This window comes from Serratia sp. BNK-12, assembly GCF_047456085.1.
GTDB classification, from domain to species: domain Bacteria; phylum Pseudomonadota; class Gammaproteobacteria; order Enterobacterales; family Enterobacteriaceae; genus Serratia; species Serratia liquefaciens.
The window spans coordinates 3954260-4182019 of record NZ_CP179896.1 but is presented as its reverse complement, the minus strand read 5'-3'; the positions used below and the strand labels follow the sequence as shown (position 1 = coordinate 4182019).

Below are 227760 nucleotides of genomic sequence, written 5' to 3'. Positions count from 1 at the left end.
CAAAGGCCTACAGTTCTGCTCCCCTTGGAAATTAATGAGGAAAGACATGCGGAAATTGTCCGTGCAGGTTTGGAGCTTGCCGCAGGAGGGCACATCATTATCGATCGACCTGAGAATATCTTGCGGCTCACGGGGTTGATTATCGACTCCTACCATTATTGTATTGATGATGAGAACTTCAGGCAGAAGAAAAAAACGCAGGGATGAGTTTTTTTCATAACGTACTTGCAAGGCGTTAACAATAAAAATTTTCCCTAATGCCTTTACACAATCCTTAAGCTTTCATCACGTTAGCGGAGGGATGTAAGCAAAGATCATTGGGATGCAAAGGTCGTGAAAAGCGGCTTTCTCATCGGCCGGGGGCGGGGTAGGTTAGGCCCAATCCCGGCAAATGAGATCGACAACATGAAAAATGCAATCAAAGTACTGACGCTTCCTGTGCTGGCTGCCGTGACGCTGTTCAGCGTTAGCGCGCTTTCCGCTCCGGCTCCGGCAGAAAAAAACGTCCCCCCTGCAGAACAGCAGTTCCGCTTACCTCCTTTCCCTGGTGGGCATATGCCTAAACCGGGCTTCTGCCACGGCGGTGAGCTGTTCTGTGCGACTTCCGCCAGCGATAATCCCACTGAAACCATCAATAAGCTGACTTCGGTGATCCCCGCCGGTAACGCCAAGCATTACGAAGTACGAATCTCGGTAGTGGCATTGCCGGATACGCCACCTGCGTCCCCAGCGCCGTAAGCGGCCCCGCTGGTTCTGAAGGGGAATGCGCGTTAGTCTGGGGTAAACCTCAGGAGGCAGGATGAATCCGTCAACGCTCCCCCTTATCTCCAGCCCGGTGACCGGGTGCTGTTATTCGATGGCGAATGTAATTTGTGTCACGGGCTGGTGAGATTTTTGATTCGTGCCGATCGACAGGGCAAGATCCTGTTGGCCACGGTGCAATCCGAAGAAGGTCAGGCAATTCTGAATTGGCTGGCCTTGCCCACCGATCGTTTTGACTCCATCGTCTATCTTGAACCGGGCCGACATTGGTTGCGTTCGGCGGCGTTTTTTCAGGCGTTGCGTCAGCTTGGCTGGCCATTTCGCCTGTTGGCGCTGGCGCGCTTTTTGCCGCAGCGGCTGGCGGATAGGTTTTACAATGCAGTGGCGAGCAATCGCTATAGGTTATTTGGCCGCAATGCTGGCACGTCGTTGCCTGGAGAGGTTTTGCCGGGGCGTTATCTGCGCCATCGTCGTGAGCAATCTCGCTGAGCTTTACGCTTCTTTACCCTTTAATCGATTGAATTATCATCATTCCGCCCCAATATAGTGGAACGTTCAGCTAAAAAGGAGCGCGTATGGGGATCAGTGAAGAAGAGTACATCCGCCGTTTGAGTCAGGAGAAGAATGCGGTGGGAAATACGGCAAAATGGGTGGCGATTGTCTCCGCTATTTATTTCGCCCTTATGGTGTTTTACGGCCACCCGATCGGCGTGCTGACCATGTCCGGGCTAATTTTTATTGTCTCAACCACCACCTGGTTGAAGAAGCGCCAAAAGGTTAAGTCCTACCGTCGGGCGCTGGCGAAGATCAATGATGAACCGCCGGTTCAGCAGCCCTGATACTCACTGCGCGTAATGCTGTAAACCAGGCTTGGCGTATCGCCGGGCACGTCATCCAGAGTATCGACCAAACGTAACCCCGCTTTTTCCAGCACGCGGCATGAGGCCAGATTTTTTTCGCGCACGATAGCCGAAATTTCTGTCAACCGCAGATGCTTGAAACCATACTCCAGCGAGGCCTGCGCCAACTCAGTGGCCAAGCCGCTGCCCCAAACCTGCGTATCAAAACGATAGCCCAAGTTCACCGTCCGCTGAGCCCCAAGCGGCCGCCAGGACAACCCGCCAAAGCCAATGACCCATTCCGGCTGCTCACGCAGTGCAATTGCCCAGGAACCATAGCCGTGTTGCGCCCAATTTTCGATCCGCCCCGTCAGCGCCAATCGTGCCTGTTCTTCGCTGGCGATGGGGCCTGCGGGATTAAAACGCTGGGTGTCGGGATCGCCAAAAATGGCGTAAAAACGCGGCAAATCGTCGGCCACCGGCGGACGCATCAACAGGCGAGGGCTTGCATAGGGGGCGATAGGGTTCATCTTCGGCATAGCTTGCGTAACCTGCTGTGATTGGACAGGTTTAACTGTAGACCAGCGGTGCGGAAGAAGAAACAGAAACCCCCCTCTCCAGGTGGAAAGGGGGGAAGGATCAGATAAACGAATCGTCGTCGCTGTAGTCGTCGTCGGCGAAATCGGTGTTATCGTCGTTTTGATAATCCGCGTTCTGGAAGCCGTTATCTTGGTTGAGGAAGCGGCTATCACCGCCGTTGTTAAAGGTATCGAGATTGTTGGACGCGTCGAAATTATTCATCGCGCTGTCATCCACCGGTGTTGCCGGCGTTTCATCGATAATATTAACAATTTCCTGTGGTTGTGAATGGCGGAACATACCGGTCAACATGTCGGCCAGCACCACACCGCCCGCCACGCCGGCGGCAGTCTGCAATGCCCCGCCGAGGAACCCGCCGGCACGTGAAGGTGCTGCTTGCTGCGGTTGGCTGTAGGCTGGTTGCTGCTGTTGAGCATAGCCCGCCTGCGGCTGGTTGTTCCATGCCGCGTTATTCTGCTGTTGCGCCTGATACTGCTCGCGCGGGCTTGGCGCGTTGCGATTACCGCCACCAAACAGCCCGGCCAGAAAGCCGCCGCTGCTTTGTTGGTTGGCGTTATTTTGCTGTTGCTGGGCAATCTGGCTCTCCAGATCTTTCACCCGCTGGTCGAGCTGCTTCAGCGCCGCTTCCTGAATGATCATCGCCTGAGCCATGTAATAAGGCGCGGAAGGCTGTTCACGGATGTGTTGGTTGATTTGCTGCTCTGCCTGGAGATCCCTCTGGCCCGTCTTGGTCTCGGCTTCTTTCAAGCGGCCAAACAGACCATCGATAAGACGTTGTTCTTCGGATTGCATAGGATTACCTCTAGGAGATGAATAACGATACTGGATGATAGATATCATCGGTAACTGTCACCCTAGCGCGTTTAGATGAACCAATAAATAAATGGCAGGTAAACCTGTTTATGAATTTGTTACCCGTTACGTCAGAGGGATCAGCATCACCAGTTTCAGACCGCTATTTTCCGATGGATTAAACGTCAGTTGACGATAGCGCAACTCCCCGTGTTGCACATGAGAGAAGGTACGCTCGCCCCCCTCGCGTGCCAGTACGTCATGCTGTTTCCACCAGTGATGGAAGGCTTCGCTGTTGTGCGTCATGTTGCGCACGAAAGCGCGCATCTCTTCGGTATTTTGATGGTGGCTGGTTTCGGCACGAAACTCGGCGACCACGCGGCGTGCCCGTTCCTCCCAGTCGCTGACCAGCGTTTTGGCTAACGGGTGGAAAAACATAAAGTGCAGCAGATTGGGCGTAGCGGCTTGGCCCAGCCAACCACAGAACAGGCTTTCCGCCGCCGGGTTCCAGGCGACGATATTCCAGGTGATATCCAGCAGGTAGCAAGGCACCGTCACCTGGTTAACGCTTTGCAGCACCGCGCTGTTGTCGGCTTCGTGAGGCTGTTCCTGTTCGGGGTCTGCGACTCGCGCCAGGGTAAACAGGTAGTGGCGCTCGGCATGCCCTAACCGCAGTGCTTTGGCGATACGCGCCAGCGTATGCGGCGAGATGGATACCTCGCGGCCTTGCTCGATCCAGGTATACCAGGTGGCGCTGATACCGCTGATTTGCGCCAGCTCTTCACGGCGCAGTCCACTGGTGCGGCGGCGTGGTGCGGTGGGTAAACCCAGCATTTCCGGCGTGATGCGTTCACGGTGCGCACGCAGGAAAGCGCCGAGGGCTTTGGGGCCGGATAAGGCTTCAGATTGCATAGGCTGGTACCTGCTTATACTAGGATAACTGCTCATATTGTACCCGTATATTAAGCTGATTATAGTAATAAAAAAGCCATCCGGCACCGGCGCAAGCCAGACAAAAAAGGAAGCACATATGAGCAACAGCAACAGCCATAAAAATGCGGTCGATCGTCAATTTGGTGAGCAGGCCAGCGCCTATCTGACCAGCGCAGTTCATGCACAGGGGAAGGATCTGCAGCGACTGGCGCAGTTGCTGGAGCCTTATCCCGATGCCAGGCTGCTGGATCTGGGGTGTGGGGCCGGGCATGCCAGCTTTACCGCCGCAGCGAAAGTGGCTCAGGTTGTGGCCTACGATTTGTCGGCGCAAATGCTGGCGGTAGTGAGCCAGGCCGCGGTAGAGAAAGGTTTCAATAATATTCAGGTGCAGCAGGGCGTCGCGGAATCACTGCCGTTTGAGGACGCCAGCTTCGATCTGGTGATTAGCCGTTATTCGGCCCACCATTGGCATGATGTCGGCCAGGCGCTGCGCGAAGTGCGCCGGGTGTTGAAACCGGGCGGCAGAGCGATCTTTATGGATGTGGTCTCACCGGGGCATCCGCTGCTGGATATCTATCTGCAAACCGTTGAGGTGCTGCGCGACACTTCGCATGTCCGCAATTATGCGCCGGGCGAATGGTTGGGGTTACTGACTGAATCAGGGATGCTGGTACGGGAAGTGACGTCGGACAGGTTATATCTGGAATTCAGCAGTTGGGTCGCGCGTATGCGTACGCCGGAGCATTTCATTACCGCGATCCGAGCGTTGCAACAGGGGGTTTCTGAAGAGGTGCTGCAGCATTTTGCCATTCAGCCGGACGGCTCATTCACCAGCGATATTATGATGTTTGAGGCGGTCAGAGGATAAATAATTTCAGGGCAGCCTATATACCCTCTATCTTTACGATTACCGCGTGATTAGCGATAACCGGAAGTCCATTGGATATAGCGGCTGCCCTGACAGAACATTACCGGGTATAAATTACTTCTTGTCTTCCAACAGGCAGCGATAAATCAGGCCGCCGATAGCACCACCGACTAATGGCACCAGCCAGAATACCCAAAGCTGTTGCAATGCCCAGGTTCCCTGGAATATTGCTACACCGGTACTGCGTGCCGGGTTAACAGAAGTATTGGTTACCGGAATACTGATCAGGTGGATCAGCGTTAATGTCAAACCGATGGCCAGCGGAGCAAATCCTGCCGGTGCACGTTTATCTGTCACGCCATGAATAACGATCAGGAAGAATGCGGTCAATACCAATTCAATAACAATCGCGGATTGCAGAGAATAACCGCCCGGTGAATGTTCACCGTAACCGTTGGAAGCAAAGCCGCCGCCGGTAGGATCAAAACCTGCTTTGCCGCTGGCGATCAAATACAACACCGCCGCTGCAGCAATCCCGCCAATCACTTGAGCAATCACGTAGGGAATAACGTCTTTCGCGGCGAAGCGACCACCGGCAAATAAACCTACGGTAACGGCCGGGTTAAAGTGCCCGCCAGAAATATGGCCAACGGCATAAGCCATAGTGACTACAGTCAGACCAAAAGCGAGTGCGACACCAAGAAAACCAATACCCAGTTGTGGGAATGCAGCTGCTAATACTGCGCTACCACAACCACCGAACACCAACCAAAATGTGCCAAAAAATTCGGCAAAAAGTCGCTTTGACATAGATTCCATCCCACGGAAAATACTAACGGGCGTTAGCACTAAAAACTATAGAACACCTTTTTAAATTAATGCAGGTTTCTATAAGTAATTTCTTAATGCACCTTGAGTAACAGCGGGTATTAAATCCCCGGGAATTAATTTTGTCTATGCGACTTCATCCCTATTCTTAGGTTTTTCGTGCGTTTGCTGTTTTTTTTATCGCTGTTATAAGAATTTACCCTAAGCTTAGCTGCTATAGGTATTTTTAGCGGAAAATAGCTATGGTTAAATTTGATTTTCTATCTGTTTTTTCCATTCGAATTGTCTGCGTTAATTGCTAATTCCTATTTGCCATATTTAATTATTGCTGCAATTCATAGCATTAGGTCCGTTTGTCATCAGGCTGTCATGTAAGACTAATACCTTAGCAAGCTGCCAACTCTACCCCCATAACACTGAGCCAACATCATGAAAATAAAATCAGTTTCGCTGTTAATCAGCGCGTTGTTCCCCCTGTTTTCTTATGCTGCCACCGACGTTGAAGTGGCGCGTTATATTGTCAGTTTTCCGGGTGGCGAACATGTGAGTTATCAGGGAGCATTCGCCAAGAATTTCCCGCAAGGATTACCGGTGGGTATCGGATCGGGCCTGGTATTCAATGGGCGTGAGGGTAAGGACTTGCTGTTAACGACGTTGACCGATCGCGGCCCGAATGCCGACGCGCCTGCGGTAGGCGATCAGGAAGCGAAAATCTTCGCTAATCCGCAGTTTGTGCCGTTGCTGATGGACATTCGCGTTGGCGAAGGCAAGGCGGTCGCCAGCAACTTGCGTCCGCTGCATGACCAGCAAGACCCTATCAGCGGATTACCGCTACCGGCGGGGTTGATTGGTTCAACCAATGAAGTGGCGCTGAGCGACACGCTGAAAACGTTGGAAAGCGATCGACGTGGGCTGGATACCGAAGGCATCACGCCGGACGGTAAAGGCGGCTATTGGCTGTGTGATGAATATGGTCCGTTCCTGATCCATATCGACAATCAGGGCAAGATCCTCGCCAAATACGGCCCGACCCCGGAGCAGGGGGAGCAAGCAGTGGCCAGCGGGTTACCGAATATCATCAAGTGGCGCCAGCCGAACCGGGGCTTCGAAGGGATCACCCGTTTGCCGGACGGACGCATTCTGGCTGCGGTGCAGAGTACGCTCGACGTGGACGGCAAGAGTAAAAACAAGGCGCAGTTTACGCGCTTGGTCAGTTTTGATCCGGCCAGCGGCAAAACGGCCATGTACGGCTATCCGATCGATATCGATAGCTATAAAAAAGCCAAAGACGCCAAGGTGGGTGACATCGTGGCGGTGGACAACCAACATATCTTGCTGGTTGAGCAGGGCAGCGATAAAGACAAGCAGATGATCAATAAGATCTATCTGGTCGATCTCAGCCAGGCGAGCGATCTGACGGCTTTCGACGGTAAAGGAAAGGCGCTGGAGTTTGACGATGCCAAAGATCTCGCCAAGCGCGGCGTGAAGCTGGCGCAGAAACGTGAAGTGGTGGATCTGCGTAAATTGGGTTGGCAACAGGAGAAGGTAGAGGGCCTGTCGCTAATTGACGAACGCACCCTGGCGGTGATTAACGATAACGATTTTGGCCTGCAGGCCAAGCTGGTGGAGGCACAACCCAAAGCCAAGAAAATCGGCGATTATCAGCTGGATAAACAGGGCAGCCTGAGCCTGGACGGCAAAGTGGTATCCACCCGTATCGAGCTGCAACCGCTGGAGAAACCGGAATCGCTTAGCGAGCTGTGGGTGCTGACGCTACCGCAACCGCTGAAGTAAATAAGGCAACAGGGGGCGACGTCTCAATAGCGCACTGCCCCCTGTTTTCTGGTTTATCAGTGAACGCCGCCGGCCTGCGGCGTTCTGCCGCGTGAAATACTCTCCCACACCGCGACGGCCACCATAATCAGCGTGGTCAGGCCATTCACCATCAGTAAATCGGTGAGGTAGGCTATCGGCGCCAATACCGCCAAAGCGATCAATCCCACCAGGTGCGAAAGCGGGAACCGACGATACACCAACCGCTTGTAAAGTGCGTTGGCGAGCAGGTAAATCGCCGGGCCCAGCAGCAGCACTGCTGCCGTCACATTGTCGATATGGCCGTCAGGGTGGGCGATCACCAGTTCATTGGCAACGGCACAGACGATGATCGCGCCAACCAGCACCACGTGTACGTAATGGAAGTTAGCGCCCAACTGGCCGGGGTTTTCCGCCTGGCTGATAGCATGGCTGCCGGCTTTGCTACTGGTATCAAAATAGACCCACCACATCGCCAGGCTGCCGAGAAACGCCACCAGTGAGGCAATCAGCACCGGTGCGCTCCAGGACTCCATTTCGCTAAGGGTCGAACCGGTAATCAGAATGGTTTCCCCCAACGCTACGATCACGAATAGTTGGCAGCGTTCCGCCAGATGATGGCCTTCGATAGTCCATTCGCTGCTGCTGTCGGAGCGACCCAGCACCGGTAAGCGGAAGCCGAACATCGGCGAAACGTATTCGCACAATACTGCCAGCGCCCACAGCAACAGTCGGTTATGACCTTCCGCCAGGCCGCCAAGGATCCAGAACACCGCTGAAATACACATCCAGCCAAGAATACGGCGGAAGTTTTGTTTCAGTGGATGGCCGGCGGGCAGCAGGTTCAGCACCACGCACGATCGGCCCACCTGGATCGCCACGTAAAACAGCGCAAAAGTCAGCCCCCGTTCGCCAAAGGCCTGTGGCAGAGCAGAAGAAGCGAACAGGCCCAGCAACATAATGCCAAACAGCAGAATACGGATAGGACGGGTATCCGGGTTAAACCAGTTGGTGACCCAGGCAGTGTATTGCCAGGCCAGCCAAACGGCGAACCACAGCAGCAGCGTTTCCACCGCGCCGGTCAGCGTCAGATGGTGCAGCAGGTAGTGGGAAAGCTGGGTAACGGCAAAAACGTAAATCAGATCGAACAGCAGTTCCGAAAACGAAACCGAAGCACCATGACCATCACGAACACGCAGTAAGGTTTGCGACATAGGGAGTCCTTCCATAATGATAACCTTCAGAAATAGCGTAGTTCAGTCGCGGTTACGGGGAGAAGAATCTTAAAAGGGGCGGTTTTTATATTCCTTGGCCAAACGGACTTTAAATTGTCATCTGTCAGGGGTAGAGTGACGGTATAGACCCGCTTTGTCCTGCCAGAGACATACCTGCACGTACTTCCTCCTTATTTTCATCACAATGATTGATGTTCTTTACATTGGATTACGTCTGCTTTCATTGCCTGGTAGATAATTAACTCCACTGATACGAGAAAATAAACAAAAACATCTGGAGTTCATTATGAAACTATTACCTGGCATCGCAGCAGTTCTTTTGGCAGCCGCTTCATTCTCTTCCTTTGCAGCGCCGCTGTCATCGGTAAAACAGATCAATACAGAGCAGGCCAGCGGTATGCAAAGCCTTGGCGTAGTGTCGGTTTCCGGCGTTAGCGGTTCTCCGGGCGATGCGGTTCACGCACTGAAAGAAAAAGCTCAGGCGGACGGCGCCAGCAGCATTCGTATTATCGGGCTGGACACCCCGGGGGATTCCAGCAACTGGCGCGGTAATGCAGAAATATATCGTTAATCGTCTGCAGTAAATAAAATTCGGCTACTGTAACAGGTGGCCGATAAAATAAACGGGTGTGGATAATAATCTGACCGGTAATGCAATTACTTGATTACCCGATGATGATGTCCACACCCTTTTTTATCTGCGCTCGGTTGCATTTTATTACAACTGTGTCGGCGGTTTTAGGAAACATGTTAATGAATACTTAAGGAATTGGGGTCAGATTGGTGACTACTCAACCTAAGGAGGCCCCAATGTTAAACGCGACACGGCTGCAACTGAAAAACCACTTTTCCTACCTCCAGCAGTTTATGGCTTCGCCGCGCACCATTGGTACGCTGGCACCTTCTTCCCCCTGGCTATGTCAGGCGATGTTGAATCAGGTTGAATGGACCGGGGCGCTGTCGATCGCCGAACTGGGCGCGGCGGACGGCGTGCTGACCAAGCGGATATTAGGCCGGATGCGTGCAGATGCTTCGCTCGAGGCCTTTGAAATCCAATCTCATTTTGTGCATCAGCTGCGGAAAATTGACGATCGTCGTCTGCAGGTGATGGATCGCTCGGCTGAAGAGATGGCCGGCGATTATGACGTGGTGTTCTCTTGCCTGCCGTTGCTGTCGATCCCGCTAAAAATCAGCATGCGTATTTTGCAGCAGGCACAGCAGCGTTTGCTCGCGCGCAACGGAACCTTGGTGCTGTTTCAGTACAGCCACCTGTCGGAAAAGCTGCTGTCCCGCTATTTTCACTGGAAGCGGCTGCGGGTGGTGCGCAACTTCCCGCCAGCGTTGGTTTACATCTGCACGCCGCGTTAGCCCAGTTTTTTTTCCATCACCACCACTTCGCCATCATATTGCCGTCGGCGTTCGATGGTCTGCCAGCCCCAACCCGCATACAGCGCCTCGGATTTATCGGTGATCAGGTGCAATACGGGGTGATTGCGTTGGCGTGCCAACAACACGATGGCCGCCTCCAGCCGTTGCGCAATGCCCTGGCGACGGTGATCCGGGTGGACGAATACGCCGGCCAGCCAGGGAGAAAGGTCCATCCGATGATGATCGTCGCTCGGCCACAGGCTGGCCATGCCCAGCGGGCGTTCGTCCTCGATCGCCAGCAGGGTGGTGTAATCTTCGCTCGGCTGCGCGCACTGGGCAAAGCGTTGGCGCGTGCGTTCCAGTGAACCGCCGCGTTGCGAACCCCATTGACCAAACGCCCATGCGGCGCAAACGTCGCTGAACTGTGGGCACTCCGCCAATGGAATAATACGTTGGGTCATCTCGGTACCTCCTGAATTATCTGCAATCTGGCTTGCCACAGATCGCATTATCGACCGATTTTTTAACTTTATAAAACGGCATTTACAGCGATTTTTCACGTATCAGCGCCGAAATAGCGTGATTCAGCGGATTTAACCGATCCGCCAAGCGTTGTGATTGAAAGTGTTAATGAGAGTGATTATCATGCGCGCATATTTTACCGATCCGGCTTACCCATGCGCAATTCCCTCATGTTACTGCTGTTTTCCTTGCTGCTTGGCGTTTTTAACGTTCAGGCGAAAATGGTCACCGACATCACTGGTCGCCAGGTTGAGGTGCCGGATAATCCGCAGCGCATCGTGGTAGGCGAAAGCCGCATGCTGTATACCCTGGCGTTGCTGGAGCCGGGTAACCCTGCGCAACGTATTGTCGGCTGGCCGGAAGACATGGCGCGTTTCGATGCGCAAAGCTGGCAGCTGTATACGCAGAAATTTCCTCAGATCAAAGCCATACCCTCTATCAGCAAGGGCAACTTCCGCCAGGTTAACATTGAAAATCTGATCCAGTTGAAACCGGATCTGGTGATCCTTGCCCGCTATGCGAAGGAGGAGGGCGACAGCGATTTGTTGCTAACGGCGCTGAGTAAGGCGGGTATTGCCGTTATCTACGTCGATTTACGGGTCGACCTGCTGCATAACACCGTACCCAGCGTTCGACTGCTGGGTGAGGTGCTCAACCGTCAGCAGCGTGCGGAGCAGTTTATCGACTTCTACCAGCAGCATATGGCGGTGATCCAGCAGCGTCTGGCCAGCTATCGGGGGCCAAAGCCCAAGGTCATGCTGCATTTGCACCTCGGGCGGCGTGAAACCTGCTGCACCACCGCGGCTCATGGCAATCTCGGCGATCTGCTGGCCTTTGCCGGCGGCGACAATATCGCCAGCGCCAGTATCAAAGGGGTTTATGGGGAACTGAACCCGGAAACCATTCTGACCGCCAATCCTGATATTTACATTGCCACCGGCATGGCAGGTCCACAGGGTAAGCGCTTTTCCGATTTGCGTCTGGGGCCGCTGGTTACCCAGCAGGAAGCGGATGAAAGCTTCCGTCAGATCATGCAAAAACAGCCGATGCTCGCCAATCTGAAAGCGATAAAAAATCATCAGGCCTGGAGTATCTGGCACAACTTCTATCTCAGCCCGTACCACGTCGTGGCGGTCGAAATGTTCGCCAAAGCGTTTTACCCGGATCTGTTTGCTGACATCAACCCGCAACAGACCTTTAAGCAACTCTATCAACAATTTTTGCCGTTACCTTTTTCAGGGACCTATTGGAGTCAGTTACAAAATGAATAATACCCAGCGCGGCTGGTGGTGCGCACTGCCTCTGGCGGCCTGTGCGTCTGCACCGGCGATCGGCGCCGACAAAACCGCCGAAAAAGAACCAGGGGAAACCCTGGTGGTGGTCGGCCAGGCCTCTGCGAAGGGCGTGCAAAGTTATCAGCCGCTGACCAGTGTGACCGGCACCCGAACCGAGACCAGCCTGCTGAACGTGCCGCAGGCAATCGACGTGGTGCCGCAGCAGGTGATTACCGATCAGGCGGTCAGCAGCCTGGATGAAGCGCTGTATAACGTCAGTGGCATTACCCAGGCGAACACCTTGGGCGGTACCCAGGACGCGGTGATGAAGCGCGGTTTTGGTGATAACCGCGACGGCTCCATTTTGCGTGACGGCGTGCGTTCGGTGCAGGCGCGTAATTTTACCCCGACCACTGAGCGGGTTGAGGTGCTGAAAGGCCCGGCTTCGATGCTTTACGGCATGGGGGAACCGGGCGGGATGATCAACATGATCACCAAAAAGCCGCAGCTGCAGCAGCACACCCATGTGGAAGGCTGGGGCAGCAGCTTCAAGGGCGGCGGCGGTCAGTTGGACGTCACCGGTCCGCTTGGTACCTCCGGGTTCGCCTACCGGATGATTGTCGATCACGATGAAACCGATTACTGGCGTAACTTTGGCCGTAACCGCCAAACGGTGATTGCGCCGTCGCTGATGTGGTATGGCGAGAGCACCACGGTACGCGTTGCCTACGAACATATGGAATATCTGGTGCCGTTCGACCGCGGCACCATCATTGATTCGCGCACCGGCAAACCGGTAAATACGCCGCGCGACCGCCGCTTCGACGAAAGTTATAACGCCACGCGGGGCGATCAGGACAGCGTCACCCTACAGGTTGATCAGGTGCTGAATGAAAGCTGGAAAAGCTCTCTGACCTACGCCTATAGCCGTAACAGTTACAGTGACAATCAGGCGCGCGCGCTGGCTTTGGATCCTGAAACTGGCGTGCTGTCGCGCCAGGCCGACTCCACCGCCCATGCTGTCAGCCATGCCAACGCGGTACAGCTGACGCTCAACGGTGACGTTGACTGGGGCAGCATCAACCACCAGATGCTGTTTGGCTTTGATTTTGAAGATAACCGTACCTACCGCGGCGATATGATCCGTGGCAAGAAGAACAGCGATTTCAATATCTATGATCCGGTGTATGGCCTGATGCCAACCTCGAACGCCGTCAGTGCCAAAGACAGCGATCAGCGTGAAAACCTCACCAGCTACGGCTGGTTTATGCAGGATTCCGTTCAATTGACCGATAAATGGTTGGTGATGGGCGGGCTGCGTTATGACGCTTTTGACGTTTTTGCCGGTAAAGGGCGTCCGTTTGTCACCAACACCGACAGCTCCGACGGCAAATTAGTGCCGCGCGCCGGGGTGGTCTACAAACTGACGCCCTATGTGTCGCTATACAGCAGTTACACCGAGTCCTTCAAGCCAAACTCGTCCATTGCCAGCCAGATTGGCTCATTGCCGCCGGAACAGGGTAAGGCCTGGGAAGTCGGCAGCAAGGTCGAATTGCCCAACGGCGTTACCGGGACCCTGGCGTTGTTCGACATCACCAAGCGTAACGTGATGGTCAGCGAACTGGTGGATGGTGAAACCGTCACCCGAACCGCCGGACGCGTACGCTCGCAGGGCGTGGAGTTGGATGTTGCCGGCAACATCACTGATTCGTTAAGCATGATCGGCTCTTACGCATACACCGACGCGCGTGTGGTTGATGACCCGGACAACAAGGGTAAGGAGATGACCAACGTGGCGCGCCATACCGCCTCGCTGTTCCTGACGCAGGATCTGGGCTCCCCGGGGCTGTATAGCGGCGACAACGTACGCATTGGCGCAGGGGCGCGTTATGTTGGCCGTCGTCCAGGCGACGCCGCCAACAGTTTCAGTCTTGATAATTACACCGTTGCCGATGCCTTCGCCGCTTACACCATGCCGGTGCAGGGTTATCGGGTGAAGTGGCAATTGAACGTGAAGAATCTGTTCGATAAAACCTATTACCCTTCCAGCGGCGGCAATTTGCGCGTGGCGGTAGGGGAACCGCGAGAAGTGGTGCTGCGCGCCAGTGTCGACTTCTGATTTTTCGTACAGGAATACGTCCCGGCGAGCAGGTATCTGCCGTCGGGGAAATCTGGTTAAATAGCCGGCCCCGTTGTTAAGGAGAACCCGATGAGCCTGCAAATCCGTTTGGCGCAGCCGCAGGATATCGCTCAACTGATAGCCGTTGAGCGCTCGGCGGCGCAGCTGTTTCATCAACAACCGGCCTGGCGTTTTATCGCTGAAGGTCCGGTGATGAGCGCAGAGCAGCATGCTGATTTTATTCAGCGACAGCATGAATGGCTGGCGGAAGGTGCGGCGGGGGAGGTCGCCGGCTTTATCGCCGTCGTGCCGCAACAGCAGGATTGGCATATCGCCGAACTGTCTGTGGCTGCCAACTGGCAACGTCAGGGCATCGGGCGCCACCTGCTCGTTGAGGTTGCGGCGCAGGCCGCGTTGTCGGGCGCGCAGCGCCTGACGCTAACTACTTTTATTGACGTGCCCTGGAATGCGCCTTATTACCGGCGTCTGGGGTTCAGTCCGATAGCCGCCGAACGGCTCAGCTCGTCGTTGAGGGCAAGGTTGGCGGAAGAGGTGGCGCAGGGTTTTGCCGCAGGCAGCCGCTGTGCCATGGAATTTACACTATCGTAAATATTGAAATACAGGCTGATGGCGGTATGATGCAGCAACTACGCCATCGCACGATCTGCACGCTGGATTCTGGCGTGCTAACGCATTCAAGTCACCGTATAAGGGACAACCCGTAATGACACAAACCATTTTCATGGTGGGCGCGCGCGGCGCCGGTAAAACCACGGTGGGCAGTGCACTGGCGTTGGCGCTGGGCTATCAATTCACCGATACCGATCTGTTTATGCAACAGACCACGCAAATGAGCGTGGCGGAAATGGTCGCAAATGAAGGCTGGCTGGGATTTCGCCGCCGTGAAAGCATTGCTCTGCAAACCGTCACCCAACCGTCAACTGTAGTTGCCACCGGCGGCGGCGCGATCCTGGCGGAAGAGAACCGTCAATTTATGCGTCAGCACGGCACCGTCATTTATCTGCGCTCACCGGCCGAGGTGTTGGCGCAGCGGCTGGAAGAGTACCCGCAAGACGCGCAACGCCCCACGTTGACCGGTCGTCCGATCGCTGAGGAGATGCTGGAAGTGCTGGCCGCACGCGAGGCCTTGTATCAGGAGACCGCACACTACGTGATGGACGGCACCGGTAACCCACAGCAGGTGGTTGAAAAGATCCTCGCCGTACTGCAATTGGAAACGGTAAAGTAATCCCCTCTGACATTTTCGGGCACCGCGCTGCGTGCCCGATCTCTTCGTATCTTCCCTTGGTTTTTGCCTTCGCCGCAGATTGCGCTTGCTTTTATAAATGATGAGTGACATATATAAAATAATGATGACCATCATCTATTTTGATAAATGCAACGTAATCGTGAGGTTTTACCATGAAATACACCACCTTTGGCCGCAATACCGGCCTGCGCGTTTCTGAACTGGCATTAGGAACCGGCAACTTTGGCACCGGCTGGGGCTACGGTTCGGAAAAAGAACAGGCCAAACAGGTTTTCGATCGTTATGTCGACGCCGGCGGCAACTTTATCGACACGGCTGATACTTACCAATTCGGCCAGTCAGAACAGATGGTAGGGGATTTTATCGCCGCCGAACGCGACCGTTTCGTGGTCGCCACTAAATACACCTTGGGTGCAGCGCCGGACGCGGGTATTGCCTATACCGGCAACAGCCGCAAAAACATGATTGCCTCGGTAGAGAACAGCCTGAAGCGGCTGAAAACCGATCGTATCGATCTGCTGTGGGCGCATTTTTCCGACAACCTGACGCCGCTTGAAGAGATCGTTCGCAGTTTTGACGATCTGATCCGCGCCGGCAAGATCCAATATGCCGGGTTGTCCAACTTCCCAGCCTGGCGCATTGCCCGTGCAGATACGCTGGCAGAATTGCGTGGCTGGGCGCGCATTGCAGGTATACAGGTGGAATACAGCCTGGTAGAGCGGACCGCAGAACGTGAATTGCTGCCGATGGCCGAAGCGCTGGGGATGGCCGCCACCCTGTGGTCGCCGCTGGGCGGTGGTTTGTTGACCGGGAAGTATCGCCATAGCGATGCTGGTCGATTGAGTGAGTTGGGGCGCCTGGTGCATCGCGAAAAAGACACCGCGTTGCTGGATGAAGTGCTGGCGATTGCGCAAGAACACCAGGCCCTGCCGACCCACGTTGCTATCGCCTGGCTGCGCAACAGGGCCGCGCATTCCAGCACCAGTCTGATCCCTATTCTGGGTTCGCGCACGCTGGACCAGTTAGAGGATACGCTGGCGGCGCTTGATTTGACGTTGGACGAGCAGCAGATGGCGCGTCTGGATCGGGTCAGCGCGATTGAACCGGGCACGCCTCATCGGCAGATTGCCGACACGCTGGCGCGTGCGCAGGGCGGTGACAGTTCCCGCTTTGCCGCGCCGCGTACCCCGCGCGCCTGACTCTTTGGATGAAAGGCATCATCTATTGAGCGCTGTCGGTGGATAGCCTAAGATGATGCCTGATTGATAAGGAGAAAACGCCATGGCACGGGTTTCAAAGCAGCAGATGGAGCGCAATCGCGAGGCGATTGAGCAGGTGTCTTCACAGCTTTTTCGCGAACGCGGCCTGAATGGCGTCAGCGTTAACGATCTGATGGCGGCCGTGGGGCTGACGCACGGTGGCTTCTATGGCCATTTTGCTTCCAAGGACGAACTGGCGGCGGTGGCCAGCCGCAGGGCGGTAGAGGAATCCGCTCAGCGCTGGGAAACCGCCAGCCGTCAGCCCGACCAGCACAATTTACAGACTCTGGTTGACGCTTATCTGAACGTCAGGCACCGCGACTGCCCGGGCGAAGGTTGCATGGTTGCCGCTCTGGCCGGTGACGTGGCGCGCGAAGAGGCGGATAAACCCGTGCATCAGGCTTACCTGAGCGGTGTGAAAGCCATGTTGGCGCGGCTGGAGTCGCTTTCGCCAGATGAACAACAACCCCAACGACAACAGCAGGCGCTGGTGCAGATGGCGATGCTGGTGGGGGCACTGACGTTGGCAAGGGCAACGCAGGGCGATGCGCTGTCAGAACAGTTTCTTAACGCGACGCGTCAGGCGCTGTTACCGACTGAGGCTGACTAAAATACAGCCCCGGCGTGGTGCCAAAACGCTGACGGAAGGCGGCAATATAGGCGCTGACATTGTCATAACCGTATTCACCGGCGATGCGACCGACCGATTCACCACGCGATAACGGCTCCAGCGAGCGAATCACCCGTGCTTGCTGGCGCCAACGGGCGAAGGTCACACCGGTTTCGCTAATAAAACGGCGACTGAGGGTGCGTACGCTCACCCCGGCCCAGGCGGCCCAGTCACTTTGGGTACGCGCGCTGGCGGGTTCATTCAGCAGGGCGCGGGCGATTTTCAACAGCCTGGCGTCCTGCGGTAGCGGTAACTGCAGCGGTACGCTCTCTTCCACAGAAATCTCATCCAACAAGACCCGCAATAGGCGTTGTTGCGCCGGATCCAGCTCTTGTCCCGCAAAAGGAGCAATACGTTCCATTAACGCCTGAATCAATGCGGAGGCAGGGCTCAGATGCGGCTGCGCCGGCAGCGTCGCACAGTAGGACTCCGGCAGATACAGACTCCAGCCGATGACGTTGCCGCATGCCAGTGCCTGGTGCGCACAGTTGGGTGGCAGCCAGCCGATACTGCCGGCGGTCATTGCCCATTGGCGCTCCCGGGTTTCCAACGCCATCATGCCGTGGGTCAACAGGTAGATCTGTCCGCTGGCATGCTGGTGCCAGGGCGTCAGGTGTTTTTTCTCATGCCAAAGTCGCTGGCTCTGCAGGATCATAATGATTGGCCGATTTGCAGTATTAAAAGTCCAAATGCGGTTATTATGCCATGCTCTGTTCGTTTTATGATCTCCGCGTCATTCAATTCTGGAGATCGACCATGACCCCGAAAACCTCCACAGCCCTGGTGCTCGATGCCTTGCAAAAGGTTGTCGCCGCCCCGCAACATCAGCCGACGCTGATCGCTGAGCTTTTCAGTGCGGATTACCGTCAACAGGTGGACGGCAAGACGCTGGACTACATGCAGTTTGTGCAACATATGGCGTTGCTCAAGCAGTTGACTCGCAGCATGACGCTGGAGATGGTCGCCATTGCCGGGCAGGACGATTCGGTGTTGACGCATCATAGGGTGCGGGTGGAAAAGCGCGATGGCAGCCTTAGTCTGGTTAAGGTGCTGGCGCATTTCACCGTACGTGACGGCAAAATCTGCGCCTGCGATGAACTGACGCAACTGATGGAGGGCGATCACGCCGATCGCGATCTGGGGTCACGCATGTCGGTATAAATCGCGCTGCTATACTTAATCCTGTGGAATCACACGGGAGATCAACATGCGCGAAAATAACCGACCAGGCTATCCGAGAACCGCCCGAGTGGTCGCCGTTGACCGGGGCGATCCCAGCTTGCATATGCACCGTTTCGAGGTGCGCACCGACGATATAGAACCCAACACGCTGCTCAGCGAGCATGCAACCGAGCAGGAAGCGTTGGATGCCAAGCACCGCTATGAGGACCCTGCGTTGGAAGACTAATCGTTATCCCTCAGAAACCGGCGTAAAGCCGGTTTCTTGTTTTTCCCGCTATAGCCTCTGTTTTCCAGTCTTTTATTGATCATCATTTGTGTGATTTTTATCGCGCTCATTGGGTGTTTCACTTCTGGGAAAAGAGATGTCCAATTCCGAGTTACAGGCGTTGTTTCAACGCCATATGCTGATGTTGTTGCAGCAGGCGTAGTCGTCTCAACCGCCTTAAACGTTATCCCGAAGACGCGTTTCGTTTTGCCTACGCTGCCGGGCGACACTTTCTATAACGGTGTGGTGGAATTAACTGTGCCGATCGATTTCAGTCTGCATAACGCTCGCTTCTGATTCTGGGGTGGCAAAGCGTATTTTGTTTGCTCAGGTGAATGGCGTTTTCAGCAGCTTGTGCTGATATTTCCCCCAGCTTAAGTAGATGTGCAAATTAATTTCCCTCATGACTTTGGCGATCTGTCCGCTATTTTATTTTCAAAAGCATCATTCTCTTTAATTTTCCGCAGCGTAAAAAATAAACTGCTTGACGATAAGTTGTGCGAGTTTTAGTTTCTAATTATCGAACAGGAACTAAGTTCCATATAGTGGAACAAGGCGTGCCATGACAACCCTGGAAAATGCCGCAGCGGTATTAAAGTTATTTTCACAACAACGAATGATGCACGGGCAACCCGGTATTTCATTCAGCGATGTGGTGAACCAACTGGCGCTGCCGAAAAGTACCGTATCGCGCCTGCTGCAGACCATGGAAACACAGGGCATGCTGGAGCGCGATCCCGACAGCAAGCTGTATAAAATCGGTCGTTTGCTGTTATCGGTTTCCAGCCACTATCTGTCGACGCCGCTGGTGGACAGCGTGGCGGCCAGCATGGTGCAGCTCAGTCAACTGACTTGCTGCACGGGTTATGTTTCGGTGCTCGAGGGGCAGGAGATCATGGTGATGCGTATGTTCCCGGGCCGTCACTTCCTCCAGGTAGTGACGCCGGCGGGCAGCCGTTCACCGGCGGCGGAAACGTCGGTGGGCAGGGCAATTTTAGCGCGTGCTAGCGATGAACAGGCTATTGCGCGCTATGCCGCGGGTTACCACGTGGCTTCGCCCAACGCCCCGCAATCGCCGGATGCGTTGTTGAGCAAGCTGGCGCAAATTCGGCGGCAGGGTTGGTCCCTGGCGCGTAACGAAACCTTGCAGGGGATCAGTTCGCTGGCGACGGCGGTGACCAATAAACACCGCAATGAGACGGTGGGGCTCTGTTTATCCTTTGCCACCCAAGCGGACGAACAACCGTTTTCTCCTGCCGTATTAGAAGCGTTGATGACGGTATCTCGGCAATTAGCGGAAAAGTTCGGTGATGATTATTGGCAACAGATCAAATAACGCATCGAAATAGTTCTGCTAGCACGGAGTAATTAATGAAAGCCAACACCAGGGAATTCGTTAGTTATTTCACTTAAGGTTACGGGTCAAAAAATTATTAATTCAAATCGTAGTTCCAAATACCGGAACTACGACGGCAGCTTGACGCCGAAAAATGACCTTTGCCATGCGCCAGCGAATATTCAGGGAAATTGACTCTATGAAATCCAATACCACCATAAATCCGTTGAAAGATATCGGTACGCTGCTGGTGATGGTGATTCTGTCCATCGTTGGGGCGATCATCGGTGTGCAGCTAATCACTACGTTGGGCGTGACCCCCAATACGTCGATCATCGGGGCGCTATTCGCGATGCTATTGGCGCGCATTCCGCTGCAAATGTTCCAGCGTTATCGATCGGTACATACGCAAAACCTGGCGCAAACGGTGATTTCCTCCGCCACCTTTGGCGCTGCCAATTCATTGCTGATGCCCATTGCCGTGCCTTATGTGATGGGGCAGCCGCAGCTGATCCTGCCGATGTTTTGCGGTGTGGCCGTGGCAATGTTGCTTGACGCCTACCTGCTGTATCGCATGTTTGACACCAAAATCTTTCCTGCCGCCAACGCCTGGCCGCCAGGCGTTGCGGCGGCGGAAGCCATCAAGGCCGGCGATCGGGGGGCAAACAGGCCTGGTTGCTGGTGGTGGGCGTGGCGGTGGGGATCGCCGGGTCGATGCTTAAAATCCCGATGGCGGCCTTCGGCACCGCATTTATCGGCAATATTTGGGCTTTGGGGATGTTTGGCGTCGGCCTGCTGCTGCGCGCCTACGCAGAACCTATGGCGGGTTTCGACATCAATGCGCATTTTATTCCTCATGGGGTAATGGTTGGCGCCGGATTGGTGGCGTTGATCCAGGTGGTGCAGGTGATCCGTAGCAAAAGCGTCGACGCCGCCGGTTACAGCCAGGCAGATAGCGAAGTCAGCAAGGCGCTGGGGCTGGGAGCCGTTGGCTATATCGTTATCGCTGCGTTGCTGGCGTTGGCCGGCGGGCTGTATAGCGAGATGTCGCTGACCATGCTGGTGTTGTTTGTGATTTACGCTGCATTTGCTGCCTTTGTGCATGAGTTGATCGTCGGTATCGCCGCCATGCACTCTGGCTGGTTCCCGGCCTTTGCGGTGGCGCTAATCACCCTGATCATCGGCATTTTGATTGGTTTTCCGCCGGTGGCACTGTGCGTGCTGACCGGGTTTACCGCCGCCACTGGCCCGGCGTTTGCCGACATGGGGTTTGATCTGAAAGCCGGCTTTATTCTGCGCGGCTACGGCAAAGATTTGCAGCAGGAGCTGTTGGGGCGTCGCATTCAACTGTTTGCCGCCTTGATCGCCTTTGTTATTGCCATCCCGGTGGTGTACTTCGCTTACAGCAGCTACTTCCTGCAGGACCTGATCCCACCGGTAGCGCGGGTGTACGCCAAAACCATCGAGGCGGGCGCGCAGCCGGGCATTGCCTTCAGCTTGCTGATCTGGGCCATTCCCGGGGCCATCGTGCAGCTGATTGGCGGGCCCAAACGCCAGCTCGGCGTGCTGTTAGCTACGGGCCTGCTGATCAACAACGCGTTGGCGGGGTGGGCGGTGCTCCTTGGCATTGCGCTGCGCATCCTGATTATCCGTCGCTGGGGCGACAAGGGCCGCACGCCGATGGAAATCATGGCGGCCGGTTTTATTGCCGGTGACGCGTTGTACAACTTTTTCAATTCGATTTTTTCCAGCAAAGGGAAATAACCCCCCGGTTAAATTGTGAGGTCAGCCGATTATGAGTTTGCAACAAACGCTGCAGGTTTTTGAATTAATAGATAATGCCTATGTGAGCGGTCAGGATGTCGTCGATCTGTTTGCGTCTTATCCCGGCATCCGGGGCAGTACGTTGCGTGCCAGCGGACCGAAAGGCGCCACCGATTTCGTGCGCATCGATATCCCCGGCAGCGCCGGTAAAAACCAGGGTGGGGATGCGCCAACCCTGGGCATTGTCGGCCGGTTGGGCGGCATCGGTGCGCGGCCTACGCGTATCGGCTTGGTGTCCGACGGCGACGGGGCAATTGCCGCGATTGCCAGCGCGTTGAAGCTGGCAGAAATGCAGCGCAAAGGGGACGTGTTGCCGGGGGATGTCATTATCACTACCCATATTTGCCCTGACGCGCCAACCCGCCCGCACGATCCGGTCGATTTTATGGATTCGCCAATCGACGACGTGACGATGAACGACAATGAAGTGGTGGCGGAAGCCGATGCAATCTTGTCTATCGACACCACCAAAGGCAACCGCATCATCAATCACAAAGGTTACGCGCTGTCGCCGACGGTGAAAGAAGGCTACATCCTGCGGGTGGCGGAAGACTTGCTGCGGATTATGGAGATGACCAGCGGTCGTCCGGCGGTGACGTTCCCGATCACCACGCAGGACATAACGCCGTACGGCAATGGGGTGCATCACCTGAACAGCATCCTGCAACCTTCCACCGCGACTTCTGCGCCGGTGGTTGGCGTAGCGATCTGTACCGAGTCGGTGGTGCCGGGCTGCGGTACCGGTGCCAGCCATGAAGTGGATATTGCGCTGACCGTGAAGTTCGCGGTGGAAGTGGCGAAAGAGTTCGGACGCGGTACCTGCCAGTTTTACCAGGCCGATGAATACGCGCAGCTTCTGGCGTTGTACGGCAGCCTCAGCCACCTGCAAAAAAGGAAATAACCGGATGAATGCCTCATTTGCCACGCTGACTATCGGCCAGGCGCCGCGTAACGACATCATGCCGCTGCTGTCGGCCTTTCTGCCTGCGGATCAGGTGAGGCATGTCGGGCTGTTGGATGGACTGAGCTTCGGCCAGATTGACCAAGGCTACGCTCCTATGGCCGGTGAGAAGGTGCTGGTTTCACGCTTGTTGGACGGTACGCAGGTGAGGCTGGGCGCCTCGCGGGTCGAAAAAGGATTGCAGCAGAAAATCCGTGAGCTGGAAGCCGAGGGCTGTGAAGTGATCCTGCTGCTATGCACCGGAGAATTTGGCCGACTGCAGGCCGAACGCGCGCTGTTGCTGGAGCCGGATCGCATTATTCCGCCGCTGATTTCCGCCATTGTCAGCCAGCATCGGGTCGGCATTGTGGTGCCGGTAGCGGAGCAAATCAGCCAGCAAGCAGGCAAATGGCAACGGCTGGCGACGCCGCCCTGTTTCGCCGTGGCCAGTCCCTATCTGGCGGACGACGCGGTGCTGGAACGGGCGGCAAGTGAGTTGCAGCGACAAGGGGCGCAGGTGGTGGTGCTGGATTGCATCGGCTATCACCGCCAGCATCGCGATTTCCTGCAGGCGCGGCTTGAAATACCGGTGCTGCTGTCCAACGTGCTGGTCGCCAAGTTGGCGGCTGAGCTAATTAACTGATTTAATATAGAATAAATCCTTAGTCTGGCGAATGACAGCGGCTGTCTGGCGCGTTTTTATCAGCGGATCCAGAGTGGCAGGCTGAAGAGCCATTGCCCGGCAGAATTTTACTCTGCGTCGCGATCGCATTTCGCGTGAAAAACCAGTGACAGATCAACCACAATCCCCCAATATGGATTTCCCATAAAGTTGATTACGCGGGTGCCAGTCTATGCTGAAAGTGAACGAGTATTTTGCCGGAAAAGTGAAGTCTATCGGTTTCGATAGTAGCAGCATCGGCCTTACCAGCGTCGGTGTGATGGAAGAGGGTGAGTACACCTTCACCACCGCCCAGCCGGAAGAAATGACCGTGATTACCGGGGCGTTGAAAGTCCTGCTGCCGGGCTCGCCGGACTGGCAGGTGTTTATGCCGGGTGAGAAGTTCTTCGTACCGGGCCACAGTGAGTTCAACCTGCAGGTTGCCGATGCAACCGCTTATCTGTGCCGTTATTTGAGCAAGTAATCCATACCCTTCTTACTTGAAGCTGCTGCGTTGTTGGCTGTATGCGCCCACCCCAGTCACTTACTTGAGTAAGCTCCTGGGGATTCCCGCACTTGCCGCCTAGCTGCAACTCCAATTAATTTGGGTATGCTATCTGTGTTGCGAAGCCACTCATGTGGAACAAAGGCGCAGCGATTTGCGCCTTTGTGTACTTAACGCTGCGCTTCGCCACCCAGAGCTTCGATGGTGTTTTTGATTAACGCCGCCAATTCGCTGGTCATCAGGATGAAATCGGCATCAAAACGCTGGGCGAAGTCGTCACGATCGATATCGTCATTCTGCTCACGCAGCGTATCGGCGAACTTCAGACGCTTCAACGAGCCGTCATCCGCCAGCACCAGCTGAATGCGCTCTTGCCAGTCCACTGCCAGCTTGGTTACCAGTTTGCCGGCTTCAATATGTACCGCAATTTCATCGCTGATCAGGTTCTGCTTCTTGCAGCGGATCACGCCGCCGTCTTCCAGAATCGCCTTCAGTTCCGCCTCGTCCTGAATAATAAAGCCGGCCGGCAGTTCACCTGAACGCACCCATTCGGTCAGCGTCAGCTCGATCGGGCTTTCCATAGTCAATGGCACTACCGGCAGAGAGCCCAGGCTTTTGCGCAGCAGCGCCAGGGTATCTTCCGCGCGCTTGGCGCTGGCGGCGTCAACCATGATCAGATCGTTAACGGTGTCGATCCACATAAAGGTTTGGTTAAAACGGCTAAAGGCGCGCGGCAGCAGGCTGTGCAGCACTTCGTCTTTCAGCGCGTCTTTTTCGGTTTTCTTCAGTTTACGGTGCTGCTCGCCTTCGAGGCGTTCAATTTTGGCCTGCAGCTCTTGCTTGATGACCGGCGACGGCAGGATTTTTTCTTCCTTACGTGCGCAGATGACGATCTGGCCGTTAACCGCATGCGTCAATGCGTCGCTGTGGGAGCCCATCGGGGAGACCCAGCCGGTTTTCGCCATGTCCTGGCTGCCGCACGGGGTGAAAGCAAAAGCGCTGAGCTGTTTTTCCATTTCATCCGCGTTTAGCGCAACTTCGCGGCTCAAACGGTAAACCATCAAATTCTTAAACCACAGCATAATGTTATCCCTGGCTGGGCGTGCACCTGGCACGCTTATTCATCAAAAGCAGGGCGGCATAATAACGAATCAGAGGCGAAAAATCGCCTCATTCCCTCCGAATTGCGTCGCCGTCCGCGTTTGAACGTCGTGCTCGTTGCAGCGCCAACGCCAGTTGCCGCTGGCTGAAAGGCTTACGCAGCAGTTCAACGTTTGGCAGATTTTCTTCGTGCTGACGGCGGATGTCCTGGCCGCTGATCAGCAGGGCGGTAAGCTGTGGGTTAATCTCTCGCGCCAGCCCAATCACCTGCACGCCGTCCAGTTCGCCCGGCAGCATCAGGTCGCTGATCAGTATGTCTATATCCGGCGTCTGGCGCAGCAGCGCCAAAGCTTCCTGACTGTCCGCGCTGTCCAGCGTCAGGTAGCCGAGCTGGTGCAAGTGTTCGCACAGCGTATGGCGAACGTCATTTTCATCTTCCAGTACCAGCACCAGATTATCCGTGTTCTTGCATTCTTCGAGCTGCGGAGCGGGAACTTCCTCTATCGCCGCCGTAGGCGCTCGCGGGAGCTGCAGGCGCACCAACGTGCCTTTGCCCGGCGCGGTTTCAATCTGTACCCGTCCACCGGACTGGCGGACAAAGCCGTAAACCATCGACAGCCCCAGGCCACTGCCGCTGCCTACCGCCTTGGTGGTGAAGAAGGGTTCGAACACCTGAGCTTTCACCTCTTCCGACATGCCGCAGCCGGTATCAATCACTTCCAGCGCCACCATGTCCTGCTTTTTGCCGCCGCTGCGCACCACCCGTTGGTTGTAGATGCGAATATTCACCACGCCGCTGCGGCCTTCCATCGCATCCCGCGCGTTGACCACCAGGTTGATGAGCGCGTTCTCCAACTGATTGGCATCGATCCAGGCAGGCCAGCCAGGACGCTGTGCCTCGATGCTCAGTGAGAGCGTGCTGGGCAGTGAATGGCGCAACAGCTCCTGCAAATTTTCCACCAGCGATTGCAGCGTGATGGCCTGCGGGTGCAGCGCCTGTTTTCGGGAAAAGGCCAGCAGCCGCTGGGTAAGCTGTGCGCCGCGTTCGGCGGCCTTCAGTGCCCGAATAATGCGCTGTTCGGTCTGTGCGTCCTGCGTTTGTTGAGTGGTCAGTTCCAGGCTGCCGATAATCACCGCCAGCAGGTTGTTGAAATCATGCGCCAGGCCGCCGGTGAGCTGGCCGACCGCCTTCATTTTCTGGCTGTGCAGCAGCGCTTCTTCCAGCGCTTTGCGCTCGGTGCGTTCCAGCACCACGTTGACTACGCCACGGTTCGGTACCGGACTGAAGCGTAGCTCTACGGTACGACCATCGCTCAGGCGCAGTTCCTGCGGCTGTGGCAGTTCGCTAGACAGGTTGGCCAGCACCGCTTCCCAACGTTGACCCGCCGGTGGCGTAACCTGTTGCAGTAGCTCGCGGTAGTGCAAACCGCGGTGCAGCTGGTGTTCGTTGAGCCCCAGCAGCAAGGGGTATTGCGGGTTCCACACCACCAGTTGACCGTCGTTATCAAACAGCGCAAAACCGTCGCGCATCGCCAGAAAGGTGGTTTCCAACTGGGTGCTTTTTTCTTTCAGCAGGCGGGAGGTCTGCTCCAGCGAGGCGGTGTTACGGGCAAAGACGTTAAATGCCCGAGCCAGCTCGCCCAGTTCGTCGCGGCGTTGCAGCGCCGGTACGCTGACGTCACGTTCGCCGCGCGCCAGTCTCGTCATGGCTCCGGCGATCGCCGTCAGGTTGGAACCGAGATTGCGGTAGATATACAGTCCGGCGAAGCCGGTAATCACCAGTGCCAGCAACGCGAACAGGCCGATAAACCAGCTTATGGAACTGAGCTCATGATGGGTCTGGTGGGTGCGCAGCTCCGACTCGTTGGCCACCTTTTGCACGTAAAGGTTGATATCGTCGTTGAGCATCGCCACTAACGCTTTGATATGGTAGGTGTAATAGGCCAGGGCCAGGTCGCTTTGCTCCAGCTCCAGCGTTTCGGGCAGCAGGCGCTGTTCGCTGAGCCGAAACTGCCGCATTTTCTCGTCTACCAAGACATCCGGGCTATGTTGCGGCCAGTAGGCCATAACGTTGTCGAGCTGCTGGGCTGCGGCCTTGGGAGTAGGGGTCTGTATGGCGATCGCCAGCAACCGGTCGATCTGGCTAAGCAGCGGCTGCGAGGGCTGGTTGAGGTTATTGCGCTGATTGAGGGTGGCGATATGCCGTAGCGTGCTCTGCGACTGATACAGCCCGCTGAGCAGGATATTGCGCTGCAGATGCCGTTGGTGTCCCAGATCCAGCATGCGCGTTACGCTGCTTTCCAGCGCGTTGCTGCGGCTGATGATGCGCTTGACCAGCGCCGGTTCGCTGTGGGCCAACGGGGCGTCTGCCAGCCGGCTGAGCGAGGTTTGCAGCACCAGTTGCGTTTGCTTAAGCCGGGCGGATTCGCTCTGGTATTCCAGCGCACCCACCACTTGCGAGAGCCGAATAGCCGCGGTCGCCACGTTGGAGGTATCCCGGCTCAGCGCCATGCTGCCGTTCATTTCTGCCAGGGTTTGCGCCTGCATCTGTTCCTGCAGCTTGCCCGCATGGTAGAAACCGAAGATCGCCACGCCGCTGACCATCAGCGTCACCGCCACCACCAGCAGATTGAACATCAACAGGCGCCCACGCGCGCCGGCAAGGAAAGGCAGTCTGCGCATCGAATCCCCCGTAACTGACTGTTCACAGTATAAATCCCCGTCCCATTAACAATATGACAAAGATTAACGGGCGCTGACATTTTGCATTTATTTATGCGTGGTTAACTGCATGCCATCCGAACCGCAACCTGAGGTATGACGATGAGCGCGACCCCGATTCTGGAAATGCACAACATCGCCAAGAGTTTTGGTCAGTTCTATGCGCTGAAAGGCGTCAACCTGACGGTGTATCGCGGTGAGATCCACGCGCTAATGGGTGAAAACGGCGCGGGTAAAAGTACCTTAATGAAAATATTGGCCGGCGCTTATATCGCCAGCAGCGGGGAAATTTTTATCGATGGGCAGCCGTTCGCCATCAAGGGGCCAAAAGATGCCCTGGCGGCAGGCATCACGCTGATTTACCAGGAAATGAACTTGGCTCCGAATCTGACGGTGGCGGAAAACATTTTTCTGGGCAGCGAGATCCAGCGTGGCGGCCTGGTGAAGCGCGGGCAGATGTTGCTGGAAGCGCAGAAGGTGATCGATCGTTTGGGGGCGCAGTTCAGCGCCGGCGATCGCGTGATGAAATTAACCATCGCCGAGCAGCAACAGGTGGAAATCGCGCGTGCGCTTCACCGTAACAGCCGCATTCTGGTGATGGACGAACCTACAGCGGCGCTTTCTTCACGCGAAACGCATCGACTGTTCGAGCTGATCAAACGGCTACGCGATGAAGGCATGGCAATCATTTATATCAGCCACCGCATGGCGGAGGTGTACGAGCTGTCGGATCGCGTCAGCGTGCTGCGCGACGGTCAGTATGTTGGCAGCCTGATGCGCGACAAGCTGTCCGCCAGCGAGTTGGTGCGCATGATGGTGGGCCGCCCGCTGAGCGACTTGTTCAATAAGGAACAGGGCATCCCGGTGGGGGAACCTCGCCTGACGCTGCACGGCCTGACTGACGGCAAAAAGGTGAAGCCGGTCAGCCTTCAGGTCCGCGCCGGTGAAATTGTCGGCCTTGCCGGGCTGGTGGGCGCCGGTCGTTCCGAACTGGCGCAGCTGATTTTCGGCGTGCGCAAGTCCAGTGGCGGTACGGTGGAAGTCGACGGCAAGCCGGCCAGTATCCACTCGCCGCGCGATGCCATTGCTCTGGGCATCGGCTTTCTCACCGAAAACCGCAAGGAGCAGGGGTTGTTTCTCGATCTGGCCGCGCATGAAAACATCGTGATGGCGACGCTGGAACGTGACGGTCGCTATGGCCTGCTCAATCGCCGCAAGGCGCAGCGTATTTCCAGTGACGCTATCGGCCTGCTGAATATCCGCGTGCCACATGCTCAGGTGCGGGCCGGCGGCCTGTCCGGCGGTAATCAGCAAAAGCTGCTGATTTCACGCTGGGTAACCATTGGCCCACGGATCCTGATCCTCGATGAACCGACACGCGGTGTGGACGTGGGGGCCAAGAGCGAGATCTATCGCATCATGAGCCAGATGGCACAGCAGGGCGTGGCGATCCTGATGATTTCCAGTGAATTGCCTGAGGTGGTCGGCATGAGCGACCGGGTTTACGTGATGCACGAAGGCAGCATTGTCGGGGAACTGGGCGGCGGTGAGATCAGCCAGGAAAACATCATGACGCTGGCCACCGGCGTTGACACCACCCAACCGCAGGCGACTACCGCATGAATAATTCCATCCCTACGCTCAAGGAGCCGACCATGACTTCGAATCCATTGCCGCCAGGCGCAAAAAATCCGACGCTGAAACGGGCACTGTTGGGCGATATGATGCAAACCGTCGGTATCTTGCCGATATTGATCCTGATCGTCGCGGTTTTCGGCTTTGTTGCCCCGAATTTCTTTACCGATGCCAATCTGCTGAATATCGCCCGGCAGGCGTCGATCAACATCGTGTTGGCGGCGGGCATGACCTTTATCATCCTGACCGGCGGCATCGATCTTTCGGTCGGTTCGATGCTGGGCACCACCGCGGTGGTAGCGATGGCGGTGTCACTGATGCCTGGCATGGCTGGAATGTCGATCCCGCTGGCGCTGTTGGCCGGTTTGGGCATGGGGCTGTTTAATGGTTTTCTGGTGGCCTACGCTGGCCTGCCGCCGTTTATCGTCACCCTCGGTACCTACACCGCACTGCGCGGTGCCGCTTACCTGCTGGCGGACGGCACCACCATCATCAATTCCAATATCAGTTTTGAATGGATCGGCAACGCCTACCTGGGGCCTATCCCCTGGTTGGTGATTATTGCCTTTGCGGTGATTGCCGTGTGCTGGTTCATTCTGCGCCGTACCACGCTGGGGGTTCATATCTACGCGGTAGGCGGCAACATGCAGGCGGCGCGCCTGACCGGGATCAAGGTCGGTGCCGTGCTGCTGTTCGTCTATGGCATGAGCGGCCTGCTGTCCGGGTTGGGTGGGGTGATGAGCGCCTCCCGGCTTTACAGCGCCAACGGCAACCTCGGTATGGGCTATGAGCTGGATGCGATCGCCGCAGTCATTCTTGGCGGCACCAGCTTCGTCGGCGGCATCGGTACCATTACCGGCACGCTGATAGGGGCGTTGATTATCGCCACCCTGAACAACGGCATGACGTTAATGGGCGTTTCTTATTTTTGGCAGTTGGTGATCAAAGGGGCGGTGATCATCATCGCGGTGTTAATCGACAAGTACCGCACTCGCAATTATCAACACTGATCTACCCGTCCTCTTTCAAGCCGCAGCGTTGTGACTTGCACTCGCTGCCACTGGAAATCCATAGGGCAAGGTTGAGTGAGAAAGAAAGGTTGGTTGGCGCCCACCGGGGCAGGTTTTTCGTATCTCAGAAAATAATGAGGAAAACACTATGCGTTTCAAACCATTGATTACCGCTTTGCTGGTTACCGCCGCGCTCGGCAGTGCTTCGTTGGTGCAGGCGAAAGAGTTGAAATCGATAGGGGTGACGGTGGGCGATCTGGCCAACCCGTTCTTTGTGCAGATCACCAAGGGTGCGGAACTGAAAGCGCGCGAACTGGCCGGTGACAAGGTTAACGTGACGCTGGTGTCGAGCGGTTACGATCTCGGTCAACAGGTGGCGCAGATCGATAACTTTATCGCCGCCAAGGTCGATATGATCATCCTGAACGCCGCAGATTCCAAGGGTATCGGCCCGGCGGTGAAACGCGCCAAGGACGCCGGCATCGTGGTGGTGGCGGTTGACGTAGCGGCCGAAGGTGCCGATGCCACCATCACCTCGGACAACACCCAGGCCGGCGCCATGGCCTGTAAATACATCAGCGATCGCCTGAAAGAGAAAGGCAACGTGGTGATCATCAACGGCCCACCGGTGTCCGCGGTACAGAACCGGGTAGAAGGCTGCATGACCGAACTGAAGAAACACCCGGAGATCAAGCTGCTGTCCTATAACCAGAACGCCAAGGGCAGCCGCGAAGGCGGACTGGAGATCATGACCGCGCTGTTGGCGGCCAATCCGAAGATCGACGGCGTATTCGCGATTAACGATCCTACGGCGATCGGTGCCGATCTGGCCGCCAAGCAGGCGCAGCGCAGCGAGTTCTTCATCGTTGGCGTAGACGGATCGCCGGATGGCGAAGAGGCGCTCAAGCGCGGCAACTCGCTGTTTGTGGCAACCCCTGCACAGGATCCGCAGGTGATGGCGGCCAAGGCGGTCGAGATCGGTTACGAAATTCTGCAGGGTAAACCCGCACCAACCGGGCCGGTGCTGATCCCGGTCACCATGATCGATAAAAACAATATCGGCAGCTACAAAGGCTGGACGGTGAAATAACCTGCTATCGGCGGGGTCTGCTACGCCAGGCCCCTCATTTCATCCCCACTTTCGGAGGCGATATGAACCGTTCCGCCGTGAACCAGATTCTGCAACAAACCCAGCATTTTTTTGCCCGCTTCGACGTCCATCTGCCACCCTTTGCGCACTTTAGCCCAACCGTTTGGCGTCAGCTCGATCGTCAGCCGTGGCAGGAGGTATTCGACCTGAAGCTGGGTTGGGACGTCACGGCGTTCGGCGGCGAGGATTTTGCTCACAAGGGGCTGACGCTGTTCACGTTGCGAAACGGTTCGCCCGGCGGTCAACCTTATGCCAAATGCTATGCGGAGAAAATCATGCATTGCCGCGAAGCACAGGTGACGCCGATGCATTTCCACTGGCGCAAGCGGGAAGACATCATCAATCGCGGTGGTGGCAACCTGATCGTCGAGCTGCATAACGCCGATCCGCAGGAAGGGCTGGCCGACAGCCCGGTGAGCGTGACCCTGGACGGTTGCCGACAGACTCACGCCGCCGGTTCACGCCTGCGGCTGGCGCCGGGGGAAAGCATCTGCCTGACGCCGGGCATCTATCACAGCTTTTGGGGCGAGGAAGGTTTCGGCGACGTGTTGGTGGGTGAGGTTTCGACGGTGAATGACGACGACAACGATAACCGTTTCCTGACGCCGCTCAGCCGCTTTAGCCAAATCGAAGAGGATCAGCCGCCCCAGTGGTTGCTGTGTAACGAATACTTGCGCTTTATTGATTAAGGAGATGCACCATGGCATTGATTTCACTGGCACAGGGGTTAGCGCACGCGCGTCAACACGGCTATGCGCTGGGTGCGTTCAACGTGCTCGACAGCCATTTCCTGCGCGCGTTGTTTGCCGCGGCGCAGGCCGCGCGATCGCCCTTTATCATCAATATTGCCGAAGTCCACTTTAAGTACGTGTCGCTGGAGTCTTTGGTCGCGGCGATCAAAAGTGAGGCGGCGCAGCACGACATTCCGGTGGTGTTGAACCTCGATCACGGTCTGCATTTTGAGGCGGTGGTGCAGGCATTGCGTCTCGGATTCAGCTCGGTAATGTTTGACGGTTCCGGCCTGAGTTATGAAGAAAATGTGCGTCAAACGCAGGAAGTGGTGCGCATGTGTCATGCGGTGGGCGTCTCGGTGGAGGCCGAACTGGGTGCCGTCGGCGGTGACGAAGGCGGTGCTCTGTATGGCGAGGCCGACAGCAATAAATTTACCGACCCACGGCGGGCGCGCGAGTTTGTCGAATTGACCGACATCGATGCACTGGCGGTGGCGATCGGCAACGCGCACGGCAAATACAAGGGCGAACCTAAGCTCGATTTCGAACGTCTGGCGGCTATCCAGCAGCAGGCTGGCATTCCTTTGGTGCTGCACGGCGGTTCCGGCATCAGCGATGCAGACTTCAAGCGGGCCATCGGCCTGGGCATTCACAAAATCAACTTCTATACCGGCATGTCGCAAGCGGCGCTGGGGGCGATTGAACAGCGGATGACGCAGCGTCACGCGATTTATGATGAGTTTGCCGAAGTGCTGTTGGCGGTGGAGCGCTCGATCAGCGAAGTGGTGCAGCAGCAGATGCATATTTTCGGCAGCGCCGGGCGGTTGTGATGAGCCGGCGTGGCATTGTTTCTGCCGGTAACATGCTGGTGGATCATGTCCATCAAATTGCGCATTGGCCTCAGCCGGGCTGGCTGGTGGAGATTGAACATAGCCAGCGTGCCACCGGCGGTGCGCCGCTTAATGTATTGCTGACGCTGGCGCGTATGGAAACCGGGTTGCCGCTGGCGGCGCTGGGGCTGATCGGCTGCGATGCCGATGGTGACTATATTTTGCAAATGCTGGCGCAGTACCAAGTCGACAGCGGCCGGGTGCGTCGCAGCGAAACGGCGATGACCTCGATGTCGCAGGTGATGACCGAGCCGGGTGGACAGCGGACCTTTTTCCATGCGCCGGGCGCGAATCGGTTGTTGGACCTCGGCGATTTTGACGCGCTGCACAGCAATCATAAAATTTTCCACCTGGGCTATCTGCTGCTGCTCGACAGCCTGGATTGTCCGGACGAGGAATTCGGCACCCGTAGCGCACGCCTGCTGGCGCAAATGCAGCAGCGCGGTTACCAGACTTCGTTGGATCTGGTGTCGCGCCAGGGCGATCCACGCTATCGGCCTTTGGTGTTGCCGGCGCTGCGCTGGCTGGACTATCTGGTGATCAACGAGCTGGAAGCCGGTGAATTTACCGGACTGGCGCTGCGTACGGCTAATGGCTCGTTACAGCAGTCACTGATGGCGCAGGCCGCAGAACAATTATTGCAGGCCGGTGTGCGGCGGCGGGTGGTGATCCATTGCCCGGAAGGGGCCTACGGGCTGGAGAGCGGTGGCGAAGCGCGTTGGCAACCCTCGTGGCAGGTGAGGGAAACTGAAATCGTCGGCAGCGTCGGTGCCGGTGATGCGTTCTGCGCCGGCGTGCTGTATGCCAGCCATGAAGACTGGCCTTTGGTGGAGACACTGCAGCTGGCGCATGCCTGTGCGCGTTTCAATCTGCTGTGCGCCAATGCTGTCGACGGTGCTCGGCCGCTGCCGGAGCTGCAGGATTTTATCAGGCGGCAGCCACCGGCTGGCTGACGTCGGCGGCAAAGACGTAACCCAGCCCGCGAATGGTGCGGATCAGTTCGGGCTGATGCGGATTGATTTCGATCTTGCGGCGCAGCCGCATGATCAGCACGTCGATAGTGCGATCGAAGACCTCCAGCGTTTCGCCGTGGGTCAGCTCCAGCAGGCGATCGCGGGTCAGTACTTTACGCGCATGTTGTACCAGCGCCAGCAACAAGCCGTATTCGCCCTGAGTCAGATCGACAGCCTGGCGCTGAGGGTTGTGCAGCGTGCAGCGGTTGGTGTCCAGACACCAGCCGTTGAACTGCCAGCCTTCCGCTCTGGTCTGGCCGACAGCGGCAGGTTCCAACGCCAGCGCACCGGTACGGCGCAAAACCGCCTTGGCGCGAGCGACCACCACGCGTGGATTAAAGGGTTTGGCGATGTAATCGTCGGCGCCCATTTCCAGGCCGACCACCACGTCGGACTCGGCGCCGAGACCGGTCAGCATCACCACCGGCAGATCCGGACGCAGGCGGTGGATCTGCTGTAACACCAGCAGGCCGTTGGTGTCCGGCAGGATCAGATCCAGCAGCACCAGCGCAATATCCGGCTGCTGGCTGAGTAGCGTCAGCGCCTCGCTGCCCCGGTGGCAGGCATGTACGGTAAACACGTGCTCATTGAGCACGTCACAAAGCAGATCACAGATAGCGGGATCGTCGTCGACGATCAATATGGCAGGTTTCATCGCTGCTCTCCGAATTTTATGATGCGTAAAAATGTTATCAATAGGTTAACTGATAAAATCCAGTGTACCCGATGGCTAATTAATAAGCGGCAGCCGGTGCGGTTCTGATGCGGAAATTGCCATCGCCGTCACACTCGGCGTTAATGGGGTGATCCCGAAAGCCGGTTACATTAGGCTGTAGCAACGTTGTTGTGCATTGAGGAGAAAAATCGTGCGCATTGGTATCGACCTGGGTGGCACCAAAATTGAAGTGATTGCGTTGGCCAACGACGGACGGGAACTGTTCCGCCATCGTATTGCCACGCCGCGCCATGACTATCAGCAAACGCTGGAGGCCATCACCGGTCTGGTGAAACTGGCGGAAGAAAATACTGGGCAGCAGGGATCGGTCGGGGTGGGCATTCCCGGTACGCTGTCGCCTTATACCGGCTTGGTTAAAAACGCCAACTCGGTGTGGCTCAACGGCCAACCTCTGGACAAAGACCTGTCGGCGATGCTGGCGCGTGAAGTCCGTATCGCCAACGACGCCAACTGCCTGGCGGTTTCGGAAGCTACCGACGGCGCGGCCGCCGGCAAACAAACGGTGTTTGCGGTGATTATTGGCACCGGCTGCGGCGCAGGGGTGGCAATCAACGGCCAGGCGCATTCGGGCGGTAACGGCATCTCTGGCGAATGGGGGCATAACCCGTTGCCGTGGCTGGACGATGACGAACTGCGTTTTCGTGCAGAGGTTCCCTGCTACTGCGGCAAGCAGGGCTGTATCGAGACCTTTATCTCCGGCACCGGCTTTGCCACCGATTATTCGCGCCTGAGCGGTAATCCGCTAAAGGGGCATGAGATCATGGCGCTGGTGGCGCAGGGAGATACCCTGGCGGAGCAAGCCATTAGCCGCTATGAGCTGCGGTTGGCCAAATCGCTGGCGCACGTGATCAATATTTTTGATCCGGACGTGGTGGTGTTGGGTGGCGGTATGAGCAATGTGGACCGTCTTTATCAGCGTGTGCCGCAGTTGGTGAAATCCTGGGTTTTCGGTGGCGAGTGTGAAACCCCGATCCGTAAAGCCGTTCACGGTGACTCCAGCGGCGTACGCGGTGCAGCCTGGCTGTGGCCGCAAGTGTAACCGTTGCAAAAAAGCGCGGGCCTGCTCGCGCTTTAATCCATTCACCGTATAAAAACCAGACGCGCTCTGTGCTTTAGCTAACTTAGCTGATGAATGAGGCGTCTGCTGCTGGATACCCATGCGCTGATGTGGTGTTTGTCAGCGCGGCCAGCATTTGGGAGATTTCGATCGCATGCTGCTCGCCCAGGCGCAGGCCGAAGGGCTGACGCTGGTTTCCGCCGTACGGCATTCGGGTGTTTGACGCCCGTCGCTAAACCTATCTTGCCTCGCTTTCGCTGCGCACCCGTTCGATATGAATGGTCAGAAACATCATCTCTTCCCGCGTGAGTTGATGCTGATAGTTTTTTTCGATGTGCTGATTGATCTTGCCTGCGCAGGCAAAGGAGTCAGGGTACTTTTCTTTCACCACCAAATAGAGTGAGTCGTCATCGCTGTCGACGTAGTTTTTACCCAGCAGACGCTGGGCGAAGAACTTCAGGTGAGTGATAAAGCGGTGATAGCTCAGGGCTTCTTCGTTGTAGTCAAAACGGAAATGGTATTTGACGATATTCAGGATTTCCTGCATGACGCGAGTGATATGCAGGGTGTTGTGCATTTCATCGTTCAACTGGGCGTTGACCAGGTGCAGGGCGATAAACCCGGCTTCGTCCTCCGGCAGCGTGGTGCCGAGCCGTTCGGCGATCAGCGTCAGTGCCTCCAGCCCGACGGCAAATTCGGCCGGGTAGAGCTTCTTGATTTCCCACAGCAGCACGTTTTTGATGTCCAGCCCCTGGGCATGGCGCTGCAGCGCAAAGTGGATGTGATCGGTCAGCGTGATATAAACGATGTTATGCAGCTTGCCCGGCAAGCGCTGGCGGGCGAGGGTGATGATTTTGTCGGCCGTGGTCACGCAGGCCAGGGGGATCTCCGACAGCAGCGTTTTAAAGCGCTCGGCCATTTCGCTGCCGTTAAGGGTGAAGACCTTCTCGATCAGGTTTTCGTCCAGCAGATCGCCAGCCTTCTTTTTAAAGCCGATACCTTTTCCCATAACCACCGTCTCTTCCTGACGGTCGTCCAGCGTAATCACCACGTTATTATTAAGTATTTTTGCGATCTTCATGGTTTTTCCCGGATGTTTCAGCATGCTGAAAACGAAAAAACCTGACGTCCAGGAGCGATCCCGTGCGTCAGGTTTTGCCTGTATATTTACAGTAACAATCCTGTTATCGATAGCATCATAAACCTTGTCAGCGGCGGCTCAATGTTTTTGGCCGGGGAGTGACGCCACGGTCACATTTCCGAGCTCAGGGTCACGTTATTCCAGCCGGAATTGCGGCTCCAGCCGGCTGATACCCAGGCCGTTCACCTTTTTCACCTTAATCTGCACTGGAATACGATCTTTCATGGCTTCAACGTGGCTGATCACGCCGATGGTTTTGCCGGAGGCGTTCAGGCTGTCCAGTGCGTCCAGTGCGGTGTCCAGAGTTTCTGCATCCAGCGTACCGAAGCCCTCGTCAAGGAACAACGAATCGATACTGGTCTTGTGGCTGACTAGATCGGACAGCGCCAGCGCCAGCGCAAGGCTCACCAGGAAGCTTTCACCGCCGGACAGGGTTCGAGTGTCGCGCAGTGCGTCCGCCTGCCAGGTGTCCACCACCTGCAATTCCAGTGCATCACTGGTTTTGCGCTGCAGCAGATAGCGGCCGTGCAACCGGCCCAACTGGTTATTGGCCAGGTACACCAGATGATCGAGCGTCAGTCCTTGGGCAAACTTACGGAATTTATCCCCCTCTTTGGAGCCGATGAGCTGATTGAGGTAGCTCCAGTCGTCGTACTGTTGCTGACTTTGGCTGATTTGCTCAAACAGCGACTGCTGATTGAGACGGCGCGCGGCATCACTTTCCAACTGGTTGCGCACTTCACCCTGTCGGAGCTGCAGAGTTTTGAGCTGCTGCGCCAGCGCGGCCAGATCCTGGCCCAGAGTTTGGGGATCTGCCTGGCTTTCATCCAGCCCTTCCGGACGCTGTTGGCGTTGCTGTTCCAGATTGGCTACGGCCTGGGTCAGCAGGGCGCTGGCTTCAACCTGCCGTTGCTGCAGCTGCTCTTTGCGCCGTTGCAATTGTTGGCGCTGATCGTCATTCAACAGGGCAGCGTTGAAGGCCGCTTCGTCGTCGAATTCGCTGGTGGACAACGCTTGCAGCCAATTTTGCTCCGCCTGTTGCAGCCGTTCGGCCAGGTGCAACAGCTGTTGCTGCAACCCGGTGAGTTGCCCGCCAAGACGATCGCGTTGTTCCTGCGCCTTCTGCCAGTGCTCTGCGGCCAGTTGTATAGCCTGTTCGCAGGCCGTCTGCCGGGCACGCAGCTGTTCTCGCACCTGCACGATTTGCTGTTCGCCAAACAGCGCCAGCCGCTGCGTACGTTGTTCGCCCAGAGCTTGCTCTGCTTCTTGACGCTGTTGCTGCAGGCGTTGCTGCTGCGATTGGGCCTCGGCGTGGCTTTTTTCCAGCAGTTTGAAACGCTCGTCCAGCAGTGCCTTTTCTTGCTGCGCCTGTTGCTGCTGTGTCTGCAGTGCGGCCAACCGGTCTTTAGCCTGCTGTACCGCCTGGGCTGCCTGCTCGTGTTGCAGCAGACTGGCCTGAGCCTGACGCTCCTCATTGTCGCAGTCGCTTAACCACTGGCTAAGGCGAGCGGTGTCCTGCAGATCAAAATCAAACGCCAGAGGCGTGCTGAGGCTTTGCCATTGCTGACGATGAGCGGCCAGCTGTTGTTCATCTTGGCCGATAAGATGTTGCTGGCGCTGCAGTTGCTCTTTCAGGCTTTCGCAGCGGGTGCGCAGCTCGGTGCCCTGGGTGTACAAAGCCTCGGTTTTGACGCGCATATCGGCCAGACGCAGTGCTGTCTCAGAGGGTTTTACCGCCTGATACTGTTCGATGGCCGGATGCTCGGAAGATCCGCACAGTGGACAAGGTTCGCCGGTTTGCAGGCGAGCGCGTTCCGCCTCCAGGCTGACGATGCGTTGCTCCAGCTCAAGGGCTTTCTCTACGTCCGTCTGATGTGCTTTTTGCTGTTTGTACTGCTGGCGTGTTTCTTCAAGCTGCTTTTCAAGCTCGCTGAGCTGGGTCTGACGGGCCGTGAACTCCTTGCGTTGTTGTTCCAGACGTTCGCTGACCTGGCCAAACAGCGAGGAGAGGGTAAATAATTTTTGGCGCACCGGACGCAGCTCGGCCAGTTCGGTCTGACGTTGGCGCAGCGCAGTTAGGGGGGCTTGGGCTTCCAGCGCATTTTGCTGCTGTTGCTGCGCTGCCAGTGCGGCAGTGAGGCCGTTAAGCTGCTCCTGCTGCTGTCCGGCCTGGGCGGTGAGCCGGGCTCGTAAAACCTCAAGTTGTTCCAGCTCCGCTTGTTGCTGAGCGTACTGTTGCGTGGCGGCATCGCTGGCCTGTTGCAGTTCTGTCTGCGTTTTTTGCAACTGGGTTATCTGGTGGTCGAGCGGGACGATCTGCTCGTCGATCAGACGTTGTTGGATCTGCTGGTGTTCGACATGCGCCTGCAGTTGAGCACGTGCTTGTTCCACTGCCTGCTGCAACGGGGTCATCTGGGCAAGCTGTTGCTCCTGTTGCTGCGTCAACTGGGCAATCTGCTGTTGTAGCGCCTGTTGATCGCTGCGGCAGCGGTTGCGTTCGTTGAGCAGTGGGCGCAGTTTCTCTGCCGGCTCGCTGCGCGCCAACTGCTGAAGCTGGGGTTCTGCCTCAGCCTGCTCCTGTTGTACGGCGCTCAACTGACGCTGGTATTCCTGCTGTTTCTGCTGCGTCTGTTGCCATTGCTGTAGCCAGTTTAACGCCCGTTGCTGACGCTGGGTCTGTTCGCTGAGGGCATTTTCCTGCGAACTGAGCTCCACGAGCTGGCTTTCCAGCTGTTGGCGCTGTTCTTCGTTCAGCAACTCAATGCCGCTGGCGCGCTGATGCAACGCGTCCAGATCGGTTTTGGCCTGCTTGTGCTGCTCGAAAACGCGCTCGGAAAGCTGGCCGTAAATCTCGGTGCCGGTCAACTCTTCCAGTAGTTCGGCCCGATCATTGGCATCGGCATTCAGGAAGGCAGCGAACTGCCCCTGAGACAACATCATCGATTTGGTAAAACGACCGAAATCCAGTCCGGTGATCGCGGCGGTAAGATCCAGCTTGTCGCGGACTTTATCGGCCAGGATTTTGCCGTCATCGCGCAGCGCCAGCTCCACCTTCGGCGCCTGCAGGTTGCCGTCCGGGGAGTTTTTGGCACGGCGCTGGCTCCAGAACGCGCGGTAACCGACGCCTTTAACCTCAAACTCGACCTCCGCCAGCGACTCGGCGGTGTGGCGGGTCATCAGCTCATTTTGGCTTGGCGTGACATTCAGGCGCGGCGTCTGGTGGTACAGTGCCAGACAGATGGCGTCCAGCAGGGTGGTTTTACCCGCGCCGGTGGGGCCGGTGATGGCAAATAATCCGTTGCTGGCGAAGGGCTCGGCGGTGAAGTCTATCTTCCATTCCCCCTGCAGCGAATTGAGGTTTTTTAATCTCAGGCTGAGGATTTTCATTGGCTTGGCTCCTGATCCTGGTGCCGTACGGCTTCGACCACCTGTTGGAACATCTGACTCATTCGCTGTTTGCGCGCTTCGGCCATCTCGGGTTCCTGCGCCAGCCGCCGCTCAAAGACCTCGGTGACGCTCAGTTCGTTGAGCGTTTCTTTGTCTTGCTGTTCAATGGCCTGGCGACGCTGCTCCTTACTGCGGCGCAGCAGCACGACCTCTACTGGTAGTTGATCGGCCAGCAGCTGAATGCGACGCTGAATGTCGCTAAGGTAATCCTGGGTCGCCACTTCGATATCCAGCCATACCGGTAATTCACCCTGATAATCGGCGAACAGCCGTAATTTCTGCTCGATCTGCGCCAAATCTCCCTTAATGAGCTGCATCGGTTGGAAGCTTGGGATCTCCAACGCGCTGACCTGTTGCAGGGCACCCGCCGCGAAATCCACCATAAACACGCTTTTGGCCTTGCCCAACTCGTCAAAACTGAGCGGGATAGGGGAGCCGCTATAGCGAATATGTTCAGATTTGGCGACGTTTTGCGCGCGATGAATATGCCCCAGCGCGATGTAATCGGCCGGCGGGAACGCCTGTGCGGGGAAGGCATCCAGCGTACCAATATAGATGTCGCGCACCGAGTCGGACGTGGTGACGCCGACGGTGGTCAGATGGCCGGTAGCGACGATGGGCAGCGGCAAGCCCAGCGCATCACGGCGCGCACAGGCGGCCTGGTACAGGGTGTGATAGTGGTCGGCGATAGACTCTTGCAGCGCCTGCTGTTTTTGCACCCCGGACTCACCGGCGCGGCTGGTGAGCAGATCGCGCGGGCGCAGAAAAGGAATGGCGCACAATACCGCACCCGGTTGGCCGTCGCGTTGATTCAGCACCAGCACCTGTTGTTCGATTTCGCTCTGCGCATTGGCGATCACGGTGGTATTCAGGCAGGAAAGTAATTCACGCGATTCATTTAAGGTGGCCACGGAGTCGTGATTGCCGCCCAACACCACCAACTGGCAGCCGGTACGCTGCAGTTCCACCACGAAGCGGTTATACAGCTCGCGGGCGTAGCTTGGCGGCGAGCCGGTATCGAACAGATCCCCGGCGACGATCAGCGCATCCACCTGGTGTTGTTCGATCTGTTCGATCAGCCAGCGCAGAAATGCCTGATGCTCGGCGGCGCGGCTTTTGGTGAAAAAGTACTGGCCAAGATGCCAGTCAGAGGTGTGGATCAGGCGCATGACACTCCCGGGACGATAGGGTAATGGCGGTGATTATAAAGGGCGTTGCGGCGGCTGTCGTGACGCAATCATTATGACAACTGAATGATTTTTCTTTGACGTTGGAAATAATCGCTATGCTTACTGCCTATAACAGCCCGCTTTTTTCATAAAAGTGTCACAAAACTGACGCATAATGGCGCCCGCAATCAACTGTGATCGCTAACACATTGGCAGGATTGACGATGGCAAGACGCATACTGGTGGTGGAAGACGAAGCGCCGATCCGTGAGATGGTGTGCTTTGTGTTGGAACAGAATGGTTACCAACCGTTGGAAGCTGAGGATTATGACAGCGCCGTGACGCGCCTGTCTGAGCCGTTCCCTGATTTAGTGTTGCTCGACTGGATGTTACCCGGGGGATCGGGCATTCAGTTTATTAAACATATGAAACGTGAAGCGCTGACCCGCGATATTCCGGTGATGATGTTGACCGCGCGCGGTGAAGAAGAAGACCGGGTGCGCGGCCTGGAAGTCGGGGCGGATGATTACATCACCAAACCCTTCTCACCGAAGGAACTGGTGGCGCGCATCAAGGCGGTAATGCGCCGTATTTCACCGATGGCGGTGGAAGAAGTGATTGAAATGCAAGGGCTGAGCCTGGACCCTTCCTCACACCGCGTGATGGCTAACGAACAAGCGCTGGATATGGGGCCGACCGAGTTCAAGCTGTTGCACTTCTTTATGACCCATCCTGAACGCGTTTATAGCCGTGAGCAGTTGCTTAATCACGTCTGGGGCACTAACGTTTATGTGGAAGACCGCACCGTTGACGTGCACATCCGTCGGCTCCGTAAGGCGTTAGAGACCAGTGGTCATGACAAAATGGTTCAAACCGTTCGGGGCACCGGCTACCGATTCTCAACGCGCTACTGATCGCGCCGCGCTGGAGAATATGCCGTGTTAGAACGTCTATCCTGGAAGAGGCTGGCCCTAGAGCTGGCCCTTTTCTGCCTGCCTGCCTTACTGTTGGGGCTGATTTTTGGTTATCTGCCCTGGCTGCTGCTGGCCTCCGTGCTGGCGGCGTTGGTATGGAATTTCTACAATCAACTCAAACTTTCCCACTGGCTGTGGGTTGACCGCAGCATGACGCCGCCGCCTGGCCGCTGGAGCTGGGAACCGCTGTTTTACGGCTTGTATCAGATGCAGCAACGGAACCGTCGTCGGCGCCGTGAGCTGGCGCTGTTGATCAAACGCTTCCGTAGCGGAGCGGAATCGCTGCCCGATGCGGTAGTGATGACTACCGTCGAAGGCAATATCTTTTGGTGCAACGGGCTGGCGCAGCATTTGCTGGGTTTCCGCTGGCCGGAAGACAATGGCCAGCACATTCTCAACCTGTTGCGTTATCCGGAGTTCAGTCACTATCTGCAACAGCAGGAGTTCTCCCGCCCTTTGACGCTGCAACTGAATAACGAGCATTACGTCGAATTTCGTGTGATGCCCTACTCCGAAGGGCAATTATTGATGGTAGCCCGCGATGTGACCCAGATGCGTCAACTGGAAGGGGCTCGGCGCAACTTCTTCGCTAACGTCAGCCACGAGCTGCGCACGCCGCTGACGGTATTGCAGGGTTACCTGGAAATGATGAGCGACGAAGAGCTGGATGGTTCGCTGCGCGGTAAGGCGTTGGGCACCATGCAGGAGCAGACTCGCCGCATGGACGGACTGGTCAAGCAACTGCTGACGCTGTCGCGCATCGAGGCGGCGCCTAACGTTGAAATGAACGAGCGGGTTGATATCCCCCTGATGTTGCGGGTGTTACAACGTGAGGCGCAATCGCTGAGCGGCGGCAACCACGAGATCACCTTCCGGGTGAATGAGCAGTTGAAAGTGTTCGGTAACGATGACCAACTTCGCAGTGCGGTGTCGAATCTGGTGTATAACGCCGTCAATCATACGCCGAAAGGCACCAATATTGAGGTCAGCTGGCAGCAGACGCCAAGCGGCGCGCAGTTTCAGGTCAGTGATAATGGGCCGGGTATCGCGGCCGAACATATTCCCCGTTTGACCGAACGCTTCTACCGCGTTGACAAAGCCCGTTCACGCCAGACCGGCGGCAGCGGGTTGGGGTTGGCGATCGTCAAGCATGCGCTCAGTCACCACGATGCGCGGCTGGAGATCCTTAGCGAGCAGGGCATCGGCACCCGATTTATCTTTACCTTGCCTAACCGGTTGATTGTTCCCGCAGCTTTGTCAGAGAATGCGGTGAAAAATTAACGCGAGAGGCTGGCATGATCCGAATCACCCGAGGGCTGTTGCTTTGCCTGGCGCTGTTGGCAAGCCGAGGCGCGCTGGCACAGCCGGATGGCATGCTGTCCGGCAACCTGTCTAGCGTCGGCTCCGATACGCTGGCGAACCTGATGGCGCTGTGGGCGCAGGACTTCAGCCAGCATTATCCCAACGTTAATCTGCAAATCCAGGCCGCCGGTTCCTCCACGGCGCCAACCGCATTGGCGGCTGGTGCAGCGCAGCTTGGCCCGATGAGTCGCCCGATGAAGGCCGCGGAAGTCTCTGCATTCGAGCATCGTTACGGTTATGCGCCGTTGGCGGTACCGGTCGCGGTCGATGCGCTGGTGGTGCTGGTGCATCAGGACAATCCGCTGCGCGGTCTTAATCTGCAGCAGCTCGACCGAATTTTCTCCGCGACTCTGCGCTGTGGCGAGAGCCAGCCTCTGACGAGGTGGGGGGAACTGGGGCTGACCGGTGATTGGCAACAGCGTGCGCTGCAACGTTTTGGACGTAATTCGGCCTCCGGCACCTACGGCTATTTCAAACTGCGTGCGCTGTGTGGCGGCGATTTTATGCCGCGCGTCAATGAGCTGCCGGGCTCGGCTTCAGTCGTGCAGGCGGTGGCCGGTTCGCTGAACAGTATCGGCTATGCCAGTATCGGTTTTCGCGCCAGCGGCGTACGGCTGTTACCGTTAGCGGAGACCGGCCAAAACTATGTGACGCCAAATGATGCCAACGTGCGTAACGGCAGCTATCCGTTGTCGCGCTATCTGTATATTTACATTAATAAAGCGCCCAACCAGCCGCTGGAGCCGCTGACGGCGGCATTTCTCGATCGCGTGCTGTCGGACACCGGGCAAAATCTGGTCAATCACGACGGCTATCTGCCACTGCCGCCACAGACTCTGCAGAAAACCCGCCTGGCGCTGGGCCTGCAATAAGCCTGCCTCTGGGCACCTTGAGTGCCCAACATGAATTTCTTTCATCCCCTGTGAAAATTCTTCCGTTGCCGCCCGTCAGTCGACGTGACAGCATGCTGATTATAAGTCATCTAGACGTCTAGAAGTCTATTTAATAACCCGGCGTAATAGTTCACACTGTAAATCACTGAGGCAAAGGCCCGAGCTTTTGCCGGCTAGCGGGAGTCATATTATGTGCGATTGCAATTCTGCCTTTCACGCTGACGTTGTCGGCAGTCTGTTACGCCCTGCGGCGCTGAAAACCGCTCGCCAACAGTTTCTGCAGGGCGAGATTGATGCCCTTCAGTTACGGGAAGTTGAAGACCAACAGATCCGTCTGGCGGTGGCAAAACAGAAAGATCTCGGTTTGGCAGTCGTGACGGATGGAGAGTTCCGTCGAGCGTGGTGGCACTTCGACTTCTTGGAAGGGCTGGACGGCGTGGAAGGTTATGACGCGGAGCAGGGGATCCAGTTTAACGGCGTACAAACGCGGGCGCGCAGTATCAAGGTGGTCGGCAAATTGGGCTTCAACCCGCAACATCCGATGCTGGAGGACTTTCGTTTTCTGAAGGCCATCGCCGGTGATGCGGTGCCGAAGATGACCATTCCAAGCCCGAGCGTGCTGCACTTTCGCGGTGGGCGTAAGGCCATCGACAGCCAGGTTTATCCGGATCTGAACGCCTATTTTGACGATCTGGCGCAGACCTACCGCGAGGCGATCAAGGCGTTTTATGATGCCGGTTGCCGCTATCTGCAACTGGATGACACCGTGTGGGCCTACCTGTGCTCTGACGATCAACGGCGGCAGATCCGCGAACGTGGAGACGATCCGGATCTTCTGGCGCGCATATACGCGGATGTGCTGAATGCGGCGATCGCCGATAAGCCGGAGGATCTGATCATCGGGTTGCACGTTTGCCGCGGTAATTTCCGCTCCACCTGGATCTCCGAGGGCGGCTATGAACCTGTGGCGGAGATCCTGTTTGGTCAGGTGAATATCGACGCTTTCTTCCTGGAATACGACAATGAGCGTTCCGGTGGTTTCGAGCCGCTGCGTTTTATCAAGCCGGGCAAACAGCAGGTGGTGCTGGGCCTGATTACCACCAAAAACGGGGAACTGGAAAACCCCGAGCAGGTGAAACAAAGGCTTGAAGAGGCGGCGCAGTTTGTCGATCGTCGACAGCTTTGCCTCAGCACCCAGTGCGGTTTCGCTTCGACTGAAGAGGGCAACAGCCTGAGTGAGCAGCAGCAGTGGAATAAACTGCAAAGCGTGGTGAATATTGCCGAGCAGGTTTGGTAGGGCAAAAAATCGGTTCAGACCGCGCGGAAACTGGTGGTTTATTGGCGGTTTCGCGCGGTCATGAGGCATCTTCTTCACGTTTTGTGAATGCGTTGCTCAAAAATGATACAAATCATGTATTGTATATTTATTGATAGCCCCTATGATCGACTGGTGTCGAAAGATAATCTGGTCGATAGCTCTGCTTTTTGTCATGCGACTTGCCTTTCAACGCTATAAACGTTTAACTTAGCCTCCGTTGTCGGACTAAACCTCCATTTATAACTCCTAAAACTCTGCCCATCATCATGAGTGGTCACTTTCGAATAAGGACAAAACGCCGGACGTTATGCGTTTTCTGCTCTTATTGGTCTCGCGATGAAATGGCAAGCCGGCAACCGGATGGGGCTTAACGCTACCTCCATATCGGGCATTTTTTTTCATTTGAACAGGCAACACGACATCGTATGAGTCATCGTTTAACGTCAAAAGATATTATCGCATTGGGTTTTATGACCTTTGCCTTATTCGTCGGCGCCGGGAATATCATTTTCCCGCCGATGGTCGGTTTACAGTCCGGTGAACACGTCTGGACCGCAGCTATCGGCTTTCTGATCACCGCCGTCGGTCTGCCGGTGATGACCGTGATCGCCCTGGCGCGCGTCGGTGGCGGCATTGACGCCCTGAGCTCGCCGATTGGCCGTCGCGCCGGTCTGTTGCTGGCTACCGTCTGCTATCTGGCCGTAGGCCCGCTGTTCGCCACGCCGCGTACCGCGACCGTCTCCTTTGAAGTGGGCATTGCACCGCTGACCGGTGATGGCGCCATGCCGCTGTTTATTTACAGCCTGGTGTACTTCGCGTTGGTGATCGGCATCTCGCTGTATCCGGGCCGCCTGCTCGATACCGTGGGCCACGTACTGGCACCGCTGAAAATTGTTGCGCTGGGCGCGCTCGGCATCGCCGCGCTGGTTTGGCCGGCAGGTACGCCTATCCCGGCGACCGACATTTATCAGAACGTTCCTTTCTCTTCCGGCTTCGTCAACGGCTATCTGACCATGGATACGCTGGGCGCGCTGGTATTCGGCATCGTCATCGTTAATGCTGCGCGTTCCCGCGGCGTTAAAGATGCCGGTTTGCTGACGCGTTACACCATCCTGGCCGGGCTGATTGCCGGTGTGGGCCTGACGCTGGTTTATCTGAGCCTGTTTAAGCTGGGCTCCGGCAGCGGCGTGTTGGTACCCGACGCGACCAACGGCGCGGTGATCCTGCATGCTTACGTGCAAAACACCTTCGGTGGGCTGGGCAGCTTCTTCCTGGCGGCGCTGATTTTCATCGCCTGTATGGTGACTGCGGTTGGCCTGACCTGCGCTTGCGCCGAGTTCTTTGCCCAATATCTGCCGTTCTCCTACAAGACGCTGGTGTTTATTCTGGGGCTGTTCTCGATGGTGGTGTCCAACCTGGGCCTGAGCCATCTGATCCAAATCTCCATTCCGGTGCTGACCGCGATTTACCCGCCGTGTATCGTGCTGGTGGTGCTGAGCTTCACCCTGCGTTGGTGGAACAGCGCGCCGCGTATTATCGCGCCGGTGATGTTAGTCAGCCTGTTGTTTGGTATCCTTGACGCGGTGAAAGCGTCCGCCTTCCAGCAAGTGCTGCCGGATTGGACCAATCACCTGCCGCTGGCAGAACAGGGTCTGGCATGGTTGTCGCCTTCGCTGTTGATGCTGGTGCTGGTCGCGATTTATGACCGGGTTTGTACGCGTTCCGAAGTGACCGCGCACTCCTAATCCCCCGGCTAAATTTTGGGCCACGGACTTGTCCGTGGCTTTTTTACGTTTAAAAAACACGGGTTATTTTCATGCAACAACAGTCACCCACCGCTCCCACGCCCAATAAGCTAAAACGCGGTCTCAGCACCCGTCACATTCGCTTTATGGCTTTGGGTTCGGCTATCGGCACCGGCCTGTTCTACGGTTCGGCGGACGCGATTAAAATGGCCGGCCCTAGCGTTTTGCTGGCGTATCTGATTGGCGGCATCGTCGCTTTTATCATCATGCGTGCGCTGGGCGAGATGTCGGTCAACAACCCGCAGGCCAGTTCGTTCTCGCGTTATGCACAGGACTACCTGGGCCCGATGGCCGGATATATCACCGGTTGGACCTACTGTTTTGAAATCCTGATCGTCGCGATTGCCGACGTGACCGCTTTCGGCATCTATATGGGCGTGTGGTTCCCTGAGGTACCGCACTGGATTTGGGTGCTGAGCGTGGTGCTGGTGATAGGCGCCATCAACCTGATGAGCGTGAAGGTGTTCGGTGAGCTGGAGTTTTGGTTCTCCTTCTTTAAAGTCGCCACCATCATCATCATGATTGCCGCCGGTATCGGTATCATCATCTGGGGGATTGGCAACGGTGGGCAGCCGACCGGCATCCATAACCTGTGGTCTAACGGTGGCTTCTTCAGCAACGGCTTTATCGGCATGATCCTGTCGCTACAGTTGGTGATGTTCGCCTACGGCGGTATCGAGATTATCGGTATCACTGCCGGTGAAGCCAAGGACCCGAAAACCTCCATTCCCAAGGCCATCAACTCGGTACCGTGGCGTATTCTGGTGTTCTACGTCGGTACGCTGTTTGTCATTATGTCTATCTACCCGTGGAATCAGGTGGGTACCAACGGCAGTCCGTTCGTGCTGACTTTCCAGCATATGGGCATTACCGTGGCGGCGGGCATCCTTAACTTTGTGGTGATCACCGCGTCGCTGTCGGCGATTAACAGCGATGTGTTTGGTGTTGGCCGCATGCTGCACGGCATGGCCGAGCAGGGCCATGCGCCGAAGATGTTCAGCAAGGTGTCCAAACGCGGGATCCCGTGGGTCACAGTGGTGGTGATGATGCTGGCGCTGTTGCTGGCGGTGTATCTCAACTACATCATGCCGGAAAACGTGTTCCTGGTGATTGCCTCACTGGCGACCTTCGCCACCGTATGGGTGTGGATCATGATCCTGTTCTCGCAGATTGCCTTCCGTCGCAGTCTGAGCAAAGAGCAGGTGAAAGGCTTGGCGTTCCCACTGCGCGGCGGGGTGTTTACCTCGGTGGTGGCGATCATCTTCCTGGTGTTTATCATCGGTCTGATTGGTTACTTCCCAACGACTCGCGTATCGCTGTACGCCGGGCTGGTGTGGGTGGCGGTGCTGCTGGCGGGCTATTACTTCAAGGTCAACCGCCAGAAGAAGCTGGCGACGCTGGCGCAGCAACAGGATTGAAGATGAAAACACCGGCCATGAGCCGGTGTTTTTTTAATGCTTTTCCTCAGGTTCGTCGTCACCGAAGGCGCGCGCTTCGATACGCAGGCTGCTGTCGCTCAGCCTTTCCTCTTTCCCCTCGCCGGCACAGCGTGCCAGCACTTCGCGAATATCCTGCATGCTGCTGCTCAGGGCGCTAAGCGACGGTTGCAGAGTACGGCTCATGCGGCTTTCATCCAGCGAAGCGCTGTGCAGACAGCCGATGAACAACAGCGTGGCCAGCAGGGTAAACAGCCGATGTTTTACCTGTTTCAGCAATGGCATCTCTTCTTTCCGGTGGCTGGGTGAGCGTATTAACACCGCTTTAGGTGGGCAAGAAAAGAGGCTGGAGATATCTGCTGGCAATTGGCGGAGAATAATTACCAGCAGAAACAGTTACGTCAGCCTGCGTCAGGAAATGTCTGCCGCCTGTCGCAGGGGGTTTAGCATGCTGCGCATGTCGTTACCGGTCGGCGTTTGATGCACCCGCAAATCGAATTCGTTAATCACCGCCAGGATATGGTCAAAGATATCCGACTGAATGCTCTCGTATTCAGCCCAAACCGTGGTGTTGGTGAAAGCGTAAATCTCCAGCGGTAAACCTTCTGGCAGTGGTGCCAACTGGCGCACCATCAGCGTCATATTTTGGTGAATGCCGGGGTGAGCGCGCAGATAGGCCACCAGGTAAGCGCGCAGCGTGCCAAGGTTGGTCAGGCGGCGGCCGTTGAGCGGTGAACTGAGATCTACGCCAGTCTGCTGATTATGTTGGCTCAGCTCCTGCGTTTTATCGTTCAGGTAGCGTTGCAGCAGCGGGTTACGGTTCAGGCGCTGTTGTTCTTCCTCCGACAGGAAATGCACGCTGGTGGTGTCGATATTGATACTGCGCTTGATGCGACGGCCACCGGATTCCGACATGGATCGCCAGTTTTTGAAGGAGTCGGAGATTAGCGCGTAAGTCGGGATGGTGGTCACGGTATTGTCCCAGTTGCGCACTTTCACCGTGGTCAGGCCAATGTCGGTCACCGCGCCATCGGCGCCGTATTTCGGCATTTCCAGCCAGTCGCCGATGCTCAGCATGTCGTTAGCGGAAAGCTGGATGCCGGCCACCAGGCCGAGGATCGGGTCCTTAAAGACCAGCATCAGCACCGCAGTCATCGCCCCCAGGCCGCTGAGCAGCAGCAAGGGTGATTTTCCCATCAGCAGTGAAACGATCATGATGCCGATCAGGATCGCCGCGACCAGCTTCAGGCCCTGGAAAATACCGCGCAGCGGCAACTGATTGGAGATCGGGCTTTGGCGCAGCATTGCCAGCAGCGTGTCCAGTAAGGAAAACAGCGACAGCAGGGCGAAGCCCATGATCCACACCTGAGCGGCGGTGACAATAATCGCCTGGGTCTCACTGCCGGCGTGCAGCCACAGCACCGCCTGCAGATTAATGATTACCCCTTGCAGCAACAGCGCCATGCGCTGGAACAGCTTGTACTGGGTGATCGCCTGCTGCCAGACACGCTGCGACCGTTGGCCACGGCGTTGGATTGCTGCCAACACCACGCGGTGCAACACCAGGTGGATCACTACCGAAATCAGGACGATCAGTCCCAGCACCATCAGCAGGGACATGACTCCGCTAAATTCCAGCCCGAATTTTTCCAGCCACAGGGTTATCTGTTGTTGCATTGCCGCTCCTTTAAAAAATGCGCAAAAAATATCCAATACACTCAAAAGACGTTAGCCTAATGGTTACGGGTCATAATGTGCGGCTGTTTACCCTTTTTTACATAGGGTTAGCGCTGACTGCTTATCTCCACCCCCCGGCTCCTCCCCGAGTTTACCGGCCAGAGAGGAGGGGGACTGACACTCAACGTGGCATTGTTCGTGGCATTGAATAACGTCGTCGATTTCGTTTTGTACAGCTGGAGGAAAGTCATGCTTAACGCCTGGCATCAACCGGTCCCGCCTTTTGTGGTGAAGAAGGGACAACGCCTGGATATCACGCTGTGGTTACAGGGCAATGAACTGCCTGAACAGGTTTTTTTACGCGCCGAGCCGGACAATGAAGAATGGCTGCTGATCATGAAAGGGCAGCAGGTTGGCGGGTTGCAGCGATATCAGGCCAGCCTGACCCTGAATGAGGGCGAGGCAACCCGCCGTTACTGCTTCAAGCTGGTCTGGGCCGACCGCCAGCAATGGTTCGGTCCACAGGGAGAGTCTCTGACGCCGCCGGGACAATTGACGCAATTTGCCGTCGACGTGCCCGACAGCAGCCCGCAATGGGTGGCCGACCAGATTTTCTATCAAATCTTTCCCGATCGCTTTGCCAGCAGCGGCGGCGAACACGGCATTCAGAGCGGCAGCTATCGTCACCATGCCGCCGGCTGCGATGTCGTTCGCTGTGACTGGCAGCAGCCGCTGGAGGACCGACACGCCGCGTCCACCTTCTATGGTGGCGACCTGGACGGCATTAGCCAAAAATTGCCTTACCTGCAGCAGTTGGGCGTGACGGCGCTCTATCTGAACCCGATCTTTACCGCACCCAGCGTGCATAAATACGATACCGAAGACTATTATCAGGTCGATCCCTATTTGGGCGGCAACGTCGCCTTGCAACGTTTGCGAGTGAGCACTCACAAGGTGGGGATGAAACTGGTACTCGACGGGGTATTTAACCATACCGGCGATTCCCACCCGTGGTTTGATCGTCACCAGCAAGGCGACAGCGGCGCTTGCCACCACCCGGATTCTCCCTATCGTGGCTGGTTTAATTTCTACCCGGATGGCCGTGCGCTTGACTGGAAGGGCAACGCCAGCCTGCCGAAGCTCAACTTTGCCGAACCCCAGGTGGCGGAGGCGATTTATCGCGGTGAGGGCAGCGTAGTGCGCCATTGGTTACGCCCGCCCTACAGCATTGACGGCTGGCGGCTGGACGTGGTGCATATGCTGGGTGAAAACGGCGGGGCCACCGGCAACCTGCGGCATCTGGCAGGCATTTATCACGCGGTTAAGCAGGAAAATCCGCAGGCCTATGTACTGGGCGAGCATTTTGGCGATGCGCGGCGCTGGCTGCATGCCGGCGTTGAAGATGCGGCGATGAACTACATGGGCTTTGCCCTGCCGGTGAGGGGGTTTCTCGCCGGATTGGACGTCGCGCATCACCCGGTGCGGATGTCGGCGGCGGAGTGTGCACAATGGATGGACGGCTACCGGGCAGGCTTGCCGCATGGCCGCCAGTTGATCCAGTTCAATCAACTCGACAGCCACGATACCGCGCGCTTTCTGACGCTATTGCAGGGCAACCGGGCGCGGATGCAGATGGCGGCAGTGTGGCTGATGAGTTGGATCGGTGTGCCCTGTTTATATTATGGCGATGAAATTGGCCTGGATGGCGCCAACGATCCATTCTGTCGGAAACCCTTCCCGTGGGATGAGAGCCACTGGGATCGGCCCCTGCTGGCTTTGTTCCAGCGAATGGCGGCGCTACGCAAACAGAGCCTGGCGCTGCGTCGCGGTGGCTGTCAGGTGCTGCACGCGGTCGGAGAGACCTTGGTATTTGTGCGTCTCTATCAACAAGAACAGGTGTTGGTGGCATTGCAGCGTGCTGGCAGCGGTGCAGTGACGTTGCCGTACACGCCGTTGCTGGCCGCAGGCCAATGGCAGCGGCTGGAAGGAAAGGGCGAAATGGAAGAAACGCAGAATGCGATGGCGCTGCAGCTGGGTGAAGAGTCCGTGACCCTGTGGCGGCGGCTGGGTTAAGACAGAAAAGGGCCGGTATCCCGGCCCTTAATTCAGTGAGTGGGCGTTCACACGCCCAATGAGCCGATCAATATCCCACGGCAGAACCGGCTGGGCGGCGAACGTCATTGGCACCGTACAGGTAGCCTTCGCGCACCTTGCCGGACACTGCCGAATCGTTGCCGGAGTTGGCCGGGCTGACTCCGGCGGCACCCGGCAGGCCCACCAGAATCAGCTCCGCCGCGCCCCACGGCGTTTGTTCAACCATCTTGTAACCCATACCGGCAAGGATTTTAAGCGTATCGGCAGAAACGCCGCGCTGCTCGTAGTAAACCTCATCCGGCAACCACTGATGGTGGATACGTGGCGCATCTACCGCCTCCTGCGGCGCCATGCCGTGGTCAATCACGTTGAGCGCGGTCTGCAGGGTGATGGTGATGATGCGGGAGCCGCCCGGCGAGCCGAGTACCATAAAGATTTTATTGTCTTTGGTCACCAGCGTCGGGCTCATCGATGATAGTGGGCGCTTACCGGGGGCAATGCTGTTGGCGGTACCCTGCACCAGGCCATAGAGGTTTTTCTCGCCGACCTTGACGGTGAAGTCATCCATTTCATCATTGAGGAAGAAGCCGGTGCCCGGTGCGATCACCACTGCGCCAAAGCGGCCGTTAACGGTATAGGTGGTAGAGACGGCGTTGCCATCATGATCGACAATCGAGTAATGGGTGGTTTCCGGCTTCTCGTGGGGTTCCATGCCGGGCTGTACGTTTTCCGACGGTGTAGCTTTGTCAGCGACGATTTTCTTGCGGATTTCTTCGGCATAGCTCTTGCTGACCAGCCTGTCGATCGGATTCTTGATGAACTCAGGGTCGCCAAGGTAGGTGTTGCGGTCCATATAGGCGTGGCGCATCGCTTCGGTCATGGTATGGATTGCCGCTGCCGAATTGAAGCCCATGCTTTTCAGGTCATAACCCTCAACCACGTTGAGGATTTCGCACAGCGTCACGCCGCCTGAGCTGGGTGGGGGCGCCGATACAAATTTATAGCCGCGATAGCTACAGGTGATCGGCGGGGTTTCGGTCACTTTGTAGTTGGCGAAATCGGCCGCGGTCAGGATACCGCCGCCTTGTTTGGCTGCCGCCTCTACCGCTTGGGGGATTTTGCCTTTGTAGAAGGCGTCTGGCCCCTCTTTGGCGATAGCGGTCAGGGTGTTGGCCAAATCGTTTTGCACCAGGCGATCGCCCGGCTGCAGTGACGTGCCGTCAGCGCGCAGGAAGATTTTGGCGGATTCCGGATCTTGCTTAAAGCGCGCGACGGTCGTATCGAGAATATCGGTGTCGGCACGGGTCAAGATAAAGCCCTCGCGCGCCAGTTTGATGGCCGGCGCCATGACCTGTTCGCGGCTCAGCTTGCCGTATTTAACGCGCGCAGTTTCCATTCCCAGTACCGTACCCGGCACGCCCGCCGCCAGATAGCCATACAGGCTGGCACCTTTCTTCACGTTGCCCTCGGCATCCAGATACATGTTGGCATTGGCCGCCGCCGGCGCGGTTTCACGGAAATTGATAAAGGTATCGGTGCCGTCAGCCAGGTGCACCGTCATAAAGCCCCCGCCGCCGATGTTGCCGCAGCACGGGTTGACCACCGCTTGCGCGTAACCCACAGCCACGGCTGCGTCTATGGCATTACCGCCCAGTTTCAGGATATCGACGCCGACCTGAGAGGCCAGATGTTGCGATGTTACCACCATGCCGTTTTTGGCTTCGACCGCCGGATTGGATGCGGCATACAGGCTGCTGCTGACCAGCAGCGCCGCCATGGTCAGCGGCTTGCTCCATTTCTGTAAAAACATAGTTATTCCTACCCTGTCAGTTTTCTTATTGTGTTTGGCTTGCCACCGGTGTCGTGCAAAGAGTGGGCCAGCGTTATTGATACTAGCTGCTGATAGGGATACGTGCGGAAAACCGCCGGGGAAATGTGAGCGGAAACAAGGAAATGAAGCACGATAACTGGGCAATACGCCCTAATTTGGCGCAAAAAAAACCGGCCACGAGGGCCGGTTGATACGCTAACGGGCTGAAATTACAGCTTGGAAGCGTTTTCGGACAGGTATTTAGCTACGCCGTCTGGAGAAGCGCCCATACCTGCTTTGCCTTTTTCCCATTGAGCCGGGCACACTTCGCCGTGCTGCTCGTGGAATTGCAATGCGTCAACGGTACGGATCATTTCGTCGATGTTACGGCCGATTGGCAGGTCGTTAACAACCTGAGCGCGAACCACGCCGTCTTTGTCGATCAGGAAAGAACCACGCAGGGCAACGCCTGCTTCTGGGTGCTCGATGCCGTAAGCTTTCTGAATTTCACGCTTAATGTCAGCAACCATTGCGTATTTCACTTCCCCGATGCCGCCATTTTCGACTGGGGTTTTACGCCATGCGTTGTGGACAAATTCTGAGTCGAATGAAACGCCAACCACTTCAACGCCACGCTTCTGGAACTCTTCATAGCGGTGATCGAAAGCGATCAGCTCAGAAGGACATACGAAGGTGAAGTCCATCGGCCAGAAGAACAGGACGGCCGGTTTGCCGTTCAGGTGCTTCTTGAAGTTGAAGTTTTCAACGATTTCGCCATTGCCGAGTACGGCAGCTGCGGTGAAGTCAGGGGCTTGACGAGTTACCAGGACCATAATTACTCCTGTAATAGGTGTTAAGGGGTTGATGTAAAAACAAGGGCCAGTATAGGGGCCACGACTGGGTGAATAAAGGGTAAAAGACCAATCAATGAGATAGCTTTTACCTATCAAAGTCGTTGATTAAATTTAGCGAGCTTTAAAAATAACCTTTTCCCGTAAAAGGGCAAGGCTTAAAAAGCAATTTCTTGTAAAGCGTCGCATTTTCAATGGGTTTGGTTTTACCTTACAGCTTTTTCTCTTTTGCCTGCTGCATCATCTGGGGGTAAAACTGCCAGAACTGTGTTTCAAGCTGATGATAATTGCGCTCTACGTCGGCGAAAGAGCCCGCCAGCGCCGCCAGGCGTGGACGACGGCTGGCCATGCCCGCCAGCACGTTGCCGATAAACGGCAGTTCGGCGTAGCGCTCCAGCCAGCGTTCCGGCCAGAGATAACCGTTCAAATTCTGAAAGCGCGCCGGCGTCAGTGGCAAATGCGGCACGATCTGGCTGCGGGCTTGCTGGGTAAAGCCGTGCAGGCTGAGGGACGGTTCCAGTTGCTGCCAGTGGCGAGCCAGAAAGTGATCCCATACCACGTCGAGCGTGATTGGCGCTACGCGCCGGTGTTCTGCAGAGAAATAGTCGCGGCAGGCTTTGACCTGCGGCAGGCTGTCGGTCAATACGTCGACGCGGCGGTGCATCATAATGCCGGCCACCACCTCGGGATCGTACTCGCCTGCGGGGTTGCCGCGCACGAAGTCGGCCAACAGATTGCCCAGTAACGAGCTTTCCGCAAGCTGGGCCAAATGGAGATGAGCGAGAAAATTCATCCGGCAACTATACCTGAAGTCATGCAAATCCTCCTTATTTCTTGCCGCTGACCGCCCACAGCTTTAGACTAGGCCGCCTGTTTTTTATGACCAACATACCCGTCGCCTTTCAAGCCGCAGTGTTGTTGGCTGCACTTGCCCACTCCGTTCACTTACTCAAGTAAGCTCCCGGAGATGGGCAAGCTGGCCGCCTAACTGCAACTTGAAATTCATAGGGTATATACAATTGAAGAAGTGAATACCCATGCGCGTCGCCGATTTTTCATTTGAACTTCCCGAGTCCCTGATTGCCCGCTATCCCCAATCTGAGCGTAGCGGTTGCCGCTTGTTGCAGTTGGACGGGCCGAGCGGGGCGCTGACGCACGGCGTATTCACCGATCTGCTGGATAATCTGGAAGCCGGCGATCTGTTGGTGTTCAACAATACCCGGGTGATCCCGGCCCGCATGTTTGGCCGCAAGGTCAGCGGCGGCAAGATTGAAGTTCTGGTCGAGCGCGTGCTGGATGACCATCGTGTGCTGGCGCATGTTCGCGCGTCGAAGGCCCCTAAGCCGGGCGCCGACCTGCTGCTGGGCGACGATGAAAGCATCGCCGCCACCATGGTGGCGCGTCACGATACGCTGTTCGAACTGCGTTTCAACGATGAGCGCGATGTGTTCACTATCCTCAATGCCGTCGGCCACATGCCGCTGCCACCTTATATCGATCGCCCGGACGAAGACGCTGACCGCGAGCTTTATCAGACGGTCTACAGCGAGAAGCCGGGTGCCGTCGCTGCGCCGACCGCCGGGCTGCATTTCGACGAGCCGCTGCTGGCCGCGCTGCGTGAGAAGGGCATCGAGATGGCCTTTGTCACGCTGCATGTGGGCGCCGGCACCTTCCAACCGGTGCGGGTGGAAACCATCGAAGAACACGTCATGCACGCCGAATATGCGGAAGTGCCGCAGGACGTGGTTGACGCAGTATTGGCCTGTAAAGCTCGCGGCAAGCGCGTGGTGGCGGTAGGCACGACCTCGGTGCGTTCCCTGGAAAGCGCCGCCAACGCCAGCAAGGATGCGTTAATTGCCCCGTTCTTCGGCGATACCAGCATCTTTATCTTCCCCGGCTACCATTATCAGGTGGTTGACGCGCTGGTGACCAATTTCCACCTGCCGGAGTCCACGCTGATTATGCTGGTTTCCGCCTTTGCCGGTTATAAAAACACCATGAATGCTTATCAGCAGGCGGTGGCCGAGCAGTACCGATTCTTCAGCTATGGCGATGCGATGTTCATCAGCCGTAACCCGCAGGCGGAGCAAGAGTCCGTCGGCGCCTGATTTTCTGGGCTGCGCATCTGGCGCGGCCCTGTTTTAACGACATCAGACTGTTTCTCTGATGCTGGAGGCTTTGTGAAGTACGAATTAGACACTACCGATGGCCGCGCTCGCCGTGGCCGCCTGATCTTTGACCGTGGCGTGGTGGAAACCCCGGCCTTTATGCCTGTCGGCACCTACGGCACGGTAAAAGGCATGACGCCGGAAGAAGTGAAAGAGACCGGCGCGCAGATCCTGCTGGGCAACACCTTCCACCTGTGGCTGCGCCCAGGCCAGGAAATCATGAAGCTGCATGGCGATCTGCATGATTTCATGCAGTGGCATGGCCCGATCCTCACCGATTCCGGCGGCTTCCAGGTGTTCAGCCTGGGCGCAATGCGCAAGATTAAAGAGGAAGGCGTTCATTTCCGTAACCCGATCAACGGCGACAAGGTGTTCCTCAGCCCGGAAAAATCGATGGAAATCCAGTATGACCTGGGTTCCGACATCGTGATGATTTTCGACGAATGTACGCCGTACCCGGCAGATTGGGACTACGCCAAGCGTTCGATGGAAATGTCACTGCGCTGGGCGCAGCGCAGCCGCCAGCGTTTTGACGAACTGAATAATAAAAATGCGTTATTCGGCATTATTCAGGGCGGTGTTTACGAAGATTTACGTGATGTTTCAGTAAAAGGGCTGGTGGATATCGGTTTTGATGGTTACGCTGTGGGCGGCCTGGCGGTCGGTGAGCCAAAAGAGGATATGCACCGCATTCTTGAACATGTTTGCCCGCAAATTCCGGAAGATAAGCCGCGTTACCTGATGGGCGTCGGCAAGCCGGAAGATCTGGTTGAAGGCGTGCGTCGCGGTATCGATATGTTCGACTGCGTGATGCCAACGCGTAATGCCCGTAACGGCCATCTGTTCGTGACTGACGGTGTGGTAAAAATCCGTAATGCCAAGCACAAGGATGATACTTCTCCGCTGGATAAAGACTGTGATTGCTATACGTGTCGCAATTACAGCCGCGCCTACTTGCATCATCTTGATCGTTGCAACGAAATACTGGGTGCCCGATTGAACACCATTCATAACCTGCGTCACTACCAACGCCTGATGGCGGGTTTACGCGAGGCCATTGAACAGGGTAAATTAGAGCTGTTTGTTGCGGATTTCTACGGTCGGATCGGTAAGCCGATTCCACCTTTAAACGCTTGAATTAATAATTGATAACTTAATGAGGGAATTTCAATGAGCTTTTTCATTTCTGACGCCGTCGCATCCGCAGGGGCTCCGGCTCAGGGAAGCCCGTACTCTCTGATCATTATGCTGGTGGTGTTCGGTCTGATTTTCTATTTCATGATCCTGCGCCCACAGCAGAAACGCGCTAAAGAGCACAAGAAGCTGATGGACTCGATCGGCAAGGGTGATGAAGTGCTGACCACCGGTGGCCTGATTGGCCGCGTGACCAAAGTGGCTGACACCGGCATTATCGCCATTGCGCTGAACGACACCACGGAAGTGATGATCAAGCGTGACTTCGTGGCGGCCGTTCTGCCGAAAGGTACCATGAAGGCCCTGTAATTTTGTTTTCCCGAAGGGAATTGCCGTGCTAAACCGTTATCCTTTGTGGAAGTATCTGATGCTGATCGTGGTGATCTTCATCGGTCTGCTTTACGCGCTTCCCAACATCTATGGTGAGGATCCGGCTGTACAAATCACTGGCGCGCGCGGTGTCGCCGCCAGTGAAACTACACTGGACCAAGTCCGTACCGTATTAGAAAAAGACAAGATTACGAGCAAGTCGATTGCGCTGGAAAATGGCGCCATTCTGGCTCGCTTTAGCAATCCTGATATTCAGCTGCGTGCCCGTGAAGCCCTGATGGCGGAACTGGGTGACAAGTTCGTGGTTGCGCTGAACCTGGCGCCGGCCACACCAGCCTGGTTGGCCATGCTGGGCGCCGAACCGATGAAACTCGGTCTGGACCTGCGCGGTGGCGTGCACTTCCTGATGGAAGTCGACATGGACACTGCCCTGAGCAAGCTGCAGGAACAGACCATGGATACCCTGCGCAGCGAGCTGCGTGAAAAGGGCATTCCTTATGCGTCTATCCGCAAGCTGGACAACAACGGCGTGGAAGTACGTTTCCGTGACGATGCTGCCCGCGATCAGGCCATCAGCTACCTCAGTCCGCGTCAGCGCGATATGGTGTTCTCTGCCAACGGCAGCAACACCCTGAAAGCCAACTTGACGGATGCCCGTCTGAGCGAAGCGCGCGAATACGCGGTACAGCAGAACATCACTATCCTGCGTAACCGCGTTAACCAGCTCGGCGTTGCCGAACCGCTGGTGCAGCGTCAGGGCTCCGACCGCATCGTGGTCGAGCTGCCTGGCATTCAGGATACCGCTCGCGCCAAAGAGATCCTCGGCGCTACCGCTACGCTGGAATTCCGCCTGGTTAACACCAATGCGGACGTCACGGCTGCGGCAAATGGCCGTGTTCCAGGCGACTCAGAAGTGAAAGACACCCGTGAAGGCCAGCCTGTCGTGCTGTACAAGCGTGTGATCCTGACCGGTGACCATATCACCGACTCCACTTCCAGCACCGACGAATATAACCAACCGCAGGTGAACATCTCGCTGGACAGTGCCGGCGGCACTGCGATGTCCAACTTCACCAAGGACAATATCGGCAAGCCGATGGCGACCCTGTTTGTGGAGTACAAGGACAGCGGCAAGAAAGACGCCAATGGCCGTGCGATTCTGGTGAAACAGGAAGAAGTGATCAACGTGGCGAACATTCAGTCACGTCTGGGCAACAGCTTCCGTATTACCGGTATCGGCAACCCGAACGAAGCACGTCAGCTTTCGCTGCTGCTGCGTGCCGGTGCGCTGATTGCGCCAATCCAGATTGTGGAAGAGCGTACAATCGGCCCGACCCTTGGACAACAGAACATCACCCAAGGTCTGGAAGCCTGCTTGTGGGGCTTGGTGGCATCCATCGTGTTTATGGTGGTTTGGTACCGTAAGTTCGGCATGATCGCCACCACGGCGCTGGTCGCCAACCTGGTGCTGATTGTCGGCGTGATGTCCCTGCTGCCGGGGGCGACGCTGACCATGCCGGGGATTGCCGGTATCGTGCTGACGCTGGCGGTGGCGGTCGACGCCAACGTACTGATTAACGAACGTATCAAGGAAGAGCTGAAGAACGGACGTTCCGTTCAGCAGGCGATCCATGAGGGCTATAAAGGCGCGTTCTCCAGTATCGTTGACGCCAACATCACCACCCTGATCACCGCGATCATTCTGTACGCAGTAGGTACCGGTTCGATCAAGGGCTTTGCGATTACCACCGCAATCGGTGTGGCGACGTCCATGTTCACCGCGATTGTCGGTACCCGTGCCATCGTCAACCTGCTTTACGGCGGCAAACGCATTAACAAGCTGTCTATCTGAGGAGTGCGTTGTGGCACAGGATTATACTGTTGAACAACTCAACTACGGCCGTAGAGTCTATGACTTTATGCGCTGGGATTACGTGGCCTTCGGCATCTCGCTGGTGCTGCTGATCGCGTCAATCGCCGTTATGTCGGTACGCGGTTTTAACTGGGGTCTGGATTTCACCGGCGGTACGGTGATTGAAATCAGCCTGGAAAAACCGGCCAACCTCGATCTGATGCGCGATACGCTGGAAAAAGCCGGGTTCCAGGACCCGGTTATTCAGAACTTTGGCAGCAGCCGTGACGTGATGGTGCGTATGCCACCGGCGACCGGTACCGCTGGCCAGGAACTGGGTAACAAAGTGATCGGCGTGATCAACGATTCGGTCGACAAAAACGCTAGCGTAAAACGCATAGAGTTCGTCGGCCCGAGCGTGGGCACCGAACTGGCGCAAAACGGTGGCATGGCGCTGCTGGTGGCGTTGATCAGTATCCTGATCTACGTCGGTTTCCGCTTCGAATGGCGTTTGGCGCTGGGGGCGGTTATCGCGCTGGCGCACGACGTGGTCATCACCTTGGGTGTGCTGTCGCTGTTCCATATCGAGATTGACCTGACCATCGTCGCTTCATTGATGTCGGTTATCGGTTACTCGTTGAACGACAGCATCGTGGTTTCCGACCGTATTCGTGAGAACTTCCGCAAGATCCGCCGCGGGACGCCTTACGAAATCATGAACGTGTCGCTGACCCAGACGCTGAGCCGTACTTTGATGACCTCCGGTACCACCCTGATGGTGGTGCTGATGCTGTACATCTTCGGCGGCGCGATGCTGCACGGCTTCTCTCTGGCTATGTTGATCGGTGTGTCTATCGGTACCGTATCCTCCATCTACGTGGCGTCCGCGCTGGCGTTGAAGCTGGGTATGAAACGTGAACACATGCTGCAGCAGAAAGTGGAGAAAGAGGGCGCAGATCAGCCTTCTCTCTTGCCATAATCTGTCGGTGAGTTGAAATACGATGCCGGTCCGGTTTATCCCGACCGGCATTTTTTTGCCTGAAAATCGCTAATCCAGACTGGTTAGCGTTAGTCGGTTAAGCGCGTTCACCAGTTCTGCCAGGCTACCCGCCTGCATTTTTTCCATCACTCTGGCCCGATGCACTTCGACGGTGCGTACCGCGATAAAGTGATGTGCGGCGATCTGTTTGTTGGTCATTCCTGCGGCTACCGCACGGGCAATATCGCGTTCGCGCGGTGTCAGCGCGCCGAAAAGCTGTTGCCGTTGGCGTTGCTCAACCTGACGTTGCGAATGGATAATGCCGCGCTCCAGTGCTTCAATCAGCGGCGCGGCGGCGATCGGTTTTTGTAGAAAATCGACGGCTCCCAGCTTCATTTCCTCCACGGCCATGGCAATATCGCCGTGACCGGTGACGATCACCACCGCCAGCGTACTGTTTTGCCGCCGCAGCTGTTGATGAACCTGTTGCCCGTCAATCCCCGGCATCCGGATATCCAGCATGACGACGCCGCATTGATAGGGATCGATGCTGTCGATGAATTTTTGACTGTCGTGCCAGGTTTGTACCCGATAATTCAGCCCTTCGAGTAAAAAGCGGCAGGCGTCGGTAACGGCAAAATCATCATCAACCAGATGTATCAGCGCCATGGCTGGGATCCTTTTGAATGACAGGGAAGTGCAGAATCACGCGCAGCCCCTGTCGTTGTGGGGAAGCTAAGTAATTTTCCAGCGTCAGCTCTGCGCCTTGGCCCTTCAACAGCCGCTGGCAGATCACCAACCCTAACCCGAGACCTTCCTGTTTGGTACTGCGGAAGGGCACGAACGGCAGTGCCAGTTGTTCGGCGTTGAGCCCGCCGCCATCGTCTTCAATAAGCAACCGGTGCTGATGTGCGTCGGCTTCGTGGCGCAGCGTGATTTGTCGGGCACCCGCCTGCAGGCTGTTGCTCAACAGATTGGTGAGCACTTGCTCTAATAACGTCGCCTGGCTGTACAGCTGACTCTGCGACGGGATGTTAATGGTTAATCGGCACTGCGGATATTGTTGTTCGATCTGCATCAATTGGATGACGTGTGCCGCCAGCGGGCGCAGTAACAGCCATTGTGCATTTTCGTCATGGGGTGTTTTGCTGGCCCAGCGTCGCAAGTTAACGATACTCTCCGCACCACGCTGTGCCTGCTGGCCAATCTGTTCGAGGATTGGCAGCAGTTCATGTTGGTTGTCGCTGCGCTCCAGACGGATACGACACCCTTCCGCATAGTGGCGGATCGCCGCCAGCGGTTGGTTAAGCTCATGGGCAAAACCGGAGGCCATTTCGCCCAGGGCGCTGAGGCGCTGCGCCCGGGCCAGAGCAGTTTCTCTGGCGCGTAGCGTCTGATGCATTTGTTCGAGTTGGCGCCCGCGGCGGCGTACCAGATAACCTACCCACAGATGATTGGCGCCGAGCAATACCATCACCCCGACAATGCCACTGAGCAGCAGCCAATGCTGCTGTGCCCAAAGGTACAGTTCCTGCCAGAGAGAACGCTGCGTCGGGTGGATATTCAGATCCTGCAGCAGCTGATTAACCTGACGTGATGACGCCGGGGCTCCCCAAACCGGCAAGCCGGGGGTGTTCATCTGCAGCAACTGGCGAGTTAATTCGTCTGCCAACCGGTCCGGCACGTGGTTTAAGGCGGCAAAGGACCAGTTAGGGTACAGTTCGGTGCTGGTCAGGCAGCGCTGGTCGCTTTGCTTCGCCAGCAGTGCGCGATAATCACCGGCACGCAGTAACCCTTCCGCCTGCATTTTTTCCAACAGGCAAACCGGCACAATCACCGCATCCAATGCCCGATCGCGCAATTGATACAGTAGAGCATCCGCCGGGTAACCGCTGAAGTGCAGCTGCAGATCTTTCTCCGGGTTCAGGCCCGCGGAAAGCAGTTCTTTGTAACCCAGCAGGTAGCCGCCAAAAGCATCGGTAGCGACGGCACCAACGTTCTTTCCGGTCAGTTGGCGGGGCGTAGTTATTAGACTGTCGCTGCGCACCAGTATGACGCTGCCGACGACGTTGCTTGAGCCCTGCAGAGGGGGTTGGGCTGAACGCAGTGAAACCAGCCAGCGCAGTGGATAGCGGTTATCCAGTTGAACGTATTGAGCCGGGTTGGTGAGCAGAAAATCGACGCGCTCGCTGCGGACGGCCTCTTTCATACCGCTGAGGCTCACTGGCGACAGTTGGAAATGGTCTGCGGGAAACTGGCGGTTAAGGTGATCGACCAACGGCTGCCATTGGACCAGCGCATGGGCATCGCCACGCAGCGCCAGCACCGCTATCGTCCATTGTTCCGCCCAGGCTGAGCTCAACCAACTGCCCAGCAACAGAAGTAGCGCTGCTCTTTTCACATCATCTCCGCTTTTATGATCCCCATCACCGGTCTGAATTGTCCTGGATCAAGCCGTCGACGGTAATGTGGTAAACCACAATATTGGCGACCGGTTGCCCTTTTTACACTCCCTTGTATCAGTTCCCCGGCAGGTATTTATTGGGAGAAATCAATGGACAGTGGGAAACGTCAGTTTTTACAACGGCTAGGAGCGCTCACCGCCGGCGCTGCGCTGGTGCCGCTGGCGCAGTCAGGTTGGCAGTTACAGCCGGCCCGTCGCGAAGGCAACGGTGAAAAACGCATGGCGATGCTGATTGATTTGCGTCGCTGCATTGGCTGTCAGGCATGCACGGTCAGTTGCGCGGTGGAAAACCAACTGCCTCAGGGGCAATTTCGCACCAGTGTACTGCAATATCAGGTCACCCTGGAGGGTCAGGCATCGACCACCAACGTGCTGTTGCCACGGTTGTGCAATCACTGCGATAACCCGCCCTGCGTGCCGGTTTGCCCGGTACAGGCCACTTTCCAGCGGCAGGACGGCATTGTGGTGATCGATAACACCCGTTGCGTTGGCTGTGCCTATTGCGTACAGGCCTGCCCTTATGAGGCGCGCTTTATCAACCATGAAACTCAAACCGCGGACAAATGCACGTTCTGCGTGCATCGGCTGGATGCCGGACTGCTACCGGCCTGTGTCGAATCCTGTGTCGGGGGCGCACGGATGATTGGCGATCTTAACGATCGTCAGGGAGTGTTGAGGCGCACTTTGGAACAGCACCAGCCTCAGCTCAAGGTACTCAAGCCCGAGCAGGGCACGCATCCGCAGGTTTTCTATCTGGGGCTGGATGAGGCTTTCGTCAGCCATGTCCGGGGGCAACCGGCGTTGTGGCAGGAGGTGCACGCATGATCCGCGAAATCATGGCCCGTCCGCAGGAGATCGCCTGGCTGCCCTGGGCGGTGCAGTATTTCTTCTTCATCGGTTTGGCCTGCGGCAGCGTCGTTATTGCCGTCTGGCTGCGCTGGCGTGAACCCAATAAAACGGTCCGGCTGGAACTGGCCGCCGTCTCGTTGGCAGTCGTGAGCGGCACCGTGGCGCCATTGGCTCTGAGTGCCGATCTGCACCAACCTGCCCGTATCTGGCATTTTTACGCGCACTTTACGCCCTGGTCGTGGATGTCGCTCGGCTCGCTGTTCTTGCCGCTGTTTACCCTGCTAGTGATGGGCTATTTCGCGCTGCTGATGCGTAGCCGGTTGAGAGCGGAAACCTTGCCATTCTGGGCGCGTTGGTTGCAGATATTCCCGGCCTGGCGCGAGGAAAAATGGCTACGTTGGGTGGCGCTGGCCACCTTGCTTTCGGCAGCCAGCATCTTGCTCTACACCGGGCGCGAGGTATCCGTCCTCAGGGCGCAGCCGCTGTGGTACAGCCTGTGGTTGCCCTGGTTGCTGTTGCTTACCGCTGTGCAGGCCGTTCCGCCGCTGTTGGCCTGCTGGTTGCGGTACGAACCGCAATGGCAGCCACGTCTGGCTGGCTATCAGGCAGTGAGTTTGCTGTTGCTGTGCTTCTCTTGCCTTGGCTGGTGGCTGGATGGCAGCACGTCCTCTGCCGCGTTGCATCGCTTGGCAAGTCAAGGCGTGGTTTGGCGTTTGGCCGGCATCGCCGTTGTCGTCTCGATCTTGTTGTTGTTGGCGCTGGCCTGGCGAGTTCGCAGCCAAGCGCTGGGGGCAAAAGGGTTGCTGGGCCAGTGCATGGTCTCGCTGTTGCTCTGCTGGGGTGTGCGTTGGCTGCTGCTGATGCAAACCCAGACGCTGCCTAAGTTCAACGTATTAACCAATCCCTATGTGCTACCGCTCGGCAGCGAAGGGCTGTTGGCGATTCTGGGCACTTTGGGGTTGTGGATAGCGTTAATCATTGGGATCCGTGAATTACAGCATCAGTTGATGGAGAAAAAACATTATGGCTAAGTCAACGCGGCGTCAGTGGTTAAAAGGCGGCCTTGCCTTGGGCGGGTTGACGCTGTTCGGCGCCAGCTACAGCGAGATGGTGCAGAAGGTGTTTACCGGGCTGCGCGACGGCAGCAGCGGTAAATTGACGCTGGACAGGATCAGCGCCAACGCCTTGCCGACCGAAGGGCGTCGACACCCCGATGGCTGGCAGGCCAACCCACAGCAGGCAGTATCGATGACCCAATGTTTTGGCTGCTGGACGCTATGCGGGGTGCGGGTCAGGGTGGATCGCCAGAACCACCAGATCTTGCGGATCGCCGGTAATCCTTACCATCCGCTGTCTCACGATCGTCACTTTCCCTACGCTTTGCCGGTGGCGGACGCGCTCAACCGTCTGGGGGGCGATGAGGGCCTTGAACAACGCTCGACGGCCTGCGCCAGGGGCGCGACCTTGCTGGAGGGATTAACCAGCCCTTACCGCGTGCTGGAGCCGATGAAGCGGGTAGGGCCGCGCGGCGGCGGGCAGTGGCAACGCATCAGCTTTGAACAGCTGATTCAGGAAGTGGTGGAGGGCGGCGATCTGTTTGGCGAAGGGCCGATCGAGGGGCTGCGGGCTATCCGCGATCTCGACACGCCGCTCGATCCGGCTCAGCCTTTGTTGGGCCCCAAGGCCAATCAACTGTTGGTCACCAATGCCGGCGATGAAGGCCGGGACGCGTTCATCAAACGTTTCGCGCAAAACGCCTTCGGGACACGTAACTTCGGTCATCATGGTGCCTATTGTGGATTGGCCTATCGTGCCGGTTCCGGGGCTTTAATGGGCGATTTGGAAACCAATGCCCACGTCAAACCGGACTGGGATAATTTGCGCTTTGGCCTGTTTCTCGGCACTTCACCGGCGCAGTCCGGCAACCCGTTCAAGCGCCAGGGGCGCCAATTGGCCAATGCCCGCATGCGCGACGAGTTTCGTTACGTGGTCGTGGCTCCGGCATTGCCGTTGACCACGACCCTGGCCAACGATCACAACCGTTGGGTGCCGGTGTTGCCCGGTACAGACTCTGCGTTGGTCATGGGGATGATCCGCTGGATTATCGAACAGGAACGTTATAACGCAGACTACCTGGCGTTGCCAGGCGAGGTGGCAATGCAGGCCGCCGGTGAAAAAAGCTGGACCAATGCCACGCACCTGGTAGTCACCGATGAAGATCACCCCTTGTGCGGACAGTTTTTGCGTCAGGCACATCTGGACGGCAGCACACCAGGAGAGTCAGAGAGTTCGCCTTTGGTATGGGATGAGCAGCGCGGTCAGCCGGTAGCGGCCAACCTGGCGCTGCAGGGGGCGTTGCGGGTGGATCAGCCATTACAGTTGGCCGACGGTTCGCAGGTTCGGGTGTGTTCGAGCTTCCTGTGTCTGCAACAGGCGGCTGAGCGCTTTACGCTGGCTGAATACAGCGCGCGCTGCGGCGTCAGTGCCGAGACCATTGCCGCACTGGCCAAAGAGTTTACCTCTTACCAACGGCAAGCGGCGGTGATTGCTCACGGCGGCATGATGAGTGGCAACGGCTTTTATAACAGTTGGGCGGTGATGATGCTCAACGCGCTGATCGGCAACCTGAACCTTAAGGGCGGTGTTTCGGTAGGCGGCGGCAAATTCAAAGAGTTTGCCGACGGGCCACGCTATAACCTCAAGACGTTTCCCGGCATGGTGAAACCGAAAGGATTGGTGCTATCACGCAGCAAGCAGGCGTATGAACAATCCGACGAATATCGCCGCAAGCTCGAGCAAGGGGAAAAACCTTACCCGGCGCGCGGGCCTTGGTACCCGTTCGTGGCGGGCCAGTTCACCGAACAGTTGGCACCGGCGCTGATGGGATATCCCTACCCGCTAAAAGCCTGGATCAGCCATATGGGCAACCCGCTGTATGGCGTGGCCGGTCTGCGTGAGGTGGTTGAGCGTCGGCTGAAGGACCCGCGGCAGCTACCGCTGTTTATTGCGATCGATGCTTTTATTAACGAAACCAGTGCGCTGGCGGACTATATCGTCCCGGATACGCATAACTTCGAGAGTTGGGGCTTTACCGCCCCCTGGTCCGGTGTGATGGTGCGGGCGAGCACTGCACGTTGGCCGGTGGTGCCGTCACGTACGGCGAAAACGGCCGATGGGCAGCCGGTGGCGCTGGAGAGCTTTGTCATTGCGCTGTCTAAAGCAATGGGTTTACCGGGCTTTGGCGACGGCGCATTGCAGGATCTACAGGGTAACCGCTTCGGGCTGCACAATGCCGAAGATTATTATCTGCGGGCGGCGGCCAACGTGGCCTTTGCCGGTGAACCGCTGCCCGAGGCGACGGAAAGCGAGCTGCGATTGACCGGGGTCGATCGCCTGCAACCGGCGCTGGATAGCGTGTTGAAAGCGGATGAGCGACTGCGTGTGGGCTATCTGCTGGCGCGCGGTGGGCGTTTTGCGCCTTATGAGCAGGCCTGGCGTGGCGATGAAACCGGCCCGCAGTGGAAAAAGGGATTGAATATCTGGAATGAAGAGGTGGCCCGCCACCGCCATGCGATGACGGGAGAACGCTATAGCGGCTGTCCGACCTATTACCCGCCGCGTTTTGCCGACGGCTCTGATGTCGGGGAGCACTATCCGCCAGAGGCATGGCCATTCCGTTTGATGTCGTTCAAATCGCATCTGATGAGCAGCTCTACGGCACCGATCGATCGCTTGCGTGCGGTGAAACCGGTCAATCTGGTGGCGCTGAATCCGGCCGATGCGCGACGCTATACGCTGCGGCATGGCGATCGGGTCAGGTTGCAGACCCCGGGGGGCAGCGTCGAAGCCCAGATCAGCCTGCTGGATGGTGTGATGCCTGGCGTAATTGCTATTGAGCATGGTTATGGCCATCGTGAGATGGGTGCGCGGACACACACACTGGATGGTCAACCGTTGGCCGCGGATGCACGCATTGCCGCCGGCATTAATCTCAACGACCTCGGTTTGCCCGATCCGACCCGCGAAATCAGCAATAGCTGGCTGGATTGGGTCAGCGGCGCGGCGGTGCGCCAGGGGTTGCCGGCAAGGCTGCAGCGGTTGAGCTAAGCGGTAGGCCCACGCTCGGTCAAGGCCGGGAGTGGGCATTCAAAAGCTTAGTGCTGAGGGACGGCGGCCGTAGTGGGCTCTACGCTGTGCAGTCGCACATAGCCCAATTGCTCTGGCGTCAGGCCGCTGAAACGCAGCTCAAAGCTGTATTCTGTTTTTGGCAGCAGCGAGTCCGCGGTGGCGATAGGTTGTGAAAGCGCATCGGCCGTCAGCGGTTTACCGGTAGCCGCATCTAGCTGGCCCCATTCCACTACCGCCTTGAACGCAGGCAAGGAGGCTTGTGACAAGGTGCGAACGTGCAACAAGGCCTGGGCGCCGTTAGCCTCGGTTTTTACGTGGCTAAGTGACACGCTCAGTTCGCCGAGATTGCTGTGCAGACGGGCGGCATTATTGGCAGCAGGCACCAGATAGACGCCGCTGGTGGAGTTCTGATTCAGCTGGTTTTGCTGTTCCAGCGCCGTGGCCTGATTGGTCAGGATGGTGAGTTTCTGATTCAGTTCAACCACCTGGTTACGCAGCTTCGGCACTTCGCGAGTTTGTGCGCATCCGGCCAGCAGAACCAGTGCGCTGAGCAGGCAAATTTTGGGGTAACGGGTTGTCATGGCGGGTATTTCCTATTCAACATCTCCTGATATCAGCTTAGCCCGGCTGGTGGGGAAAGTCATGTTCGTCGCTTTTTGGGGCGCTATTTCGAAGAGGGGCTCGCAACAAATAACCGACGGCCTTTGTTGTGACCGCACTTCGGGGTAAACTGTTCTTAACTATGAAAACGTTTATCAGGACGTGTTATGCATTGCCCTTTCTGCGCCGCCGTTGATACCAAAGTCATTGATTCTCGCCTGGTGGGTGATGGTTCGCAGGTGCGCCGTCGCCGCCAATGTCTGGTTTGTAATGAACGTTTCACCACCTTTGAAGTGGCTGAACTGGTGATGCCGCGGGTCATAAAAAGCGATGAAGTTCGCGAGCCCTTCAACGAAGACAAACTGCGTCGCGGCATGCTGAAAGCGTTGGAAAAGCGCCCGGTCAGCTCCGACGACGTGGAAAACGCGATTAACCACATTAAATCCCAACTGCGTGCCACCGGCGAGCGTGAAGTGCCGACTAAACTGGTGGGCAACCTGGTGATGGATGCGCTGAAAAAGCTGGATAAAGTGGCCTATATTCGCTTTGCCTCGGTTTATCGCAGCTTTGAGGATATCCGCGAATTCGGCGAAGAGATCGCCCGTCTGCAGGACTAAGGGAGCTTTGATGCATAACGACGAATTGTATATGGCGCGCGCCTTCGAACTGGCGCGGCTGGGGCGTTTTACTACGGCACCTAACCCTAACGTCGGCTGCGTGATTGTGCGCGATGGCGAAATCGTCGGCGAAGGCTACCATTTGCGCGCCGGTGAACCCCATGCGGAAGTGCATGCGTTGCGCATGGCGGGCGAAAAAGCCCGTGGTGCCACGGCTTACGTCACGTTGGAGCCGTGTAGCCACCATGGCCGCACGCCGCCTTGTGCCGATGCATTGGTCGCCGCCGGTATTACCCGTGTGGTTGCGGCGATGCAAGATCCTAATCCGCAGGTCGCCGGTCGTGGTTTGTATAAGCTGCAGCAGGCCGGGCTGGACGTACGCCACGGTGTGATGCTGGCCGAAGCCGAGGCGGTGAATCTGGGCTTCCTCAAGCGCATGCGCACCGGCTTCCCTTATGTACAACTGAAGCTGGGTGCCTCGCTGGATGGGCGCACGGCAATGGCCTCTGGCGAAAGCCAATGGATCACCTCTGAGCAGGCGCGTCAGGACGTGCAGCGGTTGCGGGCGCAAAGCGCCGCGATTCTCAGCACCAGCGCTACGGTGCTGGCTGATGATCCGTCACTGACGGTTCGTTGGGATGAGCTGGACGCCGAAACTCAAAGCATTTATCCGCGTGAAAACCTGCGCCAGCCGTTGCGCATTATCCTCGACAGCCAAAATCGCGTCACGCCTCAGCATCGGGTGGTTAATCAGCCGGGTGCAACCTGGTTGGCACGCCTGCAGGCGGACGCTCAAACCTGGCCGCAGGACGTCGAGCAACTGACGTTTCCGGCGCACGGCGGCGGAGTCGATCTGGTGGTGATGATGATGCAACTGGCAAAACGCCAGGTGAACTCGATCTGGGTAGAGGCCGGTGCACAGCTCGCCGGTGCCTTGCTGCAGGCGGGGCTGGTCGATGAGCTCATTTTGTACATCGCGCCAAAACTGTTGGGCGATAATGGCCGCGGTCTGTGTCAACTGCCGGGCCTTGAGCGTCTGGCCGATGCGCCGGAGTTTGTTTTCAGCGAAGTACGGCAAATTGGCCCCGATTTGCGGCTGCGGTTGAAGGCAAAATACTGAATTTAATGCCCGCGAGCCGGGGCGGTCAGCGTTTTACAAAACCGCCCGCGCAGGCAGATAAAGAATGTGATAGAATCCGCCCCCCTGCGGGGTATTGAACCCATTTTTAAGGAAAGCCCATGAAAGTTATCGAAGGTGTTGTTGCTACTCCAAATGCCCGTGTGGCGATCGCAATTGCACGTTTTAACAATTTCATCAACGACAGCCTGCTGCAAGGTGCTATCGATGCACTCAAGCGCATTGGCCAGGTTGCTGACGACAACATCACCGTTGTCTGGGTCCCGGGCGCTTACGAGCTGCCGCTGACTGCGCGCGTGCTGGCTAACACCGGCAAATACGATGCGGTTATTGCACTGGGCACCGTTATCCGTGGGGGCACCGCGCACTTCGAATATGTCGCGGGCGAAGCCAGCTCCGGCCTGGGCAGTGTTTCTTTGAACACTGAAATCCCGGTTGCCTTTGGCGTGCTGACAACCGAGAGCATCGAACAGGCTATCGAACGTGCCGGCACCAAAGCGGGCAACAAGGGTGCTGAAGCTGCTCTGACCGCACTTGAAATGATTAATGTTATCAAAGCTATTAAAGCCTGAATTTAGTTAAGGGGAATTCCGTGAAACCTGCTGCTCGTCGCCGCGCTCGTGAGTGCGCTGTTCAAGCGCTTTACTCTTGGCAGTTGTCTAAAAATGACATTGCCGATGTTGAACACCAGTTCCTGACGGAGCAAGATGTCAAAGATGTGGACATCGCCTATTTTCGGGAGCTGCTGTCCGGCGTGGCGGTGAATGCAGGTCTGCTGGATGGCCTGATGGCACCTTACCTGTCGCGTCAGCTCGAAGAGCTGGGCCAGGTGGAAAGAGCCGTTCTGCGCATTGCGCTGTTTGAGCTGAAAATGCGTGAGGACGTGCCGTACAAGGTGGCTATCAATGAAGCGATCGAGCTGGCGAAAACCTTCGGCGCTGAAGACAGCCACAAGTTTGTGAATGGCGTGCTGGATAAAGCAGCACCAAGCATCCGCAAGAAAAAATAAAAAATTAAGGCCGGTATCCCCGGCCTTAATTTCTTCTATTGGAACATCGACCATGGCATGTGGCGAATTTGACCTCATTGCCCGCTATTTTGACCGGTTTAAGAGTCTGCGCCGGGACGTACAGTTGGGCATTGGAGATGACTGCGCACTCCTGACAGTGGCAGAAAAACAGCTTTTGGCCGTCAGTACCGATACCCTGGTTTCGGGCGTTCACTTCCTGCCGGACATCGATCCGGCCGATCTCGGTTACAAAGCGTTGGCAGTTAACCTGAGCGATCTGGCGGCTATGGGCGCGGATCCAGCCTGGCTTTCACTGGCATTAACCCTGCCGGAAGTGAATGAGCCCTGGTTGAAGGCGTTCAGCGACAGTCTGTTCGAACAACTTAATTATTACGGCATGCAGTTGATTGGCGGCGACACCACGCGTGGCCCATTGAGCATGACGCTGACAATCCACGGTCTGATCCCGGCCGGCCGGGCGTTGACCCGTGACGGCGCACGTATTGGCGATTGGATCTACACCACCGGTACGCTGGGTGACAGCGCCGCCGGGTTGGCTGTTTTGCAGGATCGCCTGCAGGTGGCGGACGCCGATGCTCGCGATTACCTGATTGGGCGCCATCTGCGGCCCCAGCCGCGGGTGCTGCAAGGGCAGGCGCTGCGCGATCTGGCCAGCTCGGCGATTGATATTTCGGACGGTCTGATTTCCGATCTGAAGCACGTATTGAAAGCCTCCGAGTGCGGTGCGCGCATCAATTTGGATGAGCTGCCGCTGTCGCAGGCGCTAAGCAGCCACACCGATGCTGAACAGGCGTTACGCTGGGCGTTGACCGGCGGAGAGGATTACGAGCTGTGCTTCACCGTACCGGAGATCAATCGCGGCGCGTTGGAAGTGGCGTTGAGCCATTTGGGCGCGGATTACACCTGCATTGGTCAGATTGGCCCGCTTTCGGAAGGCATCAAGTTCTATCGCAACGATGAAGCGGTTGAGCTGCCATGGCACGGTTTCGATCATTTCAGCGAAGGGCAGGCGTAACATGGATGAAGCAACACGTCGCTTGCGGATGAGCAATCCGTGGCACCTGTTGGCAACCGGCTTCGGCAGCGGTTTGTCACCGGTGGTACCGGGCACCATGGGGTCGCTGGCGGCGATCCCGTTCTGGTTATTGTTGATCCAACTGCCGTGGCAACTCTATTCGCTGCTGGTGATGTTCAGCATCTGCATCGGCGTTTATTTGTGCCACCAGACGGCCAAAGATATGAAGGTCCATGATCACGGCAGCATCGTCTGGGACGAATTTGTCGGGATGTGGATCACGCTGATGGCGCTGCCGGTCAACGACTGGCAATGGGTTGCCGCGGGCTTTGTGATTTTCCGCATTCTGGATATGTGGAAGCCGTGGCCGATCCGTTGGTTCGATCGCAACGTGCACGGTGGCATGGGGATTATGATCGACGACATCGTCGCCGGGGTGATTTCCGCCGGTATCATCTACCTGATTGGTCATCACTGGCCTGCCGGGCTGTTCTGATGACAAGGGCGCAGTTCATCATGCTGCGCCCTTGATACTCACTGTGCTATTCAAATCCTGTCACATGATGCGGCACATAAGCCGTTTCCAGCTCGGCTATCTCTTCCTGGGTTAATTCAAGATCGACGGCAGCGACCGCGTCTTCCAGATGTTCATGACGTGACGCGCCGATGATTGGCGCACTGACGACCGGCTTGCTCAATAGCCATGCCAGAGCGATTTGCGCCCGAGATACGCCGCGTTCTTGCGCAATGCTCGCCACGCGTTCTGCGATGATGGCGTCAATGCCTTCGGTTTCATCGTACAAGTTTTTGCCGACCTGATCGGACACCAGCCGCGCGGTGGTTTCACCCCATGGACGGGTCAGGCGCCCACGTGCCAGCGGGCTCCAGGGCAGCACCGCGATACCCTCGGCGGCGCACAGCGGCAGCATCTCTCGCTCTTCTTCCCGCTGGATCAGGTTGTACTGATCCTGCATGCTGACGAAACGCGTCCAGCCGTGCAGATCGGCGGTATAAAGTGCCTTGGCGAACTGCCAGGCGTACATCGAAGACGCGCCGATATAACGCGCCTTGCCGGCTTTCACCACCTCATGCAGCGCTTCCAGCGTTTCTTCCAGCGGCGTTTCATAGTCCCAACGGTGGATCTGCAACAGATCAACGTAGTCGGTGCTCAGTCGCTGCAAGCTATCGTCGATGGACTGCATGATTTTAGCGCGCGATAGCCCAGACTCGAGATTGCTCATCGGGAAATAGACTTTGGTGGCGAGCACCACTTCGTCACGGCGAGCGTAATCGCGCAGCGCCCGGCCGACGATCTCTTCGCTGCTGCCATCTGAGTAACTGTTGGCGGTATCGAAGAAGTTGATGCCGGCATCCAGCGCCTATTTCAGCAGCGGGCGACTGCTTTCTTCCGGTAGCGTCCAGGCATGGTTGCCACGGTCGGGTTCACCGTAGGTCATGCAGCCGAGGCAGATGCGGGAAACGTTCAGGTCGGTATTGCCCAGTTTCAGATACTTCATGCTTTCCTCCCGGTATCAGCACAGAACTTTAACTGTAGCGGGTTTTCGGGCGACGCAAATGAAAACGCCCCCGCAATGCGGAGGCGTCGGTCAAATCAGGCGCGAAAATTATTGCGCCAGCCAGACCTCAATCTTCTGCTGTATCCCTGCGGCATCCAGACCCAGATCGACACGCACCTCTTCCTGGCTGCCTTGTGAGATAAAGCTGTCCGGCAGGCCGATGTTCAGTACCGGGATAGCGCGACGCTTGGCCATCAGCAACTCGTTAACACCGCTACCGGCACCGCCCATAATGGCGTTTTCTTCCAGCGTGACCAGCGCGTCATGGCTGGCTGCCAGCTCCAGCACCAGCTGTTCGTCCAGCGGTTTTACGAAGCGCATATCCACCAGCGTGGCATTGAGCGCTTCCGCCACCTGCGCAGCTTCCGGCAGCAAGGTGCCGAAGTTCAGGATCGCCAGTTTTTCACCTTCACGGCGGACAACGCCTTTGCCGATCGGCAGCGCGCTAAGGGGCTCCAGCGGCGCGCCGGTACCCGTACCGCGAGGGTAACGTACGGCGCTTGGGCCTTCATTATAGTGATAACCGGTGTAGAGCATTTGGCGGCATTCGTTCTCATCACTTGGCGTCATGATCACCATAGTCGGGATGCAGCGCATGAATGACAGATCGAACGCACCCTGGTGAGTCTGGCCGTCAGCGCCGACAATACCGCCGCGATCGATGGCAAACATCACCGGCAAATTTTGAATCGCGACGTCGTGGATCAGTTGATCGTAAGCGCGCTGCAGGAAGGTGGAGTAAATCGCCACCACCGGCTTGTAGCCGCCAATCGCCAACCCGGCAGCGAAGGTCACCGCGTGCTGTTCGGCGATCGCTACGTCAAAATATTGCTGCGGATAGTCGCGGGAGAATTGCACCATGCCCGAGCCTTCACGCATTGCCGGGGTAATCGCCATCAGTGAGCTGTCCTTGGCGGCGGTTTCGCACAGCCAATCGCCAAAGATTTTTGAATAGGTCGGCAGGCCGCCGGCGCTTTTCGGCAGGGTACCGCTGGCCGGATCGAATTTGGGTACCGCGTGGAAGCTGATCGGGTCTTTTTCTGCCGGTGCGTACCCACGGCCCTTTTTGGTCATGATATGCAGCAGTTGCGGGCCTTTCAGGTCACGCATGTTCTTCAAGGTAGCGACCAGTCCCTGAACGTCATGGCCGTCGACCGGGCCAATGTAGTTAAAGCCGAGCTCTTCGAACAGCGTGCCCGGCACGACCATGCCTTTCAGGTGTTCTTCGGTACGCTTGACCAGCTCTTTGATTGGCGGCAGGCCGGACAGCACTTTTTTACCGCCCTCACGCAGGGTGGAGTAAAGCTTGCCGGACAGCAGCTGCGCCAGATGATTGTTCAGCGCACCGACGTTTTCCGAAATCGACATTTCATTGTCGTTAAGCACCACCAGCATATCCGGATCGATGTCACCGGCGTGGTTCATGGCTTCAAATGCCATACCGGCGGTGATGGCGCCATCGCCGATAACGCAAACCGTACGGCGGTTTTTGCCTTCGCGAGCTGCAGCTACCGCCATGCCGAGACCGGCGCTGATCGAAGTCGAGGAGTGACCAACCGACAACACGTCATACTCACTTTCCGCACGCCATGGGAAAGGGTGCAGGCCATTTTTCTGGCGAATGGTGGAGATCTTGTCGCGGCGACCGGTCAAAATTTTATGCGGGTAAGCCTGATGACCCACGTCCCACACCAGATGATCGAAGGGGGTGTGGTACACATAGTGCAACGCCACCGTCAGTTCGACGGTTCCCAGCCCGGAGGCAAAGTGGCCGCTGGAACGGCTGACGCTGTCCAGCAGGTATTGCCGAAGTTCGTCACACAGTTTCGGCAGGCTCTCTTTCGGCAGCGAACGGAGTTCATCGGGATTTTCCGCTAGCGCCAGGGTCGGGTATTTGGCTATATCAAGACTCATTCGATACTCATATCAGAGGAGTTAACGTCACACGTTAATTGTCGCGTTCAATAATGAAGCTGGCTAACGCTCGCAATGGCGCTGTGTTATAAGATTGTGCTGCCAAAGTGTCTAATGCAGCTAAAGCTTCCTGATAGAGATCCCACGCTTTTGCTTTCGCGCTGTCAAGCCCGAGCAAAGCTGGATAGGTGCTCTTTCCGTGTTGCTGGTCCGCCCCCTGGCGTTTACCGATTTTTTCGGTTTCGCCGACCACGTCCAAAATATCATCCTGCACCTGAAAAGCCAGGCCTATCGCGGCGGCGTATCGGTCAAGCTGCGGCAGCGCTTTACGGCCGGGTTCACCGGCGGCCAGAGCCCCAAGGCGAACTGCTGCGCGAATTAACGCGCCGGTTTTGTGGCGATGGATCTGTTCCAACGCTTCCAGACCTATCTGCTTATCTTCGGCTTCCAGATCCAGCGATTGCCCACCGCACATGCCGGCAACGCCGCTGGCGGTGGCCAGTTCGGAAACCATCGCCAACCGATCGCGCAGCGCCACATCGGGCATGTCGGCATCGGCCAGAATGGTGAATGCCAGCGTTTGAAGCGCATCTCCGGCAAGAATGGCATTGGCCTCGCCAAATTTGATGTGGCAGGTTGGCTGACCGCGACGCAGATCGTCGTCATCCATGGCCGGCAAGTCGTCATGGATCAGCGAATAGGCGTGAATGCATTCTACCGCAGCCGCGGGAGCATCCAAATTATTCAATGATACGCCAAACATCTGCCCGGTAGTGTACACCAGAAACGGACGCAGGCGTTTCCCGCCAAGCAGTGCACCGTGACGCATTGCCGACACCATATTGCCATCGTTGAATGGCAACGGTGCGATAAAATCCAGCAGCGTGCGGTCGGCCCGCTGGCGCAAGGCCTGCAACTGGTCAGAAAAAGCGGTCTGTTGGACAGTTACGGACATGGTGATTACTCGGCATCCGGTGTGAAAGGCGTCAGCGCAGCATCATCGGCGCTGTCGTTAAGCAAAATTTGTACGCGCTGCTCCGCCTGCTGCAGCTTCTGCTGGCCCTGACGCGCCAACTGCACGCCGCGTTCGAATTCATTCAGCGCGTCTTCCAGCGGTAACTCACCCGATTCCAGACGCGTCACGATGTTTTCCAGCTCGCTGAGGGAGCTCTCAAAGCTGACGTTTTGCTCTGTACTGTCTGATTGTGCAGGTTTTTTCGGCATAATTTTCTTTTTACATCATCATGTGAACAGTGGCGCCAGAGCCTATCCTAGCGGATCTTGATTGGCAAATCATGGCGCGCATGTGTGGTTTTGTGCACCGAGGCTCACCAGATAGTGATATACTCTGCGCCGCAAATGCGATTGATAAAACATTCGGCAACCCCGTGGGTTTTATCAATCGCATATACATTGTAAATCCTTTTCCCTCGTAATTCTGACAATAAAGACCGCCATGAAGTTTATCATTAAATTGTTCCCGGAAATCACCATCAAGAGCCAATCTGTGCGCTTGCGCTTTATCAAGATCCTCTCGACCAGTATCCGTAACGTCCTGAAGCAGTATGATGAAACACTGGCGGTCGTCCGTCACTGGGATCATATCGAAGTTCGCGCCAAAGATGAAAACCAGCGGCCGGTAATTGCCGACGCGTTAACGCGCATTCCCGGCATTCATCACATTCTGGAAGTGGAAGACCGCGACTATACCGATATCCACCATATTTTTGAGCAGACGCTGGAAGCCTACCGCGAGCAACTGCAGGGGAAAACTTTCTGCGTGCGCGTAAAGCGCCGCGGCAAGCAGGACTTCAATTCGCAGGACGTTGAGCGTTACGTTGGTGGCGGTCTGAACCAGCACATTGAGAGCGCGCGCGTTAAACTGTCGCACCCGCAGGTGACGGTTAACCTGGAAATCGAAGACGACAAGCTGATGCTGGTCAAAGCCCGCCGTGAAGGCATTGGCGGTTACCCGGTGGGCACTCAGGAAGACGTGCTGTCGCTGATTTCCGGTGGTTTCGACTCGGGCGTTTCCAGCTATATGCTGATGCGCCGTGGTTGCCGCGTGCATTATTGCTTCTTCAACCTGGGCGGCGCCGCGCATGAAATTGGCGTGCGGCAGGTGGCTCACTACCTGTGGAGCCGTTTTGCCAGTTCGCACAAGGTGCGCTTTATCGCCATCGATTTTGAACCTGTGGTCGGCGAGATCCTCGAGAAGGTCGAAGACGGTCAAATGGGCGTGGTGCTTAAGCGCATGATGGTGCGCGCCGCTTCACAGATAGCGGAGCGTTACGGCGTGCAGGCTCTGGTGACCGGTGAGGCGCTGGGACAGGTTTCCAGCCAAACGCTGACTAACCTGCGCTTGATCGACAACGCATCCGATACGCTGATTCTGCGTCCGCTGATCTCCCACGACAAAGAGCACATCATCAAAGTGGCGCGTGAGATTGGCACCGAAGACTTCGCCAAGACTATGCCGGAATACTGCGGCGTGATCTCGAAAAGCCCGACGGTGAAGGCGGTCAAAGCCAAAATCGAAGAAGAAGAAGCCCACTTTGACTTCAGCATTCTCGATCGCGTGGTCAGCGAAGCCAAGAACGTGGACATCCGCACCATCGCCGAGCAGACGCAGGAACAGGTTACCGAAGTGGAAACCGTGGCGGCGTTTGGCGCTGACGAGGTGATTCTGGATATTCGTTCTAATGACGAGCAGGAAGACAAGCCGCTGAAGCTGGATCAGGTTGAGGTGAAACCGCTGCCGTTCTACAAACTCAGCACCCAGTTTGGCGATTTGGACCAGAGCAAAACCTACCTGCTGTACTGTGAGCGTGGCGTGATGAGCCGCTTGCAGGCGCTGTATTTGCTGGAGCAGGGCTACAGCAACGTCAAGGTTTACCGTCCGTAATCAATCCAGGGGCGGGTAAACCGCCCCTGTGATTTAATCGCGAAAGTCGTACATCCCCGGAATCAAGACCAGCTGAGCGGCGATCTCCGCCGCTTTGGCTTTCCCCAGCAGCAAATCAATCAGCTTCAGCGCAAACTCCATCGAAGTTCCCGGCCCCTGGCTGGTGAGCAGATTAACGCGCGCGTCGTATACCACACGTCGTTCCATCCATTTATCGGCCGGGATCTGTTCTTTCAGCCCCGGGAAGCCGGTCATATTGCCGACGGGGAACAGATCGTGATGTTGCAGCACCAGCGCGGGTGCGGCACAAATGGCGGCGACGATATTGCCCTGAAGATGCATCTGACGCACTTTCTCCACCAGCAGCGGGCTGTCGCGGAAACACTCGGCACCTTTCAGGCCGCCGGGCAGCACTATCGCGTCGAAGGGCTCATCGACAATGGACACCAGCGCCGCATCTGCCAGCAGCTTGACGCCGCGTGAGCAGACAATAGTCAGGTCGCCATCGCCGGCTACGCTGGCGGTAGTGACTTTTATGCCTGCCCGAACCAACAGATCTATCGTGGTGACGGCTTCGATTTCTTCGCTACCAGGTGCCAGGCAGACCAGCGCCGATACGCTCATATTCATTTTCCTTTCGCTTAATCAATTCAAACAGTCGCGCGTTCTCCGGCAGAGTCACGCCGTGGCTGCGTGCGCGACGCAGCAGATAGCCTGTAATGTAGTCGATCTCGGTATGCCGCTGAGTGCGGATATCTTGCAGCATCGAAGAGACGTTGTCCGCAGTGCTCTGGATCACCTCCATCACATACTGCTGTAAGCCTTCGCAGGAGGTATGGTAACCCTCCATCGCCATCACGCCGGCGACTTCACGGCAGATGGCCTCAATTTGTTCCGGATAGCGCTGCAAATCGCCATTGCGGCAGTTATACAGGGCAGTTAGCGGGTTGATCACACAGTTGACCGCAAGTTTGCGCCAGTTCGCCGAGGCAATGTTGTTATGCCAGGCGACGTCAGGCAGTGCCTGATGCAGCACTTCCGCCAGGTGGCTGAGCGAAGTCGCCGCCGGAGATGTCGGGCCTATATGGGTGGTGCCGCCGGCAACATGGATAATAGTGCTGCCGTCATGGCGTGCCGCATGGGTGGTGGTACCCTGCAGTATCGGCTGGTTGTTCGGCGGCAGTTCGTCCTGCGTGCCCATGCCGTTATGCAGCAGCAGGATGGCGCAACGCGGGTGCAGCTTCGGCAGCAGGGCGCTAACCGCCCCAGAGACTTGCCAGGCTTTTAGCGTGACCAGCAACAGTTCGCTCTGGGCCAGATGTTCAGGATCGTTGGTGGGCAAATTACGGTTGAACGAGAGGCCTTCAGGCTCAATGACGTTCACTGCGCAAAAGGGTTGCGGTACTCGTAACCATCCCTGTACGTCATGGCCCTGCTGATAAAGCCGGGAGAGCCACAGCTGTCCGAGCGCGCCGCAACCAAGAACAGTTATTTTCATCCAGACTCCTTGGGGTAACGGGAAGAACGCCCAGTATCTATCCTATAATTATAGACTTTTCTGCTGCGCGGCGGGGCCGGCAAATTTTGTCTGAGGCGCTAAAGCGGTTATCATGCTCGGCATCGAAATCGCCTATCGCATTAGGCTCTAATTCAGGAGGAAGAAGTATGCCATCTTTCGACATTGTTTCCGAAATTGATATGCAAGAAGTACGTAACGCCGTTGAGAACGCCACGCGCGATCTTGGCACCCGTTGGGATTTCCGTAACGTGCCGGCCAGCTTTGAGCTGAACGAAAAAAACGAAAGCATCAAGGTTGCCAGCGAATCTGATTTTCAGGTGCAGCAGTTGCTCGATATTCTGCGTGAAAAACTCAGCAAGCGCAGCATTGACGGCGGCGCGCTGGAGATCCCCGAGGAGCTGACCCACAGCGGTAAAACCTACAGTGTGGAAGCCAAGCTGAAGCAGGGTATTGAAGCCGCCCAGGCGAAGAAAATCGTCAAGCTGATCAAAGACAGCAAGCTGAAAGTTCAGGTGCAAATCCAAGGGGATGAAGTACGGGTAACCGGTAAATCACGCGACGACCTGCAGGGCGTGATGGCGCTGGTGCGCGGTGCCGATCTGGGGCAGCCTTTCCAGTTCAAAAACTTCCGCGACTGATCCTTTCGCCAAGAAGAATATATTGATGGGGCCGGCTTGCCGGCCCTTAGTCTGATGACAAACACCCGAAAAACGTGGTTTTCGGATGTTTGGGGTAAATCAGAAGATATAATCCTTTGTTTTTATTAGCCCCAAGGTCAGGACTTTTAACTGCAAAGGACTTTGTCAGCAATCTGGGGGCCGGCTTGCCGACCCTTTTCTTTACAGCGAATTCACCAGGGCTTCCAACTGACCGCGGTTGGTTTGCTTGGTATCGACCTTTACGTAGGCGCTGCGCTCTTCCGGCACCACAATCGCTTCTGCTACACCCGGCTGGGCCTTCAGGCGGCTTTCCAACGCCGAGTCTTTCACTGCCAGTTCCGACAGCGTAATACGCAGGCTGCTCACGTAAGGCGGTTCCTGCATGGTACTGCTGACCATAAACCAGATGGCGGCTAAAACTGCCCCGGCGATAAAGACCAATCCCGCGCCCTGCAGGCCGTACAGAAAGCCTCCCAGGCTGCCGCCAATCGCCACGCCGATAAACTGGCTGGTGGAGTAAACCCCCATGGCCGTGCCTTTATAGCCCGCCGGCGACTCTTTACTGATCAGGGAAGGCAGGATCGCTTCCATCACGTTGAACGCCATAAAGAACAACTGAACGCCGGCAATAATGCCCCAAAGATGCGCGCCGGACAGCCACAGCAGCACTTCAGCACAGAACAATACCGCCACGCAGCCCATAAACACCTGCTTCATGCGGCGCTTCTTTTCGGCATAGATGATAAACGGCACTACGGCGGCGAAAGACACCAGCATGGTGACCAGATAGACAATCCAGTGTTCGCTGGGCGCCAAACCGGCTTTTTCCATCGCTAATGGCAGTGCCACGAAGCTGGACATCAACAAGATATGCAGGCACATGATGCCGAAATTCAGTTTCAGCAGGCGGGAATTGCTCAACACCTTGCTGAAACTGCCACGGACTATACTGGATTCGCGGTTCAGCACGTGGCTGCTGGCGGAAGGCACGACCGCCAGGGTGATGACGATACCGGCCAATGCCAGCACGGCAATCATCCAGAACAGCGCATGCAGGCCAAAAGCGTGGGTGACTATCGGGCCGACCACCATGGCGATGGCGAAGGTAATACCAAAGCTGACGCCGATGAATGCCATCGCTTTGGTACGGTTCTGTTCCCGGGTCAAATCAGACAGTAGTGCCATCACCGCTGCGGCGATAGCGCCGGAACCTTGCAATGCCCGGCCAAGGATCACCCCCCAGATGGAGTCGGTGGCGGCGGCGATCACGCTACCCAGCGCGAAGATTAACAGCCCGCCGACAATCAGCGGCTTGCGGCCGATGCGGTCGGAAATCAGGCCGAAGGGAATTTGGAACACCGCTTGCGCCAGGCCGTAAATGCCAATGGCGATACCGATCAGCGTTTCGCTGGCGCCGTTCAACGCCATACCGTAGGTGGTCAGTACCGGCAGCACCATAAACATGCCGAGCATGCGCAGTGAGAATACCGTTCCTAATCCCCAGGTCGCCCGTCGTTCCAGCGGGGTCATTGCATTATCGTTCATTAAAACCTCATTAAAAGCCATTCCGTCAGGTTATCGGTGATAACGCCTGATGGGATAGCTTCTGTTAAAACTGCGTCATTTTAGTGTGAAGGGCAGGGGGGGTAAATCTAATGTTGTTTAGCAGATATTACAGTTCGTCGGTTTTTCTGCGAGACAAATAAAATGGGCCGCTAAGCGGCCCATAGAGAGCGGACAAAGACCTCAGTAGCTAGTAGTAATGCATTGAGTACTAATAGAAACAAAGGGTTATATCTCTGCCTTGCCCCAAACATCCGAAAACCACGTTTTTCGGGTGTTTGTCATCAATTTAATGGGCCGCTAAGCGGCCCATTCACAGACGATTTGGCTTACCAGACGTAAGTCATCAAGGTTTCCGGCGAGGCCGAAGCGCTGAAGTCGATAGACATCATCACGCTGAGCGAGGTAATGGCAACAATCGAGAACACAAACAGTTTGCGTGCCCAAACGCTGTCATTTTCGGCTTTGTAACCACGCAGCGCCATCCCCAGCCACCAAACGCTCACCGCCGCAGCGACGATCAGGTATTTGTAGCCGGCGTAGCCGCCCAAAGTCAGCATCAGCGTAGCAACCATAAACGCCACGATGTAGACGGTGATGTGGTTCTTCGCCACCGAGATGCCTTTGACGACAGGCAGTACCGGAATGTTGGCCGCCTGGTAATCTTTAAAGCGGAAGATGGCAATCGCATAGGAATGCGGCATCTGCCACAGGCTAAAGATAGCCAGCAGGATCAACGCACCGGCATCGAACTCGTTGGTGACCGCACAGTAACCGATAACCGGTGGTGCAGCGCCCGACAAGCTGCCGATCAGCGTGCCATATACCGAGTGGCGTTTCATGTACAGGCTGTAGACGCCGACATAAACCACAAAGCCCATCACCGCCAGCCACATGGCCAGCGGGTTGGCGCCAATATACAGCAACGCAAAGCCCGCAATACCCAGGGCGGTAGCGTAAACCAGGCTTACACTCGGCGCGATCAGGCCTTTTACCAGCACCCGATTCTTCGTTCTCTCCATTTTCTTGTCGATGTCGCGGTCAATGTAGTTGTTAAACACACAGCCCGAAGCGACAACCAACGAGACACCCACCAGGGTGGCGAGAAACAGGGGATAGTCGATGCTTCCTTTGGAAGCCAACAGGAATCCCCCGACGACAGAAATTAAATTGCCGAAAATAATTCCTGGTTTAGTTACTTGCAGGTATTGCTTAATCATCACGTGCAGCTCGACTCTTAACTGACCATCATATTGATGTTGAGGTTGTACATAATCCAGAGTGAACCCACAACAACGATACCGATGATCATAGCGGTGAACAGCAATGCCACCAGGTTCCAGCGCTCTTCCGATGAGGTATTCATGTGCAGGAAGTAAATCAGGTGAACGACGACCTGAATCACTGCCATGCCAACAACAACCGCCAGGATGGTTGAGTGAGAGGCGGTACCGCTCATCACCATCGCAAATGGAATCACCGTCAGGATGATCGACAGAATAAAGCCGATCAGATAGGTCTTGACGCTACCGTGGCTTGCGCCGCCGTGAGAAGTTTCATGGGATGAATGACTCATGACATAACCCCCAGCAGGTAAACAACGGTGAAGACGCAGATCCAGACCACGTCCAGGAAGTGCCAGAACAGGCTCAGGCACATCAAACGGGTTTTGTTGGTTGCGGTCAGGCCACGCTTGCTGACCTGAATCATCATGATGATGATCCAAACCAGACCGGTAGTTACGTGCAGACCGTGGGTCGCAACCAGCGCGAAGAAGCTGGACAGGAACGCACTGCGATCCGGGCCATAGCCTTCAACGATCAGGTGATGGAATTCGTAGATTTCCATCGCAACGAAGCCCAGACCGAACAGGAAGGTCAGGAACAGCCAGGTGTTAACGCTGCTAACCTTGCCTTTGTTCATGCCGATCATCGCCATACCGTAGGTGATGGAGCTGAACAACAGCAGGAAGGTTTCAACCAGGACAAACTTCAGATCGAAGATGTCTTTGCCAGAGGGACCGCCAGCGGTCCCGTTCACCAGTACTGCATAAGTCGCGAACAAGCTCGCAAACAAAATACAGTCGCTCATCAGGTAGATCCAGAATCCGAAGACTTTGGTCTCTCCTGCGTCGTGGTGCCCATGCTCTGCATGGGCTGCGTTATGGTTAGTCAGAGTATCAGTTGACATGTTTCACGCCTGCTTTGCTGATTTGTTCATAGTGTTGGTTTTCAATGCGCTCGATCTCATCAACCTGCACATAGTAATCAACATCTTCATCGAAGCTCTTGGCAATCCAGGTCACGATCATACCTACGAAGGCAGCGATCGCCATCCACCAGATGTCCCAGATCATCGCGAAACCAAATACCAGGCTGAAGCCAGCAATAATCACACCGGCACCGGTATTCTTCGGCATATGAATCGGTTCGTATTTAGCCGGTTTCTTATAAGCTACGCCTTTTTCTTTCATGTCCCAGAATTCATCACGGTCATGAATCTGTGGCACTACGGCAAAGTTATAGAACGGCGGTGGAGACGAAGTCGACCACTCCAGCGTACGAGCACCCCATGGGTCACCGGTCAGGTCACGGTTCTGCTCACGGTCACGCACACTGACGAACACCTGAATCACTTGGCACAGGATACCGCAGGCAATCAGAGCCGCGCCGCCAGCCGCTACCAGCAGCAGTGGGTGGAACTCTGGGTTGATGTTCTGGCTGATACGACGAGTCATACCCATAAAGCCCAGAGCATACAGCGGCATAAAGGCCACGAAGAAGCCGATGATCCAGAACCAGAACGCACGGATACCCCATTTTTCGTTCAGCGTGAAGCCGAAGGATTTAGGGAACCAGTAGGTCAGGCCCGCGAAGCAACCGAACACCACACCACCAATGATAACGTTATGGAAGTGGGCAATCAGGAACAGACTGTTGTGCAGCACGAAGTTCGCGCCCGGCACGGCCAACAGAACACCGGTCATACCACCCACGGAGAAGGTGATGATGAAGCCGATGGTCCACAGCATAGCGGAGTTGAGCTGAATGCGGCCTTGGTACATGGTGAACAGCCAGTTGAAGATTTTCACCCCGGTAGGGATGGAAATGATCATGGTGGCGATACCGAAGAAGGCGTTTACGTTCGCGCCGGACCCCATGGTAAAGAAGTGGTGCAGCCATACGATGAACGACAGAACGGTAATCGCGATGGTTGCCCATACCAGTGAGGTATAGCCGAACAGGCGTTTTCTCGAGAAGGTCGCGGTGACTTCGGAGAACACACCGAACACCGGCAGAACCAGGATATACACCTCTGGGTGACCCCAGGCCCAAATCAGGTTGATGTACATCATCATGTTGCCGCCCATATCATTGGTAAAGAAATGGGTGCCCAGATAGCGATCCAGGGTCAGCAACGCGATGGTTACGGTCAGAATTGGGAAAGAAACGATGATCAGGACGTTAGTACACAGAGCTGCCCAGGTGAACACCGGCATCTTCATCAGAGGCATGCCAGGAGCACGCATCTTCAGAATGGTGGCGAAGAAGTTCACACCGGTCAACAGGGTACCGATACCGGAAATCTGCAGACTCCAGATCCAGTAGTCGACCCCGACGCCAGGACTGTATTCCTTGCCCGACAGCGGCGGATACGCCAGCCAACCTGTCTGCGCGAACTCACCAACCCCCAGAGAGATGTTGATCAGCACTACGCCCACCACGAAGAACCAGAAGCTCAGGGAGTTCAGGAACGGGAAGGCAACGTCGCGCGCACCGATTTGCAAAGGTACCACTACGTTCATCAGACCGACCACGAAAGGCATCGCCATGAAGAAGATCATGATGACGCCGTGGGCGGTGAAGATTTGGTCGTAGTGGTGCGGTGGCAGGAATCCGGCCTCGCCGGCGGACGCAAGCGCCTGCTGACTACGCATCATGATGGCATCGGCGAAACCACGCAGCAACATAACCATTGCCACGATGATGTACATGATACCAATTTTTTTATGGTCAACCGAAGTCAACCAATCGCTCCATAGCCATTTCCACTTGCCGAAATAGGTTATCAGCGCCAGCAGTGCCAGGCCCCCAATAACAATTGCAGCAACGGTGACCATGATGATCGGTTCGTGGTACGGAACCGCATCAATCGTTAATTTTCCCAACATCAGTTTATTCCTCGGCTCCGGCGTGAGCATGTTCACCCATGTCCATACCCTGGCTCATGTCCATACCTTCGTGCGCGGTAGCGCCTTTGTGCATGTCCATATCACCCATGAATTTGCCAATAGTTTCTTTGAACAAATTCGGTTTGACACTGGAGAAGTACTCGACCGGGTTGTTTTCACTCGGCTCTGCCAGTTTGTTAAAGTCGCTGGTGGCGTTTAGGTTATTCGACGATGCTTTCACCTTGGCAACCCATTGATCGAAGTCGCCTTCGGTTGGGGTGACAATGGCGGTGAATTTCATGCCGGAGAACCCGCGACCGCTGAAGCTGCTTGAAATACCGTCGTATTTGCCTGCTTCATTGCCGATCAGGTGCAGTTTGGTCTGCATCCCGGCCATCGCATAAATCTGCCCACCTAACTGAGGAATAAAGAACGAGTTCATTACCGAGTTAGAGGTGATCTTGAATTCGACTGGAACATCTTTCGGGAAGGCCAGCTCATTAACCGTCGCGATACCTTGTTCCGGGTAGATAAACAGCCATTTCCAGTCGAGCGACACCACTTCGATCGTCATCGGCTTCTTGTCAGTGACAATCGGCTTGAACGGATCCAGTTCGTGGGTAGTCTTCCAGGTAATGGTGCCCAGGATGGCGATGATAATGATAGGAATGGTCCAGACGACCGCTTCGATCTTGTTGGAATGTGACCAGTTCGGACTGTATTTGGCGTCTTTGTTGGAAGCACGGTACTTCCAGGCAAAGGCGAACGCCATAAAGATAACTGGTATCACTACGATCAACATCAATGCGATTGCAGTGATAATCAGTGTCCGTTGCTCAACACCAATTGCTCCTTTGGGATTCATCAATACCATATTGCAACCACTGAGCATTACAGTGGAGGCAATTAATGACAACATCCCAATACTTTTATTGTATTTCTTAAGTCTCATCTAACGACCTCAATTACAAAGGCTCTATTGTCGTTTCATGTGTGCGGGCATTTTACGGGAAGGTTGCAGTACTGTAAACATGCTTAAGGGAGTGTCAGCGCCTTGTTGACACTTTCTGTTAAGGGTGTCACAGATGTCACGCTACGTGACAATTTACTAATGGCAACAACGCGTTGGCGCGCTGAATCGTTCCGGGTAATTCGTATGTTAAGGAAAACTAAAGGTATGATGAATCTTTCAGGTGAAAACGCTTTTTTGAAATACGAATGAAAGGTTTATTTAATGTAAAATAATTGTGTCTTAAAGGTGAATTTAATTTTATTTCCGAGCGCCGTACTCGGATAAAAAAATAATTTGGACAGGAATTATATTTTTTAACTAAATAAATACATCACTCTGATGCGTTTTTGTCGACCGGCACGATGGCCGGTCGACTCGATCAGGCCAGCCGGGTACGACGCAGTGCCAGATAGTCCAGCAGGCTCCCCATCGCAATACCTACCAGACTCAGCGCGGCGCCCATCTGCAGTAACCGATCGGCCAGGTTCGGCAAGAGGGTCCAGTCGAGCGCATTGGTGATAAGCAGGAGCAGCCACAGGCCCAGCAAGGAGCAGCCCAGCGTCAGCAGGCGCAATGCCCAGCGGTAAAACTGGCGGAATTCGGTACGCGGCATGAAGTTATCGGTGCGTTGAGTATATTCCAGCGTCTGACGGCACAGGTGCAACAGCAGCAGACCAGGCACCGCGGCAACGATCGAGAATAAATAGAACAGTGGCCAGCCGTGTGCTTCAACAAACCATCCGGCAATCGGCCCGACGTATACCCGTCCGACGGCAGATAATGCCGACAGCAGGGCAAACTGGGTGGCGGAAAATGACTTGTTGCACAGCGTCATCAGCAACGCGACAAAGGCCGCGGTGCCCATGCCGCCACACAGGTTTTCCAGGAAAATGGCACTGCCCATGGTCATGATGTTTTTATCGGTGACCGCCAGTATCCAATAGCCGAGATTGGAAACCGCCTGCAGAATGCCGAACAGCATCAGGGCACGGAACAGGCTGAGGCGTTGCATCAGCACGCCGCCAAACAGCGCGCCGACGATGGTGGCGAACAGGCCGAGCGTTTTGTTGACCAAGCCGACTTCACCGGCATCGAAGCCGACGCCACGGATCAGGAAGGTGGTGCTCAGGCTGCCGGCAAAGGCATCGCCCATCTTGTACATCACGATCAGCAGTAAAATCAGCCAGGCATTGTTACGCGCAAAGAAATCACGCAGCGGAGCGACTACCGCCTGCTCCATGGTGCGCGGTGCCGGAATGCTGTCGTCGGGTTCAGGCGCCAAAAGGGTGGCAACAATACCGATCAACATCAAACCGGCCATCAACCAATAGGTCGACTGCCAGCCTAAGTAGCGGTCCGCCAGCCACAGCGCCAACCCACCGGACACCAGCATCGCCAGCCGGTAACCCAATACCGAGACGGCGGCACCGGTGCCGCGCTCTTCTGCGCTCAGCAGATCGGTTTTATAGGCGTCAAAAACAATATCCTGTGACGCAGAACAGAACGCCACCAGTACCGCCAATGCCGCCAGCCACCACAGGTGCTGTGCCGGCTGCATAAAGCCCATCGCCACAATCGACACCACCAGCAACAGCTGGCTGATCAGTAACCAGCCGCGCCGCCGCCCGAGAAAGGGCGGGGTGTAGCGATCCATAAAGGGCGACCAGAGGAATTTGAACACATAGGCCTGACCGACCAGCGAAAAAATGCCGATGGTTTTCAGATCGATGTTTTCGACGGTCATCCAGGCTTGCAGCGTGCCGGAGGTCAGTGCCAAGGGCAGACCCGACGCGAAGCCCAGCAGCAGGAGGATGGCGGAATTACGCTGGGTAAAGATATTCAGATACTGTTTCGACATGAGTTCCCTGTCTGCACCGCCCGATGGTTCGGGCGGCACAAGGCGTTCGCGGATTAACGCGCGTTTTGCTTGATGAAGTCGTTGACGCTGGTGTCTTGCGCCATATCGGCAATAACGTCGCCCAACACGGTGTTGACCGCGTTAGTGATTTTCTCGTTGGTTGCCGTGAAGGCACCCTGAACGTTATAGGTTGAACGGTAGTTTTTCACCTGTTTGTTGCCGTTTTTGGCCTGGGCAGTAATAGAAATATCAGCCTTGGTGGTGATGTTGTAGCGCAGGTTGCCTTCGGAGACGTCTGCATACAGGTTATTGACCACGATTTGCAGATCAACTGCGCCGTCAGCGCCAATCATGTAGCCGCGTGCGCCCATTTGTTTCTCGAGCACTTCCTGCAGCAAGAAGCGCAGATCGCGTGATGGCGTCAACGTCACCAACTGGCCGTCGCGGTTCACTTTCGCCAGCGCCTGGTCCTGACGCTGATCCGCGCCGTTAATGCTGATGGTCACGCCCTGCAGGGTTGGATCCTGCTGCGGCAGGACGATCTTCGGCGTCACGTTCAGGGTGTTGCTGCTGGTGGCACAGCCGGCCAGCATCAGTGCGGCCAACAGTGGAAGGCAAAGTTTTTTTAACATAGTTACTGTCTCATTCTCGATGGATTTTAAGCCGCCGCAAACTGCCAGGATTAACGAAGCGGGTTTGAGCAAGCTTTCTGTAATAATCAGAGCGGGATAGCCAACAACAAATTGTCGACATCATAGCATCGCCGCCGGCCGGAGGAAGCGCAGAACGCAATGGAGTGACAAATTTTTACCTGCCGTTGATAAAAACATGCTTTTTTGGCCGTCTCAATCAGATAAACCTCAAGCGACGGCGGATGTTGACCGTTTTTTGTCCGCAAAAAAGAGAAATTTACCTGAGGAATGGTCTAAAAGGGACGAAAGCGGCTAAGATTGAAATAGATGGGGGCGGTCCTCTGCCGGTGTAGTAAGGAGATCCTATGATTCGCGAGCAAATAGAAGCAAAGTTAAGGGCGGCGTTTGAGCCCGCGTATCTGGAAGTCGTTGATGAAAGTTATCGTCATAACGTTCCGGCGGGTTCAGAAAGCCATTTCAAGGTGGTATTGGTTAGCGATCGCTTCGTTGGCGAACGCTTCCTGACGCGGCATCGTTCGATTTACGGCGTGCTGTCAGAGGAGTTGGCGGATGGCGTACATGCGCTGGCGTTGCACACCTACACCCTGAAAGAGTGGGAAGGGTTGCAGGATACCGTGCCGGCGTCTCCGCCTTGTCGTGGGGCCGGAACCTTGGCCTGACGGCTAAATTTGCGGTATCAGTGGAACTTTGACCACGATTTGGGGTATTACTACAGACGAATTTTGGAACGGCCTGCGGGCCGTTTCTGTTTTTGACGACGACATAGCCGATGCGTAATGCAGCGAAGGCCGGGTCGGCTTCGGCGGCCTTTTGGCGATCAAATCGGTAAAAGTGTGAGTTTTAGCGCGCCGCCGCCGCCTTGCTTTCCTCGACTCGCTCCGCTTGCGCCGCTATAATGTCGCGTCTTATTTTTCCGGAATGGTTTCGGGACGCTTCTGTCATCAGGAAACTCGGTTCTGTAATGTAGCCGTCCTGGTTCTTGGAACGGAGTTGACCGAGCACTGTGATTTTTTTGAGGTAACAAGATGCAAGTTTCAGTAGAAACCACTCAAGGCCTTGGGCGCCGTCTCTCTATTACTGTACCCGCTGATACTATCAAGCAGGCTATTAAAAAAGAGCTGATCAACGCGGCAAAAAGCGTTCGTATCGATGGCTTCCGTAAAGGCCATGTACCGATGAACATCGTTGAGCAGCGTTATGGCGCTTCCGTTCGTCAAGACGTGCTGGGCGAAGCGATGCAACGCAGCTTTGTTGATGCGATCATCAAAGAAAAGATCAATCCGGCCGGCGCACCAAACTACGTGCCGGGCGAGTACAAAGAAGGTGAAGATTTCACTTTCGCGGTTGAATTCGAAGTGTATCCGGAAGTTGAGCTGAAAGGCCTGGACAGCATCGAAGTTGAGAAGCCGGTTGTTGAAGTTAACGACGCCGACGTTGACACCATGCTGGACACCCTGCGCAAGCAGCAGGCGACCTGGAAAGACAGCGATCGCGCAGCGCAAGCTGAAGACCGCGTAACCGTAGATTTCTCCGGTTCTATCGATGGCGAAGAGTTTGAAGGCGGCAAAGCCTCTGACTTCGTACTGGCTATGGGCCAGGGCCGCATGATCCCAGGCTTCGAAGAAGGTCTGGTCGGTCATAAAGCCGGTGAAGAATTCACTATCGACGTTAACTTCCCGGAAGATTACCACGCTGAAAACCTGAAGGGCAAAGCGGCTAAATTCGCTATCGTTCTGAAGAAAGTGGAAGAGCGTGAGCTGCCAGAGCTGACTGAAGAATTCATCAAACGTTTCGGCGTGGCTGATGGTTCTATCGAAGGCCTGCGTGCTGAAGTGCGTAAAAACATGGAGCGCGAGCTGAAAGGCGCAGTGCGTAACCGCATCAAGACTCAGGCAATCGACGGCCTGGTCAGCGCTAACGAAATCGACGTTCCTGCTGCGCTGATCGACGGCGAAGTTGACGTTCTGCGTCGTCAGGCTGCACAGCGTTTCGGCGGCAACGAGAAGCAAGCGCTGGAACTGCCACGCGAACTGTTCGAAGAGCAGGCTAAGCGTCGCGTAGTTGTTGGCCTGCTGCTGGGCGAAGTTATCAGCACCAACGATCTGAAAGCTGACGAAGATCGCGTTAAGACGCTGATCGAAGAAATGGCTTCCGCTTACGAAGATCCAAGTGAAGTTGTTGAGTTCTACAGCAAAAATAAAGAGCTGATGAACAACATGCGCAACGTTGCTCTGGAAGAACAAGCGGTTGAAGCCCTGCTGGCAAAAGCGAAAGTGACTGAAAAAGCCACTACCTTCAGCGAGCTGATGAACCAGACTCAACAGGCGTAATGTCTGTACGCCAGGGCGCAATCTAACGCGCCTTCGGGGCTGGCTTGCCGGCCCCGGCGTAAAAAAAGCCCGTAACCTTCGGTTGCGGGCTTTTCTTTTTGCCACGTAGCTGATTAATCTCAGGTTAAGCGTGACAATATGCACTATATTTACCCTGTTGCTCTTGGGACAGTCTGGCATGATGGTCATCGTCGACAATGCTGGCCGCGTTAAAATACGCAGTTGGGCTTGAAATTCTGTCAGCGGCCCCAATCTGTAAAATGTATATATACCCTGTAGCTTTCAAGTCGCAGTCAGGCGCCCAGCTCGCTCATCCTCAGGCGCTTACTCGAGTAAGTCACTGGGGTGAGCGACAAATCTGTCGGGAACAGATTTGAACGCTGCGACTTGAAAGATGATGGGTATGGGCTGTTTGCCAGAGTGCGCGGTATGAGAAAAACCGTCGGGTACGTGTGGCGCGGGTCGAATGCTTGAGCATAGTCATCATGACCGTTCTCAAGTAGAATCGGTGTAATAGGGTGTAACCCTGGCCGCCAAGGCAATTTCTATTAGGAGACGGTAATGTCATACAGTGGCGAACGAGATCAATTTGCACCTAACATGGCCCTGGTGCCGATGGTGGTAGAGCAGACTTCACGCGGGGAGCGTTCTTACGACATCTATTCCCGCCTGCTGAAAGAGCGCATTATTTTCCTGACCGGCCAGGTCGAAGATCACATGGCCAACCTGATTGTGGCGCAGATGCTGTTCCTCGAAGCGGAAAGCCCGGAAAAAGACATTTACCTGTACATTAACTCCCCGGGTGGCGTGATCACCGCCGGCATGTCAATCTATGACACCATGAAGTTCATCAAGCCGGACGTCAGCACCATTTGTATGGGCCAGGCGTGCTCGATGGGCTCTTTCCTGCTGACCGCAGGTGCCAAGGGCAAACGCTTCTGCTTGCCGAACTCACGCGTGATGATACACCAGCCGCTGGGCGGTTATCAGGGCCAGGCGACGGATATCGAAATCCATGCGCGTGAAATCCTGAAGGTGAAGGCACGCATGAACGAGCTGATGGCAGAGCATACCGGCCAGTCACTGGAGCAGATCGAACGCGATACCGAGCGCGATCGCTTTATGACCGCGGAAGAAGCGGTAGAATACGGTCTGGTTGACGGCATTCTGACGCACCGCAAGTAAGTACCACGCGGCTGGCGAGGTATATGTGCGAGCCGATAGGCTATAGTAATCAGAGCGGGCGCAGCTCGCTCTGGTGAGCATAATCGGCGTTCCCGGTATGCGTTTTGGGCGCACTGCCGCCGTGATATTCCTGCGGGACAAAGACTAAAGAAGAGGTTTACTGATGACAGATAAGCGCAAAGACGGTTCAGGAAAGCTGCTGTACTGCTCTTTCTGCGGCAAAAGCCAGCATGAAGTGCGTAAGCTGATTGCCGGTCCGTCAGTGTATATCTGCGATGAATGTGTTGACCTGTGTAACGACATTATTCGCGAAGAGATTAAAGAAGTTGCCCCGCATCGTGAGCGCAGTGCGCTGCCGACGCCGCACGAAATTCGCCACCACCTGGATGACTATGTCATTGGCCAGGAGCAGGCGAAAAAAGTGCTGGCGGTAGCGGTGTATAACCACTACAAACGCCTGCGTAACGGCGATACCAGCAACGGTATCGAGTTGGGCAAAAGCAACATTCTGCTGATTGGCCCGACCGGTAGCGGCAAAACTCTGCTGGCAGAAACGCTGGCGCGCTTCCTGGACGTGCCTTTCACCATGGCCGACGCCACCACGCTGACCGAAGCCGGTTATGTGGGTGAGGACGTGGAGAACATCATCCAGAAGCTGCTGCAGAAGTGCGACTACGACGTGCAGAAAGCACAACGCGGCATCGTCTACATCGATGAAATCGACAAGATTTCCCGTAAGTCAGACAATCCGTCCATCACCCGTGACGTGTCGGGTGAAGGCGTGCAGCAGGCCCTGTTGAAGCTGATCGAAGGCACCATTGCCGCGGTTCCGCCGCAGGGTGGCCGTAAGCATCCTCAGCAGGAATTCCTGCAGGTTGATACCTCGAAAATCCTGTTTATCTGCGGCGGCGCATTTGCCGGCCTGGATAAAGTGATCGGTCAGCGCGTCAATACCGGTTCCGGTATCGGCTTCGGCGCGACCGTGAAGGGTGAAGCTGAGAAAGCGACCGAAGGCGAACTGCTGCTGCAGGCTGAGCCGGAAGATCTGATCAAGTTTGGCCTGATCCCTGAGTTCATCGGTCGTCTGCCGGTCGTGGCAACCCTGAGCGAACTGAGCGAAGAAGCGCTGATCCAGATCCTGAAAGAGCCGAAAAATGCCTTAACCAAACAGTATCAGGCATTGTTCAATCTGGAAGGCGTGGAACTGGAATTCCGTGAAGAAGCGCTGAACGCCATCGCCAAGAAGGCCATGACGCGTAAAACCGGTGCACGTGGTCTGCGCTCCATTGTAGAAGGCGCGTTGCTGGACACCATGTATGACCTGCCATCCATGGACAGCGTCGATAAAGTGGTGATCGATGAATCAGTTATCGCCGGCCAGTCCAAGCCTTTGCTGATTTACGGCAAACCGGAAGCACAGGCTTCAGGCGAATAATTCGCCAGTCAAACCAGAAAGTTAATGTCAAAATGGGGGATTTTATCCCCCATTTCTTTTTCCTGCATTCTTGCCGTTGAATGTAAGAGATTCATCCCCATATACTCATTAACCAGATTTTATGAAACGTTTGATGCTTGCGTCTCATGAGATTCCCCTCAACCTGGCGGAAGTTAAACTTAAGAGAGAGCTCTATGAACCCTGAGCGTTCCGAACGCATTGAAATCCCCGTCTTGCCGTTGCGCGACGTGGTGGTTTATCCGCACATGGTGATCCCGTTATTTGTTGGCCGGGAAAAATCGATTCGGTGCCTCGAAGCAGCAATGGATCATGATAAAAAGATCATGCTGGTGGCACAGAAAGAGGCCTCAACGGATGAACCTGGCATTAATGACTTGTTCTCTGTCGGCACCGTAGCGTCGATTTTACAGATGCTAAAACTGCCAGACGGCACGGTAAAAGTGCTGGTAGAAGGCCTGCAGCGGGCACGTATTACTACGCTTTCCGACAGCGGCGAGCACTTTGCCGCCCAGGCAGAATATCTTGAGTCACCGGCGATTGACGAACGTGAACAAGAAGTCCTGGTGCGCACCGCAATCAATCAGTTTGAAGGCTACATCAAACTGAACAAAAAAATTCCACCGGAGGTGCTGACGTCATTGAACAGCATCGACGATGCTGCACGCCTGGCGGATACCATCGCCGCGCACATGCCGCTGAAACTCAGCGACAAGCAGTCGGTACTGGAGATGTTCGATATCACCGAACGTCTGGAATACCTGATGGCGATGATGGAATCGGAAATTGACCTGCTTCAGGTTGAAAAACGTATCCGTAACCGCGTCAAAAAGCAGATGGAAAAAAGTCAGCGCGAGTACTATCTGAATGAGCAGATGAAGGCGATTCAGAAAGAACTGGGCGAGATGGACGACGCGCCGGACGAGCATGAAGCGCTGAAGCGCAAGATTGAAGCGGCGAAAATGCCGAAAGACGCGCGTGAAAAAACCGAAGCGGAACTGCAAAAGCTGAAAATGATGTCACCCATGTCTGCGGAAGCGACCGTGGTTCGTGGTTACATCGACTGGATGCTGCAGGTGCCGTGGAATGCGCGCAGCAAGGTTAAAAAAGACCTGGTTAAAGCGCAAGAAGTGCTCGATATCGATCACTATGGCCTGGAGCGAGTCAAGGACCGTATTCTTGAGTATCTCGCAGTACAGAGCCGCGTAAGCAAAATCAAAGGGCCTATCCTGTGTCTGGTGGGGCCTCCTGGCGTAGGTAAAACCTCGTTGGGACAGTCGATCGCCAAAGCGACCGGTCGCCAGTACGTGCGTATGGCGCTGGGCGGCGTGCGTGACGAAGCGGAAATTCGCGGTCACCGTCGTACCTACATCGGCTCGATGCCGGGTAAACTGATCCAGAAAATGGCCAAGGTCGGGGTGAAAAACCCGCTGTTCCTGCTGGACGAAATCGACAAGATGTCTTCCGACATGCGTGGCGATCCGGCTTCTGCATTGCTTGAAGTGCTGGATCCGGAACAGAACGTGGCGTTTAACGATCACTACCTGGAAGTGGATTACGATCTGTCCGACGTGATGTTCGTTGCTACCTCGAACTCGATGAACATTCCTGCGCCGTTGCTGGATCGTATGGAAGTGATTCGCCTGTCCGGCTACACCGAGGACGAGAAGCTCAATATCGCCAAGCAGCACCTGCTGCCTAAGCAGCTTGAGCGTAACGCCCTGAAAAAAGGTGAGCTGACGGTCGACGACAGCGCCATCATTGGCATTATCCGCTATTACACCCGCGAAGCCGGGGTGCGTAGCCTGGAGCGTGAAATCTCCAAGCTGTGCCGTAAAGCGGTGAAAACGCTGCTGATGGACAAGAAGATCAAGCATATCGAGATCAACGGCGACAACCTGAAAGATTATCTGGGTGTCCAGCGTGTTGACTACGGCCGTGCCGATACCGAAAACCGTGTGGGCCAGGTCACCGGCCTGGCGTGGACGGAAGTGGGCGGCGATCTGCTGACCATCGAAACCGCGTGCGTGCCGGGCAAAGGCAAGCTGACCTACACCGGTTCTCTCGGTGAAGTGATGCAGGAATCGATTCAGGCTGCGCTGACCGTGGTCCGTGCGCGTGCAGACAAACTGGGTATCAACGCCGATTTCTACGAGAAGCGCGATATTCACGTGCACGTGCCGGAAGGCGCGACGCCGAAAGACGGCCCGAGTGCCGGTATCGCCATGTGTACCGCGCTGGTGTCTTGCCTGACCGGCAACCCGGTTCGTGCCGATGTGGCAATGACCGGTGAGATCACCTTGCGTGGTCAGGTACTGCCGATTGGTGGCTTGAAAGAGAAACTGTTGGCTGCGCATCGCGGCGGCATCAAAACCGTGCTGATCCCGTATGAGAACAAGCGCGATTTGGAAGAAATTCCGGACAATGTTATCGCCGATCTGGAGATTCATCCGGTGCAGCGAATCGATGAGGTTTTGAACCTTGCGTTGCAGAATCCGGCCTTCGGCGCACTGCCGGTAGCGGCAAAATAGTGACGAATCGCAAAAACCATTGATAAAACTTATGCTGGCAAGTCATTTCGGACTTGCCAGTCTTTTTTTGTACCGCTAAGTTAGAAAGCTGTCGGCCCGCGTTTTGTCACGCTTTCGGTGGCTTGCCAAGGTTCGATGGGATTGATATAACAGCTGCGCTGTCGCAACCGTAGGGATTTTCCGGTGCGACGATTGAATTCTAGAGGGGATGATAGAGTGAATAAGTCACAACTGATCGACAAAATTGCCGCAGGTGCTGATATTTCCAAAGCGGCAGCTGGGCGTGCTTTAGATGCAGTGATTGCATCTGTTACCGAATCCTTGAAGGAAGGGGATGACGTGGCGCTGGTTGGTTTCGGTTCTTTCACCGTGCGTGAGCGTTCTGCCCGTACTGGCCGTAACCCACAGACCGGTAAAGAGATCAAAATCGCGGCAGCCAAAGTTCCGGCCTTCCGTGCAGGGAAAGCGCTGAAAGACGCAGTAAACTGATTGTTTGCGTCTAACCGTTTAGCGTTGCAGGGTTTAGCAATAAACAATCACCTGACGCAACGGTGCTGGTAAGGTAAGATATAAGGCGCATCAGATTGATGCGCTTTTTTTATTTTTGTCGCAGGGAACGCGCCTGCACAAGGGTGTTTTTAATCCACATCACAGCGGAGTGTTGTCACACTATGATGGACAATTTACGCGCGGCAGCTAATCACGTCGTGCTCAAAATCATCCTGGGCTTGATCATTTTGTCATTTCTTTTGACAGGGGTGGTCAGCTATCAGGGGAGTGCCGGTGATTATGCAGCGAAGGTCAATGGCCAGGTGATCGAGCGTGCTCAGCTGGAACAGGCTTTCCAAAGCGAACGCAGCCGCATGCAGCAACAGTTGGGTGACCAGTTCTCCGTACTGGCGGGCAACGAAGGCTATATGCAGCAGATGCGCCATCAGGCACTGTCACAGCTGATCGACAACATGCTGCTGGACCAATATGCCAAGAAATTAGGCCTGAGCGTCAGTGACGATCAGGTGAAAGAAGCCATCCGTAAAGCGCCTTACTTCCAGACAAACGGCCAGTTCGATAACGCTAAATATCTCGATCTGATTAGCCGCATGGGTTACACCGCCGATAACTTTGCGCAGTCAATGCGTCAGCAGTTGGTTAATCAGCAGGTGATCCAGGCCTTCGGCGAGTCAGGTTTCATCCTGCCAACCGAAGCGCAAGGGATGACGTCACTGGTGCTGCAGCAGCGCGATGTGCGCCTGGCTACGCTGGATCTGAAAGCGTTGCAGGCCAAGCAGACCGTGACCGACGACGAGCTGAAAGACTACTACAGCCAGAACAAGAACAGCTTCATTGCGCCGGAGCAGGTCAAAGTAAGCTACATCCCGATGGACGCCGCCTCTATGCAGGACAAGGTGACGGTAGCAGATGCGGATATCAGCGCCTATTACGACCAGCACAAAAGCAGCTATGGCCAGCCTGAGCGTAAAAACTACAGCGTGATCCAGCTTAAAACCGAGGCGGAAGCCAATGCGGTGCTGGACGAGCTGAAAAAAGGCGGCGATTTCGCCACCCTGGCGAAAGAAAAATCCACCGACATCATCTCACGCCGTACCGGTGGCGAGCTGGGCTGGCTGGAGCCGGACACCACGGCAGACGAGCTGAAACAGGCAAACCTGACCGAAAAAGGCCAGCTTTCCGGTGCAGTGAAGTCCTCTGTGGGCTATCTGGTCGTACGTCTGAACGACATCGAGCCGGAAAAAGTGAAGCCGCTTAGCGAAGTGCGTGATGCCATCGCCAAGCAGGTTAAGCAGGAGAAGGCGGTAGACGCCTATTACGCGCTGCAGCAAAAGGTGAGTGAAGCGGCGACCAGCGATAACGAATCTCTGGCCTCAGCCGAAGAAGCCGCCGGTGTGAAAGCGACTCAGACCGATTGGTTCACCCGCGACAACATTCCGGCTGCGCTGAACTTCAAACCTGTCGTCCAGTCGATTTTCGACGGTTCACTGATTGGCGAAGGCGGCTCTCCGGGCAGCAACTCCGATGTAATCACCGTTGATGGCGACCGTGCCTTCGTGATCCGCGTTTCAGGCCACAAGCCAGAAGGCATTGAGCCGTTCGATCAGGTAAAAGATCGCGTGGCGGAATTGGTCAAGCGCAACAAAGCCGAACAGGAAGCGAAACTGCAGGGCGAAAAGCTGTTGGTTGAGCTGAAACAGGGCAAGGGCGACGAAGCGATGAAAGCGGCCGGCCTGAGCTTTGGCAGCGTGCAGAAGATGGCACGCGCGCCGGAAGACAGCCAACTGGTGCAGAGCGTGTTCGCGCTGCCGCACCCGCAGGAAGGCAAACCGGTATACGGCATGTCGCAAGACCGTCAGGACAACGTAGTGCTGATTGCACTTGATGCCGTGACGCCAGGCAGCCTGTCGGCGGAAGAAATGAAAACCTTCGTCAGCAAAATGGAAGAAGGCGCTACCGGCGTCTCCTTTGACTCGCTGCTGGCCAGCTTGCGTAAAGAAGCCAAAATCACCATGGGTGCCGCTGAGCAGCAACAGCCTCAGTAACGCGCCGCAGTTTTCTGCAACGCAATGCAATTCCAAAAGGCCGCTTTCGCGGCCTTTTCCATATCTGTTATCCGCCAATTGCTGAAGTTCATCCGCTGCGGCAAGGTGAGCTTGCTGTTAAACACAAGGAGGATACAGCATGCAACTTGCAGAAATGAAAGCGGTTAATGGATATGGTTTCAGCCTCAAAGTTTTGCTGGCCGCGGCCCTGATAGGCTTGGCCGGGCCATCGATGGCCGCTGAGGAAAAGAGCGCGACCGGTCAGCCGGTGTTATCAGCACCGGCGGTGAAAGCAGGGCAAGGCACTGAAGCCGCAGTCGGCATCGACGATGAGGCATCGGTCAGTATCAATCAGGCCGATGCCGAGCAGTTGGCCAGCGTACTGAAGGGGGTGGGTTTGAAGAAAGCGGAAAGCATCGTGCGCTACCGTGAGCAGAATGGTCCTTTTACGCAGATTGAGCAGCTTCAGGAAGTGCCGGGTATTGGGCCCGCCCTGTTTGAACGGAACCGTGCGCGGCTCAAAATGTGATATCTATCACGGCTGCATGGCAAAGTACCGATGCAGCCCTTTTTCCTCTGCTACATTTTACAGGTCTTACCAGTTTGGCGACTTGACCAAACGGGTGAAGGAGCCATCAGTGGCTCCTTCTTTCTGTAATCACCAGGCAGGAGTGGCCGTTCCCTATGCATCAGACCTTTATCAAAGTCCGTGGTTATCATCTCGATGTTTACCAACATGTTAACAATGCACGCTATCTCGAATTTCTCGAGGAGGCGCGCTGGGATTGGCTGGAGAACCAGGAGGGCTTCCGTTGGATGACGGAAAACAACATCGCCTTTATCGTGGTTAATATCAATATCAATTACCGCACGCCGGCGGTGCTGGGGGACAAGTTGCGTATCGACAGTCAGATGGTGCAGCTTAACGGTAAAAGCGGCGTGCTGAGCCAAAAGGTGACGCAGGATGCCACGGGCGCGCCGGTCGCGGATGCGATGCTGACCTTTGTCTGCGTCGATTTGAAAACTCAGCGGGCGTTGCCGATTGAAGGGCAACTGCGCGAACACCTTCAGGTGCTCACGCTGTCGGAAGAAGGCTAAAGCAACGAGCGGCAATGTTTGCCGCCGTTATTCACTCAGACCAGGCCGGTCTTCTGTTTCAGGCTCGCCATCACTTCCGCCTTGTTGATTTGGTATTGCTTCAGGCCGTTGGCGCGCAGGTGACAGGCGGCACATTCACCGCAGCCGTCGCCTTTAATGCCGCTGTAGCAGGTCAGGGTTTCCTGCCGAACCAGATCCAACTGATGGTAGTAATCTGCCAGTGCCCAGGTCTCAGCCTTGTTCAGCCACATCAGTGGCGTTTCAAAACGGATATCGCGTGCGATGCCCAGCACTATTGCCTGGTTCAGCGCTTTGACAAATTCGTCGCGGCAGTCGGGATAACCGGAAAAATCGGTTTCGCAAACGCCGGTGATCACCGCCTCGGCTTCGACCTGGTAGGCATAAATCGCCGCCAGCGTCAGGAACAGAATATTACGGCCCGGCACGAAAGTGCTCGGCAACCCGTTGGCCTCGGTGCTGCCGTAAGCCGGAACCGGGATATTGTCTCGGGTCAGGCTGCTGATCGCCAGTTCATTGAGCAGGCCAACGTCCAGCAGTTTATGCGCCTTGGCCCCAAGGGCCACCGACAGCGCTTGAGCCACCTCAATCTCGGCGCGATGGCGCTGACCGTAATCGAAGGTGACGCAGTGAACTTCGTCGTACTGTTGCAATGCCTGAATCAAGCAGGTCGTGGAATCTTGTCCACCGCTGAAAACGACAACCGCGCGTTTCATAAAATTACCTCAATTTAGTGCTGAGACCCTACCCGATGAACACTCGGGCGGTAGGATAAAAATGCGTTGCGGCAGCAATGGTAGCAGAAATAGCGGGTTACCGCTGGGCCGGGCCCATTAAGTCTGGGGAAAGCGGCTCTGTCGAGTCCAGCGGCGGCGGCAGCCAGGCCTGGCAGAAATCGAACCAGCCATGGGCGGTCAGAGTAACCCCATGAATGCGCGGCGGTGCGCTAATTTGATACTGATAGTGAAACAAGGGCGTGATGATCGCCGCCCTCATCAGCTGCTGATAATACTCTTTCAACTGCTCATAACGCGGTTGCTGTGCAGGTAACTGTTGGATCTGCTGCAGCGTCTGCTGCTGATGTCGCCAGCGATCGTCGGGCAGAATGCCGCGCCACAGCGTATCTTGCCGCAGCCAGCTTTCCAGCGTCGCTTCCGGTGACTCACCGATCAGGTTATCGGCCAGCAGCAGGTCGGCCTGTTCGATTTGTTCGGCGCTTTGCCAGCGTTTACCCGCGTAATAACGCAGTTCCAGCTCGCAGCCGTGGCGTGCCAAAAGCTGCTGCAGAGCCACAGTTACCGTTTCCAGTTCTACCGGTGGCCGATACAGCAGCGTCAATTTGGCGGGGAGGGCTATCTCATCATCAACCTGATGCCGAGGGATGGCCCAGCCTGGCAGCATTTCGTGGCTGGGGGTGATGACGCTGTTTGGTACCGGCAGATTGGCCAACAGGCCAGATTGCTGGATCAACATCAGCAGTTTTTGGCCCTGGGCTTCGTTGAGCACGCCGTGTTTCAAATTGACCGCCAGATAGCACCAGCCCAGGCTCATGCTGCGTTGCACCGGCCGTGCCAGCGCCATCTCTTCCTGCTGGCCGATGGTTATGCGCACCGGGTGCTGGCAACTGGTGTAAGCCGCGTCGACCTGTAGCTCCGGGGTGATCCAATACTCGATGCTCTCAAGATAAGGATGCTGCAAATGGTAAAACGGATGCTGTTCCAGCCGTACCAAATGCGCCTCGTTTAGCGTGAGTTTGAAAGGGCCAGCGCCAATGCCTGCGGCCTCCGGGTGGGTTAGCAGGCAAGGCAATTCCGCCAGACGATGCGCCAACCAGTAGTCGGGATGCTGTAAATCAAACTGCAGACACAGCGCATGCGGCAGGCTGATGGCCTTAACGTTGGCCAGGCTGGGGCGACTGCGAGGGTGTCGTTGCAGCTTTTCCAGCGTTTGCAACAACTGCTGGCCGGTCAGCATTTCACCGTTGTGCCAGCGCAATTGACTGCGCAGGAAGAACTGCCAGCGCAGGCCGTCATGGCTGATTTGCCAGTGATGGGCCAGATCGGATTGCGGTTCAGGATTGCCGGTAATGAATCGCGTCAGGCCGGCATGCAGGGTGGCAACCAAATGTTGTTCGGCGCGGCCGGTCAGGGTCAGTGGATCCAGAGATTCCAGCGTGCGGTAATAGGGGATACGCAGCGTTGGGCTGCCTGCTTGCCACTGGCCGCCGAGATGCGGGCTGAGCAACTCCTGCAAATGCTGCGGAGCCAACTGCGCCATTTCCAACGCGCCCTGGTGGTCGCCGTCATGCAGCAAGCGCTGCAAGTGGGCGGCGCGCAGCTCGTCCGGGGTTTTCAAACACTGCAGGCGAGCCCGCTTGCCGCGACCGGGCTGTGACTGCCAGCTTAGCCAGCCCTGATCCTGCAACTGTTGTACCAGCGTGCGAGCATGGCGTTCGCTGCAATAGAACAGGGCTGCGAGTTCGCCGATGGTGATGGCCACCGGCGCAGCGCCGAGCTGTTGATACAGGCGTTGATACTGGCTGAGACGATGGGTCAGGCGCATGATCGAAATCCGGAACAGTTTTCCAGAATTGTTCACTATTACTTCCGCAAATACCATCTCATACTGCAGGGACTGTAATCGCGTTCACACTCATGAGGTCTTTATGTATCGCCTGGCGGCTTTTGATATGGATGGCACATTGTTGACACCGGATCACCGGGTCGGGCCGGAAACTCTGGCGGTGCTAAAGCAACTGGTTGAACGGGAGATGGTTGTCACCTTCGCTACCGGGCGTCACTACCTGGACGCGCAGCCGATCATGGCGCAACTGGGTCTGCAAGGCTATCTGATTACCGGCAACGGTACGCGGGTTTACGATCATCAGGGGCAACAACTTCACGCCACCGATTTGCCTGCTGACATAGCCGAAGAGGTGCTGCACACCCATTGGCATACGGTTGCCAGCATGCACGTCTTCCGTGACGAAGGCTGGATGACCGAGTTTGCGGTACCGGAAGAAATGTTGCGGGCTCATCATCTGAGCGGCTTCCGTTATCAGCTTACCGAAGTGCGTCGTTTACCGGCCTTCGGCAACAGCAAGGTGTGCTTCGTTGGACCACATGTGGAACTGCTTAAGCTACAGATTCAGCTACGAGAACAGTTTGGAGCACGCGTTGATCTCTGTTTCTCTGCCTATGAGTGCCTGGAGGTCTTGCCGTTGGGGTGTAACAAAGGCACCGCGCTGGATACGTTGAGCCGCCATCTGGGGCTGAAGATGGCGGACTGCATGGCGTTTGGCGATGCCATGAACGACAGGGAAATGCTGGCGACGGTAGGGCACGGCGTGGTGATGGGCAATGCCCTGCCGCAGCTGAAGTCTTCACTGCCACAACTACAGGTTATCGGCCATTGCGAACAGCAGGCGGTGGCTCACTATTTGCAACATTGGCTGCGTTCACCTTACCTCACCTATTCCCCCGAATTATGAGGCTTTATTGGCAGCCGGCCGGGTATAACTTACCCGGCTTTTTTTCGCCTGCCTGGGGCGATTACAAGTCTGCCAGTTGCGCCAGATACGGGGTTAGATCGCCGATATTGTTTCTCACCCATTCAGGGTTGTAGTAGGTATCCAGATAGCGCTCACCGCTGTCGCATAGCAGGGTGACGATAGAACCCTGTTCGCCATTTTCCCGCATCTGTTTCGCCAATTGCAGCGCGCCCCACACATTAGTGCCGGTGGAGGCGCCCACTTTACGGCCCAGTACCGTTTCCAGCCAATGAATGGTAGCAACGCTGGCCGCGTCCGGAACGCGCAGCATGCTGTCGACCACCGACGGGATAAACGAGGGTTCGGCGCGCGGGCGGCCAATACCTTCGATCCTGCTGCCACAGCTGCCGATCAGGGTGCGATCGCGCTGGTGGAAACAATCATAGAATACCGAGTTTTCCGGATCGACGACCGTCAAGCGGGTGTCGTGCCCCTGATAGCGAATATAGCGTCCCAGCGTTGCAGATGTACCGCCGGTGCCCGCGCTCATCACGATATGTTTAGGGACAGGGAAGGGTTCACGCGCCATCTGGCGGAAGATGCTGTCGGCGATGTTGTTATTGCCACGCCAGTCGGTGGCGCGTTCGGCGTAGGTGAACTGATCCATATAGTGGCCGTTCAGTTCTTGCGCCAACTGCTCGGAGACCGCGTAAATCTGTGCCGCGTGATCGACGAAATGGCAGCGGCCGCCGTAAAACGCAATTTGCTCAACCTTGCGGCGTGCCGTGCAGGAAGGCATCACGGCAATAAACGGCAGGCCAATCAGCCGGGCGAAGTAAGCTTCGGACACGGCGGTGCTGCCTGAAGAGGCTTCTATAATCGTGGTGTTTTCGGTGATCCAGCCGTTGCACAGGCCGTACAGGAACAGCGAGCGCGCCAGCCGATGCTTCAGGCTGCCGGTCGGGTGAGTGCTTTCATCTTTCAGGTACAGGCAGATACCGGGAAATTCGGGCAGGTTCAGGCGGATCAGGTGCGTGTCGGCGGAGCGTTGGAAATCCGCTTCTATTTCACCGATAGCATATTTTACCCAAGAGTTTGTCATCGTCTGGCCTCAGAATAGGGGGCTTATTTGCTGCATAATATAGCCTGCCGCCGGGAAAAAAGGATTGCCATTTTTCCTGTTTAATCGCTTAATGAGAGAAAATTTTTCTCCTGGTTGACGATATGTTAGATAAAACAGACCGTAAGTTACTGTGCATGCTGCAACAGGACTGCACCCAGCCGCTGCAGGCGCTGGCCGATGCGGTCAATCTGACGTCGACGCCTTGCTGGAAAAGGCTGAAACGGCTGGAAGAGGAAGGCTATATCCGTGGGCGGGTCGCGCTGCTGGATAATGAAAAACTCGGGTTGGGCCTGACGGCATTTGTGCTGATCAAAACCCAGCAGCACAGCAGCGAGTGGTATCAGACGTTCGTGCAACTGACCCAGCAGATGCCGGAGGTGCTGGCATTTTACCGCATGGCGGGGGAGTACGATTACCTGATGCAGGTGGAAGTAGCTGATATGAAGAGCTACGACAGCTTTTACAAGCGTCTGGTGAACGGGGTACCTGGGCTGATCGACGTCACTTCCAGCTTCGCGATGGAAAAAATCAAATACACCACCGCCCTGCCGGTTCCTGAGTGAAAAGTTCACCAAATTGGCAAAGTAACGGTGGTATCCTACTCTGCTGAGGCAGATCGAGAGAAAAAACTATTACATCTACATCCTGGAATAAAACTGCGTGAGACTATTTACCCAAATCGGCTGGTACTTCCGCCGCGAGTGGCGCCGCTACCTGGGGGCAGTGGTGCTGTTGATCATCATTGCCATTCTGCAGCTGTTGCCACCCAAGCTGGTGGGGATCATTGTCGACGGTATTACCGAAAAACAGATGTCCAGCGGCGTGCTGATGGCATGGCTGGGGCTGATGCTCGGCACCGCCGTGGTGGTCTACCTGCTGCGCTACGTATGGCGAGTGTTGCTGTTTGGCGCGTCTTATCAGCTTGCCGTCGAACTGCGTGAAAATTTCTATCGCCAGCTTAGCCGCCAGAACCCGGCTTTCTATCTGCGCCACCGTACCGGCGATCTGATGGCACGCGCCACCAATGATGTCGATCGGGTCGTTTTCGCTGCCGGTGAAGGGGTGTTGACGCTGGTCGATTCGCTGGTAATGGGCTTGGCGGTGCTGGTGGTGATGAGCACCCAAATTAGCTGGCAGTTGACCCTGCTTTCGTTGATCCCTATGCCCATCATGGCGATCGTTATCAAGTATTACGGCGATCAGTTGCATCAGCGCTTTAAATCGGCGCAGGCGGCGTTCTCCAGCCTGAACGATCAGGCGCAGGAAAGCATGACCAGCATCCGCATGATCAAGGCGTTTGGTCTGGAGGATCACCAATCCAATCAATTTGCCGAAGTGGCCGCCCAAACCGGCGCCAAAAATATGCACGTAGCGCGGGTAGATGCGCGTTTTGACCCGACGATTTACATCGCTATCGGTACCGCCAATCTGTTGGCTATCGGCGGTGGCAGTTGGATGGTGGTCAATGGCTCTCTGACGCTTGGGCAACTGACCAGCTTCGTGATGTACCTCGGCCTGATGATTTGGCCGATGCTGGCGCTGGCCTGGATGTTCAACATTGTTGAACGCGGCAGTGCGGCATACGGTCGCATTCGCAGCCTGCTGGAGGAAGCGCCGGCAGTGACCGACGGTGAGTATCCATTGCCGGCGGAGCGTGGCAGCCTGGACGTCGATATCCGATCCTTCCACTATCCTGGCAACCAGCACCCGGCGTTGCACGATGTCACGTTGAAGCTGGAGCCGGGTCAGATGCTTGGCCTGTGTGGCCCGACCGGTGCCGGTAAGTCAACGTTACTGTCGTTGATCCAGCGCCAGTTTGATGTGGATGATGGTCAGATTAGCTATCAGGGATTGCCGCTGACCCAGGTGAAGCTCGACGACTGGCGTTCGCGATTGTCTGTGGTGAGTCAGACGCCATTCTTGTTCTCGGACAGCGTGGCCAACAATATTGCGCTGGGGAATCCGGGCGCGACGCAGGAACAGATTGAGCGTGCGGCCCAGTTGGCCAGCGTGCATGAAGACATTATGCGCCTGCCGCAAGGCTATGAAACTGAAGTGGGCGAGCGTGGCGTGATGCTGTCCGGCGGCCAGAAACAGCGTATTTCTATTGCCCGTGCATTGTTGCTGGATGCAGAAATCTTGATCCTCGACGATGCGTTGTCGGCGGTAGATGGTCGAACCGAACACCAAATCCTGCACAATTTGCGCAGTTGGGGACAAAACCGGACGGTGATTATCAGCGCACACCGGCTTTCGGCACTGACCGAAGCCAGCGAAATTCTGGTGATACAACACGGCGGCGTGGCTCAGCGTGGCGAACATGCGTCCCTGGCGGCCCAACCGGGCTGGTACCGCGATATGTACCGCTATCAGCAACTGGAAGCGGCGCTGGATGAGGCACCGGAAAGCGGCGAGGAGATACTGGCCAATGAATAAGATGCAAAAGCTGTGGCCGACGCTGAAACGGTTGCTGGCTTATGGATCGCCATACCGCAAACCTCTGGGGCTGGCGGTGTTGATGTTGTGGGTTGCGGCGGCAGCGGAAGTCGCCGGGCCGATCCTGATCAGTTATTTTATCGATAACTATGTGGCTAAGGGCCAGTTGCCGCTGATGATCGTCTGCGGGCTGGCGGCGGCCTATATTCTGCTGGAGCTGTTGGCGGCGGCGCTGCACTATTTTCAAGCGTTGTTGTTCAACCAGGCCGCGGTCGGGGTGGTTCAACGCCTGCGTACCGACGTGATGGACGCCGCGTTGCGTCAGCCGCTCAGCGCTTTTGATACGCAGCCGGTGGGGCAGTTGATCTCGCGAGTGACCAATGACACCGAGGTGATTAAAGATCTGTACGTCATGGTAGTGTCCACCGTATTGAAAAGCGCTGCGCTGATTGGCGCCATGCTGGTGGCGATGTTCAGCCTGGACTGGCGTATGGCGCTGGTGGCGATCTGCATCTTCCCGGCGGTGTTTGTGGTGATGGGCATTTACCAATACTACAGCATCCCGATTGTGCGCCGGGTGCGCAGCTATCTGGCAGACATCAACGACGGCTTTAACGAAGTGATCAACGGCATGGGCGTGATCCAGCAGTTCCGCCAGCAGATCCGCTTTGGTGAACGCATGAGCGCCGCCAGCCGTTCGCACTACACCGCGCGTATGCAGACTCTGCGGCTGGATGGTTTCCTGTTGCGTCCGCTGCTCAGCCTGTTTTCGGCGCTGGTGCTGTGTGGCCTGCTGATGTTGTTTGGTTTCAGCGGTGAGGGAAGCATTGGCGTGGGCGTGCTCTATGCCTTTATCAACTACCTCGGGCGTCTGAATGAGCCGTTGATTGAGCTGACGTCGCAGCAGTCGATTCTGCAGCAGGCGGTGGTGGCCGGCGAGCGTATTTTCGAACTGATGGATCGCCGTCAACAGAGCTATGGGACGGACGATCGCCCGCTCGAGAGTGGCCGCATTGATATTGAAGACCTGAGCTTTGCCTACCGGGATGACAAAAAGGTGCTGCAGCATATTTCGCTGTCGGTGCCGTCGCGGGGCTTTGTGGCGTTGGTGGGGCATACCGGCAGCGGCAAGAGCACGCTGGCCAACCTGCTGATGGGGTATTACCCGGTCAATCAGGGCGAAGTCCGTCTCGATGGTCGTCCGCTGGCCAGCCTGTCGCACCGTACGTTGCGGCAGGGGGTGGCAATGGTGCAGCAGGATCCGGTGGTGATCGCCGAATCGGTGCTGGCCAACGTTACGCTGGGCCGTAACATCAGTGAAGAGATAGTGTGGCAGGCGCTGGAAACGGTGCAATTGGCTGAGCTGGTACGCAGCTTCCCACAGGGGATTCACACCCGGCTGGGCGAGCAGGGTAACAACCTGTCGGTGGGCCAGAAACAGCTATTGGCGATGGCCAGGGTGTTGGTGCAGGCGCCGCAGATCCTGATCCTCGACGAAGCGACCGCCAACATCGATTCAGGCACTGAGCAAGCGATTCAGCGTGCACTGCGTTTGATTCGTGAACATACCACGCTGGTGGTGATCGCTCACCGATTGTCGACCATTGTCGATGCTGATTCCATTCTGGTTCTGCACCGGGGTCAGGCGGTCGAGCAAGGCAATCATCAGCAACTGTTGGCTCAGCAGGGGCGTTACTACCAGATGTACCAGCTGCAACTGGTGGGTGAAGAATTGGCCGCTGCCAATCGCGAAGAAACACAACCCGCATGAGCTGGGGGCCGTTTAACGGCCCCTTTCTTTTGGCGCCACGCACCACAAACAGGCACAAGTCCGTTTAAAATCCCTCTCACTGCACTTTTTCGACGCGCTACGCACCAAATTAGTGCGCAATATTTAATCAGCCCATCAGTTGGTCGCGCGCTATTAGCCGCTCGTCGCATGCCAGATCCCCATCCTGCCGGTTAATTTGCTGAATCCGCGTACAAAACCATTTGTGGCATAGCCTTTGCTTTATAAGTCTCGTACCGGGGTGAGTTTGGGCTTAATTCGTGGAGGGGCAATATGAAGCTGGTGACCGTGGTGATTAAACCATTCAAGCTGGAGGACGTGCGTGAAGCCCTATCCTCTGTAGGCATTCAGGGGCTGACCGTTAGCGAAGTAAAAGGCTTTGGTCGCCAGAAGGGGCACGCTGAGCTCTATCGCGGAGCCGAATACAGCGTCAACTTTTTACCTAAAGTAAAAATCGACATCGCTATCGCCGACGATCAGTTGGATGAAGTGGTTGATGTGATTAGTAAAGCGGCCTACACCGGCAAAATCGGTGACGGCAAAATTTTCGTTGCCGAATTGCAACGTGTCATTCGCATTCGCACCGGCGAAACAGACGAAGCAGCACTGTAATCACAGGCTCAGTAAAGTAATGGGGATGGATTGATAATGAAAAAACTTTTATCCATGTTGGGCCTGAGTACGGTAACCATGGTTCCTTCTTTGGCCCTGGCCGCTCCGGCGGTCGCAGACAAGGCCGACAACGCCTTCATGATGATTTGCACCGCTTTGGTGCTGTTCATGACCTTGCCGGGTGTCGCTCTGTTTTACGGTGGTTTGCTGCGCTCCAAAAACGTGCTCTCCATGCTGACCCAGGTCACCGTCACCTTCGCATTGGTGTGTGTTCTGTGGGTGCTTTATGGCTACAGTCTGGCGTTCAGCGAAGGTAATGCTTTCTTCGGTGGTTTCCAGACGGCGATGCTGAAAGGCATTGGCATTGACAGCGTCACCGGGACCTTTAGCCAGATGATCCACGTAGCGTTCCAGTGTTCATTCGCTTGTATCACCGTCGCGCTGGTGGTAGGGGGCTTTGCCGAGCGTATCCGCTTCTCGGCGGTAGTGATTTTCGCCGCTATCTGGTTCACCATTTCCTACCTGCCGATTGCCCACATGGTGTGGGGCGGTGGCTTCCTGGCCGCTGATGGCGCGTTGGACTTTGCCGGCGGCACCGTGGTGCATATCAATGCGGCAAGTGCCGGCCTGGTGGGCGCTTATCTGCTCGGCAAGCGTGCTGGTTTCGGTAAGGAAGCTTTCAAACCGCATAACCTGCCGATGGTATTTACCGGCGCTTCTATCCTGTATATCGGCTGGTTCGGCTTTAACGCCGGTTCTGCCAGCGCGGCTAACGGCATTGCGGCCCTGGCTTTCCTGAACACCGTTGTGGCAACCGCAGGCGCTATTCTTTCCTGGACTTTTGCCGAGTGGATTGTGCGCGGTAAACCTTCTCTGCTGGGGGCCTGTTCCGGCTGTATCGCCGGGCTGGTTGCCATCACGCCTGCTGCGGGTACCGTAGGGGTTGGCGGGGCGTTGATTATCGGCCTGATCGGTGGCATTGCCGGTCTGTGGGGCGTGGTCACGCTGAAGAAATGGCTGAAAGTGGACGATACCTGCGATGTGTTCGGTGTACATGGCGTATGCGGCATCGTCGGCTGCTTGCTGACCGGCGTGTTCACCTCCGCCTCGCTGGGCGGAACCGGGTACGCAGAAGGCGTTACCATGGGACATCAGGTATGGATCCAACTGTTGAGCGTGGTGATCACGCTGGTATGGTCTGGAGTGGCCGCCTTCATTGCCTTCAAAGTGGCAGGTGCTATCGTCGGGCTGCGCGTACCGGAAGAGCAGGAGCGCGAAGGTCTGGACGTCAACAGCCATGGTGAGAGTGCCTATAACCAATAAGCCTTGAAGAAGGGCAGTGCGCTAAATAACTCGAAAAATAATGATGATGCAGAAAGGGCGATGGAGACATCGCCCTTTTTCTTTTTTAACGATATTCCCCCTTTTTAAGTAATGCACTGTTTTTATTGACCTTATATTAATTGCATTATCAAGTGCTTTTTCTATAATGGCCTTGGTTTGTACTGTTTGTTTTATTTGTTTGTATTAATACGTATTAAGTGGGAGATAACGATGAAAGGAATAGTGAATTCTGTTTACGTAGGAAAAGTGGTTCCTTTCACTCGTCCTGACAGCTTTACCGGCATATTCAAAAAAGAGGTTAATCATCTGGTTTCAGTAGGTTATGAAGGCATTGAGGGTGATGAGATCGGCGACCTGAAGGTACATGGCGGGCCCGAAAAGGCGATACACGTTTATCCATTGGAACATTATAAAAAGTGGAAGGCAGAATTTCCCGACTGTCCCTTTTTCGAGAATGCCGGCGCATTTGGCGAGAATTTTAGCACTATCGGTTTGGATGAAAGCCAGGTCTTTGTCGGCGACATTTTTAGCATAGGGACGGCAGTAGTGGAGGTTTCACAAGGTCGATTACCCTGTTGGAAGTTAAATGACAGATTCGACATTCCCTATTTTTCGGAAATGCTACAAATTAACTACCGCACCGGTTGGTATTTCAGGGTGATTCAGCAGGGAAATGTCGGTTTGGGCGATGAAATTACCTTGATTAACAGGACCAATGATAAATGGAGTTTGCAGGAGATAATGAAAGTTATTTTTACCAAATCTCTTGATGAAGAAACCCTGACCAGTATGTTGGAATTACCCTTGGTTGCCTCTTGGCGGAAACTGTTTATGAAAAGATTGTTCACTGGGGCTGTTGAAGATTGGTCGCCAAGATTGCATGGAAAAAAGGATTAAAATGAAAGGGTACGTTGATTTTTTATCGCTGCTACGTACAAACCTATTCAAAATTGGTAAGCGGATGAGTGAAGCCAGTTTTTTTAACGTTCACTATATTTTTATTTTTATCCTGTGCAAGGCAAGGTCAATCGATCTGTCACGTTACCAGAAGAAGAACATCAAGGACTACAGCAGCTTCCAGGATTTTTTTTGCAGAGAGCTCAGCGAAGAAACAAAGAATAAAGTCAATTTATTGAATTCAATGGAGCTTTGTATGCCTTGTGATGGGCGTATGGGGGCCCATGGCGAGATAAAAGAGAATACGTTACTGCAAGCCAAGGGGGTTGAGTATTCCATCTTTAGGCTTTTCGGTTTTAATAATGAAATGACGCAGGGCTACAATGGCGGCCGTTTTGCGAATATATACCTGGCGCCGGAGGATTATCACAGGGTACATATGCCGTTCGACGGTTTCTTGATTAATACTATTTATTGTCCCGGAGATTTTAAATCGGTCAGGGAGAAGAATGTAAAAAATGATAAAGAATTATATGTGGGTAATGAACGGCTGATTTGTGAGTTTATGACGGAGCATGGCAGGATGTCCGTTATTTTTGTAGGCGCATTTATGGTGGGGGGGATAGTCACGGCTTGGGGAGGAAAGGTCAACTATAACCGGCTCTACACCCATGAGTCTTTTTATAATGATTGTTTGTTTTACAAGAAGGGCGAGGAGATAGGCTATTTCACTATGGGGTCAACAGTCATAGTTCTGTTTGATTCCTGCTGGGATCTCGATTTCAGTAACATAAACCAAGGGAATAGGGTTGAGTTTTCTGATGCTTTTGTCACCGTGATGAAAAAGTAAGCGTTAACTCTTCGCCGAACGATGAGGAAGTATTTTCATTTGAATAGGGAGCCAGAGCATGGCGAATACACATCACATGGGCAATCCCGCGTTATTGCCAGACGACCTGCCATGCCCGGTGGATGACGGTGCGGCCGATCATCTGGTCGGCATGCCGATGCCGGCCCTGCGTTTTCACTCAACGTTTGGTGAGAGGGTAGACTTGTCTATCTTGCCGGGGCGAACGGTTGTTTATGCCTATCCGAGGACCGGCGAGCCCCACGGCAATCTGCCGGCAGGTTGGGACGCTATCCCCGGAGCCCGTGGCTGTACAGCGCAAACTTTATCGTTTCAGGCCGAAAAGGAGATGTTTGCCTCCTTCGGGATCAGGATCTTTGGGTTGAGCACGCAAACAACGGATTATCAGAGAGAGTTGTCTGACCGCCTCAGGCTGACTTTCCCCATCTTGAGCGATGCTGAGTTTGCATTGGTCGACGCCTTGCGTTTACCCACGATGAACGTGGAGGGCATGCGGCTGATTAAGCGTTTAACGCTGATCATCAGGGATGGCACGATTGAACATGTGTTCTATCCCGTTTTCCCCGCGAACAGAGCGGCTGCTGAGGTCATCGGGTGGCTGAAAGATCATCCGGATTTGGCACCGGGAACCCTTGACTGAGCAGGAGCCCCGCCCATTTGTGAAGGCACAAAGCAAAAATGCCAGCCAACCTGACTGGCATTCCATTGAAGGGTGAATTGCTTAGGCTTCTCGCTGGCGGATGACGCCTTCCTGCACCGTAGTGGCAACCAGAACGCCGTCACGGGTATAAAATTGCCCGCGCACAAATCCACGGGCGCCGGAAGCGGAGGTGCTTTCGACCACGTACAACAACCAGTCATCCATGCGGAAAGGGCGGTGGAACCACATTGAGTGGTCAATTGTCGCCACCTGCATGCCCGGCTCCAGGAAGCCTACGCCATGAGGCTGCAACGCCGTCGGCAGGAAGTTAAAATCTGACGCGTAACCCAGCAAATATTGGTGGATGCGCTGATCGTCCGGCATGGTGCCGTTGGCGCGGAACCAAACGTAGCGGTGCGGCTCTTCCACGCTGCCCTTCAGTGGGTTGTGGAATTTGACCGGGCGCATTTCGATCGGCTTCTGGCCGATAAACTTTTCACGCACTTTATCCGGCAGCATGTGCGACAACTTTTGGGCAATGTCCGATTCGGACATCAGTCCTTCCGGCGGCGGCACATCCGGCATGGTGTTCTGATGTTCAAACCCTTCTTCCGGGCTTTGGAAAGAGGCGGTCATATAGAAAATCGGCTTGCCATGTTGAATGGCGCTGACGCGACGGGCGCTAAAACTGTTACCGTCGCGCAGGATTTCCACGTCGTAGATAATCGGCTTGCTGCTGTCGCCTGGACGCAGAAAATAACTGTGAAACGAGTGTACGCTCCGCTCTGCGGGAACCGTCTGTTTGGCGGCATAAAGTGCCTGACCAACCACCTGACCGCCAAATACCTGACGTAGCCCCAGATCTTCGCTTTGGCCGCGGAACAACCCTTCTTCAATTTTCTCCAGATCCAGCAGATCAAGGAGGTTTTGCAGTGCCTGGCTCATAAAGTTACTACCCTTATAATAATCATTTTGCTCAGTGTGCGGAATATCACGGTAAGACGTCAATATATTGCGTTATGGCACAGAGAAAATTGGCTGAATACTGAACATTATTAGGAGGGTAAGTGATTAATAGGCAGTGTTAAATGGATTTTTCAGTGTTTTGTGCTAACTTTAATGAGTGGGGTGGTGGAAGCCACCAACGTGTTGATAATAAAAAAGGAGACCGATCCATGAAACTCTGGCAAATCGTAGGTGGAGCTGCAGCATTAACCCTCACTCTGGCTGGCTGTGCCCAGAAGAGTGGCAATGTGCCTACTCCAACGGCGGGAAGCGCGGCGATTGCACAAACGCAGATTCAGGGCCCGGCGGTGACTGGTTCGGTTAACATTCGCCAGCGCATTGCGCTGCCGCCGGATGCGATACTGACCGTCACGCTCTCTGATGCTTCACTGGCGGACGCTCCGTCTAAAGTGATCGCCCAGCGTGCGGTACGTACTGACGGCAAGCAAGCGCCGTTTAATTTTGTATTGCCGTTCAACCCGGCTGATATTCAGCCTAATGCGCGTATTATCCTGAGCGCGGCAATCACGGTTAATGGGCAGCTGATCTTTATTACCGACACAATCCAGGAAGTAGTTAACCGTAACGGCACCCGTGCCGACCTGCTGCTGGTTCCGGTGCAAGGCATTCCGGTTCAGGCAACGCCAACGGCGATGCCGTAATCCGGTAGTCCTGAAGCAGTAAGCTATCAACAGCCTTTGCGCTCCGGCCAAAGGCTGTTTTTTTATCACCAGCGCCAGCCGTAAACCAACAGATCCACCGTGCTGTGGGCGCCAAAAATGATCCCTTCCCCAAGCAATGCCTGACGTTGGCGTTGGAAGTCCTCGCCCTGCTGCGAAATCTGCCCGTGCCGGTTAATCACCCGATGCCAGGGCAGGCTGCTGCCTTCCGGTAGGCGACGCAATACGCCGCCCACCTGACGTGCCGCACGTGGTGAACCGGCCAGACGCGCTACCTCACCGTAGGTCGTCACTTTGCCATAAGGAATGGCGGCCACGATGTGAAACACCCGCTGGCTGAATGAGGCGTCTTCTGATTCCATTTCTGTGTTCCTGCTGCGGCGAAATCCCAAGATCAAAGTGTGCCACAGCCGAGGTGAGTAAGAAAACAGCGGTTGGCCCCGGTTGGCTTGCTATTTGGCTGGCCATCACCGATAATGCCCACCGCTTCGCAGTACCAGAAGCCGTCAATGGGGGCCCTGTTGGTTCTCCCGCAACACTAACTTGTGAACTCGGTCAGATCCGGAAGGAAGCAGCCGCAGCAGGTGACGTGTGTGCCGGGATGTAGCTGGCAGGGCCTCCACCAATTTCAGCGCCGCATCATTCTTTCACTACTCTCTCGTATTTACTATCGCCCCAAAAATCTCGCTGCAGGAAAACTGCCGGCGCCGATTGCTCGCCAGCAATTCACCTCAGTGCTTCACCAGCGTAGCGAAATAGTAAGCCAGCGGGATAGCCAACAGGTAAAGCCCGACTGGGACTTCACGCCATTTGCCGGCAATCACCTTGATGATGATATAAAACAGCAGCCCACCTGCGATACCGGTGCCGAAGCTGTTGGCAATCAGCGTGATCATTACCATCATCAGCACCGGCAGGCCGTCGGTAAAGTTGGCCAAATCGACTTTGCGCAATCCACTGAACATATTCAGGCCGATCAGGATCAATGCCGGTGCGGTAGCCTCTTTTGGGATCATCAGGGCAATGGGGGTAAACAGCAGCATCAGCAAGAACATGATGGCTGCCGCCAGCGCCGTTAATCCAGTCTTGCCACCGGCTTCGGCAGCGGCTGACGATTCGATCAGCGCCGTGGCGGCTGGAATGCCGACCCAGGGCCCGAGAGCCGCTGCGATCGAGTCCACCATAAACGGCCGGTTGATGTGCGGCATGTTGCCGTGCTCGTCCAGTAACCCGGCTTCACCGCCGACGGCGAGCGTGGTGCCCATGGTGGAGAAAAACTCTGAGGCGAAAAAGACAAACAGGTAAGGCAGGAAGGCGATATTCAATGCACCAATCATATCGACGTGGCCGAGCACTGGGGCCAATGAATGTGGCATTGCCATCAGACTGGCTGGAAGGTGCGTGACGCCGAATGGAATACCCACCAGCGTCGCGACCAGGATCGCCCACAAAATCGCGCCCGGGATACGTCGAGCCTGCAGGCCAATGGCCAGAAACAGGCCGCACAGGGCGATCAACGCACCGGGTGCCGTGAAGTCACCCAGCATCAGCGCATTGGATTTGGCATTGGCCAGTACCAGCCCGGCGTTACGGAACCCCAGCACCGCAACAAATAATCCGATAGAGGCGGTCAGCCCCAGCTTGATGGACTGCGGTACCGAGCGGGTAACCACCTCGCGCAGCCCAAGACGAGTCAGGGCAAAAAACAAAATGCCGGACCAGCAGGCGATACCCAGCCCAATCTGCCAACCTATGCCTTCGCTGCCCGCCAACGTCACGCCGACCAACACCGAACCGCCGATCCCTGGGCCAACGATAAACGGCAGATTACCGTAAAACGCCATAAGCAAGCTGCCGATCACAAACACCAGAATGGTGCCGGTGGTCACCGCGCCCTTATCCATGCCGCCGATGGCCAGCAATCCGGGGATTACCACCAACAAATAGGCCGCAGCCAGAAAACCGGTGATACCGGCCAGGCATTCGGTTTTGACATTGCTTTGCCGCGCATGCAGTTGAAAACGCCGTTGCAGCCAGCCCCCTGGTGTTGGAGCATTTACTGAATTCTCAGCCATATAGACAATCTCCGTTGCTACCCGTCGTATTTCAAGCCGCAGCGTTGTTGGCAACACTCACTTACCCCAGTAACTTACTTGAGTAAGCGCCTGAGGATGAGTGAGCGTGCCTGTCTAGCTGCAACTAGAAATCCATAGGGTATATATTGTTATTATGATTATTTTTACGCCGGGGTTTCCCAGCAGGCGATCAGTGGTTCGACAATTTGGCGCGTGGTGCCGTCGGTCAGGCCGAGATCGGTCAGGTGCGGCCCGGCGTTACATGCCAGACAGGTGCCCTCGATTGCCTTGAAAACCCGGTAGGGCGGTTCCCAATCGGCGATTTGTGCGCTCAGATCGCGCAGTTTTTTAAATTGTTGTGCCAATTCCGCGGCAGGCAAATCTGAAAGCATGCCGGCAATCGGCATCGCCACCTGAGCCAGAATTTCCCCGTTTTGACTTAGGGCCATGCCGCCACCGCAGGCGATCAGGGCATTGGCCGCCAGCGCCATATCGGTTGCGTTACGGCCCAGAACCACCAGGTTATGCGAGTCGTGTGAGTAGCTGGTGGCGATGGCACCGCGCAGTTCCCCCCAGCCTTCCAACAGTGCCAGTTGCGGGGTAGCCTGATGGCGACCATGGCGATGTTTCACCCAGATCAGGCTAAAGCCATCCGGTATCTGCACTTCGCCGTCGCGAACCTCGACGGTGGTTTCGTTCCACTGGGTAAAACGCGCGCCTTTAATGTGGCGCAGGGTGGCTTTACCGTGGCGGATCGCCGGGACTTTCAATATGAAATCTGCGGGAGTCAGTGGCGGGAGCCGCAGCGTATCGCGCGGCACCGTCACTTTCGGGTTTGCACTGAGCGGTGTCAGCATTTTTCCGTTCTGCGCCAGCAGCTTTCCTGCGACGTAGACCTGCCGCGCACTCAGTTGAGTGAGCGAATCAAAGACCACCAGATCGGCAATGCGGCCCGCGGCAATCAAGCCCAGATCGTTGCGTTGCAGGCGAATAGCGGCGTTAAGCGTCGCCATCCTCAATACGTCGGTTCCCGACATCCCCTGTTCGATCAGCATATTGAGTAATGCCACAATGCCGCCTTTTTGCAGCAGCATATCCGGCGGCACATCGTCGGTGCAGACGGTGACCTGCGAGGACAGGTGTGGCAACGTTTTTAGTGCCGCAACGATCTCGGGTAGCAGGTAAGGGTGAGATCCTCTGATCTCCAGCGTCAGTCCGGCGCGTAGTTTCTCCAGCGCATCGGCACCGGAGGTCAGCTCATGGTCGGACGTCACGCCCGCGGCCAGATAGGCCTGAAGCTGAGCGCCGCTTAGCCCACGTGCGTGACCTTCGATCAACTTGCCGCTGTTCAGCCCGGCGTTGAGGATATCCAGCATGCGTTCGCTGCCGTTCAGTACGCCGTGCATGTCCATCACCTCGGCAACCCCGCCGACTTCCGGCCAGGCCAACATGGTTTCCATTTCATGGCCGCCGAAATCAGCGCCGGACATTTCCAAACCTGGAGTGGAAGGGACGCTTGATGGTGCTGCACAGATCACCCTGAGCGGCAGACCACGGCTGGCGTCGACCGCGTAACGCACACCCTCAACGCCGAGCACGTTGGCCAGTTCGTGTGGATCCCAGAAAATGGTAGTGGTGCCTTGGGCAACGACGATTTCGGCGTATTTTTCCGGCGGCAGGTGCGAGCTTTCAACGTGTACGTGGGTGTCGATCAGGCCGGGGCTCAGATATGCGCCGGCCAAGTCTTGCGTTTGAAGGGCTTCGGTCATACTGCCACAGGGATGAACGCTGGCAATCAGTGCGCCGACGATGCCGACATCAGCGTTACGGATTTCACCGGTGGCCATATCGACCAGCGCAGCGTTTGTCAGCAGCAAATCAAAAGGAAGTTGGCCTAATGCGGCCTTCACCGCGCGTTGGCGTTCGCCCGCGCTGGTGTAATGAGTGGTCATGGTAATTACCCGGCATGATGACAGGGTTGTTACTCTAGGGGGGCGGGCAGGCTTTGCACAGATGATTTAATTTATTGCCTGATAAGAAACGTTTATGCTGTCGCAAACGTTTACTTGGTTGGCGAATGGAAACCTGACATGTCTGAACCCTGGCGCCGCTTGCCCGCGCTGTCTCTGAAGCAGATTCAATATTTCGTTACTCTGGCACGGCTACGGCATTTTACCGATACCGCGAACCGTTTGGCGATCAGCCAACCGGCACTGAGTAGCGCGCTGCGACAGATAGAGTTGGTGCTGGGTGGAAAATTGGTGAATCGCACGGCTTCCGCGGTGACGTTGACCGAACAGGGGGCGGCAATTCTGCCGCATGCCGAGCGGCTGCTGAATGTGGCGCAGGCGTCGTTTGACGATATGCAGCGCATTATGTTGGCGGGGGGAGATGGGACCTTGCGCATCGGGTTGGTACCTTCGGTCAGCCGGCTGTTGTTTCCGGCCGTGCCACAGCTGCTGGCAGCGAACTTTCCACGGCTGAGGGTAGAATTTCACGATCAAACTAATGATTCTCTGCTGCTGCAATTAGAGAACGGCATGATTGATTTTGGTATTGGGGCGCTCGATAGTTCCGTGCCGGAGTCGTTGGAGATATATCCGCTGCAGGAAGATCCCTTTGTGGTGGTTATGCGCCGTGATGACCCTTTGGCTGAATCACATCATCTGCCGTGGCGGCAATTAGCCCGGCGTGATATTGCGGTTTTTTCCAAGGGAAATATCAGCCGGCTGGTACTGGCATTGGCAGAAAGCCACCGTCTGAATTTAATCGCACGCTACCAGGTCGATTTTCTGGAGACGTTATACGGATTGGTACGTTCGGAATTAGCGGTCGCTATTTTACCTCAGCTTTACACCACCCATTTGAAAGACGATGAATTAACCGTGGTTCAACTGCAGCAACCGATGCTTAGCCGTACCGTGGCATTAATGCGCAGTGCACACAGAAATCACCCGGCATTAATTGAGGATTGTTTCCAATTGTTATTACAGGATTTTCAACGGCGGATGAAAGTGCAGTAAGTCAATGAGATAAATACGAGAATTTGCCTGACATTGAGGCCGATAGTCTATCGGCTCAACGCATCTCGAGCCTTGATTAACGTACGAACTTCCAAACGGCCGTTGGGATTTTATCGTAGAGCTTATTCATGGTGAGCTCAGCCAGACGGTGGTCAGCTGCAGAGTAAAACAGCTCCAATTCGTCATCCGAAAGCTCATACTTATTTTTTTCAATAACGCGTTCAAGGGTGTCAATAGTGGTGCATTTACGTAAACGCATCAGATAATCAGTTTTAGTCATGATAACCTTTGGTGTTATAAACCGTAGAATAGAATAATTTAGGGATAATTATCCCCTAAGATTTCATTGTCGTACAGATGCCCTCTCCTGAGAACATTCTGAATAATCGCGCCTTGGTTTTTTGCCAGCGACGCAGATCGGAATCATTGATACCGTAACTGCTGAACAGCGTGTAGGTATCATCGAGATATTCCTCGACTAACTCCGATAAATCACTTTCGTCCATGTATTTAATTTTATAACTCATCACAAACGAAGCAATATGTTCAATCAACTCATTAAGCTGGAGGTTGACGGAAGACGTTGGGTCGTTCACCCAGCCGTGGTGGCTGTCGCCCAGCGTGGCTATGCCTTCATCATACAAATTTTCGCACAAGAATTTCAGCTGAGCAATATCGTGCCTTTTAGGCGAATACTCATCCATATCATCCCCTCCGTAAGTCTTAATTTCGGTGTTGATAACACTCTGTGAGTAAGCTGATTTACATCATGGACAGAGGTAGCTTAATGACGGTGATAAAATAAACTTCCTATATAATGAATATAAATCATTTCTCCACGTCTGGCCTGCTGTTATTACGTAAACTTACAATTCATCTGCAGTAGATGGACGGGAGTTATCAATGATGTCAAAGCACAAGCTCGATTCAGTCACGCTAAAAATCACGCTTTCGTTGATGTATTCCTCGGCGTTGATATCCAGACAGGCGTTGAAAATTGTCCATTTATAGCGGTAACTCATTGAATACTCGTGGTCGCTCAATTTATGAATATCAAGTATTTCTAATGAACCTTCACTATACCGTGCGTTTTCTGAATAAAAACTCAAGCCGCTGGTCAATGCCGGCACCAACTCTGACATTCTATCGTTAATCACTTTCTTTAGTTTTTTAACAGAAAGTGCTTCTATCATTGTGCTGTAGCTAAGAGTTACCTGCATTTAATGCCTGACCGTATAGCGATCCTATCTATTAATCTTACTCCTTTTTCATCCATACGTCGGTAAACTTTTCGTTAACCAGATGCTTTTTTACAGTAACTCAACGTTGTTTACCGGTTAATAACCCTGACGTTTCTCAGTATATCCCTGAAAGAGTTCCGCTGGTGTTCCAAAAATGGCGCTGGTCAACGTAGGTATCACTTTATTGTTACGTTCGGTTGCATTAATCACCGAGAGGGTGCTTGAGTCACAGAAATGATTGTGATGTTATATTGTAACAATAAATTCTCTCTCGTTTGGCCATGAAACTGACATCCACACCACAAGATGGCGATCTGCCGTCATTGAACTCGCTGTTCACCGCTTCCGCAGGCCTGCGCTGCGGTATTGCCGCTTTGCTGCTCGGCTTACTCTGGTTGGGCATCCATTGGGCGGTAGCGCTGCCATGATAACGCTACAAAAAGCCGTCATCGGCTATGGCGGAACGCCGTTGTTTCCCCCACTTAGCGGGCATTTCGCTGTGGGATCGCTGACCGCCGTGGTTGGTGTTAACGGCGCAGGCAAGTCTACGTTGCTGAAAACACTGGCTGGGCTTTTACCGCTGCAGGGCGGGAACTTACGTTTTAGCGGCAACAAATTACCGCGTATGGCGTATTTACCCCAACAGGCGGAACTGGATCGCCAGTTTCCGATCCTGGTGAGCGATCTGGTGGCGATGGGGAGCTGGCCGACCAGTGGGATGTTCGGTGGGTTGAATAAGCACGCGAAGCGGCAGATTTGCGAGGCGCTGGACAGGGTAAACATGACCGCTATGGCGCGCACTCCCGTCGGCGAGTTATCCGGTGGCCAACTTCAGCGGGTGTTGTTTGCCCGATTATTGGTGCAGCAGGCACCGCTTATTTTATTGGATGAACCCTTTACCGGCATCGATAGTTCCACCGTTCAGTTATTGCTTCAGGTGATCGCAGGTTTGCATCAGCAACGAAAAACGGTAATTGCCGTATTGCACGATATGTCGATGGTGGCGAATCACTTCCCACAGGCGCTGTTGCTGACCGCAGAGTGTTGCCACTGGGGTAAAGCCGACAGCGTGTTGGAACATATTCCTGCGTTAAATATTGCCAGCGCTCCGCTGTGCAGCAGAGGAGGGCGCAGTGATGTTGCTTGAGACATTAATTGATCCCTTTGCTTCCTTCGGTTTTATGCGGCGTGCGCTGGTGGCCTGCTTTGCCTTGTCGATCAGCGCCGCACCTTTGGGCGTTTTTTTACTGCTACGGCGCATGAGCCTGGTGGGTGATGCACTGTCGCATGCGGTGCTGCCGGGGGCGGCGATAGGGTATTTGATTTCCGGTATGTCGCTGGTGGCGATGGGCGTGGGGGGATTTATCGCCGGGCTCGCCGTGGCCATGCTGTCTGGGCTTGTCAGTCGTCGAACGCCGTTGAAAGAGGATGCCAGTTTTGCCGGTTTCTATCTGGGATCCCTGGCGCTGGGAGTCACACTTGTCTCCTTGCGTGGCTCTAGTGTCGACTTGCTGCACGTGCTGTTCGGCTCGATCCTTGCCGTGGATACGCACGCCATTTTCATGGTCGGGGCGATAGCCAGTTTTTCACTTTTGTCACTGGCGGCGCTGTATCGCGCACTGGTGATTGAGTCTTTCGACGCGACCTTTTTACGCGTTAGCGCCCCGCGCTGGTTAGCACTGATCCACGGGTTATTTTTAGCGCTGGTCGTGATCAATTTGGTGGCCGGTTTCCAAATCCTCGGCACCTTGATGTCGGTAGGGCTAATGATGCTGCCTGCCGCCAGCGCACGTTTTTGGGCCCGTAATCTGCCACATACGTTGGCGGTGGCGATGGGCATCGGCATGCTATCGAGTTTGATCGGCCTGGAGTGGTCGTATTACGCCTCGTTGCCTGCCGGCCCGGCTATTGTGCTCAGTGCCAGCGCGATCTTTTTTGGGTCGATTCTGTTTGGGACGCGTGGGGGGATCTTTTCCCTGGCGCGCCGTTGAGAAGTGTCATGTGCAAGGAGAAAGTATGAAACGTTTACCTATTACGCTGGCAGTCGCTGCTCTGCTGTCCAGCCCGTTGGCGATGGCGAAAACCGTAGATGCCGTTGCCAGTTTTTCCATCCTGGGCGATATCGTCAAGCAGGTAGGGGGGGAGCACGTTAAGGTCACCACCTTGGTGGGGCCGGACGGCGATCCGCACAGCTTTGAGCCTTCGCCTAAGGACAGCAAGGTGCTGTCACAGGCCGACGTGGTGTTCGTCAGTGGTTTAGGCCTGGAAGGTTGGATCGATCGGCTGGTTAGCGCCTCGGGGTATAAAGGGCAGGTCATTACCGCATCGCAGGGAATAAATTCGCGCCAGATGGAAGACGATGGCAAAGAGATCACCGATCCTCATGCCTGGAACAGCATGAAAAATGGTGTGCAGTACGCCACAAACGTGATGAACGCGCTGATTGCCGCCGATCCTGAAGACGCCAATTATTTCCGCCAGCGCGGCGCAGAGTATATCCAACAGTTGCAGAAGCTGGATTTGTGGGCCAAAACGCAGTTTGCCGCAGTACCGCAGCAAAAGCGTAAGGTGCTGACCAGCCACGATGCTTTTGGCTACTTTGGGCAAGAATATGGCGTCACCTTCCTTGCCCCGGTCGGTTTCTCTACCGAAGCAGAGGCCAGCGCCAGCGACGTGGCCGGTTTGATCAAGCAGATCAAACAGGAAAAGGTGACCGCCTACTTTATTGAAAACCAGACCGACCCGCGCCTGGTGAAGCAGATTGCTGCGGCGACCGGGGCAAAAGCCGGTGGTGAGCTGTATCCTGAGGCGTTATCCCAACCGCAGGGGCCGGCAGCGAACTACGTGCAGGCATTCAAACACAATGTTGATACCTTACTGAGCAGTATGAAATAAACCCTCATGTCCCCGTTATGATGGCGGGGACACTGATGACACTTCGGCTTTCTCCATAAAAAAGCCCCGTTGAGCAGCAACGGGGCTTTGCGACAGATGACACTACGGAAGTTAACGCTTTTTCTTACGTCCCTGTACCGCTTTAAAACGCGGGTTGGTTTTACAGATCACATAGATGCGACCTTTGCGGCGCACGACTTTGCAATCCGGATGGCGATTCTTCGCCGAACGCAATGAACTCAAAACCTGCATGTTGATTCCCTTTTACTTCTTGCCAAGAAAACGGCCAAAACGCTGCTGGAAACGTGCAGTGCTGCCCTCTTTGGAGAACTCCTTCTGCTTGCCGGTGTAGTACGGATGCGAAGCAGAAGAGACGTCGATAGTGACATACGGCCAGTTTTCACCGTCCAGCTCAATGGTGCGATCGGTGTTAATGGTCGATCCCACCTTAAAGTAGGCATTGGCACTCAGGTCGTGGAATACCACGGTACGATAATTTGGATGGATACCTGCTTTCATGATGCACTCTCATGTAATGTTATACTATAACAATAATTATGCGCTGCACGGCAGAGCGGATCAAGTACAAAATGCATCCGCAGCTAAATTAATGAGAGTGATTTTCATTAAGCAGATGAAGCAAAAGAAAAAGGCCGCATAAGCGGCCTTTTTTCAGGAGGGAAACAGCACTGAGTTATCAGTGATGTTCGACCGGATGGCTGTGTTCTATGTCTTCAGATTTCTTGCCGAAGCGGCGACGAACCACCACGAAGAACACCGGAACAAAGAACAGGGCCAGCACGGTGGCGGTAATCATCCCGCCCATAACGCCGGTACCTACCGCGTTCTGTGCGCCGGAGCCTGCACCGTTACTGATAACCAAAGGCAGTACCCCGAGGATGAAGGCCAGTGAGGTCATCAGGATTGGACGCAGACGCATACGTACCGCATCGAGCGTCGCTTCGATCAGACCCTTGCCCTCTTTCTCCATCAGATCCTTGGCGAATTCCACTATCAGGATGGCGTTCTTCGCCGACAGACCTATGGTGGTCAACAGCCCCACCTGGAAGTAAACGTCGTTGTTCATGCCGCGCATGGTTGCTGCCAGCAGAGCACCGATAACCCCTAGCGGCAGTACCAGCATGACCGAGAACGGAATCGACCAGCTTTCATACAGCGCTGCCAGACACAGGAATACGACCAGAATCGAAATGGCGTACAGCGCAGGCGCCTGGTTACCGGACAGACGTTCCTGATAGGACATACCGGTCCAATCGTAACCAATACCGCTCGGCAGTTTGGACGCCAGCTCTTCCATCATGTTCATCGCCTCACCGGTACTCTTACCCGGTGCCGCTTGTCCAAGAATTTCCATGGATGGCAGGCCGTTATAACGCTCCAGACGCGGAGAACCGTATTCCCATTTCGCCGTAGAGAACGCGGAGAAAGGAACCATCTGGCCGGTGCCGCCACGAACAAACCATTTATTGATATCTTCTGGCAGCATACGGAATGGCGCATCAGCCTGAACGTAGACCTTCTTCACACGACCGCGGTCGATGAAGTCGTTAACGTAGGTGCCACCCAGCGCGGTAGTCAGCGTACTGTTGATGGTGGTGATGCTCACGCCCAGCGCCTTGGCTTTCTCCTGATCGATGATCAGTTTGAACTGTGGCGTATCTTCCAGGCCGTTAGGACGCATGCCCACCAGCAGGTCCGGGTGTTTGGCAGCCATGCCCAACAACTGGTTACGCGCTTCGGTCAGTTTTTCATGGCCTAAGCCACCCTGATCGATCAGTTCAAAGTCGAAACCTGTCGCAGTACCGAGTTCGATAATCGCCGGCAGGTTGAACGGGAATACCAGGCCTTCTTTAATCTGAGAGAACGCACCCATCGCGCGGCCGGCAATCGCAGGCACTTTATTGTGCTCACCGGAACGTTCGGACCAGTCTTTCAGGCTGACGAATGACAGACCGTTGTTCTGGCCGTTACCGTTGAAGCCGAAGCCCGCTACGGTAAACACCGAGACCACGTTGTCCTTTTCCTTGGTCATGAAGTAGTCGGTGACTTCTTCCAGTACTTTAGCGGTACGCGCTTCAGTCGCACCCGCCGGCAGCTGAACCATGGTTAACAGGATGCCCTGGTCTTCTTCCGGCAGGAACGAGGACGGCAGGCGCAGGAACAACAGGCCCATGCCAACGACGATCAGCAGGTAGATCACCAGATAACGCCCGGTACTGCGCAGAATATTGGCTACGCTGTCGGTGTAGTGGTTGGTGCTCTTTTCGAACATGCGGTTAAACCAGCCGAAGAAGCCTGTTTTAATCCCATGATCGCCTTTCGGGACCGGTTTGAGCATGGTGGCGCAAAGTGCCGGCGTCAGGATCATCGCTACCAGAACCGACAGGGCCATCGCGGAAACGATGGTGATCGAGAACTGACGATAGATGGCACCGGTTGAACCACCGAAGAACGCCATTGGTACGAATACCGCTGACAGCACCATGGCGATACCGACCAACGCACCCTGGATTTGGCCCATCGATTTGCGGGTGGCTTCTTTCGGCGACAGTCCCTCTTCGGACATTACACGCTCGACGTTTTCCACCACCACGATGGCGTCATCCACCAACAGGCCTATCGCCAGCACCATACCGAACATCGTTAGGGTGTTGATCGAGAAGCCGAACGCCGCCAGGATCGCAAAGGTCCCCAGCAATACTACCGGTACCGCGATGGTTGGGATCAACGTCGCACGGAAGTTCTGCAGGAACAGGTACATGACCAGGAACACCAGCAAGATCGCTTCCATCAGCGTTTTTACTACTTCGTTGATGGAGATTTTAACGAACGGCGTGGTGTCGTATGGGTAAACCACTTTCATCCCCTGCGGGAAGAAGGGTTCCATTTTGGTCAGTGCATCTTTTACGCCTTTAGCGGTGTTCAGGGCGTTGGCGCCGGTGGCCAGTTTGATCCCCAAACCTGCTGCCGGTTTACCGTTATAGCGTGCGGTTACCGCGTAGCTTTCTGCACCGCGTTCAATGTGCGCAACATCACTCAGGCGAACCTGAGAACCATCACTATTCACCTTCAGCAGAATTTTACCGAACTCTTCAGGAGAGGTCAGGCGAGTCTGCGCGATGATCGAGGCGTTCAGCTGTTGCCCCGGTACCGGTGGCATACCGCCCAGCTGCCCTGCGGCGATCTGGTTGTTTTGCTCGGTAATGGATGAGGTGACATCCGAAGTGGTCAACTGGAAATTATTCAGTTTGTTCGGATCCAGCCAGATACGCATGGCGTACTGGGCACCGAACAGTTGCACTTCACCCACGCCGGATGAACGGCTGATAGGATCTTTGATGTTGGAAGCTACGTAGTCCGCAATGTCATCCTGGGTCATGTTCGGATCGTCGGAAACGAAACCGGCCACCATCAGGAAGCTGCTGCTGGATTTTTCTACTTTCAGGCCCTGCTGCTGCACTTCTTGCGGCAGTAATGGGGTGGCCAACGACAGTTTGTTCTGGACCTGAACCTGCGCAATGTCAGGGTCGGTACCGGATTCAAACGTCAATGTAATGGTGACGCTACCAGAGGAATCGCTGGTGGAAGACATGTACATCAGATTATCGATACCGTTCATGTTCTGTTCGATAATCTGAGTGACGGTATCTTGCACCGTTTTGGCATCCGCGCCTGGATAGTTTGCGGAAATACTGACCGCCGGTGGTGCAATAGTTGGATACTGCGCAATCGGCAGTTTCATTATTGACAACACACCCGCCAACATGATGATGATGGCGATTACCCAGGCGAAAATCGGGCGATCTATAAAGAACTTAGCCATGTCTTACCGGCTCCTTTTTATGACTTCTGCGCTTCAGACTGCGGCTGCTTTTGCGCCTGAGTGTCAACTTCCTGCACTTTTACCTGAGCGCCCGGACGGACTTTCATCAAGCCGGTGACAATCACGCGGTCGCCGGCTTTCAAACCGTCGGTAACCAGCCATTTGTCGCCGATAGCCTGATCGGCCTTCAGCGTACGCAATTCAACTTTGTCGTCAGCACCTACCACCAGTGCAGTAGCATCGCCACGTGGGTTACGCGTCACACCCTGCTGCGGTACCAGCAATGCGTCGCTGCGCACACCTTCGTCCAGACGGGCGCGAACGAACATGCCTGGCAACAGCGTATCGTTCGGGTTAGGGAACACCGCACGAATGGTGATGGAACCGGTGGTTTCATCAACGGTGACGTCAGAGAATTCCAGCGTGCCTTCCTGAGCGTATTGCGCGCCGTTTTCCAGCAGCAGTTTCACTTTGGCTTTGCCGTTCTCTTGCTTCAGCGCACCGCTTGCCAGTTCTTGCTTCAGACGCAGGAAGTCGTTGCTCGACTGAGTCACGTCGACGTACATCGGATCAAGCTGCTGCACGGTAGACAGAGCGGTGGCTTGGCCGTTAGTGACCAGTGCCCCTTCGGTCACGGCAGATTTGCCGATACGGCCGGAGATTGGTGAAGTCACCTTGGTGTAAGCCAGGTTGATGCGCGCGGTTTCCACAGCGGCTTTGGCTGCCACAACAGCGGCTTCCGCCTGCTGCAGGTTGGAGACTGCGGTGTCGTAATCTTGCTTACTGATGTAACTGGTACCCAGCAATGGTTTGTAGCGGTTAACCGTCACGCGTGCGATAGACGCGCTGGCTTGGGCTTTCGCCAAATCGCCTTTAGCGCTGTCATAGGCTGCCTGATAGGTAGCAGGATCGATTTGATACAGGGAAGTACCTGCCTTGATATCGCTGCCTTCTACGAAGTTACGTTTCAGGATAATGCCGCTAACCTGAGGGCGAACTTCGGCGATACGATACGCAGCGGTACGACCAGGAAGATCGGTGGTGATGTTGAGAGGTTCTGCCTTCAATGTCACTACACCCACTTCGGGAGCCGGTGCCTGGGCGCCTTGCTGTTGGGTTTCTTTATCGTTACATCCTGTTAGCACTAAGCTGCCTGAAAGCATCAGAACTGCCGCCAGAGGCGTTAACCCTCTGTTTTTGTTCATAGAAAAACCTCAAGTGTCCGATTTCAAAATGATCAATGGATCACAAGCTTTAAAACCCATTGCTGCGTTAATTATTAGTGCGTGCTATGGTACATACATACACGAATGTATGTAAATCTCACTTCCCCGAAAAAACAACGCCATGGCACGAAAAACCAAACAGCAAGCGCAAGAAACTCGACAGCACATTCTTGACGCTGCGGTGCGAGAATTCTCTGAACGTGGCGTTTCTGCAACGTCCCTCACCGATATAGCCACCGCTGCTGGGGTGACGCGTGGCGCAATTTACTGGCACTTCAAGAATAAGGTAGACCTGTTTAACGAAGTTTGGGAGTTATCAGAGTCGAAAATAGGCGATCTCGAACTAGAGTATCAGGCAAAGTACCCTGAGAATCCACTGCGTATTTTACGCGAAATTCTAATTTATATTCTGACGGCTACGGTAGATGACGCACGCAGGCGTGCCCTGATGGAGATCGTTTTCCATAAGTGTGAATTTGTCGGTGAGATGCTCCCGTTGCAAGATGCCCGTAAAGTCCTCTATCTGGAAGGTTACGACCGTATTGAGTCCGTGCTGCGCAACAGTATGCGCCACGGCCAACTGCCGGCTGATTTACATACCCGCCGCGCTTCTATCATTCTGCGCGCCTACATTACCGGCCTGATGGAAAACTGGCTTTTTATGCCAGAAAGCTTTGATCTGAAAGCCGAGGCGGCGGTGTTGATCGACTCATTTATCGAAATGGCCCAATTCAGTCCCACCTTGCGGATAAAACCGGAGGAAGGGGAGCTGGCGGCACAGCCGTTGAGTGCAGAACATCATCATTTATAGGAGAAACACCATGTCATCCGTTGTTTTGATCGCCAATGGCGCCGCTTATGGTCACGAATCGCTGTTTAACGCGCTGCGTCTGGCGATTGCGCTGAAAGAGCAGCAGAGCGATCTCAACCTGAAACTGTTTTTGATGTCCGATGCGGTGGTCGCGGGCATTGCCGGGCAGCAGCCGCATGAAGGCTATCACCTGCAGCAAATGCTGGAAATTCTTACCGCGCAGCAGGTGCCGGTGAAATTGTGTAAAACCTGTGCCGATGCGCGCGGAGTCAGTCGGCTGCCGCTGGCAGACGGGGTGGAAATCGGAACGCTGGTGGAACTGGCACAGTGGACGTTGGCGGCGGAGAAAGTATTGACCTTCTAAGCTCGCGGCATTTGTACATCACCCGCAACGCTTTTCTTATTCTTTGGCTCTCTGCGATCGTGATAATCTTTAGGCTTCTTTATTGATTCGAAGCCAAATCATGCATCGCAGGTTAGCCAAACGCCTTTTTCTGCCGCTCGTGTCGTTGTTCGGTGTGGAGTTCTCCCGCGCCTTCGCCCTGTTTTTGTTGATCGCTTTCTGTGCGGTTTGCCAACCTGCAGCCTATGCGGCACTCAATGGCGATGTGCCGTCACGCAGTGAAATACAAAGCCAGCTTGATGCGCTGAATAAGCAAAAGACGCTGACGCCGGTCAATAAACTCACGCAGCAAGACCTTACCCGAACCCTAGAACTGCTGGATGCCATCGATCGCACCAGGCAGGATGGCGCGCAGCTTAAGCAACAGCTGCAGCTGGCACCGGGCAAACTGCGCCAGGTCACCGACGATCTTGCGGCGCTCAAAACGCCGGTCGACAGTGTGGCCGCCCGGGCCGAACTGCTGCAGCTTTCCCTGCGCCAATTGGAAACCCGGCTTTACCAGACGCTCGATGACCTGCAGACGGCGCAGGAAAACCTGTCCACCTATAACAGCCAGCTGGTTTCGCTACAGACTCAACCGGAACGGGTGCAGAGCAGCATGTATACCGCGTCTCAGCGGCTGCAGGAAATTCGTAACCAGATCAACGATCAGACGCCGGGACAAAACTCGTTGCGTGACAGCCAACTGGTGATGCTGGCCACCGAGCAAACGCTACTCAACGCGCAGATAGATCTGCAACGCAAAAGTCTGGAAGCCAACACTACCCTGCAAGATTTGCTGCAGAAGCAGCGCGATTATACGACCGGGCATATCGATGCGCTCGACCACAACGTGCAACTGTTGCAAGAAGTGGTCAACAGCAAGCGCCTGACGCTGTCGGAAAAAACCGCCAAAGAGGCGCAGAATCCGGAAGACGCTACGGATATCCAGCACGACCAGTTGGTCAGCAAAGAGCTGGACGTTAACCGCCAGCTCAGCCAGCGGCTGATTGCCGCCACGGAAGAGAGCAACGTACTGTTCCAGCAGAATATTCGGGTGAAGAACTGGCTGGATCGCGGCCTGCAGGCGGAGCGTAATCTCAAGGAGCAGATCCAGGTGCTGAAAGGCAGTCTGGTGCTGTCGCGCATTCTGTATCAGCAGCAACAAAGCCTGCCGCAGGGCACGTTGGTGGCGGATATGGGCACGCGTATTGCCGATCTGCGCCTGGAACAGTTTGATATCAACCAGCAGCGCGACGACCTGTTCAAGGGTGACGATTACATCAACAAACTGGTCGCCGACAGCAAAGAAAAAGCCAGCGCCGACGTGCTGGATGCTCTGAATGAAATCGTCGATATGCGCCGTGAACTGTTGGATCAGTTAAACAAACAGCTCAGTAATCAGTTGGCACAATCGATCAGCCTGCAGATCAACCAACAGCAGTTAACCAGCGTTAACAGCTCGCTGCGCGATACCCTGACTCAGCAGATTTTCTGGGTAAACAGCAACAAACCGGTCGATCTGGCGTGGCTGAAAGCTTTGCCAGGGGCGGTTAGAGATCAACTGGCTGCGCTCGATTTCAAAGTCGACTTTGGCAAAATACTGCAGGGCGGACTGAATTCACTGGTCATGCTGATCCCGCTGCTGTTGCTGATCGGCCTGTTGCGCTGGCGTTACAAGCTGATAGACACCCACTTGCAGAGACTGGCCAATGACGTGGGGCAGTTAAAGCGTGATAGCCAGATGCACACCCCCAGGGCCATTGTGTTGACTCTGCTGAAGGTCCTGCCCGGTTCGGCATTGCTGTTGGGGGTGGGGTTCTGGTGTTACCGTGCAGAAATCGGTCTCAGTGACTTTCTCTGGGCGTTGTCGCAACAGTTGGCGCTGTTCTGGCTGATATTCGGCTTTACCTACCGCACGCTGGCACCTGGCGGCATCTGCGAACGGCATTTCAACTTCGCCGCCGAGCTTTGTGCGCATTATCGTCGTCAGACGGTGCGCCTTGGGCTGGCGCTGTTACCGCTGATTTTCTGGTCGGTGCTGGGCGAGAAAGCACCACTGCGGCTGGTGGAAGACGTTATCGGCCAGGTGGTGGTGATGTTGACGTTGGCACTGCTGGCAGTGCTGGTGTTTCCGTTGTGCCGCGACAGCTGGCGTGAAAAGGGCTCGCACGCGGTAAGGCTGATCATTGTCACCGCCATTGCCGCTACGCCGCTGATCCTGCTGGGGCTGATGTTCGCCGGCTATTTCTATACCACGTTGCGGTTAGCCGGCCGCTGGATCGACAGCCTGTATCTGTTCTTCCTGTGGAATATCGTCTATCTGACCGCCATTCGCGGGCTGAGCGTCGCGGCACGCCGTCTGGCTTATCGCCGCGCGATAGCTCGTCGTCAGAGCCTGGCGAAGGAGAAAGAGGGGGCTGAAGGGGTTGAACCGGTTGAGGAGCCGCCTTTGGCGCTCGATCAGATCAACCAGCAGTCGCTGCGGCTGACCACCATGGTGCTGTTTATTATCTTCGCCAGCGCCCTGTATGGCATTTGGTCAGATTTGGTGACGGTCATTTCGTACCTGGACAGCATTACGCTGTGGCATTACACCACCACTGTCGCCGGCAGCAGCGTGGCGCAGGCGGTGACGCTGGGCAACATGATGGTGGCGATAGCGGCGGTGATTGTCGCTTACGTGATGACACGCAACCTGCCCGGTCTGCTGGAAGTGGTGGTGCTGTCGCGGCTGCAACTGCGGCAGGGGACGTCTTACGCCGTCACCACCATACTCACCTACCTGATCACCACTGTGGGCGCGGTCACTGCACTGGGCTCGCTGGGTGTTTCCTGGGATAAATTGCAGTGGTTGGCCGCCGGTTTGACCGTCGGGTTGGGCTTCGGGCTGCAGGAGATTTTCGCCAACTTTGTTTCCGGCCTGATCATCCTGTTCGAACGGCCGATCCGTATCGGCGACACCATTACTATTGGCACTTTCTCCGGTTCGGTCAGCAAAATCCGCATTCGTGCCACCACCATCACTGACTTTGACCGCAAAGAGGTGATCATTCCGAATAAGGCATTTGTGACCGAACGGCTGATCAACTGGTCGCTGTCGGACACCATCACCCGCGTTTTAATCAAGGTAGGGGTGGCCTACGGATCCGATTTGGATAAGGTGAAAGCGGTGCTGCTCAAGGCGGCGCATGATAACCCACGCGTGATGAGCGATCCGGAGCCGCAGGTGTTCTTCCTGAATTTCGGTGCCAGCACGCTGGATCATGAACTGCGCCTTTACGTACGTGAGCTACGCGACCGCAGCTATACCGTTGACGAACTGAATCGCTCTATCGAACGCCTGTGTCGCGAAAACGACATCAACATTGCTTTCAACCAGCTCGAGGTCTATTTGCACAATCAGCAGGGCAACGAGGTGCAGGAAGTAAAACGGACGCTATCGTCGGATAAGGACGGCTCATCGGTAGGGGAGTAGAACGAGGATCCTGGGTTCAGCGCAGGCTGAACCCTTTTCACTGCCCGACAGGCAGATATGGGGAGGTAACGCCGTTGCGCTGCAGCTTTTCCTGGTAGTCACGTTTGACAATATCCAGCGCCGCCAGCGCGGTGGCGGGATCGATCTCATTGCATTCCAGCAGGTAAATCAGATCTACCGCCAGTTGCAATTCTGGTGAGGCATTTTCTAGAGACATAAAACCCACGTTTTAATTGAGATGAATGATACTTCGTTCGGCTGAGTATAGTGAACAAGCCCGATTGGGGGGAATAATCATTAAAATATTGTGATAAATCTTCAAAAACCGTTTTCTTTACGTTCAATACTGCGCTCAATGCGCGTCAGCGCTTGACGGCAACGCGTCAGTCGGCCTTCTAACGCAGCCAGCTCATGTTGAAGCTTTTGCTGTGCCGCCAGCGTCGTCTGCCTTCCCAGCAGGCTTTCCCGATCCTGAATCATTGCAATGATCCGACGTTCATAATCCTGATGTTCGGCCAGCTTGTGATACAGATCGACCGCTGCCACCTCTTTGGGCTGATTCTTACGGCGCAGCGTCTGGGTTGCCAGCTCGCGTTGCAGTGCGGTGAGCTGTGCCAGCAACTTTTCAGCCAGAAAGGCCACCTGAGTGGTGCGATTGTCGTTGGCCGCCGTCTGCAACTGGGCGAAGTTCTTTTGCACTTCGGCCAGATAATCGCGCAGTCGTGTACCGCGGTTAGAAAACAGCGCAGTATCGAAGCGTGCCTGAGGGATCGGCGCGTCGCCGCGGGGCGTGATCTCGCTGGCCAATACCTTGATTTGTTGTTCTAACGCTTCTAAAAGACGCTGGGTGCTCACGTCGGCTCCATTGGGGTGTTAGTGGGCTCAGCTTGCCCGCGATCGCGTCGTGAAACAAGCGCCGTGCATATATTCCGCCCGTTGCGGCTGGTGGCACGGGGGAAGGCGGTGATAAAGTAACGCCAGACAGGTTGATGGACAAGGGCTCGCATGACGCGTTGGTTATTGATTATCCTCGGTTGGTTGGCGGTGGTGTTGGCGACGTTGGGCGTGGTATTACCACTGCTGCCGACGACGCCGTTTCTGCTGTTGGCCGCCTGGTGCTTCGCCCGTTCGTCACCACGCTTCCACAGTTGGCTATTGTACCGCTCCTGGTTCGGGCCTTATCTGCGCCATTGGCAGCAGCATCGCGCCTTACCGCCAGGGGCTAAATGGAAGGCGGTGGTGGTGATTGTGCTGACATTCGCACTTTCGTTGTGGCTAGTGAAAATCTGGTGGGTGCGTGGAGTGCTGTTGCTGATGCTGGCTATTTTGCTGACCTTCATGTTGCGCTTGCCGGTTGTTGACTTATCGCAACAAAAACAGCGCTGATTGTGGCCTATGATATTCAATAGCTTTCAGGCTGCGTTTTGAAAGATGCAGGGGAAAGTTGCATTTGTCCGTCAGTTTGCATAGATTTGGGCGTTTTCGTGCGCGGGTGGCCTCCCATTCCCTGTTTATGCCGGGATCGGGTTCCAGACGATCGGCGCGCAAGTCATCAGGCAGTTTTATCAGGCAATAATTATGACCGCTACTGCACAGCAGCTTCAGTTTATTAAAGACAGTATCAAAACCATTCCGGATTACCCTAAGCCGGGCATACTGTTCCGTGACGTCACCAGCCTGCTGGAAAACCCGCTGGCTTATGCCGCCAGCATCGAATTGCTGGTTGAGCGCTTTCGCGAAGCGGGCGTGACCAAAGTGGTTGGCACCGAAGCGCGTGGTTTCCTGTTTGGCGCACCGGTGGCATTGGCGCTGGGCGTGGGCTTCGTTCCGGTGCGTAAACCGGGTAAGTTGCCGCGCGCGACGCTCAGCGAAAGCTATGAGCTGGAATACGGTACTGACCAACTGGAAATACACACCGATGCCATCAGTGCCGGTGATAAAGTGCTGGTGGTGGACGATCTGCTGGCAACCGGTGGCACCATCGAAGCCACCGCAAAACTGATCCGCCGTCTGGGCGGTGAGGTTAAAGACGCCGCTTTCATTATCAACCTGCCGGATCTCGGCGGTGAAGCGCGTTTGAACTCACTGGGTATTGAATGCTACTGCCTGGTCAACTTCGCCGGCCACTGATCTGCATTACCACAACGGCCTCGCGGATCGCCGCGGGGCTGTGTTAGCATGACCCTCCAGATTACTCGACTTTTCCGGTATTAATGAGCTATCAGGTTCTTGCCCGTAAGTGGCGCCCTCAAACGTTTGCAGATGTTGTCGGACAGGAACATGTCCTGACTGCGCTGGCTAACGGCCTCTCGCTGGGGCGGATTCATCACGCCTATCTGTTCTCGGGCACGCGCGGCGTGGGTAAAACCACCATTGCGCGCTTGCTGGCCAAAGGCCTGAACTGTGAAACCGGCATCACCGCCACGCCGTGCGGTCAATGCGACAACTGCCGCGAGATTGAGCAGGGGCGCTTTGTTGATCTGATCGAGATCGACGCCGCGTCCAGAACCAAGGTGGAAGATACCCGCGATCTGCTGGATAACGTCCAGTACGCACCCGCCCGCGGCCGCTTCAAGGTTTACCTGATTGACGAAGTGCACATGCTCTCGCGTCACAGCTTCAATGCGCTGTTGAAAACGCTGGAAGAGCCGCCTTCTCACGTCAAATTCCTGCTGGCGACGACCGATCCGCAAAAGTTGCCGGTCACTATCCTGTCGCGCTGCCTGCAATTTCATCTTAAGGCTCTGGATGTCGAGCAGATCCGCAACCAGTTGGAAACGGTTCTGCAGGCAGAACAAATCACCAGCGACCAGCGCGCGCTGCAGCTGATAGCACGTGCTGCCGACGGCAGTATGCGTGACGCGTTGAGCCTCACCGACCAGGCTATCGCGATGGGGCAAGGGCAGGTGACCACCACCACCGTCAGCCAAATGCTCGGTACGTTGGACGACGAACAGCCGCTGGCAATCCTCGAAGCGTTGGTGAGCGCAGATGGCGAAAAGGTGATGGCGCAGGTCGCGCAAGCCGCTTCACGCGGTGTTGACTGGGAAAACCTGCTGATCGAAACGCTGGCCTTGCTACACCGGATCGCGATGGTGCAGTTACTGCCATCGGTACTGGACAATCATTACGCCGCCATTGAACAGCGGCTGCGTGAGCTGGCGCGTACTTTGCCGCCGACGGACGTACAGCTTTATTACCAAACCCTGCTGGTCGGCCGTAAAGAGCTGGCCTTTGCCCCGGATCGCCGTATGGGGGTTGAGATGACCCTGCTGCGTGCGCTGGCATTTCACCCGAAAGCGGTGATCCCGGAGCCGGTGGCGATGGTGCAAACCGCACCGGCGCAGATGGCGCAACCGCAGGCTCAGCAGGTGGCTCAGCCACCACAGTTTCAGGACGCGCCACCGCCGTTAGGCCAGGTTGCGCCACAGAATAATCAGCAGGCTAATTTACCGGATGCCACAGCACAATTGTTAAAGGCGCGCACCCAGCTGTTGCGGCAGGGAGCATCCACACCAAAAAAGAGTGAACCGGCGGCGCCAGGAAAAGCGCGGCCGGCAAACTCAGCACTGGAGCGGTTGGCTTCCGTGACTGAGCGCAGCCAGCAGCGCCAGGCGGAAAAACTTGTTCAGCAAAAACCGGCCAAGCCGGAAGCTTATCGCTGGCGTGCACAGACCGAGCCCGAGGCAGAGCCGGAACCGCTGGCGACGCCAAAAGCGCTGCGCACGGCTCTTGAGCATGAAAAAACGCCCGAACTGTCAGCCAAGCTGGTGGTGGAGTCGCTGGAACGCGATGCCTGGGCGGCAGAAATCGATAAGCTGAAAATTCCAAAACTGGTGCAGCAACTGGCGTTGAACGCGGTTAAAGAAGTGCTGGAACCAGGTAAAATTTGTCTCCATCTGCGGTCGTCGCAGCGCCATCTGAACTCGCCTTCGGCGCAGAAGGTGTTGACCGATGCACTCACCGAGCTGTACGGCAGTCCGGTTGAACTGACCGTGGTGGAAGACGATAATCCGGCGGAGCGGACTCCGCTGGAGTGGCGCCAAGCCATTTATGAAGAAAAACTGGCGCAGGCGCGCCAGTCGATCGTTGCGGATACCAATATCCAAACGCTGCGCCGGTTCTTCGACGCAGACCTGGATGAAGAGAGTATTCGCCCCATTTAAACGCCGCGTAAAGTGCGCGGCCCTAGCGACGAGAGACGACTATGTTTGGTAAAGGCGGTCTGGGCAACCTGATGAAGCAAGCCCAGCAAATGCAAGAAAAAATGCAGCAGATGCAGGAAGAAGTCGCCAAATTGGAAGTGACTGGCGAATCTGGCGCCGGTCTGGTGAAAGTCACCATCAACGGTGCGCACAACTGCCGTCGTGTGGAGATCGATCAGAGTCTGATGGAAGACGACAAAGACATGCTGGAAGATCTGATCGCCGCTGCGATTAACGATGCTGCGCGCCGTATCGACGAAACCCAGAAAGAGAAGATGGCGTCTGTATCCAGCGGCATGCAACTGCCACCTGGCTTTAAGATGCCGTTCTAATGCAGACCAGCCCGCTCCTTGAAACACTGATGGAGGCGTTGCGCTGCCTGCCGGGCGTTGGCCCGAAGTCGGCGCAGCGTATGGCGTTCCAGCTGTTGCAGCGCGATCGCAGTGGTGGGATGCGTCTGGCGCAGGCGCTGACCCGCGCCATGTCAGAGATTGGCCACTGTGCCGATTGCCGTACGTTCACCGAGCAGGACGTTTGCACCATCTGCGCCAATCCGCGCCGTCAGCAAAACGGCCAGATCTGCGTGGTGGAAAGCCCGGCGGATATTCACGCCATCGAGCAGACCGGCCAGTTTGCCGGACGTTACTTTGTGCTGATGGGCCATCTGTCGCCGATGGACGGCATTGGGCCCGGTGATATCGGTCTGGATCGGCTGGAGCAACGGCTGGAAAAAGAAAGCATCACTGAAGTGATCCTGGCCACCAACCCGACGGTGGAAGGTGAGGCAACCGCCAACTATATCGCCGAGATGTGCGGCCAGTATGGCGTGGTCGCCAGCCGCATAGCCCACGGCGTGCCGGTGGGCGGTGAACTGGAAATGGTCGACGGCACCACGTTGTCGCATTCATTGGCCGGTCGTCACGTTATCAAGTTTTGATGTTTTCCTCTGATGGGGCTATTTGGCCCCGTCAGCTATCTGCAAAAATTTCCCGCCAGCCGCTTGAAAAACAACGCCCTTGTCCCCACTTAATCCTCATTGTTCGCTTTTGGTAGCTATTGTCTTTGAGGTAATCAATGAGTATGAAAGGTCAAGAAACCCGTGGTTTCCAGTCTGAAGTAAAACAACTGCTTCATTTGATGATTCATTCGCTGTACTCCAATAAAGAAATTTTCCTGCGCGAGCTGATCTCCAACGCCTCGGATGCCGCCGATAAGCTGCGTTTCCGCGCACTGTCGACGCCTGAGCTGTATGAAGGTGACGGCGAGCTGCGTGTGCGCCTTTCCTTCGATAAAGAACAGCGTACGTTGACCATTGCCGACAACGGTATTGGCATGAGCCGTGAGGAAGTGATTGAAAACCTGGGTACCATCGCCAAGTCAGGTACCAAAGCCTTCCTGGAATCCATCGGTTCCGATCAGGCCAAAGACAGCCAGCTGATTGGTCAGTTCGGCGTGGGTTTCTACTCCGCGTTCATCGTGGCGGATAAAGTCACCGTGCGCACTCGTGCCGCGGGCGCTCCGGCCGATCAAGGCGTGTTCTGGGAATCTGTCGGCGAAGGCGATTACACCATTGCCGATATCAGCAAAGAAGATCGCGGTACCGAAATTACCCTGCATCTGCGCGAAGGCGAAGATGAGTATCTCGATGCCTGGCGTCTGCGTTCCGTGATCGGCAAATACTCCGACCACATTGCACTGCCGGTTGAGATTGAAAGCAAAAACGAAGAAGACGGCACCGTCACCTGGGAAAAAATCAACAAGGCGCAGGCCCTGTGGACCCGCAGCAAGGCTGACGTGACCGACGAAGAATACAAAGAGTTCTACAAGCACATCGCGCACGACTTTACCGATCCGCTGAGCTGGAGCCACAATCGGGTGGAAGGCAAGCAGGAATACACCAGCCTGCTGTACATTCCTGCCCAGGCGCCATGGGACATGTGGAACCGCGATCACAAGCACGGGCTGAAGCTGTACGTGCAGCGCGTGTTCATCATGGACGACGCTGAACAGTTCATGCCGAACTACCTGCGTTTCGTGCGTGGCCTGATAGATTCCAACGATCTGCCGCTGAACGTTTCGCGTGAGATCCTGCAAGACAGCCGTGTGACCCAGAACCTGCGCGGTGCGCTGACCAAGCGTGTGTTGCAGATGCTGGAGAAACTGGCTAAAGACGATGCGGAAGGCTACCAGAAGTTCTGGCAGCAGTTTGGTCTGGTGTTGAAAGAGGGCCCGGCGGAAGATGGTGGCAACAAAGAAGCCATTGCCAAGCTGCTGCGCTTTGCTTCCACCCACAATGACAGCTCGGCGCAAACCGTCTCGCTGGAAGAGTACGTGGGCCGCATGGCAGAAGGGCAGGAGAAGATTTATTACATCACCGCCGACAGCTATGCTGCCGCCAAGAGCAGCCCGCACCTGGAACTGTTCCGCAAGAAAGGCATTGAAGTGCTGCTGCTTTCCGACCGCATCGACGAATGGATGATGAGCTACCTGACCGAGTTCGACGGCAAGCCGTTCCAATCCGTCAGCAAGGCAGATGACGCGTTGGACAAGCTGGCAGACGAAACCGAAGAGCAGAAGGCCGCCGAGAAGCAGCTGGAGCCCTTTGTTGACCGTGTGAAAACCCTGCTGGGCGATCGCGTGAAGGACGTGCGTCTGACGCACCGTCTGACCGACACGCCGGCTATCGTTATCACCGATGCCGACGAAATGAGCACCCAGATGGCGAAGCTGTTTGCCGCTGCGGGCCAGGAAGCGCCGGCGGTGAAGTACATTTTCGAACTGAATCCGGAGCATGCGTTGGTCAAACGCGCATCCGATGTGGGCGATAACGAACAATTCGCCGAATGGATTGATCTGTTATTGGATCAGGCACTGCTGGCTGAACGCGGCACCCTGGAGGATCCAAATCAGTTTATCCGTCGTATGAATAAACTGTTGTCCGCATAATTCCGAGTATATACGCCCAAAATTCGCGGATTTTGGGCGTATTTTTTTGTTTTTCCTGCCGATTTTCCGCGCTTTATTCTCTGTTTCCTCCCTTTGGCGCCGCAATCGATTTCCTCGCGTACCTTGAGCCAGCCCCCCCTGAAATGGTATGGTTGAGCGTTTTCGCAATTTTATAAAAACTACATAGCAAGGGGATTTACGCAATGCGTATCATTCTGCTGGGCGCTCCGGGCGCTGGTAAAGGTACTCAGGCTCAATTCATCATGGAGAAATACGGTATTCCGCAAATCTCCACGGGTGATATGTTGCGCGCAGCCGTGAAGGCCGGCAGTGAATTGGGCAAGCAGGCGAAAGAAATCATGGACGCCGGCAAGCTGGTGACCGATGAGTTGGTCATTGCACTGGTTAAAGAACGCATCACCCAGGAAGATTGCCGTAAAGGTTTTCTGCTGGACGGTTTCCCGCGCACCATTCCACAGGCTGACGCGATGAAAGAAGCCGGCATCAATGTGGATTACGTGCTGGAATTTGACGTACCGGACGAGCTGATTATCGATCGCATCGTTGGTCGTCGCGTACATGCCCCTTCTGGCCGCGTGTACCACATTAAATTCAATCCGCCGAAGGTGGAAGGTAAAGACGACGCGACCGGTGAAGAACTGACAACTCGTAAAGACGATCAGGAAGAAACCGTACGTAAACGTCTGGTGGAATACCATCAGATGACTGCACCGCTGATTTCCTACTACAGCAAAGAAGCTGCTGCAGGTAACACCCAATACCGTAAAATCGACGGCACCCGCAAAGTGACCGAAGTGAGCGCCGAACTGGCGAACATCCTCGGCTAATCGGTTTTTCATTGCTGTGCATAGCGCCAGGCCTCATCCGCCTGGCGTTTTTTTTATTATTTACCCGCCGAATTGTGATCGCCGTGGCTTGTTGCGCCTGTGCCCTTTAATCCACCGAGAGAAATGGCGTATAACTCCCCCATCTTAATCCCCGGGGACAATCCGCATGCTCAGACCAACCCATTTGCTGGCAGAATCTACCGCACGCCAGATCGTGCAGCGGGCGATGAGCATCATCAGCCATTCTGTCAATGTGATGGACAGCAACGGCGTCATCATCGCTTCCGGCAACCCCTCACGCCTGTTCCAGCGTCATGAAGGCGCTGTTCTGGCGCTGACCGAAAACCGGGTGGTGGAAATCGATGCGGTGACTGCCGCGCACCTCAAGGGAGTGCGGCCCGGCATCAATTTGCCCTTCAGTTTTCACAGCCAACAGGTAGGGGTGATCGGTATTTCCGGTGAACCCGCGCAGGTACGTGCCTATGCCGAACTGGTGAAAATGGCGGCCGAAATGATGGTGGAGCAGGCGGCGTTGCTGGATCAACATCAGTGGGAAAAACGCTACCGCGAGGAACTGGCCAATCAGTTGCTGCAACCGCAGCCGGCATCAGGCTCGCTGGAGGCGATGGCCGCCTACCTGGGGTTAGATCTGCAACAGCCACGGATTGTCTGGATCGCAGAATTACAGGACACGCAGCCGCACCTGCTGCGTGAATTGCTGACGGAGCTGGAGCAGACTCAGCGCGAAGCGCTGATCGCCATCACCGGGTTCAACGAAATGATCCTGCTGCGTCCTGCCAGTCTGGTGCAGGGGGAGTGGAATGTGAAGCAGGAGCGCAAACAGGCGCAGCAGTTGCAGAGCCAGCTTCAGTCGCGTTTCAACCTGCGGTTGATTGTCGGTGGTTTCTTTAGCGGCGAAGCAGGGTTGCACCGTTCAAGCCTGACGGCTCGCGCCACCCAGGCGATGGCGAAACGCTTGAAGTTACGGCACAAGACGCTGTTTTACCAAGATTATCCGCTACCGTCACTGCTGTGCGATCTGGGTGAAGACTGGCGGGCTCAAGAGCTTTCCCGCCCCTGGCAGGTTTTGGGCGAACAGGATGAAAAAGGGGTATTACGCAGCACGCTGAGGCACTATTTTTCGCGGAATTGTGATCAGACGCAGACCGCCGCCGAGCTTCATATTCACGTCAATACCTTGCGCTATCGCCTGCAGCGTATTGAAGCCATTACTGAATTAAAAATCAATCAGTTAACGGACGCCTTGCAGCTGTATATCGGCATGCTGATGCACGGCTGAGTTGTGTAAAACCACAACTTTCCGCTGTGTGCGCACGCATGTTTTTGTGGCTTTCTCTCACGCCAATGTCCGGCGCTCAGGATATGTTTTCCCCACACCAACAACGGGGAAAACAATAATGACAACGGTATCCACGCTTGGGGCGCTGGTGGCATTGGTCGTCGCTATCGTCCTGATTTTACGCAAGGTCCCGCCTGCCTACGGCATGATTGCCGGTGCGCTGGCGGGCGGATTATGCGGCGGCGCCGATCTGGTGCAGACCGTGACGCTGATGATCACCGGTGCGCAGGGCATTACCAATGCCGTGATGCGCATTTTGGCGGCGGGGGTGCTGGCCGGGGTGTTGATCGAGTCCGGCGCGGCGCACACCATCGCTGAAACCATCGTCCGCAAAGTCGGGGAAACCCGTGCGCTGTTAGCGCTGGCGGTAGCTACACTGATCCTGACGGCAGTGGGCGTATTTATCGACGTTGCGGTGATCACCGTGGCGCCGATTGCCCTTTCCATCGCTCAGAAGGCCGGGATCTCGCGTGCGGCGATATTGCTGGCGATGATCGGCGGCGGCAAGGCCGGTAACGTGATGTCACCAAACCCCAACACCATTGCCGCAGCCGACAACTTCCACGTGCCGCTGACCTCGGTGATGATGGCCGGTATCGTGCCAGGATTGTGCGGATTGATCGTGGCCTATCTGCTGGCCCGCCGTTTGAGTGATAAGGGCGATAAGGTGATGGCGGAAGAGCTGACGCAGCAAGCCGAAGGCATTCGTCCGGGCTTTGCGGCGGCGATCAGCGCACCCTTGGTTGCCATTGTTCTGCTGTCGCTGCGGCCGATCGCCGGTATTGCCATCGATCCGCTGATAGCGTTGCCGCTGGGCGGTCTGGTGGGCGCATTGCTGATGGGCCGCATCCGCCAGTGCAACCAGTTTATGGTTTCCGGCCTGTCCCGTATGGCGCCGGTAGCGATTATGCTGCTTGGCACCGGTACGCTGGCAGGCATTATCGCCAACTCTTCGCTGAAGGACGTGCTCATCAGCGGGTTGACCAGCACCGGCATGCCGGCCTGGCTGCTGGCTCCGCTTTCTGGGGCATTAATGTCGATGGCCACCGCTTCGACAACCGCCGGTACCGCCGTGGCATCCGGTGTCTTCAGCAGCACTCTGCTGGAGCTGGGCGTCAGCGGGCTGGCGGGAGCGGCTATGATCCATGCCGGCGCGACGGTGCTGGATCACCTGCCGCACGGCAGCTTCTTCCATGCCACCGGCGGCAGCGTCAATATGGCCGTGCATCAACGGTTGAAGCTACTGCCTTATGAAACACTGGTCGGTTTTACCATCGCGGCCGTCTCGGCGGTGATGTTTGGCGTATTTAATCTGGCGGGATAAGGAAGAGTAATGAAAACGCTGAAAAAAGTGGTGATTGCGCCGGATTCGTTTAAAGAAAGCCTGAGTGCGTTGGAGGTGGCGGAAGCCATCGAACGCGGCTTCCGCCAGATCTTCCCGCAGGTACAGTATGTGAAGCTACCCATGGCGGACGGCGGCGAAGGCACGGTGGATTCGATGGTGGCAGCTACGGGCGGGGAAATCGTCAGGGTCACGGTCACTGGGCCGTTGGGCCAGCCGGTACAGGCCTTCTATGGTTTGCTGGGAGAGGGAGAAACTGCCGTTATCGAGATGGCGGCGGCTTCCGGGTTGCATCTGGCTCCCAAGGCGCAGCGAGATCCGCGCATGACCACCAGTTATGGCACCGGTGAGCTGATCCAGGCTGCGTTGGATCGCGGCGTTAAGACGATTATTCTTGGCATTGGCGGCAGCGCCACCAACGACGGCGGGGCCGGTATGATGCAGGCGCTTGGGGCCAGACTGCTGGACGATAATCGACAGGCTTTGCCGCCTGGAGGGGCCGCGCTGGCGCAGTTGGCCTATATCGATCTTTCCGGGGTGGATCCGCGTCTGCAGCAGGTGAGCATCACGGCGGCCTGCGACGTGGATAATCCTTTGTGTGGTGCTAACGGAGCCTCCGCGGTGTTTGGCCCGCAGAAGGGGGCCACGCCGGAAATGGTCACGCAGTTGGATGCGGCGCTGCGCCATTATGGCACATTGCTGGAACAGGCTACCGGTCGTGAGATTATCAACGCGCCCGGGGCAGGAGCGGCAGGGGGAATGGGTGCGGCATTGCTTGGCATGCTAAACGCCCGGTTGCGCCCCGGTATTGAGATCGTGATCGAAACCCTTCAATTGGAAGAGGCGTTGCGTGATGCCGACCTGGTGATCACCGGCGAAGGGCGACTGGACAGTCAGTCTATCCACGGCAAAACGCCGATTGGCGTGGCGCGGGTGGCCAAACGCTTTGGTTTGCCGGTGATCGGCATTGCCGGCAGCCTGTCGAAAGATTATCAGGTGGTGCACCAGCACGGTATAGACGCCGCTTTTTCGGTGCTCGATCGCGTTGTCTCTCTGGAGGAAGCGTTGGCGGAAGCGGCCGATAACCTGGAGGTGACGGCGCGTAATGTGGCGGCGGTCTGGCGACTGGCGCAGAGTTAATATCATTCCCCTTTATCATGGGCAACGCCTGTTGCTGATATCGGTTCCGACGAGGCGCTTTTCCGTTACAATAGGCGTCATTAATCGACGTTAACCCCCTGACCCAGAACAGGGGGTTAGCTTGCAAGGAATCAAGGGGAACTGAGATGAAGCAAGAGAAACACGGGGTATTGCTGGTGAACCTGGGCACGCCGGATGCTCCGACCTCGTCGGCGGTAAAACGCTATCTGAAGGAATTCCTCAGTGACGACCGCGTAGTGGATACAGCCCCATTGATCTGGTGGCCGATCCTCAACGGTGCGATCCTGCCGATCCGTTCGCCGCGCGTTGCCAAGCTGTATAAGTCAGTATGGATGGACGAAGGCTCACCACTGCTGGTCTACAGCCGCCGTCAGCAGCGCGCATTGGCCGCACGTATGCCGAACACGCCGGTTGAATTGGGCATGAGCTACGGTTCACCGAGCCTGGGCGAAGCGATAGACAAGCTGTTGGCACAGGGCGTGACCAATCTGGTAGTACTGCCGTTGTACCCGCAATACTCCTGTTCAACCAGTGCAGCCGTGTGGGACGGCGTGGCGCGCATACTGAAAGGCTATCGCCGCCTGCCGTCGATCAGCTTTATCCGCGACTATGCCGAACACCCGGCCTACATCGCCGCATTGCGTCAAAGCGTGGAGCGTTCGTTTGCCGAGCATGGCCAACCGGACCGGCTGGTGCTGTCATTCCACGGCATTCCCAAGCGCTATGCACGCCTTGGCGACGATTATCCGCAGCGTTGTGAGGATACGTTTCGTGCATTGACCGACACTTTGTTGTTGGCGCCGGATCGGGTCATGATGACCTACCAGTCGCGTTTTGGCCGTGAACCCTGGTTGACGCCGTATACCGACGAAACCCTCAAAGGCCTGCCTGCGCAAGGCGTTAAACATATTCAGCTTATCTGCCCAGGTTTTTCGGCGGACTGTCTGGAAACGCTGGAAGAAATCAAAGAGCAAAACCGCGAAATCTTCCTCGAGGCGGGCGGCGAGAAGTTTGAGTACATTTCTGCGCTGAACGACGAACCGGCGCACATTGATATGATGCAGCAACTGGTGGCGCAGCACCTCTGATCCCCAGAGCGCAAAATAGTGACAGTCATCATCAATCGGGCAGGAATGTGCTAACATTCTCTGCCTGTTAACTGCCACTGCCGCCAAATAAATGAAATTTCCTGGTAAACGTAAGTCCAAACACTATTTTCCGGTGAACGCCCGCGATCCGCTCTTGCAGCAAGCTCAGCCTGAAAATGAAATCAGCACCTCCTATATCGTCGGTATCGATCAGACGCTGGTGGATATCGAAGCCAAAGTGGACGATGCCTTCGTCCAGCGTTACGGTCTGAGCCTGGGGCACTCCCTGGTGATTGAGGATGACGTTGCCGAGGCGCTGTATCAGGAACTGATCGACAATAATCTGATCACCCACCAATTTGCCGGCGGCACCATCGGCAATACTCTGCACAACTACTCCGTGCTGGCGGACGACCGTTCCGTTCTGCTCGGCGTGATGTGCAGCAATATCAAGATTGGCAGCTACGCCTATCGCTATCTGTGCAACACCTCCAGCCGTACCGATCTTAACCACCTGCAGGCGGTTGACGGTGCTATTGGCCGCTGCTTTACGCTGATCGGCGAAAGCGGCGAACGGACCTTTGCCATCAGCCCCGGGCAGATGAATCAACTGCGGCCGGAAAGCGTGAAGGAAGAGGTGATTGCCGGTGCTTCGGCGCTGGTGCTGACGTCATATTTGGTGCGCTGCAAGGAAGGGGAGCCGATGCCGGCTGCCACCATGCAGGCAATTGAATTTGCCAAAAAGCACGACGTACCGGTGGTACTGACGCTGGGCACCAAGTACGTGATCGCCGATAACCCGCAATGGTGGCGCGACTTCCTGCAACAACACGTGTCGATCCTGGCGATGAACGAAGATGAAGCGCTGGAGTTGACCGGGTTGAGCGATCCATTGACTGCCTCTGACATGGCGCTTGAATGGGTGGATCTGGTGCTGTGCACCGCCGGGCCAAACGGTCTGTATATGGCGGGTTATACCGAAGAGTCGAATAAGCGGGAAACCCAGCATCCGCTGCTGCCGGGGCATATTGCCGAATTCAACCGCTATGAGTTCAGCCGCGCCATGCGCCGTGAAAGCTGTGAAAATCCGTTCCGCATCTATTCGCACATCGCGCCTTACATGGGCGGGCCGGAGAAAATCATGAACACCAACGGTGCCGGTGATGGCGCACTGTCGGCGTTGCTGCATGATATCGCCGCCAACGGTTATCACCGCAATAACGTGCCTAATTCCAGCAAGCACGTTCGCAGCTATCTGACCTATTCCTCGCTGGCGCAGGTGTGTAAATACGCTAACCGTGTCAGCTATCAGGTGCTGAATCAGCATTCGCCGCGCCTGACGCGTGGCCTGCCGGAGCGGGAAGACAGTCTGGAAGAGTCTTACTGGGAACGCTAACAAGCAAAAGGTCCGGCAAGCCGGACCTTAGATTACTCATAAAGCGCGTTATTAGGGAGAGCGTGCCGAAGGGGTCGTAGCGGCTTGCCCGCCGGAGCGCCCCTCGGTGCGCTAGGCCCGGCTATCTCGGGTTCAAAAACAACTTGTCATCAGATTAAGGTCCGGCATGCCGGACCTTTTTTATATCGAATCGCCGATCAGATCGGGCAACCGCCCATTTTCTCTTCTTCACTCAGCGTATCCAGTTTGAGAATATTCAGCATGCTGTTGGCGATTTCTCGTTCGCCCATCACCACCTGATTCGCCCCGCGATCGGAGATATAAGACACTTCGTCATCGTAGTGCGCACGGGCGATGATCTCGATGTTCGGCCGCTTGGTACGTGCCGAAGCCACGATTTCACCGGCCTCGTAACCGTTGGGAATGGTCAGCAACAGCCAGCGTGCACAGTCGAGTCGCGCCAGATCCATCACTTCCGGATTGGCAGCGTTGCCCAGCACCGTTTTGATGCCTTGTTCACGCAGGGCTTCCACCCGTGGGCGGGAGTTCTCGATCACCACCAGCGGAATACCGGCTTCGGCCAACTTTGCCCCCAGCAGGCTGCCGACGCGGCCATAGCCGACCACCAGCGCATGGTTGCACATATCGACCGGGATCTGCTTTTCTTCTTCCACCGCTTCTTCCATTATCTGGTCTTCCATGGTTTCGGTTTTGGCCAGATAACGCTCAAGCAGCGTGAACAGCAACGGATTCAACATAATCGACAAGATAGCCCCGGCCAGCACCAGATTGCGGCCGTGCTCCGACATCATGCCCAGCGTGATCCCAAGGCCGGCCAGAATGAAGGCGAACTCGCCAATCTGCGCCAGACTGGCAGAAATGGTCAGCGCGGTGCGTTTGGAGTGGCCGAACATTTTCACCAGCAGGAACGCTGCCGCCGATTTCCCGAACACGATAATCGCCAGCGTTGCCAGCACCGCCAGCGGCTCGTTGATCAGGATCATCGGATCAAACAGCATGCCGACCGACACAAAGAACAGCACGGCGAAGGCATCGCGCAACGGTAAGGTATCGTGGGCCGCGCGATGGCTCAGCTCCGACTCGTTCAGCACCATGCCGGCGAAGAAGGCTCCCAGGGCAAAGGAAACGTCGAACAGCTTCACCGCGCCATAGGCAATGCCGAGCGCCAGTGCCAACACGGCAAGGGTAAACAGCTCGCGCGAGCCGGTGCTGGCGGTTTTCGCCAGGATCCACGGCACCAGCCGGCGGCCCACCACAATCATCAGCGCAATAAAGGCGATGACTTTACCAATGGTGATTGCCAGCTCAGTCAGCAACTGGCCGCTGCTGGCGTTGTCATTGCCCAGCATGTTGCCGAACGCAGGCAGCAATACCAGCGTCAGCACCATCGCCAGGTCTTCAACGATCAGCCAGCCAATGGCGATTTGCCCGCGCTGGCTGTCGATCAGTTGGCGTTCTTCCAGCGCACGCAGCAGCACCACGGTACTGGCGGTAGAAAGACAGAGACCGAACACCAGGCCGGAAATCAAATCCCAGCCGAGCAGCTTTGATAGCCCCATACCCAACAGAGTGGCGACGGCAATCTGTGCCACGGCACCGGGAATAGCGATATGTTTAACTGCCAGGAGGTCTTTAAGCGAGAAATGGAGGCCAACACCGAACATCAACAGGATCACGCCGATTTCCGCCAGTTCCGGTGCCAGCGAGGTGTCGGCAACAAAACCGGGGGTAAAAGGGCCGGCGAGCACGCCTGCGGCAAGATACCCCACCAGCGGGGAGATGCGCAGGCGATTCGCCAGCATTCCGAGGAGGAAGGCAAGTACTAACCCTCCGACAATGGTGGTGATTAAGGGTGTTGAATTATGCATCCAGACTCCTTCTAGCTATGCATGGCAGCAGAGGGGAAACGCAACAAAGTTACGAAAAGATACATTTAGTTTATTGCATTTGTTCGCGTCTTGCTTAGCTAAATTGAGCTTTTTTGCGAAAAAGCAGAGGATTCCGCTTTGGGCAGGGCAGTAAGGGGATTTAACACTAAATAAGTCAAATAACGTTGGTTTGTTCGGGAGATAACCCGACTGAGCGCAATGATTCAGCCGGGTTTTATCAGGGTTATTACGAGTTATGGTCCATATTAGGCAGTAATGCGGTGATAATGCCGATCAGTGGCAAGAAAGCACAGATTTGGTAGACCAATTCGATACTGGTCAAATCTGCGACATAACCAAGAACGGCTGCGCCTAATCCCCCCATACCAAAAGCAAAACCGAAGAATAAACCGGAAACCATACCCACTTTCCCGGGGATCAGCTCCTGTGCATAAACCAGAATGGCCGAAAATGCCGAAGCGAGAATTACCCCGATAATGACGGTTAAAATGCCGGTCCAGTAGAGAGAAGCATAGGGTAAAGCCAGCGTAAATGGCGCGGCACCCAGTATTGAGCCCCAAATAACATATTTACGCCCTATCTTGTCGCCGAGAGGCCCGCCAATTATGGTTCCTGCTGCTACGGCAAACAGGAATGCAAACAGGTGAAACTGCGCATTCTGCACGGAAACGCCGAACTTATGTATCAAATAAAAGGTGTAATAGCTGCTGATACTGGCCAAGTAGAAGTATTTGGAAAAAATCAGTACCAGCAGGATGCCCAGCGCATAGGTGACAGTACGTTTTGGCAGCGGTTTCACCGTCGAGGAGGCTTTTGGCTGACCTTTTGTTGCCCGGTGCTGATGTTGATACCATTTGCTGACTTGCAACAGCACCACAATAGCCAACAGCGCGGCCAGTGAGAACCAGGCCACGTTACCTTTGCCATAAGGCGCAATAATCAGCGCGGCCAGCAGGGGGCCGAGAGAGCTGCCAAAGTTACCGCCGACCTGGAACAACGATTGAGCCAGGCCATGTCGGCCACCGGAGGCCATGCGCGCAACGCGGGAGGACTCAGGGTGGAATACCGAGGAACCGGTGCCGACCAGCGCCGCTGCCAGCAGCACCAGCGGGAAGGTATTGGCGACGGACAGCAGCAGCAGCCCACACAGCGTAAAGCCCATGCCGATCGGCAACGAATAGGGCTGCGGGTGTTTATCCGTGTAGTAACCGATTAACGGTTGCAATAGGGAAGCCGTGAGCTGATAGGTCAGAGTAATCATACCGATCTGCACGAAGCTGAGGCTGAAGTCAGCCTGCAGGATCGGGTAAATCGCCAGGATCAGCGATTGAATCATGTCGTTAAGCAGGTGAGAGACGCTGATGGCACCGAGAATCGAGAATGCAGTCCCTTTAACCGCGCTGCCCTTGGCCGGTGGCATGGCAGTATCGCTACGGTCGGTCATTTTATTATTAGCCTGGTAAGTTTTAGAGGACAGAGCAGATATCTTAGCAAGTTGTTCAATATTTGCCATATCCGACATAATTTGACGTATATCGCAAAAATTTGAAATCAAAGGGCTTTGTTTCGCGTTACAATTTCGGTCACCTCAAAAAAGCCGTTAATGATCATATGGAGTTCTGCCATGCGCTTTTCGTTAAAAACCACCGCATGCGCTTTGGCCATATCCCTGACTTTCCTGTCGGGAGCCGCCAGCGCCTGGGAAAAGGATAAGACCTACGACATCACCATTTTGCACACCAACGATCACCACGGCCATTTCTGGCAGAACGATCATGGCGAATATGGCTTGGGTGCACAGAAAACCTTGGTAGACAGCATCCGTCAGGAAGTCGCGGCGCAGGGGGGCAGTCTGTTGCTGCTGTCGGGCGGTGATATCAACACCGGCGTGCCGGAATCCGATCTGCAAGATGCCGAGCCGGACTTCCGCGGCATGAATCTGGTGGGTTACGACGCAATGGCGATCGGTAACCATGAATTCGACAACCCGCTCAGCGTGCTGCGTCAGCAGGAAAAGTGGGCGACCTTCCCACTGCTGTCGGCCAACATTTATCAAAAAAGCACCCAGCAGCGTCTGTTCAAGCCCTATGCCTTATTTGACAAGCAGGGGATCAAGATTGCGGTCATCGGCCTGACGACGGATGACACGGCCAAGATTGGCAACCCGGAGTATTTTACCGACATCGAGTTCCGTGTTCCTGCACAGGAAGCCAAACAGGTAGTGGAGCAATTGCGTAAGGACGAAAAGCCGGACGTGATTATCGCCGCAACGCACATGGGCCATTACGATGACGGCAATCACGGCTCCAACGCGCCGGGCGATGTTGAGATGGCGCGCAGCCTGCCTGCCGGCTATCTGGACATGATCGTTGGTGGTCATTCGCAGGATCCGGTCTGTATGGCGAACGAGAACCACAAGCAGGTGGATTATGTGCCGGGCACGCCGTGCGCGCCGGATCGTCAGAACGGCACCTGGATTGTGCAGGCGCATGAGTGGGGCAAGTACGTGGGCCGCGCCGATTTCCAGTTCCGTAACGGTGAACTGAAGCTGGTGCATTACCAACTGATTCCGGTCAACCTGAAGAAGAAGGTGGAGAAAGCCGACGGCACCAGTGAGCGCGTGTTTTACACCCAACAGATCGCAGAAGATCCTTCCATGATGAAGCTGCTGACGCCGTTCCAGGAAAAAGGTAAGGCGCAGTTGGACGTCAAGATTGGCAGCGTCAACGGCAAGCTGGAAGGAGACCGCAGCAAAGTGCGCTTTGTACAGACCAACCTGTCACGCGTCTTGTTGGCAGCGCAGATGGAACGTGCCGAGGCTGATTTTGCGGTGATGAGCGGTGGCGGGGTGCGTGACTCGATTGAAGGCGGCGATATCACCTATAAAAACGTGCTGAAAGTGCAGCCATTCGGCAATACGCTGGTCTACGTCGAGATGAAAGGCAGCGACGTGGAAAAATACCTGGCTGTAGTCGCCAACATGAAGGTAGATTCCGGGGCCTATGCGCAGTTTGCCAACGTTAGCCTAACGGCGGACGGTCAGGGCGTCAGCAACGTCAAGATCAAGGGGGAACCGCTGCAGGCGGACAAAACCTACCGTATGGCCACGTTGAACTTCAATGCGTTGGGCGGCGACGGTTATCCGAAGCTGGATACCCTGCCAAGCTACGTCAACACCGGGTTTATCGATGCCGAAGTCTTGAAGCAATACATCGAGAAGCACTCACCGCTGGACGCAGCGGTTTATGAGCCTAAAGGCGAGATCGTTTATCAATAATATTATGGCGGCTTTTACCGGTTAAAAGCCGCCGTCGATTTTCCCCGCATTACCACACTTCTAGTATAAAAGAATTCTAATATTATTAATTTCAATATTGTTTTCCCTGTCTTGCATAATTGTATTTCTATTTTCTTTGTCTATACCTTTAGGGTTAATGATTTTATCTTTCTTAAATCATAATTTTTTCAGGGAATAAAACTCAGCGAAATAATCGTGATTGAAGAGGAAATGAAATGTACAGGACAGCAGTGCTTTTATATGGCGTCGTCGGCTATTTTTTGGGGTTGGTTGGCTTTGTTTTGCTTATTTTATTACTTAACGGCTGGGGGCTGAGAAATATGGTCGCCGTTAGGGAGGATACCGACGTACGGCTCTGGCTGGTGAATATCGTTTTGCTTTTGCTTTTGCTGTTTGGCTTGGTGCATTCCGTTATGGCCCATGAGAGGTTCAAGGCCCGTTTGGCGCTGTCTCCGGCATTGGAAAGAAGCTCCTATGTGTTAATTGCCGGTGCGTCGTTGGCGCTACTGGCGCTTGTGTGGCAACCACTGCCGGGCGTCTTGTGGCGGTTACCGCCAGACAGTGTTGCCGCATGGGGGCTTAACGGTATTAGTGCGCTAGGCTGGCTCGTGGTCTTTGCGTCAACCTGCATGATCAGCCACACCGACTTATTTGGCTTGCGACAATCCTGGCTGCAATGGAGAGAACGCCAATATACCGATTTGCCTTTTCAGGTAAGAGGATTTTACCGGTTGACACGGCATCCCATGATGACGGGAATGTTACTGGCATTTTGGTTCACGCCAGAGATGACCGCTGGGCGTCTATTATTTAATTCAGGTATGACATTATATATTTTGGTGGGTGTTTATTTTGAAGAACGTAGCCTGCTTAAAGCTTTAGGGGCGGATTATCAGCGGTATTGCCGACATGTTCCCATGTTGTTGCCGCGAATGGGGATACGGAATAAGCCGACGGAGTAATCAGATCCCGCGGCCGACGTTGGGACTGCGGCCGCGTCATCAGGCTTCTAGTCGCGCTTGGCGATATCGGCGAAGCTGCCGGCCAACAGCCGGCAAAGATCTTGCGCCGCCAGTTCGATGTCCAGCCCGCGTTTACCGCCGGAGACATAAATGGTGGCGAACTGCTGTGCCGGGCTGTCGATCACCGTTGGCAGCCGCTTTTTTTGCCCCAGCGGGCTGATGCCGCCGACCAGATAACCCGTCACGCGCTGCGCCAGTAGCGGATCGGCCATCTCTGCCTTTTTGGCGCCGAGCGCACGAGCGACCTTTTTCAGATCCAACTGTGTAGCTACCGGTGTGACCGCCACTGCCAGATGTTTGGCGTCGCCGTTCAGCGCCACCAGTAACGTTTTATAGACGCGATCTGCATCCAGCCCCAATTTTTTCACTGCTTCATCGCCGAAGTTGGTTTCAGCACTGTCGTGATGATAAGGATGAAGGGTAAAAGCGACTTTTTGTTTCTCAAGCAGGATCACTGCGGGCGTCATGTGTTTTCCTCTTCCCTGTTAAGCGGGAGGTTGCAAACGGATGCAACAAAATTACAAAAATATAACGGTAACAGCAACCTGAGTGGCAGCCGCGTAAAGCGGGTTGCCAAGATGTTCACTGGGTTGCTACCCTGTCTGTTGTAACCGTTAACACGGTTGCTATGCGTATAACTAAAATACAAGAAATTCCTCTTTGACTGGCCAGTAGCGATATTGGCCACTTTTTTACTGCGCCTGCAGCATCGCCGGCAGATTATCCTCGCCATACAGATGCAGTGCGCCTACCGCCACCACGTAATTTCCTGGCGGTAACGCCTCCAGCTTTTGTTGCCAGTCGCGATTTCGTTGGTGCATCAACACGTCATACAGATCGGCGCTGAATGTGGCGGGCAGGGTTTCGAGCATACCGCTGGGTTTTGCGTCTAGCCACCAACTCACCATGGTTTGCAGCAAGCGTGCGTTGGTGTGCCAGTGCTCCAGCGTGTCGCGCAGCAGTGCTATTCCTCCCTCCGGTAACTGTTCCAGCATACTCATCTGGTGTTCCGCCCCTTCCAGCTCAATCACCTTTTTATGCTGGTCTCTGGCCGCCTGCAACAGTTGATAATCCACGCCGTATTCGGCGCGTAATCCCAATCGCTGAGCCTGACGGGCTTGCATCATTAACGCTACCTGCCAGCCGGGCAGGGTGGAAAAACTGTCGACGTCGGCACCCAGCTCCTGGCACAGCGTCAGTAATTGCTGAAATTCTGACTCTGAGAGCCGCTGTTCAAGTTCCGGTTGCTGTTCGATGCGGTCAAAGGGCGAGGCGGAACCGGTGATGTCGGCTTCAACAATCAGGGCATCTGCCTGTTTGAGGCGAGCTGCCAGCTTGGCCGGCAGCGGCGACATATCCACCGTGCCCATATGAATGCTGCCCACCAGATGGAACTGACGATCGCCGGGCAGCCGAATATCCAGCGCCGGGTAGGCGTAAGTCATCGGGGATATCAGGCCGAGAAAGGCGGCGATTCGGCGTAACAGTTGACCCATACAGCGTGGCTCCTGAATAGCGTGTTCACCCTTGGCTTGGCAAGGTGAGGATTCCCCATGCTAAACGCTATCCGCTGGACAAGAAAGCCTGAAGAGTGAAGGAATTATCCCAAAGAAAAAGGGGCGCACTATTTGCGCCCCTTGGGTATTTAGCGTTTGGGTTTAAAACGCAGCAGTCGGTTGGCGTTACTGACCACGGTAATGGAGGACAGCGCCATAGCCGCGCCCGCCACCACCGGACTGAGCAGGGTGCCGGTTAACGGATACAGTACCCCGGCGGCAATCGGGATGCCGAGCGTGTTGTAAACAAAGGCCCCCAGCAGGTTCTGTTTCATATTGCGCAATGTAGCTTTAGACAGCTCAAGCGCATCGGCGACGCCGTTCAGGCTGTGGCGCATCAGAGTGATGGCGGCAGTCTCAATGGCGATATCGCTGCCGCCTCCCATGGCAATGCCGACATCGGCCTGCGCCAGCGCCGGCGCGTCGTTGATACCGTCGCCGATCATGGCTACGCGGTGACCCTGCGCCTGCAGCTGTTTGATCGCTTCGGCTTTGCCCTCCGGCAACACGCCGGCAATCACCCGGTCGATACCGGCCTCTTTGGCAATGGCGTTGGCGGTCACCGGGTTGTCGCCGGTTAACATCACCAACTGATAGCCCTGACGGTGCAAGCGCTGTAGCGCTTCAACGCTGTCGCGGCGCAGCGGATCACGGATGGCGAACAGCGCGGCCGGCTTACCCTCGACGGCCAGCAGCACCGGCGTAATGCCACGCTCTGCCTGTTGCTGCATCTGTGTGTCCAGCTCGGCGGTGGCCACCTGATGCTGTTGTAATAACGCAGCATTGCCCAGCAGCAACTTCATGCCGTCCACTTCGCCGCTAACGCCTGCACCGCGCAGAGTACGGAACTGCTCAACCTGCGGCAGCGCTTGTCCTTCGGCGTGATCAACGATGGCACGGGCCAGCGGGTGGCTGGCGCCCTGTTCCAATGCGGCAGCCCAGCGCAGTGCCTGCTGCTCGCTCACCTGGTTAAACGTGAGGATTTCTACCACCCGCGGCTGACCTTCGGTCAGGGTGCCGGTTTTATCAAACACCAGGGTGTCGAGTTGGCTTGCCTGCTGCAAGGCATCGGCATCACGTACCAGCACGCCAAATTCGGCGGCGCGGCCCACTCCGGAGATGATCGACATCGGCGTCGCCAAACCCAGTGCGCAAGGGCAGGCGATGATCAAGACCGTGGTGGCGATCACCAGCGTATAAACCAGCTGCGGTTGCGGGCCGAAGAAATACCAGATTGCGGCGCTGAACAGGGCGATAGCCACTACCGTCGGGACGAATACCGCAGAAATGCGATCCGCCAGCTTGCCGATCTCAGGCTTACTGCTCTGCGCCTGACGCACCAGCTTGATGATGCGTGCCAGGGTGGTTTTGCTGCCGATAGCGCCGGCACGGAACAATACACTGCCGTCATCGACCACCGTCCCGGCATGTACGGTATCACCCACGCTTTTTTGTTGCGGCACCGCCTCGCCGGTCAGCATTGCTTCATCCAGCCAGACTTCACCCTGAATTATCTCACCGTCTACCGGGATACGATCGCCGGTCGTCAGCCGCAGCGTCATGCCGAGCTGCACCTGCGCCAACGGGATGCTTTTCTCGCCATCGTCGGTCACCAGGCGCGCCGTCGGCGGCGTCAGATCCAACAGCCGTTCCAGCGCCTGTGATGAGCGCTGGCGAGCGCGTTGTTCCAGCGCATGGCCCAGGTTTATCAGACCGATGATCATTGCGCTGGCTTCGTAGTACAGATGCCGCGCCGCCATCGGAAAGAAATCCGGCCACAGGTTGACGCTGATTGAGTACAGCCAGGCGGCACCGGTGCCCAGTGCGACCAGGGTGTCCATGGTGGCGCTGCCGTTTATCAGCGCGCGCCAGGCATTACGATAGAAATGCCCGCCGGCGAACACCATCACCGCCAGCGTGAGCAGGCCGACCAGCAGCCACGGACGCTGAGTTTCCGGCGTCAGCGACATGCTGCCACCAAACAGCCCCCAGGCCATCAAGGGGATACCCAGCGCCAGGCCAAGCGCGGCTTGCCAGCGAAAACGCTTCATATTGGCCTGGGCAGTTTGCTGTTGGCGCTCGCGGCGTTCGGTTTCGTCCTGGATCATTTCTGCGCCGTAACCGGCTTTCTCGACCGCCGCGACCAGCGCTTGCGGATCGGCGCTGCCGGTGATCAGCGCGCTGCGTTCCGCCAGATTGACGCGCGCCTGATCTACACCGGATACGCTTTGTAGTGCATTTTGCACTTTACTGACGCAGCTGGCGCAGCTCATGCCACTGAGCAAAAGCTGCACGCTGTCATCATCATCGCCATTAGAGGTTGCCGGAAGGGGAGACGAGGCCGTTGCCTGGGTTTCCGGCAATACAGGGACTGATTCAGTCAACGGCTCAGTTTTTGGGGAGGTAGCGGCTCCGGCAAGGCTCGCGTGATAACCCGCGTCTTCAACTGCGGCGATCAACGCCTCGGAAGCGGCGTCACCGTAAACCTTGGCGCTGTCGATACTGACGTCGGCGGCAATCACCCCCGGCACCGCTTCCAGCGCTTTGCGGGTGCTGGCAGCGCAGTGCATGCAGCTCAGACCGTTCAACTGCAGCTCGGTATCCGGCTGTTGCGCCACGGCGGCCTGATAGCCGGCAGCGACTACGCTGTCGATCAGCGCCTGGCTCGGCGCCTCGCCAGTGACTTTGGCATAGTGGACATTGACCTCTGCCTGTTCGACATCTTCGCGGCTTTCCAGGGCTTTTTTCACCCGCTGCGCGCAGTTCATGCAGGTCAGTCCCTGCAATGCCAGCACTGTGGTTTGTGACATGATTCGATTCCTCGCTCAGGTGCGGTGTTTAAAGGTTGACCGCTTAGCCTATTTTCACTAAGAATGGAGTCTAAACCTTCCAGCAAGGGGAAGGTCAAGGGGGATAAATGAATATCAGCGACGTGGCGAAAAAAACCGGTTTAACCAGCAAGGCAATCCGCTTCTATGAAGAGAAAGGGCTGGTTACCGCGCCGATCCGCACCGATAACGGCTACCGCAGCTACAGCCCGAAGCACATTGAGGAGCTGACGTTGCTGCGTCAGGCGCGGCAGGTGGGGTTTAACCTGGACGAGTGCGGCGAACTGGTGGCGTTGTTCAACGATCCGGCCCGTCACAGCGCCGATGTGAAAGCACGCACCCTGCAAAAAGTGGCGGACATTGAAAAGCACATCGCCGAGTTGGGTGAGATGCGCCAGCGTTTACTGGCGCTGGCGGATCAGTGCCCGGGGGATGACGGAGCAGAGTGCCCGATCATTAATAACCTGGCAGGGTGTTGCCACAACCATTAACGAATAACGGCGCGGATCACCAGCGTTATGCCTTCGACGGCGATCACTTCCACCTCGGTGCCCACCGCCAGATCTTCACTGGCCTGCGCACGCCAACTGCTGTCGCCGATGTTAATGCGCCCCATGCCGTTGTGCATGGGTTCCGTCAGCGTGGCGCGGGTGCCAATCAGCTGGCGGTTGCGCTGGTTCAGTACCTGCGAACCGCTGGAGGCCGCCGCCGGACGTTGGCGCAGCCAATACCACCACAGGTAGGCCACCACCACGGTCAGCACGGCAAAAATCACCCCCTGCCATTCCCAGGCCAACTGCGGCAACAACCAGACAATCGCGCCGACCACCACCGCGGATACGCCGCTCCATAACAGGTAGCCGCTGGCGCCGAGCATTTCGGCCGCCAGCAGCAGCCCGCCAAGGGAGAGCCAGAACCAGTGCGGGTTTGCTGCAATTTGTTCGAGCATGATTACTTGCCTTTGGTGTCTTTCAACAGCTCGGCAATGCCACCAATTGAACCGAGCAGGCTGCTGGCATCCAGCGGCATCATGATGACTTTACTGTTATTGGCGGAGCCGATCTTCTGCAGCGCATCGGTGTATTTCTGCGCCACAAAGTAGTTCACCGCCTGGATATTGCCGCTGGCGATAGCATCGGACACCAGTTGAGTCGCACGAGCTTCGGCTTCCGCGGCACGTTCACGGGCTTCCGCCTGCAGGAACGCAGACTGACGCTCACCTTCCGCCTTGAGGATTTGCGACTGTTTGTCGCCTTCGGCACGCAGGATAGCAGCCTGACGTACGCCTTCAGCCTCCAGAATATCCGCACGCTTGGTTCGCTCGGCCTTCATCTGGGCGTTCATTGCCGAGATTAACTCTGCCGGTGGACGTACGTCACGGATCTCGATACGGGTGATTTTAATGCCCCAGGGGTTGGTGGCTTCATCGACAATGTGCAGCAGGCGGCTGTTGATGCTGTCACGCTGCGAGAGAATTTCGTCCAGCTCCATCGAGCCGAGCACGGTACGGAAGTTGGTCATGGTCAGGTTGACGATCGCCAGTTCCAGGTTGCTGACCTCATAAGCGGCACGGGCCGGATCCACCACCTGGATAAAACACACCGCATCGATGGCCACATTGGCGTTATCGCGCGAGATGATTTCCTGAGATGGAATATCAAGTACCTGTTCCATCATATTGATTTTTCTGCCGATGCGGTCCATAAAAGGCACCACCAGGTTTAAACCGGGCATCAGCGTTTTGGTGTAGCGGCCGAAGCGTTCCACCGTCCATTGGAACCCCTGCGGAACAATTTTGACGCCGGCAAATACGATGATTAGCGCGACGACAATCACGATGGGAATAAGGGTAAACATGGCAAACCTCCTGTCGGACATATGTAAACGAATATTACGCCAGCTACCGTGCAAAGACTAATAAATCAGGGGCGTTGTGCCATTAACATTCCAAATTGGCATGTTTCCAATAATTTTAATTCATTTCATGACGTTGTCCGCCTTGGCTAGAGTAAAAAGCATTGCCGTTTTTCACTTCAAATATTTGTCATTTATATTTGCGACTATGCTTTTTGAAATGACATCTAGCGCCAAGGATTGTTATGGACTCAATCAGTGTTGATGAACTCGCCCCGAAAAAAGATCGTTGGTATCGCATTGTGGAGGAATTGTTGTCCTCCGCCGATGTAGCCATCAACGGCAACCGCGCCTGCGATATCAAGGTACATAATCCGGCGTTGTTTAAACGCATTTTGCAGGAGGGATCGCTCGGGTTCGGCGAAAGCTACATGGATGGCTGGTGGGACTGTGAGCGACTGGATGTGCTATTTACCCGCATTCTGCAGGCGGGCGTCGATGAGCGCTTGCCTAAAAACCTGAGCGACGTTGCGCGCATCGCCTATGCCCGGCTGTTTAACCGTCAGTCGCGTAAACGCGCCTGGCAGGTGGGTAAGGAGCATTACGATATCGGTAACGATCTGTTCCGCGCGATGCTCGATCCCTATATGCAATATTCCTGCGGCTATTGGAAAGACGCTGACACGCTGGAGCAGGCGCAGCAGGCCAAGTTGAAAATGATCTGCGAGAAGTTGCAGCTGAAACCCGGTATGTCACTGCTGGACATCGGCTGTGGCTGGGGCGGATTGGCTCAATATGCGGCAGAAAACTACGGTGTGTCCGTGTATGGCGTGACGATTTCCGCCGAGCAGCAAAAGCTGGCGCAGGAACGCTGCCAGGGATTGGACGTGGAGATACAACTGCAGGATTATCGCGATCTTGACCGTCAGTTTGACCGCATTGTCTCCGTCGGCATGTTCGAACACGTGGGGCCGAAGAACTACGACACGTATTTCCGCGTAGCAGCGCGCAACCTCAAGCCCGATGGGCTGTTCCTGCTGCACACCATAGGTGCTAACCAAACCAATCTGCACGTCGACGCCTGGATAGACAAATACATTTTCCCCAACGGCTGCCTGCCATCGGTACGGCATATTTCCGAGGCCAGCGAAGGACGTTTTGTGATGGAGGATTGGCACAATATCGGCGCCGATTACGATCGAACGCTGATGGCCTGGTATGAGAATTTCAAACGGGCGTGGCCGCAGCTGGCCGAAGAGTATTCCGAGCGGTTCGAGCGGATGTTCACCTATTACCTGAATGCCTGCGCCGGCGCGTTCCGTGCACGGGATATTCAGCTATGGCAGGTGTTGTTCAGCCCGAAGGGGGTGGACGGTGGGGTTCGTGTTTACCGCTGATATCCCCTTCGTCTTTCCAGCCACATCGTTGTTGGCTGCACGCTCGAGCCCTGGTCACTTAGTTATCTAAGCTCCCAGGGATTCTCGCGTTTGCCGCCTAGATGTGGCGGGAAATCCATTGGGGATCTGTCCCAAATAACTAAGGCCATACCCTAAATAATTGGAGTTGCATCACGGCGGCAAGTTTGTAAGTCCCCAGTCACTTACTTAAGTAAGTGACTGGGGTGAGCAAACGCAGCCAACACAGATGCAGTTTCAAGTATGACGGGTATTAATACAGTAATGAATACAACTGACGGCGGTACTTAGCTGCTAATGCGTCGCCGGTGCCCAGCGCGGCCAGAATATCCATCAGCGTCTTGCGCGCGTTGCCATTGGCGGCGGCGAGATCTTTCTTCAGATGCCCCATCAGCAGCTCCAGCGCTTCTTCATTGCGCCCGACCTGATGCAGTTGCAGCGCCAGCTGCACGGCTAAATCGACGTTCTCCGGTTGCTGTTCCACCTGCTGTTGCAACTGTTGAATTTCCGGCGTGTCGGCAGCCTGCTTCAGCAGCTCAATCTGCGCCACCAGACCCTGATAGCGGGTATCACGATCCTGCAGCGGAATGGTCGCCAGCACGGTTTCGGCATCTTCAGTGCGGTTCAGCGCTATCTGGGTTTCTGCCAGTGTCAGGCCAATATCGCTGCGTTGCTGGCTGGCTTGCCAGGCGTCTTTCAACAGCGGTAACGCCTCAGTGGCATTACCTTCAGCCAGCAATTCAGTCGCCTGCGCCAGCTTCAAATCTTCTTCTTTGGGCAGGAAACGCTGCAGGAATTCGCGGATCATCTCTTCCGGCTGCGGGCCCTGGAATCCGTCGACCGGCTGGCCGTCTTTGAACAGGTACACCGTCGGCAAAGAACGCAGGCCAAACTGGGCCGCGATGGCCTGTTCGGCGTCGCAATCCACTTTTGCCAGCACGAACTGACCGGCATATTCCGCCGCCAGTTTGTCCAGTATCGGGGTGAGCTGCAGACAGTGTTGGCTGCGATCCGACCAGAAGTAGAACACCACCGGCAGGGACATTGACTGTTCCAGCGTCTGGTGCAGGTTAGTTTCGTTAATATCAACAACAGCTTGAGCTAGCATGTATTTTCTCTCTGATCTTGCGGAGCCATTGGCTTTTAAATGGGGGCGGAGTGGCGTTCTTCAACCCCGCCGGCCCAATTAACCGTTGCTGCGCAGCAGCCAGTCCAGGCAGCGGCCCGGCAGGATGCGACGCAATACGCTGAGCGCGTGCGCCAGCAGGGTCACCGGGTAACGCAGTTTAGCCCTTGGACTTTCCAGCGCGTGGCGCAATTTGGGCAAAATGGCTTCCGGCGGCAGCGTCAGGCGCTTGGCAATACCGGGGTTATGCACCGGTTTGTCGCTCTGCGCCTGATTGACGTTCTGGGTAAAGTGGGTGGAGATGGGGCCGGGCTCAATCAGGCTGACCTGAATGCCGGTACCGTGCAGCTCCATACGCAGAGCATCGGACCAGGCTTCCAGCGCAAACTTGCTGGCGGCATAGGCACCGCGTCCGGCGCTGGAAACCAGCCCCATCACCGAACTGGTCTGAATAATGCGCCCCTCGCCGTGCGGCAGCATCGCCGGCAACAGCAACTGGGTTAACTGATGGGTGCCAAACAGGTTGGTGGCGAATTGGCGTTCCAACTGCTGGCGCGAAATGCTGCTCAGCGGTCCATAAACACCAAAGCCGCCGTTGTTGAACAGGCCGTACAGCCGATTGCCGGTCAGTTCGATCACCTGTGCGGCGGCACGTTCGACGCTGTCGCTGTCGTCCAGATCCAGCTCAATGCCTTCCAGCCCAAGCTGGCGCATGTTTTCCACGTCCTGCGGTTTGCGGCAGGCGGCCAGCACGCGGTAGCCACGGTTACGCAGATCCTGTGCCGCAATCAATCCAATCCCGCTGGAACAGCCGGTTATCAACACTGCTTTTTGCATAACTTTACCTAGTGTACAACGCTATTTAGTTAGACTCATGTTTTACTAGAGGTTCCAGACGTTCCGCCATCCAGGTGGCGATAAACGGTTGGGCATCCTTATTGGGATGCAATCCGTCATCCTGCATCCATTCCGCTTTTACCACCACCTGTTCCATATAGAACGGCAGCAGCGGAATGTTGAACTGTTTAGCCAACTGAGGGTAAACCGCGCTGAAGGCCTCGGTATAACGGCGGCCATAGTTGGGCGGGATGCGGATCTGCATCAGCAGCGGCTGTGCGCCGGCCTGCTGTACCAAGGTGATGATTTGGCCGAGATCGCGCTGCAGGTCCTGTGCCGGGAAACCTCGCAGACCATCATTGGCGCCCAATTCAATCAGCACCCAGCGCGGCTGGTGCTGTTTAAGCAATTCGGGCAGGCGGGCCAGCCCCTGTGCAGCGGTGTCGCCGCTGATACTGGCGTTGACCAGTTGCGGATCGCCCGGCTTTTTCTGCCATTGATCGGCCAACAGCGTCGGCCAGGCCTGCGCCACCGGCAAGCGATAACCGGCGCTTAAACTGTCGCCTAAAATCAACAGGGTATCGGCGGCGACAGCGCGTAAACTGAATAATCCCAACAGCAAAAGGAAGGGAAGATGCCAGCGGAAAACGTTCTTGAAGTTCATCATCTTAGTAAACACGTTGGTCAGGGTGAGCATCAGCTCTCCATCCTTACCGGAGTCGAGCTGGTTGTCAAACCCGCGCAGACAATTGCCCTGATTGGCGAGTCCGGTTCGGGCAAGTCAACGCTGCTGGGGATCCTCGCCGGGCTGGACGACGGCAGCGAAGGGGAGGTGCATTTGTTGGGCGAATCGCTGACCGCGCTGGACGAAGAGGGCCGCGCCGCGCTGCGTGCCAAAAATGTCGGCTTTGTATTTCAATCATTTATGCTGGTACCGACGCTCAATGCGCTGGAAAACGTGCAGTTGCCGGCGCTGCTGCGCGGTGAAAGTGACCGCCAGAGCCGTGAGCAGGCGGTGCAACTGTTGGAACAGTTGGGTTTGGGCAAGCGCCTTGATCATTTGCCGGCGCAGCTCTCCGGTGGCGAACAGCAGCGGGTGGCGCTGGCGCGGGCGTTTAGCGGGCGGCCACGGGTGCTGTTCGCCGATGAGCCGACCGGCAATCTCGATCGCCAGACCGGCGAGCGCATCGCCGATTTGCTGTTTTCACTCAACCGCGATTTCTCCACCACCTTAATCCTGGTCACTCATGATGAAACCCTGGCGGCGCGCTGCCAGCGGCGGCTGCGCCTGCGCGAAGGCAAGCTGTGGGAGGAAGCATGATCTGGCGCTGGTTCTGGCGCGAGTGGCGCTCGCCGTCGCTGCTGATCGTTTGGCTGGCGCTGACGCTGTCGATGGCCTGCGTACTGGCATTGGGCAGCATCAGCGATCGTATGGACAAGGGCCTGAGCCAACAGAGCCGCGATTTTATCGCCGGTGACCGTGTGCTGCGCAGCGCCCGGCCGGTACCGGAAGGCTGGCTGCTGGATGCGCAGCAGCAGGGGCTGAAGGTCAGCCGGCAACTGTCGTTCACCACCATGACCTACGCCGGAGACCGGCCGCAATTGGCGGACGTGAAGGCCACCGATCTGGCCTATCCGCTGTACGGCAAGCTGGAGACCCGTCCGGCTAATGCCAAGCTGACGCCGGGCAGCGTATTGGTCGCACCGCGTTTGCTGGCGCTGTTGAACGTAAAGGTGGGGGATACGTTGGACGTGGGCGACACCCAACTGCGGATTGCCGGTGAAATCATTCAGGAGCCGGATTCCGGCTTTAACCCCTTCCAGACCGCGCCGCGTATCATGATCAATCTGGCGGACGTGGATAAAACCGGGGCTGTGCAGCCGGGCAGTCGCCTGACCTACCGTTATATGTTTGCCGGAGCTGCGCAGGATATTCAGCGTTACGAAGATCGCCTGACGCCGCAGCTTGGGCCGGATCAGCGCTGGTTCGGACTGCAGGAATCCGGCAGCGCATTAGGCAAATCGCTGCAGCGTTCGCAGCAGTTCTTGCTGTTGTCCGCATTGCTGACTTTGCTGCTGTCGATTGCCGCCGTAGCGGTGGCGATGAGCCACTATTGCCGCAGTCGTTACGATCTGATCGCGGTGCTGAAAACGCTGGGTGCCGGTCGTAGTGCGCTGCGTAAGCTGATTGTCGGCCAGTGGCTGGCGGTGATCCTGCTGGCTGCGATATGCGGGGGGATTATCGGGTTGGGATTTGAGGCGGTGTTGATCCGCCTGCTGGCTCCGGTGTTGCCGGGGGAGCTGCCTGCCGCCGGGACCTGGCCGTGGCTGTGGGCGATCGGCGCGTTGCTGATGATTTCGCTGCTGGTGGGGCTGCGGCCATACCGGCAGCTGTTGGCGACTCAGCCGCTGCGGGTGCTGCGCCGCGATGTGGTGGCTAACGTCTGGCGGCTGCGCTACTTCCTGCCGGTGACGGCGGTGATTGTGGTAGCGTTGCTGACCGCGCTGATGGGCGCCAGCACGCTGCTGTGGTCGATCCTGGCCGGTATTCTGGTGCTGGCCTTGCTGTTGGGCGCTATCGGTTGGGGCAGCCTGCTGCTGCTGCGCCGTATTACGCTTAAAAACCTGGCGCTGCGTCTGGCGGTTAACCGTCTGTTGCATCAGCCTTGGGTGACGGTGAGCCAACTGGCGGCCTTTTCGCTGTCGTTTATGCTGTTGGCGTTATTGCTGGTGTTGCGTGGCGATCTGCTCGAGCGCTGGCAGCAACAACTGCCGCCGGACAGCCCAAACTACTTCCTGTTGAACCTGACCGAAGCGCAGGTGCCGCAGGTGAAGACTTTCCTGCAACAGCATCAAATTGCACCTGAGACCTACTATCCGATTGTCCGTGTTCGCCTGACCGAGATTAACCAGCAGGTGGCGACCGAACGGGTGCACGAGGACGATCCGGGCGGTGAAGCGGTGAATCGCGAACTGAACCTGACCTGGCTGGCGGATTTGCCGGCGCACAATCCTTTGCTGGCGGGCAGTTGGCCGCCTAAGACCGGCGAAGTGTCGATGGATCAGGGTATTGCCGGGCGGCTCAAGATCAAGCTGGGCGATACGCTGACCTTCAGTGGCGATACCCAGTCGTTCAGCGCCAAGGTGACCAGCCTGCGGCAGGTGGATTGGGAAAGTCTGAAGCCGAACTTTTACTTTATCTTCCCGCCGGGTGCACTGGACGGTCAGCCGCAAACCTGGCTCACCAGTTTCCGCTATGACGGGGACGGCCAGATGTTAACCCAGCTCAACCGTCAGTTCCCGACGCTCAGCCTGCTGGATATCGGCTCGATCCTCAAACAGGTGGGCGGCGTGCTGCAGCAGGTCAGCCGTGCACTGGAAGTGATGGTGGTGCTGGTGGTGTTGTGTGGCGGCCTGTTGCTGATGGCTCAGGTGCAGGTGGGGATGCGTCAGCGACGTCAGGAGTTGGTGGTGTATCGCACGCTGGGCGCAGGCAAGCGCCTGTTGCGCAGTACGCTGTGGTGTGAATTTGCCCTGCTGGGGCTGGTGGCGGGCATCGCCGCTGCGGTGGGCGCCGAGGCGGCACTGTGGCTGTTGCAAAGCCAGGTGTTTGACTTCCCGTGGGCACCGACACCGGTGCTGTGGTGGGCACTGCCGTTGCTCAGCGCGCTGTTGCTGTCGCTGTGTGGCGGTTGGCTGGGCGTGCGTTTGCTACGTGGTCAGGCGCTGTTCCGCAGCTACGACGGCTAGTTCCTTCAGGTTATCGACCGGCCCATTGTCAGGGGCCGGTCGACGTTACTCTCCGCACGACCCGTTTCTCGTTAACACTACCGCTTTCAATCCCTGCCTCGATCTGTCGGCCATCCTCTTGGCCGAACTCTGCGTGAAATCGATTACACTCTTCCTTCGGGTTACTCAATTTATTGGGAGCGGTCAAGGTAAAATGATATTGCTGTCACCGCCATATTAGGGCATGAATGCTTATGTTTAGCCTTTAAAATCAGTGGTGAGTGTTGTTTTTAAGGTTGTGTTTCTGTTTTTATCTAAACAAATAATAAATGTAATCGTTTCCACTAATGTGATCGCACTCACTTCTCTCTGGCGAATTGCCTCCTATCATACGGGCAACTTAAGCACGTTATCGTTTGGAGGCTGTATGAGTACTACCGTCAAAGTGTCGGCGGCTGAAAAGAGCCAGAGCAATGCAGGGATGACTTTTTTCGTCTGTTTTCTGGCCGCACTGGCTGGGTTGCTATTCGGTCTGGATATCGGGGTTATTGCGGGTGCTCTGCCGTTTATCACCGACTCGTTTAACATCACCAGCTCCCAGCAGGAGTGGGTGGTCAGCTCAATGATGTTTGGGGCGGCGGTCGGCGCCGTGGGCAGTGGCTGGATGAACTTCCGTATCGGGCGTAAATACAGCCTGATGATTGGCGCCGTGTTGTTTGTCGTTGGTTCACTGTGCTCAGCCGCGGCTCCCAACGTGGAAATCTTGCTGATTTCTCGCGTGCTGCTTGGACTGGCGGTGGGGGTGGCTTCTTATACCGCGCCGATTTATCTGTCTGAAATTGCCCCGGAGAAAATTCGCGGCAGCATGATCTCGATGTATCAGTTGATGATTACCATTGGCATTCTGGCGGCCTACCTGTCGGATACCGCATTCAGCTATACCGGCGCCTGGCGCTGGATGCTGGGCGTGATCACCATCCCTGCGGTATTGCTGTTGATCGGCGTGTTCTTCTTGCCGGATAGCCCGCGCTGGCTGGCTTCGCGCAATCGCCATGAGCAGGCGCGCCAGGTATTGGAAAAGCTGCGTGATACCAGCGCTCAGGCGCAGCACGAACTGAATGAAATTCGCGAAAGCCTTAAGCTGAAACAGAGCGGCTGGGCGCTGTTTAAAGACAATAAAAACTTCCGCCGCGCCGTGTTCCTTGGCGTCCTGCTGCAGGTGATGCAACAGTTCACCGGGATGAACGTCATCATGTACTACGCACCGAAAATTTTTGGCCTGGCGGGCTTTGCCAGTACCGCACAGCAGATGTGGGGGACGGTGGTTGTCGGCCTGGTTAACGTGCTGGCGACCTTTATTGCCATCGGGTTGGTTGACCGCTGGGGGCGCAAACCGACGCTGACGCTGGGCTTTGTCGTCATGGCGGCGGGCATGGGCGCGCTGGGGACCATGATGAATGTGGGCATGACCTCGCCGGCCGAGCAATACTTTGCCATCATCATGCTGCTGATGTTTATTGTCGGTTTTGCCATGAGCGCCGGCCCGCTGATTTGGGTGCTGTGTTCAGAGATCCAGCCGCTGAAAGGCCGCGATTTTGGCATAACCTGTTCTACTGCCACCAACTGGATTGCCAACATGATCGTCGGGGCGACGTTCTTGACCATGCTCAATTCGCTGGGTAGCGCGCACACTTTCTGGGTGTACGCAGCGCTTAACCTGGTATTTATCTTCATCACGCTGGCGTTGATTCCGGAAACCAAAAATATCTCGCTGGAGCATATCGAACGCAATCTGATGGCCGGTAAACCGTTACGCAATATTGGTTCGCGCTAGCCGACAGGCTGGGCATAGGATATTCGTTCAGGCATCTGGCGTTAACGCCAGATGCTGACGACAGGAGGATATTATGGCGATTTTGGTGACCGGCGGTGCAGGATACATTGGTTCGCACACCGTATTGGCGCTGCTGGAACGGGGTGAAGATGTGGTGGTGCTGGACAATTTGGTCAATGCGTCTGAAGAGTCCTTGCGACGCGTAGCGCAGCTGACGGGCAAAGCCGCAAAGTTCTATCGGGGTGATATACAGGACGCAGGCTGCTTGCAGCGGATCTTTAACGAGCAGCAGATTGCTTCGGTGATCCACTTCGCCGGTCTGAAAGCGGTAGGGGAGTCGACCCAGAAACCCCTGGAGTATTATCAAAACAACGTGACGGGCACGTTGGTCCTGCTGGAAGCGATGCGTCAGGCCGGCGTTCACCGGTTTATCTTTAGCTCCTCCGCCACGGTGTACGGTGAAAATGCGCCGGTGCCTTATCGCGAAGATATGCCGATTGGCGGCACTACCAGCCCTTACGGTACCTCAAAATGGATGGTGGAGCAGATCCTGCAGGATTTTGCCAAGGCCGAACCGGCATTTTCGATTATCGCGCTACGCTACTTCAACCCGGTAGGCGCCCATGAGTCGGGGCTGATTGGTGAAGATCCCAGCGGCATTCCCAATAACCTGCTGCCGTATATCGCGCAGGTCGCTATTGGCCAGCGTGAAAGCCTGAGCGTGTTCGGCGGCGATTACCCGACCAAAGACGGCACCGGCGTGCGTGATTACATTCACGTGATGGATGTTGCTCAGGGCCACCTGGCGGCGATGGACCACTTAAAACTGATCGCCGGTTTCAAAGCCTATAATTTGGGCTCTGGGGTAGGGTATTCGGTGTTGGAAATGGTGCAGGCGTTTGAGAAAGCCTCGGGGGTAACCATTCCCTACCAGATTTTACCGCGCCGTGCGGGCGATCTGCCTGCCTTCTGGGCCGATGCCAGCCTGGCGAAACAGGAGCTGGGCTGGCAAGTGCAACGCGGCCTTGATCTGATGATGCGCGATACCTGGAACTGGCAAAGTAAAAACCCGCAGGGCTACCGCCAATAGTTTTTCATCGACAGTAAAAAAGGGTTCAGCTTGCTGAACCCTTTGTTTTTAGTGCGACGTAACGCTTAAGCCAGCTTTTGTTGCGCCCAGGCCAAACCGCTTTGGTATTCGGCCGGTAACAGCGGCGCCAAAGCCTGCAATGCCTGTTGCAACGCACCGGCGTCGGGATCGTTCAGGTTGAGATGCCCAACCTTGCGGCCCTCGCGCACCTCTTTCTCGTACCAGTGCAGATGCACCAGCGGTAACGCCAGCCACTGCTGATTTACCGCGGTACCGATCAGGTTGACCATCACCGACGGGGTGCTCACGACCGGCTTCGGCAGCGGCAGGGCGAGAATGGCACGCAGGTGCAGTTCGAACTGGCTGATAGACGCGCCGTTTTGCGTCCAGTGGCCGCTGTTGTGGACCCGAGGCGCCAGTTCGTTAATCAGCAGACGATCGCCAACGATAAAACACTCCATCGCCATGACGCCGACGTAGTTCAGTTCATCAAGGATCGCCGTCAGCATCTGTTCAGCTTGCTGTTGCAGCGCAGGATTGGGCTGCGGCAACGCCACGCTGGTGCGCAGAATGCCTTCTTCATGCAGGTTATGGGTCAGCGGATAGAACACCGATTTACCGTCGTGTCCGCGTGCGCCGACCAATGAGACCTCGCCGGAGAAGTTAATCCCCTGTTCGACGATGCATTCGCCATAGGCATCGGCCGGCAGTTCGGCTTCCTGACCTGGGCGCAGACGCCACTGACCCCGGCCGTCGTAACCGCCGACGCGACGTTTAACGATAGCCAGTTCGCCCAGGGTCGCGAAAACCTGCGGCCACTCGGCGACGTCGGTCAGCAACTGCCAGGGGGCAGTGGCCAGGCCGAGCTGATCGAGTAACTGTTTTTGCGTCAGGCGGTCCGCCAGACGGGGGAAAATATCGCGGTTAACGAAGCTGTTGTGGGTCGCCAGCTCACGCGTCAGCGCGGTTTCCGGCCAACGCTCGATTTCGGCGGTGATCACGCTGTTTTGATAAGGTACCGCTTCCGGCTCAGCGTCGAGGCCAACCGGATAGACGGCGATCCCCAGCGGCTCACCGGCCTGGCGCAGCATACGCCCCAGTTGACCGTTACCCAGTACGCAAACCGGCTTCATGCTTCCTCCCGCGGGTCCGGGTTATTCAGCACCTCGTCAGTCTGCGCCTGACGCCAATCGGCCAGGCGTTGCGCCAACTCAGCGTCATGCAACGCCAGAATTTGCGCTGCCAGCAGTGCAGCATTGGCGGCGCCGGCCTTGCCGATCGCCAGGGTGCCTACCGGAATACCGCGCGGCATTTGCACGATGGAATACAGGCTGTCCACGCCGCTCAAGGCAGCGCTTTGCACCGGCACACCCAGCACCGGCACCAGGGTTTTCGCCGCCAGCATACCCGGCAGGTGCGCAGCACCGCCCGCACCGGCAATGATCACGTCGATACCCTTGGCGCTTGCCTGTTCGGCAAAGCTGAACAGCTTGTCTGGCGTGCGATGAGCGGAAACGACTTCGACATGGAACGGGACGTCGAGTGAGGTCAGGACTTCGGCCGCAAACTGCATGGTGGCCCAGTCACTTTTCGATCCCATTACAATTGCGATTTTAACCTCAGCGTGAGTGGCTGAAGCGGCGTTGGCTCCCATGGGTGTAAGGCTCCTGTAATTGTACAAACGACGGCCGATTGCCTGCGGCGGGAGGCCGAATGAGGGCGTAGAGCATACCATGAGCGAACGGCAAGGAAAACGGTTGCGTCGCCGGTTTTGATCGTCAAAAGCGCGAATTTTTATACCCGCGCGTGAAGTCAGAAGCTTAGAAAGGGAATTGGATCAGTTCGACGGCGTCGGCGCTGACTTTGATCATCGAGCCTTCTTCATGCCAGGCACCCAGCACTAAACGGTGAGCTTTGCCGTTGCTCAGCGTCAGCTCATGCACGGCCGGACGATGCGTGTGGCCATGGATCATCCAGTGAACCTGGTGGTTCAGCATGGTTTGCTCAACCGCCTGCGGGTTGACGTCCATGATGGCGTCCGATTTGTATTGGTTGCTTTGCCGGCTGCGGGCACGCATTTTAGCGGCGATCTTAAGGCGCCAGCGTAAAGGCATTGCCAGGAACAATTTTTGAATCAGTGGGTTGTGTACTTTTCGGCGGAACTGTTGGTAGGCCCGATCGTCGGTACACAGCGTGTCACCGTGCAGGATCAGGATTTTGCGGCCATACAGGTCCAGCACCTTTTCTTCCGGCAGCAGTTGCATGCCGCTGGCACGGGCAAAGCGCTTGCCCACCAGAAAATCACGGTTGCCGTGGATAAAGTAGCAGGGCACGCCCGCCTGTTGCAGCGTTTTCAGCGCCGCGGCGATTTCAGCATGCAGCGGTTCGGGATCGTCATCGCCGATCCAGGCTTCGAACAGATCGCCGAGTATGTACAGGGCTTCGGCGTGTATGGCATCTTGCCGCAAAAAACGCAGAAAACCGGCAGTAATTGCCGGTTCCTGTGCGCTTAAGTGCAGATCTGCAATGAACAGCGTGTTCATTCAGCTGCGATTACTCGCTGACGGTAACGCTGGTGACGATCACGTCTTCTACCGGTACGTCCTGGTGCATGCCGCTGCGGCCAGTTTTCACGGCTTTGATCTTGTTAACCACGTCCATGCCTTCAACCACTTCAGCAAATACGCAGTAGCCCCAACCCTGGGCGTTTTCGCCGCGGAAGTTCAGGAAGTCGTTGTCTGCTACGTTGATGAAGAACTGTGCGGTCGCGGAGTGTGGATCGTTGGTACGCGCCATTGCCAGGGTACCGATGGTGTTTTTCAGACCGTTGTTGGCTTCGTTCTTGATGGTGGCTTTGGTGTCTTTCTGGCTCATACCCGGCTCAAAACCGCCGCCCTGAATCATGAAGCCATTGATAACACGGTGGAAAATGGTGTTGTTGTAGAAACCGTCACGGCAGTAGTTCAGGAAGTTTTCAACGGTAACCGGTGCTTTGTCCGCGAAGGTGTTGATAACGATGTCGCCGTGATTAGTGTGGAAAGTAACCATAGTTTTAGTCCTAACAAGATGAAGTGAGATGTCACATGGAGCGAGTGAACTATCAGACCGCCGTTATAACATATCTCCTGTAATGAGTCAGCAGCGGCTAAACCGCGCTCAGGCTGTGGTAAATCGCAATTTGTTATATTATAACATCTGTGGCAATCGCTGATTTATCACCGTTTTCCACCTCTGAGCTCAGCAAAGCGCGGCCTTAACCTTGCATTAGATCAGGCTTCGGGTTTCAATACGCTGCTGGGTGAACAACCTTAACCCTGGTTATCATTTTTGTTATCACGCACACCACGGAATGTCCCGATGCTAAAGATTTTTAATACCCTGAGTCGTCAAAAAGAGGAATTTAAACCCATTCATGCCGGTAAAGTGGGCATGTACGTGTGCGGGGTAACCATCTATGACCTGTGTCATATCGGACATGGGCGTACCTTCGTTGCTTTCGACGTGGTGGCACGTTATCTGCGCTATCTCGGCTACTCGCTGAACTATGTGCGTAACGTTACCGACGTTGACGACAAAATTATCCGCCGCGCGACTGAAAATGGCGAAAGCTGCGATCAACTGACCGCACGCATGCTGGCGGAGATGCACGCCGACTTCGATTCTCTACTGATCGAACGACCGGACATTGAACCGCGTGCGACCCAGCATATCGCCGAGATTATTGAGATCACCCAGCGCCTGATCGATCGCGATCACGCGTATGTAGCCAGCAACGGCGACGTGATGTTCTCCATCGACAGCGATCCGCAATACGGTTTGCTGTCACGCCAGGATCTGGATCAGTTGCAGGCCGGTGCGCGCGTAGAAATCGACGACGTGAAACGCAACCCGATGGACTTCGTGCTGTGGAAGATGTCCAAGCCGGGCGAACCGAGCTGGGCGTCGCCTTGGGGCGCAGGGCGTCCGGGTTGGCACATTGAATGTTCTGCCATGAACTGCAAGCAGCTTGGCACCCATTTTGATATCCACGGTGGCGGTTCCGATCTGATGTTCCCGCACCACGAGAACGAAATTGCCCAGTCGAGCTGCGCCCACGACGGCCCGTACGTCAATTACTGGATGCATTCCGGTATGGTGATGATCGACAAAGAAAAAATGTCGAAATCCCTGGATAACTTCTTCACTATTCGCGACGTGCTGGGTTACTACGACGCTGAAACCGTGCGTTACTTCCTGATGTCCGGCCACTATCGCAGCCAGTTGAACTACAGCGAAGAGAATCTGAAGCAGGCCCGTACCGCTCTGGAACGCCTGTACACTGCGCTGCGTGGCACTGATGCCAACGCCCAACCGGCCGGCGGCGACGTGTTTGAAGCCCGTTTCCGTGAAGCCATGGACGACGACTTCAACACGCCGGAAGCTTACTCGGCGCTGTTTGATTTGGCGCGTGAGGTTAACCGTCTGAAAGCTGAAGACATGACGGCGGCGAACGGCATGGCTGCAGAGCTGCGCAAGCTGGCGAAGGTGCTCGGTCTGCTGCAGCAGGAACCTGAACAGTTCCTGCAGAGCGGCGCACAGGTCGATGATAGTGAAGTGGCGGAGATCGAAGCCTTGATCAAGCAGCGTAACGATGCGCGTAAAGCCAAAGAGTGGGCGTTGGCGGATGCCGCGCGCGATCGCTTGAATGAGATGAACATCGTGCTGGAAGATGGCCCGCAGGGAACCACCTGGCGCCGTAAGTAATCCGCTTTAGGCTACAAACAAAAAAGGCGCTGAGTTAATCTTCAGCGCCTTTTTCTATGGAGCGGGGATTACGGCTTAACTACAACCTTACCGCCGTTAAACTCCACGACCTGATCGGCAACGATTTTGCAGCGTTTGCGCGTTTCGACTTTGCCGTTCACTTTCACCTGCCCATCGGCGATGACTTCTTTGGCGGCACCGCCGCTTTCACACCAGCCCTGGAATTTGAGCAGGTCGCACAGTTCGACGTGCGGGTGATTATCCAGATTAAAAGTTTCCATACTGCCTTACTTATTTAGGTTGAACGTCGTGATATTCCTCGCAGGCCTGCAAGGTATTTTGGATCAGTGTAGCAACGGTCATTGGACCCACGCCACCCGGAACCGGAGTAATGTAGGCGGCGCGTTCGCTTGCGGCGTCAAAATCCACGTCGCCGACCACTTTACCACTTTCCAGACGGTTAATGCCGACGTCCACCACGATAGCGCCAGGTTTTATCCAGTCGCCCGGAATAAAGCCCGGTTTGCCGACCGCCACGACCAGCAGATCGGCGTTTTCAACGTGGTGGCGCAGGTTCTTGGTGAAACGGTGGGTTACGGTGGTGGTGCACCCGGCCAGCAGCAGCTCCATGCTCATTGGGCGGCCGACGATGTTGGACGCGCCAACCACGACGGCATTCAGGCCATAGGTATCGATGTTGTAACGCTCAAGCAGGGTGACGATACCGCGTGGGGTGCAGGGGCGCAGTTTTGGCGCACGTTGGCACAGGCGGCCAACGTTGTACGGATGGAAACCGTCGACGTCTTTATCCGGATGAATACGCTCCAGCACCTTGACGTTGTCGATACCGGCCGGCAGCGGCAGCTGCACTAAAATGCCGTCGATCTCACCGTCGGCGTTCAGCCGATCGATCAGCGCCAGCAGTTCAGCCTCACTGGTGGTGGCAGGCAGATCGTAAGAGCGGGAGAGGAAGCCCACTTCATCACAGGCGCGGCGCTTGCTGGCGACGTAAATCTGTGAGGCGGGGTTCTCGCCAACCAATACGACAGCCAGGCCCGGAGCGCGTTTTCCGGCGGCCAGACGTTGTTTAACTTGCTCAGCCACTTCGTTTCTAACCTGCTGCGCAATCGTTTTACCATCAATAATCTTTGCTGACATCAGTGAGGAAATCCATCAATTAAGAAAAGCGGGGGATGACGCTATTTTGTCAGAAGCGGAGCGCGCTGTCAGGCGCTGAATCGCGATCGACGGTGTTTGCCAGGTGTGATTTACGCTTTTTTTATGCCAACGTCAGGATCCTCTACGCCTTTTTTACCGCTCGCTGCGTAAGCTGTGGCTATTCACACTGAGGACGGGAGTCAAAATCATGATGCTCATTACCCGGTTGCACTTTTTACACCTGCCTGTTGATAGCCAGGCATGCCAACCAAGACACGTGGGGGAAACGGTATTCGATTCGTCCTTGCATCCGGCTGACGTTGCGCAGCTGATTGCCCTGCATCAGCTTGCCGCACACAAAACGCCGCCTTCATGGAGAACGCGCCTGGGCGCATTGTGCCGGAGGCTGCGTGCATGAGAAACATCAAAGGGATGGGTTTTATGCTGCTGGTATGGGGGCCAATGGCGCAGGCTTCGTTAAATGCCGCACCGGTTAGCGCAGCTTTACTGCAGCCGTTATCGGCGGCTTGCAACCCGTTGGCGGCCCAGCATGCCGATTGGGGAAACATCAACGCGATGGTGCGCTCGGCTCGCGTTTGCCTGCAGCGTCCGGCAGAACAGCAACAGTCGGATCGTATGCCAGAACAGGCTGATGCCGGCCTGGTACAGCGTAACAGCAGCCTGTTACCGGACTTAACCCAAGGGAAATGACGCGGTTAACTCAATGCAGGGCGGCGGTAATGACTGAAAATTCATCATAAAGCACGGCTGCTGACGTAACGTCATGAAAAGGCATTGACTCAATGATCTCTGACCGTATAATCCAACCCGCAACTCCCGGTTGCCGCATCCCAATGCGCCCTTAGCTCAGTTGGATAGAGCAACGGCCTTCTAAGCCGTAGGTCACAGGTTCGAGCCCTGTAGGGCGTACCATTTCGAAGTCAACACACCTCTACTGAATTCGCTTTTTCTCCTTTATATTCCCTGAAATTACTGATTTTTTCTGTCACGAGCGCTATCGAGGTCAACTCAGTTAAAGCCAAATCAAGTGGTATCTGGGGGCTTTAGAGGGTGCTCATCTCGATTAGAGGCCTCTGATGCCACTAAATACACGACAAACCCAAATAAAAAGAATACAAGCCACACCGATGTGGCAGCCTGTATTTGTCGGTAACACTTAACCTACGAAATACTGGTGGTTTAGGCTGTTTGTGACTTTAGTCATAGAGTTTTCTTACCTTGAGCATAAATCACTCTCCATTCAGAAATAAGATTCTGGCATGACATTCACTTTCCTTAGCGGCGGTTTTTCCGAAATAGTGCACTTCGCCTGCGTATTCGTGAGAGCACTTAATTCCATGTTTATTATGTTTATCGCAAGTATGTAAATACACAGCGAGACGATTTTCACCCTGTGTCGGGATTTTAAAAGAAGATTTTTTCAGTCAATGGGTTTTCACCCTCGCTCTATCAAAAAGTCAGTAATTTTATTTAAAGATATATCGGGTGGCGATGGTGGTATTCATTAGTTTGGTTCATTTTTATTGGCAATTTCCCGTTTGTTATTTTTATATGAGAGATTGTAGCGTTGTTTTTTTGGTTTTATTATCTGATTTTATCTTGATGGTTTCATTTTTGAAACGCCTGATTTCATTACAGTGACTAGTCAAAATTTAAATGCATACCGATAGTGAGTGAATTGATGATGAGGATTCTTTTCATGACAACATTTCACCTTGGTAAAAGTAAGTTTTCACCGCTATCTGAGCTGATCTCGATTCATGCAAACGAACGTTCTGGCGCTATCGCTTTACGCTACAAGGACATCGTTGTTACATATAAAGAATTGCAGCGTTATTCTGAACAGATTTTGGCAGCGATACAGTATAATAAAATCCCTCCGCGCACTGCTATTGCTATCGCTTCGTCCAATCCATTGCTATCCACGTTAGCTCTTCTTGGCGTTATTAGTGCCGGTTGTGTCGCTGTCCCCGTCGCTCTATCGTCGTCACCCGAGCAAATCGCCTCGGTCATTGCAGACGCATGTATTCCTTTAGTCTTTTTGGATAACGAATTTCTTCAGGGGTTGCCATCGATTGGCGCCAAGGTCGCTAACCTTGACGACTTCGATAGCTGGTTAGCCCCTGAAGAGTTTGCTGTTACGCATGTGGAAATATCGCCGGCAGATCCTTTTAACATCATCTATTCATCAGGAACCACGGGTACGCCAAAGGGAATTATCCATACGCATGGTATGCGTTGGAGTCAAATAGCGGCATATGGGCAGATTGTTCCGCGATGTGACTCTGCGGTCACTTTGATCGCCACGCCGATCTATTCCAATACGACATTAGTCTGTTTGCTGCCGTCGCTTGCCTACGGGGGGACTGCGGTGTTGATGGGCAAATTCGATGCTTATGAATATTTAGTTGAAGCGCAGAATTCACGAGCTACCCACACCATGCTGGTTCCTGTGCAGTATCAACGAATTATGGCTTCAACAAAATTCGACGATTTTGATCTTGGTAGTTTTATTTTTAAATCATGTACGGGGGCACCTTTTTCTCCCGAGTTAAAAGCCGATGTCATCCGCCGTTGGCCAGGCGCCTTGCTCGAAATTTACGGGATGACAGAAGGAGGGGGGAGCTGCGTCCTCTTGGCAAATGAACACCCTGATAAACTCCACACGGTCGGTCAGCCTGTGCTTGGCTGCGAAATTCGCTTGATTGATGCACAAGGGAATGAGGTCAATTCTGGAGAGATCGGTGAGGTCGTGGGGCGTTCTAATATGATGATGGCCGGTTATCACGGGCGCCCGGACACGACCCGGGAAGCCATCTGGATTGATGCAAATGGCGATAGATTTATACGGCATGGTGACCTTGGGCGTTTCGATGATGAGGGTTTTTTGACCCTGCTTGGGCGCATTAAGGACATGATCATTAGCGGCGGTTTTAATATATATCCATCAGATATAGAAGCAGTTTTGCGGTTACATCCCTTCGTTGCAGATTGCGCGGTTATAGGTGTTCCCTCGGTTAAATGGGGAGAAACTCCCTACGCCTTCTACGTGCCTAAAAACCACTCGCTCAGCCCTAATGAAGTCATCACTTGGGTTAATGAGCGCATGGGCAAGACACAGCGTTTATCCGGCGCACAGGCAATTGCTCAACTGCCTCTTAGCGCGATAGGAAAAGTACTTAAACGTGAACTGCGCGCGCTCTTTCTGACCGAGCACCCCACCTCATTAGCATGATAAGGAATTGAACTATGAAACCCGACCTGCAGGATCGTGTTGCGATTATCACCGGCGCCGGTGGCGGGCTTGGTCGTGCCCACGCACATCTGCTAGCCCGTCACGGTGCCAAAGTTGTGATAAATGATATTGGGCCGGGTGCCGACAAGGTTGCCGAAGAAATCAATTCATCGGGGGGAGAAGCCATTAGTTTCCAGGCCTCTGTGACCGATGAGGAGAAAATAAGGGCCATGGTTACAGACACGATGGAGCGGTGGGGGAGAGTCGATATTCTGGTCAACAATGCAGGTAACCTGCGGGATAAGACTTTTGTCAAAATGACTTTGGATGATTTTCGCTCCGTGTTGGACGTACATCTAATGGGGTCCGTGATTTGTACCAAGGCCGTATGGGAGCCTATGCATCGCCAAAAGTATGGGCGCATCGTATTCACGACGTCCTCTTCCGGTCTATATGGCAACTTCGGGCAGGCCAATTATTCAGCGGCGAAAATGGGTCTGGTGGGGCTGATGCAAACACTGGCACTGGAAGGAGCCAAGAGCAATATTTTGGTGAATTGTTTGGCGCCTACGGCAGCGACCGCTATGAGCGATGGGCTTTTGGTACCGCAAGCAAAGCGTGTATTGCAGCCTGAGGCAGTGAGTCCGGCACTCCTGCCGCTGGTTTCGCAGTGCGCCCCGACCAGGGCTATTGTTTGCGCAGGCGCGGGTAATTTTGCCCGCGCCTATATAACGTTGACCGGTGGGCGCTTTTTAGGCAGTGACGCCCATGTCACCAACCGTATTTTCGCCGACTGGCAAGTGATCGGCGATCGCGAGTCTGAGCAGGTTCCTGAGTCTGCCACTGCGCAGATTCATCAAGAACTCATCGCCGCTTTCCGTTCACAAACCGAAAATAACCAGTGAGAATCTACTATGCGTGATGCCGTTATTGTTTCCACAGCCCGAACCCCGATTGGCAAAGCCTATCGGGGGGCTTTTAATGCCACCCCATCTGCAACACTGGCTGGGCATGCAATTAAACACGCTGTCGAGCGAGCAGGGATTGTTGGTAGTGAAGTGGATGATGTGTTACTCGGTTCTGCGTTGCAGCAAGGAGTGCAAGGGCTGAACATTGGCCGCCTGGCTGCATTGCGCGCCGGATTACCCACGTCGGTTTCAGGTATGTCGTTGGATCGCCAGTGCGCTTCGGGCCTTATGGCGGTTGCTACGGCGGCCAAGCAAATCATTGTCGATGGTATGAGTATTGCCGTTGCCGGAGGTGTGGAATCCATCTCGATGGTGCAGACTGATCGGATGCGAATTGAGCCTGACATGGAGCTTTTTTCGCTGTACCCAACTGCCTATATGCAGATGGTGGATACGGCTGACATCGTAGCGAAGCGTTATGAGATCAGCCGGGAATCCTGTGACGAATACTCGTTACGCTCCCAGCAACGAACGGCAGCAGCGCAGTTAGAAGGGTTGTTCGACAAGGAAATTGTTCCTATGCGCGCTTTGATGGCCTACAACGACACGGAGACCGGCGTATTGGCCTATAAAGAGGTCTTGTTGGAACGTGATGAAGGCAATCGTCCAGAAAGTACCCTGGACGATTTGCGTGCCCTTTATTCCGTCAAGGGACCCGGCAAAAATGTTACCGCTGGCAACGCTAGCCAACTCTCCGATGGTGCCTGTGCGCTGGTGCTTATGGAAGCCAAGGAGGCCGAACGCAGAGGCCTGCAGCCGTTAGGTCGCTATGTTGGTATGGCCGTAGCGGGGGTTGATCCGGACGAGATGGGAATTGGCCCCGTTGCCGCGGTGCCTAAATTGCTGCAGAGCAATGGCCTAAAGATTGATGATATCGGGTTATGGGAGCTCAATGAGGCATTTGCAGTGCAAGTGATCTATTGCCGAGACAGGCTGGGTATTCCGGACGACAGGTTGAACGTTAATGGCGGCGCTATTGCAATAGGTCATCCCTACGGCATGTCCGGCGCCCGGATGACGGGGCATGCGCTGATTGAAGGGAAGCGTAGAGGCGAGCGCTACGCCGTAGTGACGATGTGTGTCGGCGGAGGAATGGGGGCTGCCGGTTTATTCGAAATCTATTGAGAGCGGCGCCTCACTCAGAAGTTAACCACTCACAGGATGGGTCAGGCGTCATTTTTGGTTTGGAAGTTTATCGACGGGAAAAGAACGAGGTTCTGTTTCGGAAAGAGCTTATCGGCCTGCGGTTGCCACTCTTTTGTAAGACGCCTAACGATTTCCTCGATGAAATCCAGAAATACTTTTAACTTGGGTATGGATGCCAGCCGATCAAGATATAAAGCATAAAGCTGCGGCGACTCACTTATTTCATAATCAGGCAAGATGCGAACTAACTCTCCCGAGAGTAATCCTGGCAGCGCCCAAATACCGGTAATGGGGGCGATGACGCGGCCATGTTTCACCAGTTCGAGGATTTGTGAATGATCGGTCGATAAAAATCTATGGTAAGTAGGTAACGTAAAGCGTTCCTGGTCCCGGGATATTTCGAGCCTGGGCACATAAGCAGGCAAAGGGCCCGGCTCAACCGCCGCTGCGTCGAGGTAGAAATTACCGATGATGGCATGATCTTCGAGATCCTCTGGAGAGGTCGGTATTCCGTTGGCTTGTACGTATTCTTGGCTTGCTACCAGGATGTTTTTTACCTCTGCGATTTTTCGGGCGGTCAAACGAGAATCCGATAACCACCCGCAATGGAGAACGACATCGAGAATGTTAGGCTCTGGGAGTAATCTTTCTCCCACTCGTACGCGAACGTCGATCTCCGGATAGTTATCCAGAAACTCGTGTAAGTTGGGAGTGAGGAGCGTTTTAGCGACATCACTGGTACAGCCTATGCGCAATATACCGGCCGGGCTACTCCTGTAGGTTGCAATCTCGGCGTCAGCGTCTTCCATTTCTTCTCGCATGCGTATGCATCGTGCGTGTAAAACACTCCCCACTTCGGTAAGCGTTATGCGCCGCGTAGTACGTTCGACAAGTCTAACGTTGTAGAGGGACTCCAAACGCGATACCGCCCGGCTTACCGTTGCTTTAGACTCACCCAGTGCACGCGCTGCCCCAGAAATAGAGCCACGATCGCCGACCATTGCGAATATTTTGAAAGCATCGCTTTTTTCCATGTTCTATCCTCTGGCTGTCACATTCTCATTAGCTAAGAAACTCGAGTGCTATTTAACATTAAAATAATGAGGGAGATGGAACGGGGTAATATTCTAAAGCGCTGACCAATTTTTGTTGGCAACTATCGCTTAGGCATCGACGTAGTATCAAAGACAGCAATACCGCCAGCCTTAACAGAGACTCCTATATAGCCGATCCTTTGTTTCCACAACTCCCGTGGGCGCAAAGAGGGGTTCCGCGCGGCCTTACATGTCGGCTAACATTTCGTCATTTTCATTAAAGGTCAGGATGGATATGACTCCTGACCTTTAATGTGATTATTGATTAATGTATTTCCGTCTATTTCAAGGGAGAGTGTTGGATTAACTCTCCGCCGTTACAATTTTGTTTTTTGAATCTTTCACCAAGAAAATAAAGAAAATTTTCTATAGCTGATTAGCTATTGACCCCGCTTCCTTCTGCCATCCTTCTGCCAGGGTGCGCACCAGTGCATCATAGCCGTCTTCGCTTTGCTTGAGTTCCAGGTTGAACGGCCGTTTGATCAGCCGGCCCTGATGATTCAGGATCCACTCACCGCGGATGACAGCCTTACCGTCAAAGCGGCCATGGAAGCCGCTAATGGAGACGTTAAGCACATCCTGATTGCGACTCATTGGCTGGGAAGATATTACCCAACCCGGTAGCGCGCTGCTCAGATTGGTCACCAGCGTTTGCTGCAGTTGCTGGTCGAGTGGGCTGGCCCATAGGTTGTTCTGGGCTATGACGTACTGCACATCGTTAGTCTGAAAAACCACGCCATTCTGCATGAGATAATCGGCCACGAAAATATGTTCCAACCACAGTTCACGCGTTGACGCGCCGCTGCTCACCGGGGCTGGCATGCCCAACGCCTGCAGCTGATAGTAGGTTTTTTTTGGGGTGCTGCTACAGGCGCTGAGCAGCAGTGTCAGAGCTATCGGGAGCCATTTCATCATTTATTGGCCTTCTTAGGCTGGGGATCATCATGGCTGGCGGCTTCAAACACCAGCGCATTGCTCTTGTCATTCAGAGTGCGTAGCACCGGCTGCAGTTCACGCAGCACCTGATCCAGACGTTGCATGTCCGCTACCATTTTGTTGTAGGCAGGAGAGCCTGGTTGGAACCCTTTCAAACTACGATTGAGTTCCTGCAGTGTTTTCTGCATGTCCTGCGGTAGCGCCTGCATCTCTTTGCTGGAGATGATGCCATTCAGCGACTTCATGGTCTGCTGAGTGGACTTCATGGTCCTCTGGCTTTCCGCCAGCGTTTTGGTCGCTTCGTTGATCATCGGATTGAGTGGTATCGCGTTGATCTTATCCAGCGTTTGCATCAGTTTTTGCTGGATCTGCGCAAGACCGCCGCTGGTTGTAGGTATCAGCGGGTAGCCGAACAGCTCGTGCGGTTCATCCCAAGCCTTATCCTGCGGATTAAAGTCCAGATCGATATAGAGTGAACCGGTTAGCAAGTTGGCTGATTTTAGAGAAGCGCGCATGCCGCGTGACTCGGCGTCTTTCAGACTTTTATCAAAATCAAAGTCCTTGCCTAACTTCCTCAGGCGTTCTGGCTCGATGTGGATTAACACCGGAATGCGGTAATCGTTGTTCAAACGATGTTCAATACCTTCTTTAAAAAATGGCACTTGGGCCACAGTACCGAGACGGATACCCCGAAACTCTACCGGCGCACCCGGCTGTAATCCGCGAACCGAGTCGGTGAAGAACATCAGGTAATCTTTGTGCACGGTATACAGTGAGTCCTGAATACTGCGTTGGTTGTCGAACAGTTGATATACGTCCTTTTCTTTAGCCTGTTGGCCTCTATCCCAATCGTCTGGCACGTCAAAGCTCACGCCGCCGCTGAATAAGGTGGCCAACGAGCCCATTTCCACGCGCATGCCTTGTGCCGACATGTCGAATGCTACACCGCTGTCTTTCCAGAAACGCACGTTGCTGGTCACTAACTGGTCGTAGGGGGCCGAGATAAACAGCTGGTAGCGCATGGTGCGCTGTTTGGGATCGAAATAGCTGGTTTCCACTGAACCGACACGGTAGTTGTGAAATAGCACCGGATCGCCGGCGTTCAACTGGCCAGATTTCTCACTGTCGAGCAAGATGCGCAGCCCTTTGGCGTCCGCAGAGGCCAGCGGCGGCGCATCGAGCAGTTGGTAGTTATCCTTGCCGCCTTTGCCTTTATTGCCCGGCCGCAGTTCGATATAGGCACCTGACAATAGCGTACCCAGGCCGGAAACGCCTTCGCGGCCGATCTGCGGCTTCACCACCCAGAAGGCGCTATCCTGACGCAACAGCTTATCCATGCCGGAGTTAAGGCGTGCTTGCACCATCACCTTGCTCAGGTCGCCGCTTAAGGTCACGGTTTCGACGACGCCGACGTCGACGCTGCGGCTTTTGATTTCGGTTTTGCCCGCTTCCAGCCCTTCGGCGCTGGTGGTAACCAAGGTCACCACCGGCCCCTGATGGCTAAAGTGGTAAAACAGGATCCAGGCACCGATCAGCGCGGTGACGATAGGGATGATCCATACCGGCGACCAGCGCGCAATCTTCTCAACGCCTGCGATGTCATTATTGTTTGCCGTCACCTTGCGGCTCCTTTTTTATTGTTTCGTTTAGACGATCCCAGGTCAGCCGGGGGTCGAAAGCCATGGCGGCGAACATGGTGAGGATCACCACCAGAGCGAATAACAACGCGCCAGTTGCAGGGTAGACGCTCATCAATAGGCCTATATGAACCAGCGCAGACAGTACGGCGATGACAAACACGTCGATCATTGACCAGCGGCCAACGAATTCGACCACTTCGTAAATCAGATGCATACGTTCACTGTTGCCGCGGTTTTTCCCGTTGCCGTTGGCGTCCCAGCACAGCCAGCCGATCGCCAGCATCTTCAGCGACGGCACCATAATGCTGGCGATGAAAATGACCATCGCCACCGGATAAGATCCTTCTCCCCACAGCAAGATCACCCCGGCCATGATGGTCGAATTCATTTTGTTGCCCAGTGCTTCGGTGACCATGATCGGCATCAGGTTGGCAGGGATATAAAGCATGAGTGAGGTCACCAGCAGCGCCAGCGTCCACTGCAGGCTGTTGCGGCGGCGCACGTAGCCATTGGTATGGCAGCGTGGGCATTGGGTCACCTCGGCCGGCAGAATTGCCGTGCAACAGAGACAGGAGCGCACGCCCTGGCGCATGCCAGTGCCCCCGACCGTTAACGGAAGATCCAGGCGCGGCGCCGGTGCGATGTCCTGCCACAGCCAGTGGCGATCTACGCACTGAAAGGCGCGCACCTGCAACAGACAGAACAGGCAATAAGGCAAAAAGCTGCCGCCGATGCCGATATCGCCATAGGCCATCAGTTTGACGAAGCTGACCAGCACCCCGGCGAGGAAGACCTCCACCATGCACCAGGTTTTAAACTGGAACAGCATCTTGCCCAGCCACTCTTTTAATGCCAACGGCATACGCACTCTGGCGCACAGCACAATGATGGCCAGCATACAAAATGCGGGGATCAGTTGTACGAGCAACATAAACAGCGTAGCCATGCTGGCGTGGTTTTCTTCCAGCATGACCTGAGGGATATTAATCAGTTTGATTTCATTACCGAAGCCGGCAACGCGCATATTGATAAACGGAAAAACATTAGCCAGCAGCAGCATGAACAACGCACTGAGGGCGTAGCCTATCGGCCGTTTGCGCGGTTCCTCCCAGCGGGTGCTGAGAGTCGTGCTGCAACGTAAGCATACCGCTTTGGTGCCCGCGCTTAACGGCGGTAACGCCATCAGTAAATCGCACTGCGGGCATAGAATCAGTTTCTCAGTTAAAGGTTGCGCGTGCCGGATTGCTAAAATTATACGCATATGAGATTCAACGGCCCACATTACCCTGTCCCAACAGAGTTTCATGCTCTTTGGAGGACAGAAATCGTAGAGAAACCCCAGTAGGGCCGTATTCCTTGCGGAGCGTGCCATTGAGAGTTATGTCGGTTATGTATGTGCAGCAGGCCATAGTTACCGGGATAACAAGGGAAGAAGAACTTGATCTACCACTTCTGCGATCAGTTCGCTGTCCACTATCTGGCTGCGCTCGGTATGGCGGAATTGAACAACACCTGGCAACAAGTCGATTAACAGATCCAGGTTCACTTGGTCCGAAACAAGCAGCTCACCACGGTCAATCGCACGTTCGATTATTTCTAAGACGCGAATACGACGGCTATTCAACCAGCCTGGGAGCGTCTGTTCTACCCAGCCGCTGAGGATGCGATGGTTTCCAAGAAACTCAATGATTGCGAGACGGATATCGGGGTCGTTCAGGCCGTAGAAGTGTTCATAAACGGCGATAAGGTCACTGCGCAGTGAACCCGTATCGATGGGCAGATCGGTGGGTGAAAAGGCCAGTAGGGCATCAGCCAACAGGGCGTCACGAGACTTCCACCGTCGGTACAGTGAAGCTTTGCCTGCTCCTATCCGTTTAGCTACCGCTTCCATAGTGAGTGAATGGAAGCCGCCTTCCGCTACCTGCGCTAACGCCGCTCGCATAATCCGCAAGTCTAATTCTGCATCTCGAGGGCGTCCCACCGCCGGCCTGGCGGTTTCCGGGGCTAAAGTGGGGGCGTCTGAGGGTGTAATTTTCGACATAATTATGATCCTTGACAGTTTCGATACTGAATCGTATCGTAAATTAACGACTACTTCTACGGAAAATTCACATGAGCGTATTTCTCACCTGCGCAAGACTCTTGATGGGGCTTGCGCCAAAAATTCTTGCCGATGACGTGAAGCTGCACAAGTACCTGCTAAATAGGCCTTCCCCTCAGGCCGCGCCTATTCCAACCGCACTTCGTTCTTCCTGCCAAATCGAGGAGCGCGAGCACCAGGGGCAGCGAGTCGTGACTCTGACGCCACGGACCGGAAAGCGCGATCTGCACGTGCTCTATCTGCACGGCGGTGCCTACGTGAACCCACTGCATCACTCACACTGGAGCATCATCAGTGCGGTGATCGGCGCGACCGGCGCTACCGTAACCGTTCCGCTGTATGCCCTTGCTCCCGAACATGACTATCGCGTTGGCACCGCTCTGATCGATACGGTCTTTGACAGCATCGTTTCCGCCCGAAAGGGTGAGCGAATCGTCGTGATGGGCGACAGCGCAGGGGGCAACGCAGCACTGACGCTAGCGCTTCGTCGACGCGATGATGGGTTGTCGCTCCCTGACCATCTCTTTCTGTTTGCCCCATGGTTGGATCTCTCTATGAGGGACGCTGAAATGAGGGAGCTGGAGAATAAGGACGTTATGCTTGCCGTGGACGGCGCACGAGTATGCGGGAGAATGTGGGCTGGAGACATTTCCCCCGAACTACCCTACATGAGCCCGCTTTACGCTGACTTGCGGGGGATGCCGCCGATGAGCATATTCCAGGGAGACCGCGATATCTTTGTTGTTGACGCGCGGAAGTTCGCGGTAAAAGCGCAAGTCGCAGGCGTCACGCTCGACTACCACGAGTATCCAGGTGGTTTTCACGTATTCATGGGGCTCACTTTCCTGCCGGAAGCGAAAGACGTCTTTCGCAAGGTGGAAGCAGTGACTAGATACCTAGGGAATGCGGCATGACAACCAGACATACAAAGCCAGGCGGCTCTTGCCGCTGGATCAGCGCCTGTCTGGGGCTTATCCTGCTACTCACCGGTGCTGCCATGCTGTACGGCGGTATCTGTCTTATCAAGCTGGATGGCTCCTGGTACTACGCCATCGCCGGCATCGTGTTGCTGATAACGGCATCGCTATTGCTGCTGGCACGTCGCAGCGGCTTTGTGCTCTATGCCGGCTTTTGCGTAGCGACGCTGGCCTGGGCTTTGTACGAATGCGGCTGGGACCCGATTGCACTACTGCCGCGCTTGTTGTTCTTTCTGGTATTGCTCATCGTCATGTTGCTGACCTGGCGTTGGTTCGCCCGGCCTTTTACGCGGCATCGCGAAAGCGCGCGCGGCGACATGCCTGCGTTGCTGCTCGGCAGCGCGCTAACGTTGTTACTTTTTAGCCTGTTAATAGTCGGCTTACAGCCTGACCACGGCATCGATCTGACCACGGCATTGGGCGAATATCCCGCCGAAGACATGCCCGTCAACTCGGCATCTAACGCCCCCGGCGATTGGACGAACTACGGACGAACACCCGGTGGCCAGCGTTACTCGCCTCTGGATCAAATCACTCCGGCCAACGTTGCCGATCTCACACTGGCCTGGACCTTCCACTCTGGCGCAACCGGCCTGCCGCAAGGCAATAAAGCGAGCGAGTTGATGTTCGAGGCTACGCTGCTGAAGGTACGCGACAAGCTTGTGTTCTGTACCCCCCATGACGAAGTCATCGCCGTTTCGCCTGAGACAGGAAAATCGATCTGGCGCTTTAATCCTCATGCGAATCTGAGCGCAGCACCGTTTCTTGCCTGCCGTGGCGTATCCTATGACGAAACGCCAGGGGCCAGCGGCGTTTGCGCTCATCGGATTATCACCGCCACTCTGGATGCCAGGATGTACGCGCTGGATGCCGATACCGGCCAGCGTTGCCCGGCGTTCGGCCAGAACGGCGAAATCGATCTGACCGCAGGCATGGGCCTGGTCAAGCCGGGTTTCTACTACGTCACTTCACCGCCCTCGATCGTGCACGGCAAGGCTGTGATCGGCGGGTGGGTGTTCGATAACGTGGAACGCGGCGAGCCCTCCGGCGTCGTGCGCGCATTTGATACCCGCACCGGCGAGCTGGCCTGGGCCTTCGACATGGGCCGCACCGATCGCACAACACTTCCACCCGCAGGCGAGTTCTACACGCGCGGCACGCCAAATGTCTGGGCACCGATCAGCAATGATCCGGCGTTGGGCCTGGTCTATCTGCCAACCGGTAACGAAACGCCGGATTTCTTCGGCGGCGGCAGGCAAGCCGTATCGGAAAAATATGCCAGTTCGCTGATCGCCGTCGACGCGGATAGCGGAAAGATACGCTGGCACTTCCAGACCACCCACCACGACATTTGGGACTACGATATTCCATCTCAACCGACCACGGTCGACTTGTCCGGCGCACAGGGCGTAGCGCCAGTACTCGCCTTGCTGGTACCGACCAAGCGCGGCGAGTTGTTCATGCTTGACCGGCGCACGGGGGCTCCGTTGACTCACATCGAGGAGCGGGCGGTGCCACAAGGGGCCGTGCCAGGCGAACACCTGTCAGCTACCCAGCCCTTCCAGAGCGACATGCCTACGTTTGCACCGGCCACGTTGCACGAAAGCGACATGTGGGGAGCTACGCCGCTCGATCAACTGTATTGCCGTATCCGCTTCAAGGCGTTGCGCTACGAGGGCGCATTTACGCCGCCATCGGTACAAGGTTCACTGGCGTACCCCGGCTCGGCGGGTGTCTTCGAATGGGGCGGTGTATCGATCGATCCTTTGCGACATATCGTCGTGGCGAACAACAATTACATGGCGATCATCAACAAGCTGACCCCACGCGACGAGGTTTCAGCCAACGGTAAGCAAGGCAACAAGGGCGGCGATTTCGGCGGCCCGCAATTAGGTACGCCTTACGCCATCAGTGCCACGCCGTTCGTATCGCCATTGGCCATACCTTGCAATCAGCCACCGTGGGGCATGCTCAGCGCGCTTGACCTCAAAACTCGCAAGCTGCTCTGGCGCCATCCGTTAGGCAGCGCTTATGACAACGGCCCCTTCGGCATTTCCTCCCATGTGCCGCTGCAAGTCGGCGTGCCGAACATGGGCGGCTCGGTGGTGACCCGCAGTGGACTGATCTTTATCGCCGCCACGGCTGACCGCACGCTCCGGGCGTTTGATCTGCGTACCGGCCGCGAGCTGTGGCACGCCATACTGCCGTTCGGCGGCATTGCCACTCCGAGCGTCTACGAAGGCAAGGATAAACGCCAATACGTTGTCATTGCCGCTGGTGGGCATACCGGCCTTGGCCGTTTTGGCGGTGATGCGGTGATGGCGTTTGCATTGCCTAAATCGCCTTGAAACACTGAATTCCAGGCATAGCAGGGGGGCTTGGTCATTGCAGCATGAACCTTGCTGCAAGTGTTCAGCCCCCTAGATTTCTCGCACGAGCGCTAGCCAATACGATCCACAGAAAATGAATCTATAATGGCCGCCCTGAGCGGCTCATGATGTGTTAGTGCATTCAGACGCTTGCCTGCGGTTTGCCGGAGAATACTGACTAAGGGTTGTTTCTATTATCCAGACTAAACCCGCCAGCCCCTAAGAGAAACAGGGCGATAAAACCACCGGACATCGTGATGTTTTTCATCAGCATCAACTGACTTTGTAGGTCGGGACCACTGTGAAAAATCAGTCCTGAGATGATACAGAATCCAAAGAACAGAATGGCGACAATCCTCGTCTGAAAGCCCAGTAAAAGAGCCACACCGCCGCCTAGCTCGGTTAATATCACCAAAGGCAATAATATTGCTGGTACGCCCATCGACGCCATATACTCAGCTGTCGCGTTATAAGCCGAAAGTTTACCTATTCCAGCAATAATGAATACAGATGAAAGAAGTACTCTCATTAAAACTGACACTAAACCGAAGAATAATTTGTTGTCGATGATATTGTCAATTTTGCCTTTTATAGACATTAACGCTTCCTCAAAATATTAAATAATATATAAGTTGAAAATTAACGACCGGTTTGTAATTACACACCGGGCCGCGTATTCAATGGCTCGCTGATGGTGATGGCTAAACCCTGGGCTGGGGGAGTAATGGTTGTGGCCTGAATAAAAGTAAAGAGTGCTTAAACAGCAAACTAACGACGTTATTATCCCCCCGCATTACGCTCACATCTTCTTATTCTCAGTGCCCGCCTGTTTATTCATGATATCGTGCTCGGCGGGAGGGTTACCATATAATTGACGTAAGGATTTGGGTATATGCCCATTGTTATCGATTATATTATAATGCTCACCCACTTCAGCCGTCAGTAATGTACTGCCGGATAAGGTCTTTAAGTTAGGGTCGCTAAATAGCGCCCATACCACGCGTCCACAAAACTCAGGGCTCTCAAATCCCAATGTGTCACGGAGAGCGCGCGTTTTCGGGTCTGAGTTGGCAAGCTCAACCATCGTCTCTGTGGCTACGAAACCTGGCCATAGGGATACGGCGGAAACGTTAAAGGGGGCGAAGTGCTCGGCGTAGGAAGCGGCCAATTTATCCAGGCCAGCCTTTGAAGCGTAATAGGCTGGATCATGCACCTTCGCATCGGCATAGAAAGATACGTTGACGATTAACCCGCGCCCACCGGCAAGCAACAAGCGCGCCGCATGCCAAGTCGCAACATGATGAGAACGTAAGCCAACATCCAGTATATCGGCAAGATGGATGGTGGCTTCCCAAAAGGGTTTCACTCCCATTTGGCTGTTAAGCGTGGTGGCATTATTGACGAGGATATTGAGATAACCGTGCTTCTGCTCCACCTGTTTAAATAGGCGTGCTATCTGTGCATCGTCAGACATATCGCAAACAACCGCTACTCCTTGCCCCCCCGCGTGGGTTATTTCACTGACCACCTTTTCGACTGACTCCTGGTCACGACCCGTAACATAGACAATCGCACCTTGTCGTCCCAGTTCCTTTGCTATTCCCTTACCTATTCCTTTGCTTGATCCTGTAATAACGGCGATGACATCTTTTTCTGTTTGCATTATTTGCTCCTGATGACAAGGGCCAGGGCCTTCATCTTCGCTTAAACGGTGACAACAATTTTGCCTAGCTGGGCGTTCGCTTCTAGATATTGATGTGCCGCAACTATCTGATCAAACACAAAGGATTTCGCTATAACCGGCTTTAATTCGCCACGACTAAGCGCCGCCAAAATAAAGGTTTTAGCGTTGGCGAGGCGCGCCGCATTTCCTACAATTTCGCTGTAAGCAAATCCCCTGATTGTCAGGCCTTTCGGGATCGCCAAACTTGCCGGGAAAGGGGTGTTTTCACCGCTCAGATTACCGTACTCTATCAGCGTGCCTCCGGGCGCCAAGATCTCGCATAGCGTGGGCACACCTTCCCCCCCAATACAATCGAAGATAACTCGCGGCGGCCTATCGCCAGTGATTTCTTTAACTTCAGCTACGCTTTTCTCACCCTGAGAAGTGACAACCCATGATGCACCGATATCGAGTAACGCCTGGCGTTTGGATTCGGTTCTTGAGGTTGCTATCACCCGAGCGCCAAGCATGTTGGCAATTTGAATCGCGGCGATACCAACGCTACTGGAAGCGGCAGTGACCATGACATAGTCGTCAGAGGTCACTTCTGCAACGTCAATCAGTGCCCCATATGCCGTGATGTACTGCATCCACGCCGAGGCTGCTTGCTCCCAGGATAAATTTTCCGGATGCTTAACCACGTAACGGGCTGGGTAGTGAATAGTTTCACCATAGGTGGGCCACCGATCCATAGCCAGTGAAGGGATAACACTCACCGCGTCGCCAGGGATAAGGCCTTGCACTTGTGCACCAACGGCGTCGATAATCCCGGCCGCTTCATACCCCATTCGCTGCGGAAATACCGGAGGAAATGCATACTTACCGCGACGCAGTAGCGCCTCCGCCCGATTTAAACCGATAGCTTTCACCTTAATACTGACTTCATCGGCGGCTAAGGCAGGGAGATCCACGTCCACAATTTTTAATACATCTGGTTCACCGACACGATCAAACTGGATAACCCGCGCCATTTTGTTCCCCTTTATATAAAACACGTAAACTAATACGAATTTATGACTGGAATTTTTGACACAAAAATAAGTGTAATTTTATGCCTGTTCCATTATTTCATGCGTATCACAGTTTTCCCCCGGTATCCTCCGCTCTTGACGGAGTCCAGCGCTAACGAAGTATCCTTTAAATAAAATACTCGCGGAGGCGTGAAGGGAATCTCACCTTTGGCAATCTCTTTCGCTATAGAATTCAATTTGGCAGGGTCAAATTTCATTTGAAAAAATGTCCCTTTTCCTGGTTGGCTGCCAGGTGTTTTTTCTGCGATATCAACGGCAACTGAACTTACAATTCGGCCGTATGGCGCCAGAGTGTTCCAGAGTGCTTCCAGGGAACGTCCACCGACCAAGTCAAGAACGAGGTCAACTCCCTTTATCATCGATAAGGCATGAGCGTCGTTATAGTCAACGACATCTGTGGCACCCAATGACTTGACATAATCTCTGTTTTTTTGCGAAGCCGTAGCGATGACCTTTGCCCCTGCGCGATGAGCCAAAGGAACAGCCAAAGAGCCTACTCCGCCAGCCGCGCCCTGGATCAAAACGGTTTGCCCAGCCGTTAATTCCCCGATATCAAATAACCCCGTCCACGCCGTCGAGCCGGCAACCGGCAGGGTTGCTGCGACGGTTTCGTCCAGATCATCGGGGATGGGGATTAACAGTTCCGGCTCAATTTCTATCGTTTCGGCAAATGCCCCGCGGTTCACAGGCTTCCCTATCACGCGATCGCCGACGTTGAAGGTGGTGACGCCAGCCCCCACTTCAACAATCTTTCCTGCGAACTCGCCACCCAAAATACAGGGAAAAGTTAATGGGAATATATGCTTAAGCAGGCCATCACGCAGTTTCCAGTCTAATGGATTAACCCCTGCGGCGGCGATCTCCACAATGACCTTGCCCGGTGAGACCTGGGGCCTGTTGATGGGCTGAATTTTGATCGTGCCCTCAGCGCCATAACTATACATAACTGCTGCTAATTGCTGATTCATGTTGATCTCCTAAGCTATTTTTTCACTATATCCGTACCAATAATAATTAATAAGATGCTAAATTATGGACGCCGTGGACCAAAAATGAGACAGCTCATGAATATGAATGCATTGCAGGACTTCATAAGTGTGATTACACACGGCAGCTTCAGCGCGGCAAGTCGCGCAACGATGACGCCTAAAGCCTCTATTTCACGACGGATCCGTCAGTTGGAAGATGAACTGCAAACGCGCTTGTTTGAACGCACGAATACCGGTTTCACCTTGACCGCCGAAGGAACCCTGCTATTCGAGCGGATAAAGCCTTTGGTTAACGAGCTCAACGACATCAAAACTGACATGATGGAACAGACCGGTAGCCCCTCAGGAAAATTACGGATTAGCGTTCCTCCCGTTATTGCATTTGATACCTTGGGTAAACTGGCTGCTCGTTACAGAGCGCTTTACCCATTGGTCGAACTTGAACTTATTGCTGACAGCAGATTGGTTGATCCTATTCGAGAAGGTTTCGATGCCGTTATTCGTGTAAATCCGATGGCGGATGAAGAGATGATAGGTATAAAAATATTCAAAGAGACATTAATATTTGTTGCGTCACCGCAATACAGGGAACAACTGGCTTTGGGAGACCCGCTCACGGAACTTCCTTTCATCAGTATTGGAACGCACTGGAAACCGAATCAAATTAGTACCGTTTTGGATGGGGAACCACGACATTTCAATGTGAACACGGAGTTATATATCTCCTCTCCGTTTATCACCCGTTCCACCCTCATTTCGGGAGTCGGTTCCGCACTGCTACCGGAAGCTTTGGTCGCCGATGACATCAAAGCCGGCAGGTTGCTTCACCTGGGGGTAAGTGAACAGCCAGAGCTGATTTTATGGTGCCTTTATCCGAGTAGGCGCTATGTCACCGGAAGATTAAGAGCCTTTATTGATTTATTGAAGGAAACATTTTCACAGGAAAGCAGTATTCATCATTAACGGTTCGAAAAACAAAACCGGCGATCCTGTCGGGTAAGCAGTGAATGATGGCTGCACTTAAGCGTGCAAGCAGCCATTGAACCGCCTGCAACGCTGTCCTCCAGTCCCTGGCTCGAAAATCCATTTAATTACCCGGCTAACGACTATGTTGGCTGCCGACGCTGTGCTAGTTTCTGTAGCAAATCATCAGAATGCAGGACATAACATGTTGAGTTTGTTTGTTTACGGGACGTTAGGGCCAGGGCGGCCAAACGCGCACATCATGGAAAGCATCGGCGGAAGTTGGGAAGAGGGCAGTGTGGGGGGAACGCTGCTGAATGCAGGGTGGGGCGCCGAAATGGGCTATCCGGGCATCGTGCTGGATAACAGCGGCAGCCGGGTTCAGGGTTTTCTGTTTTGTTCCGACAATCTTGCCGCCCACTGGCAAACCCTCGATGAATTTGAGGGAGAAGGTTATGAGCGGGTGGCCGTCAGTGTGACTACGGCAAGTGGCGACGTCGTCGATTCGTTTATCTACATGCTGAAGCAATAACGCCGCTGCCGTTGTTTAGCTCGGGAACGAGCCATCTCGTTCCCGAAATGCGGCGGTTACCGGTTCGGCAAACAGAAAAACGACTGCGCGTTCTCACCCAAAATCTGACGCTTACTTTTCTCCGGCAAGGCAGAGCTGCTGACCAAATGGCCAATCTGTTGTTCCCCCAGCGGGAAGGGAGCATCGGAGCCCAGCATGACCCGTTCCGCACCCAGGGTATCCACCAGAAGCTCTAGCGCCCGTGGATCGAACACCGCGGAGTCGACGGAGAAGCGATCCAGATAGCTTGACGGTTTATGCGGGCAATCTTCTCGCACGATATCGCGCTGCTCCCAGGCATTATCAACCCTCCCCATCAGGTAAGCAAAGCTGCCGCCCCCGTGGGCAAAGCAGAGTTTCAGGCTGCGCGGCAAGCGTTCGAAGGCGCCTGAGAGGATCAAAGAGAGGATCGCCAATTGCGTTTCCGCCGGCATTGCCACCAGCCAGGGCAGCATCCATTTCTTCATACGCTCCGCGCCGCCCATCATATCCCAGGGATGTACCAGCACCGGGATACCCTCGTGGGCGCAGTGGGTCAGAAAGACGATCAGCGATTCATGATCCAGATCCTTTGCCCCTACGTGATTACCTATTTGCACGCCAATATGACCACACTCTTTTGCCCGGCTGGCTTCGCGGCAGGCGGCCTCGCTGTCCTGCAGGGGAACCTGCGCCAGCACCTTCAGCCGTCGCGGATTGGCAGACGCCATCTCCAGCGCCCGATCGTTCATCAACTGGACCCAGGGCAGGGCGCGATCGAGAGCGACGTCATAGGCAAACATGACCGGCGTGGCGCACATGATCTGAATATCGATCTGCTGTTCATCCAGCTGTTCCAGGCGGCGTTCGGCATCCCACAGGGCGTCATAGACCGGCCGGAAAGGCTTATCATTGAGCATGATCTGGCCTTCGCGCCCGTGGGTTGCCAACCAGGGAGCCCGCTCAACATCCAGCCTGGCAGCCTCTTGTTGGCTGATTTTAGGGAAAAAATGCGAGTGGATATCTATTTTCATCGGGTTTCTGTTGCCTTCAGTGTGCGATGCCAGGTTTGTGCATCGCGGCTTGGGTGGATCTCGCCGCACTGGCTGCAGCGGCGTTCTTCATCGCTGGTTGCATAAAATTGTTCATAAACCGGGGGGAGATCCGCCACGATGCTCTTGAGGTTCATTTCATATCTTTTGATCAGGTTGCCGCAGGCCGCGCATGACCACTGTATGGCGTCCGGCTCATTTTCCGGGCGCATCCGTTCCAGCACCAGGCAAAGGCTGCCCTCTTCCGGGCGTTGAGGAGAATGAAGCACATGGGGTGCCATCAGGAAAATGTCCCCTTCACGCAGGTCGATGCGGTCATAACGGCCGTCATCCCAGATGTTCAGATAGGCATTCCCTTTAAACTGGTAGAAGAACTCCTCTACCGGGTTATCGTGAAAATCGGTGCGCTGGTTCGGCCCGCCGACGACGGTGACCATGTAATCGCTGTCCTGCCAGATCTGTTGGTTATTGACCGGGGGCTTGAGCCGATGCGCGTTACTGTCTAGCCAAGTATTGAAGTTGAGCGGAAATCCATATTTGAAGTTAGACATTGTTATTCTCCGATTCGTAGGGCAGAGGATATGCACAGGTTATTTTTGGGGCTTATAGGCGATGGCCTTGATTTCAATTAACAAGTGCGGGTGAGGCAGTTGATGCACCGCCACGGTGGTGCGGGTTGGGCCGTCGTAGTCAAAATAGTCGGCATACACCGCGTTATAGCCAGCAAAATCGTTCATATTGACGAGAAAAGCGCTGATCTCGACAACATCATTCAGGTCGGCTCCGACACTGCGCAGGATGTCGCGAATATTATCGAGCACCGCGCGAGTCTGAACGTCGATAGCCAGGCGGGTTGCACCCATGGCATCGGCTTCGGCCCCGGCAATACTGTTGTCCGGCAATCTGGCACTGGTGCCGGAGACAAACAGAAAGTCGCCCGCCCGTTTCACGTGTGGAAAACGTCCGCGCGGGGCGGCTTTTCCCTTAACAACCACAGCCTGGTTAGTCATAGCTGGCCCTCGGTATGAAATGCCGTTCGCCCAAAGCCGGAAATATCGACGCTGACGTGTAGCCCGGGGCGTAAAGCTTCTGCTGCGGTTGCCGCGCCAGCGAGGATCACCGAACCGGCAGGCAGTACGCGTTCTTGTTGATGCAGCAGGCTGGCGATCTGTACCAGTGCACGCAATGGATGCCCAAGAATAGCTGCGGTGCTGCCAACCTGCACCGGACGCCCATGAAAGTTCATCACCACACCAAGGTTATCGATGGCGCGCTGCGGGTTCTGCAAGGCCCCCACGACGAATTTGGCGGATGAGCAGTTGTCGGCAATCACGTCTTCAAGGGTGAAGCGGAAATCGCGGTAACGGGAATCGATAATCTCCAGCGCAGGGCATACCCCTTCAAGCACCCGGCCGGCTTCGGCCAGGGACAGCGGGCCATTGATCTCTTTGCCGGTGATAAAACAGAGTTCAGGTTCCACGCGCGGGTGGATCAACTCGCGCAGATCCAGTGTTCCTCCTTCTTCAATCTGCATGGCATCGGTCAGTTCTCCCCAAATAAGATGGTCAACGCCCATTTGCTGCATTTTGGCGCGGCTGGTGAAACCCAGCTTCAGGCCGACGCGACGCTCTCCACGCTGCTCGCGCAGCCGGATCCCTTCAGCCTGAATCCGATAGGCCGTGGGAAGATCCAGAGCCTGCTGTCCGGTTAACTGTGCGGTGGCTTGCTGGCTGAGTGTGGCCTGGTCTAGCTGAGTGGCCAGTGCGGTAAGATCCATGATTTTGCTCATGCAATGTTCTCCTGAAGCCTGTTTCGCTGGGCCAGCAAATCCAGGGCGACGTCAACGATCATATCTTCCTGGCCGCCGACCATACGCCGACGGCCGACCTCCAATAAGATATCGGTGGTTTTAAGTTGATACTGCTGCGCCGCCTTTTCGGCATGGCGCAGAAAACTGGAGTAGACGCCGGCATACCCCAGCGACAGGCTCTCTCGATCGACGCGTACCGGACGATCCTGCAATGGACGCACCAGATCGTCTGCCGCGTCCATCAGTTGCAGCAGGTCGCAACCGTGGTTCCAGCCCAAACGTTCGGCGGTGGCGATAAAGACCTCAAGCGGCGCATTGCCGGCACCGGCGCCCTGACCGGCCAGTGAAGCGTCGACCCGCTGACAGCCTTCCTCCACTGCGACAATCGAGTTGGCGACCCCAAGCGCTAAATTATGGTGAGCGTGCATGCCGATTTCCGTGTTTTCATCGAGCACCTCGCGCAGAGCGCGGAAGCGATCGCGGATATCCTGCATCAGCATGGCGCCGCCAGAATCGACCACGTACACGCAGGTGGCCCCGTAGGACTCCATCAGTTTCGCCTGCTGTGCCAGATGTTTGGGTTCAGCCATATGGGACATCATCAGAAAGCCGACGGTGTCCATCCCAAGCTCACGCGCATAGCTAATGTGTTGGCGCGAAATATCCGCTTCGATGCAGTGAGTGGCGACGCGCACTACCCGCGCGCCAGCATCATAGGCATTACGCAAATCGTGAACGGTACCGATACCCGGCAACAGCAGCGTCGCGATCCGGGCATGGCTGACCGACTCTGCGGCAGCGGCAATCCACTCGACGTCGCTGTGCGCGCCGAAGCCGTAGTTGAAGCTGGAGCCGGATAGCCCATCACCGTGAGCCACTTCGATCGAGTCGACCCCAGCGCGATCCAACGCGGTGGCGATTTGTCTGACCTGTGGCAGCGAGTAACGGTGGCGTACCGCGTGGGAACCGTCACGCAGAGTGACGTCGGAGATATAGAGTTTTTTCATCTTCATGCTCCCTGACCTTGCAGCAAACGCCTTGCGATATGCTCACCGCAGGCCAGTGCGGCTGACGTCATGATGTCGAGGTTGCCGGCGTAGGCCGGTAAATAGTGAGCGGCCCCTTCGACCTCCAGGAAGATGGAGACTTTCAGGCCACCCTGCGGCCCCAGATCCGGGTAAAGGTGCGCATCGGCCGGGGCGATGGTTTCAAACTGGACTTCCTGCTTGAGTCGATAGCCGGGAACGTACTCTTGCACTTTGGCGACCATGGCAACCACCGCCTCGGTGATTGCTTGTCGATCGCTCGGTGGCGTCAGGCAGAAAACGGTATCGCGCATCATCAAGGGCGGTTCGGCCGGGTTGAGGATAATGATGGCCTTGCCGCGCCTTGCGCCGCCTACGCTTTGCAGTGCCAGCGCGGTGGTTTCGGTAAATTCGTCGATGTTTGCGCGAGTGCCGGGCCCGGCAGAACGGCTGGAGACCGAAGCGACGATCTCGGCATAGTAAACATCGGTGACGGCGGCGACGGCGGCCACCATCGGAATGGTGGCCTGTCCGCCGCAGGTGACCATATTCAGATTGGGGGCGTCGCCCTGAGTTGCCAGATTGACTACCGGTACCACGTAGGGGCCGATGGCTGCTGGGGTCAGGTCGATTACCTGTACACCGTACTGTTGCAACAACTTATTGTGGTGCGCGTGCGCCCCGGCCGAAGTGGCGTCAAAAACCACTTTGATTTCGCTGAAATCGGGCAGCGCGAGCAGGCCATCAATGCCTTCGGACGTCGTCGCCACGCCCAGCCGATTCGCACGGGCCAGGCCGTCGGAGGCAGGATCGATTCCGACCATCGCAGCCATTTGCAGGTGCTGACCGTGGCGCAGGATCTTGATCATCAGATCGGTGCCGATGTTGCCCGAACCGATGATTGCAGCGGCAATTTGCGCTGAGTTGCTCATTGATCACCTCCTGCGGCAGGGGCGAAGCGGCCGCTGACCTGACCGAGGCCCTCAATGCGGGCGCTAAACACATCCCCAGCGCAGGCCGCTACCATCGGCCCCAATGCGCCAGTGAGGATGATATCGCCGGCACGCAAAGCGTTGCCGCGTTGCGCCAGCGTGTCCGCCAACCACAAGGCGGCAAGCAGCGGATTGCCCAGACAGGCGGCTCCGGCACCCACCGAAACCGGTTCGCCAGCCCGCTCCAGCACCATGCCGCAGCCCAGCAGATCGACGTCCTTCAACAGCACCGGGCGGTTGCCCAGCACGAACAGTCCGCAGGAGGCGTTATCGGCAATGGTGTCCGCCAGCGAGATATCCCAGCCGGCGATGCGGCTATCAACCACTTCGAGAGCGGGCAGCAGATAGGCGGTGGCGCGGATCAGGTCGGCGAGCGTGTTTTTTTCATGGGGCAGATCCTGTTCAAGTACCAAGGCGATCTCGGCTTCCACCTTGGGCTGAATCAGCCGACCGGCGGCAATCTCTTCACCGTCACACAGCGCCATGTCGGCGAACAGCTGGCCGAAATCCGGTTGATTGACCCCCAGTTGGCGCTGTACCGCCGCCGACGTCAGCCCGATTTTGCTGCCCACCGGCCGGTGTCCCTTTTGGATCCGCTCTTGGTTATTGACCCGCTGTACGGCATAGGCGGCATCGATATCCTGTGAACCCACCAGGTGGCGAACCGGCGCGCAGGGGCGGCCACTCTCGGCGGCCTGCCTGAGCATTTTGGCCGCTTCATGGTGTTCAGGCTTCAGTGAATTTGACACATGACTCTCCTGTTATGCGCCACGCGTGAACGTGGCCGTTTTCCCTGCGGCTGGGTATTGTCGTGAGTCATGCCCTTGAAGAAAGAGAGCGTTGGCGAACACGATTCAGCCAGCCGGCGAGAGTGGATACAGGGCAGTCTAATCAGATGGCCAATAAGCGAAAAATGAATAAAGTGGCTTTTGCTATTCCTTAAAGTTATGCCATAGTCGCCAGACTTGGTGCCTGGGCCAGACGATTTTTGGGAGTAAACGGCAATGAATGAACGTTCCCCTTTTAACGTTAGCGATATGATCCTGAACCGGCTCAAGCTGCGTCCACTGCTGATTTTTGACCGGGTATTACGCAATCAGTCGATTGCGCGTGCGGCTCGGGAGCTGAATCTGACCCAGCCCGCCGTGACCAAAGCGATCCGCGAACTGGAACAACAGCTGGATACCATCCTGTTCGATCGTAATAATCGGGGCGTGACCCCAACGGACTGTGGTGTCTTGCTGGGAGAGCGGGTTAAATCGGTGATTGCCGAGCTGCGCTACCTGACCGATGAGCTGAACACCTTCAAGGGCGGCGTTACCGGCCATGTTGTGGTGGGAACGCAGATCTCGGCCAGCGCCCGTTTGTTGCCGCGCGCCATCTTGTTGCTGAAAGAGCGAGCACCCAAAATTCTGGTCACCGTACGGGAAGGGCCGCAGGATTACTTATTTCCTGCATTAGCGACCGGTGAGCTGGATGTGGTGGTAGGGCGTTTGCCCGAGCCCGATGCGCCTCTGACCGCCCGCATGGCGCTGAGTCACCGGGCATTATATTGCAACAGCCTTTGCGTGGTGGCCGGCAGCCGCCATCCGCTGGTGCAAGAAGCCAATCTTAACCTTCAACACCTTGCGTCATGGCCGTGGATCCTGCCGCCGCTCGACTCGCCGGCCCGGCGTGTGGCCGATCAATTCTTCAAGGAGTCCGGGCTGCCGGCCCCTGAAAATATCGTGGAGTCATTGTCGCTGCTGACCAACGTCAACCTGCTGGTGGATTCTTCATTCCTTGGCCTGATGCCGACCGCCGCGGCGCGGCGCTTTATTGCGGCCGGTCTGCTGTTCCAACTGCCGCTTGGCGACGTGGGCCCTTCCACCGAGGTCGGGTTTTCCATCCGTGAAGATAAGCCTTTGACGCCGGCGAGCAGGCAACTGATTGAATGCCTGAAATTGGCGGTTCAGGAAGACAATGCGTTGCCTGGCTATAACCAAACGGCATAGCAAAGCCCGCTTTATTCATTTTCACCTTATTTCTACGGCTCCCTACACTGCGTAACGATACCCGGTCGAAGCTCCCTTCCAACGGCGTTGCTTTTAGACGCCAATGGCAGGTTTCTTCGTGCCGCTTTGTGACTCAGGAGGAACAGTGCCGTGGCAATTTATCAATCCGCGCCGGATTTACCCTTGTATATCGACGGCCAGTTTGTCGATGGGATCCGGCAGTTCGACAATATCAGCCCCGTTGATGGACACCTCGTTTCGCGAGTTGCCGAAGCGGGGGGAGCGCAGGTAGCGGCAGCGGTCAAAGCCGCCCATGCCGCACTCTCCGGGCCCTGGGGGCAACTGAGCGTGCCGGAACGTGTGGCGCTATTGCACCGGGTGGCCGAGGGTATCGAAGCCCGTTTTGACGAATTTGTCGCGGCAGAAGTGGCGGACACTGGACGCCCCGAGAGTCTGGCGCGTACGCTGGACGTTCCCCGCGCCATTGCCAACTTCCGTACCTTCGCCGATCTGGCTGCAACCTCGGTCAATGAATGCTGCGAAACGCCACAGGCCGATGGTGGCCTGCTGTTCAACTATACGGTCCGCAAACCGCTAGGGGTGGTGGCCGTAATTTCTCCCTGGAATTTGCCGCTGCTGCTGCTGACCTGGAAACTCGGGCCAGCGTTGGCCATGGGTAACACCGTGGTGTGCAAACCGTCGGAAGAAACCCCCTCTTCAGCAACGCTGCTGGCGCATGTAATGCATGAGGCCGGTTTGCCTGCCGGGGTATTTAACCTGATCCACGGTTTCGGACCGGGTTCCGCAGGCGAGTACCTTACCCGCCAGCCGGAGATTGCCGCCGTTTCCTTTACCGGCGAATCTCGTACGGGCAGCGCCATCATGAAAGCGGTGGCGGATGGCGTAAAAGAGATCTCTTTCGAATTGGGCGGGAAAAATGCCGCGGTGGTGTTTGCCGATGCTGACTTTGAGGCGGCGGTCGCTGGCGTAACACGCTCCTCATTTTTCAACACTGGGCAAGTGTGTTTGTGCTCTGAACGTGTCTATGTCGAGCGCCCGATCTTCGATCGTTTCGTCGCGGCATTAAAAGAACGGGCCGAAGCCTTGAAAATAGGTTATCCCGATGAGGAGGGCGTGGATCTCGGCCCGCTGGTGTCGCAAAAGCATCGGGATAAAGTGCTTTCCTATTTCGCGCTGGCGCGTAGCGAAGGAGCCACCCTGATCACCGGCGGTGAGGTACCGGTATTCGGTGACGAGCGCGATAACGGCTCCTGGATCCGCCCAACCATTTGGACCGGCCTGGGCGACGACGCACGCTGCGTGCGCGAAGAGATTTTTGGACCGGTATGTCACATATCGCCTTTCGATAACGAAGAGGAAGTGCTGGCGCGGGTCAACGACAGCCAATATGGTCTGGCCTGCGCGTTATGGACCAGTCAGGTCGGGCGGGCGCATCGCCTGGCTCGGCGTGTTCATACCGGCATCGTCTGGGTTAACAGCTGGTATGCCCGCGATCTGCGCACCCCGTTTGGCGGCAGCAAACTGTCCGGCATGGGGCGCGAGGGCGGGCGTCACTCTTTGGACTTTTACTCTGAAATCAGCAATGTCTGCATAAAACTATAATCGCTCACCGGCTGCCGCCAGCCCGTGGCAGCCCGCAGAGTCCCTCTATTCGCTGACAGGAGCCTGACCACATGTCTCATGGTGCATCTCTGGATATTGAAGCCTTTATCGATCAATCGCCATTTTCCCCGTTCCAATGGCTACTGCTTCTGCTGTGTTTTTTGGTGATTTTCATGGACGGTTACGATATGGCTGCGATTGCCTACGTGGCCCCTTCACTGCTGGACGAATGGGGAGTGCAGAAAGCCGAACTGGGGCCCGCCATGAGCGCGGCGTTGTTTGGCCTGGCGTTTGGTTCGCTGCTGTCCGGGCCGCTGGCAGACAGGGTGGGCCGCAAACCGGCGGTGATCTATTCCGTATTGTTGTTTGGGGTGTTCAGTCTGGCAACCGCCTGGTCAACTTCGATAGGATCATTGACCCTGCTGCGTTTTATTACCGGATTAGGGTTAGGGGCTGCGATGCCCAATAGCATCACGCTGCTGTCCGAATATTGCCCCAGTAAGCGGCGCACCATGATAGTCAGTGCCATGCTGTGCGGTTTCCCGCTGGGTGCGGCTGTCGGTGGCCTGCTGGCCGGTTACCTTATCCCTTCATTTGGCTGGCGTTCAGTGTTGGTGGTAGGGGGCGTGGTGCCTATCCTGCTGTGTGTAGCACTGCCGTGGCTACTGCCGGAGTCGGTACGCTATATGGTGCTTAAGGGCTATCCCAGCGCCCGTATTCGCGCCGTTTTACAGCGCATAAAGAAGGAAGGGGCCGAGCGGGCTGATCACTTCGTCATTGCGGAAAAAATAGCCGACGGACATTCCGCTATCCGTGCCATTCTGACTTCGCCGCATCGCACCGTCACAGGGTTGCTGTGGCTGAGCTGTTTTATGAGCATGCTGGTGTTTTATATGATTGTTAGCTGGATGCCGCTGTTGCTAAAAGAGGCGGGGCTGTCGGTGCTGCAATTTTCCCATATCAGTGCGCTGTTCCCGTTAGGCGGTGGTGTGGGATCCATACTGATCGGGTGGGTGATGGATCGCCGTGAACCCAATAAGGTCCTGGCGCTGACCTATCTGGCCGCCGGGGTATTGGCCTATGGCGTGGGCCTGGCGGTTGGTAACGTCACTCATACACTGCTGTTGGGTTCACTGGTGTTCTTTATGGGATTTGCTTCCGGTGGCGGGCAATCTGCGCTGGCGTCACTGTCTGCTTCGTATTATCCCACCAGCTGCCGCGCCACCGGGGTGGGCAGCATGTATGGAGTAGGGCGTTTTGGCGCTATATTTGGCGTGCTCGCCGGTGCGGAACTGCTGCGTTACCAGTATCCCGCCGCGGCCATTTTTAGCCTGTTGCTGATCCCTGCCTGGTTGGTTTGCCTGGCGCTGATGCTGAAGTATTTCAGCGGACGGCGGCGAGAACTGCTGTTGGCTCGCTTGCCGGACAAACACTGAATACGGCCTCCACGATTGGCGAACGGCATTGCTCAACTGTCTTGCTATTCCACCGTAGAGGGAAAGAGGGGACCGGGTTGATTCGTTTATCTGAATAATTCGATATTGAAGCCCCGGCTCTGCGCTGGGGCTTTGTTTATGTGCGATCAGATCGGTGAACAATTGAGCTTTTGTTTATGCTGCGGCGTTAAAATAAAGCCAAATGCCCATTAGGATCTCACCGTGCGTAAATCAAAATTCTTGCTGGTAACGCTATTTTGCCTGTGCGCAGCTACAGCGCTTTATGTATTGGCCTATCGGTCGTTGGGCCATTATCTCAGCGACGGTGAGAAGGCCTACCCCGATATCAGCATTGAAATCCGTTAACAGCCGTCATCCCATCCAGACCGCTTTGTGCCGCCGCGATAGCGCCGGCTGCTTACGGTATACAGTATCGCCAATGAGAGGGGGCTATTTTTCGTCAGGAAGGAAATAGTGCCCGCATTTAGGGCAGATCATGGTGATGTTTTTACGCATTTTGCGACTGTTTTGTTCAGATACGTGAGCGCATTTCGGGCAGGTCACTTTTACTGATGAGTCGCTGAACATCTTAAGGGCATCAAAGATAGACATATCTTTCACCGGGTAGATGTAAGGAGCCTCAGTTTAGCATTGCTCGGGGTTAATAGCCCTTTATTGATTGTTTATTAATCATTTCTGCGAGGGCGGTGCCGGGACTTTGGCGCCGATGAACAAGCGGCGCCGCAGTAAAAATGTCACATTTCCATCCGAGGTTACATCTGTCGGAGCAACCTTACGCAGGCATGACAGTTCTATACATTGTGGCTGGTAATTTAACAGCTACCCGATGATGTTGTGTGTTATCCATTCCCTGTAGTGTATTACCCCATCCCTGTTAAGTTTATCCCGCCTTGTGCGGGATTTTTTTTACCTGCGCTCAATCATTTGCCCGCCAAACATAATGTCGCGCGTGGCCTGCAACGCCAGAAAATCATGAGGGAAACCGAGCTCGATGGCACTGGCAGTTTCCAGCCGTTGCCATTGATCTTCTGTGAGCCGGACGTCTAATGCCCCCAGATTATCTTCCAATTGCGCCAGCGTACGTGCGCCAATAATGGGGGCGGTCACCGCCGGGTTACGCAGCGTCCAGGCCAGGGCCACTTGCGAAGCGCTGAAGCCGGATTCGTCGGCCAGCGCCTGTACCTGAGCGGCGATCGAAAGGTTGCGTTCGGTCAGCATGCCCTTATTGCGTACCATTGCGCGCCTTGTCCCGTTCTCTTCCCCCATGGGCTGCAAATCACGTCGGCTGTATTTACCGCTCAAGATACCGCCGGACAGCGGTGACCAAGGGATCACACCGAGGCCCATTTCCTGTGCCATCGGGATCAGCTCACGCTCGACGGTGCGTTCCAGCAGGCTGTATTCGATCTGCAGGCCAATCAGCGGTGACCAGCCACGTAAATCCGCCAGCGTCTGCATTCTGGCAGCCTGCCAGGCGGGGAGATCCGAAACGGCCAGGTACAGCACCTTGCCGGCGCGCACCAGGTCATCCATGGCGTGCATGATCTCTTCTACCGGAGTAGTGAAGTCCCAGGCGTGCAGATACAGCAGGTCGATATAATCGGTATTCAGGCGCTGCAGGCTGTCTTCCACTGAACGCACCATACTCTTGCGATGGTTGCCGCCGGAGTTGGGATTATCAGGTTGCATGGGCAGCGTGTATTTGGTGGCGATTACCAACCGATCGCGGCGTCCGGCAGCGAACTCCCCGACAAAACGCTCGGCGCTGCCTTCGGTGTAGCGGTTGGCGGTATCGATGAAATTGCCGCCGCGCTCGACGTAAACGTCAAACAAACGGCGGGCCTCCGCCTGTTCCGCCCCCCAGCCCCAGTCGGTGCCGAAGGTCATGGTGCCGAGTGCCAGCGGCGAGACGCGCAGGCCGGAACGGCCCAGTAGACGGTAGTGGTTTAGGGCCAGTGATGTATGCATCGTACATTCCTCTGTGGTTTTTCCCCAGAATAGGCCCCGCGATACTCTGATTGAATACGCTATAATCTTCATGAATTATTAAGCGCAGGAGGCATAATGAGAGGAAGTGACTTTGCAGAGCTGCGCGCTTTTGCTGCCATTGTGGAGCATGGCGGTTTTGCCCGTGCCGCAGCGCAACTGGGTATGTCCGCTTCCGCACTCAGCCAGACTCAGCGTAATCTGGAGACCCGGCTTGGTGTTCGGCTGTTGAATCGTACCACTCGCAGCGTGGCGCTTACCCAGGCGGGGGAGCAGCTGTTAGCGCGCCTTTCGCCGGCCTTGGCCGAAATTGAGGCCGCCGTCACCCAGACGGCTGCGCTGCGTTTACAACCGGCGGGCACGCTACGCCTTAACGCGTCCGGTTTGGCGGCGATTTATTATCTGGCCCCGTTGTTAGCGCCGTTCAATGCACATTATCCCGATATTGTGGTGGATCTAAGCGTGGACGATCGGCTGGTGGATATTGTTGCCGCCGGTTTCGACGCGGGCGTACGTTTGCATGAGCGGCTGGAAAAAGACATGGTGGCGGTTGCGCTGGGAGGCGAGCAACGCATGTGTGTCGTCGCATCGCCGACATACCTGGCTCGTTACGGCGTACCACAGACGCCGGATGCGCTACGACAGCATCGTTGCCTAAATACTCGCTGGCCGACCAACGGCAGTCTCTATCGCTGGGAGTTCGAGCGCGGTGGCGAAAAGCTGGAGATTGCAGTGGAGGGGCCCTTGATCGTGGATGAACCGCAGGTTCTGGTGCGTGCTGCTATGGATGGGCTGGGGATTGCCTACTTGTTCGAGAGCCAGGTGGCTGAGGCCCTGAGGGACGGCCGGTTGCTTTCGTTGCTCACGGCCTGGACGCCGCCTTTCCCCGGATTTTACCTTTATTATCCCGCTAATCGGCAAATGCCGCGGCCGCTGCGCGCGTTTATTGACTTCGCCCGGCAGCAGGGTTAACGGTCAGGAGCGAGCTGATAAGCATCCGGTTTTTTTGAATAACTCTGTCAGATAAATTTGGTATTCACCCCGGAGACAGTTGATTAGATTGGATCAGAGTATCCCCGGGTGCCATAGGCACCCTTATACAACGATCAGGGAGTTTCTAATGGCGAAGACAGTGGTAATTTTTCACTCCGGCTACGGCCACACCGAACGTTTGGCAAACGTGGTTGCACAAGGTGCCGAAGCTGAACTGATCGCTATCGATCAGGAAGGCAATATCAGCGATGAAGCCTGGCAAAAACTGGATGAGGCGGATGCCATTATCTTTGGTTCGCCGACCTATATGGGGGGCCCGTCCTGGCAATTCAAAAAATTCGCCGATGCCAGTTCAAAAGCCTGGTTTACCCGCAAATGGCAGGACAAGGTTTTTGGTGGCTTCACTAACAGCGCCAGCCTGAACGGCGACAAGCAGGTGACGCTGATCGCGCTGCAAACGCTGGCCTCTCAGCATGGTGGTCTGTGGGTCAGTCTGGGGCTGATGCCGGCCAATACCAAGGCGGCGCAACGTACCGATGTGAACAACCTCGGCGGGTCCGTTGGTCTGCTGGTGCAGACCCCAGCAGACGCCGGCGTGGATGAAATGCTGTCGGGCGATCTGGAAACGGCTACGCTGTACGGCCAGCGCGTTGCGGCATTTGCCGCCAAATTGGCTTAAGCGCGATTCCCTTTCACTGATGAAGGGGAAGTTAACCAGGCATGGCGAGATTCATTGCGTGCGCTATTTTTTCGCTCATTTTTTCTACACAATTGGGGCGTAAATTAGTGTGCGTTATTAGCCTGCTTGGGCTAACACTGCATTTCGTACAAATATTCCCGGTTCCTAGGCCGGGTTTTTTGTTGCTAAGGTGGGCTTAAGCTTCCGGCGATACAATGAGCGGCAACAGGGTCATGCAATGATCGTGTCGTAACTGTCAATTAGCTGCTCTTCAAGCGAGCCCGCATTGCGCGGGCTTTTTTTATGAATTGCGCTTCGTTGCGTCTTACCGGAAAATAATAACCGGCAGCATGGCTTGAGCGGTAGGTAAAATACCCATCTTATTATTATGGTTTTGGCGTTGTGATCATCGGTGATGGTTTACGCTATGCTGTTAGATATCCTTGAACATTATTTTCGGGCGGGTGAAAATCCGTTTCGCATTGCAGGATACCGGTGAGCGATGGCGTTAAGAGCATTCTGTTAATTAAAAACGAATCTATCTTTGTTGCTGATCTGTCTGTATTTTTTAATTTTAACTCTGATTGTTATGTCTTCCTCATCATGTCGGGCGAGGGAATATGCATAGAATTGCTCTGGTGATTATAAATATATGGGTAAGGCGATGAACGCCAGAATAAACGCCAAGCAGGGATTGCCGGTCGCCATCCAGTTGATCACGCTTTTTCTGCTGGCCTATTTACTTTCCCTGCTGGGTATTTTTACACGTCCAATAGGTTCGCTTTCTCTGTTTTGGCCGGTGAATGCGATTTTACTCGGTCTATTATTACGCAAACCGGCCTATGCCAGCCCTGCGGGGTGGTTGATCACCTATCTGGGGATGATCGCCGCCGATTTGACCAACGGCGAAAGCCTGTCGCTGGCGCTGTGGTTGAATGCCTGCAATATGTCCCTGATTGCTACCGGTTACGGTGTGATGCTGCTGTTGCCGCAGTCGCAGCGCCGGATGGGCAAACCTCAGGCGATCCTCTATATGTTTACTGCCAGCCTGAGCGGTGCGGCAGTGGCATCGACACTGTCGATACTGCGCAATGACAGCCTGTACAACAACACGGCGATTATCGCCTGGCTGGCGTGGTTCAGCGAACAGTTCTCGACCAACCTGCTGTTGCTGCCGGTATTGCTGGCCGCCCCGCGGCTTAAACAACTGCTGCGCCTGCAGATCAATTGGCAGCTGCGTGCCAGTATGCCGCTATTGGCGCTGCTGTTTTCACTGGTATTTAGCGTGTATATCGGCGGGCCGGGGGCGATTGCTTTTCCGATCCCTGCGTTGCTGTGGTGCGCGGTCCGCTATCAGTTGTTCACCGTGACGCTGCTGACATTGCTAACCGGCATGACCGAGATCAGCAGCATTTCGGCTAACCTGATGCTGTATGAAACGCCGAACAACCATAATGCCTACCTCGATACGCTGATGTCAGCCCGTCTGGGCATTGCCATGTTGGTCATGGGGCCGCTGATCCTTTCCAGCTCAATCGCGGTTAACCGTAAGCTGCTGCGGCGCCTGGAGCACAGTGCCAATCATGATTTCCTTACGGGCGTCTTGGCGCGTAATGCACTGACACGTAAGGCCGGTGAAATGCTGGAGCACAAATATAAATCGAAAGAAGCGGTGTCGCTGCTGTTGATCGATATTGACCACTTTAAACAAATCAATGATACCCACGGTCATTTGGCCGGCGATCAGGTGTTGGCTTCATTCGCCCATATTGTCAGGCGCGAACTGCGTCACGATCAACTGTTTGGGCGTTTGGGCGGTGAAGAGTTTGCCATTATGTTGCCGCGCGCGCTGGCGGCGCAGGGTGTGGCGTTGGCGGAGCATTTACGGCAATTGGTGCAAAAAACCGAGTTGTATCCTGGTGGCAAGGTTCCGTTAAAAATCACTATCAGCGTTGGCGTCGCCAATCTGGCGATGAATGAGGTGAAATCGCTGGAACAGCTGATGAATATGGCTGATATCGCGCTTTATCGCGCCAAGTCGCAGGGGCGTAACAGGGTGGAGTCGTTTAATGTGATCAGTGGCAACAGCGTGGACCACATTCTGTTTAAATAAAGGCGTCAGTTCTGCTTGGGTTCAAACTCGGTGCCGCAGTTTGGGCAGATCAGCATGACTTTTTGCCGCAGCATCGAGCACTTTTGAGTCGTCACATAGGCGCATTTCGGGCAGGCGATTTGGGTTGAGCGGTTGATGAAACCTTTAACACTGCTGGTATCAGACATAATAAATGGCCTGTGTCAGGTGAAAACCCACGCTAACACAGGTGATATCAAATTGCTTTGAATGTTTTTTATACGCCTGGAAAGGGATTACAGGCTTTTAAGCACTTTCAGCGTTTCGTCCATGTCGATCTCGTGCTCGGAGAAGGTATGGGTGTCGTTCTGGAAGGTGGTGATGGTCAGCATGCGCAGCGTTTGCATGGTCTGGGACGCGTCCTCAGACTGCGGGCGGATGCGGTTCATCAGCAGGCCAACCGACAGCACGGTATTTTCTTTATCCACGTCCGCTTTCACCGGCACTTCCTTGGTGAAAGTATTAAAGGATTTGATGCTGGTGATTTTGATTCTTTCGTTGGCGATGATGATGTACTTGCTCGACGCCAGCACCTTGACCGCAAATGCCGACGGGCCTTTGGTGTTGTTGGTCGGTTCGAAAGTCACCGCCGCGTTTTTCTTAATCAGCTCCGGGTTTTGCACTTTAATCACGTGAAAATAACGATTTTCCCCGTTCTCATCGGTAATAAAGCCGAAGCCTTTGTCTTCAAAAAAAGTCGTTATCTTGCCGTTCATCATCATTCTCATAAAGTCGTTCAATACAGTGCTTATGATAGCGCGGAATGCCTTGCAGTGACAGATTGCGTGCCCGGCATTTGATAATGCGATAACGGCATTTAGCCGCGTGGTGGCCGCATGCTATTTTCAGCCTGACTTTATTCATTTCTGAAAGGGAAAATTGATGGGAATTAAACGGCTTAACCACGCGGTGTTGTATGTCAGTGACGTGCAGCACAGCGCGGACTTTTATCATCAGGTGCTGGGATTCAAGCTCAAACCTTCAGGCAGCCCCGATAAAGCGGTGTTTACCCAGGCGGCCGATTCGGATAATGATCACGATTTGGCGCTGTTCAGCAAGAACCTGGGGCAGCAGCGGGCCGGTGTTTTTCGCGCTAACGATGAGCCGCCGGCGGAAAACGAACCTCCGGCCGGGTTGTATCATCTGGCCTGGGAAGTCGATAGCCTGGACGAACTGGAGCGCATTCGCGATCAATTGGCGCAGCGGGGCATTCTTGGGCTGGAGGAAGATCATGGCGTGCACAAGAGCATTTACGGTCATGATCCAGACGGACTGTTGTTTGAAGTGACCTGGTTTATTCCGTCGGCGTTGCAGACAGAAGAAGATCGCAACCAGCACGGCATCAAACCGCTGGATTTCGTCGCCGAAAAACGCCGTTTCGCGCAGGCATGATAGAACGGGGCGCCGTTGGGCGCCCTGCAGTTACAGAACCTTATTGAGAAAGTTGACGGTGCGGTTATGCTGCGGATGGTTCAGTACCTGTCGCGCATTCCCCTGTTCGACGATTTGCCCATCGACCATAAAGACAATCTGATCCGCCGCTTCGCGAGCAAAGCCAATTTCATGGGTTACCACCACCAGCGTAACTCCCAGATCCGCCAGTCCTTTGATGACGTCCAACACTTCACCAACCAGTTCAGGATCCAGCGCCGAAGTCGGTTCATCGAACAAAATCACCTTTGGATTCAGCGCCAGAGCACGAGCAATGGCGATACGCTGTTGCTGACCACCAGACAGGTGACGCGGGTAGGCATCCGCCTTGTGCCGGAGGCCGACGGTATCCAACAGTTGATAAGCGACCTCTTTGGCCTGGGCTCGCGAGTAAATCTTATGTACCACCGGCGCTTCAACGATGTTTTCCAGGACCGTCAGGTGAGGGAACAGGTTGAAGTTCTGGAACACATAGCCAACGTTGATGCGCTGCTTGAGAATGGCGTTTTCTTTCAGCTCATACAGCTTGTCACCCTTGCGTCGGTAGCCGACGTAGTCGCCGTCGATACGGATAAAACCTTCGTCGACGCGCTCGAGATGGTTGATGGCCCGCAGCAGGGTGGACTTGCCGGAACCTGAGGGACCAAGAATAACCGTGACGGTTCCCGGCTGCAGCGTCAGGCTGACGTCGTCAAGCGCTTTATGCTTGCCGAAATATTTGCTCACGTTGCTGATCTCAATCAGGCCGCGGGCCGGTACCGGGACAATGTTGCGCACCGGCGCTTCGCGCAGGGCATAATAATCAATGGCTTCGGACATGGGATCCTCCTAACGTTTTAACCAGCCGGCCAGTTTCTGCCATGGCGTTGGCGGCAGTTCGCGGACCGCGCCCCGGGCGAAATAGCGCTCAATGTAATACTGAATGACCGACAGTGCGGTGGTGATGAACAGGTACCAAATCGTGGCGACCATCAGCAGTGGGATCACCTGCTGAGTGCGGTTATAGATCACCTGAATGGTGTAAAACAGCTCAGGCAGCGCCAATACGTAAACGATGGAAGTGCCTTTCGCCAGGCTGATGATTTCGTTGAAACCGGTCGGAACGATGGAGCGCAGCGCCTGCGGCAGAATGATACGAAAGGTGCGCCGATAACCCGGCAGGCCAAGCGCCGCCGCGGCCTCATGCTGGCCGTATTCCACGCCGAGAATGCCGCCGCGGATGATTTCTGCGGTATAGGCCGATTGCACCAGCGTCAGCCCCAGCACCGCCACGGAGAACTGGCTGAGAATATCGATGGTCGGATAGCTGGCGAACACCACCGAAGTAAAGGGAATACCTAACGAAATCGCATCGTACAGGTATGAAAAGTTATACAAAATAATCAGCACCAGAATCAGCGGCAGTGAGCGGAACAGCCAGATATACCCCCACGCCAGCGAGGCCAGCAGATAAGAGCGTGACAGCCGCGCCAGCGCCAGCAGGGTGCCGAAGATGATGCTGAACAGGGTGCCAAGCAGCGTCAGCAGCAGGGTCTGCCCCAAGCCCGACAGCACCGCCGGTGCAAAGAACCACTCGGCGAATACGCCCCATTCCCAACGTTCGTTAGCCGCCACCGACTGGACGATGGCCGCCAGAATAAAGACTGAAAACAGCGCGCCCACCAGCCGTAGCGGGTAGCGTGCGGGAACCACTTTTAACACTTCTTGTTTGGACATTGCAGATCTCCTGAAACAGATAAAAAAGGGTTAAGAAGGGGGCTGCCCCCTAGGCAATCTTCCTTTCCGGCGCGCAACAGAGTGCGTCCGCTGTTGTCAGGCTTTTGCGAAACGGCAGTCGGCCGTCGTAGGGCGGGCGGCTGTAGACCTCACTGTCGACGCTGGGATCGAACTGTGGCTGATAGCCGTTGCTCAAATACAGGCCCACGGCCTCCGGCTGGCGAAAGCCGGTGGTCAGATAGAGCTGACGATAACCCTGTTCCAGCGCCAGCGTTTCCAACTGTTGCAATACCCGCTGCGCCAGCCCCTGTCGGCGCAGGTCTGTTCGGGTCCAGATACGCTTGAGCTCGGCAGTTTGCGGATCGTAGCGTTTGAAAGCGCCCATGGCGATGGGCTCTCCGGCCCGCAGCAGCACGATAAAGGCACCCTGTGGTGGGGCGTACAGATCCAGCGTTTCCTGCTCCTGGTCACCAAAATAGTTGCCGTAGCGTCGGCGGTACTCGTCGAACAACCCTGCGATCACCGGTTCGATCAGCGGATCGTCCGGCAGCGTTTGGATAAAAACGTCATTTGCCATCTGTATGCTCCTAATCGCCCAAGCCCTGTGGGTTGATCTCCGAGTGCGGAATGCGTTCGACGCTCTCACCCCAACGATTCAATACCTGATCGTATTGCCCACCCTGGATCACCCCGTTCAGCGCTTCGTTCACTGCGTACACCAGGCCATTGCCTTTTTTGGTGGTGACGGCAATGTGCGCCACTTTTGGCCAGCCGCCGTCTACCGTGCCCGCCAGTTTGGTACGGCCATTGAGCGCAGCCTTGTAGGCACCCATCACATTGGGACCGAAATAAGCGTCGGCGCGGCCGGACTGGAGAGCCAGCGTGGCGGCGGCATCATCGGTGACGTAGACAGGCTGCAGCGGTTTCAGCCCTTGTTGTTGGTTCTGTTTGTCCCAGTCCAGCAGAATGGCTTCCTGGTTGGTGCCTGAGCCGACGATGATCTTCAACCCGGCGATGTCTTTGGCCTCTTTAATCGAAGTGATCTTGCCGCCCGATTTCACGTAGAAGCCGAGGGAATCGATGCGATAGGTGGCGAAATCAAAGCGTGTCTTACGCTCTTTGGTCACGGTGACGTTGGTGATGGCGGCGTCGTATTTGCCAGAGGCGACGCCCAGCGGCCAGTCTTCCCACGAGGTTTGCACCACGTTCAGTTCCAGGCCCAGACTGTCGGCGACCAACTGTGCGATGTCGGATTCGCTGCCAATCAACGTTTTATTGTCCGAGGCGAACAGCGCCAGCGGCGGGGTATTGAGCGCGGCAATCGCCACGGTGAACTTGCCCGGTTGCACGAAATGGAAACCTTGCGGCAGTTTGGCGATCGCCTGCGGGTTTTTAGCCACATGAATGCGGGTTTCATTGGCTTTTAAATCGATGCCGGTGCCGGCTGCCAGCGCCGTGCCGGCCAGGCTTAACGAAGCCAGGAGTGCGGCAACGGCGGTGACGGTAAAGGTATTTCGCATAGCAGCTATCCCTGAAAATAATATTATTGTTATTGGGTAAATTGGTTCAGTGGCTGCTTCAGGCCAAGGTGATCGCGCAGCGTGTCGCCGTTGTAATCACTGCGGAACAGGCCGCGTTGTTGCAAAATGGGCACTACGCGGTCGACAAAGTGGCTGAGTGAATTTGGCGTACCGCCGCTGATGATGAAACCGTCGGCGGCCTGGGTGTCGAACCAGTTTTGCAGGCCGTCGGCCACCGCTTCCGGCGTACCGCCGAATACCGGACGTGGTGAGGCCGCCTCCAGCGCCACTTCACGCAGCGTCAGATTGCGCTCACGGGCGTTGCGTTTGATGGCGTCGGTGGTGCTGCGAAAGCTGTTTTGCCCCAGGTCGCCAATGTCTGGGAAGGGTTCATCCAGCGGGTGACGCGAAAAGTCATAGTGCTCAAAGTAGCGGCCCAGATAATTGAGCGCATTTTCGATGCTGACCAGGCGCGCGGTTTCCCAATACTGACGCTCCACGTCTTCATTATCGTCACCGACGATCACGCTGACGCCCTGGAAGATCCGCAGGTCATCCGGTTCGCGCCCTTGTTCCACCAACTGTTTTTTGACGTCCTGATAAAATGCTTGCGCCTGTTGTTGCGATTCATGATGAGTGAAGATGGCATCGGCGTGTTTGGCCGCCAATTGCTTGCCGTCTTCCGAAGCGCCCGCCTGGAACAGGATCGGACGGCCCTGCGGCGTACGGCCAATATTCAGTGGCCCCTGAACAGAGAAGAACTCTCCCTGATGGTTCAGGGTATGCAGTTTTCCGGCACTGAAAAATTCGCCGCTCTGCTTGTTGCGCACGAAGGCGTCGGCTTCCCACGAGTCCCACAGCCCTTTGGTTACGTCGAGGTATTCGCTGGCAATGCGGTAACGCAAGCTGTGTTCCGGATGTTCGGCGCGCGAGAAATTTTTCGCGGATCCTTCCAGTGGCGAGGTGACAACGTTCCAGCCCGCCCGGCCTTTACTCAGGTGATCGAGGCTGGCGAACTGGCGAGCCACGGTAAAAGGATCGCTGTAGGAGGTGGATAATGTGCCCACCAGGCCGATTTTGTCGGTCGCTGCGGACAGGGCGGCAAGCAGGGTTAGCGGTTCAAAACGATTGAGAAAGTGCGGGATGGACTTCTCATTGATATATAAGCCGTCGGCAACAAACACGAAATCCAATTTACCCTGTTCGGCTTTTTTCGCCGTGGCAATATTAAAATCGAGATTAATACTGGCGTCGGCGGTGGCATCCGGATGCCGCCAGGCAGACATATTTCCCGACGCGCCATGCAAAATGGCGCCAAGACGTAATTGCCGTTGATTATTCGCACTGTTGCTCATTGCTTTCACCCTGTTAAATGCCGGTGTGGCGCTCTCTTTAGAGCTCCACTATTGATTAGCGTCATCAGGATGTAAAACAACAAAACAGCATATTCAAATGTTGAAAATAGCAAATATAACGGTGAGGGAAATAATAAATCGCAGCGCAGAATACTCTACGCCGCGAAATAATAATCAGACAGGTTTACACGTTGCTGGTGGCTTTTTCCGGCACCGTGGTTAATTGTTGCAGCGTGCGCTCCGCCAACAGTTCGAAATATTGCGAAGCGGGGAAAATCGCCTGTTCATCCGGATTGAAACGCGGATGGTGCAGGCCGAACTCGCTTGCCGAACCGATGCTGACGAACACGCCCGGGACATGATGCAGATAAAGCGCGAAGTCTTCGCCGCCCATTTGTAACTCGGCTTCTTCCACCCGGTAACCCGCTTCGGCGGCGACGGTTTTGCTGAACGCTGCCCAGCGTGGGTCGTTAATGACCGCCGGTGGCCCGGCCTGCCAGCGCAATTCTGCTTCTGCGCCAAGCGAGGCTGCCACGCCGTTAATCACCTGGCGGATTTTATCCGGTACCTGACGGCGAACCGCATCACTGTGGGTGCGCACCGTGCCCTCCAGCTCTACGGTCTGCGGCAGAACGTTCCAGGTATTGCCGCCCTCGATACGCGTGACGCTCACCACCAGGGATTCCAGCGAACTGAAGCTGCGGCTGGGCAGGGTTTGCAATGCGGTAACGATCTGGCTGGCGGTGACGATGGTGTCGACTCCTTGCTCCGGCTTGGCAGCGTGCGCGCCCTTGCCGGTGATCAGAATTTGGAAACGATCGACGTTGGCGTAAAACGGGCCTGCTCGGGTGGCAAAGGTGCCGGTCGGCAATTCGGGGGCATTGTGCAAACCGAACACTGCCGCCACGTTATCCAGCGCACCGGCGTCGATCAGGTGTTGGGCACCGTTAAAGGTTTCTTCTGCCGGCTGGAAGAAAATACGCACCGTACCGGGCAGAGTCGCCTCACGCGCTTTCAACAAGTGCGCGGCGCCGAGCATGACCGACGTGTGAAAATCATGTCCGCAGGCGTGCATCACGCCGCTGTTTTGCGAGCTGAACGGCACGCCGGAAATTTCTTCGATCGGCAAGGCGTCAATATCGCCACGCAGCGCAATGATCGGCCCCTTGCCACTGCCGATTTCGGCCACTACGCCAGTCTTCAGCCCGAGCGGCAAAATACGGATACCGGCCTCTTCCAGCCAACGGGTGAGGCGGGCGGTCGTGGCAAACTCATGGTTGGACAGCTCAGGGTTCTGATGCAGTTCACGGCGATAGGCGATGATTTTTTCGGCCAGTTGGCTGGTCATAGTCTTGGCTCACAGTGGTTAACAAGTTTTAACCCTAGTGCAGCGCGGCCGGAAGCAAAAAGACTATATGGTTATATTTCATAGCGATTGTGTCTGCATCACGCCGTCAATACGCGTTGACGCCCCATCAAACAGGCGTTCGACCGCTGTTCGCTGGGGTTTAGAGAGGATTGGACTGCCCGTGGTGGCAATGGCCAAGGGGGTAGGCGGTTTACAGCGGCGGAGACGGATTTTTTCACTTTTTATCGTTTTTATGTGATCCAGGTTGTGGACAAAATCCCGTCTAATTGCTGTACTGTACTGGACACACGTTTTGTGTCTTACATTCACGTTAAAGGTAAGTTTGATGTCTAAGATTAAAGGTAGCGTTAAGTGGTTTAATGAATCCAAAGGCTTCGGCTTCATTACTCCGGAAGATGGTAGCAAGGACGTTTTCGTTCACTTCTCTGCCATCGCTAGCAATGGTTTCAAAACTCTTGCTGAAGGCCAGCGTGTAGAATTTGAAATCACGAACGGTGCCAAAGGGCCATCTGCTGCTAACGTTATCGCTATCTAAGCTACAGTAGCCGAAATTCTTAAAACCCGCTCTCAGAGCGGGTTTTTTATTGCCTTTTTACGACGATTTACGCCTGCGGTTTACGTACCAGCAGCTTAAACAGCACGATGGCGATGGCATAACAGCCGACGATGGTTAGCGCCATCGACACGCTGGAGGTGCCGCCCAGGCCGGTAAGTGGCACGCTGCAGGCACCCAAAGCAAACATGCTCACGCCAATCAATGCGGAGGCGCTGCCGGCTTTGTCCCCTTGGCTTTGCATCGCCAAAGATGACGCCGTAGGGCCCACGATGCCGATCACTGCTACCGAGAAGAACAGCGGCACCAGCAATAGCACCAGCGGGGCGTGCAGGCTGGCAGCCAGCAACAGCAGCAGCGAGGAAACCGCAGCCAGCGTTAAGCCGCCTTTCAGCACCTTTCTTTCTCCCCAATGTATGCTCAGGCGACTGGAGATTTGCGCCGAAATAATCAGCCCGACGCCGTTGATGGCGAAGCACAGGCTGAACATCTGTGGGCTGAGGCCGTAAATCTGTTGCAGCACGAAAGGAGAGGCGCCGATGTAGGCGAACATCCCGGCCATGACGAAACCTTGCGTCAGGCACAGGCCCATAAATTGGCGTTGGGTCAGCAAGCCACCCAGCGACTGCAACATCGCCAAAATCCCGCCCTGGCTGCGACGTTCCGCGGGCAGTGACTCGCTGAGCTTCAAACTGGCTAGCGTAAACAGCAGCACTGCGATACCTGCCAGCACGCCGAAAATTCCTCGCCAGTCCATGAACTGCAGCATGGCTCCCCCCAGCACTGGCGCAACGATCGGCGCCAGGCCGTTAACCAACATCAGCAGGGCGAAGAACCGTGTCAGTTCATGCCCGGAATAGAGATCGCGGGCTATAGCGCGCGAAATGACGGCACCACCGGCCCCGGCCAGCCCTTGCAACAGGCGGGCAATCAACAACTGGTCGATATTCGGCGCCAACGCGCACCACAGTGACGCGAACAGCAGCAGCGCTAACGACACCAGCAGCGGACGCATGCGGCCGAGCTTGTCGCTGTAAGGGCCGAAAATCAGCTGGCCGACGCCTAACCCCAGTAGGCCGGCGGTCAGGCTGAGCTGTGCCGTGGCGGTAGAGGTATTCAGCTCTCCGGCCATCTCCGGCAGAGCGGGCAGGTAGAGATCGATGCACAGCGGCCCCAGTGAGGCGAGCAGGCCAAGCACGAGCGCGTACACCAGACGTTGTCTGGCTAATGGTCTGGTCATAGGGATTAAGGTTTCCTGAACAGGTGAGAGATAGCTTGTTGGTATAAGCCGTTCAGCAAGCTGACGTCGGCTTTTTGTGTGGTGAGTATGCGATAGCCGGTGCCTTCGCTTAATACGGCAATAAATTCCACCCTGGCGGCAATTTCCTGCTCGCTGAAATATGGGTAGAGCCGACGCAGGCTTTGGCAAACATGATGAAACAAGCGCGTTTCCGCATCGCTGAGCATTTTCGCCACCGTCGGGTTACGGGTGGCTTCAGCGGTCACTTCCAGCATCAGCATGTGATCGGTTTCAGTTTCGCCCGGTTGCTGAAACAGGCTGCGTGCTGCCAGAGTGCCGGCGATCAGGTTGATATGGTCGCCGAGATCTTCCAGGCGGCGCATTTTACTGGCGATGATGCGGTTGACGATTTCTTCGATGATGGCGTCTTTATTGTCGAAATAGCGGTAGATCTGGCCAACGCTCAGCTGCGAGGCATACGCGATTTCCGCCATGCTGGCGGCGTGGAAACCGTGCTGGCGAAAGCAGAGTTTTGCGGCGTCGACAATCTGATCGCGGCGGGCCTGTACTTTAGCCTGCTTGCTGTCGCTGGTGGATATCATGTCCCGATCCTTTGCCAAGAAATGTGTTGTTCACCTTCTGGGTGTGAACGTTCATTCTCAATTGTAATGCAACAACGGCAATAGGCAATAGGGCAAGGGTAAAGGTGGGGAAGCGCTGCGGTTTAGGCGAACAGATATACCTTGATAAAGGCGACAACAACCAGCAGGCACAGCAGGGTTGCGGCAACTTCAGTGATGGTTCTTGGCAGGCTTGGCATCTGAGTTCTCATCCAGTTGGGGTGACTGGATGAGATTATGCGCACGGGAGATTAAGGAAACATTAAGGCAACGAAATCACTTATTGCCCGTTGACCCAGATGACCAGCATAAACGCCAACAGGGTCATCGCCAGCGAACCCGCCAGGTTGAGCAGCATATTGCCCAACGCCCAGGCGAAACGACCATCCTGCAGCAAATACACCACTTCCAGAGAAAAGGTGGAAAAGGTGGTCAGGCCGCCGCAAAAACCGGTGGTGATCAGCAGTTTCCAGGTCGGATCCAAGTGTGTCATCCGGGTGAATATTGCCATAGCCAGGCCGATGATAAAACCGCCCAGCAGGTTCACCGCTAGCGTACCCAGCGGGATGTGCGCATTGAGCGGGTTCATCTTCATGCTTATGGCCCAGCGCAGCACGCTGCCGACACCACCGCCAATAAAAACTGCCAGTAAAGAACTCAACATGGTCGAAACCACCTTTCATTCAAGGGGAAATAAAACTCAGAAAGGTTCAGGCGTAACGCTACGCACCCCTCTGAGAGGTTACGTAGACATCATCAGCCTGTGAGGGCGGTTATGGAGGAATGTCATCTCCGTCGTTCGGCACGGCTGTTTAGCTGTGCATAGGGGATGTTACACCTAGCGCAGCCCGTTTTGTAGTAGCAAAAGTGACAGAAAAAGCGGAAGTCGTCACTCTGGGCGTCAATGGCCGGGTACGGCCAGCTCCAGGCGATTGCGGCCGTTGTTCTTGGCGCGGTACAACGCATTGTCTGCGGCTTTCAACCAGTCCAGATAGCCGCTCATCTCGCCGTTATAATCCGCAATGCCGGCGCTGATGTTGAGCCGCAGTTGCGGGGCTTCGCGAAAAATGACCTCATTGAGCCGTTCCTGAATGCGCAATAACGCAATGCTGGCCTGTTCGGCGCTGGTGTTGGGCAGCACTGCGCCAAATTCGTCGCCGCCGTAGCGTCCGACAATATCTACGGCGCGCAGACCAATTAACAGTTCTTCCGCCAGCACCGCCAGCGCTTCGTCCCCCAACGCATGGCCGAAGGTGTCGTTGATGGTTTTAAAGCGATCGATATCCATCAGGATCAGGGTTGCGGTGTGCTGATAACGGCGACAGCTGTCAAATTGATGATGCAGCAAATGCTCCCAGTGGCGGCGGTTGTACAACCCGGTAAGGCCGTCACGCATGCTGATGCGCAGCAGCTCCTGCTTTTTCTCCGCCAGCCGTTTGGCGGTGCGGTAGGTGACTAACCCCAGCAGTATCGGATAGAGGTAGATCATTGGCAGGCACAGGTAGACCTGCGACACCGTACTTTCCGGCTGAAAGGGAAAGCCCATCAGGGCGCCGATCGTCAGAGCGCCGGCCAGTTGTGCCCCCAGGCCTTTGAAGAACAGCGGCTTACCCGCAGCGGCTATGTTGTTCATTCCCATCATCGATAAGATTACCACCGACGGCAAGGCGTTGAAGGCCATCATCGCCACCCACAGGCCGCCGAAAAACGAATCGATCAGCAGGTTACGGATTTCGGCCTTGAACGGCTGGGAGGAACGTCGTGCCCATTGATAGGCGAGGTGTGGCCAGATAAAGCCGTGCAAAATCAGTAGGCCCCACAACCATGGGGCGGTGTTTTGGGTGTAGAAAACTGAAAATACGCACAGAGAACCTATGCCCAGGCCGACGATGCGCGGCAGATAGGTGCGTCTGGCAAAGCTAAGGCCGGATTTTCGGGTATCTATGACTGATGGCTTGTACATCCGGCAACTCCATGATGAGCAGGGTGACAGCGTACCACGCGGCTTCTAAACTCAGAATAGTCTGATTAATGTCCAGTGCGGATAAAATCGAGCCGTGGTGGGGATCTCACTCTGTTACATGTTGCTGTTGTCTTGCTCCGGAGAAAGTAGGTAAATACCCGCAGGCAAGGTTTGTTTTCTCGCTGCATTCGCAGCGCTATATGAATAAGAAGGTGAGTATGGAAGGGATCAGTATTACCAAACTTCTGGTGATTGCGGTGTTGATCATCTTGCTGTTCGGTACCAGCAAACTGCGCACGTTGGGCGCGGATTTAGGTGCGGCGCTGAAGGGCTTTAAAAAGGCCGTGGGCGACGATACCACCCCACCGCCGGCCAACACCGCAGAAAGCCAGGCCAACCCGCAGAGCGTCGAAAAGAAAGACGTTTAATCACGCTTTCTGCCAGGCAATAAAAAACGGATGCCGCGAGGACATCCGTTTTTTGCCGTTTCCGCAGGGGGAAACGTAACAAATCATTGCTGCGATTACTTCACTTCCATCCCTTTTGCCTGCAAATCGGCATGGTAGGAGGAACGAACAAACGGACCGCAGGCTGCATGGGTAAAGCCCATTGCCATCGCTTCTTCTTTCATTTCATCGAATTCGGCCGGGCTG

Annotated in this window: 215 protein-coding genes, 1 tRNA gene, 1 other RNA gene, 1 pseudogene, 1 riboswitch and 1 other annotated feature (2 of these 220 only partly in view); of the genes and pseudogenes, 120 read left to right on the top strand and 98 right to left on the bottom strand. The window is 55.6% G+C overall.

All coding sequences use genetic code 11. The features are described from left to right. The 4 genes from ACMGG1_RS19535 to ACMGG1_RS19520 all read left to right on the top strand — a co-directional run. On the top strand, window positions 1–207 hold the 3' portion of the coding sequence (locus ACMGG1_RS19535) for a type I restriction endonuclease (protein ID WP_174573798.1). The gene continues 963 nt to the left of window position 1, outside the view; only the last 207 of its 1170 coding nucleotides appear in the window; its start codon lies off the left edge, out of view; it ends in the stop codon at window positions 205–207. Between the two features lie 198 nt (window positions 208–405). Then, complete coding sequence (locus tag ACMGG1_RS19530) at window positions 406–738, top strand: hypothetical protein (protein ID WP_046374397.1); 333 nt, start codon at window positions 406–408, stop codon at window positions 736–738. Window positions 739–843: 105 nt separating this feature from the next. After that, a complete protein-coding gene (locus ACMGG1_RS19525) occupies window positions 844–1251 on the top strand; it encodes a thiol-disulfide oxidoreductase DCC family protein (RefSeq protein ID WP_414160949.1) in 408 nt (135 codons plus the stop codon). Between the two features lie 86 nt (window positions 1252–1337). Beyond that, on the top strand, window positions 1338–1601 hold the full coding sequence (locus ACMGG1_RS19520; RefSeq protein WP_046374395.1) for a hypothetical protein: 264 nt from the start codon (window positions 1338–1340) through the stop codon (window positions 1599–1601). On the opposite strand, the gene ACMGG1_RS19515 is transcribed toward ACMGG1_RS19520, so the two are convergent. The 3 genes from ACMGG1_RS19515 to ACMGG1_RS19505 form a co-directional block, all read right to left on the bottom strand. After that, window positions 1589–2140: a GNAT family N-acetyltransferase gene (locus ACMGG1_RS19515; protein ID WP_128864395.1), complete on the bottom strand. Its 552-nt coding sequence runs from the start codon at window positions 2138–2140 to the stop codon at window positions 1589–1591. The two genes, ACMGG1_RS19520 and ACMGG1_RS19515, sit on opposite strands and share 13 nt — an antisense overlap. 100 nt (window positions 2141–2240) lie before the next feature. Continuing rightward, window positions 2241–2993, bottom strand: a complete 753-nt coding sequence (locus tag ACMGG1_RS19510; RefSeq protein ID WP_116691201.1) for a DUF2076 domain-containing protein — start codon at window positions 2991–2993, stop codon at window positions 2241–2243. A 126-nt stretch (window positions 2994–3119) separates the two neighbouring features. Further along, a complete protein-coding gene (locus ACMGG1_RS19505; protein ID WP_129982452.1) occupies window positions 3120–3905 on the bottom strand; it encodes a helix-turn-helix transcriptional regulator in 786 nt (261 codons plus the stop codon). Window positions 3906–4023: 118 nt separating this feature from the next. Here ACMGG1_RS19505 and ACMGG1_RS19500 point away from each other — a divergent pair, with 118 nt between their 5' ends. Then, window positions 4024–4794 (top strand): class I SAM-dependent methyltransferase, encoded by a 771-nt coding sequence (locus ACMGG1_RS19500; protein WP_414160948.1) that lies wholly within the window; start codon window positions 4024–4026, stop codon window positions 4792–4794. A 114-nt stretch (window positions 4795–4908) separates the two neighbouring features. Here the strand turns inward: ACMGG1_RS19500 and aqpZ are convergent, their stop codons facing one another. After that, a complete protein-coding gene (aqpZ, locus tag ACMGG1_RS19495; RefSeq protein ID WP_041414261.1) occupies window positions 4909–5604 on the bottom strand; it encodes an aquaporin Z in 696 nt (231 codons plus the stop codon). 447 nt (window positions 5605–6051) lie between these two features. On the opposite strand from aqpZ, the gene ACMGG1_RS19490 reads away from it, so the two are divergent. Next, window positions 6052–7416 carry an esterase-like activity of phytase family protein gene (locus tag ACMGG1_RS19490; RefSeq protein WP_414160947.1) on the top strand — a complete coding sequence of 455 codons (1365 nt, stop codon included), beginning with the start codon at window positions 6052–6054 and terminating at the stop codon, window positions 7414–7416. A 56-nt stretch (window positions 7417–7472) separates the two neighbouring features. On the opposite strand, the gene ACMGG1_RS19485 is transcribed toward ACMGG1_RS19490, so the two are convergent. Further along, on the bottom strand, window positions 7473–8648 hold the full coding sequence (locus ACMGG1_RS19485; protein ID WP_130016256.1) for a low temperature requirement protein A: 1176 nt from the start codon (window positions 8646–8648) through the stop codon (window positions 7473–7475). 307 nt (window positions 8649–8955) lie between these two features. Between ACMGG1_RS19485 and ACMGG1_RS19480 the strand changes: the two genes are divergently transcribed. Together ACMGG1_RS19480 and ACMGG1_RS19475 are read left to right on the top strand one after the other, a co-directional pair. Continuing rightward, window positions 8956–9240, top strand: coding sequence for a DUF1471 domain-containing protein (locus tag ACMGG1_RS19480; RefSeq protein WP_020825418.1), 285 nt, complete (start codon window positions 8956–8958; stop codon window positions 9238–9240). A gap of 239 nt (window positions 9241–9479) precedes the next feature. Then, window positions 9480–10037, top strand: a complete 558-nt coding sequence (locus ACMGG1_RS19475; protein WP_020825419.1) for a class I SAM-dependent methyltransferase — start codon at window positions 9480–9482, stop codon at window positions 10035–10037. Here the strand turns inward: ACMGG1_RS19475 and ACMGG1_RS19470 are convergent. After that, the gene (locus tag ACMGG1_RS19470; protein ID WP_020825420.1) at window positions 10034–10498 is read right to left on the bottom strand and encodes a GNAT family N-acetyltransferase; all 465 of its coding nucleotides are present in this window, start codon (window positions 10496–10498) and stop codon (window positions 10034–10036) included. The genes ACMGG1_RS19475 and ACMGG1_RS19470 overlap by 4 nt on opposite strands. A gap of 216 nt (window positions 10499–10714) precedes the next feature. Here ACMGG1_RS19470 and ACMGG1_RS19465 point away from each other — a divergent pair, with 216 nt between their 5' ends. The 6 genes from ACMGG1_RS19465 (at window position 10715) to ACMGG1_RS19440 (ending at window position 17091) form a co-directional block, all read left to right on the top strand. After that, the gene (locus tag ACMGG1_RS19465) at window positions 10715–11830 is read left to right on the top strand and encodes an ABC transporter substrate-binding protein (protein WP_020825421.1); all 1116 of its coding nucleotides are present in this window, start codon (window positions 10715–10717) and stop codon (window positions 11828–11830) included. Beyond that, the gene (locus ACMGG1_RS19460; RefSeq protein WP_201895691.1) at window positions 11823–13952 is read left to right on the top strand and encodes a TonB-dependent siderophore receptor; all 2130 of its coding nucleotides are present in this window, start codon (window positions 11823–11825) and stop codon (window positions 13950–13952) included. Before ACMGG1_RS19465 ends, ACMGG1_RS19460 begins: the two co-directional genes overlap by 8 nt. Before the next feature lie 90 nt (window positions 13953–14042). Then, window positions 14043–14561 carry a GNAT family N-acetyltransferase gene (locus ACMGG1_RS19455; RefSeq protein ID WP_217330870.1) on the top strand — a complete coding sequence of 173 codons (519 nt, stop codon included), beginning with the start codon at window positions 14043–14045 and terminating at the stop codon, window positions 14559–14561. A gap of 115 nt (window positions 14562–14676) precedes the next feature. Next, the gene (gene aroL, locus ACMGG1_RS19450) at window positions 14677–15201 is read left to right on the top strand and encodes a shikimate kinase AroL (protein ID WP_020825424.1); all 525 of its coding nucleotides are present in this window, start codon (window positions 14677–14679) and stop codon (window positions 15199–15201) included. Window positions 15202–15374: 173 nt separating this feature from the next. Continuing rightward, window positions 15375–16421 carry an aldo/keto reductase gene (locus tag ACMGG1_RS19445; RefSeq protein WP_048759653.1) on the top strand — a complete coding sequence of 349 codons (1047 nt, stop codon included), beginning with the start codon at window positions 15375–15377 and terminating at the stop codon, window positions 16419–16421. Between the two features lie 82 nt (window positions 16422–16503). Next, window positions 16504–17091: a TetR/AcrR family transcriptional regulator gene (locus ACMGG1_RS19440; RefSeq protein ID WP_259219157.1), complete on the top strand. Its 588-nt coding sequence runs from the start codon at window positions 16504–16506 to the stop codon at window positions 17089–17091. Here ACMGG1_RS19440 and ACMGG1_RS19435 read toward each other — a convergent pair. Next, a complete protein-coding gene (locus ACMGG1_RS19435; protein ID WP_409049657.1) occupies window positions 17048–17806 on the bottom strand; it encodes a helix-turn-helix domain-containing protein in 759 nt (252 codons plus the stop codon). The two genes, ACMGG1_RS19440 and ACMGG1_RS19435, sit on opposite strands and share 44 nt — an antisense overlap. A 101-nt stretch (window positions 17807–17907) precedes the next feature. On the opposite strand from ACMGG1_RS19435, the gene ACMGG1_RS19430 reads away from it, so the two are divergent. From ACMGG1_RS19430 to ppnP, 8 genes are all read left to right on the top strand, one after another. After that, window positions 17908–18312: a nuclear transport factor 2 family protein gene (locus ACMGG1_RS19430; RefSeq protein ID WP_122077452.1), complete on the top strand. Its 405-nt coding sequence runs from the start codon at window positions 17908–17910 to the stop codon at window positions 18310–18312. A gap of 46 nt (window positions 18313–18358) precedes the next feature. Beyond that, complete coding sequence (locus ACMGG1_RS19425; protein WP_020825429.1) at window positions 18359–18559, top strand: YaiA family protein; 201 nt, start codon at window positions 18359–18361, stop codon at window positions 18557–18559. Window positions 18560–19160: 601 nt separating this feature from the next. Next, window positions 19161–19934: an IclR family transcriptional regulator gene (locus tag ACMGG1_RS19420; RefSeq protein ID WP_128864403.1), complete on the top strand. Its 774-nt coding sequence runs from the start codon at window positions 19161–19163 to the stop codon at window positions 19932–19934. Between the two features lie 199 nt (window positions 19935–20133). After that, a complete protein-coding gene (locus tag ACMGG1_RS19415; protein ID WP_414160946.1) occupies window positions 20134–20799 on the top strand; it encodes an OPT/YSL family transporter in 666 nt (221 codons plus the stop codon). Beyond that, on the top strand, window positions 20712–21698 hold the full coding sequence (locus tag ACMGG1_RS19410; RefSeq protein WP_414161458.1) for an OPT/YSL family transporter: 987 nt from the start codon (window positions 20712–20714) through the stop codon (window positions 21696–21698). The genes ACMGG1_RS19415 and ACMGG1_RS19410 overlap by 88 nt, the downstream gene beginning before the upstream one ends. 31 nt (window positions 21699–21729) lie before the next feature. Continuing rightward, on the top strand, window positions 21730–22659 hold the full coding sequence (locus ACMGG1_RS19405; protein WP_414160945.1) for a DUF1177 domain-containing protein: 930 nt from the start codon (window positions 21730–21732) through the stop codon (window positions 22657–22659). A gap of 4 nt (window positions 22660–22663) precedes the next feature. Continuing rightward, window positions 22664–23341 (top strand): AroM family protein, encoded by a 678-nt coding sequence (locus ACMGG1_RS19400; protein ID WP_414160944.1) that lies wholly within the window; start codon window positions 22664–22666, stop codon window positions 23339–23341. 211 nt (window positions 23342–23552) lie between these two features. After that, window positions 23553–23843, top strand: a complete 291-nt coding sequence (gene ppnP, locus ACMGG1_RS19395) for a pyrimidine/purine nucleoside phosphorylase (protein WP_020825434.1) — start codon at window positions 23553–23555, stop codon at window positions 23841–23843. Between the two features lie 191 nt (window positions 23844–24034). Here ppnP and rdgC read toward each other — a convergent pair whose 3' ends face one another. After that, window positions 24035–24946: a recombination-associated protein RdgC gene (rdgC, locus tag ACMGG1_RS19390; protein ID WP_020825435.1), complete on the bottom strand. Its 912-nt coding sequence runs from the start codon at window positions 24944–24946 to the stop codon at window positions 24035–24037. Window positions 24947–25034: 88 nt separating this feature from the next. Beyond that, entirely contained in the window at window positions 25035–27647 is a 2613-nt protein-coding gene (locus tag ACMGG1_RS19385; RefSeq protein WP_020825436.1) for an ATP-binding protein, read from the bottom strand. Window positions 27648–27788: 141 nt separating this feature from the next. On the opposite strand from ACMGG1_RS19385, the gene ACMGG1_RS19380 reads away from it, so the two are divergent. From ACMGG1_RS19380 to ACMGG1_RS19355, 6 genes are all read left to right on the top strand, one after another. Beyond that, window positions 27789–29309, top strand: coding sequence for a sugar ABC transporter ATP-binding protein (locus ACMGG1_RS19380; RefSeq protein WP_414160943.1), 1521 nt, complete (start codon window positions 27789–27791; stop codon window positions 29307–29309). A gap of 32 nt (window positions 29310–29341) precedes the next feature. Continuing rightward, the gene (locus tag ACMGG1_RS19375) at window positions 29342–30331 is read left to right on the top strand and encodes an ABC transporter permease subunit (protein ID WP_217330875.1); all 990 of its coding nucleotides are present in this window, start codon (window positions 29342–29344) and stop codon (window positions 30329–30331) included. A 148-nt stretch (window positions 30332–30479) separates the two neighbouring features. Then, the gene (locus ACMGG1_RS19370) at window positions 30480–31421 is read left to right on the top strand and encodes an ABC transporter substrate-binding protein (RefSeq protein ID WP_048759639.1); all 942 of its coding nucleotides are present in this window, start codon (window positions 30480–30482) and stop codon (window positions 31419–31421) included. Between the two features lie 62 nt (window positions 31422–31483). Next, window positions 31484–32170: a D-lyxose/D-mannose family sugar isomerase gene (locus ACMGG1_RS19365; protein ID WP_020825440.1), complete on the top strand. Its 687-nt coding sequence runs from the start codon at window positions 31484–31486 to the stop codon at window positions 32168–32170. A gap of 11 nt (window positions 32171–32181) precedes the next feature. Beyond that, window positions 32182–33042, top strand: a complete 861-nt coding sequence (locus tag ACMGG1_RS19360; RefSeq protein WP_128864405.1) for a ketose 1,6-bisphosphate aldolase — start codon at window positions 32182–32184, stop codon at window positions 33040–33042. Next, entirely contained in the window at window positions 33039–34055 is a 1017-nt protein-coding gene (locus ACMGG1_RS19355) for a carbohydrate kinase family protein (protein ID WP_170868520.1), read from the top strand. Before ACMGG1_RS19360 ends, ACMGG1_RS19355 begins: the two co-directional genes overlap by 4 nt. Here the strand turns inward: ACMGG1_RS19355 and ACMGG1_RS19350 are convergent. Further along, the gene (locus ACMGG1_RS19350) at window positions 34030–34770 is read right to left on the bottom strand and encodes a response regulator (RefSeq protein WP_046374374.1); all 741 of its coding nucleotides are present in this window, start codon (window positions 34768–34770) and stop codon (window positions 34030–34032) included. The genes ACMGG1_RS19355 and ACMGG1_RS19350 overlap by 26 nt on opposite strands. Before the next feature lie 211 nt (window positions 34771–34981). Between ACMGG1_RS19350 and mak the strand changes: the two genes are divergently transcribed. Continuing rightward, window positions 34982–35890: a fructokinase gene (gene mak, locus ACMGG1_RS19345; protein WP_122077468.1), complete on the top strand. Its 909-nt coding sequence runs from the start codon at window positions 34982–34984 to the stop codon at window positions 35888–35890. 256 nt (window positions 35891–36146) lie between these two features. Here the strand turns inward: mak and licT are convergent, their stop codons facing one another. The 3 genes from licT to sbcD all read right to left on the bottom strand — a co-directional run bounded on the left by licT (window position 36147) and on the right by sbcD (window position 41665). Beyond that, window positions 36147–36989, bottom strand: coding sequence for a BglG family transcription antiterminator LicT (gene licT / locus ACMGG1_RS19340; protein ID WP_041415225.1), 843 nt, complete (start codon window positions 36987–36989; stop codon window positions 36147–36149). A gap of 195 nt (window positions 36990–37184) precedes the next feature. After that, window positions 37185–40436, bottom strand: a complete 3252-nt coding sequence (sbcC, locus tag ACMGG1_RS19335; RefSeq protein ID WP_413510285.1) for an exonuclease subunit SbcC — start codon at window positions 40434–40436, stop codon at window positions 37185–37187. Then, entirely contained in the window at window positions 40433–41665 is a 1233-nt protein-coding gene (gene sbcD, locus ACMGG1_RS19330; RefSeq protein ID WP_414160942.1) for an exonuclease subunit SbcD, read from the bottom strand. The genes sbcC and sbcD overlap by 4 nt, the downstream gene beginning before the upstream one ends. A gap of 224 nt (window positions 41666–41889) precedes the next feature. Between sbcD and phoB the strand changes: the two genes are divergently transcribed. From phoB to proY, 6 genes are all read left to right on the top strand, one after another. Then, complete coding sequence (gene phoB / locus ACMGG1_RS19325) at window positions 41890–42579, top strand: phosphate response regulator transcription factor PhoB (RefSeq protein WP_020825449.1); 690 nt, start codon at window positions 41890–41892, stop codon at window positions 42577–42579. A 24-nt stretch (window positions 42580–42603) separates the two neighbouring features. After that, on the top strand, window positions 42604–43920 hold the full coding sequence (gene phoR, locus ACMGG1_RS19320) for a phosphate regulon sensor histidine kinase PhoR (protein ID WP_020825450.1): 1317 nt from the start codon (window positions 42604–42606) through the stop codon (window positions 43918–43920). A gap of 14 nt (window positions 43921–43934) precedes the next feature. Continuing rightward, entirely contained in the window at window positions 43935–44873 is a 939-nt protein-coding gene (locus ACMGG1_RS19315; protein ID WP_046374370.1) for a PstS family phosphate ABC transporter substrate-binding protein, read from the top strand. Window positions 44874–45084: 211 nt separating this feature from the next. Beyond that, window positions 45085–46191, top strand: coding sequence for a cobalamin-independent methionine synthase II family protein (locus ACMGG1_RS19310; RefSeq protein ID WP_048759631.1), 1107 nt, complete (start codon window positions 45085–45087; stop codon window positions 46189–46191). 446 nt (window positions 46192–46637) lie between these two features. Further along, window positions 46638–47957, top strand: coding sequence for a branched-chain amino acid transport system II carrier protein (gene brnQ / locus ACMGG1_RS19305; protein WP_020825453.1), 1320 nt, complete (start codon window positions 46638–46640; stop codon window positions 47955–47957). Between the two features lie 71 nt (window positions 47958–48028). Beyond that, window positions 48029–49435 carry a proline-specific permease ProY gene (proY, locus tag ACMGG1_RS19300; RefSeq protein WP_020825454.1) on the top strand — a complete coding sequence of 469 codons (1407 nt, stop codon included), beginning with the start codon at window positions 48029–48031 and terminating at the stop codon, window positions 49433–49435. Window positions 49436–49468: 33 nt separating this feature from the next. Here the strand turns inward: proY and ACMGG1_RS19295 are convergent, their stop codons facing one another. Together ACMGG1_RS19295 and ACMGG1_RS19290 are read right to left on the bottom strand one after the other, a co-directional pair. Then, window positions 49469–49732 (bottom strand): hypothetical protein, encoded by a 264-nt coding sequence (locus ACMGG1_RS19295; RefSeq protein WP_371078515.1) that lies wholly within the window; start codon window positions 49730–49732, stop codon window positions 49469–49471. Window positions 49733–49864: 132 nt separating this feature from the next. Beyond that, window positions 49865–51130 (bottom strand): mechanosensitive ion channel family protein, encoded by a 1266-nt coding sequence (locus tag ACMGG1_RS19290; protein ID WP_046374368.1) that lies wholly within the window; start codon window positions 51128–51130, stop codon window positions 49865–49867. Between the two features lie 249 nt (window positions 51131–51379). Between ACMGG1_RS19290 and malZ the strand changes: the two genes are divergently transcribed. Further along, a complete protein-coding gene (gene malZ / locus ACMGG1_RS19285; RefSeq protein ID WP_122077476.1) occupies window positions 51380–53203 on the top strand; it encodes a maltodextrin glucosidase in 1824 nt (607 codons plus the stop codon). Between the two features lie 67 nt (window positions 53204–53270). Here the strand turns inward: malZ and ggt are convergent, their stop codons facing one another. The 3 genes from ggt to ACMGG1_RS19270 all read right to left on the bottom strand — a co-directional run bounded on the left by ggt (window position 53271) and on the right by ACMGG1_RS19270 (window position 56678). Next, window positions 53271–55034 (bottom strand): gamma-glutamyltransferase, encoded by a 1764-nt coding sequence (gene ggt, locus ACMGG1_RS19280; RefSeq protein ID WP_414160941.1) that lies wholly within the window; start codon window positions 55032–55034, stop codon window positions 53271–53273. Window positions 55035–55264: 230 nt separating this feature from the next. Then, entirely contained in the window at window positions 55265–55867 is a 603-nt protein-coding gene (locus tag ACMGG1_RS19275; RefSeq protein WP_020825459.1) for a peroxiredoxin C, read from the bottom strand. 229 nt (window positions 55868–56096) lie between these two features. Beyond that, on the bottom strand, window positions 56097–56678 hold the full coding sequence (locus tag ACMGG1_RS19270) for an ACP phosphodiesterase (RefSeq protein ID WP_020825460.1): 582 nt from the start codon (window positions 56676–56678) through the stop codon (window positions 56097–56099). A gap of 244 nt (window positions 56679–56922) precedes the next feature. On the opposite strand from ACMGG1_RS19270, the gene queA reads away from it, so the two are divergent. The 5 genes from queA (at window position 56923) to secF (ending at window position 62408) form a co-directional block, all read left to right on the top strand. Beyond that, complete coding sequence (gene queA, locus ACMGG1_RS19265) at window positions 56923–57993, top strand: tRNA preQ1(34) S-adenosylmethionine ribosyltransferase-isomerase QueA (RefSeq protein WP_115059873.1); 1071 nt, start codon at window positions 56923–56925, stop codon at window positions 57991–57993. Between the two features lie 72 nt (window positions 57994–58065). After that, the gene (gene tgt, locus ACMGG1_RS19260) at window positions 58066–59190 is read left to right on the top strand and encodes a tRNA guanosine(34) transglycosylase Tgt (RefSeq protein ID WP_020825462.1); all 1125 of its coding nucleotides are present in this window, start codon (window positions 58066–58068) and stop codon (window positions 59188–59190) included. Window positions 59191–59223: 33 nt separating this feature from the next. After that, window positions 59224–59556 (top strand): preprotein translocase subunit YajC, encoded by a 333-nt coding sequence (gene yajC / locus ACMGG1_RS19255; protein ID WP_004949246.1) that lies wholly within the window; start codon window positions 59224–59226, stop codon window positions 59554–59556. Window positions 59557–59581: 25 nt separating this feature from the next. Beyond that, complete coding sequence (gene secD, locus ACMGG1_RS19250) at window positions 59582–61429, top strand: protein translocase subunit SecD (RefSeq protein ID WP_071844576.1); 1848 nt, start codon at window positions 59582–59584, stop codon at window positions 61427–61429. Window positions 61430–61439: 10 nt separating this feature from the next. After that, window positions 61440–62408, top strand: a complete 969-nt coding sequence (gene secF, locus ACMGG1_RS19245) for a protein translocase subunit SecF (RefSeq protein ID WP_020825464.1) — start codon at window positions 61440–61442, stop codon at window positions 62406–62408. Window positions 62409–62477: 69 nt separating this feature from the next. Here secF and ttrR read toward each other — a convergent pair whose 3' ends face one another. After that, the gene (gene ttrR, locus ACMGG1_RS19240; protein ID WP_414160940.1) at window positions 62478–63077 is read right to left on the bottom strand and encodes a tetrathionate respiration response regulator TtrR; all 600 of its coding nucleotides are present in this window, start codon (window positions 63075–63077) and stop codon (window positions 62478–62480) included. After that, a complete protein-coding gene (gene ttrS, locus ACMGG1_RS19235; protein ID WP_414160939.1) occupies window positions 63055–64809 on the bottom strand; it encodes a tetrathionate respiration histidine kinase TtrS in 1755 nt (584 codons plus the stop codon). Before ttrS ends, ttrR begins: the two co-directional genes overlap by 23 nt. Before the next feature lie 153 nt (window positions 64810–64962). Between ttrS and ttrB the strand changes: the two genes are divergently transcribed. From ttrB to ttrA, 3 genes are read left to right on the top strand one after another with little or no spacing between them, the layout of a single operon-like run. After that, complete coding sequence (gene ttrB, locus ACMGG1_RS19230; RefSeq protein ID WP_129982662.1) at window positions 64963–65697, top strand: tetrathionate reductase subunit TtrB; 735 nt, start codon at window positions 64963–64965, stop codon at window positions 65695–65697. Next, window positions 65694–66752, top strand: a complete 1059-nt coding sequence (ttrC, locus tag ACMGG1_RS19225; protein ID WP_414160938.1) for a tetrathionate reductase subunit TtrC — start codon at window positions 65694–65696, stop codon at window positions 66750–66752. Before ttrB ends, ttrC begins: the two co-directional genes overlap by 4 nt. Continuing rightward, entirely contained in the window at window positions 66745–69828 is a 3084-nt protein-coding gene (gene ttrA, locus ACMGG1_RS19220; RefSeq protein ID WP_414160937.1) for a tetrathionate reductase subunit TtrA, read from the top strand. The genes ttrC and ttrA overlap by 8 nt, the downstream gene beginning before the upstream one ends. Window positions 69829–69875: 47 nt before the next feature. Here the strand turns inward: ttrA and ACMGG1_RS19215 are convergent, their stop codons facing one another. Next, window positions 69876–70430, bottom strand: coding sequence for a DUF3251 domain-containing protein (locus tag ACMGG1_RS19215; protein WP_020825470.1), 555 nt, complete (start codon window positions 70428–70430; stop codon window positions 69876–69878). 186 nt (window positions 70431–70616) lie between these two features. On the opposite strand from ACMGG1_RS19215, the gene nrdR reads away from it, so the two are divergent. The 6 genes from nrdR to pgpA all read left to right on the top strand — a co-directional run bounded on the left by nrdR (window position 70617) and on the right by pgpA (window position 74745). Further along, window positions 70617–71066, top strand: coding sequence for a transcriptional regulator NrdR (gene nrdR, locus ACMGG1_RS19210; protein ID WP_004949256.1), 450 nt, complete (start codon window positions 70617–70619; stop codon window positions 71064–71066). 10 nt (window positions 71067–71076) lie between these two features. Further along, window positions 71077–72186, top strand: a complete 1110-nt coding sequence (gene ribD, locus ACMGG1_RS19205) for a bifunctional diaminohydroxyphosphoribosylaminopyrimidine deaminase/5-amino-6-(5-phosphoribosylamino)uracil reductase RibD (RefSeq protein WP_020825471.1) — start codon at window positions 71077–71079, stop codon at window positions 72184–72186. Window positions 72187–72305: 119 nt separating this feature from the next. After that, entirely contained in the window at window positions 72306–72776 is a 471-nt protein-coding gene (gene ribE / locus ACMGG1_RS19200; protein WP_012005513.1) for a 6,7-dimethyl-8-ribityllumazine synthase, read from the top strand. 20 nt (window positions 72777–72796) lie between these two features. Next, window positions 72797–73213 (top strand): transcription antitermination factor NusB, encoded by a 417-nt coding sequence (nusB, locus tag ACMGG1_RS19195; RefSeq protein ID WP_020825472.1) that lies wholly within the window; start codon window positions 72797–72799, stop codon window positions 73211–73213. 52 nt (window positions 73214–73265) lie between these two features. Beyond that, window positions 73266–74249 carry a thiamine-phosphate kinase gene (gene thiL / locus ACMGG1_RS19190; protein ID WP_128864418.1) on the top strand — a complete coding sequence of 328 codons (984 nt, stop codon included), beginning with the start codon at window positions 73266–73268 and terminating at the stop codon, window positions 74247–74249. Between the two features lies 1 nt (window position 74250). After that, window positions 74251–74745, top strand: a complete 495-nt coding sequence (gene pgpA / locus ACMGG1_RS19185) for a phosphatidylglycerophosphatase A (RefSeq protein ID WP_041414271.1) — start codon at window positions 74251–74253, stop codon at window positions 74743–74745. Between the two features lie 46 nt (window positions 74746–74791). Here the strand turns inward: pgpA and ACMGG1_RS19180 are convergent. From ACMGG1_RS19180 to xseB, 4 genes and pseudogenes are all read right to left on the bottom strand, one after another. Further along, window positions 74792–75766: pseudogene (locus tag ACMGG1_RS19180) on the bottom strand (aldo/keto reductase). 108 nt (window positions 75767–75874) lie between these two features. Next, the gene (gene dxs, locus ACMGG1_RS19175) at window positions 75875–77740 is read right to left on the bottom strand and encodes a 1-deoxy-D-xylulose-5-phosphate synthase (protein WP_116691066.1); all 1866 of its coding nucleotides are present in this window, start codon (window positions 77738–77740) and stop codon (window positions 75875–75877) included. Between the two features lie 34 nt (window positions 77741–77774). After that, window positions 77775–78695 carry a (2E,6E)-farnesyl diphosphate synthase gene (ispA, locus tag ACMGG1_RS19170; protein ID WP_142815796.1) on the bottom strand — a complete coding sequence of 307 codons (921 nt, stop codon included), beginning with the start codon at window positions 78693–78695 and terminating at the stop codon, window positions 77775–77777. Between the two features lie 5 nt (window positions 78696–78700). Next, window positions 78701–78964, bottom strand: coding sequence for an exodeoxyribonuclease VII small subunit (gene xseB / locus ACMGG1_RS19165; RefSeq protein WP_020825478.1), 264 nt, complete (start codon window positions 78962–78964; stop codon window positions 78701–78703). A gap of 232 nt (window positions 78965–79196) precedes the next feature. Between xseB and thiI the strand changes: the two genes are divergently transcribed. Next, the gene (thiI, locus tag ACMGG1_RS19160) at window positions 79197–80645 is read left to right on the top strand and encodes a tRNA uracil 4-sulfurtransferase ThiI (protein WP_410529203.1); all 1449 of its coding nucleotides are present in this window, start codon (window positions 79197–79199) and stop codon (window positions 80643–80645) included. Window positions 80646–80678: 33 nt separating this feature from the next. On the opposite strand, the gene yajL is transcribed toward thiI, so the two are convergent. Both yajL and panE read right to left on the bottom strand, forming a co-directional pair. Then, window positions 80679–81269 carry a protein deglycase YajL gene (yajL, locus tag ACMGG1_RS19155; protein ID WP_409325275.1) on the bottom strand — a complete coding sequence of 197 codons (591 nt, stop codon included), beginning with the start codon at window positions 81267–81269 and terminating at the stop codon, window positions 80679–80681. Then, window positions 81232–82143: a 2-dehydropantoate 2-reductase gene (gene panE / locus ACMGG1_RS19150; protein ID WP_046374353.1), complete on the bottom strand. Its 912-nt coding sequence runs from the start codon at window positions 82141–82143 to the stop codon at window positions 81232–81234. The genes yajL and panE overlap by 38 nt, the downstream gene beginning before the upstream one ends. Before the next feature lie 167 nt (window positions 82144–82310). Between panE and ACMGG1_RS19145 the strand changes: the two genes are divergently transcribed. Beyond that, window positions 82311–82802, top strand: coding sequence for a YajQ family cyclic di-GMP-binding protein (locus ACMGG1_RS19145; RefSeq protein WP_020825482.1), 492 nt, complete (start codon window positions 82311–82313; stop codon window positions 82800–82802). A gap of 201 nt (window positions 82803–83003) precedes the next feature. Here the strand turns inward: ACMGG1_RS19145 and ACMGG1_RS19140 are convergent, their stop codons facing one another. The 8 genes from ACMGG1_RS19140 to ACMGG1_RS19105 all read right to left on the bottom strand — a co-directional run bounded on the left by ACMGG1_RS19140 (window position 83004) and on the right by ACMGG1_RS19105 (window position 92059). Next, window positions 83004–84368, bottom strand: a complete 1365-nt coding sequence (locus ACMGG1_RS19140; RefSeq protein ID WP_020825483.1) for an MFS transporter — start codon at window positions 84366–84368, stop codon at window positions 83004–83006. Window positions 84369–84715: 347 nt separating this feature from the next. Next, window positions 84716–85606 (bottom strand): heme o synthase, encoded by an 891-nt coding sequence (gene cyoE / locus ACMGG1_RS19135; RefSeq protein ID WP_020825484.1) that lies wholly within the window; start codon window positions 85604–85606, stop codon window positions 84716–84718. Window positions 85607–85623: 17 nt separating this feature from the next. Next, on the bottom strand, window positions 85624–85962 hold the full coding sequence (locus tag ACMGG1_RS19130; protein WP_020825485.1) for a cytochrome o ubiquinol oxidase subunit IV: 339 nt from the start codon (window positions 85960–85962) through the stop codon (window positions 85624–85626). Then, window positions 85959–86576: a cytochrome o ubiquinol oxidase subunit III gene (locus tag ACMGG1_RS19125; protein ID WP_046374351.1), complete on the bottom strand. Its 618-nt coding sequence runs from the start codon at window positions 86574–86576 to the stop codon at window positions 85959–85961. Before ACMGG1_RS19125 ends, ACMGG1_RS19130 begins: the two co-directional genes overlap by 4 nt. Further along, window positions 86566–88557 (bottom strand): cytochrome o ubiquinol oxidase subunit I, encoded by a 1992-nt coding sequence (cyoB, locus tag ACMGG1_RS19120; RefSeq protein ID WP_020825487.1) that lies wholly within the window; start codon window positions 88555–88557, stop codon window positions 86566–86568. The genes ACMGG1_RS19125 and cyoB overlap by 11 nt, the downstream gene beginning before the upstream one ends. A gap of 4 nt (window positions 88558–88561) precedes the next feature. Further along, window positions 88562–89509 carry a cytochrome o ubiquinol oxidase subunit II gene (cyoA, locus tag ACMGG1_RS19115; protein WP_041414273.1) on the bottom strand — a complete coding sequence of 316 codons (948 nt, stop codon included), beginning with the start codon at window positions 89507–89509 and terminating at the stop codon, window positions 88562–88564. Between the two features lie 439 nt (window positions 89510–89948). Then, window positions 89949–91427 carry a muropeptide MFS transporter AmpG gene (gene ampG / locus ACMGG1_RS19110; protein WP_048759602.1) on the bottom strand — a complete coding sequence of 493 codons (1479 nt, stop codon included), beginning with the start codon at window positions 91425–91427 and terminating at the stop codon, window positions 89949–89951. Window positions 91428–91480: 53 nt separating this feature from the next. Next, window positions 91481–92059, bottom strand: a complete 579-nt coding sequence (locus ACMGG1_RS19105; RefSeq protein ID WP_006319785.1) for a lipoprotein — start codon at window positions 92057–92059, stop codon at window positions 91481–91483. A gap of 365 nt (window positions 92060–92424) precedes the next feature. On the opposite strand from ACMGG1_RS19105, the gene bolA reads away from it, so the two are divergent. The 9 genes from bolA to ACMGG1_RS19060 all read left to right on the top strand — a co-directional run bounded on the left by bolA (window position 92425) and on the right by ACMGG1_RS19060 (window position 103232). Further along, entirely contained in the window at window positions 92425–92739 is a 315-nt protein-coding gene (gene bolA / locus ACMGG1_RS19100) for a transcriptional regulator BolA (protein ID WP_004940361.1), read from the top strand. A gap of 366 nt (window positions 92740–93105) precedes the next feature. Further along, window positions 93106–94410, top strand: a complete 1305-nt coding sequence (gene tig / locus ACMGG1_RS19095) for a trigger factor (protein WP_020825490.1) — start codon at window positions 93106–93108, stop codon at window positions 94408–94410. Between the two features lie 561 nt (window positions 94411–94971). Beyond that, complete coding sequence (gene clpP / locus ACMGG1_RS19090) at window positions 94972–95595, top strand: ATP-dependent Clp endopeptidase proteolytic subunit ClpP (RefSeq protein ID WP_020825491.1); 624 nt, start codon at window positions 94972–94974, stop codon at window positions 95593–95595. Between the two features lie 163 nt (window positions 95596–95758). Continuing rightward, entirely contained in the window at window positions 95759–97030 is a 1272-nt protein-coding gene (gene clpX, locus ACMGG1_RS19085) for an ATP-dependent protease ATP-binding subunit ClpX (RefSeq protein ID WP_020825492.1), read from the top strand. 194 nt (window positions 97031–97224) lie between these two features. Further along, window positions 97225–99579: an endopeptidase La gene (gene lon, locus ACMGG1_RS19080; protein ID WP_020825493.1), complete on the top strand. Its 2355-nt coding sequence runs from the start codon at window positions 97225–97227 to the stop codon at window positions 99577–99579. A 216-nt stretch (window positions 99580–99795) separates the two neighbouring features. Then, a complete protein-coding gene (gene hupB, locus ACMGG1_RS19075) occupies window positions 99796–100068 on the top strand; it encodes a nucleoid-associated protein HU-beta (protein ID WP_006319790.1) in 273 nt (90 codons plus the stop codon). 182 nt (window positions 100069–100250) lie between these two features. Next, the gene (gene ppiD / locus ACMGG1_RS19070) at window positions 100251–102134 is read left to right on the top strand and encodes a peptidylprolyl isomerase (protein WP_046374348.1); all 1884 of its coding nucleotides are present in this window, start codon (window positions 100251–100253) and stop codon (window positions 102132–102134) included. A gap of 139 nt (window positions 102135–102273) precedes the next feature. After that, window positions 102274–102663: a ComEA family DNA-binding protein gene (locus ACMGG1_RS19065; RefSeq protein ID WP_128864422.1), complete on the top strand. Its 390-nt coding sequence runs from the start codon at window positions 102274–102276 to the stop codon at window positions 102661–102663. Between the two features lie 155 nt (window positions 102664–102818). After that, on the top strand, window positions 102819–103232 hold the full coding sequence (locus tag ACMGG1_RS19060) for an acyl-CoA thioesterase (protein ID WP_020825496.1): 414 nt from the start codon (window positions 102819–102821) through the stop codon (window positions 103230–103232). Between the two features lie 35 nt (window positions 103233–103267). Here ACMGG1_RS19060 and queC read toward each other — a convergent pair whose 3' ends face one another. Continuing rightward, complete coding sequence (queC, locus tag ACMGG1_RS19055; RefSeq protein ID WP_122077502.1) at window positions 103268–103966, bottom strand: 7-cyano-7-deazaguanine synthase QueC; 699 nt, start codon at window positions 103964–103966, stop codon at window positions 103268–103270. Between the two features lie 97 nt (window positions 103967–104063). Then, a complete protein-coding gene (locus tag ACMGG1_RS19050; protein ID WP_041415228.1) occupies window positions 104064–105812 on the bottom strand; it encodes an SgrR family transcriptional regulator in 1749 nt (582 codons plus the stop codon). Window positions 105813–105915: 103 nt separating this feature from the next. On the opposite strand from ACMGG1_RS19050, the gene cof reads away from it, so the two are divergent. After that, window positions 105916–106740, top strand: a complete 825-nt coding sequence (gene cof, locus ACMGG1_RS19045; RefSeq protein WP_128864424.1) for an HMP-PP phosphatase — start codon at window positions 105916–105918, stop codon at window positions 106738–106740. 61 nt (window positions 106741–106801) lie between these two features. Here the strand turns inward: cof and ACMGG1_RS19040 are convergent, their stop codons facing one another. Then, entirely contained in the window at window positions 106802–107842 is a 1041-nt protein-coding gene (locus ACMGG1_RS19040; RefSeq protein WP_020825500.1) for a PLP-dependent cysteine synthase family protein, read from the bottom strand. Between the two features lie 122 nt (window positions 107843–107964). Here ACMGG1_RS19040 and ACMGG1_RS19035 point away from each other — a divergent pair, with 122 nt between their 5' ends. From ACMGG1_RS19035 to ACMGG1_RS19000, 8 genes are all read left to right on the top strand, one after another. Further along, window positions 107965–108426, top strand: a complete 462-nt coding sequence (locus ACMGG1_RS19035) for an Lrp/AsnC family transcriptional regulator (RefSeq protein WP_044548705.1) — start codon at window positions 107965–107967, stop codon at window positions 108424–108426. 97 nt (window positions 108427–108523) lie between these two features. Beyond that, window positions 108524–110299 carry a SmdA family multidrug ABC transporter permease/ATP-binding protein gene (locus tag ACMGG1_RS19030; RefSeq protein WP_198639704.1) on the top strand — a complete coding sequence of 592 codons (1776 nt, stop codon included), beginning with the start codon at window positions 108524–108526 and terminating at the stop codon, window positions 110297–110299. Further along, the gene (locus tag ACMGG1_RS19025; protein WP_020825503.1) at window positions 110292–112070 is read left to right on the top strand and encodes a SmdB family multidrug efflux ABC transporter permease/ATP-binding protein; all 1779 of its coding nucleotides are present in this window, start codon (window positions 110292–110294) and stop codon (window positions 112068–112070) included. Before ACMGG1_RS19030 ends, ACMGG1_RS19025 begins: the two co-directional genes overlap by 8 nt. 291 nt (window positions 112071–112361) lie before the next feature. Next, window positions 112362–112700: a P-II family nitrogen regulator gene (gene glnK, locus ACMGG1_RS19020; protein ID WP_012005549.1), complete on the top strand. Its 339-nt coding sequence runs from the start codon at window positions 112362–112364 to the stop codon at window positions 112698–112700. Between the two features lie 36 nt (window positions 112701–112736). After that, window positions 112737–114023, top strand: a complete 1287-nt coding sequence (gene amtB, locus ACMGG1_RS19015; RefSeq protein ID WP_414160936.1) for an ammonium transporter AmtB — start codon at window positions 112737–112739, stop codon at window positions 114021–114023. 231 nt (window positions 114024–114254) lie between these two features. Next, complete coding sequence (locus tag ACMGG1_RS19010) at window positions 114255–114941, top strand: MOSC domain-containing protein (protein WP_260629562.1); 687 nt, start codon at window positions 114255–114257, stop codon at window positions 114939–114941. A 1-nt stretch (window position 114942) separates the two neighbouring features. Next, complete coding sequence (asd, locus tag ACMGG1_RS19005) at window positions 114943–115791, top strand: archaetidylserine decarboxylase (RefSeq protein ID WP_414160935.1); 849 nt, start codon at window positions 114943–114945, stop codon at window positions 115789–115791. Window positions 115792–115849: 58 nt separating this feature from the next. Beyond that, window positions 115850–116449, top strand: coding sequence for a peroxiredoxin (locus ACMGG1_RS19000; protein ID WP_414160934.1), 600 nt, complete (start codon window positions 115850–115852; stop codon window positions 116447–116449). A gap of 81 nt (window positions 116450–116530) precedes the next feature. Here ACMGG1_RS19000 and tesB read toward each other — a convergent pair whose 3' ends face one another. Further along, window positions 116531–117394 carry an acyl-CoA thioesterase II gene (tesB, locus tag ACMGG1_RS18995; RefSeq protein WP_020825508.1) on the bottom strand — a complete coding sequence of 288 codons (864 nt, stop codon included), beginning with the start codon at window positions 117392–117394 and terminating at the stop codon, window positions 116531–116533. Between the two features lie 230 nt (window positions 117395–117624). Between tesB and ACMGG1_RS18990 the strand changes: the two genes are divergently transcribed. Continuing rightward, complete coding sequence (locus tag ACMGG1_RS18990; RefSeq protein WP_020825509.1) at window positions 117625–118116, top strand: YbaY family lipoprotein; 492 nt, start codon at window positions 117625–117627, stop codon at window positions 118114–118116. A gap of 65 nt (window positions 118117–118181) precedes the next feature. On the opposite strand, the gene ACMGG1_RS18985 is transcribed toward ACMGG1_RS18990, so the two are convergent. Then, window positions 118182–118496 (bottom strand): MGMT family protein, encoded by a 315-nt coding sequence (locus tag ACMGG1_RS18985; protein WP_048759573.1) that lies wholly within the window; start codon window positions 118494–118496, stop codon window positions 118182–118184. A 157-nt stretch (window positions 118497–118653) separates the two neighbouring features. Here ACMGG1_RS18985 and ffs point away from each other — a divergent pair. Next, window positions 118654–118750: signal recognition particle sRNA small type (ffs, locus tag ACMGG1_RS18980), an RNA gene on the top strand. A gap of 115 nt (window positions 118751–118865) precedes the next feature. Here the strand turns inward: ffs and ACMGG1_RS18975 are convergent. Both ACMGG1_RS18975 and ACMGG1_RS18970 read right to left on the bottom strand, forming a co-directional pair. Then, window positions 118866–120209, bottom strand: a complete 1344-nt coding sequence (locus tag ACMGG1_RS18975; protein ID WP_116691057.1) for an NCS2 family permease — start codon at window positions 120207–120209, stop codon at window positions 118866–118868. A gap of 164 nt (window positions 120210–120373) precedes the next feature. After that, on the bottom strand, window positions 120374–122161 hold the full coding sequence (locus tag ACMGG1_RS18970) for an adenine deaminase (protein ID WP_128864428.1): 1788 nt from the start codon (window positions 122159–122161) through the stop codon (window positions 120374–120376). Between the two features lie 138 nt (window positions 122162–122299). On the opposite strand from ACMGG1_RS18970, the gene ACMGG1_RS18965 reads away from it, so the two are divergent. Continuing rightward, window positions 122300–123232, top strand: coding sequence for a LysR family transcriptional regulator (locus ACMGG1_RS18965; RefSeq protein WP_020825513.1), 933 nt, complete (start codon window positions 122300–122302; stop codon window positions 123230–123232). 76 nt (window positions 123233–123308) lie between these two features. Here the strand turns inward: ACMGG1_RS18965 and ACMGG1_RS18960 are convergent, their stop codons facing one another. The 3 genes from ACMGG1_RS18960 to ACMGG1_RS18950 form a co-directional block, all read right to left on the bottom strand. Next, window positions 123309–123512 carry an HHA domain-containing protein gene (locus ACMGG1_RS18960; protein ID WP_020825514.1) on the bottom strand — a complete coding sequence of 68 codons (204 nt, stop codon included), beginning with the start codon at window positions 123510–123512 and terminating at the stop codon, window positions 123309–123311. A gap of 55 nt (window positions 123513–123567) precedes the next feature. Continuing rightward, the gene (gene tomB / locus ACMGG1_RS18955; RefSeq protein WP_020825515.1) at window positions 123568–123936 is read right to left on the bottom strand and encodes an Hha toxicity modulator TomB; all 369 of its coding nucleotides are present in this window, start codon (window positions 123934–123936) and stop codon (window positions 123568–123570) included. Between the two features lie 162 nt (window positions 123937–124098). After that, complete coding sequence (locus tag ACMGG1_RS18950) at window positions 124099–124452, bottom strand: hypothetical protein (RefSeq protein WP_232807758.1); 354 nt, start codon at window positions 124450–124452, stop codon at window positions 124099–124101. 302 nt (window positions 124453–124754) lie between these two features. Between ACMGG1_RS18950 and ACMGG1_RS18945 the strand changes: the two genes are divergently transcribed. The 4 genes from ACMGG1_RS18945 to ACMGG1_RS18930 are packed head-to-tail and all read left to right on the top strand — an operon-like array spanning window position 124755 to window position 127368. Continuing rightward, window positions 124755–124901 carry a hypothetical protein gene (locus tag ACMGG1_RS18945; protein WP_020825517.1) on the top strand — a complete coding sequence of 49 codons (147 nt, stop codon included), beginning with the start codon at window positions 124755–124757 and terminating at the stop codon, window positions 124899–124901. Next, the gene (locus ACMGG1_RS18940; RefSeq protein ID WP_414160933.1) at window positions 124898–125620 is read left to right on the top strand and encodes a metal ABC transporter ATP-binding protein; all 723 of its coding nucleotides are present in this window, start codon (window positions 124898–124900) and stop codon (window positions 125618–125620) included. Before ACMGG1_RS18945 ends, ACMGG1_RS18940 begins: the two co-directional genes overlap by 4 nt. Continuing rightward, the gene (locus ACMGG1_RS18935) at window positions 125607–126464 is read left to right on the top strand and encodes a metal ABC transporter permease (protein WP_185959345.1); all 858 of its coding nucleotides are present in this window, start codon (window positions 125607–125609) and stop codon (window positions 126462–126464) included. Before ACMGG1_RS18940 ends, ACMGG1_RS18935 begins: the two co-directional genes overlap by 14 nt. A gap of 25 nt (window positions 126465–126489) precedes the next feature. Then, a complete protein-coding gene (locus tag ACMGG1_RS18930; protein ID WP_020825520.1) occupies window positions 126490–127368 on the top strand; it encodes a metal ABC transporter substrate-binding protein in 879 nt (292 codons plus the stop codon). Window positions 127369–127479: 111 nt separating this feature from the next. Here ACMGG1_RS18930 and ykgO read toward each other — a convergent pair whose 3' ends face one another. From ykgO to sdeX, 4 genes are all read right to left on the bottom strand, one after another. Next, window positions 127480–127620: a type B 50S ribosomal protein L36 gene (gene ykgO, locus ACMGG1_RS18925; RefSeq protein WP_012005563.1), complete on the bottom strand. Its 141-nt coding sequence runs from the start codon at window positions 127618–127620 to the stop codon at window positions 127480–127482. A 12-nt stretch (window positions 127621–127632) separates the two neighbouring features. Continuing rightward, entirely contained in the window at window positions 127633–127887 is a 255-nt protein-coding gene (locus ACMGG1_RS18920; protein WP_020825521.1) for a type B 50S ribosomal protein L31, read from the bottom strand. A 178-nt stretch (window positions 127888–128065) separates the two neighbouring features. Continuing rightward, window positions 128066–131212: a multidrug efflux RND transporter permease subunit SdeY gene (gene sdeY / locus ACMGG1_RS18915; RefSeq protein ID WP_046374338.1), complete on the bottom strand. Its 3147-nt coding sequence runs from the start codon at window positions 131210–131212 to the stop codon at window positions 128066–128068. Between the two features lie 17 nt (window positions 131213–131229). Beyond that, on the bottom strand, window positions 131230–132417 hold the full coding sequence (gene sdeX, locus ACMGG1_RS18910; protein ID WP_020825524.1) for a multidrug efflux RND transporter periplasmic adaptor subunit SdeX: 1188 nt from the start codon (window positions 132415–132417) through the stop codon (window positions 131230–131232). Window positions 132418–132559: 142 nt separating this feature from the next. Between sdeX and acrR the strand changes: the two genes are divergently transcribed. From acrR to mscK, 3 genes are all read left to right on the top strand, one after another. Beyond that, window positions 132560–133249, top strand: coding sequence for a multidrug efflux transporter transcriptional repressor AcrR (acrR, locus tag ACMGG1_RS18905; protein ID WP_020825525.1), 690 nt, complete (start codon window positions 132560–132562; stop codon window positions 133247–133249). A gap of 10 nt (window positions 133250–133259) precedes the next feature. Further along, entirely contained in the window at window positions 133260–133613 is a 354-nt protein-coding gene (locus tag ACMGG1_RS18900; RefSeq protein WP_020825526.1) for a DsrE/DsrF/TusD sulfur relay family protein, read from the top strand. Between the two features lie 100 nt (window positions 133614–133713). Beyond that, window positions 133714–137109 (top strand): mechanosensitive channel MscK, encoded by a 3396-nt coding sequence (mscK, locus tag ACMGG1_RS18895; RefSeq protein ID WP_414160932.1) that lies wholly within the window; start codon window positions 133714–133716, stop codon window positions 137107–137109. A 37-nt stretch (window positions 137110–137146) separates the two neighbouring features. Here mscK and rsmS read toward each other — a convergent pair whose 3' ends face one another. Together rsmS and priC are read right to left on the bottom strand one after the other, a co-directional pair. Continuing rightward, entirely contained in the window at window positions 137147–137326 is a 180-nt protein-coding gene (gene rsmS / locus ACMGG1_RS18890; RefSeq protein WP_020825528.1) for a pleiotropic regulatory protein RsmS, read from the bottom strand. A 101-nt stretch (window positions 137327–137427) separates the two neighbouring features. Next, on the bottom strand, window positions 137428–137964 hold the full coding sequence (gene priC, locus ACMGG1_RS18885) for a primosomal replication protein PriC (RefSeq protein WP_020825529.1): 537 nt from the start codon (window positions 137962–137964) through the stop codon (window positions 137428–137430). A gap of 150 nt (window positions 137965–138114) precedes the next feature. On the opposite strand from priC, the gene ACMGG1_RS18880 reads away from it, so the two are divergent. The 12 genes from ACMGG1_RS18880 to ACMGG1_RS18825 all read left to right on the top strand — a co-directional run bounded on the left by ACMGG1_RS18880 (window position 138115) and on the right by ACMGG1_RS18825 (window position 151455). Then, entirely contained in the window at window positions 138115–138495 is a 381-nt protein-coding gene (locus tag ACMGG1_RS18880) for a DUF454 family protein (RefSeq protein ID WP_020825530.1), read from the top strand. Window positions 138496–138687: 192 nt separating this feature from the next. Next, a complete protein-coding gene (apt, locus tag ACMGG1_RS18875) occupies window positions 138688–139239 on the top strand; it encodes an adenine phosphoribosyltransferase (protein WP_020825531.1) in 552 nt (183 codons plus the stop codon). An 83-nt stretch (window positions 139240–139322) separates the two neighbouring features. Beyond that, a complete protein-coding gene (dnaX, locus tag ACMGG1_RS18870) occupies window positions 139323–141275 on the top strand; it encodes a DNA polymerase III subunit gamma/tau (protein ID WP_046374335.1) in 1953 nt (650 codons plus the stop codon). Continuing rightward, window positions 140608–140672 (top strand) — a sequence feature (DnaX frameshifting element). (Overlaps the previous gene by 65 nt.) A gap of 41 nt (window positions 141276–141316) precedes the next feature. After that, window positions 141317–141646, top strand: a complete 330-nt coding sequence (locus ACMGG1_RS18865; protein WP_020825533.1) for a YbaB/EbfC family nucleoid-associated protein — start codon at window positions 141317–141319, stop codon at window positions 141644–141646. Continuing rightward, a complete protein-coding gene (gene recR, locus ACMGG1_RS18860; protein ID WP_020825534.1) occupies window positions 141646–142251 on the top strand; it encodes a recombination mediator RecR in 606 nt (201 codons plus the stop codon). Before ACMGG1_RS18865 ends, recR begins: the two co-directional genes overlap by 1 nt. Before the next feature lie 143 nt (window positions 142252–142394). Next, entirely contained in the window at window positions 142395–144260 is a 1866-nt protein-coding gene (gene htpG / locus ACMGG1_RS18855) for a molecular chaperone HtpG (RefSeq protein WP_020825535.1), read from the top strand. A 203-nt stretch (window positions 144261–144463) separates the two neighbouring features. Continuing rightward, window positions 144464–145108 carry an adenylate kinase gene (adk, locus tag ACMGG1_RS18850; RefSeq protein ID WP_020825536.1) on the top strand — a complete coding sequence of 215 codons (645 nt, stop codon included), beginning with the start codon at window positions 144464–144466 and terminating at the stop codon, window positions 145106–145108. A gap of 166 nt (window positions 145109–145274) precedes the next feature. Further along, window positions 145275–146408: a sugar diacid recognition domain-containing protein gene (locus ACMGG1_RS18845; protein WP_020825537.1), complete on the top strand. Its 1134-nt coding sequence runs from the start codon at window positions 145275–145277 to the stop codon at window positions 146406–146408. A gap of 118 nt (window positions 146409–146526) precedes the next feature. Further along, complete coding sequence (locus ACMGG1_RS18840) at window positions 146527–147792, top strand: GntP family permease (RefSeq protein ID WP_201895664.1); 1266 nt, start codon at window positions 146527–146529, stop codon at window positions 147790–147792. Between the two features lie 9 nt (window positions 147793–147801). Beyond that, a complete protein-coding gene (locus ACMGG1_RS18835; protein ID WP_262215519.1) occupies window positions 147802–148950 on the top strand; it encodes a glycerate kinase in 1149 nt (382 codons plus the stop codon). A gap of 146 nt (window positions 148951–149096) precedes the next feature. Then, on the top strand, window positions 149097–150059 hold the full coding sequence (hemH, locus tag ACMGG1_RS18830) for a ferrochelatase (RefSeq protein WP_414160931.1): 963 nt from the start codon (window positions 149097–149099) through the stop codon (window positions 150057–150059). A gap of 91 nt (window positions 150060–150150) precedes the next feature. Beyond that, the gene (locus tag ACMGG1_RS18825; protein ID WP_020825541.1) at window positions 150151–151455 is read left to right on the top strand and encodes an inosine/guanosine kinase; all 1305 of its coding nucleotides are present in this window, start codon (window positions 150151–150153) and stop codon (window positions 151453–151455) included. A gap of 197 nt (window positions 151456–151652) precedes the next feature. Here ACMGG1_RS18825 and ybaL read toward each other — a convergent pair whose 3' ends face one another. Both ybaL and ACMGG1_RS18815 read right to left on the bottom strand, forming a co-directional pair. Continuing rightward, window positions 151653–153344, bottom strand: coding sequence for a YbaL family putative K(+) efflux transporter (gene ybaL, locus ACMGG1_RS18820; protein ID WP_041414282.1), 1692 nt, complete (start codon window positions 153342–153344; stop codon window positions 151653–151655). 247 nt (window positions 153345–153591) lie between these two features. Next, the gene (locus tag ACMGG1_RS18815) at window positions 153592–154809 is read right to left on the bottom strand and encodes an MFS transporter (RefSeq protein ID WP_020825543.1); all 1218 of its coding nucleotides are present in this window, start codon (window positions 154807–154809) and stop codon (window positions 153592–153594) included. 180 nt (window positions 154810–154989) lie between these two features. Between ACMGG1_RS18815 and ushA the strand changes: the two genes are divergently transcribed. Further along, entirely contained in the window at window positions 154990–156642 is a 1653-nt protein-coding gene (ushA, locus tag ACMGG1_RS18810; RefSeq protein ID WP_414160930.1) for a bifunctional UDP-sugar hydrolase/5'-nucleotidase UshA, read from the top strand. 236 nt (window positions 156643–156878) lie between these two features. After that, window positions 156879–157625: a methyltransferase family protein gene (locus ACMGG1_RS18805; protein ID WP_414160929.1), complete on the top strand. Its 747-nt coding sequence runs from the start codon at window positions 156879–156881 to the stop codon at window positions 157623–157625. A gap of 47 nt (window positions 157626–157672) precedes the next feature. Here ACMGG1_RS18805 and ybaK read toward each other — a convergent pair whose 3' ends face one another. The 3 genes from ybaK to copA all read right to left on the bottom strand — a co-directional run bounded on the left by ybaK (window position 157673) and on the right by copA (window position 162051). Next, window positions 157673–158152: a Cys-tRNA(Pro)/Cys-tRNA(Cys) deacylase YbaK gene (ybaK, locus tag ACMGG1_RS18800; protein ID WP_020825546.1), complete on the bottom strand. Its 480-nt coding sequence runs from the start codon at window positions 158150–158152 to the stop codon at window positions 157673–157675. Window positions 158153–158377: 225 nt separating this feature from the next. Continuing rightward, window positions 158378–159181: a TraB/GumN family protein gene (locus ACMGG1_RS18795; protein WP_410529212.1), complete on the bottom strand. Its 804-nt coding sequence runs from the start codon at window positions 159179–159181 to the stop codon at window positions 158378–158380. Between the two features lie 149 nt (window positions 159182–159330). Continuing rightward, window positions 159331–162051 (bottom strand): copper-exporting P-type ATPase CopA, encoded by a 2721-nt coding sequence (gene copA, locus ACMGG1_RS18790; protein ID WP_414160928.1) that lies wholly within the window; start codon window positions 162049–162051, stop codon window positions 159331–159333. Window positions 162052–162158: 107 nt separating this feature from the next. Between copA and cueR the strand changes: the two genes are divergently transcribed. Further along, window positions 162159–162560 (top strand): Cu(I)-responsive transcriptional regulator, encoded by a 402-nt coding sequence (cueR, locus tag ACMGG1_RS18785; RefSeq protein WP_020825549.1) that lies wholly within the window; start codon window positions 162159–162161, stop codon window positions 162558–162560. Here cueR and ACMGG1_RS18780 read toward each other — a convergent pair. Both ACMGG1_RS18780 and ACMGG1_RS18775 read right to left on the bottom strand, forming a co-directional pair. Further along, entirely contained in the window at window positions 162557–163018 is a 462-nt protein-coding gene (locus ACMGG1_RS18780) for an NfeD family protein (RefSeq protein ID WP_128864436.1), read from the bottom strand. The genes cueR and ACMGG1_RS18780 overlap by 4 nt on opposite strands. A gap of 2 nt (window positions 163019–163020) precedes the next feature. After that, the gene (locus ACMGG1_RS18775) at window positions 163021–163926 is read right to left on the bottom strand and encodes an SPFH domain-containing protein (RefSeq protein ID WP_020825551.1); all 906 of its coding nucleotides are present in this window, start codon (window positions 163924–163926) and stop codon (window positions 163021–163023) included. A gap of 242 nt (window positions 163927–164168) precedes the next feature. On the opposite strand from ACMGG1_RS18775, the gene cfa reads away from it, so the two are divergent. Then, window positions 164169–165320: a cyclopropane fatty acyl phospholipid synthase gene (cfa, locus tag ACMGG1_RS18770; RefSeq protein ID WP_122077543.1), complete on the top strand. Its 1152-nt coding sequence runs from the start codon at window positions 164169–164171 to the stop codon at window positions 165318–165320. Window positions 165321–165591: 271 nt separating this feature from the next. Here the strand turns inward: cfa and ACMGG1_RS18765 are convergent, their stop codons facing one another. The 3 genes from ACMGG1_RS18765 to tesA all read right to left on the bottom strand — a co-directional run bounded on the left by ACMGG1_RS18765 (window position 165592) and on the right by tesA (window position 167965). Then, entirely contained in the window at window positions 165592–166446 is an 855-nt protein-coding gene (locus ACMGG1_RS18765; protein ID WP_041414284.1) for a co-chaperone YbbN, read from the bottom strand. Between the two features lie 78 nt (window positions 166447–166524). Beyond that, window positions 166525–167301, bottom strand: coding sequence for an SDR family oxidoreductase (locus ACMGG1_RS18760; protein WP_046374326.1), 777 nt, complete (start codon window positions 167299–167301; stop codon window positions 166525–166527). A gap of 25 nt (window positions 167302–167326) precedes the next feature. Beyond that, entirely contained in the window at window positions 167327–167965 is a 639-nt protein-coding gene (gene tesA, locus ACMGG1_RS18755) for a multifunctional acyl-CoA thioesterase I/protease I/lysophospholipase L1 (RefSeq protein WP_044548763.1), read from the bottom strand. Here tesA and ybbA point away from each other — a divergent pair. From ybbA to galE, 4 genes are all read left to right on the top strand, one after another. Continuing rightward, window positions 167936–168622, top strand: coding sequence for a putative ABC transporter ATP-binding protein YbbA (gene ybbA / locus ACMGG1_RS18750; RefSeq protein WP_020825556.1), 687 nt, complete (start codon window positions 167936–167938; stop codon window positions 168620–168622). The genes tesA and ybbA overlap by 30 nt on opposite strands. Then, entirely contained in the window at window positions 168619–171051 is a 2433-nt protein-coding gene (gene ybbP, locus ACMGG1_RS18745; protein ID WP_414160927.1) for a putative ABC transporter permease subunit YbbP, read from the top strand. Before ybbA ends, ybbP begins: the two co-directional genes overlap by 4 nt. 406 nt (window positions 171052–171457) lie before the next feature. Further along, entirely contained in the window at window positions 171458–172864 is a 1407-nt protein-coding gene (locus tag ACMGG1_RS18740; RefSeq protein WP_217330893.1) for a sugar porter family MFS transporter, read from the top strand. A 73-nt stretch (window positions 172865–172937) separates the two neighbouring features. Continuing rightward, window positions 172938–173954 carry a UDP-glucose 4-epimerase GalE gene (gene galE, locus ACMGG1_RS18735; protein ID WP_142815767.1) on the top strand — a complete coding sequence of 339 codons (1017 nt, stop codon included), beginning with the start codon at window positions 172938–172940 and terminating at the stop codon, window positions 173952–173954. Between the two features lie 65 nt (window positions 173955–174019). Here the strand turns inward: galE and purK are convergent, their stop codons facing one another. The 4 genes from purK to ppiB all read right to left on the bottom strand — a co-directional run bounded on the left by purK (window position 174020) and on the right by ppiB (window position 177002). Further along, window positions 174020–175087 (bottom strand): 5-(carboxyamino)imidazole ribonucleotide synthase, encoded by a 1068-nt coding sequence (gene purK, locus ACMGG1_RS18730; RefSeq protein WP_020825560.1) that lies wholly within the window; start codon window positions 175085–175087, stop codon window positions 174020–174022. Next, window positions 175084–175608, bottom strand: a complete 525-nt coding sequence (purE, locus tag ACMGG1_RS18725; RefSeq protein ID WP_020825561.1) for a 5-(carboxyamino)imidazole ribonucleotide mutase — start codon at window positions 175606–175608, stop codon at window positions 175084–175086. The genes purK and purE overlap by 4 nt, the downstream gene beginning before the upstream one ends. 166 nt (window positions 175609–175774) lie before the next feature. Then, a complete protein-coding gene (lpxH, locus tag ACMGG1_RS18720) occupies window positions 175775–176497 on the bottom strand; it encodes a UDP-2,3-diacylglucosamine diphosphatase (protein ID WP_020825562.1) in 723 nt (240 codons plus the stop codon). A gap of 10 nt (window positions 176498–176507) precedes the next feature. Next, on the bottom strand, window positions 176508–177002 hold the full coding sequence (gene ppiB, locus ACMGG1_RS18715) for a peptidylprolyl isomerase B (RefSeq protein ID WP_020825563.1): 495 nt from the start codon (window positions 177000–177002) through the stop codon (window positions 176508–176510). 309 nt (window positions 177003–177311) lie between these two features. Between ppiB and cysS the strand changes: the two genes are divergently transcribed. Beyond that, complete coding sequence (gene cysS, locus ACMGG1_RS18710) at window positions 177312–178697, top strand: cysteine--tRNA ligase (protein WP_142815766.1); 1386 nt, start codon at window positions 177312–177314, stop codon at window positions 178695–178697. A 68-nt stretch (window positions 178698–178765) separates the two neighbouring features. Here the strand turns inward: cysS and ybcJ are convergent, their stop codons facing one another. Both ybcJ and folD read right to left on the bottom strand, forming a co-directional pair. Next, window positions 178766–178978: a ribosome-associated protein YbcJ gene (ybcJ, locus tag ACMGG1_RS18705; RefSeq protein WP_012005606.1), complete on the bottom strand. Its 213-nt coding sequence runs from the start codon at window positions 178976–178978 to the stop codon at window positions 178766–178768. A 10-nt stretch (window positions 178979–178988) separates the two neighbouring features. Continuing rightward, window positions 178989–179855 (bottom strand): bifunctional methylenetetrahydrofolate dehydrogenase/methenyltetrahydrofolate cyclohydrolase FolD, encoded by an 867-nt coding sequence (folD, locus tag ACMGG1_RS18700; protein ID WP_020825565.1) that lies wholly within the window; start codon window positions 179853–179855, stop codon window positions 178989–178991. Window positions 179856–180269: 414 nt separating this feature from the next. On the opposite strand from folD, the gene ACMGG1_RS18695 reads away from it, so the two are divergent. The 5 genes from ACMGG1_RS18695 (at window position 180270) to ACMGG1_RS18675 (ending at window position 185204) form a co-directional block, all read left to right on the top strand. Further along, a complete protein-coding gene (locus ACMGG1_RS18695; RefSeq protein WP_128864444.1) occupies window positions 180270–180566 on the top strand; it encodes a hypothetical protein in 297 nt (98 codons plus the stop codon). Window positions 180567–180711: 145 nt separating this feature from the next. Further along, window positions 180712–180788 (top strand) — tRNA-Arg (locus ACMGG1_RS18690). Between the two features lie 787 nt (window positions 180789–181575). Further along, a complete protein-coding gene (locus tag ACMGG1_RS18685; RefSeq protein ID WP_128864445.1) occupies window positions 181576–183111 on the top strand; it encodes a class I adenylate-forming enzyme family protein in 1536 nt (511 codons plus the stop codon). A 14-nt stretch (window positions 183112–183125) separates the two neighbouring features. Continuing rightward, entirely contained in the window at window positions 183126–184016 is an 891-nt protein-coding gene (locus ACMGG1_RS18680) for an SDR family NAD(P)-dependent oxidoreductase (protein WP_128864446.1), read from the top strand. A 9-nt stretch (window positions 184017–184025) separates the two neighbouring features. After that, complete coding sequence (locus tag ACMGG1_RS18675; RefSeq protein WP_128864447.1) at window positions 184026–185204, top strand: acetyl-CoA C-acyltransferase; 1179 nt, start codon at window positions 184026–184028, stop codon at window positions 185202–185204. Window positions 185205–185245: 41 nt separating this feature from the next. On the opposite strand, the gene ACMGG1_RS18670 is transcribed toward ACMGG1_RS18675, so the two are convergent. The 5 genes from ACMGG1_RS18670 to ACMGG1_RS18650 form a co-directional block, all read right to left on the bottom strand. Beyond that, the gene (locus tag ACMGG1_RS18670; protein ID WP_414160926.1) at window positions 185246–186259 is read right to left on the bottom strand and encodes a LysR family transcriptional regulator; all 1014 of its coding nucleotides are present in this window, start codon (window positions 186257–186259) and stop codon (window positions 185246–185248) included. Between the two features lie 426 nt (window positions 186260–186685). Next, window positions 186686–187234 (bottom strand): membrane integrity-associated transporter subunit PqiC, encoded by a 549-nt coding sequence (pqiC, locus tag ACMGG1_RS18665; RefSeq protein WP_142815761.1) that lies wholly within the window; start codon window positions 187232–187234, stop codon window positions 186686–186688. After that, on the bottom strand, window positions 187231–188874 hold the full coding sequence (gene pqiB / locus ACMGG1_RS18660) for an intermembrane transport protein PqiB (protein WP_414160925.1): 1644 nt from the start codon (window positions 188872–188874) through the stop codon (window positions 187231–187233). The genes pqiC and pqiB overlap by 4 nt, the downstream gene beginning before the upstream one ends. Continuing rightward, window positions 188858–190156 (bottom strand): membrane integrity-associated transporter subunit PqiA, encoded by a 1299-nt coding sequence (gene pqiA / locus ACMGG1_RS18655; RefSeq protein ID WP_414160924.1) that lies wholly within the window; start codon window positions 190154–190156, stop codon window positions 188858–188860. Before pqiA ends, pqiB begins: the two co-directional genes overlap by 17 nt. Window positions 190157–190306: 150 nt before the next feature. Beyond that, window positions 190307–190936, bottom strand: coding sequence for a TetR/AcrR family transcriptional regulator (locus tag ACMGG1_RS18650; protein ID WP_116691032.1), 630 nt, complete (start codon window positions 190934–190936; stop codon window positions 190307–190309). A gap of 71 nt (window positions 190937–191007) precedes the next feature. Between ACMGG1_RS18650 and ACMGG1_RS18645 the strand changes: the two genes are divergently transcribed. Both ACMGG1_RS18645 and ACMGG1_RS18640 read left to right on the top strand, forming a co-directional pair. After that, window positions 191008–191910, top strand: a complete 903-nt coding sequence (locus tag ACMGG1_RS18645) for an alpha/beta hydrolase (RefSeq protein WP_262255081.1) — start codon at window positions 191008–191010, stop codon at window positions 191908–191910. Beyond that, complete coding sequence (locus ACMGG1_RS18640) at window positions 191907–194321, top strand: pyrroloquinoline quinone-dependent dehydrogenase (protein ID WP_414160923.1); 2415 nt, start codon at window positions 191907–191909, stop codon at window positions 194319–194321. The genes ACMGG1_RS18645 and ACMGG1_RS18640 overlap by 4 nt, the downstream gene beginning before the upstream one ends. Window positions 194322–194520: 199 nt before the next feature. Here ACMGG1_RS18640 and ACMGG1_RS18635 read toward each other — a convergent pair whose 3' ends face one another. From ACMGG1_RS18635 to ACMGG1_RS18620, 4 genes are all read right to left on the bottom strand, one after another. Continuing rightward, on the bottom strand, window positions 194521–194940 hold the full coding sequence (locus ACMGG1_RS18635) for a DoxX family protein (RefSeq protein WP_409324749.1): 420 nt from the start codon (window positions 194938–194940) through the stop codon (window positions 194521–194523). 201 nt (window positions 194941–195141) lie between these two features. Continuing rightward, on the bottom strand, window positions 195142–196005 hold the full coding sequence (locus ACMGG1_RS18630) for an SDR family NAD(P)-dependent oxidoreductase (protein WP_128864452.1): 864 nt from the start codon (window positions 196003–196005) through the stop codon (window positions 195142–195144). Window positions 196006–196046: 41 nt separating this feature from the next. Beyond that, window positions 196047–197036, bottom strand: a complete 990-nt coding sequence (locus tag ACMGG1_RS18625; protein WP_259216537.1) for a zinc-dependent alcohol dehydrogenase family protein — start codon at window positions 197034–197036, stop codon at window positions 196047–196049. A gap of 92 nt (window positions 197037–197128) precedes the next feature. After that, window positions 197129–198064 carry an NADP-dependent oxidoreductase gene (locus ACMGG1_RS18620; RefSeq protein ID WP_262032649.1) on the bottom strand — a complete coding sequence of 312 codons (936 nt, stop codon included), beginning with the start codon at window positions 198062–198064 and terminating at the stop codon, window positions 197129–197131. Window positions 198065–198160: 96 nt separating this feature from the next. Between ACMGG1_RS18620 and ACMGG1_RS18615 the strand changes: the two genes are divergently transcribed. Then, entirely contained in the window at window positions 198161–199048 is an 888-nt protein-coding gene (locus ACMGG1_RS18615) for a LysR family transcriptional regulator (protein WP_234529959.1), read from the top strand. Between the two features lie 205 nt (window positions 199049–199253). Continuing rightward, on the top strand, window positions 199254–199580 hold the full coding sequence (locus tag ACMGG1_RS18610; RefSeq protein WP_130015887.1) for a gamma-glutamylcyclotransferase: 327 nt from the start codon (window positions 199254–199256) through the stop codon (window positions 199578–199580). A 56-nt stretch (window positions 199581–199636) separates the two neighbouring features. Here the strand turns inward: ACMGG1_RS18610 and ACMGG1_RS18605 are convergent, their stop codons facing one another. From ACMGG1_RS18605 to ACMGG1_RS18575, 7 genes are read right to left on the bottom strand one after another with little or no spacing between them, the layout of a single operon-like run. Then, on the bottom strand, window positions 199637–200632 hold the full coding sequence (locus ACMGG1_RS18605) for an amidohydrolase family protein (protein WP_020825583.1): 996 nt from the start codon (window positions 200630–200632) through the stop codon (window positions 199637–199639). Next, window positions 200629–201201 carry a 3-hydroxyanthranilate 3,4-dioxygenase gene (locus tag ACMGG1_RS18600; RefSeq protein WP_046374308.1) on the bottom strand — a complete coding sequence of 191 codons (573 nt, stop codon included), beginning with the start codon at window positions 201199–201201 and terminating at the stop codon, window positions 200629–200631. The genes ACMGG1_RS18605 and ACMGG1_RS18600 overlap by 4 nt, the downstream gene beginning before the upstream one ends. Before the next feature lie 39 nt (window positions 201202–201240). Continuing rightward, a complete protein-coding gene (locus tag ACMGG1_RS18595; RefSeq protein WP_020825585.1) occupies window positions 201241–201660 on the bottom strand; it encodes a RidA family protein in 420 nt (139 codons plus the stop codon). Next, window positions 201657–202439 (bottom strand): 2-keto-4-pentenoate hydratase, encoded by a 783-nt coding sequence (locus ACMGG1_RS18590; protein WP_020825586.1) that lies wholly within the window; start codon window positions 202437–202439, stop codon window positions 201657–201659. The genes ACMGG1_RS18595 and ACMGG1_RS18590 overlap by 4 nt, the downstream gene beginning before the upstream one ends. Beyond that, window positions 202436–203473 (bottom strand): 4-hydroxy-2-oxovalerate aldolase, encoded by a 1038-nt coding sequence (dmpG, locus tag ACMGG1_RS18585; RefSeq protein ID WP_262244554.1) that lies wholly within the window; start codon window positions 203471–203473, stop codon window positions 202436–202438. Before dmpG ends, ACMGG1_RS18590 begins: the two co-directional genes overlap by 4 nt. Next, window positions 203470–204417 carry an acetaldehyde dehydrogenase (acetylating) gene (locus ACMGG1_RS18580; protein WP_261156729.1) on the bottom strand — a complete coding sequence of 316 codons (948 nt, stop codon included), beginning with the start codon at window positions 204415–204417 and terminating at the stop codon, window positions 203470–203472. The genes dmpG and ACMGG1_RS18580 overlap by 4 nt, the downstream gene beginning before the upstream one ends. Then, window positions 204414–205184 (bottom strand): 2-keto-4-pentenoate hydratase, encoded by a 771-nt coding sequence (locus tag ACMGG1_RS18575; protein ID WP_197821224.1) that lies wholly within the window; start codon window positions 205182–205184, stop codon window positions 204414–204416. The genes ACMGG1_RS18580 and ACMGG1_RS18575 overlap by 4 nt, the downstream gene beginning before the upstream one ends. A 297-nt stretch (window positions 205185–205481) precedes the next feature. On the opposite strand from ACMGG1_RS18575, the gene ACMGG1_RS18570 reads away from it, so the two are divergent. The 4 genes from ACMGG1_RS18570 to ACMGG1_RS18555 all read left to right on the top strand — a co-directional run bounded on the left by ACMGG1_RS18570 (window position 205482) and on the right by ACMGG1_RS18555 (window position 209896). Next, window positions 205482–206471 carry a LysR substrate-binding domain-containing protein gene (locus ACMGG1_RS18570; RefSeq protein ID WP_046374304.1) on the top strand — a complete coding sequence of 330 codons (990 nt, stop codon included), beginning with the start codon at window positions 205482–205484 and terminating at the stop codon, window positions 206469–206471. A gap of 150 nt (window positions 206472–206621) precedes the next feature. Further along, window positions 206622–208094, top strand: a complete 1473-nt coding sequence (locus ACMGG1_RS18565; protein ID WP_414160922.1) for a 2-hydroxymuconic semialdehyde dehydrogenase — start codon at window positions 206622–206624, stop codon at window positions 208092–208094. A 71-nt stretch (window positions 208095–208165) separates the two neighbouring features. Further along, entirely contained in the window at window positions 208166–209530 is a 1365-nt protein-coding gene (locus ACMGG1_RS18560) for an MFS transporter (RefSeq protein WP_414160921.1), read from the top strand. A gap of 222 nt (window positions 209531–209752) precedes the next feature. After that, window positions 209753–209896, top strand: a complete 144-nt coding sequence (locus ACMGG1_RS18555) for a hypothetical protein (protein ID WP_165366286.1) — start codon at window positions 209753–209755, stop codon at window positions 209894–209896. 84 nt (window positions 209897–209980) lie between these two features. Here the strand turns inward: ACMGG1_RS18555 and ACMGG1_RS18550 are convergent, their stop codons facing one another. Both ACMGG1_RS18550 and ACMGG1_RS18545 read right to left on the bottom strand, forming a co-directional pair. Next, window positions 209981–210142: a YnfU family zinc-binding protein gene (locus ACMGG1_RS18550; RefSeq protein ID WP_217330903.1), complete on the bottom strand. Its 162-nt coding sequence runs from the start codon at window positions 210140–210142 to the stop codon at window positions 209981–209983. A gap of 315 nt (window positions 210143–210457) precedes the next feature. After that, entirely contained in the window at window positions 210458–211519 is a 1062-nt protein-coding gene (locus ACMGG1_RS18545) for an aldo/keto reductase (protein ID WP_259216545.1), read from the bottom strand. A gap of 96 nt (window positions 211520–211615) precedes the next feature. Between ACMGG1_RS18545 and ACMGG1_RS18540 the strand changes: the two genes are divergently transcribed. The 3 genes from ACMGG1_RS18540 to ACMGG1_RS18530 all read left to right on the top strand — a co-directional run bounded on the left by ACMGG1_RS18540 (window position 211616) and on the right by ACMGG1_RS18530 (window position 215322). Continuing rightward, window positions 211616–212509 carry a LysR family transcriptional regulator gene (locus ACMGG1_RS18540; RefSeq protein WP_174573860.1) on the top strand — a complete coding sequence of 298 codons (894 nt, stop codon included), beginning with the start codon at window positions 211616–211618 and terminating at the stop codon, window positions 212507–212509. A 148-nt stretch (window positions 212510–212657) separates the two neighbouring features. Next, window positions 212658–213209 carry a flavodoxin family protein gene (locus ACMGG1_RS18535; RefSeq protein ID WP_020825595.1) on the top strand — a complete coding sequence of 184 codons (552 nt, stop codon included), beginning with the start codon at window positions 212658–212660 and terminating at the stop codon, window positions 213207–213209. 664 nt (window positions 213210–213873) lie between these two features. After that, a complete protein-coding gene (locus ACMGG1_RS18530; protein ID WP_116691177.1) occupies window positions 213874–215322 on the top strand; it encodes a GGDEF domain-containing protein in 1449 nt (482 codons plus the stop codon). 5 nt (window positions 215323–215327) lie between these two features. Here ACMGG1_RS18530 and ACMGG1_RS18525 read toward each other — a convergent pair whose 3' ends face one another. Beyond that, window positions 215328–215489: a YnfU family zinc-binding protein gene (locus ACMGG1_RS18525; protein WP_020825597.1), complete on the bottom strand. Its 162-nt coding sequence runs from the start codon at window positions 215487–215489 to the stop codon at window positions 215328–215330. Between the two features lie 87 nt (window positions 215490–215576). Beyond that, entirely contained in the window at window positions 215577–216056 is a 480-nt protein-coding gene (locus ACMGG1_RS18520) for a cold-shock protein (protein WP_041415242.1), read from the bottom strand. A gap of 166 nt (window positions 216057–216222) precedes the next feature. Here ACMGG1_RS18520 and ACMGG1_RS18515 point away from each other — a divergent pair, with 166 nt between their 5' ends. Continuing rightward, a complete protein-coding gene (locus tag ACMGG1_RS18515) occupies window positions 216223–216732 on the top strand; it encodes a VOC family protein (protein WP_217330905.1) in 510 nt (169 codons plus the stop codon). 30 nt (window positions 216733–216762) lie between these two features. Here the strand turns inward: ACMGG1_RS18515 and ACMGG1_RS18510 are convergent, their stop codons facing one another. The 6 genes from ACMGG1_RS18510 to ACMGG1_RS18485 form a co-directional block, all read right to left on the bottom strand. Beyond that, a complete protein-coding gene (locus tag ACMGG1_RS18510; protein ID WP_316044195.1) occupies window positions 216763–217590 on the bottom strand; it encodes an amino acid ABC transporter ATP-binding protein in 828 nt (275 codons plus the stop codon). Window positions 217591–217599: 9 nt separating this feature from the next. Next, complete coding sequence (locus ACMGG1_RS18505) at window positions 217600–218487, bottom strand: amino acid ABC transporter permease (RefSeq protein ID WP_020825601.1); 888 nt, start codon at window positions 218485–218487, stop codon at window positions 217600–217602. Window positions 218488–218536: 49 nt separating this feature from the next. Continuing rightward, window positions 218537–219064, bottom strand: a complete 528-nt coding sequence (locus ACMGG1_RS18500) for a GNAT family N-acetyltransferase (protein ID WP_046374299.1) — start codon at window positions 219062–219064, stop codon at window positions 218537–218539. A gap of 10 nt (window positions 219065–219074) precedes the next feature. After that, window positions 219075–220007, bottom strand: coding sequence for an ABC transporter substrate-binding protein (locus ACMGG1_RS18495; protein ID WP_048759511.1), 933 nt, complete (start codon window positions 220005–220007; stop codon window positions 219075–219077). Window positions 220008–220036: 29 nt separating this feature from the next. Next, window positions 220037–221362: an LLM class flavin-dependent oxidoreductase gene (locus ACMGG1_RS18490; RefSeq protein ID WP_414160920.1), complete on the bottom strand. Its 1326-nt coding sequence runs from the start codon at window positions 221360–221362 to the stop codon at window positions 220037–220039. A 184-nt stretch (window positions 221363–221546) separates the two neighbouring features. After that, the gene (locus ACMGG1_RS18485; RefSeq protein ID WP_115059652.1) at window positions 221547–222710 is read right to left on the bottom strand and encodes a M20 peptidase aminoacylase family protein; all 1164 of its coding nucleotides are present in this window, start codon (window positions 222708–222710) and stop codon (window positions 221547–221549) included. 346 nt (window positions 222711–223056) lie between these two features. Between ACMGG1_RS18485 and cspE the strand changes: the two genes are divergently transcribed. After that, window positions 223057–223266, top strand: coding sequence for a transcription antiterminator/RNA stability regulator CspE (gene cspE, locus ACMGG1_RS18480; RefSeq protein ID WP_002210315.1), 210 nt, complete (start codon window positions 223057–223059; stop codon window positions 223264–223266). Window positions 223267–223333: 67 nt separating this feature from the next. Here the strand turns inward: cspE and ACMGG1_RS18475 are convergent, their stop codons facing one another. From ACMGG1_RS18475 to ACMGG1_RS18460, 4 genes are all read right to left on the bottom strand, one after another. Continuing rightward, a complete protein-coding gene (locus ACMGG1_RS18475) occupies window positions 223334–224524 on the bottom strand; it encodes a multidrug effflux MFS transporter (protein ID WP_046374296.1) in 1191 nt (396 codons plus the stop codon). 5 nt (window positions 224525–224529) lie between these two features. Further along, the gene (locus ACMGG1_RS18470; protein WP_414160919.1) at window positions 224530–225126 is read right to left on the bottom strand and encodes a TetR/AcrR family transcriptional regulator; all 597 of its coding nucleotides are present in this window, start codon (window positions 225124–225126) and stop codon (window positions 224530–224532) included. 298 nt (window positions 225127–225424) lie between these two features. Further along, complete coding sequence (crcB, locus tag ACMGG1_RS18465; RefSeq protein WP_020825608.1) at window positions 225425–225808, bottom strand: fluoride efflux transporter CrcB; 384 nt, start codon at window positions 225806–225808, stop codon at window positions 225425–225427. Window positions 225809–225884: 76 nt separating this feature from the next. Beyond that, window positions 225885–225947, bottom strand: a riboswitch (Fluoride riboswitch). A gap of 98 nt (window positions 225948–226045) precedes the next feature. Further along, complete coding sequence (locus ACMGG1_RS18460; protein ID WP_130015898.1) at window positions 226046–227107, bottom strand: diguanylate cyclase; 1062 nt, start codon at window positions 227105–227107, stop codon at window positions 226046–226048. Window positions 227108–227325: 218 nt separating this feature from the next. Between ACMGG1_RS18460 and tatA the strand changes: the two genes are divergently transcribed. Then, window positions 227326–227535, top strand: a complete 210-nt coding sequence (gene tatA, locus ACMGG1_RS18455) for a Sec-independent protein translocase subunit TatA (RefSeq protein WP_020825610.1) — start codon at window positions 227326–227328, stop codon at window positions 227533–227535. Window positions 227536–227630: 95 nt separating this feature from the next. Here tatA and lipA read toward each other — a convergent pair whose 3' ends face one another. After that, a protein-coding gene (gene lipA, locus ACMGG1_RS18450) for a lipoyl synthase (RefSeq protein ID WP_020825611.1) crosses the window boundary here: on the bottom strand, window positions 227631–227760 show its 3' end. 836 nt of this gene lie beyond the right edge of the window; the window shows 130 of its 966 coding nt (coding positions 837–966); its start codon lies beyond the right edge, outside the window; its stop codon occupies window positions 227631–227633.

What these genes read in the sequence shown, in the direction of transcription:
- ACMGG1_RS19530 (WP_046374397.1), top strand. Translation starts at nt 406, where the DNA reads ATGAAAAATGCAATCAAAGTACTGACGCTTCCTGTGCTGGCTGCCGTG.
- ACMGG1_RS19520 (WP_046374395.1), top strand. Translation starts at nt 1,338, where the DNA reads ATGGGGATCAGTGAAGAAGAGTACATCCGCCGTTTGAGTCAGGAGAAG.
- ACMGG1_RS19515 (WP_128864395.1), bottom strand. Translation starts at nt 2,140, where the DNA reads ATGCCGAAGATGAACCCTATCGCCCCCTATGCAAGCCCTCGCCTGTTG.
- ACMGG1_RS19510 (WP_116691201.1), bottom strand. Translation starts at nt 2,993, where the DNA reads ATGCAATCCGAAGAACAACGTCTTATCGATGGTCTGTTTGGCCGCTTG.
- ACMGG1_RS19505 (WP_129982452.1), bottom strand. Translation starts at nt 3,905, where the DNA reads ATGCAATCTGAAGCCTTATCCGGCCCCAAAGCCCTCGGCGCTTTCCTG.
- ACMGG1_RS19500 (WP_414160948.1), top strand. Translation starts at nt 4,024, where the DNA reads ATGAGCAACAGCAACAGCCATAAAAATGCGGTCGATCGTCAATTTGGT.
- aqpZ (WP_041414261.1), bottom strand. Translation starts at nt 5,604, where the DNA reads ATGTCAAAGCGACTTTTTGCCGAATTTTTTGGCACATTTTGGTTGGTG.
- ACMGG1_RS19490 (WP_414160947.1), top strand. Translation starts at nt 6,052, where the DNA reads ATGAAAATAAAATCAGTTTCGCTGTTAATCAGCGCGTTGTTCCCCCTG.
- ACMGG1_RS19485 (WP_130016256.1), bottom strand. Translation starts at nt 8,648, where the DNA reads ATGTCGCAAACCTTACTGCGTGTTCGTGATGGTCATGGTGCTTCGGTT.
- ACMGG1_RS19480 (WP_020825418.1), top strand. Translation starts at nt 8,956, where the DNA reads ATGAAACTATTACCTGGCATCGCAGCAGTTCTTTTGGCAGCCGCTTCA.
- ACMGG1_RS19475 (WP_020825419.1), top strand. Translation starts at nt 9,480, where the DNA reads ATGTTAAACGCGACACGGCTGCAACTGAAAAACCACTTTTCCTACCTC.
- ACMGG1_RS19470 (WP_020825420.1), bottom strand. Translation starts at nt 10,498, where the DNA reads ATGACCCAACGTATTATTCCATTGGCGGAGTGCCCACAGTTCAGCGAC.
- ACMGG1_RS19465 (WP_020825421.1), top strand. Translation starts at nt 10,715, where the DNA reads ATGCGCAATTCCCTCATGTTACTGCTGTTTTCCTTGCTGCTTGGCGTT.
- ACMGG1_RS19460 (WP_201895691.1), top strand. Translation starts at nt 11,823, where the DNA reads ATGAATAATACCCAGCGCGGCTGGTGGTGCGCACTGCCTCTGGCGGCC.
- ACMGG1_RS19455 (WP_217330870.1), top strand. Translation starts at nt 14,043, where the DNA reads ATGAGCCTGCAAATCCGTTTGGCGCAGCCGCAGGATATCGCTCAACTG.
- aroL (WP_020825424.1), top strand. Translation starts at nt 14,677, where the DNA reads ATGACACAAACCATTTTCATGGTGGGCGCGCGCGGCGCCGGTAAAACC.
- ACMGG1_RS19445 (WP_048759653.1), top strand. Translation starts at nt 15,375, where the DNA reads ATGAAATACACCACCTTTGGCCGCAATACCGGCCTGCGCGTTTCTGAA.
- ACMGG1_RS19440 (WP_259219157.1), top strand. Translation starts at nt 16,504, where the DNA reads ATGGCACGGGTTTCAAAGCAGCAGATGGAGCGCAATCGCGAGGCGATT.
- ACMGG1_RS19435 (WP_409049657.1), bottom strand. Translation starts at nt 17,806, where the DNA reads ATGATCCTGCAGAGCCAGCGACTTTGGCATGAGAAAAAACACCTGACG.
- ACMGG1_RS19430 (WP_122077452.1), top strand. Translation starts at nt 17,908, where the DNA reads ATGACCCCGAAAACCTCCACAGCCCTGGTGCTCGATGCCTTGCAAAAG.
- ACMGG1_RS19425 (WP_020825429.1), top strand. Translation starts at nt 18,359, where the DNA reads ATGCGCGAAAATAACCGACCAGGCTATCCGAGAACCGCCCGAGTGGTC.
- ACMGG1_RS19420 (WP_128864403.1), top strand. Translation starts at nt 19,161, where the DNA reads ATGACAACCCTGGAAAATGCCGCAGCGGTATTAAAGTTATTTTCACAA.
- ACMGG1_RS19415 (WP_414160946.1), top strand. Translation starts at nt 20,134, where the DNA reads ATGAAATCCAATACCACCATAAATCCGTTGAAAGATATCGGTACGCTG.
- ACMGG1_RS19410 (WP_414161458.1), top strand. Translation starts at nt 20,712, where the DNA reads ATGTTTGGCGTCGGCCTGCTGCTGCGCGCCTACGCAGAACCTATGGCG.
- ACMGG1_RS19405 (WP_414160945.1), top strand. Translation starts at nt 21,730, where the DNA reads ATGAGTTTGCAACAAACGCTGCAGGTTTTTGAATTAATAGATAATGCC.
- ACMGG1_RS19400 (WP_414160944.1), top strand. Translation starts at nt 22,664, where the DNA reads ATGAATGCCTCATTTGCCACGCTGACTATCGGCCAGGCGCCGCGTAAC.
- ppnP (WP_020825434.1), top strand. Translation starts at nt 23,553, where the DNA reads ATGCTGAAAGTGAACGAGTATTTTGCCGGAAAAGTGAAGTCTATCGGT.
- rdgC (WP_020825435.1), bottom strand. Translation starts at nt 24,946, where the DNA reads ATGCTGTGGTTTAAGAATTTGATGGTTTACCGTTTGAGCCGCGAAGTT.
- ACMGG1_RS19385 (WP_020825436.1), bottom strand. Translation starts at nt 27,647, where the DNA reads ATGCGCAGACTGCCTTTCCTTGCCGGCGCGCGTGGGCGCCTGTTGATG.
- ACMGG1_RS19380 (WP_414160943.1), top strand. Translation starts at nt 27,789, where the DNA reads ATGAGCGCGACCCCGATTCTGGAAATGCACAACATCGCCAAGAGTTTT.
- ACMGG1_RS19375 (WP_217330875.1), top strand. Translation starts at nt 29,342, where the DNA reads ATGACTTCGAATCCATTGCCGCCAGGCGCAAAAAATCCGACGCTGAAA.
- ACMGG1_RS19370 (WP_048759639.1), top strand. Translation starts at nt 30,480, where the DNA reads ATGCGTTTCAAACCATTGATTACCGCTTTGCTGGTTACCGCCGCGCTC.
- ACMGG1_RS19365 (WP_020825440.1), top strand. Translation starts at nt 31,484, where the DNA reads ATGAACCGTTCCGCCGTGAACCAGATTCTGCAACAAACCCAGCATTTT.
- ACMGG1_RS19360 (WP_128864405.1), top strand. Translation starts at nt 32,182, where the DNA reads ATGGCATTGATTTCACTGGCACAGGGGTTAGCGCACGCGCGTCAACAC.
- ACMGG1_RS19350 (WP_046374374.1), bottom strand. Translation starts at nt 34,770, where the DNA reads ATGAAACCTGCCATATTGATCGTCGACGACGATCCCGCTATCTGTGAT.
- licT (WP_041415225.1), bottom strand. Translation starts at nt 36,989, where the DNA reads ATGAAGATCGCAAAAATACTTAATAATAACGTGGTGATTACGCTGGAC.
- sbcC (WP_413510285.1), bottom strand. Translation starts at nt 40,436, where the DNA reads ATGAAAATCCTCAGCCTGAGATTAAAAAACCTCAATTCGCTGCAGGGG.
- sbcD (WP_414160942.1), bottom strand. Translation starts at nt 41,665, where the DNA reads ATGCGCCTGATCCACACCTCTGACTGGCATCTTGGCCAGTACTTTTTC.
- phoB (WP_020825449.1), top strand. Translation starts at nt 41,890, where the DNA reads ATGGCAAGACGCATACTGGTGGTGGAAGACGAAGCGCCGATCCGTGAG.
- ACMGG1_RS19315 (WP_046374370.1), top strand. Translation starts at nt 43,935, where the DNA reads ATGATCCGAATCACCCGAGGGCTGTTGCTTTGCCTGGCGCTGTTGGCA.
- ACMGG1_RS19310 (WP_048759631.1), top strand. Translation starts at nt 45,085, where the DNA reads ATGTGCGATTGCAATTCTGCCTTTCACGCTGACGTTGTCGGCAGTCTG.
- brnQ (WP_020825453.1), top strand. Translation starts at nt 46,638, where the DNA reads ATGAGTCATCGTTTAACGTCAAAAGATATTATCGCATTGGGTTTTATG.
- proY (WP_020825454.1), top strand. Translation starts at nt 48,029, where the DNA reads ATGCAACAACAGTCACCCACCGCTCCCACGCCCAATAAGCTAAAACGC.
- ACMGG1_RS19290 (WP_046374368.1), bottom strand. Translation starts at nt 51,130, where the DNA reads ATGCAACAACAGATAACCCTGTGGCTGGAAAAATTCGGGCTGGAATTT.
- malZ (WP_122077476.1), top strand. Translation starts at nt 51,380, where the DNA reads ATGCTTAACGCCTGGCATCAACCGGTCCCGCCTTTTGTGGTGAAGAAG.
- ggt (WP_414160941.1), bottom strand. Translation starts at nt 55,034, where the DNA reads ATGTTTTTACAGAAATGGAGCAAGCCGCTGACCATGGCGGCGCTGCTG.
- ACMGG1_RS19275 (WP_020825459.1), bottom strand. Translation starts at nt 55,867, where the DNA reads ATGGTCCTGGTAACTCGTCAAGCCCCTGACTTCACCGCAGCTGCCGTA.
- ACMGG1_RS19270 (WP_020825460.1), bottom strand. Translation starts at nt 56,678, where the DNA reads ATGAATTTTCTCGCTCATCTCCATTTGGCCCAGCTTGCGGAAAGCTCG.
- queA (WP_115059873.1), top strand. Translation starts at nt 56,923, where the DNA reads ATGCGCGTCGCCGATTTTTCATTTGAACTTCCCGAGTCCCTGATTGCC.
- yajC (WP_004949246.1), top strand. Translation starts at nt 59,224, where the DNA reads ATGAGCTTTTTCATTTCTGACGCCGTCGCATCCGCAGGGGCTCCGGCT.
- ttrR (WP_414160940.1), bottom strand. Translation starts at nt 63,077, where the DNA reads ATGGCGCTGATACATCTGGTTGATGATGATTTTGCCGTTACCGACGCC.
- ttrB (WP_129982662.1), top strand. Translation starts at nt 64,963, where the DNA reads ATGGACAGTGGGAAACGTCAGTTTTTACAACGGCTAGGAGCGCTCACC.
- ttrC (WP_414160938.1), top strand. Translation starts at nt 65,694, where the DNA reads ATGATCCGCGAAATCATGGCCCGTCCGCAGGAGATCGCCTGGCTGCCC.
- ttrA (WP_414160937.1), top strand. Translation starts at nt 66,745, where the DNA reads ATGGCTAAGTCAACGCGGCGTCAGTGGTTAAAAGGCGGCCTTGCCTTG.
- ACMGG1_RS19215 (WP_020825470.1), bottom strand. Translation starts at nt 70,430, where the DNA reads ATGACAACCCGTTACCCCAAAATTTGCCTGCTCAGCGCACTGGTTCTG.
- nrdR (WP_004949256.1), top strand. Translation starts at nt 70,617, where the DNA reads ATGCATTGCCCTTTCTGCGCCGCCGTTGATACCAAAGTCATTGATTCT.
- ribD (WP_020825471.1), top strand. Translation starts at nt 71,077, where the DNA reads ATGCATAACGACGAATTGTATATGGCGCGCGCCTTCGAACTGGCGCGG.
- ribE (WP_012005513.1), top strand. Translation starts at nt 72,306, where the DNA reads ATGAAAGTTATCGAAGGTGTTGTTGCTACTCCAAATGCCCGTGTGGCG.
- thiL (WP_128864418.1), top strand. Translation starts at nt 73,266, where the DNA reads ATGGCATGTGGCGAATTTGACCTCATTGCCCGCTATTTTGACCGGTTT.
- pgpA (WP_041414271.1), top strand. Translation starts at nt 74,251, where the DNA reads ATGGATGAAGCAACACGTCGCTTGCGGATGAGCAATCCGTGGCACCTG.
- dxs (WP_116691066.1), bottom strand. Translation starts at nt 77,740, where the DNA reads ATGAGTCTTGATATAGCCAAATACCCGACCCTGGCGCTAGCGGAAAAT.
- ispA (WP_142815796.1), bottom strand. Translation starts at nt 78,695, where the DNA reads ATGTCCGTAACTGTCCAACAGACCGCTTTTTCTGACCAGTTGCAGGCC.
- xseB (WP_020825478.1), bottom strand. Translation starts at nt 78,964, where the DNA reads ATGCCGAAAAAACCTGCACAATCAGACAGTACAGAGCAAAACGTCAGC.
- thiI (WP_410529203.1), top strand. Translation starts at nt 79,197, where the DNA reads ATGAAGTTTATCATTAAATTGTTCCCGGAAATCACCATCAAGAGCCAA.
- yajL (WP_409325275.1), bottom strand. Translation starts at nt 81,269, where the DNA reads ATGAGCGTATCGGCGCTGGTCTGCCTGGCACCTGGTAGCGAAGAAATC.
- panE (WP_046374353.1), bottom strand. Translation starts at nt 82,143, where the DNA reads ATGAAAATAACTGTTCTTGGTTGCGGCGCGCTCGGACAGCTGTGGCTC.
- ACMGG1_RS19145 (WP_020825482.1), top strand. Translation starts at nt 82,311, where the DNA reads ATGCCATCTTTCGACATTGTTTCCGAAATTGATATGCAAGAAGTACGT.
- ACMGG1_RS19140 (WP_020825483.1), bottom strand. Translation starts at nt 84,368, where the DNA reads ATGAACGATAATGCAATGACCCCGCTGGAACGACGGGCGACCTGGGGA.
- cyoE (WP_020825484.1), bottom strand. Translation starts at nt 85,606, where the DNA reads ATGATTAAGCAATACCTGCAAGTAACTAAACCAGGAATTATTTTCGGC.
- ACMGG1_RS19130 (WP_020825485.1), bottom strand. Translation starts at nt 85,962, where the DNA reads ATGAGTCATTCATCCCATGAAACTTCTCACGGCGGCGCAAGCCACGGT.
- ACMGG1_RS19125 (WP_046374351.1), bottom strand. Translation starts at nt 86,576, where the DNA reads ATGTCAACTGATACTCTGACTAACCATAACGCAGCCCATGCAGAGCAT.
- cyoB (WP_020825487.1), bottom strand. Translation starts at nt 88,557, where the DNA reads ATGTTGGGAAAATTAACGATTGATGCGGTTCCGTACCACGAACCGATC.
- cyoA (WP_041414273.1), bottom strand. Translation starts at nt 89,509, where the DNA reads ATGAGACTTAAGAAATACAATAAAAGTATTGGGATGTTGTCATTAATT.
- ampG (WP_048759602.1), bottom strand. Translation starts at nt 91,427, where the DNA reads ATGTCGAAACAGTATCTGAATATCTTTACCCAGCGTAATTCCGCCATC.
- ACMGG1_RS19105 (WP_006319785.1), bottom strand. Translation starts at nt 92,059, where the DNA reads ATGTTAAAAAAACTTTGCCTTCCACTGTTGGCCGCACTGATGCTGGCC.
- bolA (WP_004940361.1), top strand. Translation starts at nt 92,425, where the DNA reads ATGATTCGCGAGCAAATAGAAGCAAAGTTAAGGGCGGCGTTTGAGCCC.
- tig (WP_020825490.1), top strand. Translation starts at nt 93,106, where the DNA reads ATGCAAGTTTCAGTAGAAACCACTCAAGGCCTTGGGCGCCGTCTCTCT.
- clpP (WP_020825491.1), top strand. Translation starts at nt 94,972, where the DNA reads ATGTCATACAGTGGCGAACGAGATCAATTTGCACCTAACATGGCCCTG.
- clpX (WP_020825492.1), top strand. Translation starts at nt 95,759, where the DNA reads ATGACAGATAAGCGCAAAGACGGTTCAGGAAAGCTGCTGTACTGCTCT.
- lon (WP_020825493.1), top strand. Translation starts at nt 97,225, where the DNA reads ATGAACCCTGAGCGTTCCGAACGCATTGAAATCCCCGTCTTGCCGTTG.
- ppiD (WP_046374348.1), top strand. Translation starts at nt 100,251, where the DNA reads ATGATGGACAATTTACGCGCGGCAGCTAATCACGTCGTGCTCAAAATC.
- ACMGG1_RS19065 (WP_128864422.1), top strand. Translation starts at nt 102,274, where the DNA reads ATGCAACTTGCAGAAATGAAAGCGGTTAATGGATATGGTTTCAGCCTC.
- ACMGG1_RS19060 (WP_020825496.1), top strand. Translation starts at nt 102,819, where the DNA reads ATGCATCAGACCTTTATCAAAGTCCGTGGTTATCATCTCGATGTTTAC.
- queC (WP_122077502.1), bottom strand. Translation starts at nt 103,966, where the DNA reads ATGAAACGCGCGGTTGTCGTTTTCAGCGGTGGACAAGATTCCACGACC.
- ACMGG1_RS19050 (WP_041415228.1), bottom strand. Translation starts at nt 105,812, where the DNA reads ATGCGCCTGACCCATCGTCTCAGCCAGTATCAACGCCTGTATCAACAG.
- cof (WP_128864424.1), top strand. Translation starts at nt 105,916, where the DNA reads ATGTATCGCCTGGCGGCTTTTGATATGGATGGCACATTGTTGACACCG.
- ACMGG1_RS19040 (WP_020825500.1), bottom strand. Translation starts at nt 107,842, where the DNA reads ATGACAAACTCTTGGGTAAAATATGCTATCGGTGAAATAGAAGCGGAT.
- ACMGG1_RS19035 (WP_044548705.1), top strand. Translation starts at nt 107,965, where the DNA reads ATGTTAGATAAAACAGACCGTAAGTTACTGTGCATGCTGCAACAGGAC.
- ACMGG1_RS19025 (WP_020825503.1), top strand. Translation starts at nt 110,292, where the DNA reads ATGAATAAGATGCAAAAGCTGTGGCCGACGCTGAAACGGTTGCTGGCT.
- glnK (WP_012005549.1), top strand. Translation starts at nt 112,362, where the DNA reads ATGAAGCTGGTGACCGTGGTGATTAAACCATTCAAGCTGGAGGACGTG.
- amtB (WP_414160936.1), top strand. Translation starts at nt 112,737, where the DNA reads ATGAAAAAACTTTTATCCATGTTGGGCCTGAGTACGGTAACCATGGTT.
- ACMGG1_RS19010 (WP_260629562.1), top strand. Translation starts at nt 114,255, where the DNA reads ATGAAAGGAATAGTGAATTCTGTTTACGTAGGAAAAGTGGTTCCTTTC.
- asd (WP_414160935.1), top strand. Translation starts at nt 114,943, where the DNA reads ATGAAAGGGTACGTTGATTTTTTATCGCTGCTACGTACAAACCTATTC.
- ACMGG1_RS19000 (WP_414160934.1), top strand. Translation starts at nt 115,850, where the DNA reads ATGGCGAATACACATCACATGGGCAATCCCGCGTTATTGCCAGACGAC.
- tesB (WP_020825508.1), bottom strand. Translation starts at nt 117,394, where the DNA reads ATGAGCCAGGCACTGCAAAACCTCCTTGATCTGCTGGATCTGGAGAAA.
- ACMGG1_RS18990 (WP_020825509.1), top strand. Translation starts at nt 117,625, where the DNA reads ATGAAACTCTGGCAAATCGTAGGTGGAGCTGCAGCATTAACCCTCACT.
- ACMGG1_RS18985 (WP_048759573.1), bottom strand. Translation starts at nt 118,496, where the DNA reads ATGGAATCAGAAGACGCCTCATTCAGCCAGCGGGTGTTTCACATCGTG.
- ACMGG1_RS18975 (WP_116691057.1), bottom strand. Translation starts at nt 120,209, where the DNA reads ATGGCTGAGAATTCAGTAAATGCTCCAACACCAGGGGGCTGGCTGCAA.
- ACMGG1_RS18970 (WP_128864428.1), bottom strand. Translation starts at nt 122,161, where the DNA reads ATGACCACTCATTACACCAGCGCGGGCGAACGCCAACGCGCGGTGAAG.
- ACMGG1_RS18965 (WP_020825513.1), top strand. Translation starts at nt 122,300, where the DNA reads ATGTCTGAACCCTGGCGCCGCTTGCCCGCGCTGTCTCTGAAGCAGATT.
- ACMGG1_RS18960 (WP_020825514.1), bottom strand. Translation starts at nt 123,512, where the DNA reads ATGACTAAAACTGATTATCTGATGCGTTTACGTAAATGCACCACTATT.
- tomB (WP_020825515.1), bottom strand. Translation starts at nt 123,936, where the DNA reads ATGGATGAGTATTCGCCTAAAAGGCACGATATTGCTCAGCTGAAATTC.
- ACMGG1_RS18950 (WP_232807758.1), bottom strand. Translation starts at nt 124,452, where the DNA reads ATGCAGGTAACTCTTAGCTACAGCACAATGATAGAAGCACTTTCTGTT.
- ACMGG1_RS18945 (WP_020825517.1), top strand. Translation starts at nt 124,755, where the DNA reads ATGAAACTGACATCCACACCACAAGATGGCGATCTGCCGTCATTGAAC.
- ACMGG1_RS18940 (WP_414160933.1), top strand. Translation starts at nt 124,898, where the DNA reads ATGATAACGCTACAAAAAGCCGTCATCGGCTATGGCGGAACGCCGTTG.
- ACMGG1_RS18930 (WP_020825520.1), top strand. Translation starts at nt 126,490, where the DNA reads ATGAAACGTTTACCTATTACGCTGGCAGTCGCTGCTCTGCTGTCCAGC.
- ykgO (WP_012005563.1), bottom strand. Translation starts at nt 127,620, where the DNA reads ATGCAGGTTTTGAGTTCATTGCGTTCGGCGAAGAATCGCCATCCGGAT.
- ACMGG1_RS18920 (WP_020825521.1), bottom strand. Translation starts at nt 127,887, where the DNA reads ATGAAAGCAGGTATCCATCCAAATTATCGTACCGTGGTATTCCACGAC.
- sdeY (WP_046374338.1), bottom strand. Translation starts at nt 131,212, where the DNA reads ATGGCTAAGTTCTTTATAGATCGCCCGATTTTCGCCTGGGTAATCGCC.
- sdeX (WP_020825524.1), bottom strand. Translation starts at nt 132,417, where the DNA reads ATGAACAAAAACAGAGGGTTAACGCCTCTGGCGGCAGTTCTGATGCTT.
- acrR (WP_020825525.1), top strand. Translation starts at nt 132,560, where the DNA reads ATGGCACGAAAAACCAAACAGCAAGCGCAAGAAACTCGACAGCACATT.
- ACMGG1_RS18900 (WP_020825526.1), top strand. Translation starts at nt 133,260, where the DNA reads ATGTCATCCGTTGTTTTGATCGCCAATGGCGCCGCTTATGGTCACGAA.
- mscK (WP_414160932.1), top strand. Translation starts at nt 133,714, where the DNA reads ATGCATCGCAGGTTAGCCAAACGCCTTTTTCTGCCGCTCGTGTCGTTG.
- rsmS (WP_020825528.1), bottom strand. Translation starts at nt 137,326, where the DNA reads ATGTCTCTAGAAAATGCCTCACCAGAATTGCAACTGGCGGTAGATCTG.
- ACMGG1_RS18880 (WP_020825530.1), top strand. Translation starts at nt 138,115, where the DNA reads ATGACGCGTTGGTTATTGATTATCCTCGGTTGGTTGGCGGTGGTGTTG.
- apt (WP_020825531.1), top strand. Translation starts at nt 138,688, where the DNA reads ATGACCGCTACTGCACAGCAGCTTCAGTTTATTAAAGACAGTATCAAA.
- dnaX (WP_046374335.1), top strand. Translation starts at nt 139,323, where the DNA reads ATGAGCTATCAGGTTCTTGCCCGTAAGTGGCGCCCTCAAACGTTTGCA.
- ACMGG1_RS18865 (WP_020825533.1), top strand. Translation starts at nt 141,317, where the DNA reads ATGTTTGGTAAAGGCGGTCTGGGCAACCTGATGAAGCAAGCCCAGCAA.
- recR (WP_020825534.1), top strand. Translation starts at nt 141,646, where the DNA reads ATGCAGACCAGCCCGCTCCTTGAAACACTGATGGAGGCGTTGCGCTGC.
- htpG (WP_020825535.1), top strand. Translation starts at nt 142,395, where the DNA reads ATGAAAGGTCAAGAAACCCGTGGTTTCCAGTCTGAAGTAAAACAACTG.
- adk (WP_020825536.1), top strand. Translation starts at nt 144,464, where the DNA reads ATGCGTATCATTCTGCTGGGCGCTCCGGGCGCTGGTAAAGGTACTCAG.
- ACMGG1_RS18845 (WP_020825537.1), top strand. Translation starts at nt 145,275, where the DNA reads ATGCTCAGACCAACCCATTTGCTGGCAGAATCTACCGCACGCCAGATC.
- ACMGG1_RS18840 (WP_201895664.1), top strand. Translation starts at nt 146,527, where the DNA reads ATGACAACGGTATCCACGCTTGGGGCGCTGGTGGCATTGGTCGTCGCT.
- ACMGG1_RS18835 (WP_262215519.1), top strand. Translation starts at nt 147,802, where the DNA reads ATGAAAACGCTGAAAAAAGTGGTGATTGCGCCGGATTCGTTTAAAGAA.
- hemH (WP_414160931.1), top strand. Translation starts at nt 149,097, where the DNA reads ATGAAGCAAGAGAAACACGGGGTATTGCTGGTGAACCTGGGCACGCCG.
- ACMGG1_RS18825 (WP_020825541.1), top strand. Translation starts at nt 150,151, where the DNA reads ATGAAATTTCCTGGTAAACGTAAGTCCAAACACTATTTTCCGGTGAAC.
- ybaL (WP_041414282.1), bottom strand. Translation starts at nt 153,344, where the DNA reads ATGCATAATTCAACACCCTTAATCACCACCATTGTCGGAGGGTTAGTA.
- ACMGG1_RS18815 (WP_020825543.1), bottom strand. Translation starts at nt 154,809, where the DNA reads ATGACCGACCGTAGCGATACTGCCATGCCACCGGCCAAGGGCAGCGCG.
- ushA (WP_414160930.1), top strand. Translation starts at nt 154,990, where the DNA reads ATGCGCTTTTCGTTAAAAACCACCGCATGCGCTTTGGCCATATCCCTG.
- ACMGG1_RS18805 (WP_414160929.1), top strand. Translation starts at nt 156,879, where the DNA reads ATGTACAGGACAGCAGTGCTTTTATATGGCGTCGTCGGCTATTTTTTG.
- ybaK (WP_020825546.1), bottom strand. Translation starts at nt 158,152, where the DNA reads ATGACGCCCGCAGTGATCCTGCTTGAGAAACAAAAAGTCGCTTTTACC.
- ACMGG1_RS18795 (WP_410529212.1), bottom strand. Translation starts at nt 159,181, where the DNA reads ATGGGTCAACTGTTACGCCGAATCGCCGCCTTTCTCGGCCTGATATCC.
- copA (WP_414160928.1), bottom strand. Translation starts at nt 162,051, where the DNA reads ATGTCACAAACCACAGTGCTGGCATTGCAGGGACTGACCTGCATGAAC.
- cueR (WP_020825549.1), top strand. Translation starts at nt 162,159, where the DNA reads ATGAATATCAGCGACGTGGCGAAAAAAACCGGTTTAACCAGCAAGGCA.
- ACMGG1_RS18780 (WP_128864436.1), bottom strand. Translation starts at nt 163,018, where the DNA reads ATGCTCGAACAAATTGCAGCAAACCCGCACTGGTTCTGGCTCTCCCTT.
- ACMGG1_RS18775 (WP_020825551.1), bottom strand. Translation starts at nt 163,926, where the DNA reads ATGTTTACCCTTATTCCCATCGTGATTGTCGTCGCGCTAATCATCGTA.
- cfa (WP_122077543.1), top strand. Translation starts at nt 164,169, where the DNA reads ATGGACTCAATCAGTGTTGATGAACTCGCCCCGAAAAAAGATCGTTGG.
- ACMGG1_RS18765 (WP_041414284.1), bottom strand. Translation starts at nt 166,446, where the DNA reads ATGCTAGCTCAAGCTGTTGTTGATATTAACGAAACTAACCTGCACCAG.
- ACMGG1_RS18760 (WP_046374326.1), bottom strand. Translation starts at nt 167,301, where the DNA reads ATGCAAAAAGCAGTGTTGATAACCGGCTGTTCCAGCGGGATTGGATTG.
- ybbA (WP_020825556.1), top strand. Translation starts at nt 167,936, where the DNA reads ATGCCAGCGGAAAACGTTCTTGAAGTTCATCATCTTAGTAAACACGTT.
- tesA (WP_044548763.1), bottom strand. Translation starts at nt 167,965, where the DNA reads ATGAACTTCAAGAACGTTTTCCGCTGGCATCTTCCCTTCCTTTTGCTG.
- ybbP (WP_414160927.1), top strand. Translation starts at nt 168,619, where the DNA reads ATGATCTGGCGCTGGTTCTGGCGCGAGTGGCGCTCGCCGTCGCTGCTG.
- ACMGG1_RS18740 (WP_217330893.1), top strand. Translation starts at nt 171,458, where the DNA reads ATGAGTACTACCGTCAAAGTGTCGGCGGCTGAAAAGAGCCAGAGCAAT.
- galE (WP_142815767.1), top strand. Translation starts at nt 172,938, where the DNA reads ATGGCGATTTTGGTGACCGGCGGTGCAGGATACATTGGTTCGCACACC.
- purK (WP_020825560.1), bottom strand. Translation starts at nt 175,087, where the DNA reads ATGAAGCCGGTTTGCGTACTGGGTAACGGTCAACTGGGGCGTATGCTG.
- purE (WP_020825561.1), bottom strand. Translation starts at nt 175,608, where the DNA reads ATGGGAGCCAACGCCGCTTCAGCCACTCACGCTGAGGTTAAAATCGCA.
- lpxH (WP_020825562.1), bottom strand. Translation starts at nt 176,497, where the DNA reads ATGAACACGCTGTTCATTGCAGATCTGCACTTAAGCGCACAGGAACCG.
- ppiB (WP_020825563.1), bottom strand. Translation starts at nt 177,002, where the DNA reads ATGGTTACTTTCCACACTAATCACGGCGACATCGTTATCAACACCTTC.
- cysS (WP_142815766.1), top strand. Translation starts at nt 177,312, where the DNA reads ATGCTAAAGATTTTTAATACCCTGAGTCGTCAAAAAGAGGAATTTAAA.
- ybcJ (WP_012005606.1), bottom strand. Translation starts at nt 178,978, where the DNA reads ATGGAAACTTTTAATCTGGATAATCACCCGCACGTCGAACTGTGCGAC.
- folD (WP_020825565.1), bottom strand. Translation starts at nt 179,855, where the DNA reads ATGTCAGCAAAGATTATTGATGGTAAAACGATTGCGCAGCAGGTTAGA.
- ACMGG1_RS18695 (WP_128864444.1), top strand. Translation starts at nt 180,270, where the DNA reads ATGAGAAACATCAAAGGGATGGGTTTTATGCTGCTGGTATGGGGGCCA.
- ACMGG1_RS18685 (WP_128864445.1), top strand. Translation starts at nt 181,576, where the DNA reads ATGACAACATTTCACCTTGGTAAAAGTAAGTTTTCACCGCTATCTGAG.
- ACMGG1_RS18680 (WP_128864446.1), top strand. Translation starts at nt 183,126, where the DNA reads ATGAAACCCGACCTGCAGGATCGTGTTGCGATTATCACCGGCGCCGGT.
- ACMGG1_RS18675 (WP_128864447.1), top strand. Translation starts at nt 184,026, where the DNA reads ATGCGTGATGCCGTTATTGTTTCCACAGCCCGAACCCCGATTGGCAAA.
- ACMGG1_RS18670 (WP_414160926.1), bottom strand. Translation starts at nt 186,259, where the DNA reads ATGGAAAAAAGCGATGCTTTCAAAATATTCGCAATGGTCGGCGATCGT.
- pqiC (WP_142815761.1), bottom strand. Translation starts at nt 187,234, where the DNA reads ATGATGAAATGGCTCCCGATAGCTCTGACACTGCTGCTCAGCGCCTGT.
- pqiA (WP_414160924.1), bottom strand. Translation starts at nt 190,156, where the DNA reads ATGCGTATAATTTTAGCAATCCGGCACGCGCAACCTTTAACTGAGAAA.
- ACMGG1_RS18650 (WP_116691032.1), bottom strand. Translation starts at nt 190,936, where the DNA reads ATGTCGAAAATTACACCCTCAGACGCCCCCACTTTAGCCCCGGAAACC.
- ACMGG1_RS18645 (WP_262255081.1), top strand. Translation starts at nt 191,008, where the DNA reads ATGAGCGTATTTCTCACCTGCGCAAGACTCTTGATGGGGCTTGCGCCA.
- ACMGG1_RS18640 (WP_414160923.1), top strand. Translation starts at nt 191,907, where the DNA reads ATGACAACCAGACATACAAAGCCAGGCGGCTCTTGCCGCTGGATCAGC.
- ACMGG1_RS18635 (WP_409324749.1), bottom strand. Translation starts at nt 194,940, where the DNA reads ATGTCTATAAAAGGCAAAATTGACAATATCATCGACAACAAATTATTC.
- ACMGG1_RS18630 (WP_128864452.1), bottom strand. Translation starts at nt 196,005, where the DNA reads ATGCAAACAGAAAAAGATGTCATCGCCGTTATTACAGGATCAAGCAAA.
- ACMGG1_RS18625 (WP_259216537.1), bottom strand. Translation starts at nt 197,036, where the DNA reads ATGGCGCGGGTTATCCAGTTTGATCGTGTCGGTGAACCAGATGTATTA.
- ACMGG1_RS18620 (WP_262032649.1), bottom strand. Translation starts at nt 198,064, where the DNA reads ATGAATCAGCAATTAGCAGCAGTTATGTATAGTTATGGCGCTGAGGGC.
- ACMGG1_RS18615 (WP_234529959.1), top strand. Translation starts at nt 198,161, where the DNA reads ATGAATATGAATGCATTGCAGGACTTCATAAGTGTGATTACACACGGC.
- ACMGG1_RS18610 (WP_130015887.1), top strand. Translation starts at nt 199,254, where the DNA reads ATGTTGAGTTTGTTTGTTTACGGGACGTTAGGGCCAGGGCGGCCAAAC.
- ACMGG1_RS18605 (WP_020825583.1), bottom strand. Translation starts at nt 200,632, where the DNA reads ATGAAAATAGATATCCACTCGCATTTTTTCCCTAAAATCAGCCAACAA.
- ACMGG1_RS18600 (WP_046374308.1), bottom strand. Translation starts at nt 201,201, where the DNA reads ATGTCTAACTTCAAATATGGATTTCCGCTCAACTTCAATACTTGGCTA.
- ACMGG1_RS18595 (WP_020825585.1), bottom strand. Translation starts at nt 201,660, where the DNA reads ATGACTAACCAGGCTGTGGTTGTTAAGGGAAAAGCCGCCCCGCGCGGA.
- ACMGG1_RS18590 (WP_020825586.1), bottom strand. Translation starts at nt 202,439, where the DNA reads ATGAGCAAAATCATGGATCTTACCGCACTGGCCACTCAGCTAGACCAG.
- dmpG (WP_262244554.1), bottom strand. Translation starts at nt 203,473, where the DNA reads ATGAAGATGAAAAAACTCTATATCTCCGACGTCACTCTGCGTGACGGT.
- ACMGG1_RS18580 (WP_261156729.1), bottom strand. Translation starts at nt 204,417, where the DNA reads ATGAGCAACTCAGCGCAAATTGCCGCTGCAATCATCGGTTCGGGCAAC.
- ACMGG1_RS18575 (WP_197821224.1), bottom strand. Translation starts at nt 205,184, where the DNA reads ATGCTCAGGCAGGCCGCCGAGAGTGGCCGCCCCTGCGCGCCGGTTCGC.
- ACMGG1_RS18570 (WP_046374304.1), top strand. Translation starts at nt 205,482, where the DNA reads ATGAATGAACGTTCCCCTTTTAACGTTAGCGATATGATCCTGAACCGG.
- ACMGG1_RS18560 (WP_414160921.1), top strand. Translation starts at nt 208,166, where the DNA reads ATGTCTCATGGTGCATCTCTGGATATTGAAGCCTTTATCGATCAATCG.
- ACMGG1_RS18550 (WP_217330903.1), bottom strand. Translation starts at nt 210,142, where the DNA reads ATGTCTATCTTTGATGCCCTTAAGATGTTCAGCGACTCATCAGTAAAA.
- ACMGG1_RS18545 (WP_259216545.1), bottom strand. Translation starts at nt 211,519, where the DNA reads ATGCATACATCACTGGCCCTAAACCACTACCGTCTACTGGGCCGTTCC.
- ACMGG1_RS18540 (WP_174573860.1), top strand. Translation starts at nt 211,616, where the DNA reads ATGAGAGGAAGTGACTTTGCAGAGCTGCGCGCTTTTGCTGCCATTGTG.
- ACMGG1_RS18535 (WP_020825595.1), top strand. Translation starts at nt 212,658, where the DNA reads ATGGCGAAGACAGTGGTAATTTTTCACTCCGGCTACGGCCACACCGAA.
- ACMGG1_RS18530 (WP_116691177.1), top strand. Translation starts at nt 213,874, where the DNA reads ATGAACGCCAGAATAAACGCCAAGCAGGGATTGCCGGTCGCCATCCAG.
- ACMGG1_RS18525 (WP_020825597.1), bottom strand. Translation starts at nt 215,489, where the DNA reads ATGTCTGATACCAGCAGTGTTAAAGGTTTCATCAACCGCTCAACCCAA.
- ACMGG1_RS18520 (WP_041415242.1), bottom strand. Translation starts at nt 216,056, where the DNA reads ATGAACGGCAAGATAACGACTTTTTTTGAAGACAAAGGCTTCGGCTTT.
- ACMGG1_RS18515 (WP_217330905.1), top strand. Translation starts at nt 216,223, where the DNA reads ATGGGAATTAAACGGCTTAACCACGCGGTGTTGTATGTCAGTGACGTG.
- ACMGG1_RS18510 (WP_316044195.1), bottom strand. Translation starts at nt 217,590, where the DNA reads ATGTCCGAAGCCATTGATTATTATGCCCTGCGCGAAGCGCCGGTGCGC.
- ACMGG1_RS18505 (WP_020825601.1), bottom strand. Translation starts at nt 218,487, where the DNA reads ATGTCCAAACAAGAAGTGTTAAAAGTGGTTCCCGCACGCTACCCGCTA.
- ACMGG1_RS18500 (WP_046374299.1), bottom strand. Translation starts at nt 219,064, where the DNA reads ATGGCAAATGACGTTTTTATCCAAACGCTGCCGGACGATCCGCTGATC.
- ACMGG1_RS18495 (WP_048759511.1), bottom strand. Translation starts at nt 220,007, where the DNA reads ATGCGAAATACCTTTACCGTCACCGCCGTTGCCGCACTCCTGGCTTCG.
- ACMGG1_RS18490 (WP_414160920.1), bottom strand. Translation starts at nt 221,362, where the DNA reads ATGAGCAACAGTGCGAATAATCAACGGCAATTACGTCTTGGCGCCATT.
- ACMGG1_RS18485 (WP_115059652.1), bottom strand. Translation starts at nt 222,710, where the DNA reads ATGACCAGCCAACTGGCCGAAAAAATCATCGCCTATCGCCGTGAACTG.
- cspE (WP_002210315.1), top strand. Translation starts at nt 223,057, where the DNA reads ATGTCTAAGATTAAAGGTAGCGTTAAGTGGTTTAATGAATCCAAAGGC.
- ACMGG1_RS18475 (WP_046374296.1), bottom strand. Translation starts at nt 224,524, where the DNA reads ATGACCAGACCATTAGCCAGACAACGTCTGGTGTACGCGCTCGTGCTT.
- ACMGG1_RS18470 (WP_414160919.1), bottom strand. Translation starts at nt 225,126, where the DNA reads ATGATATCCACCAGCGACAGCAAGCAGGCTAAAGTACAGGCCCGCCGC.
- crcB (WP_020825608.1), bottom strand. Translation starts at nt 225,808, where the DNA reads ATGTTGAGTTCTTTACTGGCAGTTTTTATTGGCGGTGGTGTCGGCAGC.
- ACMGG1_RS18460 (WP_130015898.1), bottom strand. Translation starts at nt 227,107, where the DNA reads ATGTACAAGCCATCAGTCATAGATACCCGAAAATCCGGCCTTAGCTTT.
- tatA (WP_020825610.1), top strand. Translation starts at nt 227,326, where the DNA reads ATGGAAGGGATCAGTATTACCAAACTTCTGGTGATTGCGGTGTTGATC.